Consider the following 230,686-nt stretch of genomic DNA (forward strand, 5'->3'; position numbering starts at 1 on the left):
GGATCGAGCGACAGCGCCACCAATGCGCGCTTGAACTCCAACGAGTGCTGCCGATAATGGCCGCGCGCATTCTTGGAAGTGATCGGTTGAAAATTTGTGTCCATAATCAGAATTTGTGGGCACAAATGCTGTGCCAAAATTCGATCATGAATGGTGGTGGTCAGGCAGTCCAGACGGCGCCGGGACGACGCTTACGACCTTGTCGTGCAAGCGCTGGAAATGGCCTTCGAGCAKCGCGGTCGCCCCCAAGGGCTGCTGTTTCATTCGGATCAGGGTAGTCAGTACGCCAGCCGAAAATTCCGTCAGCGATTATGGCGCTATCGGATACAACAANCGCGGTCGCCCCCAAGGGCTGCTGTTTCATTCGGATCAGGGTAGTCAGTACGCCAGCCGAAAATTCCGTCAGCGATTATGGCGCTATCGGATACAACAAAGTATGAGCCGTAGGGGAAATTGTTGGGACAATGCCCCGATGGAACGGCTGTTCCGCAGCTTCAAAACGGAGTGGCTGCCGTCAACTGGTTACATGACGGCACGAGAGGCACAACGGGACATCAGCTATTACCTGATGCACCGGTATAACTGGATACGACCGCATCAGTTCAACCAGGGACTGGCGCCGGCTGTCGCCGAAGAAAAACTTAACGTAGTGTCCGGGATGGGTTGACCACTACANGTATAACTGGATACGACCGCATCAGTTCAACCAGGGACTGGCGCCGGCTGTCGCCGAAGAAAAACTTAACGTAGTGTCCGGGATGGGTTGACCACTACAACCTGTCATCATCAAGATAGAGAGCCTTATCAATTCTTTGCCATACCGACACATCATCTTTTGCAACAAACATATCAGTTTCGAGCTCTGGCAAGCGTCGTATGACCGCTTCAAGGTGAGCGGCAGTTACGTTTAGCATGCAGGCAGGCTCGTCAAAGTCCCCTAGCACTTTTTCATTCGACCTAATGCACATTCGTCCATATACATGCCCCCGGTCATTCGGAATAGGTTCATGAATACATACAAAGGCAAAGATGGATGGATCGCCAAACTCCCTAGCTCCTACTAAATCCAACATATTTACCATATTCCATTTTTCAGTTTCGAGGTTGGTCTGCTCTTGGCCGTGTAGAGCCGTTCACTAAATTTCTGCGGACCGATGAACAGCCTTTTCGTACTGCAATAACGCGAATTTGAAGGGCCCTATTTCTTCAAATACACTAGGCTCGTCTTCGCCGTTTTCGTAGGCGAATTTTGACCAAATCACTTCATCAGCACGCAGCTCCACCATCACCGAAAATATTCCACATTCGATATCCCCGCACTCGGGACAGATATATATACCAACTCGACGTTGCCCCGAGCGCGCGTCAACTTCGAACAGGAGCTCATTCAAGGCTTGCGCATTGTCTTCAGAAAATCCGCGCACGAAGCACCCCATGAAGTCGCCATGTCCACCATGCATCTTGACAAGGCGCGCTAACAACGACTCACCGTCTACGAGGAAATCTGCGGAGTCGCGCTGTGTGGTCGTGGCCCCATTCACTATAGTTTCGGGGCGATGGAGGTTGACGTGGCTTAGCTTTGCAAAGGACATCAATAAATTTCGTTTCATCTTGGTTGGAAAGCCGCTTTCGACGGGCAGCTTATGGCCGATTGCTATCCAGCCAGAACGGCCCCCTAGCCTAAAACTGGTGGCCGCCTCTTAGTGCACGGTCCCGTAATTCGATCTTCCACTCATTGTTCAACTGCTCTAGGCAGTCCTTGAGCGGCCAACCAGGTGCCGTCTCGATCAGATGCATAAACGACCAAGTAAGTCCAAAGCAGAGATCAGGGCCGAGCAATTCGATCAATACGCGGGCCTCATTGTCCGTTATCGGCCTTACGATGGCTCGGTAAAGTTCTTCGATCCTTTTTAACTGAGCCACTTCGGCCTCGCTTTCCGACGGCAGCGAGCCCATTTTTTCAAGTTCATCAACTTCAGTTCGTATGCTAGATTTGGTCATCTGATCCGCAAGGCGGCCGGCCCCGCTTTGCTGGTAGCACCCGGCGCTTGACCCTGTTTTGTAAGGCCGCATGACCCAGCGCCTGTCGCGCTCGCTTTCAAGCTTGCAGGCGGNTTAACTGAGCCACTTCGGCCTCGCTTTCCGACGGCAGCGAGCCCATTTTTTCAAGTTCATCAACTTCAGTTCGTATGCTAGATTTGGTCATCTGATCCGCAGGGCAGTTAGGATTGATAGGTCAGTAGATGCGGTTCCGCACTGTCCGCTTTTGGCCGTAGGCGGTCTGATGAGGCTTTACTTGGTTCGTTCCTTAGCCCCAGTTAGAGCTTCTAGGAGTTGGCCTTCGAAGTATTCTGTGTCGTCTCGCTCTGTGCGCTTTAAGCGGGATTCAGCTTCCTCCAGCATTTCAACTACAGCTATCTGTTGATTCAAAAATGTCGCCACCATCAAATCAGACAGCTCACTTAGCGACATCTCCCAATTATCGCGGCAACGCTGCATAAGCCCGGTCGATTCGTTCCCTTGCCAAGGCCCAACTATGCTACTGACAGATTTAGATTTCATAATTGATCAACTTATCTCGAATGACCGCTCCTGGCCGCTTACAGCCTGCCGTGGGATAGCTCAATTTCACTTCGAACGTCATTGGGAACGTTGGTCCACGCCGTCCGGTTCCCAAGGTGCAATCGGACATTCATTTCTTCCTCCAACACTTTGCAGACGTGAGCAAACCAATGGGCAAAGCGTTTATCGTTTTTCGTATCCAGCTTGAAAGCTCTAACGTTATCGTCCCAATAAACTCCGGCCGCAGCACGATAAACATACTGGTAGGATTGGCTGACGCCGCTTTCCAGCCCAACAACCAGTAGCGAACCGTCCGCTGCAATTTCAATGTTAGAGACAGTTTCTAACTGCATTAAGGCATGGCTCCCCGAGTGTGTGTCCGCTATTGGCCGATTGCAGTCGGCGCCTCAGCAGTAATTAATACAACGTCCAACGTCTATCATCGGCCTGATACGGTCCACATGGTCACGATAGCATCTTGTCTGAGTGCAAAGCTCACAATTTGTCACGTCATGGCAGAAGTCTCCCGCTGTGGAGATTTTCTAACGGTAATTGACTACGGCTCCGGGGTATCGGTGGGTGTGTTTGCCTCGCGCAGGAGTCGGCTACGCCGCTTGACGGCTTCCGCGTTGTCTGGGGTACCCTCGCGATAGTCAGAGGTTGCCCTGACTAGAGTTGGCCACTCGCAACTGCACCCAGAACAACAGTCCAAGATTTTCAGTAAATCGTGGCACGACCAACTAGAACCTCCGAGTGGAGTATCGCAACCACCGGCATCGCAGCCACCGCAGTCGATATAGCCGGATTGCCGTCGCATCAGCAACGGCATCTGCCGGGCAACCTTCGCAATTCGACTCGCCGTCCCGCATCGCGCCAGCCTCCGGTTTAGAATGGAAAGTCCATCCAAAACCCCGTAGCGCCGGATTGCGCGATAGCCGAGCGTCGAACAACTAGCATCGCTCGTGTAAGCGGCGTAAGCACAGCAAAAGCCCTTGTATTGCGAAATGTACCGTTGGTAGAACTTAATTGCGGCAAGGGCCAGTGCTTTCATCTGTTGCTTAAATTGAAGAATGACAAAGTTTTTTAAGGAATGGTATGAACGGAATCGCAGCTTGTCGATGCCGAGTACACGTCTCTGGCATTAGTGACGAGAATCGCAGGCCTTCATCGCGTTAAAAGTTTTCCTCAAAAAAAGTTCTTTTTTTTACACGCGTCTGACCGGCGGGTCTTGGCCGTTATCGGCCGGTCGCGCTAGCATAGCATGTTGCCGTTGCGAAAACATCATGATCTGCCCCGACTCGTCGTTTTCGCCCCAACGCGGACCTTCAGACGTTGGACGATGGCGTCCGCAGGAGTGCTCGGTCAGACCGATTCGCGCGAATTGATGCGCGAGACTCCGCGATCGCGGACTAGGCAGATTGATCGGTTTCAAGCTCAGGAAATGCCCCAACCGCTGGGTTAATCAGGTTGACAATGATTCCCCCCATCGCTTCGCCAAAAGCATGCTTAATGATTTGTTGCTCCTGTGGCGAAAGACCCGCGATAGCATCGAAAATAACGGCGTCAAGAGCCGCCATCGCATCAATTCCACCATCGCGAATTAGTCGCGCGGAATCTACCGTAGGAAAAGTCATGCAGTCATTCTCCTCATCGTGACCGTATCTGTTTTGTTCATCAAACTCTTGCATAACACGTCCGGCCGAATGACCGCTCCTGGCCGCACGCGGCCGATGGAGCACAACGTAGGTTACGCAAATAGCGCCGAATACTCGGATGCTCGGTGTGCGTCAATTCCGCCCGCTTGTTCGATGTAAAGCTGGTGCGGGCTCACTTGAAGGAAAACGTCGGGACTAGTAGCTGGACCTGTCAAACGCAGTTCCGCATCTAAGCCGAACGAGCCATCGAGAATCGGTATTTTATTTGCAATTTTTGCTGCGAATGGAGGTTCATGGATTTGCGCGTCCGAGTCCCAAAGGTCGTAAATACGCGCAAAGGCAGCCTGAGATACTTCTACCCATAAGCCAATACAATATGGGTGGTCGCGTGACTTGACCGATATAGGCAGCAGTGCTCGGATGAAAAACCGCTTCCCGTCGATAACGCACAAATCGTTATTCTCTTTAACCAGGCGAGCCCGGTCTTCCACAGAGAGCTTTACAACGTCATCAGGTCGACGAAAAGTGAGCTCCATTTCGTCCAAAGAATGTTCTTCACCACATTTTGAACAAATCAAGGTAATTCCTCTCTACAAGTTAAGAACGTAGCCTAGCGCCATTTTCTACAGACGTGCGTGCTCAACGTCTGCTCATGGCGGAGCCTGTCATCGGCATCATGCGCTCGGGCGAACAACGAGAGCGCCAAATTTGACGTTATAGACAAGAAATTCACCATCAGGCGAAATCACTAACCCCGTAATATTTTCGCGTTGAAAACTATCCTGCTGAGATGCATCGTTAACGCCAAGAGATACGGTCAACGTGCCATCGATTTGACCGACATCCTTGTAGTCGTACTCGACGCTAGAACCAAAACAAGTAATCTCGCCATCTTTGATAACCAGTTCTGACATCCCCATCTTCCACCCAGCGTCCTTGCATTTCTGTTGTAAGGGGTACTTCGCGTTCAAATCGATTCATTTTTTATTCAATTCAATTGGAATGAACTACATTGTGGCTGTAGCTTTGAAGGTCCGCATCTGACCGTTATAGGACGGTGCCTGAATCCGCCAACACTGAAAATTTCCGCCATCCACCAGGAGGGTCCCACTCGCCCTCGCCGTCGAATTGTCTGGAGTTTGCGGCATGCAATAGCACTCCGTCAATGCCGAGATTTTTCCGCACCCAAAGCAATTCACCCGTCCTCGAGAACGCTAGCGCTTCTGAGGCGGATGTAACGAGTACAGAAAATTTTGTGGGTAGATTTTCAAAATCGCCACCATCGTACATATGGCCAAAATAGCCATCGAGTTGATGGCTAACTACCGCACCGGCCTTCAAGTCTAAAATAAATACATATTGACCAAAGCCGATAAATATGAGGTTGCCTACATATCGAACATCTTGGAAGCATGAGTCTCCGGCGCTGGATAGCACGTTCACTCGGGTTCGTAAACCGTCACTATCGAAAATGGCAACGCTTGCAGCAACGGCAGTATCAACCTTATCACCGCCAACAGCAATGACGCGGTCGCCGCAACGTGCACACCGGCGGCTACGCCTGGACGCTCNCTCCGGCGCTGGATAGCACGTTCACTCGGGTTCGTAAACCGTCACTATCGAAAATGGCAACGCTTGCAGCAACGGCAGTATCAACCTTATCACCGCCAACAGCAATGACGCGGTCGTATTGCCCTTCGTCGAATTTGTCTTTGAAATGAATTTCCATATTTTAATTTTATAGGTCACGGTCCGCTGATGGCCGTTTGGCGACCCAGCTTAACCGGTGAAAATTTGCTTCTCGAGCACAGTAAATGCAGTTGCTCCCTGGACCAGTTCTATACACCATGGCTTCTCTCACACGAACCAAGCATCGCCCCGACTCAACCACCTATTTGCCCTCAACGACGCAGCCGGTGTGGCTTTATCTATACTATCAAACTAGTCATTGCTGAGATCCGAGTCCTCCAAATCACCAGCTTGCAACCAAGCATAGCAAGCTTTCTAAGCGGAAATCTCGCCAATTGCCACTACCAACCCGATATCCGAGGATCTGCGGCTATGTCGAAAGCTTGCCATCTTGAAAAATCGACAGGATCGAGGGCACAATCTGCTCGAGTTGCTCGACCAGTTCCGCATCCATGTACTTGTACTCGTCCGGAATATCAAGCACATACACCGGCTTGAATTCAAGCAGCCGCGTAAATTCAGCCCTGAGCCGTGACTTGTGTTTTTCTTCCATGACCAGGATCACGTCGGCCCAGCGGATGTCGTCTTCGGAGACGTGGTGCCTGGCGTTGGGGCTGGTGCCGCCGGAGCGCACGTTCAAGGCTGGATGACGGCGCCACAGGGTTTCCGCTGTCGGGCTGCGCCACTGGTTTTTGCTGCAGACGAACAGGACGTTGGTTTTCTGGTCCTGCTGATGTTGAGGTTTCATACGGCTCCAAACGAACAAGGGCGGCCCCCGCGTGGAGGCCGCCCCTTGGCGGTCAAACAGCAACGCTGCGAATCAGCGTCAGCTCAGGTTTTCCAGGCGAATCTTGGTGACCGTGCCATGCACCGTGGTCAGCGCTTCCATCTTGGCAATTGCCGCCGTTACATTCTTTTCCTGGGTCTGGTGCGTGAGGAAAATGATGTCGGTGCGGGTTTCGCCTTCGGCCGGTTCCTTCTGCATCATGGCGTCGATCGAGATGGTGCCGTCGGCCAGGATGCGGGTCAGGTCGGCCAGCACGCCCGGCTGGTCTTCCACGTTCATGCGCAGGTAGTAGCTGGTGGTCACTTCCGACATCGGCAGGATTTCGATGTTGGTCATGGCGTTGGGCTGGAAGGCCAGGTGCGGTACGCGGTGTTCGGGATCGGCGGTGGCCAGGCGGGTGATATCGACCAGGTCGGCGATGACGGCCGAGGCGGTCGGCTCGGAGCCGGCGCCCTTGCCCGAGTACAGCGTGGCGCCGACGGCGTCGCCCTGCACCAGCACGGCGTTCATCGCGCCCTCCACGTTGGCGATCAGGCGCTTGTTCGGGATCAGGGTCGGGTGGACGCGCAGTTCCACGCCCTCTTTGCCATTGACGGTGGCGCGCTTGGCGATGCCCAGCAACTTGATGCGGTAGCCGAGTTGTTCTGCGTAACGGATATCGACGGCGTTCAGTTTCGAAATGCCTTCCACGTGGGCCTTGTCGAACTGCACCGGGATGCCGAACGCAATCGCCGACATGATCGTGGCTTTATGCGCTGCATCGACGCCTTCGATGTCGAAGGTCGGGTCGGCTTCGGCGTAGCCGAGTTCCTGCGCTTGCTTGAGCACGGTGGCGAAGTCGAGGCCCTTGTCGCGCATCTCGGACAGGATGAAATTGGTGGTGCCGTTGATGATGCCGGCCAGCCACTCGATGCGGTTGGCGGTGAGACCTTCGCGCAGCGCCTTGATGATCGGGATGCCGCCGGCCACGGCCGCCTCAAACGCGACCATCACGCCCTTGGCTTGCGCCGCAGCGAAAATTTCATTGCCATGCACTGCCAGCAGCGCCTTGTTGGCGGTGACCACGTGCTTGCCATTGGCGATCGCCTGCAGCACCAGGGCCTTGGCTTCGTCGTAACCGCCGATCAGCTCGACGACGATATCGATCTCGGGATCGTTGACGATATCGAACGGGTCGGCCACGACCTTGACTTTGCCGCCGGTGCGCTCCTTGGCGCGCTCGAGGTTGCGGGCCGAAACGGCCACCACTTCGATACCACGGCCGGCGCGGCGGCGGATTTCTTCCTGATTGCGTTCAAGCACATTGAACGTACCGGAGCCGACATTGCCGACGCCTAATAAGCCTACTTTGATCGGTTTCATATAATTCGTTTCTATCTAATTGGTGAAGATCGCCTCAAAATGTCCAGGGCAAGGAGCCGCAACGCCGCCCTGGGCTTTTTGAGGCGATCTTATACGGTGGCGCCGTGGCGTTTTCTGTAGCCTTCCATGAACTTGGCCATGCGGCCAAACGCTTCCGTCATATCGTCCGAGTTGGGCAGGAACACGACGCGGAAATGGTCCGGCGCGATCCAGTTGAAGCCCGAGCCCTGGACGATCAGCACTTTTGTTTCAGCCAGCAGCTCGTAAGCGAATTGCTGGTCGTCCGCAATCGGATAGATTTTCGGATCGAGTCGCGGGAACATGTACAGCGCGGCTTTCGGCTTGACACAAGTGACGCCCGGAATATCGGTCAGCAGCTTGTGGGCCAGGTCGCGTTGCTTCAACAGGCGCCCGCCCGGTCCTACCAGGTCCTGGATCGACTGGTAGCCGCCGAGCGCAGTCTGGATCGCAAACTGCCCCGGTGCGTTCGCGCACAAGCGCATCGAGGCCAGCATATTGAGGCCTTCGATGTAGTCCTTGGCATGGGATTTTTCGCCCGACACCACCATCCAGCCCGCGCGGTAGCCGCAAGCGCGGTAGTTCTTCGACAGGCCGTTGAAGGTGACGAACAGCACGTCGTCCGCCAGCGAGGCGATCGAGACGTGCTCGGCGCCGTCATATAACACCTTGTCGTAGATTTCGTCGGCGTAGATGATCAGCTGGTGCTGGCGCGCCAGCTCGATAATCTCCAGCAGCAGCGACACCGGGTACAGCGCGCCAGTGGGATTATTCGGGTTGATGACAACGATGGCGCGCGTGTTGGACGTGATCTTGCGGCGCATGTCTTCGATGTCCGGGTACCACTCCTGCTGCTCGTCGCACACGTAGTGCACCGGCTTGCCGCCGGACAGGCTGACGGCCGCCGTCCACAGCGGATAGTCGGGCGCCGGCACCAGCACCTCGTCGCCGTTGTTGAGCAGCGCGTTCATCGACATCACGATCAGCTCGGACGCGCCGTTGCCCAGATAGATGTCGTCAATGGTGACGCCGGCGATATTCTTGCCCTGAGTGTAGTGCATGATGGCCTTGCGCGGCGCAAACATGCCCTTGGAATCGGTATAGCCCGCCGCATTGGACAGGTTGATCTTCATGTCCTGCACGATTTCATCGGGCGGGTCGAAGCCGAACACGGCCAGGTTGCCGATGTTGAGTTTGACGATCTTGTGACCTTCCTCCTCCATCTGGCGCGCTTTTTCCGGCACCGGGCCGCGGATCTCGTAGCAGACTTCCGCCAGTTTGTTCGATTTTTGAATCGGTCGCAAAATAAAATCCTGTTCAGGTGAGGCAAAAACGCTGCGGCCTGCCAAATCGGCGCTACCGCCTTGCTGCAGTGCGAAAATAACGATTGTGCCGAAAGCATCCCATTTAATCAACCTTTGAGAGAAGGGGACCCGAAAAACCGTACCGAGCGGCCCGATATCGTCTCGAGTAGCGGAAGCGTACGAAGGTACGCTGAGCAACGGAGAGGCGATAGCGGGACGCGCAGTAGGTAATTTCGGCTCCCCGGGGTGTCAAGGGGCCGAAAAACGGTAGAATGGCAGTCTTCCGCAGCATTCTTGCAGACATCACCATGAAGCTTCATCAAAGCGATACCCAAAAGTACCAAACCGTCACCGGCTACGACCAGACCGGCGTGGAAATCAACGCCGAGCGTTATAACTACAGCCTGGTGGTGTTGCCCGAGATGGCGCCGCGCGCCTGGGATGCGCCCACTTTCGAATCTCTTACCGTAGAGCATTTCGATGTAATCGGCGCCGACGATCCCGACGTGGTCATTCTCGGCACCGGCGCGCGCCAGCGTTTCATCCACCCGCGCCTGACGGCCGCGCTCACCTTGCGCCGGATCGGCGTCGAGTGCATGGACAGCCAGGCCGCCTGCCGCACCTACAATATCCTGATGGGCGAAGGCCGCAAGGTGGCGCTGGCGCTGATCATCGATACCGCCGAGCAAGGCAACGGTTGATCTTGCCCTTGCAATTGCACCGCCCGGCCCCACATTACTGCAACATTCCAGCGCGCCGCCTTGGCGCCACGCTTACCCCAGGAGAACGTCTTTGGCTGATAGCCCATCCCCCGTGACCGATTTTTCCGCCGCCATGACGGGCGCGCAGACCTTCCAGCTGGCCGGCCGTCCGGCCCGCCACACGGTGTTGTTCTTCTATCCCAAGGACAACACGCCAGGCTGCACCACCGAGAACATCGCCTTCCGCGACCTGCACGAGCAATTCCAGGCGGCCGGCACCGAAATCTACGGCGTCAGCCGCGACTCGCTGCGCTCGCACGAAAACTTCAAAACCAAGCTGGGCCTGCCTTTCGAGCTGATCTCCGATCCCGAAGAAGCGCTGTGCGAACAGTTCGGTGTCATGAAGATGAAGCAAATGTATGGCAAGACCGTGCGCGGTATTGAGCGCAGTACGTTTGTGATTGACGCTAACGGCCAATTGGTGAAAGAATGGAGAGGCGTGAAGGTTGCAGGTCACGTTGATGAAGTGCTGGAATTCGTCGCGCGCCAGGCTTGATGCTGTAGTTGCCCAGGCCAGTGCGCAGCGGTCCGGAATTGCCTAACCGTTGCAGTACCATGCGTATTCACCAATCTTGAGTTCACACTGTCAATCAACCACCCCTCACTGGTGGCCAACCGGCCACCATGCAGTCCTACCACCGGGCGAGATGTATGCCCATCGGCAGTCTTGTTACCTGCTTTACCCAGCATCCACCCCATCCGGTCCCAACGCTTCCCGATTACGCACGGGCAAGCGCGCTGCGCCTATGGGCGGATTCCTCCAGATATTTTTCGATTGAGATCCTGATGCCACTGCCAAAATTACCTAGTAAGCCTGCGACTATACTGCCGGCAAAAGATTATCCCCAAGCCACTGCTCAGCGCCCTGTTTCCGCCATCGCGGCGGCAGCGGCTGCGGTCGTGGAAGATGTACCCGTAGCCGCTGCCGCGCGCGCGCCGAAGAAAGCGGCGCCTGTCGTCAAAGCTGTTCCAACACCAAAAGTCGCGCCGGTCGCGCCCGTTGCTGCACCGGTGGCCAAGGCCCCGGCCAAAACCACCAAGTCGAAGGCCGTTGCTGCCGTGCTGAAGGCGGCGCCGGCCGTGCTGAAAGCTGCCGCCGACGCAGTGCCCGCACCAGCTCCGGTCGCCAAACTGGCGCCGGTGCCAACGCCGGCAGCAGCACCAGCGGTGGCCAAGCCGGTTGCCAAGACCAAGGCTGCGCCATCGCGCTCCAAGGTCACGCCGATTACCGCCGAAGCGCCGCATCCAACCAAGCACAAGGCGAACGAGTCGGGCATCAAGTCGTCCACCAGCCGCAATGCGGACCAGGCCGGCACCACCAAGCTGTTCGTGCTCGACACCAACGTGCTGATGCACGATCCGTCGTCGCTGTTCCGCTTCGAGGAGCACGACGTCTACCTGCCGATGATGACGCTGGAAGAACTGGACAACCACAAGAAGGGCATGACCGAAGTGGCGCGCAATGCGCGCCAGGTCTCGCGCACGCTCGACGCGCTGGTCTCCAACACCGACGACGACGCCATCGAAAACGGCATCGAATTGTCCAAGCTGGGCAACAAGGACGCCAAGGGCCGCCTGTACTTCCAGACCCGCATGCAAACCGCCGACCTGCCGCTGGGTCTGCCGGTGGGCAAGGCCGACAACCAGATCCTGGCCGTGGTGCGCTCGCTCGAAGCCGATCAGCCGGGCCGCGCCATCGTGCTGGTGTCGAAAGACATCAACATGCGCATCAAGGCGCGTGCGCTGGGCTTGCCAGCCGAGGATTACTTCAACGACCACGTGATGGAAGATACCGACCTGCTGTACTCGGGCATCGTCCAGCTGCCGGACGATTTCTGGAACAAGCACGGCAAGGACCTCGAATCGTGGCAGGAGAACAAGAGCGGCCAGAGCGCCACGTTCTACCGCGTGACCGGTCCGTTCATCCCGTCGCTGCTGGTCAACCAGTTCGTGTTCCTCGAACCGAAAAACGGCGAAGCACCGTTCTACGGCCAGGTCAAGCAACTCAATGGCAAGACCGCCGTGCTGCAAACCTTGCGCGACTTCAGCCACAACAAGAACAATGTGTGGGGCGTGACCGCGCGTAACCGCGAGCAGAACTTCGCCTTGAACTTGCTGATGAACCCGGAGTGCGACTTCGTCACCCTGCTGGGCCAGGCCGGTACCGGCAAGACCCTGCTGGCCCTGGCCGCCGGCTTGGCGCAAGTGCTGGAAACCAAGCTCTACAACGAAATCATCGTCACCCGCGTGACGGTGCCGGTCGGTGAAGACATCGGTTTCCTGCCGGGTACCGAAGAAGAAAAAATGTCGCCATGGATGGGCGCTTTCGACGACAACCTCGAAGTGCTCAACAAGTCCGATTCGGATGGCGGCGAGTGGGGTCGTGCGGCAACGCAAGACCTGATCCGTTCGCGCATCAAGATCAAGTCGCTCAACTTCATGCGCGGCCGCACCTTCGTCAACAAGTTCCTCATCATCGACGAAGCGCAGAACTTGACGCCCAAGCAGATGAAAACCCTGGTCACGCGCGCCGGTCCCGGCACCAAGATCCTGTGCCTCGGCAACATCGCCCAGATCGACACGCCGTACCTGACCGAAGGCTCGAGCGGCCTGACCTACGTGGTCGACCGCTTCAAGGGCTGGACCCACAGCGGTCACGTCACCCTGGCGCGCGGCGAGCGCTCGCGTTTGGCCGATCACGCCAGCGAAGTGCTGTAAGTTTTAAAGTACTCAACAAAAAGCCCCGCCGGCAGCGATGCCGGCGGGGCTTTTTCATGCCTGCTGGTATTACCCGGCGATCAAGGCTGTCCCGCCGCTTTCGTGGTGGTGGCAGTGGCGCCGTCACCAATGTAGCGGTTGATGAAGCGGTACACGGTTTCGCCCCACTTGATGTTGTTGCTTTCCTTGGCCCAGCCGTGGCCCTCGCCCGTCATCACCATCCACTCCACGGTATTGCCCTGTTTGAGCAACACGTCGCGCATTTTTTCGCCGTGGATCAGCGGTACGCGGCGGTCTTCGCTGCCGTACGCCATCAGGACCGGGGCCTTGATTTTACTGGCGTTGCCGATAGCCGATACCTTGGTGAAGTAGGCCTCGTCGGTTTTCGGATCGCCGTGCATTTTCGCGCCGATGTTGTCCATCACCGGTCCCGACATGTCGGACCAGTTCACCGTGAACAGCATCTTGACGTCGGTAACGCCTACCCAGTTGATGCCGCACTTGTACAGGTCGGGGTTTTTCACCAGGCCGTACATGGTGGCATAGCCGCCGTAGCTGGCGCCGATGATGCACACGCGGTTGCGATCGACCACGCCCTGCTTGACCAGGGTCTCGATGCCGTCGGTGATATCGTCCTGCATGGTCAGGCCCCATTGCTTCCAGCCGGAGACGTGGTGTTTCCAGCCGAAGCCGGTGGACATGCGGAACTGCGGCTGCAGCACGGCAAAACCGCGAGAAGCCAGCATTTGCGTGATCGGATCATAGCCGAAACCGTCGCGCGCGTGCGGGCCGCCGTGGATGTACGCCACCAGCGGCAGCGCCTTGGCCGGACGGCCTTCGGGCAGGGTCAGGTAAGCAGGAATGGTCAGGCCGTCGCGGGCCTGGTAACGGATCACGGCCTGCTCCGACAGCTTCTTGCCGTCCAGCTCAGGCTTGACGCTGTAGAGCGGTTCGAGCGTTTTCTTGACGGTGTCGAAGTGGTACAGCTTGCCGACATTATTGGTGCTGGAGGTGGCCACTACCGCATGGTTGCCATTCCACTGGAACTGCACGCGTTCTCCCGGCAGGCTGGCGTCGAGCGTGGCCTGCAGGCGGGCGTAGTCCTCGTCGAAATAATACATTTCCGGCTTCATGCCATACACCGATACGCCCACCACTTTCTTGCGGATTTCGTCGAAGATCAGGCCATCCGGGATATCGGCCTCGGCGTGCTCGGCAATCAGTTCGCCGGCGGTATTGTTGGCCGAGTTCCAGATGTGCACGCCGGCCTTGTCGCGGCCATTGAAGCGCCCGGCCACGAACAAGGTCTTGTTGTCGAAGTCGAAGCCCAGCGGATTCATTTCCTTGCCTTCATCGAGGTAGGCCTTGTAGATGGCTTTCCACGGCGCTTTCTCGTCATCGCGCAGGTACACGGTCTGGATGATGCGCTTGCTGCTGTCTTCCACCGTCATCGACGATGCCACGCGGATCACCTTGTTATGGTCGAGCACCCAGCCGCTGACCGCGCCCGGATTGTTAAAGGTAAGCAGCGCCATGCGGCCGTTGGTGGTGTCCAGGCGGAACACGTCGCTGGCGCCCAGGTCGGCATCGCGGCCACGTTCGTTGTTCACCACGATCAGGTCGTTACTGTCGCCGCCCACGCGCGTCAGCACCGAGACCGGCTTGTACGGCAGGTTCGAGCTCATCGCCTCCTTGATGCTGATGACCAGCTTGCGAAAACCGCTGCCGTCGCTGTTGACGGCAAACAGGCCGCCACCGGTCTGCTTTTCCTGCACTTCGTCACCGCCCTTGTTGATGCTGAATACCAGCCGGCGATTGTTGACCCAGATCGGGTTGGCCACGTTCCATTCCGGATCGGAGGCCACCACGGTCGAGGCGCGCGTATCGAGATTGATTACCGCCAGCACGAAACGGCCGTTGCGCGGCGTGAGCACGGCCATGCTCAGGCCATCGGGCGACAGCACGGGGCGGCCGCTGAATTCGGCCTTTTTAAAGAAATCGGCGATGGGGATGGATGCGTCGGCCTGCGCCACGGGGCTGTAAGCGCCACCGCCGAGCAACAAGGCGCCCAGCACGACGGGAAGGATGCGTCGGTTCAAAACTGTCTCCTCGATTCGAGAACAAAAACACTCATAAGGTAAAAGGCGCCGTCACCTCGCGGTCACGGCGCCTTTGATCCTGCCGCGATTACTTGAAGCTGTAATCGGCGGTCAACTGGAAGTAACGTCCCATCGCGCTATGCAGCGGCGCGTAGTAGTTGGCGCCGTCGTTCGGGTGGAACGGCGGTTTGCGGTCGAAGGCATTCTGGATCGCAAAGCTCAGCTTGGTGTTCTTGAAGCCGCTGTAGCTGCCGCCCAGGTTGACCACGGTGAACGAAGGAATGCCCGTGCACAGTTGCGGATAACCTTCGGTCGCCATCACGCACTCGGTGGTACGGTCCGCCACCGAAGCCATCTTGCCGACGAATACGGTGTCGGCCGACAGCGCATACGCCGCCTTCTTCCACGCCAGGCCCAGGTTGGCCTGCACCGACGGCGTGCCACGGGTGCCGGCGTACTCGATCAGGTCCGACGTTGGCGACGGCGCGTTCTTGTACGACTGCGTGTAGCTCACGTTCAGCGTTGGCGTCAACACGCCGTACTCGCCCATGTTCAGGCGGCCCGTCAGTTTCAGGTCGGCGCCGCGGATCTTGGACACGGCCACGTTGGTCAGCAACATGCGGATGTTGGTGATCTCGCCGGCGGTGGCGCCGGCGGCACGGTCGGCGGCGGTCAGCGCCGCGCGGGTGATGACGGCAGCCGGATCGTTGGCGTAGCGGTCGGGATCGGCCAGCACCTTCGACAGTTCGTACGTGCCGATTTCATCGACGCGCTTGATCTGGAAGAAGTCCAGCGTTGCCATGAACGACGGGCTTGGTTCCCACGCCACGCCCAGCGTGTAGCTCTTTGCCGTTTCCGGCTGCAGCGCCGGGTTGGCGCCGCTCTGGTACGCGCTCGAGCCGCTGCAACCGAGGGTGAAGCTGGCGTTGCAGCGGGCCGGATCGCGGAACGTCAGGAACGCATTGCGCACATCGGTCGAGTTTTCCACCAGGGTCGGTGCACGGAAGCCTTCGGCATACGTGCCGCGCACCACGAACGACGACGTGGCATTCCACTTCACGCCCACTTTCGGCGTGGTCGAGTTGCCATAGTCCGAGTAATGGTCATAGCGCACCGCCAACTGTGCTTCAACCGACGGCAACACGGGAACGGTCGACTCGGCATAGACCGACGAAATACGGCGGCTGTTCGAGAAGCCGGGCGGCAACTGCGCCTGGTGATACAGCTCGCCTTCGACTGCCAGCGGATCGGGATTGGTGGACAGCGTTTCGCGACGGAACTCGGCGCCCACCGCCAGGCCGACTGCACCGGCCGGCAGGTTGAACAACTCGCCGGACAATTTGCCGTCGATCTGGGTCAGGCCGGACTTGAAGCCGTTCTTCGGGCTGGCCGTGATCGAGTTGTAGAGCGCCTGGTTGGCCGCGCCGCCACCGAAAATGAAGGTGCCGTTGGTGTACGCATCGATGAACGGGGTGGCCAAGATGGCGCTGGTGTTGCGCGACTTGACCTTGCTGTCGGTGCGCAGCAAGGCGGTTTCCCAGTCCCAGTTCTTGAAGTCGCCCTTGGCGCCCACCAGGTAGCGGCCAAAATCAGTCGTGTTGTTCTGGCCCTGGCCCGGGAAGTCGCGCAGCGAAGCGCGCACGCGCACGGTACCATTGCCGCCGGCCAGGGTTTTACCGTCCGGTCCGATCAGCTCTTGCGGATACTGCGGGTGGGTGATCGGCAGCGCCGGGACGATTTGGCCATTCTGGCCGGCCACCCAGTGCGGCAGGCCCGTCACCGTGGCCTTGTTGCGGTTGAACATCAGCTCGCTGAACAGGGTGGTGTTCGCGGTCGGCTGCCAGGTCAGGCGGCTGGTGATGCCGAAGCGGTCGGTCTTGCCGGCGGAGTTGATCGAGCTGTCCTTGTAATCATCGAACACGCAAGCCTGGCCCACCGACGTGGCGGCCAGTACGCTGGACGCCGGCACCAGGCGGTCGGCCGGGCAGTTCTTGTCGAGCGTGCGCGAGGTGAGCACATTGGTCGCCTTGTCGGTCCAGTAGATATTGCCCGGATACGTGTACAGCGAACGCTGGTCCTTGTAGCCGTAGGCGCGCAGGTCCTGGGTGCCCAGGTAGCCGTCGCGGTTGTACATATACATCGGGTCGCGCTGGCGTACGTCGAGGGTGACGTAGGCATTGAAGTGGTCTTCGACCAGGCTGCCCTTGCCGTAGCTGACGGTGGCGCGTTTTTGCTTGCCGTCGCTGCGGCTGGACTCGCCCAGCGAGCCGCCCAGTTCCAGGCCCTCGAAGCTGTCGCGCAGGATGATGTTGACCACGCCGGCCATCGCTTCCGAACCGTAAATGGCCGAGGCGCCATCCTTGAGGATTTCGACGCGTTCGACGGCGCCGACGGGAATCGAGTTAAGGTCGACAAAGGTGGTCTGGAATTCCGGCTGCGCATACGGCGCCAGGCGGCGGCCATTGATCAGCATCAGGGTGGCCTGGCTGCCGAAGCCGCGCAGGTTGAGGCCGGCTGCGCCGGCGCTGAAGCCGTTGGTGCGGTTTTCATCGATACCGCCGACGTTGGCGGAAATGGTACGCAGGACTTCGTTGAGCGACGTGGCGCCGCCACGGGTGAGTTCGTCGCGGGTGATGATTTGCACCGGCGACGCCGTTTCCACCGAAATGCGGCGCACGTTGGAGCCGGTCACATACACTTTTTGAACTGCAGGATTGCTGTCGTCGGCCGCCTTGGCTTCGGCCACCGGCTGGGCTGCCAGGTTGGCGTCCTGTGCATGGGCGAATTGTGCAAGCATCGCAGTACCGGCAAAAGTGCCGATCGCCAGCCGCACCAAGATGACACTGGTTTTCTCTTTCAATAACATGCTCTTCCCTTTTATGTGCTTTATGCAATCAATTTTTATAATGTGAACTCAACTCCAGCAATCACGACCATTACTGATAAAGTTTTACTTACCAATAATAATTCTGTAAAAGCAAGAATATTTATTATGCAGCTGAACCAGTTGCATTTAGTTACAAATATAATTTAATGTTGCTTTTCTGCGACTATCAAATATTTTTCATAACTTATATTATTTTTTTACGAATTTAATTTTTTTAAAATATAAATAATCGGAATTAAATTAAAAACGTGATTTGCACCATCATGAGACGAATTCACCAAAAGGGTGCACGAAGTGGTGCCTGCAGTAACTTTTGGGAGGGAGCGGAACAGCGGGAAGGGAAGGCGGAAGCAGGAGGATGTAACCGAGGGAAGCGCAATCACCGCCGGCGGTTGCGGCGGTGACGGGAAATGCAGTGTCAGGCTTGTTTCTGGCGACGGCGGCGTGCCACCGCGCCTACCAGGCCCAGGCCGCAGAGCATCATGGCATAGGTTTCCGGCTCCGGAACCGGCGCCAGGGTTTGCTTGGTAAAGCTCTGGAAGGCGGCGCCATTGGCCGAGAACTGCACTTGCTGGCCGCCGTCGCAGCAGTTTTCCAGACCGTACAGGGTCAGCGTATGGTTGCCAGCCAGCAGCGACAGATTGCTGACTTCGAAGATCGAGTTGGTGTTCACGTAGCTGTGGGCCCACCACATGTCGTTGCCGTTGAACGCCACTGCCTGGCCGTCGAGGAACAGCGCCCCGCCCTTGCCGAAATCGACGCCGGCGCGGAACGAATACGTGCCGTTTGCCGTCAGGCCGAACGTGATGTCCGACTTGTAGGCCAGGTTGCTGTTGCCGGTGCCGAACAGGCCCTGATTGGAGACGATGTCGTAACTGGTCAACACGGTCGAACTCAGTGGCGAACCGGCAACAGCGTCTTCCACGGCGTCGCGATAGCCTTCGGCGGTGGCTTGCGCGGCAGCGGTGGACTGGCCGGTCTGGAACGTGATGACGGCGGCGTTGGCGCTGCCAATGGCGGCAAATGCCAGAGCAAGTGCGGCGAGCTTGAAGTTTTTCATGATTTTCCCCGTAGATTGGATGGTGTGAGCGAATTGCCTGACCAGGTACGGGGATGCGGGACCTGGTGTTTAAACCGAAGAAACAGAATAGTACGAAGATTTATTCATGTCAACATTTGTTACCAATATGAAAAGTGGCGTCGTAAAACTGTCACGAAAGTGCTTGAAACGTGGCCGTGACTGTACGACACTGAGACCTCCAAGTCATTGATTCTCCTGATTTTTGGACCCGGCCGAGGTGACACGATGGATATTCCAATTCTGATCCAAAAGCATGGCGGCAGCAGGTACGGCGTGACGGTACCCGACATTCCCGGTTGCACCACCAGCGGCGAAACAGTGGACCGCGCCATGAGCAACGCCACCAAGGCCATCTATGGCCACGTGGGGCAACTGGTCGAACAGGGCAAGGCGTTCGAAATCAAGGCCTCGGAGGTGGAATACCTGTCGCGCGAGCCCAGCTACGCCGACGGCATCTGGGCCCTGGTCAGCCTCGACCTGGCACGGCTGGACGATCCGCCGCTGGGGTGAGGATTGAACAATCAGGCAAACCGGACGATCTTGGGGCGCTTGAGCCTGGCGGCCCGGTACAAGTCGTACTGCATCTGCATGCCCGCCCACAGTTCCGGACTGGTTCCGAAAGCAGCCCCCAGGCGGTAGGCCATATCCGGCGAAATACCGGCAACGCCATTGACGATGCGCTGCAACGTCACCCGCCCTACCCCGAGTTGCAACGCGGCCCGGGTGACTGTCATGTCACCTAAATACTCCCGCAACACCTGCCCTGGATGAGGCGGATTATGCATGCGTGCCATTGGCAGCCCCCCTAGTGATAGTCCAGATAATCGACAAGAATCGCATCGCTTCCTTCTGTATCCCGGCTTTGCTGCCGGTTTCAAAATAGCGCTGCAACCTTTGTGTCGGAAGCTCCTGATCATCAAGATACTGTATCGCTACAAGATACACAATCCTTGATCGCAATCAGTAGAGCGCGTGATCAACCTTTTGTATCACCACCATCCGCTTGACCTTACCACCGCTGGAAGCCTTACAGTATCATGCCCCCAACCTGTAAGGAGAAACACCATGTATCAGCTACAAGTGGAAGACATGACCTGCGGCCATTGCGTCAGCGCCGTCACGCGCGCGGTGCAGACGATCGATGCGGCGGCGAAGGTGGAAGTCGATCTGGCCAGCAAAACGGTGCGCATCGACAGCGCCACCGAGCTGGCGCCGCTCAAGGCGGCAATTGCCGATGCCGGGTTCCCCGTCGCGAGCGCCAACTGACCGTTACTTGTCGAGTTCAGGGTAGTGGCGGAAGATGCCATCTTCATTGAACGGTATCCGCCGCTTCGAGCGTAAATACGCGGCGATAGTGGGCCGCGCGGCCACCGCGTCGTGCAAGGCGACCAGCCGGGGCCACGCGTGCTCCTGGCGCGCCATCGCGTTGGGAAACGCATAGCGCAGGCCAGCCATCAGCTGGAACAGCGACAAGTCCACGTACGATAGCCGCGCCCCCACGGCAAACGCGCCGCGTCCCGGGTTGTTGGCCAGCACCTGCTCGAAGTAACCGAGAAATTTCGGGATGCGCTCGGCGATGAAGTCTTTGGATCGCACCTTGGCCGCCTTCTTCTGGTCTTCGTAGTATAGATTGGTCGAGAGCGGGTGATGGGTATCGTGCACCTCGTTGACGATGTCGGCGATGGTCAGTTGCAGCTGGTTGGCCCACAGCCGCCCTGCTTCCGCGCGCGGCGCCAGGCCGTGGCGGATGCCGAGAAACAGCAGGATGTTGGCAGTCTGCCCGATCAGCAGCTCGCCCGCGCGCAGCACCGGCGGCGCGAACGACGGATGCTCGCTGTGCGCAAAATCGAGGCTCGCTTGCAGCACCGGCATGCCCTTCTTCCGCCGCGCCACGTCCTCGTAGGGAACGCCCGCCTCTTCCAGAGCCAGCCGCACGAATTCGCCGCGCCCTTGCAGGCCGGGCCAGTAATAGAGTTGATAGGGTGTTGTCATGCCCCGATGCTAGCACCGCGCGCAAAACCGCCGCGCCAGCTTCACAGGCATCAGCCCGGATGCCCCAGGCTCTGCAGGATCGGACAATCGGGACGGTCGTTGCCCTGGCAGCAGCCGGCCAGCGTTTGCAGCGTATCGCGCATCTCGGTCAGCTCGGCGATGCGCTGGTTGAGTTCGGCCACGTGGCCCAGCGCGATGGCTTTGACGTCCGCGCTGGCGCGCGCCTTGTTCTGCCACAGCGACAGCAGTTCGCGGATCTGCTCCAGCGAAAAGCCGAGCGTCCTGGCGCGCTTGACGAAGCGTAGTACGTGCAAATCATCGTCGCTGTACACCCGGTAGCCGGCATCGGACCGCCGTCCTGGCGGCACCAGCGCGATGCTCTCGTAGTAGCGGATCATCTTGGCGGTGATGCCCGAGGCGGCAGCGGCTTGTCCGATATTCATGTGGCACTCCGGGGTGTGTTGGCGGGCTTCCAGCGGCGCAGCAGCAGCGCGTTGCTGATCACGCTGATGGAACTGAGTGCCATGGCAGCGCCGGCCACCACGGGATTGAGCAGCCCCAGCATCGCCAGCGGAATGCCCACAAGGTTGTAGATGAAGGCCCAGAACAGGTTCTGGCGGATCTTGCTGTAGCTACGGCGCGAAATATCGATGGCGTCCGCCACCAGCGCCGGGTCGCCGCGCATCAGGGTAATGCCGGCCGCCTGCATGGCAACGTCGGTACCGGTGGACATGGCAATGCCAACATCGGCCGCCGCCAGCGCCGGCGCGTCGTTGATGCCGTCGCCTACCATCGCTACCCTGGCGCCAGCCGCCTTCAGCTGCACGATTCTAGCCACTTTATCGGCCGGCAGCAAATTGGCCACCACCGTGTCGATGCCCAGCAGCTTGCCGACGGCATGCGCGCTGCCCTGGTTGTCGCCCGTCAGCATGACGGTGGCAATGCCCAGCGCTTGCAGCCGGACTATCGCCGTGCGGGCGCCAGGCTTGACCGGGTCGCTGAAGGCGAACAGGCCCAGCAACTGCGGTCCGCACGACAGCCAGGAGATGGTATTGCCGGCAGCTTCCAGCGCCTGCGCCTGTTCTTGCAGCGGCGCCAGGTCCACGCCCTCTTCCTGCATCAGGCGCGTGCTGCCCAGCTTCAAAGCCAGCCCATCGACCTGGGCCGCCAGCCCCCGGCCCGGCAACGCCGCTACGCCGCCGGCCGTCAGGGGCGCCAGCTGGCGCGCCGCAGCCGCTGCCAGCACGGCCCTGGCAAGACTATGTTCGCTGCCGGCCTGGATGGCAGCCGCCAGTTGCAGCAAGCGTTCTTCGGCGATGTCATGCGCGTGGAGCGCCGCCAGCACGGGCATGCCGACCGTCAAGGTGCCGGTTTTATCGAACACCACCGTGGTGACCGCGTGCGCCACCTCCAGCGCCTCGGCGTCCTTGATCAGGATGCCGTAGCGTGCCGCCACGCCGGTGCCGGCCATGATCGCCGCCGGCGTGGCCAGGCCCAGGGCGCACGGGCAGGCAATCACCAGTATGGCCACGGCGTTGATAATCGCCGTTTCCAGGTCGCCGCTGGCAATCCACCAGCCCAGCGGCGTCAACAGCGCCAGTCCCAGCACCACTGGCACGAAGATGGCGCTCACCTTGTCAACCAGGTGCTGGATCGGCGCCTTGGCCGCCTGCGCGTCTTCTACCAGCCTGATAATGCGCGCCAAGGTGGACTCCAGCCCCACGGCACTGGTGCGCACCAGCAGCACGCCGGCGCCATTCATGGCGCCGCCCGTCACCTGCTCGCCCGCGTGCTTGCTCACCGGCAGGCTCTCGCCGGTGATCAGCGATTCATCGACGTCGCTCGCGCCTTCGAGCACGACGCCGTCAACCGGGATGCGGGCGCCCGGACGCACCACGACCAGGTCGCCCAGCCGCACCTGGGCCACCGGAACATCGTGCTCCTGGCCGTCGCGGCGCACCCGGGCCGACTCGGGGCGCAGCACTTGCAGCGCCCGGATAGCCGCAGCGGTCTGGCGCTTGGCACGCGCTTCGAGCCACTTGCCCAGCAAGACCAGAGTGATGACGACGGCCGAGGCCTCGAAATACAGGTGCGCCATGCCGCCATGGCCGGCCAGCAGAAGGTACACGCTCAAGCCATAGGCTGCGCTGGTGCCGACGGCGACCAGCAAGTCCATATTGGCGGCGCCGGCCCGCACCGCTTTCCAGCCGGCGCGGTAAAAGCGCCAGCCGAGCAGGAATTGCACCGGCGTTGCCAGTGCCCATTGCAGCATGCCCGGCAGCGTCCAGTGCAAACCGGCCCACTCGAGCAGCATCGGCAGCATCAGGGGCAGCGACAAGGCGGCGGCCAGCACCACTTTCCAGCCATCGCGCGCAGGGGTTGCGGCTACGGCGGCCGTGGCAGTGCTGTCATGGCTGGCGACGCTGGCCGGATAGCCGGCCTTGTCGAGGACGGCGACCAGGGCGGCGGCTTCCACACCGCTGACCTTGATGCGCGCGCTTTCGGTGGCCAGGTTGACGCTGGCGGCATGCACGCCGGGCACCTTGAGCAGCGCCTTTTCCACGCGCCCCACGCACGAGGCGCAGGTCATGCCTTCAATGTTCAGGTCGATCTCGCTGGTGACCAGTGCATAGCCGGCCTGCTCCACCGCCGCCTGCAGCGACGCCAGCGCAATCGGCGTGCTGCTGGTGACGCGCGCCGTGTCGGTGGCCAGGTTGATGCTGGCGTCCACCACGCCGGGCACGCCGGCCAGCGCCTTCTCGACCCGGCCGGCACACGAAGCGCAACTCATACCGTCGATGCCGAACGACAAGGTGTGTTGAGCGGGGTTTTGCATGTTAAAAATCCTGTATGCATGGAGAATGCATACAGGATCAACTATCCAACGATGGGAAGGTCAAGCGAAATCTAGCGCACCTCGCAATCGACGCCGCCAGACTTGTCCGGCGTGGCGGACTGGCCGCTGGCAACGGGCCCTATCGTGGTGAAACTGGGCGGCGGCGTAAACTGCAAGCCCGGATTCTGCGGTATCAGGATCGGCGGCTGGCTGGCGCTTGGCGTATAGCCGAACTGGCCGGCGGCAAAATTAAGCGTGCCGCTCGGATTCCTCACCTGGATCTGTCCGTCGATCACGGACGTGTAGAGTCCTGGCGGAAGGCTAGGCACCGCCGTTTTGGGCAACGTCGGGGCCGACGGTATGGTGCCGCCGGCGCCGATATATTCGACAGTGAAATACGTGCCGCGTATGCCGATGGTGGCCACCGGTGTTTTCAGGCTGAACTTTTCCTTGTTGCGTTTGCCCAGCAAGCCCGACAGCGAGCGCAGGCCGCCCTTGACCAGGTTGAAACTGGCCCGGTCGCCGTCGGGCTGCTCGGACTGGTAGGCAAACTGCTCCACGACAAAGGTGGTGCCTGGCTTCAGGGTGATTTCGCTGTTGTCGATGAATTTCACCAGGGCATAGGTGTTCTTCTCGGTCGTTAACGTGTCGCCCGATTCCACGTCGGATTTCAGCGACAGTATCTTGACCTTGCCGTCGGCCTTTTTCGCCATCATCGGGCCGCTCAACTGCGTCACCGTGCCGGCCACCTGCGCCAGCGCGTGCAGGCTGATGCCCATCAGCACCAGCCACAGCATGGCGACTGCCAGGATCGACCTAGTTGCAGTAGGTCTTCTTGATACCGTTTTTGGATTCATTTGTAGCTTTCTTCGTCGAGTCTTCCAGGGCCAGGTTTGCCAGCAGCGGGCTGCTCACACTGTTGGGCGTACTGATCTGGTTGAGCGGGTTATACGTGTTGGTCAGTGAGGCCACGGCATTGCCAGGGATGGTGACCGTCGATGGCGGCACCACCGGCGTGGTCACCGGCAAGGCTACCATCACGGAAGCTGGCACGATCAACCTGCCATTTGGCGCCAGCAAGGTAACGGGCGCGCCGCGGCTGTTGATGCGCACGGTATCGGCAGCGGTCAGATCGCCGTTTCTGGCCAGGACATTGATGCCGCCCGTCGCCAGCACATCGAGGGTGGCCGCGCCGGCAAACGTGACGCCGGTACCGGCCGTGACCGCGACGGTGCGCGCCGCATTGACGCGCGCACCGTCGCCGAAGCTCACACCAGTGCTGGCATCGATGGTGACATCATTGGCGCTGATGGCGCCCTGCACGTTGACCGGGCTGTGTGCGATCAGGGTCACGTTGCCGCTGCCGCTGGCAATGGCATGGCTTTCGACCCCACCCGTGCTTTCGATACGCACATCGCCGGCGCCGGTAGCAAGGCTGCCCAGCACCAGCAGATCGGGCGCGCTGGTCGTGGTCAAGGCTATGCCGCCGGCGCCGCTATTGCTGGCGCTAAAGCTTTTAAGGCGATTGCCGGCGTCGTTCAGCACCGTACCGCTTTGCGATTGCGTTGCCAGGCTGTTGGCCACCACGGCGCCGCTCTGGCTGATGGCGCCCGTGCTGGCGGTCAAGCTGATCGCATTGGCCGCCAGCGCGGCAAACCGCAGGTCGCCGCTGGCCTGGCTGATGGCCAGGTTGCCGCCCACGTTGATGGCGCCGGCGCTCTGGCTGAAGCTGTTGCTGATCGTGACATTGCCCGAACCGCCGAGCAAACCACCGCTTTGCGCATAGTTGGCAGCGCTGAAGGCGCCATTGACCAGCAGGCTACCGCCGGTCAGGTTCAGGCCGCCGCGCGAGGTAAAACTGTTGAGTACGGTGTCGCCAGCGGCGGCCGTGTACACCACGGTGCCGGTGCTGGCCGCAAAATCAGCTGCCAGCACGTTGCTGCCGCTTGGCGCCACGCCACCTTCCCAGTTGGCGGCATCGCTCCACAAGCCGCCGCTCGCGCCGATCCAGGTTGACAAGGCGCGTTGCGCAATGCTGGCCTGCGCCACGCCGCTATTGGTCGTCAAGGTGTAATTGCCGGCATCGCTGCCGGCCAGCAGGAATCCGCTCACGGCCACGGCTTTGCCGGTACCGAAATTACGGTCGGCAAAGACGCCGCTACCGCCGGCCAGGCTGACCGCATCCTGGCCGATCACGCCGGCCACGGTGCCGCTGACACTGGCCGCCTGCGTGCCGTCATACACCTTGTCGCTGGCGCTGATGCTGCTCAGAGTCAGTGCCGCGCGGGCAATGCTGGCGGTGGTCGCGCCACCGGATACTGCCAGCGTGTAGTTACCGGCATCGGTGCCGGACAGGCTGGCATTGCTTACCGTAACCGTCTTGCCGCTGCCGGCATTCTTGCCGGCAAACGCGGCGCTGGCCGAGATATTGAGAACATCGCCCGCGAGTCGGTTATCGGCAATCGCGACCGTTGCCGCGCTACCGCCGTCATACACCTTGTCGTTACCGGTAAAGCCCAGGGTCAGGGCGCGTTGCGCGATGATGGCGCTGGTCGCGCCGGTGGTCGAGGTCAGCACGTAGTTGGCGGCATCGGTGCCGGACAGGCTGGCGTTCTGCACTGTCACCACTTTATTGGCACCGGCGTTCTTGTCCGCAAAGGCGCCGCTGGCCGTTGCCGTCAGTACGTCGCCAGCCACACGGTTGTCGGTCACTGGGACGGCGGCGGCGGTGTTGCCGTCGTAGGTCTTGCCCGCTGCCGTGAAGCCGAGCGACAGTGCACGCTGCGTGATGGTCGCGCTGGTCGCGCCGGTGGTCGAGGTCAGCACGTAGTTGGCGGCATCGGTGCCGGACAGGCTGGCGTTCTGCACTGTCACCACTTTGTTGGCACCGGCGTTCTTGTCGGCAAAGGCGCCAGTGGCCGTTGCCGTCAGTACGTCGCCAGCCACACGGTTGTCGGTCACTGCGACGGCGACGGCGATGTTGCCGTCGTAGGTCTTGCCCGCTGCCGTAAAGCCGAGCGCCAGCGCGCGCTGCGTGATGGTGGCGCTGGTCGCGCCGGTGGTCGAGTCCAGCACGTAGTTGGCGGCATCGGTGCCGGATAGGCTGGCGTTTTGCACTGCCACCACTTTATTTGCACCGGCGTTCTTGTCGGCGAAGGCGCCAGTGGCCGTTGCTGTCAGTACGTCGCCAGCCACACGGTTGTCGGTCACTGCGACGGCGGCGGCGGTGTTGCCGTCGTAGGTCTTGCCCGCTGCCGTGAAGCCGAGCGACAGTGCGCGCTGCGTGATGGTCGCGCTGGTCGCGCCGCTGGTTGAGTCCAGCACGTAGTTGGCGGCATCGGTACCGGACAGGCTGGCGTTCTGCACTGTCACAACTTTGTTGGTGCCTGCGTTTTTGTCAGCAAAGGCGCCAGTGGCCGTTGCCGTCAGTACGTCACCAGCGACACGATTATCGGATACAGCAACGGTGGCGGCGGTGTTGCCGTCATAGGTCTTGCCGGTTGCCGTGAAGCCGAGTGCCAGCGCGCGCTGCGTGATGGTGGCGCTGGTCGCGCCGGTGGTCGAGTCCAGCACGTAGTTGGCGGCATCGGTACCGGACAGGCTGGCGTTCTGCACCGTTACGACTTTGTTGGCACCGGCGTTCTTGTCGGCGAAGGCGCCAGTGGCCGTTGCTGTCAGTACGTCACCAGTCACGCGATTGTCGGTCACAGCAACCGTGGCAGCAGTGTTGCCGTCATAGGTTTTGCCGGCGGCCGTGAATCCAAGCGCCAGCGCGCGTTGCGCAATGGTGGCGCTGGTCGCGCCGGTGGTCGAGTCCAGCACGTAGTTGGCGGCATCGGTGCCGGACAGGCTGGCGTTCTGCACCGTCACAACTTTGTTGGAGCCTGCGTTTTTGTCAGCAAAGGCGCCAGTGGCCGTTGCCGTCAGAACGTCACCAGTCACGCGGTTGTCGATCACTGAGACTGTGGCGGCGGTGTTGCCGTCGTAGGTCTTGCCAGCAGCCGTAAAGCCCAGCGCCAAGGCGCGCTGCGTGATGGTCGCGCTGGTAGCGCCGGTGGTCGAGGTCAGCACATAGTTGGCGGCATCGGTGCCGGACAGGCTGGCGTTCTCCACCGTCACGACCTTGTTGATGCCTGCGTTTTTGTCGGCAAAGGAACCACTTGCCGTTGCCGTCAGTACGTCGCCAGTCACGCGGTTGTCGATCACTGAAACCGTGGCCACAGTGTTGCCATCGTAGGTCTTGCCGGCGGCCGTAAAGCCCAGCACCAGTGCGCGTTGCGCGATGGTGGCACTGGTCGCGCCGGTGGTTGAATCCAGCACATAGTTGGCCGCATCGGTACCGGACAGATTGGCGTTCTCCACCGTCACGACCTTGTTGATGCCTGCGTTTTTGTCGGCAAATGAACCAGTAGCCGTTGCCGTCAATACGTCACCAGTCACGCGGTTGTCGGTCACAGAGACCGTGGCGTCGGTTTTGCCGTCGTACGTTTTACCCGCTGCCGCAAATCCCAGCGTCAGCGCGCGCTGCGTGATGGTGGCGCTGGTCGCGCCGGTGGTCGAGGCCAGCACGTAGTTGCCAGCATCCGTGCCGGACAAGCTGGCATTCTCCACCGTGATCGCTTTGTTCGCAGCCGCATTCTTGTCGGCAAAGGCGCCGCTGGCCGTTGCTGTCAGCACGTCGTTCGCGACACGATCGTCAGTAATCGTCAAGGTCGCCGCCGCGTTGCCATCATAGGTTTTATTGACACCGGCGAAGCCGAGATTGAGCGTGCGCGCCGTGATGGTGGCACTGGTGCTGCCTCCGGTGGCCAATACATAGTTGCCGGCATCGTTGCCCCTGAGATTGCTCTCGGTCACGCTGTAACTGACCTCCTTGGCGGCGCCCACGTTCTTGTTGTTGAAACTGCCCAAGAGGCCCGTTAGCTGGACCTGGTCGCTGCCGATCACGCCAGTCAGGTTGCCGCTGATGCTGGCGGTGGTGTTGCCATCGTAGATTTTATTGGCCGCGCTGACATTGCCCAGGGCGAGAGTGGCGCGGGTGATATCGGCCGTGCCAGTGGCGGTATCTGCCAGGCTGTAATTGCCCAGTTCATTACCGGTCAAAATGGTCAGGCCGCTGACCGTGACCGGCTTGTTGGTGCCAGCGTTCTTGTCGAGAAATTGCGCAGCGGTGCCAGCCACGCTCACGGAGTCTCCGCTGACGACGTTGTCCAGGCTTAACGATACATTGGCAAAGCCGAGCTCACCGTCGTACACCTTGCTGCCGCTCAGGATGACGCTCAACGCACGCGGCGTGATGGACACGCTGGTGGCGCCGGCATAGCTGATGTCGTACTGGGTGGACCACAAGCCGCCCAGTGCATAGGTGCCGACATTGCGCGCGTAGCCATACGTGGCAGTGCCGCTGGCGCCCAGGTCGCCATTGAGCAGCCCGACATAGCTGAGCGGACCGACGCTGGCCACCTGGCCGTCGTAGACGCGGGTGGAGGCACCGCCAGCGGTCACCTGCAACGGCGTCAGGAACGCCTTCAACAGCGGCATGGTATGGCCCTCGTAGATGCGCCAGACGGCATTGTCGCCGAAATTGAAGCCGCCGAAACTGCTTTGCTTGCTCATGTCGGCCGTACTGCGCCCGGTAGAGCCGCCCTGGTCAAAATAAGTGCCGGCGGTTTCGTAGTTGAAGAGCGCCGGCCCCACGCGCGCGCCAGGATCGGCACGCCCGACCACCGCGCCCAAGGTACCGGGAGTGACGCCATTGCCCGAGACACGGCCAGAAAAATACAGGCGGCTGGCGCTGCTGCCCGGCACGCTCCAGCCGATGACGCCGCCAAGGTTGCTTGGGTAAATGTCATAGACCCTGACCAGGCCAATCGCGCCGGTCGCATAGGCGTCGCCGATGGTGCCGCCATTGCGTCCGACCAGGCCGCCGACATCGGCCCCGCCATCCACGCTGCCGGTGGCATACGCTTGCGAGATGGCGCCGTTGTTATTGCCGACCAGGCCGCCCACCTGTCCTCCGGGCGCATTGACCGCGCCCGTGGCGCGGGCCACTGTGATCGTGCCGCCGCTGTTATTGGCGCCGACCAGGCCGCCCACGGTAGAAACGCCCGCGTTAGTGCGAGAGTCGAGCCCCGTCACGCTGCCAGTGGCGGTGACATTGCTGATCGTGCCGGTATTGGCGCCCACCAGGCCGCCGACATTGGTGTTGCCGCTGATGGACATGCTGCTGGTCACGTTGCTGATCGTGCCGCCACCATTGTTGCCCGCCACCGCGCCCACATTGTTACCGCCGACAACGCTGCCGCCTACCATCGCCAGGTTGCGGATGGTGCCACCTTGCAGCCGTGCGAACAGGCCGCTGCCGAAATACGGTGGGTTGACGCCGCCGTTGATGGTCAAGCCGCTGATGCTGTGATTGCCGCCATCTAAGGTGCCGGCATAAGCCATATCGTCGCCAGTGAACATTGGCGCGAAACCGGTGCGCCCATCGCCCAGGTTCCAGTTGGCCGTGCCGCTGGCGTCGATGTTGGCTACCAGGCTGTAATGCTTGTCGTAGCTTTGCGTGCCGATCCCTTGCAGGCCGTACACATCGGCGACCTGGTACGGCGTTGCCACGTTGCCATTGCCGCCCCTGACGCGCAAGAAGCTGCCGTTGTTGATATTGAAGCTGTACGCGGAAAATGCGGGCAAACTGGCATTATTCTGCACCCAGTTACCGCCATCGAGTATGAAAGCGCCGCCGACGCTGACGATGCCATTGGCACTGATCACCCTGTCCGAGCCGAAGGAACCGGCCGCAACGGTCAGATCCTTCGCGACGGCCACGGCGCCGTTCAGGTTGATATTGCCACCGGTGCGCAATTGCAGCAGGTTGAGGTTATTCGAGTTGCTCAGGTCGAGCGCGCCCTGCAGATTCAGCGCGCCGGCGTAGTTGTCATTGCCGATCGCGATGGTCGATGCGGCGACGGATTTCAGCTCGCTTTCGGTCAGGCCCAGGCTGTCGACACTGTCCGCGCCGGCGCTGCCGATCTCGATGCTGCCGCTGTTGCTGCGACGATTCAGGCTGACGGTGCCGGTCCCGGTCCCGGTTCCGGCGCGGATCGATTGGGACGAGCCACCCAGGCTCATGTTATCAGCCGTCAGGCTGACGGTGGCGCCCGCCGACAGGCCACCGCCGTTACCGACCGTCAGGCTGGCGGCCGTCATGTTGAGTTCGCTGTCGGCCTGGTGCATGGCCAGCTTGTTCGTGGCGACCAGGGCGCCGCCGGTTTCCAGGTTCAGGTATTTGATGCCGTTTGTCGCTTGCTGGTCAACCAGGTTGACCGGGGCGCTGATGGCAATACCGCCAGAGCTGGCATCGCCGATATTGACGGTATTGACGGCAATGCGGTTCAGCTCGGCGCTTGTCAGGCCCAGTGCAGTCCCCGGATTGCTGCCCAGGTCGATCCGGCGGCCTTCGCTCAATTGCTTGATGGTCAGCGTGGCCAGGCCACCGGCGCCGCCGAAATTGAGGCCGCCGGTAAAGCTGATATTGTCGGCCTGCAAGCGCACGGTCTGCCCTTCCGCACCGCTACCCACCAATCGATCGCCGGTGCCGCTCAGCGCGATGCTGCCGCCCGCGAGATTGCTTTTCAAGCTCAGGTTGCCATTGCCGACGGTGACCGTGCCGGCCCCCAGGATGCTGGCGCCAGACAGCGTAACGTCGCCATAATCGGTGCTGATGGCCGCGTTCAGGTTGACGCTGCCGCTGGCGCCATAAGCCATGCCGCCGGCCGCATCGTTGGCCGACAGGTTGACCGCGCCGCCAATGGTGGTGATCGCTGCATTGACATTGATCGCCTCGCCTGCCTGGGCAGTGAGGCCCGCGCCGCTGTTGACCATGTTGATGGCGCTGTTGAAGGTGATGCGGTGCGTCGCCTGCAAGATGACGTTGCTGCCGGCATTCGAAATCGTGGCGGCGCCGATGGTGGCGTTGAGGAGCCCGTCGGCAAACTGGCCGACGCTCTGCAAGTCGCCGTTGTAGCCGGCCACGACTTCGATATCGTAGGGATCGAGCAGCCAGTTGCCGCGCTTGCCGCGTCGCGCGCTGGTATCGACGCGGATGCCATCGACCGCCAGGTAACGGCCCGACGTTTCCACCAGGCCGCCATTGCCCGACGCCGCGCCGCCGCGTGCCGAAACGCTGCCGAATACGCGCGCCGTCTGGTTGCCCCAGACGATGACCTTGCCGCCGTCGCCGTTCTCTAACGCGTCGGCGGTGATGCTGGCATCCTTGCCGACCGCCACCTGGCGCGCGTTGGCAATCGCCGCATTTTTACCCTGGTAGTCGCCACCCAGCAGCACCGTGCCACCGCCGGTGGCGCCGCTGGCGTCCACGCTGGCATTGCCCTGCATGCCGACCTGGTCGCCCAGCACGGTAATCTCGCCCCCCTTGCCCACCGCACTGGTGGCGCTGGTGACGCTGCCATTTTCCAGCAGCGTCTTGCCGCTGGCTTTCAACACGATCTTGCCGTTTTCTCCGACCACCGCGCTATTGGCGTTGAGTACGCCACGCTGGTTCAGCAGCGCGCCGGCCATGCCGATACGTCCGCCCTGCGCCACCACCTGGCCGATGTTGATGGCCTGGTCGGCCGGCGCCGACAGCACCACGCGCAAGTCCGGGTCGGCGGCGTCGGCCAGTTGCACGCTGTGGCCGGCGGCCAGCAGCACGTCGCCGTTCGGCGCAGTGATGATGCCGCTGTTTTCCACGTTTGGCGCGATCAGCAGGATTTGCCCGCCGCTGCCGGCGTTGATGGCGCCCTGGTTGATGACGGCGCCGGCCGTGTCGCCAGCCTTGAAGCTCATCTTGCCGGCCAGGAAATCCTGGTTCGACAGCGCCAGGCTCGAGGCCACCAGCCCCGCCACATCGACGCGGGCGTCGCGGCCGAACAGCACGCCGTTCGGATTGATCAGGAACACCTTGCCGTTCGACTGCAGGGAACCGAGGATCTTGCTGGGGTCTTGCCCGGTGATACGGTTCAATACGCTGCTGCCGGCATTTTGCTGGACAAAACGCGTGATCTCACCCGCATTCACGGAAAAGCTTTGCCAGTTGATGATGGTATTGGGCGTATTGGTGATGGTAAACAGGTTGCCCTGCTGGTTGAACGTGGCCTGGCCATGCACCACTTGCGGCGCGACCGGATTGGCATGGGCGGCATTGAAACAGGCGGCGATCAGCAGCGCCAGCGCGGTCCGGCGCAGCGGCGGCTCGAAGGGGTGGCTGGCGGGCACGGTGCGCAATGGTTTTGGTTTGGTCATGATGTTTTATCCTTGGTACCTCAGTACCTCGAGTACCTTAATACGAGAGCGCAACCCGGAAATGCAGGCGATTAGCGTCGCGGCGCCCGGTCAGGCCCGGGTTGACGACATGGGCATAATCGAACTGCGCATTGGCGTAGCGGCTGAGCAGCATGCGCAGGCCCAGGCCGGCCGAGCCGATCGCCATGCTGTCGATTTCGCCAGGCAGGACGTGATTGCGGCGCACCCAGCCGGTGTCGTAGAAGGCCAGCGCGCGGCACTGGTAGCCGCCATTGCCGCACCAGTTGGGCGTGTACAGTTCCAGGTTCAGGTTGGCGCCGCTGTCATTGGCCACTTCGCGTTCGAGAAAGCCGCGCACCGACGCGCCGCCGCCCACGCCGAACTGCTCGCCCGGCACCAGCGCATCGGGCGTGTACTGGCCGTTGAACAGCGCGCGCCATTGCCAGTCGTTGCCCAGCACCTGGCTGTAGCTGCCGCTCAGGCGCAAGGCGCTGTAGCCGGCCTTGGCGCCCACGCGCGCCAGGGTAAAGTCGCGCTGGCTGCCGTTCTTGCCGCCGGCAATATTGCGCGCCAGGGTCACGCCCACGCTGGCCTCGCCGTCCGGCAGGCGCCAGGCGCCAACGTAGGCGATGCTGACGGGACGTACCGTCACGTCCGTGCCCAGCTCGGTGCCGAAGAATTGCAGGCTGTTGCGGTAAGCCTTGAAGTCCAGCCCATAGACCAGCTTGGGTTCATAGTTGTCGCGCTTGCCGAAGTTCTGGTTGTAGCGTGCGCCGGCGGTGGTGCCGCGGCCACTGACGGCCAGATCGACGATGCCGGCCGACACCGTGCCCGAATCGACGTTCGAGTAACTGGCGAAAAAGTCCAGCGAGTCGCCCAGCGCGTACAACGGCACGTGGTAACCGACACCATAGACACCGATCTGGCTGCCATGTTCGAGCGAGGTGGTGTACTGCACGCTGGCCACGTGGTCGCGGCCCCACAGGTTGGCATGTTGCAGCACCACGCCGGCATGGGTCTTGCCGGAAGCGTCGCTGCCGGTATTGTCGAGGTTGAGCGTGGCTTTCCAGGGGCGTTCATCCACCACCGTGATACCGGCATCGACCTTGCCTTCGGCTTCGCCACCGGCCAGCCGCACTTCCAGCTTGCGGGCCGGGTTTTCATTGGCCAGCTTGAGGCTCAGGCCCAGCGCCGGCATGTTCGGCGTCTGCCCTTCGACCAGGGCTGGCAGTGCGCGCCGCACATTGGCGTCGTCCACGTACTGGTTGCCGGAAATGGTTACCTTGCCTACCTGCGTCTGCAGCACGTTCAGGCGCACGGCGCCGTGGGCGAGCTCCTGCTCCGGCAACATGACCAGCACCAGCGTGTAGCCGCGCGCGCGGTAGGCGTTTTCCAGCGCTTCGACCGCCCGCTGGATATCGCCAAAATCGCGCTGCTGGCCGGCAAACGGCGCCACCAGCGCTTGCACCAGTTGCTCACCGAGCAAGGTATCGCCGTTGACCTCGTAACGGGCGATATCGAAACGGGGCGTGTCGGTGGGGGTGTCGGCCTTGGAATATGAAGCGCACAGCAACAGCGCGGAACCTGCAAGCAGGCGCACCAGACGATCGTTCATGTGTGAGGGTTCTTGTGAGTGCATGGCCAGCCAGGCGCGGCTGGACATCAATTGAGTGAAAGCAAATTTTAGACGGAATATGGTTTCCAGTCAGCAACTTCCCTGCCGCCGGTGCTTATTTCGTCTCGAATGTGGTTACGCCGTCCCAATCCGCGCCGGGCGGCGTGGCGCGATACTGCTGCAGGCGTGCGCCGTACAGCCGGCGCAGCCCATCGTCCGGTAAAGCCAGCAGGATGGCCTCGGCGCCATCCCAGTCACGTGCACGTAACAGTTCCAGCACGCGCGACCAGCTGGCCAGCAGCGCCAGTTCGGCGCAATCGGCGTCGGCAAGCAGGCCGCGCGGCTCGAAAATGGCTACCGGTTCGGTCTTGCCCTTGACCCGGACGCGGTCCAGTTCCCGATACGCGAACTGCGGCGCCTGGGCCCGCGTAAATTCGCTCACGGCAATGCCCACCCCATATACCTTGGTGATGCCTTCCAGCCGCGCCCCCAGGTTGACGGCGTCGCCCATCACGGTATAGGCGCGGCGGATGCGCGAGCCCATGTCGCCCACGTGCATCAAGCCGCTATTGAGGCCGATGCCGATCTGCAGCGGCGGCCAGCCGCGCGCCTGGAACTGCTGGTTCAGGCGCGCCGCGCTTTGCTGCATCAGCAAGGCGCTGGACACGGCCCGGCCCGCGTGATCGGCAAACGCCACCGGTGCGCCCCAGAACGCCATCACGGCGTCGCCGATATATTTGTCCAGGGTGCCGCCATGGCTGTCGCGGATGTCTTCCGACATGGCGGTCAGGTACAGGTTGATGTATTCGCGCAGCTCCTGCGGTGTCATCTGCTCCGAAATGGCCGTGAAGCCGCGTACGTCGGCAAACAGCACCGTCAGTTCGCGGCTTTCGCCATCCATGCTGTAGCGGTCGGGATTGTCGGCCATCTGCGCCACCAGTTCCGGCGCCACGTACTGGCCAAAGCGCGACACCAGCGCCCGGCCCTGGCGCACCTCGAAGAAATAGCCCCAAGCCAGGTTGGCGACGAACAGCGCGGCGATCAGCAGCAGCAGCACGGCGCTGTCGAGGACGGCGTCGGCACTGTGATACAGCCACCAGTTGAAGCCCATTGCGCCGACGAGCGCCCCTACGGCCAGCAGCACCGCCATCGCCGGGGTGGCCAGCGCCAGCGCGCCGCCCAGCAGCAGGCCCACCAGCACCACCTGGCCAAATTCGATGGCCAGGGCGTAATCGGGACGCGACTTGAAATGGCCGTCGAGAATGGACTTGATGAGGTTGGCGTGCACTTCCACACCGGGAAACTCGGCATTGACGGGGGTGGCGCGGATATCGTTGAGGCCGGCGGCAGTGGTCCCCACCAGCACGATGGCGCCGCGCAGCACGTCCGCCGGCACTGCGCCCATCAGGACATCGGCGGCCGATACGTAACGGAAGGCGCCGCCGTCGGGGCCGCCCTTGCCGCGAAATTCGATGGTGGTGGTCAAGGCTTCGCCGACCGGTATCGCCAGTTGTCCGCGCGGCGTAAACATGGCGATGCGGTCGAGGCCACCATGCTCGCGCTCGGCCTCCGACATCTGGTCCAGGGTCTGGGTGAACACCGGCGCAATCGCGCGCGCCTTCAGGTACACGCTGGCGGTGGCCAGCGACAGCGACGGATAATAGCCGTCGCCGATGCGCTGCAGCAGGGTCGATGAGCGCAGCACGCCGTCGCTATCGGTCAGGGCTGTGAAAATGCCGGCGCCCTGCGCCGCCTGCTGCAACTGGGCCAGGTTGGCCTCGTAGCCGGGCGCGGCAAACGCGGTCACGGTGCGGCCGTTCAGGTCGGCCAGCGTGAAGGCCGGCTGGGGCAACACGCCCTTCTTTTGCCGGTCCGACACGCTGTAGCCGAGCACCACCGGCTGGCCGCGCATCGCCTCGGCAAACAGCGCGTCGTAGTCCATCTGCGGTTTTAAACGTTCGAGCTGGCTGCGCAGGCCCGGCACGCCGGCCAGTTCGCCCCGGGCCAGGCTGGCCAGCACGCCGTAGCCGGAACTGGTGTCGGCTTCGGGAAACGAGATATCGAAGCCCACGGCGGCCACGCCGTAATGGCCCGTCAGCTGGGTGACCAGGCGCGCCTGCACGTCGCGGCCCCAGGGGAAGCGGCCGATCTGGTTCAGGCTTTTTTCATCGATATCGACGATCACGATGCGCGGGTCGAGCTGCGGCGCTTCAACGCGCATGCGCATGTCACCCAGCATGGCGTCGAGCCGGCCAATGGTGTCGCTGCCGAAGATGCCGATGCTGGCGCACGCGGCCACCAGCGTCAACAACGCGCCCAACAACAGCCGCGCGCCATGCCGGGACCAGCCGGAACGCCAGCGCATCAGGGCACGTAGCCGGGAATGCGCGACTCGTCGATGACGTCGATCTGGCGCGGGTCCATGTGCTGCTGTGCGAACTCGCTGTACACCTTGCTGCGGATGAAGATGTCGAACAGTTGCGGATCGATATGGCCGTTGAGCGCGAACTTGCCGAGGATGTCGAGCGACTCCGACAGCATCTTGCCCTTCTTGTAGGGCCGGTCGCAGGCAGTCAATGCCTCGAAGATGTCGGCGATCGCCATCAGCCGTGCCTGCACCGACATCTGCTCGCCGCGCAAACCACGCGGGTAACCCTTGCCGTCCATCCGTTCGTGGTGGCCGCCCGCGTACTCAGGCACGTTGCGCAGGTGGCGCGGCCACGGCAGCGATTCGAGCATGCGCACCGTGACCGAGATGTGGTTGTTGATGATCTTGCGCTCGTCGGCGGTCAGCGTGCCGTACTGGATCGACAGGTTGAGCACCTCGTCGGCGTCGAGAAACTGGCGCGCCGCGCCGTCCATGTCGGTCCACACGCGCGCGCCGATGTCGCGCACGCGCTGCTGGTCGGCCGGGGCCATGCCCTCGCCACCCACGTTGGCTGTGCGCAGGAACGCGCGTTCAGCACGCAGCGCTTGCTGCTGCGCCGCCAGCGCCGCGTCGATGCCGGCCAGCGCCGCCGGGGTGGCGGCGCCATCGGTCGCCAGTGCCAGCTTCTGTTCCAGCGCGGCGATTTTGGCATCGCGCTCGAGCACCTCATAGCGCGTGTCGACCAGCGCGATGCGGTCGAAAATGGTTTCCAGCTTGGTGGCCTTGTCCACCACGTGGACCGGCGTGGTGATCTTGCCGCAGTCGTGCAGCAGGCCGGCCATCCACAGCTCCTTGCGGTCGGCGTCGGTCATGCGGAAGTCGGCCAGCGGCCCCGTCTCGGTGGCGTGCACCGCCTCGGCCAGGCGCATGGTCAGCTCGGGTACGAACTGGCAGTGGCGGCCCGTGTACGGCGATTTTTCATCGATGCCGATGTTGATCAGGTTGACCAGCGACTCGAGCAGTTCTTCGAGCTGGGCGATCAGGCGCTGGTGGGTCAGCGCCGCCGCCGCCTGGGCCGCCAGCGCCTCGATGAAGCGCTGGTCGGTCTGGTTGAAGGCGATGATGGTGGGGCCCGGATCCGCCTCGGATTGCGGCGCGCGCGCATTAACCAGTTGCAGCACGCCCGTCAGTTCACCCTCGTGATCGCGCATCGGCACCGTCAGGATCGACTTCGAATGGTACTGGCGTTGGCGGTCGAAATCGAGCATGCCCGAGAAATTGAAACCCTCGGCCTGCGGCTGGTACACATCGGCCACATTGACGGACTCGCCCGAGTGCGCCGCATACGCGGCCACGGCCGACAGGTTGGGCACGCCATTGGCGTCGAACAGCGGGATCGCCGGTGCGCGGATCGGTTCGCCGCCAGGGCCGCCCTGGTGGATGGCCAGGGTGTCATTGATCAGGATGTGAAAATCGAGCGCGCGGCGGTCGGCACTGGGACGATACAGGGTGCCCCCGTCGGCATTGGTCATGCGCTTGGCGACCAGCAGGATGTGCTCGAGCAGGATGTCGGTATCGTGCGACTTGCCGAGCGCAACGCTCAGTTCGGTCAACAGGTCGAGGCGCTGGGAGATTTGGGAGGGGGTTAACTCTTGCATGGCGAAAGTGTATCCTCAGTGCAAGTTTGTGTACATGACAGATTTCCCCCTTACATAATTTGAACACAGCTTGTTGTGTTTTTACCCTGCCTGGCGGAAATAAAGCTATCATCGCCCAGAAAAACGACTTTAAAAATGGCACAGCACCAGAGGTACGCATGAAATTCACATTCTGGGGAGTGCGTGGTTCGATTCCCTCACCCGGCCCGCGCACCATGCGCTATGGCGGCAACACCACCTGCATCGAAGTTCGCACCGACAACGACACCCTGCTGATCCTCGACGCCGGCACCGGCCTGTTCCCGCTGGCGCAATCGCTGCTGCAACACAAGACTGCCGACATTCACGCCAACATCTTCATCACCCACAGCCACTGGGACCACATCCACGGCCTGCCCTTTTTTACGCCGCTGTTCGTGCGCGGCAGCCGCGTGCGCCTGCACGGCGTGACCGATCCCGACACCGGCCACGGCATCGAGCACGTGATGAACGTGCAGCTGCAAAACAGCTATTTCCCGGTCAGCGAAACGCAAATGAGCGCCACCATCGAGTACCAGTCGCTGGTGGCGGGCGCGCCCATCACGGTGGGCGACGCCACCATCTCGAACGTGGTCATGAACCACCCGGTGATCAACCTCGGCTACCGTATCGACTGCCACGGCAAGTCGGTGTTCTTCACCGGCGACCACGAACCTTTTTACAACCCCCATCCCGCAGACCATCCCGAGCATGCGGCAGCCGAACAGCAAGTGCGCGCGCGCACCGCTGCCATCGACCGCCTGGTCGCTGGCGTTGATGCCTTGATCGTCGATTGTTCCTACACCAGGGACGAGTACCCGGCCAAGCAGGGCTGGGGCCACGGCACGTTCGATGAGGCGATTGAATTAGCGCTGCGCTGCGGCGCGAAGGCGCTGTACTGCACCCACCACGAGCCGACGCGCAGCGATGACGAACTGGAAGCGGTGTTTGCGGAAGTGATGGCGCGCCACGCGGGACGCCTGGGGGGATTGACGGTGAAGCTGGCTTACGAGGGAATGCAGGTGGTGCTGGACTGAGCCGGCACCGCTACTCAATACGACCTAAGTGCGACCGGACCAGTGCCGGGCCGCCCCGGCCCCGGGATGACGGGGACTACCCGGCGCCAGGATTGTGGGGGCGAAATCAGGCAGCAGCAGCGAGCGCCGCGCCACGCGGCAACGAGCGACGGTCGGCCAGCGCACGCAGGCGCGCCACGGCAGCCTGCAAGTTGAACGATTTACCTGCACGCAGGGCCGACACCATCTGGGTGGCGATGCGCAGCGCCGGCGCGGCGGCGTTCTTGGCGGTGGCGCCGTAAGGCAGCACCAGACGATAGCGGCCACGGGTGCGCGGCACCACGCCGACAAAACCGACCGACACTTCGTTGAGGGCCAAGCGGCGCAATTCCATTGCAACCTGCTGCACCACGCGCACGATTTGCGGCACGCCTTCGGCACGCAGGCCGACCATGGCGGCCTGGTTGCGCACGCCCGGCAGCAATGCCAGCAAACGCTGGTCGAGCGAAGCCATGGCGACCGGGTTGGCCGGTGCGTCGTCAACTTCGAGAATGCTGAGAAGGCATGGCTGGGTGGAGTAGCGATTGTCGCTGTCCATGTAACGCTGATCGATGATTTTCATGTTCTGCTTTGCTGTTTGAATCCAGCCCGTATTGTGCCCGCCGGGGGGCACTTCGGTAAGCAGCCAAAGGAGTATTCTTACGTAGGAGCTATCCCACATTTAAGCCTTGCGTAATGGTGCGGTGGTAACTCGGAATCGCTCGCTTCAGGTCATGGCGCGTTGCAGCATATTGTACCCGACCCGGGCGACAAGGCATGCACGCATTGGGGTATGCTGACAGCAAGCCCTGCCCACTTTTCCCCTTTACCGAGAGCCTTCGATGAATACCGAAACCTTTATCCCGGGTAAAGACCTTGCCCTCGAGACGACCATCGCCAACGTGCAGACCAGGCTGGCCGCGCGCGGCTTCCTGCTCGACGAACTGGCTGCGCATCAGTCCGTCAACGGCGTGTGGTCGCTGCGCCTGCAGGACCGCGACTGCCCGCTGCTGTACGCCAACGGCAAGGGCGCCACCGAACTGGCTGCACGCGCCAGCGCCTGGGGCGAATTCGCCGAGCGCCTGAGCACGCATTATTTCTGGACCCACTATCACCTGGGCACAACCCGCGCCAGTGCACCGGTGGTGCACCATCCGCGCGAAAAATGGTTCGCACCGGCCACCGATGGCAGCTGGCCGGCAGACGTGCTCAACCCGGAGCTGCATGCGCTCTACAACCCGCAAGGCGACATTCCCGCCAGCGCGCTCATCGACATCAATTCCGGCAACAGCGCGCGCGGCATCTGTGCCCTGCCCTACACGCGCCTGCGCGATGGCGCCACCACGTATATCCCGGTCAACATCATCGGCAACCTGTACGTGAGTAACGGCATGGCGTCCGGTAACACCCTCAACGAAGCGCGCGCCCAGGCCCTGGCCGAAATTTTCGAGCACGCCATCCAGTACCGCATCATCGCCGAAGGCCTGTGCCTGCCGGACGTGCCGGACGACGTGATCGCCCGCTTCCCGCGCCTGCGCGCCAGCATCGAAGCGCTGCGCGCGGCCGGCTTCGGCGTGCTGGTCAAGGATGCTTCGCTGGGCGGCAAATACCCGGTCATGAACGTCACCCTGGTCAATTCCGCTGACCAGGGCGTGCTGTCATCCTACGGCGCCCATCCGCGCCTGGAGATCGCCCTCGAACGCGCACTCACCGAACTGCTGCAAGGGCGCCCGCTCGAAGCGCTGGCCGGCTTGCCCGAACCGGGTTTCGACATGACCGAAATAAACGCGGTGACCAACCTCGAGATCCACTTCGTCGATTCGAGCGGCGTGATCAGCTGGGACTTCTTCAGCGATACCTCCGACTACCCCTTCGTCGACTGGAACTTCAGCACCACCACCGCCGGCGACTACCAGTGGCTGGTCGATGCCCTGCACGCCGAAGGCAAGGATATTTACGTGGCCGATTTCGACGAGCAAGGCATCTACAGCTGCCGCATCCTGGTGCCGGGATTTTCCGAAATCTATCCGCTCGACGACCTGGAATGGGAGAACAACAGCGCCGGCAACGCGCTGCGTCCGCTGCTGGCGCGGCTGCACGATCTCTCGGTGCAGGAATGCACGTCATTGCTGGCCGAGCTGCAAACATCGCACCTCAACGACGAGCGGCCGGTGTGGGAAATCCTGGGCCTGGCAGTGCCAGCCGGCACGCCCTGGAAGCAGCTGCGCCTCGGCGAACTGAAAACCCTGCTGGCGCTGGTGGTGGGCGACGAAGAAGCAGTGCTGGAAGGCTGCGACTGGATCCGCCACTACCACGACCTGCCCGCGCCGCGCCTGCTGGTCTACCGCTGCATCGAAACCATCCTCAAGCTCGACGAACCGGACAACTACCGCCAGGCACTCGAACTGCTGTACGGCACCGCCACGCTGGAACTGGCCGAAGCGCTGCTCGACGGCTCCGAACGCTTCTTCGGCCTCGACGCCCTGGGGCCCAACTTCGAAGGCAGCCCGCTGCACCAGAGCTTGCTGGCGGCGTATGACAAGCTTACAACGGGGCATCCACCAACAACTCCGGCTGTAACGCCCTGATCCGCAACTCCGTAAAATACCCGCCCGCCTCGTTGTAGCGCAGGTAGTGCCGACCGCAGTCGCGGCAGCGAGCTACCTGGCTGATATTGCAGGGATAGTAGCGCGGGGCGACCGGGGCGTCCGGGCTGTCGTAGCGGGTGCCGTGCGGGTGGTATTCGGCGAAGGTGGGCTCGTCGTACGGATCGTCCACCAGCGTGCCCACTTCGTCGAAGCGGTCCAGCTCGAGAGTCATCGGCAGCGCTTGCCAGGATACCAGCGGCACCTGGTTGCAGGTGCAGTTGCCGGTGACCGCTTCGGAGACCACCGCCAGGTCCAGCAACTGCTTGAATTCAATTTTTTGCATGGGATAAAAAAAAGGGAGCCGCAGCTCCCTTTGTAGTTTTACAGAATGTGGCGTCCAGCCCACCAGGCAATCGCTGCTACGAATGCCGACGCCGGAATGGTGAAGATCCAGGCCCAGACGATGTTACCGGCCACGCCCCAGCGCACGGCAGACATCTTCTGCGAAGCGCCCACGCCGACGATGGCGCCGGTGATGGTGTGGGTGGTGGAGACCGGCACGCCCAGTGCCGTGGCCACGAACAGCGTTACCGCGCCGCCGGTTTCGGCGCAGAAGCCGCCTACCGGTTTGAGCTTGGTGATCTTCTGGCCCATGGTCTTGACGATGCGCCAGCCGCCGAACAGCGTACCGAACGAGATCGCGGTGTAGCACGAGACGATCACCCACAGCGGCGGCTCGGCGTCGCCGACCTGCGAATAGCCCGCGGCGATCAGGAGCATCCAGATGATGCCGATGGTCTTCTGCGCGTCATTGCCGCCATGGCCCAGGCTGTACGACGCGGCCGATACCAGTTGCAGGCGGCGGAACCATTTATCGACGCGGCGCGGCGTGGACCGCACGAAAATCCACGACACGATCAGCATCATGATCGAACCGAAGATAAAGCCCATGAGGGGCGCCAGCACGATGAACACGACGATCTTGATCAGGCCGGCGGAAATCAGCGCACCAGTGCCGCTCTTGGCCACCGCTGCGCCCACCAGGCCGCCGATCAGCGCATGCGACGACGACGACGGAATGCCGTAGTACCAGGTGACGACGTTCCAGACAATGGCGCCAACCAGCGCTCCGAAGATCACGTACTGGTCGACCACCGAGGGATCGATGGTGCCCTTGCCCACCGTGGCCGCCACGGTCAGCTGGTGGAACACGAAGATGGCAATGAAGTTGAAGGCAGCGGCCATGGCGACGGCCGTTTGCGGTTTCAGCACGCCGGTGGAGACCACCGTGGCGATCGCATTGGCGGCGTCGTGGAAGCCGTTCATGAAGTCAAACACGAGGGCCAGGGCGATCAAAATGCCCAGCACCCAGATGCTGATTTGGATGGAATTCATCTGTTGTTCTTTTTCTGTTGAGCTTACGCGTTTTCGACGATGATGCCTTCGATGATGTTGGCCACATCTTCGCAACGGTCGGTCACCGTTTCCAGGATCTCGTAGATGGCTTTCATCTTGATCAGGTTGCGCACATCGGGTTCGTCGCGGAACAGCTTGGACATGGCAGCGCGCATCACGTGGTCGGCGTCCGATTCCAGGCGGTCGATTTCTTCGCAGATGGCGACGATCTCGCGCGAATTGTCCATATTATGCAGCAGGGCCACGGCGGCCTGGACTTTCTCGGTGCAGGCCAGGACCAGTTCGGCCAGGCGCTGGGCTTCCGGGGTGACCGAGTGCAGGTCGTACAGCGAGACGGTCTGGGCAGCATCTTCCAGCAGGTCGAGGATGTCGTCCTGGCGGGTGATCAGCTTGTGGATGTCGTCGCGGTCGATCGGGGTGATGAAGGTTTTGTGCAGCAGATCCACAGTCTGGTAAGTAATCTTGTCGGCCTGCTTTTCGATGCTTTCGATCGCGTGCACGCGATTTTCCAGGTCGTCGAAGTTGGACATCAGGCCCAGCATTTCTTTTGCACCCTTGACGCACAGGTCGGCGTGTTGGTTAAACAGGTCAAAAAATTTGCCCTCGGTGGGCATCAAGCGTCCAAACATGTCTTTCTCCGATCAATGATTCGTCATTACTACAGATTGCCGGCCCGGGGTACGGGTCGGCGTAAAGAAGCGTCGCTCTGGGTCTTCCCGGGCTTAATCGCCCTGGTAGAGCGCCAGGTTACCGACGTAATTGCCAAACTTGGTATATTGGCCGATCCAGGTAAGCCGTACCGAGCCGATCGGCCCGTTACGCTGCTTACCGATAATGATTTCGGCCGTTCCTTTATCCGGCGAGTCGGGGTTGTAGACCTCGTCGCGGTACAGGAAAATGATCACGTCCGCATCCTGCTCGATAGCGCCCGATTCGCGCAAGTCGGACATGATGGGGCGTTTGTTGGGGCGTTGTTCCAGCGAGCGGTTCAGCTGCGACAGCGCGATCACCGGGCAGCCGAGTTCCTTGGCCAGGCCCTTGAGCGAGCGCGAGATCTCGGAAATTTCAGCGGTACGGTTGTCGCCCTGCTTGGAACCCTGCATCAGTTGCAGGTAGTCGACGATGATCAGGCCGAGCTTGCCGCACTGGCGCGCCAGGCGGCGCGCGCGGGCGCGCATCTCGATCGGGTTCAGCGCCGGGGTTTCGTCGATGAACAACTGGGCGTCGTTCATCTTCTGGATCGCGTGCGTCAGGCGCGGCCAGTCTTCGTCGTTGAGGCGGCCGGTACGCAGGCGGTGCTGGTCGAGCTGGCCGACCGAACCGAGCATACGCATGGCCAGCTGGGCGCCGCCCATCTCCATCGAGAAGATTGCCACCGGCAAGCCGGCTTCAATCGCGACGTTCTCGCCGATGTTGACCGAGAACGCGGTTTTACCCATCGATGGACGGCCGGCCACGATCACCAGGTCGCCGCCCTGCAGGCCCGACGTCATACGGTCGAGGTCGATAAAGCCGGTGGGCACACCGGTAATCTCGGACTGGTTGTCGCGCGAATACAGCTCGTCGATGCGCTCGACCACTTGCGTGAGCAGCGGCTGCACCGCGAGCCAGCCGGCGGCGCCACGGGCACCCTGCTCGGCAATGGCGAAAATCTTCGATTCGGCCTCGTCGAGCATCTGCTTGACTTCCTTGCCTTGGGGGCTGAACGCCTGGCCCGAGATTTCGTCGGCCACGGTGATCAGCTGGCGCAGGATCGAGCGATCGCGCACGATCTCGGCATAGCGGCGGATGTTCGCTGCCGATGGCGTGTTTTGCGCCATGGCGTTCAGGTACATCAGGCCGCCGACGTCGTCGGCCTTGCCCAGTTGCGTCAGCGTTTCGAACACGGTGATCACGTCGGCCGGCTTGGACGCGTTGATCATCTTGACGATCTGTTCGAAGATGATGCGATGATCGTAACGGTAGAAATCGTCCGGGTTCATCATGTCGGCGATACGGTCGAACGCGGCGTTATCGCGCAGCAGGCCGCCAATGACGGACTGTTCTGCTTCGATGGAATGCGGCGGGACGCGGAGCGAATCGACTTGCGTATCGGAGGGGGCGTTCATGGCGCGAATTATACCTGCTTAGGCAGTGCAACAAAAAAAACGGGGCGAAAAAAAGCCGGGCGAGCCCGGCTTTTTTTCATGGTATTGCTTACTTGACAGGCCGAAACCCGATCAAGTCTTAGGCAGCTTCGCCCACAACAGCAACGGTCACTTCAGCGATCACGTCGGTGTGCAGAGCAACGCTCACTGGGAACTCGCCGGTGGTCTTCAGAGGACCGGTTGGCAGGCGCACAGCCGATTTCTCGACAGCGAAACCAACCTTGGTCAGCGCTTCAGCGATGTCGAAGTTGGTGACCGAGCCGAACAGACGGCCGTCAACACCAGCTTTTTGCGAAACGGTCACGGTCATGCCGTTCAGTTTCTCGCCTTGAGCTTCTGCAGCAGCCAGCTTGGCGGCAGCAGCTTTTTCCAGTTCAGCGCGTTTGACTTCGAATTCCGCAACGGCAGCAGCGGTAGCGCGGCGAGCCATCTTTTGCGGGATCAGGAAGTTACGTGCGTAACCGTCTTTGACTTTAACGACTTCACCCAGGTTGCCCAGGTTAACGACTTTTTCCAACAGAATGATTTGCATAGTTCTTCTCCAGATGCTTGTCTAAACTACGCAATTAAGCGTGGTGCAGATCGGTGTATGGCAGCAGGGCCAGATAACGGGCGCGCTTGATCGCGGTGTCCACTTGACGCTGGTAGTGCGCCTTGGTGCCGGTCAGACGTGCTGGCATGATCTTGCCATTTTCCTGGACGAAGTCTTTCAGGGTGTCTACGTCTTTGTAGTCCACTTGCTCAACGCCAGCGGCGGTGAAGCGGCAGAACTTCTTGCGCTTGAACAGTGGGTTTTGTTGCTTACGCTTTTCTTTAAGCTTGAGCTTGTTTTTGTCGAACTTTTTACCGAATGCCATGTGAGGCTCCTGTATTTAAATTGAGCTGTCCGTGACAGCACTAAAATCAATGATGTGAAACACCAGGCTTTTGCTATTGCGCGTCTTCTTGTTCAGGAAACCGGTGAACTGGTACACCCCGCCCAGCGGCGCCGCGTTGAACTTGCCTGAAATCTCGCCTGCGGCAACCGCAGAAATTTCAAACTCGCTCAACCGGGCGATTCCCGCCTCCATTTGCTGCGACCGATGCTGGAGTACAGCATTGATGATCGGCATGCCTGCCGGGGTGTAACGCAAGGCGTCACGCTCGGCAATGAGGGCAGTGAACTGGAGCTGGTTCAGCTCGGTTCCTTGAAACAATTAGGCTGCGGCAGGAGCTGGAGCAGCTGCTGGGGCTTCGGTGCGATGCGATTTGGCAGCATCTTCACGTTGTACCGACTTCATCATTGGCGAAGGAGCGGTTTCCGCTTTCTTCAGCTTGACGGTCAGGTGACGCAGCACGGCATCATTGAATTTGAATGCGGTTTCCAGCTCGACCAGGGTCTCGTTGTCGCATTCGATGTTCAGGCAGATGTAGTGTGCTTTGGCCAGTTTCTGGATCGAGTAAGCCATCTGACGACGGCCCCAATCTTCAACACGGTGCACGGAGCCACCGCGGGTCGTTACAGTGGTTTTGTAACGTTCGATCATCGCGGGCACTTGCTCGCTCTGGTCCGGGTGGACGATAAATACGATTTCGTAGTGACGCATGAAAACTCCCTTAAGGACTTGTGAATATAGCCCACCCTGGCGTCAAGACAGGTGTGGGAAGAGGTAAGCCCGCGACTATAGCAGCTTTTTCAGCGGAACGCCAGCCCGGTGTTGCCGGTGCTACAGTGCGATTTTCTTGTTCTGGAAACATGATCATGAAGTATCTGATTGCACTTGCGGCGCTGCCCGCCCTGCTGTTCTCTCCGCCCGGTCTGGCTGCCGCACCGCACGAAGAGGCGCCCATCAAGACCCGGGCCTACAGCACCCCTGCCCTGCTGTTCGCGCTGCGCACCGACACCCAGACCCTGGCGCGCCTCACGCCCGTGCTCGACCCCAGTTTCGATTTCGTGCCCGGCCCGCGCGAAGACGCGCGCCAGGGCAATGGCTACCGCCACCTGGGCGACCTGGCCCTGACCGTCCGCACCGGCAATGGCGCCGAGCGTACCTACACCTCGTTCGAGGCGCGCCGGCCGATCCACATACTGCCCGCAGGCCGGGCGCTGGCCGCTGCCGACATCAGCGCCAGCATGGGCGCCGAGATGGGCGCCAGCGTGCCGCTGGCAGTGGAACGACGCTGGCTTAACGAGCGCGGCACGCTGGTGCTGCGCTTTACCCTGATCAACCGGGATCGGCAACCGGTGCAGGTGGTGTCCGCCAGCATGCCGATGGTGTTCGAGCAACAAGGCTTCGGCGCCTCGGCCAAGGAACGGCAGGCCAGCAGCAGCACCGTCAAGCCGCGCCCGGGCGCGCCGGGCTCGGTGGAAGTGGCGCGCGCGAACGGCCAGCCGCCGGCGCTGCGGCTGCAACCGGACGGCCGCACCCCGCTTGACAGCTGGCAAGCCATGCCGGGCGGGCAACTGCAGGGCGAACAGTACGCCAGTTGGGTCACCAGCGGGTTTACCCTCAAACCGGGCGCCAAACGTGACATCGGCGTGCGATTCGTGATCCAGCCGCAAGGGGCAACGCGCTGATTTCTCATAGGGGAGCGTGGCACACTCCCCTGTGCAACAACTTTTTTCACATTATTTCGCTCAAAGCAAGAAATTCCCTTGCATTGGCGGTCATACTGTACAAAAATACAGACTGTCTATATACACAGCCCATTTTTTTACTGACCACGCCCATGATCAAGCTCACCGCACGCCAGGAACAAATTCTCAATCTGATCAAGGATGCCATCGAGAACACCGGCTTCCCGCCCACGCGCGCCGAGATTGCCAACGAACTGGGCTTCAAGTCGGCCAACGCCGCCGAGGAACATTTGCAGGCGCTGGCACGCAAGGGCGCGATCGAAATCGCCGCCGGCACCTCGCGCGGCATCCGCCTGCTCGGTGTCCATGCCGAACCTTCGACGTCCAAGATGCCTGCCGCGCTAATGATGTCGCTGCCACTGATCGGCCGCGTGGCTGCCGGTTCGCCGATTCTGGCGCAGGAAAACCTGGAAGCGAGCTACAACGTCGATCCGGCCATGTTTTCGGCCAAGCCCGACTACCTGCTCAAGGTGCGCGGCGAATCGATGCGCGACGCCGGCATCATGGATGGCGATTTGCTGGCCGTGAAAAAAATCGACAGCGCCAAGAATGGCCAGATCGTGGTGGCGCGCATCGGCAACGAAGTAACGGTCAAGCGCTATCGCAAGACGGGGTCGCTGGTGGAACTGCTGCCGGAAAACCCGGAGTTCAAGATCATCAAGGTCGATCCCGAGGCGGACGAGTTTGCGCTCGAAGGCCTGGCAGTAGGCCTGATGCGCACCTGGCACTAAAAAATATGGACCGCCGCGGCGGTCCATTGTTTTAACAACCTTTCAGCGCGCAGCTGAAGTCTTCCAGCAGGTCGTCCTCATCCTCGATGCCGACCGACACCCGTATCAGCGACTCCGCAATCCCCATCGATGCACGCCGTTCGGCGCCCATTTCAAAGAAGATCGTGTGCGCCACCGGGATGATCAGGGTGCGCGTGTCGCCAAGGTTCGACGCCGGGATTGCCAGCTTGAGGCGATTGAGGAAGTCAAAGCAATCGATGCCATCCTTCAGCTCAAAGCTCAGCAGCGAACCGTGCTTACGGAACAGCTCGGAGCTGATGCCATGCTGGGGATGCGATGCCAGGCCCGGGTAGTACACCGCCGCCACCCGCTCGTCCGATTCCAGCAATGTGGCCAGCGCCAGCGCGTTGCTGCTGGTGCGTTCCATGCGCAGCGCCAGGGTTTCGGCGCCGACGGCAATGTGGTGCGCCGCCTCGGGCGCCAGGGACGAGCCGAAGTCGCGCAGCGCCTTGGCGCGGATTTGCGCCAGGCCCCATTGCACCGGCTGCGCCTTTTTATAGTTCTCGTAGATGTTGGGGAACCGGGTCCAGTCGTACGCGCCGGTGTCGGTCAGGCTGCCGCCGAGCGCATTGCCGTGGCCGCCGATCGACTTGGTCAGCGCATTGACCACCAGGCCGGCACCGACCGATTTCGGTCGGAACAAATAAGGCGTGGTCATGGTGTTATCGACCACGTACAGGATGCCGCGTGCCTGGCACAGTTCGCCAATGCGCTTGAGGTCCGCTACTTGCGTGCGCGGGTTGGCGATGGTTTCGACAAATACCACGCGGGTGTTGTCGGTGATCGCCGCCTCGACATTGGCAACATCGGTGGCATCGACAAACGACACGCCCACGCCCTGCGCCATGGTGGTTTGCCACAGGCTGTTGGTGTTACCGAACAAGAACGACGACGACACCACGTGGTCGCCGGTGCGCAACAGCGCCTGGAACACGGCGCCGATCGCGCCCATGCCGGTAGCAAAGCAGATCGTGCCCACGCCCTGCTCCATCTTGTTCACCTTGTCTTCCAGCGCGGCGATGGTCGGGTTACCCTGGCGACCGTACCGGAAGCCCGGCTCCTTGCCCTGGAATACCGAGGCCAGCTGGCGCGCATCGGCATAGCCGAACGCGACCGACGTATGGATCGGCTTGTGCAGCGAACCGTGCTCGATGCCCTTCTGGCGGTCGTTGTGCAGGATGGTGGTGGTGAAACCGTAGTTTTTCTTGTCTGTCATGGACGATCAGCCCTCGGCGGCAGCCAGGTTCAGGTTCAGCTGCGAACGGCCCGCGTCTTCCGGCTTGGCGGCCTTGGTCGGGTTGTTGCGCTCGTTTTCGAGCTTGTCCAGGTACTCGCGGCTGACGTCGCCGGTGATGTACACGCCGTCGAAGCACGACGCTTCAAAGCTGGTCAGTGCCGGGTTGACGTCGGAAATGGCTTGCTTGAGCGCATCGATGTCCTGGTACACCAGGGCGTCGGCGGTGATCTCGCGACACACTTCTTCCACCGTGCGACCGTGGGCGATCAGCTCGTCGCGGGTAGGCATGTCGATGCCGTACACGTTCGGGTAGATCACCGGTGGCGCGGCCGACGCGAAGATCACTTTCTTGGCGCCGGAGTCGCGTGCCATCTGCACGATCTCGCGGCTGGTGGTGCCGCGCACGATGGAATCATCGACCAGCAGCACGACCTTGTCCTTGAACTCGTCAGGGATTGCATTGAGCTTCTGACGCACGGATTTCTTGCGTGCCGCCTGGCCCGGCATGATGAAGGTACGGCCGATGTAGCGGTTTTTAATGAAACCTTCGCGGTACTCCTTGCCCAGTGCCAGCGCCAGCTGGATTGCTGCCGGACGCGACGAATCGGGAATCGGCATGACGACGTCAATATCGTCGGCCAGGCCTTCGCGCACGATTTTCTTGGCCAGGTACTCGCCCATTTTCAGGCGGGTGTTGTACACCGAGGCGCCGTCGATGACGGAGTCAGGACGGGCCAGATACACGAATTCGAACACGCACGGATTGAGCGACGGATTGTCGGCGCACTGGCGCGTGTGCAGCTGCTTGTCGTTGTCGATGAAGACGGTTTCGCCGGGCGCGATGTCACGCACGAAGCGGAAGCCCATGCCTTCGAGCGCCACCGATTCGGAGGCGATCAGGTATTCGTTGCCCTGCTCGGTTTCATTGATGCCCAGGCACAGCGGACGGATGCCGTACGGATCGCGGAAGGCCAGCAAACCGACGCCAGCGATTTGCGCCACGGCAGCATAGCCGCCGCGCACGCGGCGCATCAGCACGGTAACCGCCTGGAAAATGGTTTCGGCATCGATCGAGATATCGACCGTGGCCTTCTGGATTTCGTGTGCCAGCACGTTGAGCAACACTTCCGAATCGGAATCGGTGTTGATGTGGCGGCGGTCGTTCTTGAACATCTCTTCCTTGAGCTGTTCCCAGTTGGTCAGGTTGCCGTTGTGGGCCAGGGTGATGCCGAACGGTGCGTTCACGTAGAACGGCTGCGCCTCTTCCTCGCTCGACGAACCGGCGGTCGGGTAACGGCAGTGGCCGATGCCCGAGTTGCCCTGCAGCGTACGCATATTACGGGTACGGAACACGTCGCGCACCAGGCCGTTGGCCTTGTGCATGGCGAACATGCTGCTATGATTGGTAGCGATACCTGCCGCGTCCTGGCCGCGATGCTGCAACAGCAGCAGTGCGTCATACAGCAGTTGGTTGACAGGTTGATGGGAGACGACGCCGACGATGCCACACATGTTGATGCTCCTGGACTGGACTTGCAGATTTAAAAACGTTGATTCAATTCACAAATTCAAACTTCAAAAATTCACATGCTGCGCCATTGCAGCGGGAAGGTAGTCCTTGACCACGCGCGCTCCCAGCTCACAGTACGGGCTGAGCAGCGCATTCTTCCAGAGTTCTTCTTGCGGCAATGCCGTCATCCCACCCAAGATGACGGCGGCCAGCACGATTACAAGGCCGCGGCCCAGGCCGAACACTGCGCCAAGCAGGCGGTCGAACAGGCTCAAGCCGCCGGCGTCAAGCAGGGCGCCCAGCACCATCGATAGCAAACCCATCAGGATCCGCGCGCCGATGAACAGGGCGATGAACGCCAGGATCAGCCGCAGTACTTCCCCGGGCACAACTTCGGGCAGCATGACCGCCAGTTGCGCCGCGTAGGCGTTGGCCACCACGAATGCCACAATCCAGCCCACCAGCGACAGCACTTCCTTGACCAGTCCGCGCACCATGCTGATCACGACCGATGCGGCCAGCACGAAGATCACCAGGTAGTCGAAGATGGTCACGACAAACGTCCCGGACGGTGCAGCCAGGTCAGACGGTTTCCAGGCGGCCAGCCAGGCCCATGCTTTGCAGCTTGGCGCGGACTTTTTCCGCCTCTTCCTTGCTGCCGAACGGCCCCACGCGCACGCGCGTGACCTCGCCCGACGGCGCTTTTTGCGTGTACGAATTGATGCCGGCCTGCTTGAGGCGCTCGCGCAGTTCGCTGACCTTGGCCTGGTCGCTCAGCGCGGCCACTTGCAGTACGAATTTCTGGCCGGATTCGGCTGCAACGTTGGACGCACCAGGGGGCTTGGCGGTTTTGCCTTCCAGGATGGCCAGGGCGCGCGCATCCTGCGCCTGTTTGCTCTCGGCAGCGGGCTTGGCGGCGGCTTTGGCTTCAGCGGCTTTGATGTCGGCAGCGCGCGACTCGGCCAGCTTGCGGTCGGCTTCGGCGCGGGCGTCCGCCTTGGCTTTGGCTTCCTCGCGGGCCTTGGTCCTGGCGTCGGCTTCGGCCTTGGCTCCCGCCTTGGCGTCGGCCAGCTTGCGCTCGGCTTCGCGCCTGCGTTCCTGCTCGGCGCGGCGGTCGGCTTCCTGCTTGTTGCGGGCGTCGGCCTCGGCCTTGGCGCGCGCTTCGCTGGCAGCCACCGAGCGGTCCAGTTCGTCGGAATGCGCCTGGGCTTGCGGCGACAGGCCGGTCTCGGGCTTGGCGGCCGGCTTGGCCGCTACCGCCGCAGCAGGCTTGGCGTCCTCGACAATTTCTTCGCTGTTGTCGAGCGTATCGCTGTCGGGAATGGTGGCGGCGCGACGCTCGCCGCCAACGGCCGGGGCGCCGGCCGAGCGTTCTTTCGAGGGAATTTTGATATCGATGTCGGACGCCAGCGGCTTGGGCTCGGAGTCGAGCAGCATCGGCAAACCGACCGCCACGGCCAGCGCCAGGGCGATGGCGCCGACCAGGCGGCGGCGCGCGCGTTTCTTTTCAGGCAAGACCGGATCGTCCGCTTCGCGGTCGCGCGAGCGGCGGCGCGGACCATCGGTGGACGAAGCGCGCTTGGAACGGGCACGCTCGAGCGCGGCCTGGTCATCGGCACTGGTGTAATAACCGCTGTCCTGGGCGGATTCTTGCTTGTTTTTGCCGAATTTCGAGAACAAGCCCATGCGTGATTTCAGTCCTGTGTGTTCAATGGAATGAGGATTTTCGCGCTGCCATGACGCCGGCAACGGTGAGGAAAGATCCAAAGACCACAATTCTATCATTCTCCCCGGCCCGGCTGACCGCATTTGCGTACGCTGCTGCCGGATCGTCGAAGATATTGATGGTCCGTTCGGCCTTGTCTTCCTGCACCAGCTGCACCTTGGCCGCCAGTTCCGACGCCGTGGCCGAGCGCGGCGATGGCAAGGTGGCCAGGCACCAGTGATCGACATGCTCGGACATGGCAGCGATCACGCCATCGATATCCTTGTCCTGCATGGAGCCGAATACGGCGAACGTGTACGGGTGAAAGCCCATGTTGCCGAGGTTCTGGTTCAGCGCCGAGGCCGCGTGCGGATTATGGGCGACGTCGAGGATCACGGTCGGACGGCCCGGCAGCACCTGGAAGCGGCCCGGCAGTTCCACCGTCACCAGGCCGGTGCGCACTTCCTGCGCGCCCACCGGCAATTCGATGCGCAGTGCCTCGAGCGCGGCCAGCGCGGCGCAGGCGTTGAGAATCTGGTTGGCGCCGCGCAGGCTCGGGTACGCCAGCGAATTGCGGCGCTGCGAGCGGCCGCCGTAGTTCCACTGCTGCTTGTCGCCCGAATAATTGAAGTCGCGGCCCATCAGCCACAGGTCGGCGCCGATTGCCTCGGCATGGTCGATCAGGGTTTGCGGCGGCACCGGATCGGAGCAGATCGCTACCTTGCCGGCGCGGAATATGCCGGCCTTTTCGAAGCCGATCGCCTCGCGCGTGTCGCCCAGGTAGTCGGTGTGGTCGATATCGACGCTGGTGACTATCGACACATCGGCATCGACGATGTTGACCGCATCGAGGCGGCCACCGAGGCCCACTTCCAGGATCACCACGTCCATGCCCGCGCCGGCCAGCAGACGCATGATGGCCAGGGTGGTGAATTCGAAGTACGTGAGCGTGGTGTCGCCGCGTGCAGCCTCGACCGCGTTGAACGCTTCGACCAGCGCCTCATCAGTGGCCAGTTCGCCATTGACGCGGGCGCGCTCATTGAAGTCGAGGAAATGCGGCTTGATGTACAGGCCCACCTTGTAGCCGGCGCGCAGCAAGACCGATTCGAGCATGGCGCAGGTGGAACCCTTGCCGTTGGTGCCGGCCACCATGATCACCGGGCAAGTAAAGGCCAGTTGCAGGCGCTGCTTGACCGCAAGCACGCGGTCGAGGCCCATGTTGATGACGGTTTCGGCATGGCGCGATTCGAGCAGCGCAAGCCAGGCAGGCAAGGTGGTGGGGAGATTGGACATGTGGGGCTCAGAAATAAGAAACGGCGCGCAGGATCATATCCGATTGCGCGCCGTAGCGTTGAAACCTGCTTGATTTGCGAGGCTGGTTCAAAACGTCCAGGGCTAGGCGCAGTGGCGAAGACAGTGCGTTAGCACGGCAAGGCGCTGCAACGACGCCATGGGCGTTTTTAACCAGCCTTAGGCTATTACTTCTGCTGGTTGGTTCTGCAGGAGAGCCAGCAAGCGGGCGATTTCTTCGCGCATCTTGCGGCGGTCGACGATCATGTCGATCGCACCCTTGGTGACCAGGAACTCGGAGCGCTGGAAGCCTTCCGGCAGTTTCTCGCGCACGGTGTTCTCGATCACGCGCGGACCGGCAAAGCCGATCAGCGCTTTCGGCTCGGCCATTACCACGTCACCCATGAAGGCGAACGAGGCGGACACGCCGCCCATGGTCGGGTCGGTCAGCACGCTGATGAACGGCAGTTTTTTCTCGGACAGCTTGGTCAGCATCGAGGTGGTCTTGGCCATTTGCATCAGCGACAGCAGGCCTTCCTGCATACGGGCGCCGCCAGTGGCGGTGATGCAGATGAACGGCACTTTCTGTTCCAGCGCCGCTTGCGCGCCGCGCACGAAGCGCTCGCCCACCACGGAACCCATGGAACCGCCCATGAAGTCGAACTCGAAGCACGCCACGACTACCGGCATGCTGAGGATGGCGCCGCCCATGACGATCATGGCGTCGGTTTCGCCGGTGGCTTCCATGGCCTGCTTGAGGCGGTCAGGATATTTTTTGCTGTCCTTGAACTTCAGGGTATCGACCGGCAGCGTGTCCATGCCGATTTCGTAACGGCCACCGGCGTCGAGCAGGCTGTCGAGCCGCTCGCGGGCGCGAATGCGCATGTGGTGGTCGCACTTGGGGCAAACGTGCAGGTTCGACTCCAGGTCGGTGCGGTATAAAACCGATTCGCACGACGGGCATTTGACCCACAGCCCTTCGGGCATGGTTTTGCGCGCGGCAACGTCGGTGCGCTGGATACGCGGGGGCAGCAGTTTCTCTAACCAACTCATAATTTCTCCTTGCAGCTTACTCGTGGCCGAAGTGTAGCCGTTTCTGGCGACCCTGTCGAACATTGCAATACATTAATTTTTACTTTGAGTCATTGCTTTAAAGCTGCTTTAGAGGAAAGCCACTATGCGTCAGCCCGCGTATTAGTATCCTCTGCCAACGATTCTTTAAGCCGCTTGCGTTCCTCCAGCGTGAGCAATCCCAAGTCGGCGCTGTAGCCCGATCCTGCCAGATGGCGAAGATACCGACACATCATTTCTTCGGCATCCAGACCGTAGGGTTCACCGAGCTTGCAGAAATACTCGATCGAACGAAAATCCAGCCGGAAGGTCACCTCTCTGCTGAGCTTTTCGAAGTGTGGATTGGGGATAGCATGGGAAAAATCTACCTGCTTGGTCATTTTTTCACCTGTCCAAGTAACGAATCTTCTCGCGCGACTGCGCCTTTCGAGCCGAAATGATGCGCACAACGGAGCTTTTTCGGTAGCAATAAGACACCACCAATAGCCGATCATGCTCACTGATGCCTAAAAGGTGGAATCGATCTTCATCATCGGAGTGCAGGTCATCAAATGCCTCCCTCGCACTCATATCGTTAAACACCGTGCTGGCTTCTTCGAAGCTTACACCGTGTTTGCGCAGGTTCGCCGTTGCTTTGATGGCATCCCACTCAAAACGCATGGCAGCACCCCGCCTATTAACATAGTCAGTGTTTGACTACTGTTCAAGGCTGGAGTTCCCGGCGAATCGAAAAGAATCAGGCGTCCAGCGCAGTCCTAATGCCAGCCACGAAGGTCTGCACCGCTGCCACGGCCCCCTCGGCGCCGTGCTGTTCGATTTCCTGGATGATGCGGCTGCCGATCACCACGGCGTCGGCCACTTCGGCCACGGCGCGGGCGGTGGCGCCGTCGCGGATGCCGAAGCCCACGCCAATCGGCAGCGAGACGTGTTCACGAATCGCGGCCAGGCGCTGTGCCACTTCCACGGTATCGATATTACCGGCGCCGGTCACGCCCTTGAGCGAGACGTAATAGCTGAAGCCGCCGCCAACACGCGCCACCTGCCGGATGCGTTCCTCGGTCGAGGTGGGCGCCAGCAGGAATATCAGGTCGAGTTCGGCGGCGCGCATGGCGGCGGCGAAGTCTTCGCACTCTTCCGGCGGATAATCGACCACGATGGCGCCGTCGGCGCCCACCGCTTGCGAACTGGCGATAAAGGCCTGCGGACCGATCCGTTCGATCGGATTGGCGTAGCCCATCAGCACCACCGGCGTGGCCTGGTTGGTCTTGCGGAACTCGGCCACGTAGTTAAAGACGTCGCGGATGCCGACGCCATGCGCCAGCGCGCGCTCGCAGGCGCGCTGGATCACCGGGCCTTCGGCCATCGGGTCGGAGAACGGTACGCCCAGTTCGATGATGTCGGCGCCGCCGGCCACCAGCGCGTGCATCAGCGGGACCGTGAGCGCGGGGCCGGGGTCGCCGGCGGTAATAAAGGTGACCAAGGCGGTCTTGTTTTGCGCTTTCAGCGCGGCAAAAGTAGTAGCGATGCGGGACATGAATTGTTCTTTCGACGATAACGGTAACGGGACGTTCTAACCCGCACGGCAAACTGGAGTCGGCCCCATGCGGGGTCAGCCCCCGCGCTTGCGGGTGCGGGGCGGATCAGCTGAAATTGAGCCCCATGCGTTCCGCCACCGTATGCATATCCTTGTCGCCCCGGCCCGACAGGTTGGCCAGGATGATCTTGTCCTTGGGCAGCGTGGCGGCCAGTTTCACCGCGTACGCCAGCGCATGCGACGATTCGAGTGCCGGAATGATGCCTTCGATATGGCAGCAATCGTGGAACGCCTGCAAGGCCTCGTCGTCCGTGATCGAGACATACTCGGCACGGCCGATATCTTTCAGGTAAGCATGCTCGGGCCCGACGCCAGGGTAGTCAAGGCCGGCAGAGACCGAGTGGGTCTCGATGATCTGGCCGTTCTCGTCCTGCAGCAGATAGGTGCGATTACCGTGCAGCACGCCCGGATAGCCCTTGGTCAGCGAGGCCGCGTGCTTGTTGCCGTCGAGGCCCTCGCCCGCCGCTTCCACGCCGATCAGGCGCACCTGTTTCTGGTCGATATACGGGTAGAAAATGCCCATGGCATTCGAACCGCCGCCGATGCAGGCGGTCACCACGTCCGGCTGGCGGCCCGTCATTTCCGGCATCTGCACCAGGCATTCCTCGCCGATCACCGACTGGAAGTCGCGCACCAGCATCGGGTACGGGTGCGGACCGGCCACGGTGCCGATGATGTAAAACGTGTTTTCAATGTTGGTGACCCAGTCGCGCATTGCTTCGTTGAGCGCGTCCTTGAGGGTTTTCGAACCGGACTCCACCGGCACCACGGTCGCACCGAGCAGCTTCATGCGATAAACGTTCTGCGCCTGGCGCTTGACGTCTTCGCTGCCCATGTACACCACGCATTCGAGGCCGAAACGGGCGCAAATGGTGGCCGTGGCCACGCCATGCTGGCCGGCGCCGGTCTCGGCAATGATGCGCTTTTTGCCCATGCGGCGCGCCAGCAGCGCCTGGCCAATCACGTTGTTGATCTTGTGGGCGCCGGTGTGGTTGAGGTCTTCGCGCTTGAAATAGATTTGCGCGCCGCCGGCGATCTCGGACCAGCGCTTGGCGTGGTAGATCGGCGAGGGACGGCCGACAAAATGCTTGAGCTCGTAACGGAATTCTTCGAGGAATTCCTGGTCTTGGCTGTAGCGCTCGTAGGCGGTGTTCAGTTCGGCCAGCGCATAGGTCAGGGTTTCGGCCACGAACGAACCGCCGTACGGGCCGAAGTGGCCGGTGGCGTTGGGGAAGTCGTAATCGGTGGCGTGGAACAGGGGCGCTGCTGCGCCAGTCTCAGGCAAGGCTTTCATGGGGGTGTTCTTTCAGGGTTGCTCTGTCGAGCTGGTCATCTCCGGCCCGCACCGCCGCAATAAAATCGGCAATCTTGCGGGCGTCCTTGATCCCCTTCGCTGCTTCGACACCGCTGCTGATATCGACCGCGTAGGGGCGTACGCTCACCACCGCATCAGTGGCGTTGTGTACGCTCAAGCCACCACTCAAAACGACCCGAGGCGCGAGCTCTTTTGGAACGAGAGACCAATCAAAACCCTTTCCTGCGCCACCATAAGCATCCACATATGTATCCAGCAACAGGCTGGTGAACAAGGGGCTGGCGGCACGGCATAACTGTTCGTATTCTAGCAAATCAGCGGGCGCGGTGTCAGGTTTCACCCGGAATACGCGCAGGAACTGTCGCCCGCAGGCTGCGGCAATGGCGGCCGACTGCGCTATTGTCTCGTCGCCATGCAGTTGCACCAGCGACACCGGCGCCACCTTGACCACGGCCGCGACCTGCTCCGGCGTGGCATTGACGAACAGGCCGGTGCAGGTGACAAACGGCGGCACGGCCGCGATCAGCGCGGCAGCCTGTTCGGGGGTGACGTAGCGCGGGCTGTTCGGATAGAACACGAAACCGATGGCGTCGGCGCCGGCCACTACTGCTGCCTGCACGTCTTCCACGCGGGTCAGCCCGCAAATTTTGATACGGGTACGGTGCATGGCGTTTCCTTTAGAACCAGGGCAGCGGCGAGGTGGTCTCGAGCGGCAGTTCCCACTTGGGGTCGTAATCGATTTTGGCCAGGTACAGGCCATCGGGCATGAAGGTGGGCGCGGCGGCATGGCGGTCTTTCGACTCCAGCAACTCGCCAAGCCACTCGGGCCGCTGGCGCTTGGAGCCGATGTATACGAGCGAACCGACGAGGTTGCGCACCATGTGGTGCAGGAAGGCGTTGGCGGTAATGGTAAACACCACCAGCTCACCGTGACGCTGGATGCGGATGTCGTGCATCAGCTTGACGGGCGACTTGGCCTGGCACTGGGCCGCGCGAAATGCCGTGAAGTCGTGCCAGCCCAGCAGCGGCGGCACGGCCTGCTGCATCAGTTCCACGTCGAGCGGACGGAAATAAAAGCCGGCGCGCCCTTCGAGCAGCGGCGAGCGGGTGGGATTGTTATACAGCACGTAATGATAAGTGCGGGCGCGCGCGCTGAAGCGGGCGTGGAAGAAATCGTTGACGCCCGGATCGCCCGGCAGTTCCTTGACCCAGCGCACCGCGATCGACGGCGGCAAAAACGCGTTAACGCCGCGCAGCCAGGCATTGGGGTCGCGCGACAGGTCGGTATCGAAATGCACCACCTGCTCGAGCGCATGGACGCCGGTATCGGTGCGGCCCGCGCAGGTGGTCGCCAGCGGCACCCTGGCGAATTTCTCCAGGGCCCGTTCGAGCTGGTCCTGCACCGTGTGGCCGCTTTCCTGTTTCTGGTAGCCGTGCCAGGCGGTGCCGTCATACTGCAGGCCGATTGCGATCCGTTTCAATTGCTGCCCAATCTGAATTTCCGAATCGGCCATTATATCGCTTGCACCGCCGCGCCTGGAGCGCCTGATAAAACCTCCAGCGCAAGGCGCAGCGACGAAGACAGTACGAACGTACGGCGAGGCGCTGCAACGCCGCCGGTGCTTAGCGCCTGGGAGCGCCTGATAAAACCTCCAGCGCAAGGCGCAGCGACGAAGACAGTACGAACGTACGGCGAGGCGCTGCAACGCCGCGCTGGAGGCTTTTATCAGGCGCGATTAGACTAACTGCTCCTTCATGGCAGTGGCTTTGGCCACCTGCTCATCGCTACCACCGCGCAGCACTTCGTCGAGCAGTTCGCGGGCGCCTTCCTTGTCGCCGATTTCCTGGTAGGCGACGGCGAGGTCGAGCTTGGTATCCATTTCCATGTGCAACGCCGACATTGGCTCGGCACGGCCAGTCTCGGCGCTGGCGGCCGGCTCCGTCGGTTCAGGCTGGCTGCTCAGGTCGAAATCGATGCCGGAGAGGTCGAACTCGGGCGCAGCATCCTTGTCAGCCACCGCTGGCGCCGGGGCCAAAGCCGGGGCCGGCTCTGCTGGCGGCACGGCCAGGGCCGGCACGTCGGGAATGGTGAAGTCGGCAGCGTCGAAGTCGAGCGGTACACGGGTGGCATCGGCGTCGGCTGCCGCAGGCGCCTGGTCCAACGCGGCCGGCTGGGCCGGTTCGGCTGGCAGGTCGAGGCTGAAGTCCATGCTCGGATCGTACGCTGGCTCCTCGGCCGGCGCCGGCGCAGGCTTGTCGAGCGACAGATTGAAATTGTCGTCCTGCAGGAACGGCGCGGCATCGGGCGGCACTTTGCCGAATGGATCCTGCGCATACGGGTCGGGCGCGGCAAAGTCGAGGTCGCCCAGGCCGAAATCGGCAGCATTCGCTTGTTCCGCCACCGAAGCCGGCGAGACGGGGCCATCCGCCGCCTGCGGCAAGGCGGTTTCCAGGTCGTCGTTGAGACCGGGGGCGTAGGCGGCCGGCGCAGTGTCGTAAGCATCAGCACCGCCTGCTGCGGCGCCAAATGCCGTCGCCTCGGCCGGTGCATCGCCATCGGTGTCTTCATGGTCGTAGGCGGCATAGGCCGCAGCGGCCGTGGCAGCCGCCACCACGCCGGCGGTGGCGGCCAGCGGCGCGGTGCCGAAGCCGTCGGCGCTGTCGGCATCCGCGCTGGCGAACAGTGGGTTGCCCGGTTCGAGTTCGCGGCCCATGCGCGCGGCTTGCGCCCATTCGTCGCCCTGCCCGCGCGTGAGCGAATACAGTTCCGAGGCCTGGCTCTCGAAGGTGCGCGCATCGTGGCGGTTGGCGTAGATCTCCAGCAGCTTCAGGCGCACGGCATGGCGCTCGGGATGGTTGCGCAGCGCTTCCTTGAGGATTTCCTCGGCTTGCGCATCGCGGCCATAGGCGATGTACACATCGGCTTCGGCCACCGGATCGACTTCATTGTTGTCGAGCTGGCTGGCCGACGGCGCGAAGTGGGTGTCGAAGGCGTTGCTGTCAGCATCGACCACCGGCGCCACCGCCGCCGCATCTGTCGCAACACCGGCTGCCACACCACCTGCAACAGCGGCGGCTGGCGCGGCCGGCGCCGGATCCCAGGCTGGCGCGGCATCAAGGCCATCGGGGCCGGATTCGTCGCGCGGCACCACGAACTTGCGGCGGCGACGCGCGGCAATGGCAGCCAGCGCCGCCACCACGGCCACCAGCAGACCGGCCACCAGCAGGCCCACCATTTGCGAATTGGCCACCAGCTTGTCGAACAGGCCCGGTTCTTCGAGCTTGCGCGGCGGGATCACCGGCGCCATCCGGGTTGGCGCCGGCGCCGGCGCGGACGCGGCCGGCTCAGCGGCGGCTGGCGCAGCCGGCGCCACCGGGGCAGTAGCGGCCGACTTGCTCTTGACCTCCATCAGCTTCTCGAGGTCGTTGACGTTCTTTTCCAGTTCCTGCACCCGCGACGAAGCGTCCTCGACCTGCTTCTGTTTGGCGATCTTGTCTTCGACGGCGGCGCCGGTCTTGCCTTCGCCCGGCTTGTCGGCCGTGGCCTTGGACAGGGTGAGCTTGTCGCGCGCGGCGTTGACGGCGTTCGGCTTTTCCTCGACCTTGGCGGTAATCTTGCCCGACGAGCTCTGGCCAGTGCCGGCATCCTTGGACGGCGTGCTGTTGGCGACCTGGCCAGCCAGGCGGGCGCGGTAGGCGTTGAAGTCGCGCGCATGCGCCACCACGACGCTGCGAGCGCTGGACGCGCCATCGCCGTCGGCGGCACGGATGGCGCCGGCATCGGGCACGGCCAGGATCTGGCCGGACTTCAGGCGGTTCATATTGTTGCCCATGAACGCTTCCGGGTTGGCGCGGTACAGCGCCACCAGCATCACGTCAAGCGAGACATCGACCGGTTTGACCTGGCTGGCGATGGCGCTCAAGGTGTCGCCGCGCTTGACGGTGATTTCGTCGACGGTGGCCTTGGCCGCCGGTCTGGCGGCTGGTTTGGCGTCAGCGGCGGCGGGCGCCCTGGCTGCGACCGGCGCGGTGGCCGGCGCCGTGGTGGTAGTGGGTGTGCGGGCCGGTCCCAGGTCCACCGGCGCGGCCACCTGCGGCGACTGCGCGCCGCGTATTTCGGGTGGATCGAGCAGGAAGGTATATTCGCGCACCATGCGCCCGCCATTCCAGTTCAGTTCCAGCAACAGGTCGACAAACGGTTCGTTGAGCGGCTGGCTGGACGACACGCGCACCACCTGGCGGCCGCTGCGCTGTTCGACCTCGAAGCGCAGCGCCGAGAGCGCCGGGTTGAAATCGATGTTAGCGGTGCGGAAGGCGTCGGCCGGCGCCAGCCGCACCGACAGGCCGCTGGCCTCTTCGGGGGTGACGGCGCTCAGTTCGATTTCGGCGCGCAGCGGCTGGCCCAGTGCGGACAATACAGTGAGTTTGCCGAGTCCAGCAGCGTTAGCCGATATCAACACTGCGCTGGCAACGGCGCCGACAAGGGTTTTCAACGCGAATGAGACGATGCTGGAGCGAGTGTTTACGGACATAGTGGCGGGCGGCAAATGGTTGTTAGAGGGAAAATGTTACTTTCCCAGATATATCAACATAACATCATGGTCTCACCGAGGCAAGCCTTGTACGTCCGCAGGCCACCCACCTGCATACTTTAAACGTCAAAAAGGGATTTTTCCTATAATAATAGACAGGAAAAACCCCTCGATCCGGTCAGCTGCGGACAGCGCCGCCGGCGTCATGAATCAGGCGTCAAGCACGATGCGCAGCATGCGGCGCAACGGTTCGGCCGCGCCCCACAGCAGCTGGTCGCCCACGGTGAACGCCGACAGGTAGTCCGGACCCATGCTCATCTTGCGCAGGCGGCCGACGGGAATCGTCAGGCTGCCGGTCACGGCGGCCGGCGACAGGTCCTTGACCGACGCTTCACGCGTGTTCGGCACGACCTTGGCCCACTGGTTGGCGGACGCGATGATGTCGGTGATTTCGTCGAGCGGCACATCCTTTTTCAGCTTGATGGTCAGCGCCTGCGAGTGGCAACGCATGGCGCCGATGCGCACGCACAGGCCATCGACCGGGATCGCAGCCGAGCCGAAGTCCGCGCCCAGGCCCAGGATCTTGTTGGTCTCGGCGCCGGCTTTCCACTCTTCTTTCGACTGGCCGTTGCCCAGGTCCTTGTCGATCCACGGGATCAGGTTGCCGGCCAGCGGCGCGCCGAACTGCTTGATCTCGTCAGCCGACAGGCCATGCTGGGTGGCCAGCACCTGGCGGTCGATTTCCAGGATGGCCGAGGCCGGGTCGTCGAGCAGCGGCTTGACCGCGCCGTTGATGGTGCCGAACTGGGTGAGCAGTTCGCGCATGTGCTGGGCGCCGCCGCCCGAGGCAGCCTGGTACGTCATCGACGTCATCCAGTCCACCAGGCCGTGCTGGAACAGGCCGCCCAGGCCGATCAGCATGCACGACACGGTGCAATTGCCGCCGATGTAGTTTTTCACGCCCTTGCCCAGCGCGTCCTTGATCACGTGCATATTGACGGGATCGAGCACGATGACCGCATCTTTTTCCATGCGCAGGGTCGATGCCGCATCGATCCAGTAGCCGTTCCAGCCGGCTGCGCGCAGTTTCGGGAACACGTCGCTGGTGTAGTCGCCGCCCTGGCACGAGATGATGATCTCGCACTTTTTCAGTTCGTCGATATCGGTGGCGCTTTTGAGCTTGGTTTCATTCTTTGCCATCGCCGGAGCGTTGCCGCCCGGGTTCGACGTCGTGAAAAATACCGGCTCGATATGGGCGAAATCGCCCTCTTCCTGCATGCGTTGCATCAGGACCGAACCCACCATACCGCGCCAACCTACGAGACCTACGAGTTTCATTTGCTCTTCCTTGTCTATTAATTTTTAAGCCAACGCTTTGACGACCGCGTTGCCCATCTCTTCCGTGCCCACTTTCGTGGTGCCCGGTTCGAAGATGTCGGCAGTGCGCAGACCCTGCGCCAGCACCGACTTGACGGCGGTCTCGATGCGGTCGGCCTGTTCGTTCTTGTTGAACGTGTAGCGCAACATCATCGCCGCCGACAGGATCGTCGCCAGCGGATTGGCGATGCCCTTGCCGGCGATGTCCGGCGCCGAGCCGTGCGACGGCTCGTACAGGCCCTTGTTGCTGGCGTCGAGCGAAGCCGATGGCAGCATGCCGATCGAACCGGTCAGCATCGCTGCGCAGTCGCTCAGGATGTCGCCGAACATGTTGCCGGTGACGATGACGTCGAATTTCTTCGGCGCGCGCACCAGCTGCATGGCGGCGTTATCGACGTACATGTGGTCGAGCGCGACGTCCGGGTATTCCTGGTGAACGTCGGTGACGATGTCTTTCCAGAACTGGAAAGTTTCCAGCACATTGGCCTTGTCCACGCTGGTTAAGCGCTTGTCGCGCTTTTGCGCGGCCTGGAACGCCACGTGGGCGATGCGGCGGATTTCGCCTTCGGCGTAGCGCATGGTATCGAAACCTTCGCGCTGGCCCTTGAACGGACCGTCCGGGCACTCGCGCACGCCGCGCGGCTGGCCGAAATAAATGTCACCGGTCAGTTCGCGCACGATCAGGATATCGAGGCCCGACACCACTTCAGGTTTCAGGGTGGAGGCGCCGGCCAGTTCCGGGTACAGGATGGCGGGACGCAGGTTGCCGAACAGGCCCAGCTGCTTGCGCAGGCCGAGAATGGCTTGCTCGGGGCGCAGTGCGCGCTCGAGCGTGTCGTACTGGTAGTCGCCAACCGCGCCGAACAGCACGGCGTCGGCCGCTTTGGCCAGCGCCAGCGTGCCATCGGGCAGCGGGTGGCCGTGGGCCGCGTAGCCGGCGCCGCCGACCGGGGCGGTTTCGAGCTCGAACGATTCGCCGAGCACGTTGAGGACTTTGACGGCCTGGGCGATGATTTCCGGGCCGATGCCGTCGCCCGGGAGGATTGCGATTTTCATGATCTGATCTTGATTAAATGACGTTGGCCAACCAGGGTTGGGTTGCCAGATGGCGCTCTTCGAAGCCGCGGATAACGTCGGCGTGACGCAGGGTCAGGCCGATATCGTCGAGCCCGTTCATCAGGCAATACTTGCGGAAGGCGTCGATCTCGAAGGGATAGGAGACGCTGCCGTTGCTGGTGGAAATGCGTTGCTGTTCAAGGTCCACCACCAGGCGGTAACCGGGGAAGGCCTTGACTTCATTGAACAGATGATCGATCTGCGCTTCGGGTAATACGATCGGCAGCAAGCCGCTCTTGTAGCAGTTGTTGAAGAAGATGTCGGCAAACGACGAGGCGATGATCGCGCGGAAGCCGTACTGGTCCAGCGCCCACGGCGCGTGCTCGCGCGACGAGCCGCAGCCGAAGTTTTTACGGGTCAGCAAAATCGACGCGCCCTGGTAACGCGCCTCGTTCAATACGAAGTCGGGGTTCAGCGGGCGGTTGCTGTTGTCCATGCCCGGCTCGCCGTGGTCGAGGTAACGCCATTCGTCGAACAGGTTGGGGCCGAAGCCGGTGCGGTGAATCGACTTCAAAAACTGCTTGGGAATGATGGCGTCGGTATCGACGTTGGCGCGGTCCAGCGGCGCGACCAGGCCCTCATAAATGGTAAATTTTTCCATGATCTCGTTCGGTAATATGCGGCTGATTGGCTTATTTTTTGGTCGAAGCGCCTTCGAGCGACTCGCCGACTTTTTTGACGTCCTTGCCGAAACCGTTGACGGTATTGCAGCCGGTGAGGACCAGGGCCATGGCAATGGCGGACAGCGCGAATAATTTTTTCATGTTGGGCTCCAGGCAGGTCAGCGCAGTGCGCGCACGTCAACGAAGTGGCCGGCAATACCGGCTGCGGCGGCCATCGCCGGCGACACCAGGTGGGTGCGGCCACCCTGGCCCTGGCGGCCTTCGAAGTTGCGGTTCGAGGTCGAGGCGCAGCGTTCGCCCGGTTCCAGGCGGTCGGCGTTCATCGCCAGGCACATCGAGCAGCCCGGTTCGCGCCACTCGAACCCGGCATCCTTGAAGATGCGGTCCAGTCCTTCGCGCTCGGCCTGTTCCTTGACCAGGCCGGAACCCGGCACGACCATCGCCAGCTTGACGTTGGACGCCCGCTGCTTGCCGCGCACCACGTGGGCGGCGGCGCGCAAGTCTTCGATGCGCGAGTTGGTGCACGAACCGATAAATACCTTGTCGATGCGGATGTCCTCGATGGCCGTGTTGGGCTTGAGGTTCATGTACACCAGCGCTTTTTCCATGGCGTCGCGCTTGACGCTGTCTTTTTCCTGGTCTGGATCGGGCACGCGGCCGTCGATTGCCACCACCATCTCGGGCGAGGTGCCCCAGGTGACCTGCGGCTTGATCTGGGCGGCGTCCAACGTGACCACCAGGTCGAATTTCGCGCCGGGGTCCGAGTGCAAGGTGCGCCAGTAGGCAACGGCCAGGTCCCAGTGCGGACCGGCCGGCGAGAACGGCCGGCCTTTGACGTAATCGATGGTGATGTCGTCCACGCCGATGATACCGGCGCGCGCGCCCGCTTCGATCGCCATGTTACAGACGGTCATGCGGCCTTCCATCGACAGCGCGCGGATGGTGGAGCCGCCGAACTCGATACAGTAGCCGGTGCCGCCAGCGGTGCCGATCTTGCCGATGATGGCCAGCACGATGTCCTTGGCGGTGACGCCGGCCGGCAGCACGCCGTCCACCTGCACCAGCATGGCTTTCGATTTCTTTTGCAGCAGGGTTTGCGTGGCCAGCACGTGCTCGACTTCGGACGTGCCGATGCCGTGCGCCAGCGCGCCGAACGCGCCGTGGGTGGACGTGTGCGAGTCGCCGCAGACCACGGTCATGCCCGGCAGGGTGGCCCCCTGCTCCGGTCCGATCACGTGGACGATGCCCTGGCGCTTGTCGTTCATGTTGAAGTACGTGAGGCCGTAGGCCTTGGCGTTCTTGTCCAGCGTTTCCACCTGCAGGCGCGAGACCGGATCGGCGATGCCGTCCACGCGCGCGGTGGTCGGCACGTTGTGGTCGGCCACGGCCAGGTTGGCCGAGACGCGCCACGGTGCGCGGCCGGCTTCGCGCAGGCCGTCGAAGGCTTGCGGGCTGGTCACTTCGTGCACGAGGTGGCGGTCGATGTAGAGGATCGTGGTGCCGTCTTCTTCGGCCTTGACCACGTGCGAGTCCCAGAGTTTGTCGTAAAGCGTCTTCATCATGATGTGTGCTGCTACAGCCTGTGTGAGTGATGCTGTTTGATTATGCCATAGTGTGCAAATGGAAAGCAGCCGCCGGAGGCTGGCCTCGTGAGCCCGCGCGGTTCCGCCTGTTCCTGCACTGCCTGTGACTCCTGAAAAAATTCTGTAAAAAAAAAAGCCTGCGTGGACGCAGGCTTTTGATGTTGCTGGCTTGGTCTACCGACTCAAGCCGCCATGCGTACACTACCTCGACAACCATCCATTAGGAACGATAGGCCTACCACCAGTACCAGTTCGCCTTCGGCCGAACGTGCGGTACCGGTAATGCCCTCGACGGTAATCGCGGTCATCGGTTTAATTACCAGGTCGGCAGTGCCATCGACCGCTTCCACGGCCAGGATGTATGGCTGTGGTGCAGCGACAACAATACCGACCTTCTCGCGGCAGCTCTCATACCCGAGCGAGTCGGCCAGCGAGCGCACCGGCAGTGGCCGGCCCTGGTCCTTGAGGACCGGGGCGCCGCCCACCTCCATGAACACTTCCGGCAATTCCACCACGCGTTGCACCACCGCCATCGGCAGCGCCAGCGCTGCACCGGAGGTGGATACCAGCATGGTCGGCACGATCGACAACTCGATCGGCAGGCGGATCGAGAACTTGGTGCCCTTGCCGAGGCCGGACTCGATGTTGATCGCGCCACGGTTTTTCTCGACAGCGGTTTTCACCACGTCCATGCCCACGCCACGGCCCGACACGCTCGACGCCACTTCCTTGGTCGAGAAGCCCGGCAGGAACACCAGCTGGTAGCACTCCTCGGTGGTCAGGTTGGCCGATTCGCTGATCAGCCCCTTTTGCTGCGCCTTGGCGCGCAGCATCACCGGGTCCATGCCCTTGCCGTCATCCTGCAGCACGATCATTACGCTGTTGGCTTCCTGCCACGCCTTGAGCGAAATATACGACTTGGCAGGCTTGCCGGCAGCTAAGCGATCGGCCGGCGACTCCACGCCGTGATCGAGCGAGTTGCGCAACATGTGCACCAGCGGATCATACAGGCTGTCCACGACCACGCGATCGACTTCGGTCTCCGCGCCTTCGATGGTCAGTTCCACTTCCTTGCCCAGATCCTTGGCCAGCTCGCGCACCAGGCGCGGGAACTTCTGGAACAAACGTCCCACCGGCTGCATGCGCGTGGCCAGCGTGGCGCGCTGCAATTCGGTCGAGTAGCGCGACGCCCGCTCCAGCGTTTCTGCCAGCGTGGCCATCAAAGTCTGTGCCTGGCCCTCGAATTTGAACTGCATCAGGCGCTCGAGCAGCACGGCTGCCTGGTTGGCAGCCTGCACCGATTCACCCGCCACTTCGAGCAAGGCATCCAGTTTAACAGCATCGATGCGAATCGACTCTTCTTTGGCGGGGGCGCTCTGCGGACGTTCGTCGCGTTTCTCTGGTGCTTCGCGGCGCGCGGCGGCGACCGGCACAACTTCCGCAGTGGCTGCGGCGGCAACCGGGGCGGCAACGGCAGCCACGGCAGGTGCCGGTGCGGCAGCCACAGCCGGGCCTGCAACAGCTGCTGCCGGACGGGTATAACTACCGGCCGGCATCACTGCTTCGTACATGGCTTCCCAGTCGAGGCCGTCCGGCGACGCGGTGGCCACAGGGGCCACGGCTGCCGGCGCAGCAGCGACCGGCGCGGCGACAGGCGCCGGTGCAGGTGCTGCGGCCGGGGCGGCAACAGGCGTGCTGTCAGCCTTGCCGGCGATGGCGTCGTTGAGCAAACTTTCCAGGTCTTGCGGCAGGGCCGGCAGGCTGCCCGGCTCGGCGCCGTTGTTCAGTTCGGCCAGCTGGTCGGCCACGAAACCGGACGCTTGCAGCGCCGCCTCGATCGCCAGCGGCGTGACGGGCGCGGCGCCGGTGCGCAGCGCGTCGAACAGGTTTTCGGTCAGGTGGCAAGCCGTCACCATCGCCGGCAGGCCCATGAAACCGGCGCCGCCTTTAATGGTGTGGAAGGAACGGAACACCGCGTTGAGGGTTTCCTTGTTGTCAGGATCGCGTTCGAGCGCCAGCAAGTGCTCTTCCACGTTGACCGCAAGATCCATCGCCTCGACGACGAAATCCTTGAGCATATCGTCCATTAGAACCCCAGATCGGCAAGCAGATCGTCCACGCTGTCCTGGCTCAGCGCCACGGTCGGCGTCGATGGACCAGTCATCAAGGTCACTTCCTTCTGGGCGATTTTCTCGCGCACGTCAGGTGGTGCGTTGTCGCGCAGCAGTTGCGCCAGTTCCGCCTCGACGGTCTTGGTGATGATCACCACTTTCTTGATCAGCTGGCCGGTGATGTCCTGGAAGTCCTGCGCCATCATGATTTCGAGCAGGCGGGCCTTCTCGGTTTCGGTGGCGGCCGAGACAGCAGCGGCGAATGCTTGCGAATCGCCGGCCAGTTGCTTGAACTGGTCCAGGCTCAGCTTGCCCGCGAACAGGTCTGCCCAGCGGTTTTCCATGTCTTTCGACTGCTTCGACAGCGTGTCCTGGTCGGGCATGGCTTCGTCGAGGGTGTTGAGCACCTTGTTGGCGGCCTGCTCGGTCAGCGTGGCGACGTATTCGAGGCGGTCCTGGGCGTCGTTGATCTGCGACGACGCTTCGGTCAGCGCCTTGTCGTAGCCCAGTTCGCGCAGCGAGTCGTGCAACAAGCGCACGATGCCGCCCAGGCGTTCGAACATCGGCTTGTCGGTTTCATCGCCCTCGCCGCCTTCGGCACTGGGTGCGGCTGAGACAGGTGCGGCGGTCACAGGGGCCGGCGCCGGCGCGCTCACGGCGACACCGGAAGACACCTGGTCGAACAGGCTTTCCAGGTCGTCTTCGGCTGCTGCGGGAGCCGGGGCTGGCGCTGGAGCAGGCGCGGCTTTCTTGCTTTGGGCGGACACTTCTTCAAATAAGGCGTCGAAATCGTCAGCGGCGTTGGTCATAATCCGTGCTTCTCCATAATTTGTAAAATTGCTGCCCCACGATGATGATGCACGGCAATAAAACACTATCGCGAGTGTAGCAGGGCCGCGCCGGATGTGCCAAACCCGCCACGGCGATTACCGGGACGGCGTCACATTCCGTTGTATTTGGAGATACTATCACCGGATGTCGGCCCAACGGGCAGCTTGTGACACAAAATTAATGCTTGAGTGCAAAAAAAGAAGCCTCAGCCAACACCTTTAAACATTCGGTACGCCAAGTAAAATCGTTATGTTTGAGAATCATCAACTCTTTCCATACTAGCAATAATGTAAATCACGTCTACAATGAAACGCGTGCCGTCTCTTTCCGGGAGCTTGCCATGTACCGAAAAATCCTGATCACCACCGACGGATCTTCCGTCTCCAGCAAGACCGCCTGCGCCGGCGTCACGTTTGCCGAGCAACTGGGCGCCGAAGTGCTGGTCCTGTTTGTCGCCCCCGCCTACCAGTATCCGATTTACGTGGAAATCATCCCTCCCAGCTATCCGAGCGAGGAAGAATACCGCGCCGCCCTGCTGCGCGCTGGCGAGGAACATGTGCGCGACGTGGTGCAAGCGTGTGCGCGACGCAACATTACATGTACCGCGCTGACCACATTTGCCGAAAGCGCCGCGACGGAAATCGTCGCCGCCGGCGTCAAGCATGGGTGCGACCTGATCTTCATCGGCTCGCACGGACGCAGCGGCTGGGGCCAGTTGCTGCTGGGCAGTGTAACCAACAAGGTGTTGTCACAATCACGCATTCCGGTACTGGTACACCGCCTGATCGCCGAGCCCGAGTACAAAAAATAGGCCGCCGTGTAATTTTTTGTAGTAGCATCACAAGATTACTTCAATCGCAATACTTTTTACTTTCCAACACTTCGCGCGTGAGCGGCCCACGATGATCCGAATAGTTATTGCCGACGACCACACGATCATGCGCGAAGGACTCAAGCGCATTCTCGATGGTGCTCCCGACATCGACATCGTCGGCGAAGCGATCGACGGCTTCGAGGTACTGAGCCACGTGCGCCAGGGCGGCTTCGACCTGCTCATGCTCGATTTGTCGATGCCAGGGCGCAGCGGGGTCGATCTGATCCGCCAGATCAAGGCCGAAGCGCCCAAGCTGGCCATCCTGATTCTCACCATGCACGAGGAAGAGCAATACGCGGTGCGGGCCATCCGCGCCGGCGCCCACGGCTATCTGACCAAGGAAAGCGCCGGCACCCAGCTGGTCGGCGCGATCCGCAAGGTCGCTTCCGGCCGGCCCTACATCAGCACCGAGGTGGCCGAGCAACTGGCGCTCAACATCATGATGCCCAATGAGAGCCTGTTGCATAAACAGCTGTCCGACCGCGAATTCGAGGTGTTTTCCTTGCTGGTGGCAGGCAAGTCGATCACCGAGATTGCCAACGGCTTGCACCTGAGCGTCAAAACCGTCAGCACCCATAAAACCCGCATCATGCAACAGATGGGGATGACATCGCTGTCCGAAATGGTTCAATATGCCGTTGCGCATCGCCTGCTGTCGCCGTTCAAAACCTGATCACTCCCCCTTCCGGTAGGATTTCTCCTACAAACCTGCGTACGCTCCTACGCTGATATTCAGCCATTGCTGATATCCAGCCCCGGCCCCTGTTGGCATACTGAAATCACTGTTTCATGCTGCACGGCTACAAGAGTGCCGTGCGAGCCGCTCACCGCTGCTTCAGCCACAACCGGGCGGCCTTCCATCCACTGTTTCGAATGTGCACACAGGAGCTCACCATGCTGTCAACGCAAGCGTCTGAAATTCGCCCGGTCACGACGACCCTGCAATCGTCGTCGATGGAAGCCGGCCGCCAGCGTCAGGGGCGCCTTTGGTCCAACCTCAAGGAAGTGTGCGATTTGCTGCACATTCCGTCGGCGGTGTCGGTCACGACCGAGGAATTGTTGTTCCAGCACGTGCAGTTCAAAACCGGCCAGCGCATCCACACCATCGGCCAGCCGTTCGACACCTTGTACATCGTCAACTCCGGCTTCCTGAAAACCGTGCTGATCGACGAGTTCGGCAACGAGCAGGTACTGAGCTTCCCGATGAAGGGCGACATGCTTGGCGTCGATGGCATCCACACCCGCCATTATTCGTCGGAAGCGGTGGCGCTGTCCGATTGCGACCTGATCCTGCTGCCATTCAAAAAGCTGACCGCGCTGGGCCGCGTGCACCTGGAACTGGAAAACATGATGTACGGCGTCATGAGCCGCGAGCTGGTGCGCGAACAGGCCATGATCGGCATGCTGGGCGCCCTGTCCGCCGAAGCGCGCGTGGCGCGCTTCCTGGTCACGCTGGCCGACCGCTTCGCCCATATGGGTTATTCGGCCAAGCTGTTCAACCTGCGCATGACGCGCCACGAGATCGGCAGCTACCTGGGACTCACGCTGGAAACCGTGAGCCGCACGCTGTCGGCCTTCAACGAAATCGGCCTGATCAGCGTGGACCAGCGCACCATCGGCATCAAGGATGCCGAAGCGCTGAAAACCCTGCGCCGCCTGCCCCCCTCGCGCACCCGCGCCAAGCAGCTGGCGGCGGCCAAGAGCAAAAACGAAGCAGCCACCCCGGCGCAATTGCTGGCCGCAATGTGAACATGTAGCACGTAGCACGCTCCAACCCAGCCTTGCGCCCGGCCTCCAAGCCGGGCTTTTTTATATTGTCTTGGTTTTTTATCATTTGGCCGAGTTTGCACAAAATAGCGCTTGCATTCCGTCCCGCCTTCTACAATAATGAATGCAAATACGAATCATTCTTATTTAAAGGAGAAATGACGATGCCTACCGCCCTGCCCATGACCCAACCCGTAATGAATGTCCGTCCTGCTCCCGCCGTCGTTTCGGTGGTCTCGGCCGTATCGCCAATCAAGCGTATCAGCAGCGCCGGCCTGATGGATGGTGGCCGCGAACTCGAAATCGAACATGCGGGGCGCGTGTACCGCCTGCGCGTCACCCAGCTCAACAAGCTGATCCTGACGGCATAAGATCACTGTGCGTGAAACCGGGCGCGCCACCGTGTGCGCCCACTCTCCCCTTCGAGTTTGCCAGCCAATGTGCATAGCCAGCTGAACTCTCTTTTTCCGACCCAGGAGCGTTTGATGGCCATAGACCTAGACCGTAGCAATCCGATTTTCCTCGCGCCGTCGCAGGGCGGCCATCATCCCGAGCTGATGCTCTCGGCGGTGCTGCACCTGATGTCGCACTACACGGCCGGCAACGACCACGGCGGCGGCTGCGTCAAGCTGGCCTCCGTGATCGAGCGCCACCTGAAAGCACTGGCCAGCCTGCCCGACCTGGCGCCGGTGCTGCGCGCCACCTGCCAGCAACTGCATGAGCAGTGGGCAACAGTCGTCGAACGCAACCTGCAGGAGCAGGACAAGACCAATTTCCTCAGCCGCATCATGGCACGTGCCCGCAGCACGCCTGCCACGGCCTGACGCGGAGCTCATCACCATGTGCGAGAAACACGATCCCCTGGCGGCGATTATTGCCGCCGCCATGCCGCAAATGGCCGGCCGTCCTGCGGCCGGCCCCGAGACCAGCGGGCCGGTGCAGCCGCCCCAGCAGGTGCTGCGTCCCGTCAAACCGGTGATCCACAACGTCGCCAGCGCCAACGCCGAGGCGCAAGCCTCCCGCCGCCGGCGCCTGTGGGAGCTGGGCCATGCCTGCCACTGCCCGCTGGTCGGGGTCGGTTTCCCGCTGGGCGTGCTGCGCAAGCTGGTGGACAAGGTCACCAACGGCAAGGTGCTGGCCGACGACTACGAAGTACACGTTGGTGCCGTCACCGAGTGCGCCACCCGCAACCGCCTGTCCGAAGCGCTGCAAAAGGAACTGGAACGCCGCTACGCCCCGGTGCTGCTGCGCTTCCGCGCCGCCAAGACCACCGAGCAGGTGGCCGACCTGTGGCGCGCTGCCGTCGCTGCTGGCGATGTGGCCGGCGCGTTCTGGGCCGGCCTCACCCACCCGCGTTGCAGCCCCGAGGTGGAAGAGCAGATGTGCCGCGACCTGCACATGGTGCAGCACCAGGCCGGCGCCTGCGTGCGCGCCGACATCACCAAGTTCAATGCCACCTTGCTGGAGAACACCCGCCTGGCGCAGGAACTGGCCAAGTCGCAACAGCGCGCCGCCGCCCTGCTGGCGGAAAAAAGTGCCGATGCCGAAAAACACGCGTCGCAACTGATGCAGCTGCGCGCCCAAGTGGTGGGCAAGGACAGCCTGGTCGATTCGCTGCGCACCGAGCTCGAGCAATTGCGCGAATCGATCCCGGGACTGGAAACCCGCGCCCGCCTGGCCGACCGCCTGCAGCAAATGGACGAGCGCGAGCGCATCATGCGCCAGCAAATCGCCGACCTGCGGCTGGAGCTGGCGCGCGCGGTGGAAGCGCCGGCGCCGATGCCGATCCAGGAAGAAACCCGGCAAGTGGTCGAGCACGTCATGAAAATGCCGCTGCGCCTGAGCGAGCGCGCCGTGCTGTGCGTGGGCGGACGCAGCGGCAATGTCGCCACCTACCGCGAGCTGATCGAGCGCGAGGGCGCGCAGTTCTCGCACCACGACGGCGGCCTGGAAGACAACGCCAACCGCCTCGACGCCAGCCTGGCCGCCGCCGACCTGGTAATCTGCCAGACCGGCTGCATCAGCCACAGCGCCTACTGGCGGGTCAAGGATTACTGCAAGCGCAACGGCAAGCGCTGCGTGTTCATCGACAACCCCAGCATCTCGAGCCTGGCGCGCGGGCTGGAGCAGGCCAGCGCGGACTGATCCTGGCGCACGAAAAAAAAAGCCACCGGCAATCACCGGTGGCTTTTTTTATTTTGCGCCAGCCCTGCAGCCAAGGCGCGCGAGCAGCGGCTCGGTATGCCGGGTCAGCTTCTTTATAACCTGTCTCCGAAGAACCAAGGCGCGCAAGCGATGCCGCATCCCGTTCCGGAACAGTTCCTAGTAAACGTCGCGCCGGTAGCGGCCCGTCGCTGCCAGCGCATCGAGCGCTTCCAGGCCCAACGCTTCGGCCAGTGCGGCATCGACGCCTGCAGCCATGCCGTCGAGGCTGCCGCACACATAGATCGCCGCACCTTCCGCCACCCATGCGCGCAACTTGTCGGCGCGGGCCGGCAGCAGGTCTTGCACGTAACGTTCGGCGCCGCCATCGCGCGACCAGGCCAGGTCGAGGTCGAGCAGCCCCCTCTGGCGCAGCGCCTCCAGTTCCTCGTGATAATGGAAGTCGTGGGCGCTGTTGCGCTCGCCGAACAGCAGCCAGTTGCCTCCCTGTCCGGCGTGGGCACGCGCACGCAGGTGGCCGCGCAAGCCGGCAATGCCGCTGCCGTTGCCGATCAGGATCAGGCGGCGGCTGGCGTTGCCCTCCAGGCGGAAGCGGCGGTGCGCGCGCAATCGCAGCGACACCGCCTCGCCAACCTGCGCCTGTTGCGTTAGCCAGCCCGACGCCACGCCATGGCTGCCGTCGGCATGGCTGTGCAGGCGCACCAGCAGGTGTGCGCGGCCGTCCGCCGGGATCGAGGCGATCGAGTATTCGCGCGGGCGGTCGGGCTCGGCCGGGGCCGAGACCTGCACCAGGTCGCCCGACTGCCAATCGGCCGCCTTCAACGCGCCCGGCTGGCTCAGTTCGAGGTGATAGACGGGGGCGCCGGCGCTGCCCGGATTGAGCAGCCGGCGTTCGGACAAGGTCCACGACTGGTACGACGGCGCGCTCCAGTCCGGTGCGTCGCTGGTACCGGCCAGGTGGCTCAATTGCTGGCGCCACAGGCCGATGGCGGCATCGGCGCTGCGATCGACCTCGATGCGCGGAAACAGGCTCTGCGCGCCCTGCGCTTGCAGCCAGCCGTCAAGCGCGCGGCCGAAGCCGCAAAACTGGTGGTAGGCGCGGTCGCCCAGCGCCAGCACCGCGTAATGCAGTTGCGGCAGCGGCAGCGGGGTCGTCATCAGGCGCCCGGCAAACGCGGCCCCGCCATCGGGGGCGTCGCCCTCGCCATAGGTGCTGACCAGGAACAGCACGCGCTCGGCGCGTTGCAGGTCCTCGGCTTGCAGGTCGGACAATTCGCTCAGTTGCGCCGGAATGCCGGCCAGGCGCAGCGTGGCCAGGGTCTGACCCGCCAGTGCTTCGGCGTTGCCGGTCTGGCTGGCGTAGGCAACGATCCAGCCCGGTGCGGCGGCCGCCTCGGCCTTGGCGCGGGCGGCGGCCAGGCGCCTGCCGCGCTCGCGCAAATACGGTATCAGGCATACCAGGCCATAAGCGGCGGCCGAGGCGGCCACCAGCATCAATCGGTTGGGGTCGTTGGTCCAGATCATTCGTCCAGCATGCTGCGTAAATGGGTACTCAGGTATTCGTGGTAGCTGACATGGCCGTGTTCGATGGTACGTTCGACGAACCGCGCTGCCAGCCCTTGCCGTTCCGCCAGCGCCAGGCCGTCCACGCGGCCCAGCACGGTCAAGGCGGTGGACCAGGCATCGGCCGCCATGCACTGCGCATGGACCACTGTCACCGAGGCCAGGCCGTTCGAGATCGGCAGACCGCTGCGCGGGTCAATGGTGTGGGCGTAGCGCACGCCGTCACGCTCGAAGTAGCGGCGATAGTCGCCCGAGGTGGCCACGGCCAGGCCGTGCAGCGCCAGCACCAGCTCGTCGTTGCTACCCTGCTGCCCCTGCTCCACTTGCTCCAGCGCCACCCACCATGGCTGGCCGTCCGGCTTGACACCAGCGCCGCGCAACTCGCCGCCCACTTCAACCACGAAGTGGGCAATGCCCTGGCTTCTCAGGTAATACGCCAGGCGATCGACGCCGTAGCCCTTGGCCACGGCCGACAGGTCGAGTTCGATGCCGCCGGGCTGGAAGGCGCGCCGCACCGGTGCCGGCGCCAACTGCATATCCTTGCGCGCGGCGGCCAGTTGGGCGCGCGCGGTGGCGATGGCGTCAAGCGTGGGGGCAATAAAATCGGGTTGGTCGAACCTGCCGTGCGGGCCGAAGCCCCACAGGTTGACCAGCGTGCCCGCGCACGGGTCGCAGGCGCCGCCACTGGCGCGCGCCACGTCCAGTGCGAACGACAGCACATCGAAAAAGGCGGGCGGCAAGTCGTGCCAGCTACCCGCCGGGGCGCGGTTGAAACGCCCGAGATTGGAATCGCTTTCCCAGTGGCTCATTTCAGCCACCACGGAATCGAGCTGCTGTTGCAGCCCCTTTTGCAGATGGGACACCGTGACAGTCGGCGCGGCCACCAGCCGCACCGACCAGCTGGTGCCCATGCTGCGCCCCGCGAAATCGCGGAGCACACCACCTGCGGGCGCCGGGTCGTCCGAAATATGATGAGGCAGAATAACCCGGCGCATCACCCTTATTCCGGCAGGATTTCGATGGTGGCGGCGTAGCTGGCGCGACGCGCAGGCATCTGCGGCGGCTGGCCCGGCTTGGACGGCGTGGCTGCCGGCCAGCTGCTGCTTACCATGTACATGCCGGCGGCCGGCAGTTCGAACGTCAGCTCGCCGTTGGCGTCGGTGTTCTTGCGGATTTCGCCCAGCGTGCCGCGATAACGCACGCCGCCCGGGATCAGGCTCACGCCCTGGTTGGCGGCCGGCTTGCCGTCCAGCAGGAAGCGCCAGGTGGCTTTTTCGCCCGCGCGCAGGTCGTTCGGGTGGGTGACCGGCACCAGCTCCAGGCCCACGCCGGTTGGTTTGAATACCGCCAGGTCGGGCTCGCCGGTGGTGACGAAAGTTTCCAGGCGGCTCTGGGTACGCGACACTTTCAGCTCGGCGGCATCGGCTGGCACGTCCTTGGCGAAGGTTTCTTCGGTGCCACGGAAGCGTTTCATTTCACCGGCCTTGTCCTTGTAGCTGGCAAACACGCTTTGCGAGACCAGGGCAACCTTGTAGGTGCCCGGTTTTGGCAGCTTGAGGTCGAAACTGTTGCGCAGCTTGCCGTTGGCGACGTTCTGCATTTCCACCTTGCCGCCGTCCGGGCCGGTGATGGTGATGCCGTCGAGCTTGAGCGGCACGTGATCGACATCGAACAGGCCTTCGGACACGGCGGCGTCGATGGTGACCCAGTTGTCGCGGCTCTCGACGATGGTGGACGTGGGCAGCAGCCACGGCTTGTGAGCGTGTGCGGTCATCGTTGCGCCAGCCAGGGCCAGCGCAATCAGGGTCTTGTTAAATTTGTTCATGGGGTTTTCCGCTTATGGTTTCAGTTGGACCACGACCGCGCCCAGTTCTTCCTTGCCCTGGCCGCTGGCCTTCTGCGCCGACTTCGGCGGCCATTGCAGCGGTACTTTGACCACTTCGCGGCCGCCCGCTTCGCGCGAGGCTTCCACGAACAAGGTGTACTGGCCGGCTGGCAGCTTGTCCAGGCCTGCCTTGGCGGCCGGGAAGGTCAGCGAAATTTCGCCCGGCGCCTTGGTCGCGCCGCTGACGCCGTCGAGCGGCATGGCCAGGTCGCGGCCGGTCTTGCGCCACCATTGGCGCATGTCCTTGAGCCACTTGGTGCCGGCGTTATCTTTCTTGCCCGTGTCGTACAAAACGGCCAGGTTGGTAACCACTTTCTGGTCGGCGTTTTCCAGCCAGGCGGCGATGTACGGGCGGTGGTATTCAGCGACGTTCAGTTGTGGCACATCGATTTTCAGGGCCAGTTCGGCGCCCATGGCCGAAGCACTGGCCAGTGGCAGACTCAGGGCGATGGAATAACGTAATTTCATGGAAGTCCTGGGGGGTTGTAGATACAGTTAGTGGATAAACAGCAAAGCAATGACAACAGGAATCAAAACACCGAGGCCCACCATTGGCCAGGTGAACGGCCGCTTGGCCGCGTGGAACTTCAAAATCAGCAAACCGGTAATGCAAAACACCAGGCACATGACGGCAAAGATGTCGATGAACCAGTTCCAGGCCGTGCCCGTATTGCGGCCCTTGTGGACATCGTTGAGCCAGGAAATCCAGCCACGGTCGGTCTTCTCGAACTCGGCGGCACCGCCTTCGAGCTCGATGCGCACCCAGGCGTCGCCGCCGGCACGCGGCATGGCCAGATAAATCTCGTCGGCCGACCATTCGGCCACGCGCCCGCCGGCCTGCACTTTCCAGGTGTCCTTCAGCCATTGTTCGGCGGCTTGCGGCAGCGGTTCCTTGGCGCCGTCGTGTTCCTCGGCATAGGTGCGCAATTGCGCTACCAGCGCGGCCGGCGCCGTGGCTTCGAGCCGGGTGATGGTGGGCTTGGCCTCGATTTGCGATGCGTGGTTGAGCGTGATGCCGGTGATGGAAAACAGGAACATGCCCAGCAGGCACAACGCCGAGCTGATCCAGTGCCACTGGTGCAGGTGCTTGAGCCATACCGCGCGACTGGCTTGGGCGGCACTGGTGGCACTGGTACCGCTGGTGGCAGGGCTGGCAGGTGGTGCGCTCAAGGGTAATCCTTCAGGAAATTTAACGTGCCAAGATACACACAAACAGAAATGATAATAATTATCATTTAGGATGTCAATCAACCCGATGTAACTGCTATGTAAAGTTAGGTGTGTACGCTAACGGACATGCCCGCCGATACGGCCTACGCTGAGGCATACACCCTATATTTTCCGTGGAGGCGCATCATGCCGCTGTACTCGCAAGACCAGATCCAGACCATCGCCGACAAGATCAAGGACGTGCGGTTTGGCATGTTTACCACTTGTGACGCCGACCAGATGCTCACCAGCCGGCCACTGACCACCCAGCAGATCGACAACGAAGGCAACCTCTGGTTCTTCACCAGCGACGAAGCCGCGTTCACGCTCGACTTGCCCACGCATCCCGACATCAATATCAGTTTTTCCGACCCCGAGCGCCAGCTCTACCTGTCGATCTCCGGACAGGCGTTCCTGGTCAAGGACCAGGCCAAGGCACGCGAACTGTGGACGCCGGCGGCGCGCAGCTGGTTCCCCAAGGGCGTGGAAGACCCGCACCTGACCCTGATCCGCGTGCGTATCCAGTCGGCCGAATACTGGGACGCGGGCTCAAGCAAAATGAAGCAACTGGTGCAACTGGCCAAGACCGCCCTCACCGGCCGCTCGGCGATCCACATGGGCCGCTCAACCACGATTTGCCTGTAACGATTTCCTTGCCTCACTAGCGGCCATCGCGGCGCGGCGAGGCTGGCACTTCCACCACGGCGTCGCCGCTGGTGACAAACAGCCGCTCTCCCGCTTCCGGCACCACCGCATGGCCGCCGGTAAACGCGCCAAAGGCCGGCAGCACGATGCGCTGGCCGTTGGCCATGAAGCATGGCAGCAGCACCGACTCCCAGCCTGACCGCAAGCGATAAACCGGATGCACGTGACCGGCCATCAGGTAGCCTGTGGCCAGCAAGTCCGGGTGGTGGCAGAAGGCAAACGGTCCCAGATGCATCGGCTCGTCCGCCATGGCAATCGACAACCACAGCGGCGGATCGCCCGCGTGCATATCGTGGTTGCCGCGCACCAGCGTGAGCGCCAGCGCGGGATTGAGGGCGCGCCAGCGCTGCATGGCCGCCATGGTCGACACCGCGTGCGCGGCCTTGGCATGCAGGAAGTCGCCGAGGAACAGCACCTGGCGCGCACCATGGCGCGCCACCAGGCGGTCGAGCGCGGCCAGGTTGGCGGACGTGGTACCGGCCGGCACCGGCACCCCCAGCGCGCGGAATGACGCCGCCTTGCCAAAGTGGATATCGGCAATTACCAGCATCCGCTCGCGCGGCCAGTACAAGGCCTTTTCGGGCAGCAGCCAGACCAGTTCGCCGGCCAGTTCGATTGCCAGTGCGCCGTGGTGATCGGGCAGCGCGCTCATGGTCCGGCCGCCTTTTCCAGTTCGCGCACCATGCGCGCCACCCGGTCCGACAATTTTTCGGTACTGAGTTTTTCGCGGAAGCGTTCGACCATCAGCGCAAAGCCGAACGGCGTGGCGCGCCTGGTCTGGTGAAAACTGATGTGGCGCGCCTGCAACTCTTCCAGCGTGGCGCGCAGGCGCGTGAGCTCCAGTTCCTGCTCCAGCACTTCGCGCTGGGCTTGCGTCAGCAACAGGTTGCCGGCATCGTGCTGGCGGAACACGGAAAAGAACAGCGCCGACGAGGCCTGCAACTGCCGCGCGCTCTTGGGCTGACCGGGAAAGCCCTGGAAGATCAGGCCGGCGATGCGGGCGATCTCGCGAAAGCGCCGCTGCGACAGCTCGGTCGCGTTCAGGCTGGCAAGCACGTCTTCCAGCAAATTATCGGTGCCGAACAGACCGGCTTTGGCGCCATGGCCCACGTCCAGCAGCGCCGTCCAATCGAGTTCCTGCGCGGCCAGCAGCTCGAAGCCATAATCGTTGACGGCAATCGAAAACGTCACCGGCGTTACCCGCGCCACGCGCCAGGCAATCAGCGACGCCAGGCCGACGTGGACCGAGCGGCCTGCAAACGGAAACATGAACAGGTGGCGTCCTTCACGGCTGTGCATGGTCTCGATCACGGTGGTGTCGGGCGTGGGGAGCGCCGACCATTTTTGCTGGGTGGCCAAGAGTGGCGCAATCGCCTGCATTTCCGGGCCCAGTGTTTCGGCGCCGTCAATTGTCGCCAGGCGCAGCTGCTCGAGCGCGGCGTGGGCCAGCTCGGACGACATCGGCATCCTGCCGCCCTGCCAGCGCGGTACGGCGCCACGGGTGCCGGTGGCGCGGCGCACGTAGGCCGTCATTTCGTGCAGGCGCACGAATTCCAGGATGCGGCCGGCAAACAGGAAATGGTCGCCCTGTTTCAGGCGCGAGATGAACGATTCCTCCACGCTGCCCAGCCGCCCGCCGCTCACGTATTTCACTTGCAGACTGGAATCGGAGACGATGGTGCCGATGCCCATCCGGTGACGGCGTCCGATGGCGGCGTCCGGCACGCGATAGACGCCCTCGTCGTCGGGCAGCACGCGCCGGTATTCGGGATACACGGCCAGGGTCTGGCCGCCACGGGCGATAAAATCGAGCGCCCACTGCCATTCTTCTTCGGTGAGATCACGGTACGACCACGCGGTGCGCACCTCGGCCAGCAATTCCGCCGAACGGAAGCCGCCGCCCAGCGCAATGGTCACCATGTGCTGCACCAGCACGTCGAGCGGTTTATACGGCACCGGCCGCGCCTCGATATCGCGCGCGGCCACCGCTTGCCGGGCGCCGGCCGCTTCCAGCAGTTCCATGCTCTGAGTGGGCACCAGCGTCAGGCGCGAAACGCGGCCTGGTGCGTGGCCGCTGCGCCCGGCCCGTTGCAGCAAGCGGGCGATACCCTTGGCGCTGCCGATTTGCAGCACCCGTTCCACCGGCAGAAAGTCCACGCCGAGGTCCAGGCTCGACGTGCAGATGACAGCTTTCAGTTGCCCGCTCTTGAGGCCCAGCTCCACCCAGTCGCGCACCTGCTTGTCGAGCGAGCCGTGGTGCAGCGCGATCACCCCGGCCCAGTCGGGACGGGCATCGAGCATGTTCTGGTACCACAGCTCGGCCTGCGAACGGGTATTGGTAAACACCAGCGTGGTGGCGTGGCATTCGATTTCGTCAATCACACGCGGCAGCATTTGCAGGCCCAAATGGCCGCCCCACGGAAAGCGCGACGGATGCTCGGGGATCAAGGTATCGACCACGATATCCTTGGCGACATGGCCCTCCACCGCCACGCCGTCGGGCATCAGGGCCTCGCGCGCTTGCGCCAGGTTGCCCAGCGTGGCCGACAGGCCCCACACCACCAGGCCCGGATTCCAGTGGCGCAGGCGCGCCAGCGCCAGCTGGGTCTGTACGCCGCGCTTGTTGCCCATCAGCTCATGCCATTCGTCGATGATCACCATGTCCAGCTGGGCGAACTGGACAAGCGCATCGGCCTTGCTCAGCATCAGGGTCAGGCTTTCGGGCGTGGTGACCAGGGTGTCGGGCAGGCGCTTGTTCTGGCGCGCGCGCTGGGCCGAGCCGGTGTCGCCGGTGCGTGCCTCGATCTGCCACGCCGGCAGCAGGTCGGTGGCCGATTCCTGCAAGGCGCGCAGGGTGTCGGCTGCTAGCGCCCGCATAGGCGTCAGCCACAGTACTTTCAGGCCCACGCGCGGACGCTTGTGCAGGGCGGCGCGCTGCAAGGCGGCAAACCAGACCGCGTAAGTTTTACCGGCACCGGTGCTCGCGTGCAGCAGACCCGACTGGCCGGCCATCGCGGCTTGCCAGACGTCGCGCTGGAATGGAAACACTTTCCAGCCGCGCGCGGCGAACCACGCTTTGGCCTGGGTGAGTGAGGGGCCGGTGGATTTGGCGACCGGGTTGGCGCCCCGCCTGGCAGGGACTTTGGCCGACAGGTTGGTAGCTGACCTGGCGGAAGACTTGACCGAGGAGTTGGCGACTGACCCGGCGGGAACCTTGGCTGACGAGCTGACATCGGTTTCGGCGGCCGGGTTGATTGGCGGGTTGGCTTCCGGTCCGGCTTGCGCTCTCGCGACCGGGCTGCCAGCCGGATCGATGGCTGGTGCGGAAGCGGAATCGGCCAGCGGCTCGGTCATTTCGCTGGCGGCGGTGACGACGGACTTGTGGGCAGGCATGGCGACAAGCGTATCGGCGCGGCTTTCGACCGTTGCACTGGCTGGCGCAGGACGCGGCCTGGCCAGTTGGGCGCGCAAGCTGGTGCGGGGACGCGCCGTCATGGAGCGACCAGCAGGCTTTTCAGGGCGTCGAGCGTATCGGCCTGGTCCACGGTCTTGTCCTGGCGCTGGCGCAGGATGCGCGGGAAGCGCACCGCGATGCCGGACTTGTGGCGCGGCGAGCTGGCGATGCCTTCGAAGCCGATTTCGAACACCATGCTCGGTGTCACGCTGCGCACCGGGCCGAATTTTTCGATCGTCGTGCGGCGGATCGCGTGGTCCACCTTGGCGATTTCGGCATCGGTCAGGCCCGAATAGGCCTTGGCGAACGGCACCAGCTTGCGGCCACCCTCGCCTTCGCCTGCTTCGTCCCAGACGGCGAAGGTGTAGTCGGTGTACAGCGAGGCGCGGCGGCCGTGGCCGGCCTGGGCGTAGATCAGCACGGCGTCGATGCTGTACGGGTCGATCTTCCACTTCCACCACGTGCCGACGTTCTTGGTGCGGCCCACGCCGTATTGCGCATCGGCAGCCTTGAGCATCATGCCTTCCACGCCGCGCTGGCGCGATTCAGCGCGGATCTCGGCAAGTTGCTCCCAGCTGTCGGCGCGGATCACGGGCGCCAGTCGCAGTTGCGGTGCGCCCTGCTGCACTTGCAGCGTGGCCACCAGCTGTTCAAGCATGGCGCGGCGCTGCGCTTGCGGCAAGGTGCGCAGGTCGCGGCCTTCGTATTCGAGCAGGTCGTATGCCACCATCACCGCCGGTAATTCGCCGAGCAGCCGCGCCGAAACCTGTTTGCGGCCCATGCGCTTTTGCAGGTCGGCAAACGGCGCCGGGGCGTCGCCGCCGTGCCAGACCAGGATTTCGCCGTCGATCACCACACCGTCGGGCAGGCGCAGCACGGCCAACTCCGGGAAGCGCTCGGTAATCAGGTCCTCGCCGCGCGACCACAGCCAGTTCTGGCCTTCGCGGCTGACCAGCTGGGCGCGCATGCCATCGTATTTCCATTCCACCTGCCACCGCGACAAATCTCCGAGCGCTTCCGGTTCGCGCTCGAGCTGATGGGCCAGGAAGAACGGATACGGCTGGCCGCCGCGCTGCGCGTGTTCCTCTTCGGTATGCTCGGCGATCAGTTGCTGGAAGCCGGCAGCCGTCGGCTTGACGCTGCCGTCGGTCCAGCCCATCAGGCGCTGGGCGATCAGTTTGCTGTCGAGACCGGCGATGGCGCTGAGCGCGCGCGTGACCAGCAGGCGCGACACACCGACCCGGAAGCCGCCGCCGATCAGCTTGGTCAACAGGAAGCGCTCGCGCGTATCGAGCTGGTCCCAGTACAGCAGCAGCGCGCTGCGCACGGTGCCGGGGTCGGCGCCGCGCAATGGCGCGATGCCGAGTTCGATCCAGTCGGCCAGGCCGATTTCGCTGGGCTGATTCGGAGGTGGCAGGATGTGGGCGATGGTTTCGGCCAGGTCGCCGACGGCGTGGTAGCACTCGTCGAACAGCCAGTCGTCCAGGCCCGAGTATTCGATGGCGAACTGGCGCAGCAGCTTGGTCGGTACAGCCTGGCGCGGCTTGCCGCCAGCCAGGAAATACACGGCCCAGGCCGCGTCGGCCGGTGCAGCAGTACGAAAATACTGTTGCAGCGCATTGAGCTTGCGCGTGGTGGACGTGGTTTCATCGAGCTCGGCGTACAGCAGGGCGAAGTCACGCATGGCGAGCTCCCACTGGTGGAGCGTCAGTGGACACGGCTTCGGCAGACGCTGCCTCGGTGGTTGTAGCATCGGTATCGGTTGCGGTATCGGTTGCAGCATCAGTGGCCGCACCGGCAGCAGCGTCGTCGGCCTCGTCATCGCCATATTCCGTATCAAAACCACTGGCCTGCAGGCCCTGCTGCTGCAACCAGCGCACCAGGACCGCGATCGAACCGTGAGTGACGATCACCCGTTCGGCGCCGGTGGCGGTAATTGCCTGCATCAAGCCGGGCCAGTCGGCGTGGTCGGACAGTACGAAGCCGCGATCGACGCCACGGCGGCGGCGTGCGCCGCGCAACTGCATCCAGCCGCTGGCAAACGCGTCGGAAAAATCGCCAAAGCGCTTGACCCACGGCGAACCGGCGGCCGACGGCGGCGCGATCACCAGAGATCGCTTGATGTCTTCCTTGTCGACGTCGCCCACCATCACCGTGGGGGGCAGCCACACGCCGCTGTCGCGGTAAACCGTATTAAGAGTTTGCACGGCGCCATGGCAGACGATGGGGCCGATGTCCGCTTCCAGGCCACTCAAAATGCGCTGCGCCTTGCCGAAGCTGTAGCACTGCATCACGCTGGCGCGTCCCTGCGCAGCGTTGGCGCGCCACCAGTCGTTGATGTCGTCGTACACGTCCTGCTGCGGCTGCCAGCGGTAGATCGGCAGCCCGAACGTCGATTCGGTGATGAAGGTATCGCAGCGCACCGGCTCGAACGGCGTGCACGTGCTATCGGCCTCGACCTTGTAGTCGCCGGAGGCCACCCACACTTCGCCCCGGTACGCCATGCGCACCTGCGCCGAACCGAGCACGTGGCCGGCCGGGTGCAGCGAGATGGTGACGCCGTTGTGCACCACGGTCTCGCCATAGGCCAGGCCGTCGATGTGGATATCGCCGAGCCGTGACTTGAGCACACCGACACCGGGCGTGGCTGCCAGGTAGTGGCGATGGCCGCCGCGCGCATGGTCGCCATGGGCGTGCGTGATGACGGCGCGCTCCACTGGCCGCCAGGGGTCGATATAGAACTGGCCCGGCACGCAATACAGTCCTTCCTTGCGCACCACCACCATGTCGGACGTCATTGCACACATACGCGGCTTTCAGAACAGGATAACGCCATTCTGTCGCCGCCCGCCGGCGCCGTCTGTCAGGCACCGCACCCAGCCCCGTGGCCGGGAACGCCTTCACCGCCTCAGGCAGGATCGATGTACTCGGCCATGAAGTGCAGGTCGTCGTCTTCCGCAGCGTCGATGATCACGCGGTCGGCGCCGACCATCAGCAACGTGGCAAGACAAATAGCGCCAGCCGGCACGGGTGGCGGTAACGCGGGATCGCCACCGTGGACGGTGGCGGTGAAGGTGGGCTTGCCCGTGCGGGACGGGCTGACGCTGCGTTTGCTGGTGGCCATGGGAGTTCCTCAAAAACGCCGGTGCGGCGTATGGAATCCAGAGTATCGCGCACGATTGCGGGGCGCCATCGGACACTGCCTAGTATGCTGTAGGAGGAACTGACGGCAAACGCTTGCTTGCGCTAACATATGCGTTTTCTCCAGTTTCCGAGCCGACCATTATGACTTTTACCCTCAACGACACCGCCTACGGCACCGACACGCCCGCGGCCAAGCACGCCATGTTCGACGACCTGCGTTCGCAACTGACCGGCCTGGTACACGGTGAGACCGACCTGATCGCCAACTCCGCAAACTTCAGCTCGCTGGTATTCAACGCCATGCCGGGCCTGAACTGGGCCGGCTTCTATTTCCTGCAGGGTGACGAGCTGGTACTGGGACCGTTCCAGGGCAAGCCGGCCTGTATCCGCATCAAGAAAGGCCGTGGCGTGTGCGGCACCACGGTGGTGGAGGGAAAATCGATTGTCGTGCCGGACGTGCACGCGTTCCCGGGCCATATCGCCTGCGACGTCAATTCGCGGTCGGAACTGGTGGTACCGGTACGCCGTCCCAACGGCGAAATCATGGGCGTGTTCGACCTCGACAGCCCGCTGCCCAACCGCTTCGACCAGGATGATGCCGACGGCATCGAAGCCCTGGTGGGTATCCTGGAAAAAACGCTGGCCTGAACTGGCGCAACGCAAGCAGGCTAATAGCCGCGCTTGCGCTGCTCCGAGGCCTCGCGCAGCATCCCTTCCAGCAATTCGGCGCGCATCCGTTCTTCGGCGGCGCGCATCTCCGGCGTGAATTCACGCTGCTCGCGGCGCTCGCACACCTCGCGGATTTCGACGGTGACGTCGCCCGCGTGCGGGTACGGGCAGCCGCCGGCCCAGGCAATCGCCAGGTCCAGGGTAGCGGCCTGGATGATCCAGTAGCCCGCCACCAGTTCCCGCGTATCGGCAAACGGTCCCGCCATCAGCGAGGTATTGGCGTTGGCAAAGTGCACCCGCGTGGCCGTGCGCGTGGCACTCAGGGCGCTGCCGGCCAGCAGCACGCCGGCGCGCGCACTGCGTTCTTCGTGGGCGCGCATGCGCGCCAGCGCTTGCGCCGGTGGGGCAATGCCGAACTCGGCCTCGAAGTCCGACCGCAGGAACACGACGTACCGGGTCCAGTCCGGATTGCGTTCCGGCACACTGCCGGGCGCGGGGCCGTGTGCCCTGCCGTCGGCGAAAGGCACCTGGTCGCGGATTTCATAAACCGCGCCGGCGTCGAACAACGGCCACCAGCGCACCTGCTCGATCACGTCGGCGCGCGACGGCGACTGCACCAGCGTAAAACCGGCCACGATCTCGCGCGGCGGGTAAGGCCCGGTATCACGGCTCCACACGCCATCGCGACGCACCAGGCGCAGCGCGCTGTCGCTGGGGCGCATGAAGACGCCCGGCTCCAGCGCCGGCGGCTGATCGCCGCGTTCGGTACTCTGGTTGGCGCGGCGCAGTACCACGAATTCCATGCATGACTCCTGGGTAATTTCTTAAAAGCATTATCCCAAGTGATAGCACGCCTCGGCAAGCTTTCGTGGGCCGACCAGGGCTATCGGCAGGTACGAGGCCGGTATACCGTTGTTGCGCCGGTACGAGCAAGGGCTCGCGGGCGTGCTTCAGCCGGATTCCTGCGCGATTCCAGCTGCATTGCGGCTCAACTCAGGCGGGATTCAGGCCGGTCAGCCGCAGCCACCGGGCCCCTGCTGCGCCATGGCGCGCATGATTTCCTCGGTGCTCAAATCGCGCTGGTGGGTAGCGATGGCCCAGTAGTGGCCGAACGGATCGACCAGCATGCCGTAGCGGTCGCCCCAGAACATGTCCTGCGGCGGCATTTTGGCCTCGCCGCCAGCTGCGATGGCCTGGGCATAAGCCGCATCGACATCGGCCACGTACAGATGCAGCGTAACCGGGCTGCCCTTGAGCGCCTTGGGGCCCATGCTGCCATGCTCGGGAAAATCGTCCACCAGCATGATGGTGGAGTCGCCGATGCGCATGCTGGCATGCATGATCTTGCCGTCGGGACCGGGCAGGCGCATGGTTTCCACGGCATTGAATGCTTGTTGGTAATAGGCCATCGCTGCTGCCGCGCCCTCGCAAACGAGGTGGGGAGTGATGGTATGCATGGCCGCAGGAACGGGCCGGGTCGCGTCAGGCTGGGCGGAAGTCGTCATGATGATCTCCTTTACGAGCCATCCACTTTACGCCCACCGCCTGCGGCACGACTGAAATCGACGCGTTTTTTGCGTTTTCGAGACAACGAGCCGGACCATCAACAGGACCGGCGCGCCATTCAAAAAATCAGAACGTATAGTTCACACGGGCGTACACAAAGCGTCCACCGCGGCCAAACGGCGCCCGGTTGGAGAACGGCGCCGCCGCGTTCGAGGTCAGCGACGACGGCAGCGAGTCCGGGTAGATATCGAACAGGTTGTCGGCGCCCAATGCCAGCTGGGTTTGCTTGGTGATGGCGTAGCGGCCCTCGGCGTTGACGATGGTCTTGGCAGAAACGGTCACGTCCGTCGCGGCGGTGGTACCGGCCGAAATGATTTCGCCGTAGCGGGTGGCGCTGGCGCTCACGCCCCATGCTGCCTGCTCCCAGTTGACCGATGCCGTGATCTTGTTTTTCGGCTGGCCTTTTTCCAGGCTGATCACGTTGGCGCGGCCGAACAGCACCGGCGCCGGGTTCAAGGCAGCGAGTTCGGCCGTTTGCGGCACGCGTTTGACTTCGGTCTTGTTGTAGTTACCGGCCAGGGTGAAGTCGAACTTGCCGTAAGCGGCCGAGCGCCATGGGTAGTTGGCCACGATGTCGATGCCGTCGGTGCGGGTATCGACGCCGTTGATGAAGAAGCGGGCGCCGCCGATGCCGGCATAACCACGCGACGCCAGGTAAGTACGCACATTGACCGCGTTCAGGTTTTCCGACAACACGATGCGGTTATCGATATTGATGCGGTAAGCGTCGGCCGTGATGCTCAGCGCGCCAACGCGGAACACCGCGCCTAGCGAGAAGTTGACCGATTTCTCGGCGTCGAGCGGCTTGGCGCCCAGGGCGACCGCAGCAGCGTCGGTCGGACGCAGGGTCACGATATCGAACGGCACGCCGTCAATAAAATTGGTGGATGTGGACGTGTAGAGCTGCTGCTGCGGCGACGGTGCACGGAAGCCGTTCTGGATCGAACCGCGCAGGGCGAATTCCGGCACGAGGTCGTAGCGGGCGGCCAGCTTGCCGGTGACGTTGCTACCGAAGTCCGAATAATGCTCGGCGCGCGCTGCCAGCGAGGTCAGCAATTTGTCGGTCAGGTTGGTTTCCAGGTCGATGAAGGCGCCAGTGGAATGGCGGCCCTTGTCCACTGCGTTTTCCGGACGGTAGCCCGGGAAGCCCTGGGCGCCTGCCGCCGATGGCGTGCCGTTGGCCAGCAACACGCCGCCATAGCGGTAGGAATCGGGCTCGCCGGCCCACAATTCATAATTTTCCCAGCGCGCCTCGGCGCCCACGGCCACGTTGAGCGGCTTGGACAGGAAGGCCACATCGACCGGACGCACGGCCGAGAAGTTGGCCGACAGTTGTTCGTAGGCGAAGCCGCCAGCGTCGAAGTCGGTCTTGCTGGCCGCGCCGATCGAGCGGTTGAGCGTGTTGGTGACGTCAAACGCCATCTTGTTCTTGCCGTAGGTCAGCGAAGTGTCGTAGTCCCAGCCCTGGCCGCTCCAGGTGGTGCCCAGCGCCGCGCTGAAGTCGGTCACGGTCGGTTCGATCACGGGCAGGAAGCCGTCCGGGTAGATCGCCGCCACGTTTTCGTCCTGCAAAGGACGGCGGAAGAACGCCGCCGATTCCGACTCGCGCCGCTGATAGCTGGCCCAGCCGTAGATTTTCTGGCCGCTGGCCAGGGTCTGGCCCGCATTGGCAAACAGGGTAGCCTGCTTGAGGTTGGGGTCGCCGGACCAGGTGTCGTAGCGGTTGGCGGTCAATTCACGCGGATCGAAGGCGCCGGTAGTGGCGTTGCCGACGCGCGGGTAGAACTGGCGCGTATCGTAGGCGCTGCGCTCGCTGTGTTGCTGCTGTTTCAGTTCGGCCGCGACGGTCAGGAAGCCGTTGTCGCCCAATTCAAAACCTTTCCAGCCACCGACGGTGTAGGTTTGGCCGTCGGTACGCTTGCGTTCGGTCGGTACCGACAGGCCCAGGCCGGTCGGCTGCGCCACCGGGTTGAAGCTGTATTCGGTCTTGCGCACGCCGCCGGTGGCGCTCAGGGCGCCGCCGCTGCGGTTTTCACGCAGGCGGAAGTTGATCACGCCGGCGATCGCATCGGAACCGTACTGGGCGGCAGCGCCGTCACGCAGCACTTCCACGGTATTGATAATGCCGGACGGCAGGGTATTGATGTCGGTCGAGGCCGAACCACGGCCGATGGTGCCATTCACATTGACCAGCGACGACGCATGGCGGCGCTTGGAGTTTACCAGCACCAGCACCTGGTCGGGCGCCAGGCCGCGCAGGGTGACCGGGCGCACGGTGTCGGTGCCATCGGTCAGGCCCGGGCGCGGGAAATTCAACGCTGGCAGCACTTTCGACAGCGACTCGCTCACTTCGGTCACGCCGTTGTTGCTCAGGGTTTTGGCGGAAATCACATCGACGGCCGAAGCGGTATCGAGCACGGAGCGGTTCGAGACGCGGGTGCCGGTGACCACGACCGTGGCTTCCGGGGCTACGGCGGGGGCATCGGCCGATTGCCCATGGGCGGTACCGGCGGTGGCAAACAGCGTGCCGATGGCAACACTGAGCAGGCGGCGTTGCAGCTGTGGCTTAACCGAAAATTTATTCATATATGACCAATCATCGTTGCGGGTTGTTTTTATGTGAAAACAATATAAGGCTTGTACTTGTATAAAGGAACGAACGATTAGGCATAAGCTTTTATAAAAAAAGTAGTTGCATGGAGGTGGGGGCAATCTTTCCTATCCAATCGGTAAGTATCGCAGTGCAGCATCCGCGCGTATCCTTACCCCTTTGGAAACTCATCATACATCGTACAACGATGTGTTACGCACCCATCATGTCCAAAGATAACGTCAATCTGTCACGCCGCACCATCCTGATGGCGACTGCGGCAGCGGTTCCCCTGGTGACCGCCCCGATCTATAAAGCAAAGGCCGACGGCCTGGAAGGCACCGACCTGCAACGCTACCAGCCGGTGTTTTTTACCGCGCCCGAGTGGCAATTCCTGCTGGCCGCCTGCGACCGTCTGATCCCGGCAGAAGGCCGTGGCCCCGGCGCGCTGGAAACCAATGTGCCCGTGTTTATCGACCAGCAACTGAAGAACGGCCTCGGCGACGATGTCTATATGCAGGGTCCGCACCAGGCCGATGCGCCGGCCACCATGGGGTTTCAGCAAACCCATAGTCCGCAGCAGATGTACCGGATCGGCATCAAGCTGGCGCAACAGGCCAGCGTGGCCGCGCACGGCAAGCAGTTCCAGCAACTGTCGGCCGCGGACAAGGATGCGCTGCTCACCAGGCTGCAAAAAAACGACATCGACTTCGCCGCCCTGGGCGACCCGTCATTGAAAGCTTCGCAGTTTTTCGGCCAGATGCTGGGCGACGCCAAAAACGGCTACCTGGCCGACCCCGCCTACGGCGGCAACAAGGACATGAAGGCCTGGGTAGCGATCGGCTTCCCCGGCGCCCGCGCCGCCTTCACCGAATGGGTCGATACCCATAACGTCAAATATCCACTGGGGCCAGTGAGCCTCTCTGGCAAGCGCGCTTGATGAGGCACTAAAACCTACTGCGCGATCGCCTATCGCCCTTGCGTTGCTCAGCGTACGTTCGTACGCCTGCGCTACTCAGGACGATAACCGACCGCTCGCTACGGTTTTAGAGGCCTCCTAAACAACAGGTACCTTATGCAAAAAATTACCAATGACGACGTCGATGTCGTCATCGTCGGACTCGGCTGGGCCGGCTCCATCATGGCCATCGAACTGGCGCAGGCTGGCCTCAAGGTACGCGCGCTCGAGCGCGGCCCGGACCGTCCACCGGAAGACTTCGCCTACCCGAAGCCGGCCGACCAGTACGCCTACGCGATCCGCAACAAGGTGTTTGCCACCCCGCGCGACGCTGCCCTGACCGTGCGCTACAACACCGGTGAGACCGCCCTGCCCACCCGCAAATGGGGCGCGTTTGCGCCCGGCACCGGCGTCGGCGGCTCCGGCCTGCACTGGACCGGCGTGCTGATCCGTCCTACGCCCACCGATATCAAGCTCAAGACCTATGCCGACCAGGCATACAAGCGCGGTGCGCTCGACCCCGACATGCGCGTCAAGGATTTCCCGTTTACCTGGGCAGAGATCGAACCGCACTACGACAAGTTCGACAAGATCTGCGGACTGTCCGGCAATACCGGCAACCTGAACGGCCAGATCCAGCCCGGCGGCGACCCGTTCGAAGGTCCCCGTTCCAGCCCCTACCCGCTGCCGGCGCTGCACGACACCTACAACAGCTCGCTGTTTGCGGCCACCGCGAAAAACATGGGCTACCACCCGTTTCCCAATCCATCGGCCAATGTCTCCTCCGCCTGGACCAACCCGTACGGCTCGCAACTGGCGCCGTGTAACTACTGCGGTTATTGCAGCAAGTATCCGTGCCTGAACTATTCGAAAGCCTCGCCGCAGACCACCATCCTCGACGTGGTCAAGCGCATGCCCAATTTCGACTACAAGGCCAACGCGATGGTGATCCGCGTCGATCTGCATGCCGATAAAAAGACCGCCCGGGGCGTGACCTATATCGACGAGCAGCAGCGCGAAGTGTTTCAACCGGCCAAAATCGTCGTCCTGTCGAGCTTCCAGTTCGCCAATGTGCGCCTGATGCTGTTGTCCGGCATCGGCAAGCCATACGATCCGATCACCGAGACCGGCACCATCGGCCGCAACTACGCCTTCCTGTCGAACGGCGCGGCGACCTTGTTCTTCAAGGACAAGCATTTCAATTCGTTCGCCACGGCCGGCGCCACCGGCGAAATGTTCAACGACATTTCGCCCGGTAACTTTGACGATGGCATCAGGCTCGGCTTTCTCGGTGGCGCCAAGATCCACAGCTCGCAATCGACGGGCGCGCCGATCGGCACCGCGCTGCCGTCAGGCACGCCCAGCTGGGGCCAGGGCTGGAAAGAAGGCATGGTGGACTGGTATGACCGTTCGATGAAGATCGGCATCACCACCACCTGCATGTCGTATCGCGGCCACTTCCTCGACCTCGACCCGACCTACAAGGATCCGTGGGGCCAGCCGCTGCTGCGCATGACATTCGACTGGCGCCAGAACGAACTGAAATTGCAACGCTACCTGCGCGAGATCGTCGGCAAGATCGCCAAGGAAATGAAGCCGGACTTCATGTCGGAGAGTTTCCTGGGTCTCGATTCGCACTGGGACATCACCAAGTACGTATCCACCCACAACGTGGGCGGCGCCATCATGGGCGATTCGCCGCGCGACTCGGCGCTCAACCGCTACCTGCAATCGTGGGATGTGCACAACGTATTTGTCCCGGGCGGCAATGCGTTCCCGCAGAACTTCCAGGCCAACCCGACTGCCACCATCGGCGCCATCACGCTGTTCGCGGCCGAGGCGATCAAGAACCACTACCTGAAAAACCCTGGCCCGCTGGTGCAAGTATGAACATGAAAAATACCGTGAAAAAATTCGCGCCATTCCTGACGTTTGCTGCGGGACTGATCGCTGGGGCCGCGCATGCCGCGCCCGCGGAAACGCTGGTCCAGCGCGGCGCCTACCTGGCCCGGGCCGGCGACTGCATCGCCTGCCACAGCGCGCCCGGCAAGCCGGCGTTTGCCGGCGGCCTGGCCATCGACAGCGGCCACGGCATCATCTACTCGACCAACATCACGCCCGACAAGCAGCACGGCATCGGCACCTACACCGAGCAGCAATTTGCCGACGCGGTGCGCAAGGGCGTGAAACCCGACGGCACCCACCTGTACCCGGCCATGCCGTACACCAGCTACGCCAAGGTCAACGATGCCGACATCAAGGCGCTGTACGCCTACTTCCAGGCGGGCGTCAAACCGTCGGCGTACGCGCCGCCGGCAACCAATATGGACTTCCCGTTCAACCTGCGCTGGGGCATGGGCGTGTGGAACTTCATGTTCGCCTCCGACCAGCCGTTCAAGGCACAGCCGGGCTGGAGCGCGCAGGTGCGCAACGGCGCCTACCTGGTGGAGGGACTGGGCCACTGCAGCAGCTGCCACACGCCGCGCGGCTTTGCCATGAACGAAAAGGCCAGCGACAGCTCGGAAGCGAAATTCCTCGCCGGCGGCGACTTGAATGGCTGGCCGGTACCCTCGCTGCGCGGCCTGCCGCGCTGGAACGAGGCGGCCATCGTCGATTACCTGCAAACGGGGCGTAACACCACGTCCGCCGCGGCCGGTGAAATGACGGCCGTGGTCGAGCACAGCACCGCGCACCTGAACGATACCGACCTGCACGCGATCGCCGCTTACCTGGAAACCCTGCCACCCGCCGCGCCGCGCACCGCCACCATCAAGGCCCAGGGCGTGGCAGCGACGGCAAAAAAACTGACGGTGGCCACCAACCTGACCCTGGGCGAGCGCCTGTACCTCGACAACTGCGCCGCCTGTCACTTCGTGACCGGCAAAGGCGCAGCCCGCGTGTTCCCGGTGCTCGACGGCGCCACCGTCGCCAACGCCGACAGCCCGGCCGCGCTGATCCACGTGATCATGCAAGGCGCGCGCACGCCATCGACCGACAAGGCGCCGTCGATCCTGGTGATGCCGGGCTTCGGCAAAAGGCTTGATGACAAGGAAGTGGCAGCACTGGCGTCGTTCGTGCGCCAGGGTTGGAGCAATACCGGCGCGCCGGTGACCGAGCGCGAGGTGGCGAAAGTGCGGGCGAAGGCCACGCAGGAGTAACCTCGCTGGTCCTGCTGCGTGCCAACGGCGCAGATCCGTCAGTTAGCAGAGACGCCGCGTGCACGCGTATTGCGTGAGCACCCTGCGTCCCTTCGCATGCAACGGGCGGCAGCCGCAATCGAACATGCGCCATTAACCGTGCAGCACCTGTACGTAATCGTCGAGCGCGGTGCGTACGGCGCCTGTGCAGCGGTCGACCTCAAGATCGTGTACCTTGCTGGCCAGGCGGTCGGTGGCAGCGATGATGATATTCGGTGACACCTTGCCGTCGCGTTCGAGCGCGGTGGCATATTCGCGGATATCGACCAGGAATTGCCTGATGGAGGGATGGGTGCGCTGATCCCAGGCGGCGGGCGTGGCGAGCCACGCCGCTACCGCGTGTTCGAGATCGGCAATCGCGCGAAACAGGTTTTCGCGCGCAGCCGTGGAGGCCTGCCGGCTGGACGGCGTGACGGTGGTTACGCGGGGTCCGGAGTAATTGTGCATGATCGATGGCGGCAAGGTACGGAGGATACGACATCCGGCAAACCGCCCGCAACGGGGCCAGGCCAGGGCCCGGACGCCGCTGCGGGCTTGCTGCTGGTGGTATGGCGGCAGCGCGCGTCAACGGTTCTTGTGACTTTGGCGGCCGGCTTCCGCATGTTGCTCCGGCGTGCCACCACGGGTGCCAGCGGAACTCGCGCTGGAACTGACACCAGAACTGCTGCGGCTGCCCGAACCTGCGCCGCTTTGCTGGTTGCCCGTGTTTTTATGGCTTTGGCGGCCAGCTTCGGCATGTTGTTCAGGCGTGCCGCCCCGGGTTCCGCCGGACGAGCTGCCGCCGGAGGAACTTTGCTGATTACTGGTGTTTTTGTGGCTTTGGCTGCCAGCCAGACGCGCTTCTTCGGAGTCGAACTCGTGGGCGTTGCCGGAGGCGTGCGCAGCACGGCCGCCTTCGGCAGCGATCTCGCGTTGACGTTCGGGATCCATCGAGGCGAAGCCCCGACCGCCGCCTTGACTACCACCTTGGGTGCCCGACTGCTGATTACCTTTGTTACCTTGGTTCGAATTTGCCATGACAAGTCTCCTGAAAATCCTCGCGTCCGCCTATCGGCCGCGACAGGGTCTCCATAATGCGCAGCCGTGAGTGGGGCGAACATCGGCTTGCGGCTTGGGATCAAGTAGGAACACTCCGACGACGCCGGCGATGTCGCTACGCTAAAAAAACATAGGTTGGCTTGGTGAATTTCGCAATTGCCTGCAAGGCAACATGCCAGCAAAATGCCAGGCTACCTTAAAAGCGCACACGTCCCATCCAATAGCGCCCCCCCCCCATCGGAGACACCATGCCAGCGCCTGTTCGCAACATCCGCAACACTCCCAAGATACGCACCGTCGGCTTCATCGTTGCCACCCTGTGGTGCGCCGCCGCCACGGCGCAAACCATTACCGTCACCTCGCCCGATGGCCGCAACGCCGTCACCATCGACAGCGCGCAGCTAACCTGGTCGCTCGCCCGCGACGGCAAGCGCATCATCGAGCCGTCACCGCTGGGCCTGAAACTCGATATCGGCGCCATCGGCCGCGGCGCGCGCCTGGTGGACCAGCAACAAACCACCGTCAACGACTCGTACCAGATCGTGCTGGGCAAGGCCAGCAGCGCGCCCGACCACTACCGGCAACTGGCCCTGACGTTTGACGCCAGCGCCGCGCTGAAGTTCCAGCTGCTGGTGCGCGCGTACGACAACGGCGTGGCGCTGCGCTACGTGGTGCCGGAACAGCCAGGTGTCAAAGCACTGAACGTCAAGGCGGAAGACACCCAGTTCAACTTCGCCAAGGACTATGACTGCTGGGGCGCCAACATGGGCCGCTTCGACACCAGCTTCGAAGCCGAGTACGACCAGATGAAGGCTTCGAAAATCCGCAATTTCCACAACGTCATCGCGCCGCTGGTGTGCAAGACCGGCGCTGGCAACACCACGTTTGCGATTGCCGAATCGGACGTCAAGGATTACCCGGGCTTCTTTCTGTCCGGCCGCGGCGACGCCGGCCTGGGCGTGGGCGTGACGCTGCCGCCGCGCTTCGACAACGACCGCGACTTCCGCTCGCGCAAGACGGTGTCGGCCAGCGTGCAGTTCAAGGGTGACGGCTTTAAAACGCCGTGGCGCGTGGTGATGCTGGGCGACGCGCCCGGCGACCTGACCGCTTCCGCGCTGATCCCCACGCTGGCGGCGCCATCGCGCATTGCCGACACCAGCTGGATCAAGCCGGGCAAGACCTCGTGGGACTGGTGGAACGACTGGGCCGTCAACATTCCCAATGCCGGCGTGAATACCGCCACCTACCGCGCCTTTGTCGATTTTTCGAAAGAGATGAAGCTCGACGATATCCTGATCGACGAAGGCTGGTCGGTGGGCAGCGACATCGAACCCAATCCGAAGGCCGACGTCACCCGCGCCAAGCCGGAAATGGACATGCCTGCGCTGATGCAATATGCGCGCGAGCGCAACGTGGGCGTGTGGCTGTGGGTGCAGTGGCACCAGCTCGACCGCCAGATGGACGCCGCCTTCAAACAGTACGCCGCCTGGGGCGTCAAGGGCGTCAAGGTGGACTTCATGAACCGCAACGACCAGGAGATGGTGGACTGGTACCACAAAGTGCTGGCCAAGGCCGCCGAGTACAAGCTGATGGTCAACCTGCACGGCGCCTACCCGCCCGATGGCCTCAACCGCACCTGGCCCAACTACATCACCCAGGAGGGCGTGCTGGGCGCGGAGAACAACAAGTGGAGCGCCCGCATCACCGCCACCCACAACGTCACATTGCCCTTTACGCGCATGATCCTGGGGCCGATGGACTACACGCCCGGGGGCTTCCGCAACGCCGCGCCGGCCAACTTTGTCGCCCGCAACCACGAGCCGATGGTGCTGACCACGCGCGGCCAGGCGGTGGCCATGTACGTGGTCTACGACAGCCCGCTGCAAATGGTGTCCGACGCCCCGGCTGCCTACAAGAACGCCGACGGCACCTGGGCCGATGGCGCGCAATTCATCCAGCAGGTACCGACGACCTGGGACGAAACCCGCATCCTGGCTGGCGACATCGGCCAGTACATCGTCTCGGCACGGCGCAAGGGCAACACCTGGTACCTGGGCGCGATGACCAACGAAGCCGCGCGCACGATCAAGGTGCCACTGGCATTCCTCGGCAAGGGAAGCTTCACCGCGCAGGTGCTGGAAGACGGCAAGGACGCCAGCCACCTGCGCGCCAGCACGCGCCAGGTGTCTGCGGGCCAGAGCCTGACCTTGAAATTGGCGCCCTCGGGCGGCGCGGTTGCCGTCATCACGCAGTGATGCGCCCAGACGACACGTTTTGCGCCGGGCGGCTACAATAGTCGTCACTAGTCTGCCAACCGATAAGGAGATTTACCCATGAGCGATAACACCGTCAAGATCGATATCGGCCTGTCCGAGAAAAGCCGTTCCGAGATCGCCGCTGGCCTGTCCGGCCTGCTGGCCGACAGCTACACCCTGTACCTGATGACCCATAACTTCCACTGGAATGTCAAGGGTCCCATGTTCAACTCGCTGCACCAGATGTTCATGACCCAGTACACCGAGCAGTGGGGCGCCCTCGACCTGATCGCCGAACGGATCCGCGCACTGGGCTACCCGGCGCCCGGTACCTACGCCCAGTTCGTGCAACTGGCCACCATCAAGGAAGTGGAAGGCGTGCCGAAAGCGATGGACATGGTGCGTCACCTGGTAAACGCCCAGGAAGCCACCGCCCGCACCGCGCGCAAGCTGCTGCCGCTGGTGGGCGAAGCCGACGACCAGCCGACCGCCGACCTGCTCACCCAGCGCCTCGACGTGCACGAAAAAACCGCGTGGATGCTGCGCAGCCTGCTGGAAGAATAAAAGTTACCTGAGAGTTACACGAGCCCGTCGCCCGGCGGGTTCGCTGCAACCAGCCCGTCCTGCGGCTGCAATTTTAAATTCTCCCACCTAACATTTTCTCTAACTTTTGCTGTACGATACCTGACTCATCCGTCAATTAAGGTCGGATGCATGGTTGTTTTCGCCATCCACGAGGTGCTGCGGAAATCGTATATTTAGGGCAAGAGGATCAAGGCGTCTGCTTCCTTCGTGTCCCGATCTCTTGGAGACGGAATGGGAGCTTTGCCCCTACCATTGAACAGTGCTGCGCAGCAGGAACTTCCGGTGCGCCAGCCGCGCCACACCCGCATGCTGGCATTGTTGTGCATCGCTGCCGCCCTGGTGGCCACGGGTGCTGAAACCTGGCGCTGGTCACGCAGCGCGCTGCACCGCGAACGTCCTACCTTGCCAGTCCACACCGGGGCGCCGATTACCGGCGTCACCGAGCTGTCGCACAGTATTCTTCCGATGCCCGCAGGCGTGCCGTCCGCGCACGCCAGTTCGCTCGCCACCCTGCCCGGTGGCGGCCTGGTCGCGTTCTGGTGGGCCGGCAGCCGCGAGAGCGGTCCCGACGTCAAGGTCTATGCCTCGCGCTGGGCCGAGGGCAAGTGGAGTCGCTACTGGGAAGTGGCCAGCCGCGACTCGCTGGGCCAGGCGCTCGGCTACGGCGTGCGCCGCATCGGCAACCCGGTGGCGTGGACCGCACTCGATGGTTCGCTGCACTTGTACGTGGTGGCCACGGGCCTGGGCGGCTGGGCAGCCGCACGCCTGGTGCAAATGCAGTCGCACGACCAGGGCGCCACGTTTACCGTCAAGCGCGTGCTGCCAATGTCGCCGCTGTTCAATACCAGCACGCTGGTGCGCTCGGCGCCGCTGGCACTGGCCGACGGCAGCTGGTGGCTGCCCGCGTATTTCGAGATCGGCTACAAGTATCCGATGCTGATCTCGTTCAACGCCCAGGGCGAACCGCAGCGGGTTACCCGCATCGGCACCCGCACCCAGTCGCTGCAACCGAGCTTGGTATCGATGTCGCCCACCGAGGTACGGGCCTGGATGCGCGACGACGGCAAATCGCGCCGCGTGCAGCAGGCCGTGAGCCGCGATGGCGGCCAGACCTGGAACGATGTCGAAGCGACCGCCCTGTTCAACGACAGCACGGCCCTGGCGGTGCTGCGCCTGTCCAATGGCAGCCTCCTGATGCTGCACAACCGCGAAGACATCGACGGCAGCGCCCGCAGCGCACTGACGCTGTCGCTGTCCACCGATGCGCGCACCTGGCGCCCGCTGCTCGACATCGTCGACGGCGGCGCCGGCGACGAATTCTCGTACCCCGCCATGAGCCAGGTCGGCGACGAACTGCACATCAGCTACACCTACCAGCGGCGCGCTATCGCCCACCATCAATTCAAAATCAACCTGCAGGGGGAGACCAAGTGAACCTGCCCGATCTCATGCTGCAGATTGTCTACGGCCGCCTGGCGTGGGCGCTCGTGGCATCAGCTTTACTGCTGGCGCTGCTGCCTGTCACCGCCCGCCGCACCAAGGTGCTGATCGTGGCCGCCACCGTGGCGCTGATGGCCCTGCCCGGCCCGGCCTCGCCAGCCTACTGGCTGACGCTGGCATTACAGTATCCGAGCGGCCTGCTGCTCGGCTTTGCCGTGATGGCGCTGCGCGCCCGCTGGCATGGCAGGCAGCCGCGTTTCGCCATGCGTCCCGGCCTGGCGCTGGGCCTGGCGGCAATCGGCCTGCTGTTGTATCTCGATACCTTCGGCGTCCTGGCGCTGGGACTGTACTATGGCGGCTTCAACCCGGTGGCGGCGCCGCTGCTGGCCTGCGCCGCCGCCGTCGGCTTCGCCGTCAATGCGTGGCGCGGCCACGCTGCCGCGCCGTCGGCCGCGATGCTGATGGCACTGCTGCTGTTCTCGGTGCTGCGTCTGCCGACCGGCAACCTGTGGGATGCGCTGCTCGATCCGCTGCTGTGGTCCTGGGCACTGGGCTCGACCATCGTGGCCGCCCGCCGCCGTCTGGCAGGGCGCCGCGCCTTGCACCGGCAACCGGCGCAGGCCGTCCCGGACCTGGTGGCAGCGCGGGCTGTCCGGGCGGAATGATGCGACACTTTAAGCAATACGATATAAACAATATAAATAACTGAATCAAGGAGTGGGTATGGCAAATAACAAATGGTACGGTCACCCGGTCATCGCGGTGGGCATCCTGATCAACGTGTTCGTGATGATCCTGGCGATCGTCTGGCGCAACGACCCGCCGGCGCTGTGGCGCCTGGTGGTGGAAGACGGCATCGTCGAGTGGATGCAGTTCCTGTGCTTCGCGCTGCTCTCCGGACTCTTGGGCTTCCTGGCGGTGGAACAATGGCAGCGCAACCCGAAAATCAACCTGCCACTGCTGGCATCCGTCTTCCTGTGCGCGCTGGTGGGACTGGCTGCGCTCGAGGAAATCAGCTGGTTCCAGCGCATCCTCAACATCGCCTCGCCCGAGTTCTTCCTGGAGAATAACAAGCAGGCCGAGACCAACATCCACAACCTGGCCATGGGCAGCGGCAGCCTGCACAAGGTACTGCTCCTGAAAATCATCGCCATCGTCGGCCTGACCCACAACATCATCCTGCCGATCGTGGCGCTCAAGCGTCCCGGCGTGCAGCGCTGGGTGGAGAGCCTGGGCCTGTACCTGCCGCCGCTGTTGCCATCGGTGATCTACATCGTGCTGGTGGCGATTTCGCACCTGGTGATCGACCATCCGCGCAAGGGTGAGCTGGGCGAGATGTTCGGCGCCGTGCACTACCTGGTGACGGTATTTGCCGCCTACTACCTGGGCGCCAACTACGGCCGGCCGGCGGTGTTCCAGGATGCGCCCGATGCACGCCGCGTCTCCACCCTGTTCTGCATGCTGCTGGTGTTCCTGCTGATGACCGGCTGGATGCTGTCGGCCGGCGCCGGCGCCGGCAGCTACATCGCCAGCCACCCAGGCTTCGGAGCCGAATGATGCCAAGGCGTGAAGACACTTTCCTGCAGCGCAGCGGCGCCCGGCTCGAACGCCTGACCCGCTGGGCCGGCCCCTACGCCGCACTGGTGCAGTTGCTGCTGCTCGGCGCCGCGCTGCTCACGCTCTCGCGCCTCGGCCTGATCGCCTGGCAGTGGGACCGCGTGGCGGCCACCGGCATCGTCGGCCGCATCCTGGTGCAAGGCGTGCGCGCCGACCTGATTTTGCTCGGCTATTTTCTGGCGCTGCCGCTGTTGCTGGCGCCGTTGCTGGCCTATCAAAAAACGCTGCGCATCTGGAAAGCGGTCTCGGTGACCTGGGTGACTTTCGCCCTGATCTTCATCGTCTTCATGGAAGTGTCCACGCCGCAGTTCATCATGCAGTTCGATGTACGCCCAAACCGGCTGTTCGTCGAATACCTGTCGTACCCGAGCGAAGTGATCGCCACGCTGTGGAACGGCTTCCGCATCGCGCTGGTGCTGGGCGTGCTGGCCACCATTGCCTTCACCATCGGCATCTACAAGCTGCTCCAGGCGGCATCGATCAACGTCACCACCTGGCGCGCCTGGAAGGTGCTGGCCGTGTGGCCGGTGCTGGTCGTGCTGGTGTTCGTGCAGATCCGCTCGACCACCGCCCACCGCCCCGCCAATCCGGCGCTGTTCGCGCTGACCGGCGACTCGATGGTCAATTCCATCATCATCAATTCGCCGTGGTCGGTGCTCGACGCCATCTACTCGATGAGCAAGGAAGCCAATTCGTCGGAGATCTACGGCGAGTATCCGCGTGAAAAAGTCTTCACCACCGTGAAAAGCGCGCCGTGGCTGCGCGACCTGCAGTTCACCAATCCCGAGCTGCCCACGCTGCACAAGCAGACCGCGTTTGTCCAGCGCGAGCGCCCGTTGAACCTGGTGATCGTGCTGGAGGAAAGCCTGGGTGCGACGTTCGTGCAATCGCTGGGCGGCCTGCCGGTGACCCCGGAGCTGGAAAAGCTCAAGACTGAGGGCTGGTGGTTCGAGCAGTTGTACGCCACCGGCACCCGCTCGGTGCGCGGCATCGAGGCCGTGGTGGCTGGTTATGCCCCAACGCCGGCGCGCAGCGTGGTCAAGCTGTCGCTGGCCCAGCAAAACTTCTACACCCTGGCATTAGGCCTGGGCCAGCAGGGCTACCACACCGAATTCGTGTACGGCGGCGAGGCGCACTTCGACAATATGCGCGGCTTCTTCACCGGTAACGGCTTCCAGAGCGTGGTCGATCGCAAGTCGATGAAGCCGGTGTTCGAAGGCAGCTGGGGCGCCTCCGACGAAGACCTGTTCGACAAGTCGCTCGAACGCCTGAAGACCCTGCACGCCGACGGCAAGCCGTTCTTCAGCCTGATTTTCACGTCGTCGAACCACGAGCCGTTCGAGTTCCCCGACGGCCGTATCAAGCTCCATGATCCGGAAAAGCAGACCGTCAACAATGCGGTGATGTACGCCGACTACGCGCTGGGCCGCTTCATCGCGCAAGCGAAAAAAGAGGCGTACTGGAAGGACACCGTGTTCCTGATCGTGGCCGACCACGACAACCGCGTGTACGGCGACAGCCTGGTGCCGATCAAGAAGTTCCACATCCCCGGCCTGATCCTCGGCGCCGATGTGCAACCGAAGCGCGTCAAGACCATCGCCAGCCAGGTGGACCTGGCGCCCACGCTGTTGTCGCTGATCGGCGTCTCGAGCGAACACCCGATGATCGGCCGCGACCTGGCCCGCGACAGCGACACCCCGGGCCGTGCCCTGATCCAGTTCGACAATTATTTTGCCTGGCTCGACGACACCTCCGCCACCATCCTGCGCCCGGGCCAGGAACCGTTGCTGGGCGCCTATGACTTCGGCACCGGCGTGATGACGCCGCAAGCCAAAGCGCCGGACCCGGCCAAGGTGGACCAGGCCATGTCGCACGTGATTTTGCCGTCGATTTTGTATCGGGAGCAAAGGTACAAGTTGGCGAAGTGATTCATTGTTGCTGAATCGATCGCTGTATCTGCCGCCCAGGTCGTTGACTGGGCGGCATTTTTTTGTCTTCCAGGCGTATCAGGATCGGATCTTGGTATGCTATCCGTGCAATCCGAGAAGGTCGGGGAGCGGGCAGTAAGGTGGGCCGCCTTAGAACGCGGTAAAATGCCAGGTCATACACGAGAGACGTTTCCCCCTCGCAAAACCAGCACATCCGTCCCACCGCACCACCGAAAACGAAACAATGACCACCGTCCCCACCGAAATCAACGCTGCTGCTGTCAAGAACGCTGTCACGAAGAATCCTGCCGAGAAAATCACGCCAATGATGGCCCAATACATGGGCATCAAGGAACAGCATCCCGACATGCTGGTGTTCTATCGCATGGGCGATTTCTACGAGCTGTTCCACGAGGATGCGGAAAAGGCGGCGCGCATTTTGGGCATTACGCTGACGGCGCGCGGGTCGTCGGGCGGGCAGCCGATCAAGATGTGCGGTGTGCCGTTCCATTCGCTCGAGGGCTACCTGGCCAAGCTGGTCAAGATAGGCGAATCGTGCGCGATCTGCGAACAGATCGGCGATCCGGCCACCAGCAAGGGACCGGTCGAGCGCAAGGTCATGCGCGTGGTTACGCCGGGCACCTTGACCGACGCCGACCTGCTGCCGGAAAAAGCCGAGCGGCCATTGTTGGCGATGTGCATCATCACCCAGCGCAAGGTCGCCACGGCCGGCCTGGCGTGGTTGTCGCTGGCCAGCGGCGCGCTGCGGCTGATGGAGTTCTCGGGCGATGTCGCTACCGTCAACACGCGCATGCTGCAAGAGCTCGAGCGCATCGCGCCGGCCGAGGTGCTGCGCGGCGATAACGCCGACCTGTTCGAGGAGGCGCTGACGTGTCACGTCAACCGCGTGCCGGACTGGCATTTCGACGTGGTGAGCGGCCACAAGTCGCTGCTCGACCAATTGTCGGTCGCCACCCTCACCGGCTTCGGCGCCGACAATCTTGGCGCGGCTTTCGGTGCGGCCGGCGCGCTGTTGCGCTACGCGCAATCGACGCAAGGCCGCGGCCTGCAGCACGTGCGCACGCTCACCACCGAAACCGAGAATGAATTCATCGGGTTGGACGCCGCCACGCGCCGCAACCTGGAGCTGACCGAGACCATCCGCGGCCAGGAATCCCCTACCCTGTTCTCGCTGCTCGATCACTGCCGCACGTCGATGGGTTCGCGCCTGCTGCGCCACTGGCTGCACCACGCGCGCCGCGACCAGGGCATCGCCCGCTCGCGCCACGCGGCCATCGCCGCGCTGGGCCAGTCCGATGTGACGGGCGCGCTGTCGCACACGCTGGCGCAGGTACCGGACATCGAACGCATCACCACGCGCATCGCGCTGCTGTCGGCGCGCCCGCGCGATCTGGCCAGCCTGCGCGACGGTCTCAAACAACTGCCGGCGCTGCGCCATGCGATGCAGCGCGCCTTGACCGAAGGCGGCCTGCTGGCCGCGATCCACCACGACACCGCCACGCCCGAAGCCTGCCTCGACCTGCTGCACCGCGCCGTGGCGCTGGAACCGGCGGCCATGGTGCGCGACGGCGGCGTATTCGCACGCGGCTTCGACGCCGAACTCGATGAATTGCGCGCGCTGTCGGAAAACGCCGGCCAGTTCCTGGTGGACCTGGAGACGCGCGAGCGCGCCCGCACCGGCATCGCCAACCTGCGCGTTGAATACAACAAGGTGCACGGCTTCTATATCGAAGTGACCAACGGCCAGGCCACCAAGGTGCCCGACGACTACCGCCGCCGCCAGACCCTGAAAAACTGCGAACGCTACATCACGCCGGAACTCAAGGCCTTCGAGGACAAGGCGCTGTCCGCGCAAGACCGTGCACTGGCGCGCGAAAAGATGCTGTACGACGTGCTGCTGGGCGACCTGGCGCCGTTCATCGGCGAGCTGCAAACCATCGCCAAGGCGCTGGCGCAGCTGGACGTACTGGTGTCGCTCACCGATCACGCCTTGCGCCATAACTGGTGCGCGCCGCAGCTGGTGGAAACGAGCTGTGTGAACATCGTCGAAGGCCGCCACCCGGTGGTGGAAGACCAGATCGAACGCTTCATCGCCAACGATTGCCGCTTCGTGGACGAGCGCCGCCTGCTGTTGATCACCGGCCCGAACATGGGCGGTAAATCGACCTTCATGCGCCAGGTGGCGCTGATCGTGCTGCTGGCCTACGTGGGCAGCTATGTGCCGGCAGCCAGCGCGGCGATCGGTCCGATCGACCGCATCTTCACCCGCATCGGCGCCACCGACGACCTGGCCGGCGGCCGGTCCACCTTCATGGTCGAGATGACCGAAGCGGCGGCGATTTTGAACGGCGCCACCGCCAATTCGCTGGTGCTGATGGATGAAATCGGCCGGGGCACGTCCACCTTCGACGGGCTGGCGCTGGCGTGGGCCATCGCCCGCCACCTGATCGACACCAGCCGCAGCTTCACGCTGTTCGCCACCCACTATTTCGAGCTGACGCAGCTGCCCGACAATCACCCTACCGCCGCCAATGTCCACCTGTCGGCCGTGGAGCACAAGGACAGCATCGTGTTCCTGCACGCGGTGCAGGACGGCCCGGCCTCGCAAAGCTACGGCTTGCAGGTGGCGCAGCTGGCCGGCGTGCCGCAGCCGGTGATCAAGGCCGCGCGCAAGCACCTGGCGCGCCTGGAAGCGCAGGCGCTCGACGCCACGCCGCAACTGGACCTGTTTGCCGCCCCCACCATCGACGCCAACGACGATGCGGTGGAGACGCCTGCCGCTGCTGCGGAATCGCCGGCGCTGCGCGAGCTGCTCGATGCACTCGACGATCTCGATCCCGATGCGCTGACCCCGCGCGAAGCGCTCGAACAGTTGTACCAGCTCAAGCGCCTGACGGAGACGGCGCAGGCATGATGCACGCCGCGCGCGCAGCGGTACGACTGGTGGCCCGGGTACGTCTCGCGCGCACCGGGCTGGCGCTGTCGTTCGCTGCCTGCGCCTTGTGGCTGGCGCCCGCGCATGCAGAAAGCAAGGCCGAATCCAGGGCAGGCGGCTTCCAGTTCGGCGTGATCGGCCACTCGTTCAAGACCGGCGCCGACGAAACGGTGCTCAAGCGGGCGATTGCCGGCGCCACCCAAGGCAATCCGGCGTTCGTGGTGGCCACCGGCGTCAAGGCCGTCAGCGAACCTTGCAGCGACAAGCTGTACACCGGCCGCCACGCCCTGCTCAATGCGTCGAGCGTGCCGATGGTGGTGTCGCTGGCCGGCAGCGACTGGAGCGCGTGTCTCAATTCCGCCGGCCGCTCGAACGCCATCGACCGCCTCAATCGCCTGCGCGAACTGTTCTACCGCGACAGCGAAACGCTGGGCGCCAAGCGGCTGCCGGTCACGCGGCTGTCGAGCAGCGCCAAGTTCCGCAGCTACGCGGAAAACGCCCACTGGCAGGTGGGCAAGGTGCTGTTCGCCACCATCAACCTGCCCGCCAATAACAACCACTACCGCGCCGAAGCGGGCCGCAACAGCGAATACGAAGACCGGCTGGTGGCCAACCGCGCCTGGCTGCACCGGCTGTTCAACCTGGCCGTGCGCCAGCAAATGGAAGGATTGGTGCTGTTTTCGGATGGCGACGTGGGACTGGAAGCGGAACCGGGCTTTTCGCTGCTGGCACGCTTCGAATCGAAACGCGACGGTTTTGCCGAACCGCGCAAGCAGATCAAGACGCTGGCCTCAAAATTCAAGGGGAAGGTGCTGCTGGTCGATACCCAAGTGGTGCAGGCGGCAGAGAAGGAGCCGTCGATCCACTGGCAGGACAACGTGGGACATCTGAACCTGGCCGCCGACTGGACCGAAGTACGCGTGGCGCCCGCAAGCGCCACGCTGTTTGCCATCAAGGGCCCTGCCGAAACAGCGCCCTGATCGCTATTTAGTGAATCGGGTGGATCGCAACGTGATCGCCTTCTTCGCCTTCATCATCGTCATGACCGTGGTGATGGCCATGGGCGCCGTGCACGTGGCCGTGGGCGATTTCTTCTTCGGTCGCTTCGCGCACTTCCGCCACTTCCAGCGAGAAGCGCAGGGCCATGCCGGCCAGCGGGTGGTTGCCGTCCAGGACGACCTTGTCGTCGGCGATGTCGGTCACGGTGAAGATCAGTGCTTCGTCGTCGCTGTCGCTATCGGGCGTGCCCTCGAATTGCATGCCGACTTCCAGTGGCTCCGGCAGGCGATTGCGTGGCTCGACCTTGACCAGGGCGGCGTCGTACTCGCCGAACGCGTCTTCCGGTTCGATCTGGATGATGGAGGAGTAGCCGACTTCCTTGCCGTCGAGTTCTTCTTCGATTTTAGGCAGGGTGTTCTCGTAACCGCCGTGCAGGTAAACCATCGGCTGGCGGCCGTCTTCGATCAGATTGTCCTGGGCATCGGACAGTTTGTAATTCACAGTCACGACCGTGTTCTTGGCAATCTTCATTTGGAATTCCTTTCAGTTATTAGCCCCCAAATTATACCCTGTCTCGCCAGCCGCCCGAGCTACGCCATCGGGAGGCGACAACGGGTGGACGTGGACAATGCGCGCGCCACATAACCATATAACGAATCATTCCAACCCCGGCGCGCCGTACGCCCTACAATGGCGGGCATGACCCTCGCCTCCTCCGTTGCCTTCTCCGATAAGCTGGCCCAGTGGCTGTTGAACAGCATCGAACTCGATGCCGCCGCCCTGCACGTGGGCCGGTATTGCGGTCCGTGGCGCGCGTCCACTGCCGGCCGTGCGCTGGCCAGCTTCCACCTGGTGCTGGCGGGCGACTGTTACCTGCATATTGCCGGCGAAGCGCCCATCCACCTGCGCGCGCGCGACGGCGTGTTCCTCACGCGCGATGTATCGCACTTCCTCAGCCCCTCGCCCGATCCTGCCGCACCGATCGCGCGCCAGCCGATGCAAACGCTGTCGGTGCCGGCCGCGCCGACAGACACCGCCAACGCCGGCCTGGCCTGCGGCTTTTTCAGCTTCAGTGGCGCGCTCGGGCCGCTGGTGATCGGTTCGTTCCCCGATGTCCTGGTGTGCCGCAGCGACGAGCCGTCGCTGGCCCACACGGCCTCGCTGTTCGACCTGATCCTGGCCGAAGCGGGCGATCCCGAACGCCCTTCCCCGCTGATCGCGCGCCTGGTGGAACTGCTGTTCTTCTACCTGATCCGCCATGCCGCACGCCAGGAAACGCTGGGGGCCGGCATCCTGGCCCTGGCCCAGCGCGGCGAATTCATGGACTTACTCGACCGCATGCTGGCCAGCCCCGGCGACGACTGGAGCATCGCGCGCATGGCGCAGGCAGCAAACATGTCGCGCGCGGCTTTTTGCAAGCACTTCACCGAGGCCGGCGGCATCCCGCCCGCGCAATTCCTGCTGCGCCTGCGCATGCGGCTGGCCAGCCAGCGCCTGGGCGCCGGCGACTCGGTCGAGCAGGCTGCCGGCCACGTGGGCTACCAGTCGTATGCGGCGTTCACGCGCGCCTTCAAGCGCGTGGTGGGCGAGCAGCCGGGCGCATACCGCCGGCATGGTCGAGACGTTCGAGCATAAAAACCAGCCGTTTGGATATGGTGCGCGCGTGCGTACCGGCTGATAATATGGCTTCATCCTCACGGAAAGGTCATCATGTCCCGTCTTACCCTGCACACCCTCGACAGCGCGCCGGCCGACAGCCGACCCTTCGTTGAAAAAGCCATCGCCAACAACGGCTACCTGCCCAACCTGATCGGCGTGCTGGCCAATGCGCCGCAGGCACTGGAAACCTACCTCACCGTATCAGGCATCAACGCCCGCACCAGCCTCACGCTCGACGAGCGCGAAGTTGTGCAACTGACGGCCGCCAACATCCACGGTTGCGACTTCTGCACCGCCGGCCACTCGGCCATCGCCCTCAAGAAGGCCAACCTGGCACCGGAAGTGGTGCGCGCCCTGCAAACCAACGCCCCCACCGGCGTGGCCAAACTCGACGCCGTGCAGCGCTTCGCCACCGCCGTCATCGCTCGCCGTGGCGCCGTGGACGACGCCGACCTGCAAGCCTTCATCGACGCCGGCTACAACCAGCAGCAGGCGCTGGAAGTGGTGCTCGGCATCAGCCTGGCCACGCTGTGCAACTTCGCCAACAGCCTGGCCGGCACGCCGGTCAATCCGCAGCTGCAACCCTACCTGCCCGGCGCGGTTTAAGCATGGCAGCGCTCCACGACTGGCTGGCGCGTTACGCGGACACGCTCGACCAATCCGAATCGCTGGCCGACGAAGTGATGCCGGCGCTGGCCGCGCATGGCTGCTTCAAGGCCGGCGTGCCGGTGGCAATGAACGGCGCCGGCGGCGATGTACGCGACGCCATCCTCGGCATCGCCGACATCGCCCGCCATTCGTTGACGGCGGCCTTTGTATATTGGGGCCAGCGCAGCTTTATCGAATACCTGCTTCAAAGCCCCAACGCGGCGCTGCGCGAGCGGCTGCTGCCCGACCTGCTCGATGGCACGCTGGCCGGCGCCACCGGCCTGTCGAACGCGATGAAATTCCTGTCCGGGATGGAGCCGCTGCAAATCAACGCTGTGCCCGACGGCGACGGCTGGAACCTCGACGGCAAGCTGGCCTGGATCACCAATCTGCGCCCGCAGCGCTTTGTCGCCGCTGCCGCCGTCGCACCGGTCAACGCTGCGCCGCCGGCGATCGTGATGTTCGAGAGCCATGCGACCGGCGTGCACCGCAGCGATAACCTGCAATTGATCGCCCTGCGCGGCAGCCACACCGCCGCCGTGCGCATCGAGCAGGTGGCCGTGCCGCCTGCGAACATCATCAGCGCCGACGCACCAGCGTGGCTGCCACGCGTGCGGCCTGCTTTTCTGGGCATGCAGTGCGGGATGTCGATCGGGCTGGCGCAGGCCAGCCTGGACGCAGCAGCCAAGGCCGCAGGCGCCGCCACCGGGCGCGGCCAGCTGGCCGACGACATTGGCGCCGCGCGCGAGGCGCTGGCGCAGCACACGGCGCAACTGCTTGACGGCGTGGTCAGCGGGCGTTTCGTGACCGAGGCGCCGGCCATGTTCAAGCTGCGCATCGGCCTGGCCGGCATCGTGCGCGACGCCGTCACGCTGGAGCTGCACGCCAAGGGCGGCCATGCCTATCTGGAAGCGCAGCAGGACGGCTTTGCGCGGCGCCTGCGCGAATCGGCCTTTATCCCCGTGATCACGCCGAGCATCACGCAGTTGCAGGCGGCGCTGGCCAAGCACGCGGGCAGCAGCCGATGAGCATCCTGCAAACCAGCGGCAGCATCGACGGCGGCTGGGCCTTGCAAGGGCAAGGCCTGGGCTTTGCCTATGCCGGCGCCGCGCCGACGTTCGAGCACATCGACATCGGCGTGCGCCCGCGCGAAATCGTCGCCCTGCTGGGCGGCAGCGGCTGCGGCAAATCGACGCTGCTGCGGGTGCTGGCCGGCTTGCAGGCGCCGTCCAGCGGCACCCTGACCTTCCTCGATGCGCCCTTGACCGCGCCGAGCCCGCGCAGCGCGCTGGTGTTCCAGCAAGCGAGCCTGCTGCCGTGGCTGAACGTCACCGCCAACGTGGGCTTCGGCCTCGATTTTTCGCGCCAGCCGAAGATCGCGCGCGCCGAACATGACCTGCGCGTGCAGGCCGCCATCGAAGCGGTGGGCCTGGCCGGCAGCGAGCGCCGGTATCCGGCCGCGCTGTCGGGCGGCATGGCGCAGCGCGTGGCGCTGGCCCGCGCACTGGCGCGCCAGCCGGCGCTGCTGTTCGCCGACGAACCGTTTTCCGCGCTCGACGCGATTACGCGCGCCGAGATGCAGACGCTGCTGGTCGACGTGGTGCACCGCTGGCACAGCGCCGTGCTGCTGGTCACGCACGATATCGACGAAGCGATCCTGGTAGCTGATCGCATCGTCCTGATGGGCGGCCAGCCGGGGCGCATCATGCACGAATGGCAGGTCGATCTGCCGCGTCCACGGCTGGCCGATGCGCAGGCAATCGGCGCGCTGCGGCTCGATATCCTGGCGGCGCTGCACGGCGTGCGCGCCGCCGCATAATATATTCAACCATTTTCGAAAGTCTTCCATGACCGATACCAGCAACCCGCTCCACCTGTGCGCTTCGTCCGATTGCGACTGCGGCATGACCCGCCGCGACTTCCTGCGCATGTCGGCGCTCAGCACCGCCGCCGGTGCCGCGCCGCTGCTGTTTGCTGGCGACGCCATGGCCCGCCAGGCGCCCAAGGCCGACGACCAGCCGGTCAAGATCGGCTACCTGCCGATTACCGACGCCACGCCGCTGCTGGTCGCCCACGGCCGCAAGCTGTTCGAGGCGGAAGGCTTGCAGGCCGAGGCGCCGCGCCTGTTCCGCAGCTGGGCGCAGATCGTCGAGGCGTTCGTGTCGGGCCAGGTCAACGTGATCCACCTGCTGTCGCCGGCCACCATGTCGGTACGCTACGGCGCCAAGTTCCCGGCCAAGGTGGTGGCGTGGAACCACGTGAACGGCTCCGCCCTCACGGTGGCCAAGGACATCAACCAGGTCACCGACCTCGGTGGCAAAACGGTGGCGATTCCGTTCTGGTACTCGATCCACAACATCCTGCTGCAGCAAATCCTCGCCAAGTCCGGGCTGTCGGTGGTGACCAAGGGCCGTGAAGGCACTATTGGCGCGCGCGAAGTTAATTTAGTCGTGTTGCCGCCGGCAGAGATGGTGTCCGCGCTGGCCAGCAAATCGATCGCCGGCTTCATCGTGGCCGAGCCGTTCAACGCGCTGGCCGAGACCAACGGCGTGGGCAAGATCCTGCGCTTCTCGGGCGACGTCTGGAAGAACCATGCGTGCTGCGTGACGTTCCTGTCCGAGCGCGACATCAATACCCGGCCGGAGTGGGCGCAGCGCGTGACCAATGCCATCGTCAAGGCCCAGCTGTGGACCCGCACCAACCAGCTCGATACCGCGCGCCTGCTGTCGAACACCGACTCGCACCGCTACACGCCGCACGCGCTGCAAGTGCTGTCCAAGGTGCTCACCGTGACCGATTACGCCGACTACGAAAAACGCGGCATCATCGTCCACAAGAACTGGAACCAGCGCCGCATCGACTTCCAGCCGTACCCGTTCGCGTCGTACACCGAGCAGATGGTGCGCGCCCTGAAAACCACGCGCCTCGAAGGCGACACCGGCTTCCTCGACAAGCTCGATCCGGCCTTTGTCGCGCGCGACCTGGTGGACGACCGCTTCGTGCGCAAGGCCATTACCGCCGTCGGCGGCCCGGGCGCGTTCGGCCTGCCGGCCAACCTGCTGCGTACCGAAACGCTGGCGGTCTGAGGATGGCAAAACCGTTGAACCGCCCCGCGCGCGCGGCCCTGGCGCTGGCCGGTTTCGGCGCGGCGCTGGCGCTGTGGCAGCTGGGCGTGACGTCGCTGGAAAAAGAGACGCCGATCGCGGCCTCGTTCGCGCCGCTCGAAGCGTTCCGCGCATTATTTCAGCTGCTGCAGGGCGACTACATCTGGCGCGACATCGGCCTCAGTTTGCGGCGCGTCGCCTACGGGCTGGCGGCAGCGGTGGCCATCGGCGTGCCGCTGGGGGTGCTGGTCGGCAGTTCGCGCCGGGTGGCGGCCGCGCTGATGCCGCTGTTCCAGCTGCTGCGCATGGTGTCGCCGCTGTCGTGGATGCCGCTGGCGGTGATGACGCTGGGCGTGGGCGACGCGCCCGTGTACTTCCTGCTGGCGTTTGCAGCCGTGTGGCCGATCCTGCTCAACACCGCCACCGGCGTGGCGCGGCTCGATCCCAACTGGCTGCTGCTGGCGCGCAGCCTGTCGGCCACACCGACGGAGACCGTGCTGCGCGTGGTCCTGCCCGGCATCACGGCCGACATCCTGACCGGCGTGCGGCTGGCAATCGGCATCATCTGGATCGTGCTGGTACCGGCTGAAATGCTGGGCGTGTCGGCGGGCCTCGGCTACTTCATCCTCGATGCGCGCGACCGGCTCGCGTACAACGAACTGATGGCGGCGATCGTGCTGATTGGTTTGCTGGGCTTTGCGCTGGACTGGCTGGCGCGGTGGGCGCACGCGCGCTGGCTGCATACGCGGTAAGCCATCGACCGGCCCGGGGTGAAGTTCAGGCCCCGGGCTGGTTATAATGGCGTATGCAAAAATTACCTCTCCTCGGCGATATCACGCCGGCGCAGTTCCTGCGCGACTACTGGCATAAGAAGCCCCTGCTGATCCGTAACGCCATCCCCGGCTTCAAGCCGCTGCTGACGCTGGACGCACTGGCCAAGCTTGCCTCCACCAACCATGCCGAATCGCGCCTGATCACGGCCGTCGACGGCCAGTGGGACATGCAGCACGGTCCCATCGAAACCCTGCCGGCGCGCACCGAGCGCGAATGGACCATGCTGGTCCAGGGCGTGAACCTGTTCGACGCCAAGGCCGACGCTTTGCTGCGCCAGTTCCGCTTCCTGCCCGACGCGCGCCTGGACGACCTGATGGTCAGCTTTGCCACCGATGGCGGCGGCGTCGGTCCCCACTTCGATTCGTACGACGTGTTCCTGCTGCAAGCCCAAGGCCAGCGCCGCTGGCGCATTGGCCCGCAAAAAGACCTGAGCCTGATCGAAGGCTTGCCCCTGAAGATACTGGCGAATTTCACGCCCGACGAAGAGTTCGTGCTCGAACCGGGCGACATGCTGTACCTGCCGCCCCACTACGCCCATGACGGCGTGGCCATCGGTGACTGCCAGACCTATTCGATCGGCTTCCGCTCGCCGTCGTACCAGGAGCTGGGCGAAGGCTTCCTGCAATTCATGGCCGACTCGATCGACCTGCCGGGCCGCTACGGCGATCCGGAACTGCAAGCGACCAACAAGCCGGCCGAAATTCCACGTGATATGCTGGACACCATCATCGAAGAGATGAACAAGGTGCGCTTCACCGAGGACGACATCACCATTTTCCTCGGCGAGTACATGTCCGAACCGAAGCACAACGTGTTCTTCACCGGGCCGGCGAAACCGCTCACGTTCGGCAAGTTCGGCGACGCGGTGGCGAAAAAAGGCCTGGTCCTGTCGCGCAAAACGCAGATGCTGTATCGCGGCAAAAACGTCTTCATCAACGGCGAATCGTTTGGCGTGGGCCGCGCCGACAAAGCCACCCTGGAGCTGCTGGCCAACCAGCGCGCCCTGACCGGGGAACAGTTTGCCGGCGCGTCCGACGACGTGCTCGAAGCGCTGTACACGTGGTACCAGGACGGCTGGGTGGAGCTCGGTTGATGTCGGCGCCGCCAACCTTCCCCGCCCAATGGCAACCGTTGGTGGACCAGGCCGCCAGCGCGCTGCGGGCACTGGCCCTCGATGAGCACGCCAAGGAAAAATTCTGCAACGACCCGCTGTTGCAGCCGCTGATGCACAAGGTGTCGCAGCGCTACGTGGCGGGCCAGACCGTGGCCCAGGCACTGGCGCGGGTCGAGACCATCATTGCCCGCGGCCATGCGGCCTCGGCCGAGTACATGGGCGAGAGCGTACGCGACGAGGCATTTGCCATGGCCGAGACCGAGGTCTTCATGGACCTGGTTGCCGGCATCGGCCAGCGCAACCTCAACTGCTCGATCTCGCTCGACCTCTCGCACGTGGGCTCGCTGGTGGACGTGGAACTTGGCTACCGTAACCTGCGCCGCATTGCGCTGGCCGCCGCCGAGATCAACCGCGAGGTGATGATCTCGATGGAAGGCGTGGACCGCGCCGACGACATCTATGCCGTGTACACGCGCCTGCACCAGCAGGACAGCTTGCACAACGTCGGCATCACGGTGCCGGCGCGGCGCCACCGCACGGCTGCCGACCTGCCGGCGATGATGAAGCTGCCGGGCCGCATCCGGCTGGTCAAGGGCGCCTACCTGGACCCCGACGAGCAGTCCTTGGCAGCGTAACAGCGCGGAGCTGGCAGCCGCGTACCGGGGCTTTGCGCGCGCGTTGCTGGCAAGCGGCCACAAGTGCTCTATCGCCACCCACGACCGCGCCATCCAGGAAGAACTGGTGGCGCTGATCCAGCAGGAACGCATCGATCCGCGCTGGTACGAATTCGAATCGCTGATCGGCCTCGGCACCGGGCAGATCGACGGCTTGAACGCACGCGGCTACCCCACCCGGGAATACGCGGTATTTGGCGCGGAGCACTTTTTATATGTACTCAATCGCATTGCCGAAGAGCCGATCCGGGTGTACCAGGCCGTCGTCGATGTGATGCAACCCGGTTAATAAGACGTGCCTATGTGTGTTGGCTACGAATTATTACAATTTGTCTTGGTTTAACGGCTAAATTGATCAGGAACCGGACCCGATTTTGGCCCGGTTCCGGGTAAAATGCGCATGTTCGAGCGAAAGCTGGTAACGTCACGATCCGGGCGTTTTGCGGATCGAAAACGTAATGTTGCGATATCGCAAAATAGTTCCCTGATAGGGATGTTGTCCTATTGCGACGCACTAAAAATCGCTATAATATTCGGTTAGGAAGTTTCCGTTGTCTGGCAGGCACCATTTCAGGTACGAAAAGCCTTCGAAGACGACCTAATGAGCGATAATTACCGGTAATTATTCATCGCAACACTGTGTTTAAATTTGAATTAACTAAGGAAAACAAATGAAAAAATCCCTGCTGATCGCTTCCCTGCTGGCCGTAGCTGCTCTGACCGCTTGCTCGAAAAAAGAAGAAGCTCCTGTTGCTCCAGCTCCAGTAGCTGCTCCAGAAGCCGCTCCAGTTGTGACCCCAGCTCCAGCTGACGCTGCTGCTCCAGCTGCTGCTGACGCTGCTGCTGCCGCTTCGCAAGCTGCTTCGGCCGCTGCTGACGCAGCTGCTGCTGCTTCGACCGCCGCTTCGGCTGCTGCTTCGAAGTAATTCGACAGCATTCTAAAAACCGGCCTTCGGGCCGGTTTTTTTTCGCCCGCGTTTTTATCGCGGCGCGATTATATAAGACGTAAAAAAACCGACGCCAGGCCGGTTTCTTTTTGCAGCGCAACATCGCGCTGCATGTTTGATGAACGATTATTTGAGCTGATCGTACAGCACGCCCATGATCTTGTCGCCGACCGGGGTCGCCACCGCCGCACCGGCATTGGTGAGCACGGTAACGGCGCTGGTATTGGCTTCGCCGGCCTTGACCTGGATGCGGTAGCGCTGGGCTTCCTTGTCCGCTTCCGACGACGAGCCCCAGCTGAACAGCTTGCTGAAGAAACCCTTGCTCTCGACCGTATCGTCGATGTAGCGCACGAAATAGGTGCCGGTGGTGCGGTCGCGGTCTTCCACGGTGAAGCCGGCGCGGTCCAGCGCCAGGCCCACGCGGCGCCAGGCGCGGTCGAAACCTTCATCGACCTGCACGTAGCGGTCGGCGCCGGTGCCGACCAGCGATGCGTGCTGAGGCTGTACCACGGCCGAATCGACGGCATTCTTGACGCTTGGCGCATCCTTCTTCTCGTCGGCATTGCCCAGGCGGGTCATCAGCTTGGCCAGGAATTCCGCTTCCAGTCCTGGATCGTTCGGACGCGAGGTCCAGATCGCGGTTTCCTTTTGCGCGCCTTGCAGCACTTCCTGCACGCCACGGTGGCTGATGTAGATTTCGCTGGCGCCGTCGGCGCGGCGTTCGATGCGGGTACGGAACTTGTCGCGCTCGCCGGTCGAATAGACCGAATCGAAGACCTTGCCAATGGTGTTACGAATAAAATCTTGCGGAATCTTGGCGCGGTTTTCGGTCCAGTCGGTTTCCATGATGCCGGCCGCCGGAACTTCCTGAGACAGCTTGAAGCCTGCATCTTCCCAGAACTGGGTCAGCTGCGGCCACAGTTGCTCGGGCGTCTGCTTGATCACCAGCCAGCGCTGATTACCATCGCGTTCGACCTTGATATCGTTGATCGAGGTAGGCACCACGGTGCCAACCGCCGGCTGACCAGGCACCACGGCAGTGCCATCGGCCACCGCAGCGGCCGAGCGCGCGGCGTTGTAGCCGGAAGCGGTGGCCACGCCGTTGGTGGAATCGGGCTGGGCGTAGCGACTGTCTTTTTGCAGTTGCGTCAGATCGGGCGGCACGTCGAGCGGAACGGCCTTCTTGGCACCCTTGTAATCGACCTTGTCGTTGCCGATGACCGAATTGATCATGCCGCAACCGGTGAGGCTGGCCATCAAGGCACCCGTCACCAGGGCGCGCTGCGAAGTAATAAAAGCTGTCTTGCGAATAGTCATGTATTTATATGCAGCAAAAGTTAATCCCAGCGATTCGGGACGGGATGCTTTTTTTGAACCAGGGTAATTACAGGACGCCGGCCTCAACCAGGGCCGCGCGGACAGCGGCGTGGCAATCGTCGGCCAGCGGCACCAGCGGCAGGCGGATACCGGCTGGCATCTTGCCCATCTCGGCCAGGGCCCACTTGACCGGCACCGGATTCGGTTCGATGAACAGCTTCTGGTGCAGCGGGAACATCAGGTTGTTCAGTGGCACGGCCTTGGCAACGTCGCCGGCAATGGCGGCCGCGCACATCTCGGCCATGGCTTTTGGCATGACGTTGGCGGTGACCGAGATATTACCGGCGCCGCCGGCAAGCATCAGCGCCATGGCGGTGGGGTCGTCGCCGGAATAGACCGCGAAGTCGCTTGGCGCCAGGCGCAGCAGGTCGAAACCGCGCGCGATATTGCCGGTGGCATCCTTGACGCCCACGATGTTGGGGATCTTGGCCAGGCGCAGGATGGTGTCGTTGCTCATATCGGCCACGGTACGGCCCGGCACGTTGTACAGGATCACCGGCAAGTCCACCGCCTCGGCAATCGCCTTGAAGTGCTGGTACATGCCCTCTTGCGTAGGACGGTTGTAGTAAGGGACCACTTGCAGGGTGGCGTCTGCGCCGGCTTCCTTGGCAAAGCGCGAGAGCTTGATCGCTTCGGCGGTGGAGTTGCCACCCGCGCCAGCGATGATCGGGATGCGGCCCTTGGCATGCGCAACCGTCGCCTTGATCAGCGCGCAGTGTTCTTCCACGCTGACGGTGGCCGATTCGCCGGTGGTGCCGGCGATGACGATGCTGTTCGTACCTTCGGCAATGTGCCAGTCGATCAGCTTGTTCAAACCCTCGAAGTCCAGACTACCGTCTGCGTGCATCGGGGTGACGATTGCTACTATGCTGCCCTTGATCATAGGAAATAACTGCATAAAGTATTAAAACAACGATTGTAGACGATGACTCGGAACTATGGTGCTTTTCACGGCGATTACAAACATAAATTCGAGTGAACGTTCAGGTCTCAGAATGGCGGTAACAGGGCTGCAGACCGCGGAAACTCGGGCTTGACGGCGCAGATGCGCTGCACCATGGCCTGCTTGGGCGTCTGCGTGACGCCATCCTCGAAAGCCACCACGCGCAGGCCGTGTTCGGCTGCCAGCGCCAGCAATTCGCCCGCTTGCAGCAGGAAATCGGGATTCGACGGCTTGCCGAACTGAGCATTGCCGTCGGCAAAGGTTTCGTAGATCAGCACGCCGTTCGGCGCCAGGCTGCCCAGCATGTCCGCCAGCAGCGGACGGTGCAGGTAGTTGGTGACCACGATGCCGGCAAAACGCTCCGGGCCGAAAGGCCAGACCGCGCCCGCCTCTTCCAGGTCGATCGGCGTGATGGTGATGCCGGGACCAGCGGCCTCGACCAGCACCTCGGGATTGCCGTCCAGCGCCAGCACGGCATGGCCCAGGGTAACCATGTGGCGCGAATGGCGGCCTTTGCCGCAAGCGAGGTCCAGCACTTCGCCGCCGGGGACCAGCGGTGCGTAGCGTTGTACCCAGGAAGAAATGTTATCGCTCATGATGTGTTTACAGGTTGGACTTCAGATCGGACTCAACGCAGGATGGCGACCAGGGGCGACACCATGACCTTGAACATTTGCTGCACAAAAAGGATGCCTTCCATCAGCGGACCGGTCAGCAGGCCGAACTGCAGCATCACGATCAGCGCGATAAACACGACCACACCATACCGCTCGATCTTGGCGTAGTGATACGCGTAAGGCATGGGCAGGATGCCAGTGACGATGCGACCACCGTCGAGGGGCGGCAAGGGAATCAGGTTGAACACGCACATGGCCGCATTGACCAGCACGCCGGCCTCGGCCATCTTAACAAAGAAATCGGCGCGGTCCTGGCCCAATCCGAGCATGAGCACCACCCACAGCACGGTCCAGCCAAAGCCCATGGCGAAGTTGGCCCCCGGACCGGCGGCGGCAACGAAGGCCATTTGTTTCTTGGGATTGCGCAGGCGTTCGTAATCGACCGGCACCGGTTTGGCATAACCGAGCGGTGGCAGCCCTATCACGGCAAGCAGCAGCGGCAGCAGGATGGTGCCGAACGGGTGGATGTGGCGCGCGGGATTCAAGCTCAGGCGCCCCAGGTCGGCTGCCGTGGAATCGCCGAAGTAACGCGCTACATAGCCATGCGCGGCTTCGTGGAGGGAGATCGCAAAAAGGACCGGGATGGCGTAGACCGTGGCGGTCTGGATGATACTGTCAATGTCCATGGGGCATGATTCTACCAGAGGCGGCATGAGGAATCGGTGCGCCGGCCGGGACCGGCGCGCGGTGAAGCTTACAGCCCAGGAAGGAAGCGATCAGATGCCGAACACGGAAGCATCGCCCCGGCCCTGGCGTACCAGCTCGGCTTCGGCGCCGGTCAGATCGATCACGGTGGTCGGCTCCATGCTGCAGGCGCCGCCGTCGATCACCAGTTCCAGTTGCTTGCCAAGGCGTTCGCAAATGGTGTCGGCATCGTTGAGCGCCTCGGTTTCGCCCGGCATGATCAGGGTGGTGCCAAGCAGAGGCTGGCCCAGCTCGGCCAGCAAGGCGTTGATGATGGCGTCTTCCGGCACGCGCAGGCCGATGGTCTTGCGCGACGGATGGCTCAAGCGGCGCGGCACCACTTTTGTCGCTTCAAGAATAAAAGTGAATGGCCCCGGCGTCGCTGCCTTGAGCAGGCGGAACTGGCGATTATCGACGCGGGCGTACACGCCCAGCTCGCTCAAATCGCGGCACAGCAGGGTCAGGTGGTGCTTCTCGTCGATGCCGCGCAGGCGGCGCAGCCGCTCCACGGCCCCCTTGTCGTCCAGGTGGCATACCAGCGCATAGCAGGAATCGGTCGGCACGGCGACAATGCCGCCGCCGTGGATGATTTGCGCGGCCTGCTTGATCAGGCGGATCTGCGGATTGTCGGGATGGATCTGGAAAAATTGGCTCATGACGTCGGCTTATTCCTTCTTGCTCACGCGCGCAGGTTTTGCAGCGCGGCAATGCGTTGTTCGAAGGGCGGGTGGGTGGAGAACAGCGCGCTCCAGCCACGGCCACTGGTAATACCGGCCGCTGCGATCGATTGCGGCAGCGCGCCGGGCGGCACGCCGTTCAGGCGCGCCAGTGCGTGCTGCATCGGCATGGTGCTGCCCAGCAGCTTGGCCGAGCCGGCGTCGGCGCGGAATTCGCGCTGGCGCGAGAACCACGCCACGATCAGCGAAGCGGCCAAACCAAAAATCAGTTCGCAGACGAACACGGTGGCCATGTAGCCGATGCCCACGCCCTGGCGGTCGGTGTTTTTCAGCAGCACCTTGTCGACAAAGAAGCCGACGATACGCGCCAGGAACACCACGAAGGTGTTGACCACGCCCTGGATCAGGGTCATGGTGACCATGTCACCGTTGGCGATGTGGGCCACCTCGTGACCGAGCACGGCTTCCACTTCCTGCTGGTTCATGCTCTCGAGCAGGCCGGTGGAGACGGCAACCAGCGCCGAATTTTTAAACGCGCCGGTGGCAAACGCGTTCGGTTCGCCCTGGTACACGGCCACTTCCGGCATGCCGATGCCGGCGCGCTCGGACAGCTGGCGCACGGTATTGACCAGCCACAGTTCGGTGGAGTTGGACGGATTGTCGATTACGCGCGCGCCGGTGGACCACTTGGCCATCGGCTTGCTGATCAGCAGCGAGAAGATCGCGCCAGTAAAGCCCACCACCAGCGAAAACGCCAGCAAGCTGCCCAGTTCCAGCGTGTTGCCGGCACCGGGACGGCCGATGCCCAGCAGCGACAGGACGATGGACAGCACCAGCATCACGGCGAGGTTGGTGGCGATAAAGAGGACGATGCGTTTCATAAGGTATTTCTCCGTGCGGACAAGATTGCCCAGATCATAAGGTATGACCGGGGTATCGCAAAATCAAGAGGCGAGCTGAATCGCGGTCGAAGCCGCCCGGTCAGAACCAGTCGTGCCAGACGGGGGTGACATTGCCCGGCAAAGGCGGCAGCGCGGCGAAATCGACGCGCGACTCGCCCGGCGCATGAAAATCCGACCCGCGCGAGGCCAGGAAGCCGTAATAATTGGCCAGTTGCGCATACTCGGGATACTGGTCCGGCGTATGGCTGCCCGTCACCACTTCGATGGCGGCGCCACCGAGCTGCTTGAACTCGTCGAACAGCTGGCCCTGGGCCAGCTGGCTGAAGCGGTAGCGGCCCGGGTGGGCGATCACCGCCACGCCACCGGCAGCGCGTATCCAGCCGACGGTGTCGGCCAGCGTGCCCCACGAATGCGGCACATAGCCGGGCCGGCCTTCCGACAGATACTTGCGGAATACTTCGGGAATGTTGGCGCAAGCACCAATCTCGACCAGATAGCGGGCGAAATGGGTGCGCGACATCAGATCCGGGTTGCCGACGAATTTTAAAGCGCCCTCGTAGGCGCCGTCGATGCCGGCCAGTTCAAGCTGGCGCGAGATTTCGCGGGCCCGGTGGTCGCGTCCGGCGCGCGTGCGCGCCAGGCCGGCGGTCAGCTCGGGATGGTGCTCGTCGATGTTCAGGCCGACGATGTGCACGGTTTCCCTGGCCCAGGTGATCGAGATTTCCACGCCGGTGATGAACCGCATGCCCTGCTCTTCTGCCGCCACGCGCGCGGCGGCAATACCGCCCACTTCGTCGTGATCGGTCAGCGCCCACACGTCCACGCCGGCCTGGCGCGCGTACGCAGCCACGGCCTGCGGCGTCATGACGCCGTCGGAAACGTTGGAGTGGCAGTGCAGATCGACTTTGAGCATGATTTTTTGGGCGACGTAGAAGCATTCATTGTACGCTGCCTGCGGCTTTTCCACGCAAGCTGGCGTGCTGATCAGTCCTTGAGAAAATCCTCGATCAGGCGCGCCAGCGCCACCGGCTGATCGTGGTGCAACATGTGGCCGGCGCCGACGATGGTTTCGCGGCGCAGCTTGCGCAAATGGCCCAGGCGACGGTCGAGCTCCACGCGTCCTTTCGGTTGCGATCCGAGCCAGTCCCACATATTGGTCTGGTCGGCCTCCACCCACAGCACCGGCGCGGTAATCGCGTCCCAGCACGCCAGGATGTCTTCCACGTGGTACGGCAAGGGACCGGCCTGCTTGTGGATGGGGTCGCCGAGGATTTCCCACTGGCCCACGTCGTTTTGCGCCGACCAGTGCTGCGCCAGGAAGGCGGCGCGTTCGTCCGACAGGCGCGGATTGGTCTTTTGCAGGCGTGCTGCCACGGCAGACTGGGTGGGATAGCTGCGCAGCGCCGATTTTTCCAGCAAACCGTCGAGCCACTGGGCATAGCGGCCCGGGGTTTGCTCCGGACGCGGCGCGCGCAAGCCCGCCCCTTCCAGGTTGATCAGCTTGCGGACGCGTTCGGGACGAGCGCCCGCATACAGGCCCACCACGTTGCCGCCCATGCTGTGACCGAGCAGGTTGACCGCCTGGCCCGGCGCATAATGGCGCAGGATGGCGTCGAGATCGGCCAGGTAGTCGGGGAACCAGTAGGTGTCGGCGCCGCTGCGCTCGGACAAACCAAAGCCGCGCCAGTCGGGCGCGATCACGTGCCAGTCGCCCTGCAAGGCATCGACCACGAACTGGAACGAGGCGCCCACGTCCATCCAGCCATGCATCATGAAGATTTTTGGCGCGCCCTCGTTGCCCCAGTGGCGCACGTGGCAGCGCAGGCCACGTATGGTCAGAAATTCGGAGCGCGATGGCGTGAGGGTCATGGTGTGTGCCTTGAAATTAGCGGCCCCGGCGCAATATCGGATGATTGCTGGCCGCAGACATTGTTGGAACCAAAATAATAGCACGACCGTTCGTTGCACGTGCTGGCCCCGTGCACGCGTAAAATAGCGGGTTATCGTGGCCACGCTTTCACGCCGCCAAAACAGATTGGATACTAATATGAGCATTACCCTGTCCCAGGACACCCTGCAGAAATTCATTTTCGACAACGCTGCCGTGCGCGGCCAGTTCATCGACATCTCGGCCACGTGGCGCGAGGTACTGGCGCGCCACGCCTACCCGACGCCGGTCAAAAAGCTGCTGGGCCAGATGGTGAGCGCGGCGGCGCTGCTGTCCGCCAACCTCAAGTTCAACGGTTCGATCATCATGCAAATCCATGGTGACGGTCCGGTGCGCCTGCTGGTGGTCGAGTGCGACTCCGACCTGCGCCTGCGCGCCACCGCCAAGCTGGCGCCCGACGCGGTGATCGCCGACGACGCCTCGCTGGCGTCGCTGCTCAACGCCACCGGCAACGGCCGCTTCATCATCACGCTCGACCCGGCCGACAAGGTGCCGGGCCAGCAGCCGTACCAGGGCATCGTACCGCTGGACGGCGAGGACGTGGCGACCATCATCGAAAACTACATGTTGCGCTCGGAACAGCTCGACACCAAGCTGTGGCTGGCCACCGACGACACCACCTCGCGCGGCCTGCTGCTGCAAAAATTGCCGGACCACGGTGGCAAGGCCGGTGTCGCGCCGCTGTCGGCCGACGAAGCGCTGGAAACCTGGAACCGCGCGGTCATGCTCGGCGGCACGCTGAAGGAACAGGAAATGCTGGAGACCACGGTGGACGTGCTGATGCAGCGCCTGTTCTGGGAAGAAACTATCCGCGTGTTCGACCCCCTCACGCCGTCATTCCACTGCAATTGCACCCGCGAAAAAGTGGGCAATATGCTCAAGATGCTGGGCCAGGAGGAAATCGACAGTGTCGTGGCCGAGCAAGGCCACGTGGGCGTCAACTGCGACTTCTGCGGCCAGCACTACGACTACGACAAGGTGGACGTGGCCCAGCTGTTTGCCACCGATGCGCCGGTGGAAGCGTTGCTGCCACCGGGCGAAGCCAAGCACTAAGCCGAAGAAGTCAGCATCAAGTCAGCTCGGCCTGCTTTTCTTGCTCGGCCGAGCTGGCGTAACGTTGCGCCAGCACCGCGCACACCATCAACTGCAACTGGTGGAACAGCATCAAGGGCAGCACCACCGCTCCCAGCGTGCCCCCGGCAAACAGCACCTTGGCCATCGGCACGCCGCTGGCCAAACTCTTCTTCGAACCACAGAACACGATTGCAATCTGGTCTTCGCGGCTGAAGCCCAGCTTGCGGCTCAACCTGGCAGCGGTGAACATCACCAGCGCCAGCAATATCACGTCGATCAGCAGCAGCCCGGCCAGCGAACGGCCCGACACCTGGTGCCACAAGCCCTGCCCCACCGCCTCGCTGAATGCCGTGTACACCACCAGCAGGATCGAACCCTGGTCCACCAGCCGGGTCATCGCCTTGTTGCGCTCGACCCAGGCGCCGATCCAGCGCCGCGCCACCTGGCCGGCAATGAACGGCAGCAGCAACTGGGTGGCGATCTGGCCGAACGATTCGAGCGACGAACCGCCCTGCATCTGCGCACTGGTCAACAGGCCAACCAGCAGCGGCGTAATGAAAATCCCCAACAGATTCGAGGCCGACGCGCTGCAAATGGCGGCCGGCACATTGCCGCGCGCGGCCGCCGTAAACGCGATCGACGACTGCACCGTCGATGGCAGCATGCACAGGAACAATATCCCCAGGTAGAGGTCGGGCGTAACCAGCGGCTCGAGCAGCGGGCGCAAACCAAGGCCCAGGAGCGGAAACAAGGCGAACGTAAACAGCAGCACCAGCAGGTGCAGGCGCCAGTGCGTGATGCCGGCAATCACCGCCTCGCGCGAGAGCTTGGCGCCGTGCAGGAAAAACAGCAGGCACACGGCGGCGTGGGTGACATTGTCAAAGACCACGGCGGCCTGGCCGGTACAGGGAAAGAGGCTGGCAGCGGCGACCGTGACGATCATGGCCAGCGTGAAGTTATCGGGGAGGTATTTCGGTCGAGCCATTGAGTGAACTATCTAGAACATTTGATTGCAAGGATGTCGATGCCGCCCAGCATGCGGACCGACGCGGCGCTGCGCACCAGGTCCACCCGCTCCTGGCACTCGCCGCGCACCAGGCTGTGCTGGGTGCGGGTGCACGCCGTCAGCGTGCCGGCGCTGCTGCTCTGGCAGTCGAACTGCTCGGCGCGCATGCGCACCAGCGCTTCGTCCAGGGTCATGCCCGGCTGGATCGTGGACGTGACGAAGTTACCGAGCTTGCCCTGGTTGACGGTGTAGCAGCCACCGAGGGACAAGGCCAGCGCCAGGGCAGCAAGGACGACAGGGATGCGCATGGTGTGATTCCTGGTTATTTCCATCGGGCACAGTGTACCAGCCCCGGGATTTTTGCGGTCATGCTGCCGTCACCGAGCAGTCACTGAGCAGTCACCGAGCGGTCATCACGCGGTCACATGCGAAACCTATCATGCGCCACGTTGCGATTCACTTAATCTGGCTACAAGGTAAACATGAACAAGAAATTATCCGTAATGCGCTCGGCATGCTTCATCGCTTTGAGTCTCCCGATGCTGGCCATGGCTGCCAATATTGCCGCCGCTGTTGCCGAGATGGCCGAGGCCCCTGCCGCAGCCGAGGCCGATGCTGCCACCGTGGGCGCCGCTGGCGCGCCAATCGCCACCGTGGAAATCTCGACCCGCAAGACGCGCTCCTCGGTGGAAATGAGCAAGAGCGACATGCAGAAAATCCTGCCAGGCATCAACCCGCTGAAAGCCCTGCAAACCCTGCCGGGCGTGAGCTTCCAGACCGCCGACCCGTGGGGCAACAACGAACAAAACCTGTCGCTGTTCATCCACGGCTTCTCCGGCCAGCAACTTGGCTACACCATGGACGGCGTGCCGCTTGGTGACCAGCAATACGGCAACTACAACGGCCTGTCGCCACAGCGCGCCGTGATCAGTGAAAACGTCGGCAGCGTGATCCTGTCGTCGGGCGCCGGCGACCTGGCCACCGCGTCCACCAGCAACCTCGGCGGCACCATCGAGACCTTCTCGAGCGATCCCACGCCAACCCGCAACCTGGCCGTGCAGCAAACCGTGGGCAGCCACACCACCTCGCGCACGTTTGTCCGTTACGATACCGGCGCGTTTGGCGACGGCAGCAGCGCCTACATCTCGGCCCTGCACCACGAACAAAAGGCGTGGGACTTCGATGCGCGCCAGGGCGGCGACCAGTTCAACGCCAAGTACGTGAACCAGGGCAGCCTGGGCAAGCTGACCCTGTTCCTCAACTACTCGGACAAGATCGAACCGAACGAAGACAGCACCGTGCGCTCGGCTAGCGAAAAGTACCAGCCGTACACGCGCCCGTTCATGTACCCGAATTTCCAGGAAGCGGTGAATTACCTGTCGCCCACCGGCGCCACGCCGACGGCCGAAGGCAATAACTACCGCAACTACTACAGCGATGCCCAGCGCACCGACTACCTGACCTACGCCAAGTTCGACATGAACGTCAGCGACAACACCACCTGGTCGAACCAGGTGTACTACCACAACGACGACGGCGTGGGCGTGGTAGCGGGTCCGATCGGCGTGGCCGGTTTGCCGGGCCTGTTCTCGGTGTATTTCCCGGGCCAGAATCTGAAGCAGGTGTTCGGCAACTCCGGTTACGCCACCCGCACCACCGAATACAAGATCAACCGCGCCGGCTGGCTGTCCACCGTGCGCAGCGAGATCGGCAACCACAAGCTGCAAGCGGGCATCTGGTTCGAGCGCAACCGTTCGGAAGCGTACCGTCGCTGGTATGCGCTCGACGTCAACAACCCGAGCTCGCCATACGACCGCCCGAGCAATCCGCTGATCACCCAGTACGGCAGCGAGATCGACAACAAGGTCGTGCAGTTGCACCTGCAGGACGAATGGCGCGTACGCGACGACATCGCGCTGCAGGCCGGCTTCAAATCGAGCCTGCAGTTTGCCGATGGCCAGTTCCCGGTGCAGCCCAAATTGGGCGCGATTGCCAACGGTTCCACGGCCCTGCCGGTCGGCAAGATCGAAACCAAGAAATGGTTCCTGCCGCAACTGGGCGCGCGCTGGGACATCACGCCGCACGACCAGGCGTTCTTCAATGTGCAGAAAAACATGCGCCAGTTCGTTACCTACGGCGGTGGCGGCGCGTCGCCGTGGAGCCTGGCCAGCCAGGCCGCGTTCGACCTGTTCCGCGACACGGCCAAGCCGGAAACTTCGGTCACGTATGAAGCGGGCCTGCGTACCAGCCGCCAGCTGAACTGGGGCTCGATCTCGGCCTTCGATGGCCAGGTCAATATCTACCACGTCAACTTCAAGGACCGCCTGCTGACCATCAGCCCGACGCCGGTGATCTCGTCCATCATCGGCGGCAACCCGGTGCTGGCCAACGTGGGCAGCGTCAAGACCGACGGCATCGACCTGTCGGGCACGCTGCACTTCGGCCGTGGCTTCTCGTTCTACAACGCGCTGTCGTACAACCGCGCCGAGTACCAGGACAACTACAGCAACGGCAGCGCCATCGTGCCGACCGCCGGCAAGACCATTCCCGGCAGCCCGGAGTGGATGAACAAGTTCGTTGCCACCGCCACCGTGGCCGACACCGAGCTCCAGCTGATCGGCGACTACGTGGGCAAGCGCTACGCCACCTACACCAACGACCTGGCGGTGAAGAGCTATTTCCTGATGAGCCTGGGCGTGTCGGGCAAGCTGCCCTTCCTGAACAGCAACTGGATCAAGAACGCGCGCTACCGTGTCAACATCAGCAACCTGGCCGACAAAAAGGGTGACCTCAACGTTGTAGTGGGTGCGGCCAGCGGCACGTACAATACGTTTCCGATCGCACCACGCCAGGGCTTCCTGACGTTGATGGCAGACTTCTGATTTTTTACCATGCCGCTGCCGGGAGGCTTGACCCGGCGCGGTTTATCGAGACAGACTCCGATGACCAAACCAATTTTTGCATCACCGCTGCCGGGCAGCTTGTCACGGCGCGGTTTTATTCAGACAGCCGCCGCAGTTGCCACGATCACCGGCGCGTCGCTGTTGCTGCCTGCTTCGGTGCTGGCGGCAACGCCGGCTGCTGGTGTTGACCAGTCCGGCATGCCGGGCATTGCGCCGCTGGGGGCTGGCGGCATCGCCGGTGGCAAACGTCCATTGGTATTCGGCCACCGCGGCGCCAGCGCGCTGCGTCCCGAACACACGCTGGCCGCGTACGCCAAGGCCATCGTCGATGGCGCCGATTACGTGGAACCGGACCTGTGCAGCACCAAGGATGGCGTGCTGGTCGCACGCCACGAAGCCTACCTGAGCGAGACCACCGACGTGGCCAGCCACAAGCAATTCGCCAGCCGCAAAACGCGCAAGACCATCGACGGCGAAGCGCACGACGGCTGGTTCGTTGACGACTTCACGCTGGCAGAACTCAAAACCCTGCGCGCCGTCGAGCGCATTCCGCAGTTCCGTCCCGGCAGCGCCGAGTACAACGGCATGTTCCAGGTGGTGACGTTCGAGGAAATCATCGACTTCGTCGCGGCCGAAGCGGCCGCGCACGGGCGCATCATCGGCATCGTGCCAGAACTCAAGCACTCGACCTATTTCGCCAGCGTCGGCTTGCCGCTGGAAGACCGCTTCCTGTCCATCATCGCCGCGCACGATTACACGCGCCGCAACCCGGTGCAAATCCAGTCGTTCGAAGTAGCCAACCTGAAATACCTGCGCAGCAAACTGGGCACCCGCGCCAACCTGCGCCTGATGCAACTGGTGGTCGGCGAAGACGTGCGGCCGATGGACGTGGCAGCAGCCGGCGGCAAGCTGACCTTCGCGCAGATGTGTACCCCGGCCGGCCTGCGCGACATCGCTCAGTATGCCGACGTGGTAGCGCCCCCGACCCGTTCGATCATCCCGCTGAAAAAAGACGGCAGCCTGGCAGCACCGTCGTCAATGGTTGAAGACGCCCACAAGGCCGGCCTGCGTATCGAACCGTGGACCTTCCGCCCGGAAAACCGCTTCCTGGCCGCCGACTTCCGCAACGGCGCCGACACCGCCCGCAACGAAGCCGGCTCGATCGCCGAAATGAAACGCTACATTGCCACCGGCATCGACGGCTTCTTCACCGACGACCCCGCCCTCGGCCGCGCTGCGCTCGCGGGCTGACCGTTGTTTCAGATGCCTGGTTTGCTGTGGCGACTGGTGTGCCACAGCGCCAGGATCTCGACGCGATTGCCGGCGATTCGGTAGTACAGATGGTGGTGGATTTTAGCGAGATGGACGCGCCGGACATTTGCCAGTCTGGCGTTTTTCGCGATAGCGCCAACCTTGGGCAACATGGACAAGAGTGTGAATGCGCGTTCGAGTTCGAGCTGAACGGCATCCGGTGCGGCAAGGCGGTGCTGCTGCCACCAGGAGGCTAACTGCCGTATCTCGGCAGCCGCACGATGGGTAACGCTGATGGAATATGGCGCATTCAAGGGCCACGCAAACTGGCAAGCAGTTCTGCGCCCGAAATCACTTTACCGCGCTCAGCTTCCTGGATCGAAAGCATCAAGGCAGCTTCTTCTTCGTCGCTCAGCTCGAACGGTTCATCGGCCTCATGCGCGAATACCGATACGACGGTCCCCTCATCGAACGGCGCACCGTCGACGACTACCTGGCCAGCCACGATTTTTCCGGTAATGAGCTTCATGTCAAAAATAATAGCACTGGTGGCGCGGATGTCAAAGTCTCACCCAATTCATCCGCGCCGTGCTGCTGGTGCTCTGTTGCCTGCGCTGAACTCTTAGCGGCTGGCCTGGCGCGCGGTGTCGGCGCGTGGCAGTGCTGCGGCCAAGTCGATCCATGGCTGCGGTGCTGGCTTGTTGCGCTCACGGACGGCAAAGAAGCTCACCACCTGGTCGCTGTTTTGATCGAAGAATTCCACCGACGTCACCCCTGCCCGCTTGACCACCCAACCGCTGGCAAACGCGCTGTCGCGCAGGTGCAGGTTGAATTCGGGATCGAGCACGTTGAAGTAACCGTCCGCTTCCGCCACCTTGTTCACGGTGCCGCTGTAGATCTGGATAGTGGCGCCGTTACCGAGGAAGGTCATGAACTTGATCTGGTTCCTGGCCGCGCCTTCGAGCAGCGTGCGCACTGCTTGCGGCGTGATGCGCTCGGCTGCGCCCGGTGGCGCCAGGCGCATCGCCTGTTCGCGCGAGACGCCAAACTCGGTCAGCAAACGGTTGAACTGGTGGACGTCGTTGATCTCGTTCCACGCCAGCTGGAATTCCTTGACGTCGATTTCGCTGTCCGGCTTCTCTCTGGCCTTGATTGGCGCGGCCGCTACGTTCAGATCCGGGCCCTGGTTGGCGTTGCGGAAGTCGGTCACCAGTTTATCGAACACCGGTGCGCCGGCGTCGCTGCGCACGTAGAGCTTGTGCACGGCGTTGCCGCTGGCGTCAAAAAATTGCAAGCTGCGCGCCACCACGCCATCCTTGCCCGGCTGGGCGACAGCAAACGCGTACTTCCATTTATCGAACCAGAAGCGCAGGTCGATCTCGCCGCCCAGGTAGCCGCCGGCGATGTTACGCATGCGAACTGCGCGCTCTTTTTCCTTGTCTTCGTCCAGGGTCTGCACGTCCTCATCCGGTTTCAGCCGGGTGGCAACGCCGGTGCGTTCGATCACGCCGTTTTCATTGCGCGTCAACGCCATGACCTTGCCCAGGTCGAGGGCGCGGCGCATGATCTCGCGCGGCGCGGTGCCGTCGTCCTGCAAGCGGGTGACGGTCTTGCCCAGTCCTGTTGCCAGCAAGTCCGCTTCGGAGACGCCAAGTTGCCTGGCGGCGTCGCGCGCAGGCAAGCGCGGCTGTTCGGCACGCAGCTTGTCCCACTGTTCGACGAGGTTGGCGGCGCTGCCGTTTACCGAAGTCAGCAGCAAGGCGCTGGCCAGCGCCAGTGCGTATCGATGATGGTGTTTCATGGGTGGCTCCGTTAAAAGATTAGTAAATGACCTTCAGGGTGAATGCGTAATTGCGGCCGGGACGCGCCATGCGTTCGATATCGTCGCGCGTGGCCACGGTCGTACCGCCCGGCAAGCCGCGCGCGGAGGCGAAGTCCCAGTACTTCTTGTCGCCGAGGTTGTAGGCGCCGGCGCTCAGTTCGACGTGCTTGCTGATGTTCCAGTAGGCGGTAAAGTCCATCACGCCGTAGCCGGGCGTGAGGAACCGTTCGGCGGTCACGCCACCGATGACGTCGTTGCCGGCGCGCTGGCTGCGCACGCCACTGACGATGAACGCCGCGCCGCCGCGCTTGGCCGGATCGTCCCAGGCGAAGGTCGCGTTGGCCTTGTACGGCTGCACCGAGACCAGAGCGCCCTTCTGCCCCGTCAACTGGTTCTCCGCATTGCCGCGCGACAGGCCGGCAGCCAGGTTGACGCTATAGCCCTTCATGCCTTGCAGCCATTGGCCCAAGTGGAAGTTGCTGGAGAATTCGCCGCCCCAGATGCGCGCCTTGCCGATGTTCTCGGGACGGAACAACCCGAAGGTGATGGTCGGGAAATTGACCGGATCGGCCGGCTGCGTGGCGTACTCGATGAAGTTGTTATAACGGGTATAAAACATCGACGCGCTGAACTCCACGCCCGGCGTGGCCGTGCCTTTCAGGCCCAGCTCGAAGGCGTTGCTGGTTTCCTTTTGCAGGTTGGCGTTGCCCAGCACCGCGTAACCGACGCCGGCGCCGGTGTAGCTGAACGAATCGTAAGTTCCGGTGCGCTCGGCCGAACTCGGCAAGCGGGTGCCGCGAGAATACTGGGCGTAGGTAGTCAACGTGGGCGTCAGTTCCACCGACAGGTTCAGGCTCGGCGTGAAGTACGAGTCGCTTTCCTCCTTGACTTCACTGGCGGCATTGGGAATGGCGATCGCGTAGTTCTGCAAATTCTTCGGCGTCAGCTTGCGATGTTCGGCGCGCAGGCCTGGCGTCAAGGTGGCCTGGTGGCCGGCCAGCGGGAAACCGAACTCGCCGCGCACATAAGCGGCGACCTTGTCGGTATCCATGTCGGCCATGCGATTCTTGCGGGTAATCTGGTGCGCACCGGTGCGCACCACGGTGCGGTCTTCATACCACGGGCGGCGCGACTCCTGGGTTTCATAGTTGGCACCGTAGAACAGCGACGATGCCGTGCCCAGTTTCTTGCTGGCCTCGATGACCAGTCCACGGCTGTCGTTGTAGTAGCCGGTCTCGATAAAGCGCAAGTAAGGCTGGCCGCCGCTCACGTAGGCGGCGTTGGTCTGATCCACCACCGACGCATCCTGCTTGTACACGTGGGTTTTCAGGCTGTCGAACAGAGCCAGACCGGCGTCGGTCCAGTTGTGCTCGATGCTGTAGCGGTTGCGCTTGGTGGTCGAATCCTGGATCGCGCCTTGCGGATACAGGGCGCCCGTCTTGTTGTTGTAGACGCGGTGATGGTCGGCCTTGTAGCTGTCGATGGTAAAGCCGAGCTTGTGGCCAGGCGCCACTTGCCAGTTCAGCTTGGCAAGGATGGCATTGCTTTCCCAGTCATCGGGATTGACCGGCACACTGCTCTTGCTATCGAGTTCATCGCCCTGGCGGTGCACGCCCACGACCAGCGCCTTGAGGCTGGGGCTGATCTCGGTGGCAGCCGTGAATGCATGCATGCGCGCGTTCTGCTCGCCCGAGTAGCCGAACTTGTATTCGCCGTACACCTTGCGCGTGCCATCAAGATACTGCTCCGGCGACTTGGTCACGAACGATACCGAGCCGCCCAGGCCCGGCGTGCCGCTGCCGGCCGGGCTGGCGCCCGATCCGATGCTCACGTAGTGGAACGTCTCGGGATCGAAATAATCACGGCCGATGCCGAAGGCATTCATGGTGTTGCCGTCCGGCTTGGGCGCAGCGTCAGGCAAGGAGATGCCGTCGAGCTCCATGCTCACGCGGTTGCCTTCCACGCCCCGGATATTGAAGCCTGTATTGCCGGCGCCGTCCCACACGTTACCGCTGCCGCTGGCCGCACCAGGCACGCTGATCAGCGGCGAGTAGCGGGCGATATTGGCCATGTCCACCGCGTTGTTGCGCTCGATCTGCTCGGCGCCGATCACGGTGGTGGTGCCCTTGCGGGTGGAGGCCGGATCGTCGCGCTTGGCCTGGACCACGATTTCGCCCAGCGCCGGTGCACCTGCCGCAGCGGCCACGGCAGCGACTTGCGCCTCCTGTGCACGCGCCGGCAGCAGCGCCACGCCAAGCAAGGTCAACAAAGCAGATTGCACAGCCACGCGCATCAGGCGCGGACGCGGGAATTGAACAGCAGCGGCGGATTGCCGGGCAGGAGTAGCAGCCATAAAGTATCCAGAGAGAGTATGTGAACGGCTGGCTCTCGGGGGGTTACGATTGCTGGCAAAGAATCATATTAACAATAATGATTCTCATTTACAAGCAATAGTTGGTGCTTGTTGGTCACTATTGTTTTTCTACAACTCTCCTGCGGCGTACTTTTGCGCGGTCCGCTACCCCGCCAGATAATTGTTCTTCACCCGCACATAATGCTCGGCCGAATACTTGAGGTAGGCGATCTCCTCCGCGCTCAGCGCCCGCGCCTTCACGGCCGGGCGGCCGATGTACAGGTGGCCGCTTTCCAGCACCTTGCCGGGCGAGACCAGGCTGCCGGCGCCGACCATTACCTGGTCTTGCACCACCACGTCGTCCATGATGATCGAGCCCATGCCGATCAGGCATTCGTTACCGATGGTGCAGCCGTGCAGGATTACCGAGTGGCCGATGGTGACGTAGTTGCCGATGGTCAGCGGCGAGCCGTCGGGTTTCGATGCGCTCTTGTGCGAGACATGGCCCATGGCAAAGTCTTGCACATTGCTGCACTCGCCGATGACGATACGGTTGACGTCGCCGCGCAGCACGGTGTTGCACCATACCGAGCTGTCGCGGCCGATCTGGACGTCGCCGATCACTTGCGCCGATTCGTGGACGTAGATGTCTTCACCGAGCACGGGGCTGGTACCGAGGTAGGATGTCAATGGCATAAGGGCTTTCAGTAAAGTTAAAGACGGCCGGGAACAAACGACAGGAACGCGAACTCGGCCTGGTAGCCGGCCGCCTTCGGACTGCACGCGTACAGGCCGCAGGCCACGCTGGCGGCAGCGCCGCGTTCGGCCAGGTGGGCGATGCGGATCTGGGTCCAGGTTTCGCCATCGAACGATGACTCGACGATGCAGTCCGCGGCCTCGGCGCGGATGCGGAACCACACGGTGTCGATGTGCTTGGGCAGCGGCTGGGTGGACCAGTCCGAGTAATGGCCGTTGGTGACCACGGCGCCCAGGCGGTTATCGCCGTCCGGCTCGAACTCCACCGACGTCTTGAGCCAGCAACCATCGGACAACCGTACCATCAGGCCGGCCTGGTCGTACTGATGCACTGGCTTCGACGTGACCCGGGTGGTGAGCACGAAGTCGCCGTACGCTGGCAGATGGAGGAAGTGGCCGTTATCCACCTGGAAACCATAGTGCGTGCGCTGCCAGAAGTCGGTATTGGCATCGGGGGCGATGCGCAGACAGCGGGCGGCGGCGTCAATGCGCCAGTTGGCCGGCTCGCAGTGCCATTGCAAGCGGCTGTCGAGCCCGGCGTTATCAAAAATCAGGTCCAGCGCGGTATCGGTCATGCAGCATCCTCGTCAGGGAAAACGCCAGTGTAACCCGGTCAAGCCTGTAACAACACCGTCGCGCCGCGCGCGATCGCTTTCACTACTTTCATCACGTCCCAGTTGGTCAGGCGGATGCAGCCGTGCGACTGGGTCTTGCCGATATTGGCCGGCTCGGGTGTGCCATGGATGCCGTAGTGATCCTTGCTCAGGTCGATCCAGGCCACGCCCACCGGGTTGTTGGGGCCGGGGGCGATGCGCGCCTTGACGTCGCCCGGCTTGGCGTCCCAGAACAGCTTGGGGTTGTAACGGTAGTCGGGATTGACGGCAATGCCCAGCACGGTCCAGCGCCCCTCCGGCAACGGGTCGTGCTTGCTGCCGGTACTGGCCGGGAACTGGGCGATCGGCATGCCGCCAGCGTCCAGCAAGGTCAAGGTGCCCTCGATGGCATCGACCAGGATGGTGGCGGCCTTGGGCAACGGCGGTGCGTTGACGACATTGGGCACCAGCAGTTGCTCGCCGGCGCGTTTGAACGTCTTGCCGGGATTGAGCTTGCGCAGGAGCGCCGGGCTGCTGTGGAATTTTTCACCGAGCGCTTCGAGCAGGTTCGCGTATCCGAGCCGGGCCAGCTTGGCCTTGTCGCCCATGGCGGCGGGCACTGGCGCATACGGTCCGGCGATGTCTTCGGCGGTGAGCGTGTAGACGTCGAGCGTGGGCGCCTGGTCGGCCTTGAGTGCGGCCCAGGTGGCGTCGTCGAGCTTGCCGGTTACGGGCAACTGGCGCAGCTTCTGGAAACCGGTGACAGCGCGGCGCAAGTTGCTGCCCACCGTGCCGTCGATTTCGCCGGACGAAAAATGGGCGCGGTCAAGCAGCACCTGGGCGCGCAAAATATTGTTGACGACAGGTGGCGCGATAGTGGGACTCGCAGCAGCGTTGGCAGAGACAGCGGTGGCAGCGCCGGCATGGAAGGCAACCGACAGGAGCAGTGCAGGAATCAGGAATTTCAAATCGAACTCGGTGCTTGAAGCGGACCCGTATTGTAGCCGCTGGTCGCTATGCGGGCAGGTCCGTTACACCAGTAGCGCGCCGAGACAGGCTCCAGAGCAAGGCGCAGCGACGAAGACAGTACGCCAGTACGGCGAGGAGCTGTAACGCCGTTATGGAGGCTGGTCAGGCGTTCTAATCCTGCTTGCGGTATTTTTCCAGGGTATAGCCGAGCCGGCTGCGATTGACGTCGAGCCAGGTCCACAGCGCTTCAACCTGCGGGCGGTGCGCGCGGTAGTAGGACTCGTTGAACGCCAGCCATACGCGCGTGCTGATCAGCGGCTGTGGCAGTTGCACGATGGCGCCCTTGTAGCGGTCCAGCATGAGCTTGAGGTGCTTGGGCACCACGGCTGCCGCCACCACGCCATCGACGCGGCCAAGCCGCAGTTTTTCGATATTGCGCTCGAGATCGCGGCCGCCGTCATCGATGTTCAGGCCGGCCTCGCGCAGACGCGCAGTATAGCTTTGCCCGAGCGCCACGCCCAGCACCTTGCCTTTGAAGTACTGCATCGGATCGGTGGCTGCGGGCAGCTTGTCCCTGGCGCGCACCAGCACCACCAGGGTGTTGTGCATGGCGCGGTCAAGGTCGATGTTGCCCTTATTGTCGCGCGGCAGCGCGATGCCGGCCGGATAAGCAGGCATTTCACCGAGCGGCGACATGTCGATGTCGCCATTGGCCAGCGCCACGCGCAGGCGCGCCGGCGGCAACCGTACCAGCGTGGGCGCACAGCCGAAGCCGGCGGCCTGGGCGGCGTCGCGCATCAGGTCCACGCCGGCGCCAGGCGGCTCAGGCACCTGCTCGCCCTCGCCCATCCAGTACGGCGGGCGGTGCTGGTCGATGTAGCCGATGCGCAGGGGAATGCAGGTGTCAACAGCGCTGGCGGGGGCAACGGCCGCAACAACAGCGGCAGCGGCAAACACCGGGCCGGACATCGCGCCCAGTGCGAGCATCGTCCACAGCATGATGGCGCGCCAGAGCATGGTCAATGGGCCGGCGCGGGACGGGCAGGAGCATCGGCCGACGGCGGCGCCGCCAGCGGCACGTTCGGCACGGAATGGCCCTTGCCGACGATTTGCACGAAAATCTCGTTTTCCTTGATCATGCTGAGCTCGTAACGGGCGCGTTCTTCGACGGCGCCGGTGCCGTCCTTGAGGTCGCGCACTTCGGAATCGAGCTTGGCATTGCGGGCCAGGAGCTCCGCATTTTTCTTGTGGGCCGCATCGACTTGCGCCTCGAAATCGGCCACGCGCAGCCAGCCGCCCTTGCCCAGCCAGAGCGGGTACTGTATCAACAGCAGCAGGACTGCCAGGCCTAGTGTAATCAGACGCATGGAATAGGGAGTATAAAAAAGCGGCCGGGAAGTTCCGGCCGCTCGGTACAGAATTACTTCAGGTTGTAGAAGGCGTCGCGGCCTGGGTAGGAAGCGATGTCGCCCAGATCTTCTTCAATGCGCAGCAGCTGGTTGTACTTGGCCATGCGGTCCGAGCGCGACATCGAGCCGGTCTTGATCTGCAGGGCGTTCAGGCCAACAGCGATATCGGCAATGGTCGAATCTTCGGTCTCGCCCGAACGGTGCGAGATCACGGCCGTGTAACCGGCGCGCTTGGCCATTTCGATGGCCGCAAAAGTTTCGGTCAGGGTGCCGATCTGGTTGATCTTGATCAGGATCGAGTTGGCGATGCCCTTCTGGATGCCTTCTTTCAGGATCTTGGTGTTGGTGACGTACAGGTCGTCGCCCACCAGTTGCACCTTCTGGCCCAGTTCCTTGGTCAGGATCGCCCAGCCGTCCCAGTCGCCTTCGTGCATCGCGTCTTCGATCGAGATGATCGGGTACTTGTCGCACCAGGTGGCCAGCAGGTTGGTGAACTCGGTGGCGGTGAGCGACAGGCCCTCGCCTTCCAGTTCGTACTTGCCGTTCTTGTAGAATTCCGACGCGGCGCAGTCCAGGCCCAGCGCGATCTGGGTGCCTGGCTCGTAGCCGGCTTCTTCGATAGCCTGGATGATCAGCTTGATGGCTTCCTCATGGTTGGCCAGCGATGGCGCGAAACCGCCTTCGTCGCCCACGGCGGTGCTCAGACCCTTCTTGTGCAGGATCTTTTTCAGGGTGTGGAACACTTCCGCACCATAACGCACGGCTTCCTTGAACGACGGTGCACCCACCGGAATGATCATGAATTCCTGGATGTCCAGGTTGTTGTCGGCGTGCGCGCCGCCGTTGATCACGTTCATCATCGGCACTGGCAGTTGCATCGCGCCCGAACCGCCGAAGTAGCGGTACAGTGGCAGGCCCGCTTCTTCGGCAGCAGCCTTGGCCACGGCCATCGACACGGCCAGCATGGCGTTGGCGCCCAGGCGGCTCTTGTTTTCGGTACCGTCCAGGTCAATCAGAGTGCGGTCCAGGAACGCTTGCTCATTGGCGTCGAGGCCCATGATCGCTTCCGAGATTTCGGTGTTGATGTTTTCGCAGGCTTGCAGCACGCCCTTGCCGAAGTAACGCTTCGGATCGCCGTCGCGCAGCTCGATCGCTTCGCGCGAACCGGTCGATGCGCCCGACGGCACAGCCGCACGGCCCATCACGCCCGATTCCAGCAGCACGTCGCATTCGACGGTTGGATTGCCGCGCGAGTCGATGATTTCACGGCCGATAATATCAACAATAGCACTCATTTAATTCTCCAAAGTTAGACGAAACAGAGTCCGCTCGATGCATCTTGCGCGCATGTGCGAGTGAAATAATAACGGGAATATAACCCAGTGCGGGCGCTTATGGCTACACGCGCGCACCGGGCAGACTGCTTTGGTGGAGGCTGCCAGCGCTTTTTACGCCGCCTCTCCTTGTGGTTGACCATCGGCAGGGCGATTGCCGCCAGCAGCCTTGTGAGCCAGTGCCGCCTTGATGTACGAGGTGAACAGCGGATGGCCGTCACGCGGGGTCGATTTGAATTCAGGGTGGTACTGCACGCCCATGTACCACGGGTGGGCGTTGTCGCCGGTGCGTGGCAGTTCCATGATTTCGCACAGGTCTTCGGTCGGCGTACGGGCCGCTACCACCAGTCCCGCAGCTTCCACGCGCGGCAGGTAATGGTTGTTGGCTTCGTAACGGTGACGGTGACGCTCGGTGACCACAGCGCCGTAGATCTCGGCGGCCAGCGTGCCCGGCTTGATCTCGCAGGTTTGCGCGCCCAGGCGCATGGTGCCGCCCAGGTCGGAATTCTCGTCGCGTTTTTCAACCTTGCCGTCCTGGCCTTGCCACTCGTCGATCAGGGCGACGACCGGTTGCGCGGTGTCGAGGTCGAACTCGGTGGAGTTGGCGGTGGTCAAGCCTGCTTTATGGCGCGCATATTCGATCAGCGCCACCTGCATGCCCAGGCAGATGCCCAGGTAAGGGATCTTGTTTTCACGGGCAAACTGCGCCGCCATGATCTTGCCTTCCACGCCGCGCTTGCCGAAGCCGCCCGGCACCAGGATGGCGTCGTACTTGGCCAGGTCGGCGCAACCGGTGGTTTCGATTTCTTCCGAATCGATGTACTCGATGTTGACTTTCGATTCGTTGTGGATGCCGGCGTGGCGCAGCGCTTCGGTCAGCGACTTGTACGACTCGGTCAGTTCCACGTATTTGCCAACCATGCCGATCGACACTTCCGACTTCGGATGCTCGAGCGTGTAGATCAGTTTGCTCCAGACCGACAGGTCGGCCGGCGCAGGGTTGATGTCCAGCGCTTCGCAGATGATCGCGTCGAGGCCCTGGTCGTGCAGCATTTGCGGCACTTTGTAGATGGTATCGACGTCCCACACGGAAATCACGGCCTGCTCTTCGATGTTGGAGAACAGCGAAATCTTGGCGCGCTCGTCGTCGGGAATCGGACGGTCGGCACGGCACAGCAGCGCGTTGGGCGAAATGCCGATCTCGCGCAGTTTTTGCACCGAGTGCTGGGTAGGCTTGGTTTTCAGTTCGCCAGCCGACGCGATGTACGGCACCAGGGTGAGGTGCACGAAGGCGGTGTTCTTGCGGCCGGCGCGCAGGCTCAGCTGACGGGCGGCTTCGAGGAACGGCAGCGATTCGATATCGCCCACGGTACCGCCGATTTCGCACAGGGCCACGTCGTAGCCTTCGGCGCCACGACGGATGTAGTCCTGGATTTCGTTGGTGATGTGCGGGATGACCTGCACGGTTTTACCGAGGTACTCGCCGCGGCGCTCCTTGCGGATCACGGATTCGTAGATCTGGCCGGTGGTGAAGTTGTTCACCTTGCGCATGCGGGTGGAAATGAAGCGTTCGTAGTGGCCGAGGTCGAGGTCGGTTTCAGCGCCGTCGTCGGTGACGAAGACTTCACCGTGTTGCATGGGGCTCATGGTGCCAGGATCGACATTGATGTACGGGTCGAGCTTGAGCATGGTGACTTTGAGGCCGCGCGATTCGAGGATCGCGGCGAGGGAGGCGGCGGCAATCCCTTTACCAAGGGAAGACACAACGCCACCGGTGACGAAGACAAATTTGGTCATTGCAGATGGTGCCGAACGGCACGTGCGGGAAATTGAAATTATATCCTAAAACCGCCAAATCAGCAGCATTGCCCCCTGAAAATTCGGCTTTGACCATGCTGCGCGACTGTGGCAAACCGTACAGACAGCTTGCATAAACAAGATCAGAATGACAACTCACAAATGCACAGGAGATAACCATGAGCTATACCGAACGCGATCCATACGGCATGTACGTGGACAACGGCCGCAAAGGCCCGGGTCCTGAATTGATGGGTGCCGACACCCTGATCGGCGACCACGTGCACAACCTGCAAAACGAACACCTGGGCGAGATCAAGGAAATCATGCTCGACATGCGCACCGGCAAAATCGCCTACGCGGTGATGGCCCACGGCGGCGTGCTGACCATCGGCGAAAAACTGTTTGCCGTGCCTTGGGAAGCATTGACGCTCGACACCGTCAACAAGCGCTTCACGCTCAACCTCGACAAGGAACGCATCGAAAACGCCCCCGGCTTCGACAAGGACAACTGGCCCAATATGGCCAACCAGACCTGGGCGTCGCAAATCGACAGCTACTACGGCACCACCCGCCGCAGCAGCCTGAATTCGCCGATCGACTGATCCCGATGCATCTTTAAACGCATTGGCAGCACCAGCGCGCCCGCCGTACGCGGCGCGCTGAAAACACTTTATTTTGGACTTCAAGCATGGCGATACGTATGACTACGTAGCGATGAAACCTTAAAACAACACTAATAATGTTTGGTCCGCCAAACCGTGAGAAATTCTCATGTTGTTATGAGTAATTTGACTAGAATCAAATTTTGCTCATCGGAGATGCCACGTGTTTGCAGTTACCCATTTGCGTCAAGCCGTCCTGCTCAGCCTGTACGGCGCCTCGACCATCACCGCCCTCGCCTTGGTCCCTGCAGTGCACGCCCAGACCCTCGCCACAGCCGAAGCCGACGTTGCTCCGGCGCCGCTGCAATCGGTGACCGTGGTCGGCTCGCGCCGCGCCACGTCGTCGTCCACCGACACCGTGGTACCGGTCGATCTGATCCCGATGAACAAGCTGGCAGAACAAGGCGGACAGTTCGACCTGGCCCAGACCCTGACCTACATCTCGCCATCGTTCAACTCCACGCGCCAGAGCGGCGCCGACGGCGCCGACCTGGTCGATTCCGCCGCCCTGCGCGGCCTCGGTTCGGACCAGACCCTGGTGCTGGTCAACGGCAAGCGCCGCCACACCACCGCGCTGGTCAACCTGTTCGGTGCGCGCAATCGCGGCAACACCGGCACCGACCTCAATGCGATTCCGATGCTGGCCATCAAGGACGTGCAAATCCTGCGCGACGGCGCCGCCGCCCAGTACGGCTCGGACGCGATTGCCGGTGTCATGGACATCAGCCTCAAGAAGAGCAAGGGCTGCGAAGCGATTGCCGGCTACAGCCAGTACTCGGCCGGCGACGGCGAAAACTGGATGGGCTCGGCCTACTGCGGTTTCGACCTCGGCAACGGCGGCGTGCTGGCCCTGACCGGCGAATACCTCGACCGTGGCCGCTCCAACCGTGCCGAGCCGGACAATCCGCGCATCATCGGCGACACCAAGACCGAGAGCCAGACCATCTACGCCAACGGCGAACTGCCTACTACCGGCAACGGCCGCCTGTACTTCACAGCCGGCGCACAAAAACGCGATGGCTCAAGCGCGGCATTCGCGCGCGGCGGCGTCGGCTCGGACGATATTCCAAGCCGCAACTCCGCTGCCATGTACCCGAACGGTTTCGTGCCGTTCATCAATGCCAGGATCGAGGACCGTACCGCCATCCTCGGCCACCGCATCCAGCTGGGCGAGTGGAACACCGACATCTCGCAGACGTACGGCTACAACAAGATGAAGTACGACATCAGCAACACCATCAATGCCTCGATCGCCAACCTCGACCTGCAGAACGGCGGCCGTGGCGTCAGCGCCAGCCAGTTCAACGCCGGCGGTTTCTCGTTCCAGCAACTGACCACCAACCTCGACCTGAGCCGCTACTACGACGGCATCATGGGCAAGGGCATGAACGTGGCGTTCGGCGCCGAATACCGCCGCGAGGAATTCAAGATCTTCGCCGGCGAAGCCGGTTCGTACATCGACGCCGACGGCGTGGGCAACGGCGGTAACGCCGGCAGCCAGGGCTTCCCCGGCTTCCAGCCCGGCGATATCACCAACGCCAAGCGCCACAGCAACGCCGCCTACCTGGATCTGGAAGCGGACTTCACCGACCGCGTCAAAGGTCAGGCCGCCGTGCGTTACGAGAAATTCAGCGACTTCGGCTCGACCGTAACCGGCAAGCTGGCTGGCAGCATCCGTGTTGCCGATAGCGTGCTGCTGCGCGGTTCCGCCAGCACCGGCTTCCGCGCACCGTCGCTGCAGCAAAGCCATTTGTCCACCACCTTCACCGACTTCATCGGCGGCGTGCCGAAGGAAGTGGTGCTGGCGCCCAATGGCGGCGTGGTGGCCAACGCGGCCGGCATTCCAAAATTGAAGGAAGAAAAATCGACCAGCTTCACGCTGGGCACCACCTGGACTCCTACCCAGGCGATCTCGCTCACGGCCGACCTGTACCACATCAAGATCAAGGACCGCATCGTGCTGTCGGGCCGCTTTACCGCCGACAACTACCCCGACCTGTCCGCGCGCCTGGCCGCGCTGGGCGTGGGCGAGGCGCAGTTCTTCGTCAACTCGGCCGACACCAAGACCCAGGGGATCGACCTGACCGCCTCGCACAAGGCGACCGTGCTGGGCGGCCGCCTGAACACCTTCCTGGCGATGAACGTCAGCAAGACCGAAGTGACCGACGTCCATGCCCCGGCTTCGCTGCGCGGCTTCGAAGACGTGCTGCTGTCGGAAAAGGAACGCCTGTATATCGAGCAAGGCGCGCCGCGCTCGAAATTCACGCTGGGCTTCAACTATGGCCTCGGCGCGTGGGACACCGACCTGAAAATCATCCACTTCGGCCCCCAAACCCTGGGCACCTTCAGCGGCACCGCCGAAGGCGTACCGAACCAGCGCTACAAGTCGAAAACTTCGGCCGACCTGGCGTTTACCTACAACATCAACAAGAACATGAAGCTGACGTTTGGCGGCAACAACCTGTTCGGCGCACGTCCTACCGCGCAGGACGCGGACCAGACCGACAATGGTTTCAAGTACGAGAGCGTGCAGTTCGGTTTGAACGGTACGTCGTACTTCAGCCGCCTGTGGGTCAAGTTCTAAGGGGTAAGTTCCAAACTCGTTGTAGTTTCACCATCATAAAGCCGCCGTCCCCGCCAAGGAATGGCGGCTTTTCAGTTTCATGGCCGAGGTAACGTTTGCTTACATGGCGTTAACGCCATCCAACTTCCTGCCGCAATACACTATACTCATATTTACTCCAAGCAACGGAACATCCCATGCGTCCCGCCATCGTCCTCATGTTTTTCGTCACCGTGCTGCAAGGCGCGCTCGCCTACGCAGCGCTCGGTAGTGCGCCGTCCGATTTCGGCGGCACGCCGGTACGCGCCGCGCGCAGCCTCGCAGCAGCCGGCAATAGCAATGCCAACGCGGTTTATACGGTCAGCCAGAGCACGCTCGACAGCGGCACCATCGTGCGCGAATACACGGACGCGGCCGGCAAGGTGTTTGCCGTCAGCTGGACCGGTCCCACCCTGCCCGACCTGCGTACCCTGCTGGGCAGCAAGTTCACCGCGCTGACCGACGCCACCGGCAGGCGCACCCAGGCCGGCCACTCGCAGCTGGCGCTCAACCAGTCCGACGTGGTGATCGTCTCGAACGGCCACATGCGCTCGTTTGCCGGACACGCCTTCATCCCGTCGGCAGTGCCGGCCGGCTTCGACACCACCACGATAGAGTAAGGAAGTTCCGCATGACCAGCCTGTTGCAACGCGCTCGCGCGGTATTGAACCCTGCCCGCCCGGCCCTGTTTGCTGCTGGCGCCTTGCTATGCGCCGCGCTGACCGCCTGCGGTGGCGGTGGTGGCGATAGCAGTGCCACTACCACTACACCGACCACAACCACGACCACGCCGACTGTCACGGCAGCTGCACCGGTGGTCAGCATCAGCGCCACACCTACCGCCACCACGGTAGGCCAGGTAGTCACCCTGACCTGGAGCGTGAGCAATGCCACCGCCGCCAATTGCACCGCGTCCGATGCATGGAGCGGCACCGTGGCCACCAGCGGTTCGCAAACCGTGACTGCCGGCGCGGCCGGCACCGCGCGCTATGCGCTCACGTGCAGCGGCGTGACCAACAGCACTTCCGTCACCATCAGCTCGCCGCCACCGGCGCCCACGGTCAGCCTGACATTGGCGCCGGCCGCCATCAACACCACCCAGACGTCGGTGCTGAGCTGGTCGTCGGCCAATGCCAGCAGTTGCACCGCCAGTGGCGCCTGGATCGGCAACCGCGCCACGTCCGGCTCGGTCACCGTATCGTCGGCAACTGCCGGCAACATCACCTACAGCCTCACCTGCACCGGCAGCGGCGGCGAGGCCAGTGCCAGCGCGCAGCTGGGCGTGACCGCCGTCCTCAGCAACAGCGTGCCGATCACGGTGGACAACGGTCCGGCCGGCGCCAGCGGCGTGATCAACGTGCCTTACGTGAACGTGACCATCTGCCGTCCCGGCACCACCACCTGCCAGACCATCGACCATGTGCTGCTCGATACCGGCTCCTATGGCCTGCGCGTGCTCGCTTCCGCGCTCGACAGCAGCCTTGCCCTGCCGTCGGTGCAGACCGCCAGCGGCGCCGATGCCGGCGAATGCGGCAAGTTCATCAGTGGCTACACCTGGGGTTCGGTGCGCCAGGCCGACGTCAAGATGGCCGACGAAACGGCGGCCGGCATCTCGGTACAGGTGATCGGCGATACCAATGCCAACTTCGCCGCCACGCCTTCCAGCTGCAGCAGCGCCGGCAACAACCTGGGCTCGATGAGCGCCATTGGCGCCAAGGGCATCCTTGGCGTGGGCCTGTTCAAGCACGATTGCGGCAATGCCTGCGCGCAGTCGGCGATCAGCGGCGTGTATTACGCCTGCACGGCCGGCACCTGCACGTCCAGCGCCATGCCGCTGGCGTCGCAGATCACCAACCCGGTGTCGTCGTTTGCCGTCAACAACAATGGCGTACTGGTGAGCTTGCCGGCGGTGGGCCCGAGCGGACTGACATCGGTCAGCGGCACGCTGGTGTTTGGCGTCAACACGCAAAGCAATAACACGATTGCCAGCGAGACGATTTACAAGGCCAACAGCAGCGGCAATTTCAGCACCACCTACAATGGCAAGACCTATAACGCCAGCTTCATCGACAGCGGCTCGAACGGCTATTTCTTCACCGATCCCGATATCCGCACCTGCTCGGGCGGCGACTTCTTCTGCCCTGCCGCCACGCTGGCGCTGTCGGCCACCAATACGGCGTCGGACGGCAGCGCCACCGGCGTGGTCAACTTCAACATCGTCAACCTGGTGCAACTATCCTCGAGCGTGCGCGCGGCGCAAGTGGGCGGCACGCTGAGCAGCTCGGCGTCGTCAAGCACGTATTTCGACTGGGGCTTGCCGTTCTTTTACGGACGGCGGGTGTTCGTCGTGATGGAGGGCGCGTCGGTGGGCGGTCGCGCCGGGCCGCTGTGGGCGTATTGATCAACTGTCACGGGGCCGTCATGTAATATGGTTAAACTCGCTACCTTGAAATTTAATTACTTCGAGGTATGCGATGAAAACGAATCTGGTGCTGCTGGCAGCAATGACGGCAGCCGGCCTGGCTGGTTGTGGCGGTGAAGCAAACCTGGTACCGCCCGTACAGGAAGGCACGACCGTTGCGCTGGCGTTGATGGAGACCACCGATCTCCACGCCAACGTGATGAGCTACAACTACTACTCGCTGTCCGAGGACACCAGCCTGGGCCTGGAGCGCACCGCCACCCTGGTGGCTGCCGCCCGCGCCGAGAACCCCAACAACATCCTGCTCGACAACGGTGACACCATCCAGGGCACCCTGCTGGGCGACCTGCAGGCAGTGACCAAGCCGGTCGCCTGCAGCGAGACCATGGCCATCCACAAGGCGATGAACGCCATGAAGTTCGACGGTGGCGGCTTCGGCAACCACGAGTTCAACTATGGTCTGCCGCTGCTGAGCCAGATCACCAATACCGACTTCGGCATTCCCGGCGTGAACAAGCCAGCCGGCAACTGCGGCGCGCCAACCTTCCCGCTGGCGCTGACCAATGTCACCGGCGTGGCCAGCGGCAAGCCGATCGTGCAACCGACCGCCCTGCTGCCGCGCACCTTCCGCGCCACGGCGCCCGATGGCAGCGCGCTCGACGTCAAGATCAATATCGGCATCATGAGTTTCGTGCCGCCGCAAATCCTCGAATGGGACCAGAAAAACCTGGCCGGCAAGGTAGCGGTCACCGGCGCCGTGGAAGCGGCCAAACAATACATTCCGGAACTGCGCAGCAAGGGCGCCGACCTGGTGGTGGCGCTGTCGCACGGCGGCCTCGACCCCAGCGCGTACAGCCCGAAGATGGAAAACCCCAGCTACCACCTGGCCGGCACCGGCATCGATGCCCTGCTGATCGGCCACTCGCACCTGATCTTCCCCAAGGGTAAAGAGACTGGCGCGGCCGCGCTGGACGCCTCGTTTGCCGCCTTCCCGGCCGGTGCCAAGATCGACGCTGTCAACGGTTTTGTCAATGGCGTGCCGACCGTGATGGCACAAAGCTGGGGCCGTCGCCTGGGCATCATCAAGCTGACCCTGGTGTACCAGGGTGGCAAGTGGGTGGTGCAACCCGCCAAAACCAGCGTGGAGTCGCGTGGTTTCAAGTACACCGACGGCAAGACCAACGTCGCTGCCGATCCGGCTATCGCACCGCTGGTGGCCACCGAGCACGCAGCCACCATCGCCTACGCCAGGCAGCCGCTGGGCGTGGCCACCGACTTCGAGATGTCGTCGTATTTCTCGCTGGCGGGCGACGTGACCGCGATCCAGCTCGTCAACCAGGCGCAACTGGACTACGTGAAAAATTTCATCGCGACCAGCACCGACGCGACGATTGCCAGCTACAAGAACATCCCGGTACTGTCGTGCAGCGCGCCGTTCAAGGCCGGCCGCAACGGGCCGTCGGACTTCACCGATGTGGCGCCAGGCGCCACGCCAGCCGCGCCGGTGGGCCTGCAAGTACGCAACCCGGGTGACCTCTATTTGTACAGCAATAACAACCTGCAGGCGGTCAAGATCAAGGGCGCGGACCTGAAGGCATGGCTGGAAACGTCGGCCAAGCAATTCGGCGCCATCAACCCTGCCCTCACCACCGAGCAGGACCTGGTGCCGAGCTACGCCACCATCTACAACTACGACGTGTTCTACGCCGAGAACAATGCGCTGACGTACCAGATCGACGTCACCAAGCCGGCGGGCAGCCGCATCGTCAACCTGGTGTACCTGGGCAAGCCGGTCGCCGACAGCGACGACTTCATCGTCGCCACCAACGACTACCGCGCCGGTGGCGGCGGCGCCGTGCCCGGCATCGACGGCAGCAAGACCATCATCAAGTCGCCGGACGCCAACCAGACCGTGGTCAGCAACTACCTGGCGGCGCGTGGCAAGGCTACCGGCAAGGTCAGCCTAGTCGATAACGGCAGCGCGCGCAGCTGGAGCTTCGTCAAGGTGGCCACCGCTGGCCCGGTCATCCTGCGCTCGGCGCCGGGTCACCTGGGCCTGGCGAAAAGCGCCGGCATCACGGCAGTCACGGCCGAGGGTGGCCTCGACGCCAGCGGCTTTGCCAAGTATGCGATCGATCTGAGCAAGTGATGTTGTCCCCGGGCCGGCCGGTGCCGGCCCGTTAACCGTGCTAACCATGCGAGGTGCAACGATGAAAACTTATCCGGGTGCGATGCTGCTGGCGATCGTGGGTTCGGTATGGCTGTCGGGCTGCCAGATGCAGCGCGAGAAGCCCACTGATGCCCAGATCGAGGTGGTGGGCATGAAGGCCATCCAGGAAGCGGACGCCAGCGCCGAGCGCAAGCTGATGTCGTGGTCGCAGCAAAACCTGCCAGTGGCGCAGCGCGAACTGGCGCTGGTGTACCAGCAGCGTCCGCAACAGCGCAAGGACGCGCTGCGCCTGTTCGAACAGGCCGCGCGCGGCGGCGACATCGAAGCCGCGTACGAGCTGGGCGAGATGCTGCGCACCGGCGTGGTCAACGTGCCGCCGCAACCGCTGGCCGCGTCAAGCTGGTACACGCAGGCCGCGCAACAGGGCCACGCGCGCGCCGCGCTGGCGCTGGCGCTGCTGTACAAGAACGGCACCGGCGTCGCCCGCAACGATTTGCAGGCGGCGCACTGGCTGCAAACGGCCAGCGATGGCGGCAATCCGCACGCGATGTTCCTGCTGTCGTACTTTTACCGCGACGGCCAGGGCGTGCCGCAAGATGCCGCCAAGGCACGCGCGCTGCTGGAAGAATCGGCCGAACACGAATATCCGCCCGCGATCCAGGAACTGGCGATGACGGTGGAACTGGGCGACGAACACAGTCCCAGGGACCTGCACCGCGCCAGCCACCTGCTCAAAGAAGCCACCGAGCACCGCCATAACAACTGGAACCGCTTCTAGTTCTTATTCGCCGGCCAGGCGCGCCATTTCGCGCTCCATGTTGTCGATGGCGCGGTCGTTGTACTGGTCGGCAAAATACGGGTCGCAGAACAGCTTGTTCGCTTCGGCCTTGCGGCACAGGTGCGCCAGCGCGCCGGCACGCTGGCGGCGGTATTCGTCGTCGGCCAGGTGCGCGTATTCCTGCCGGATGGCTTGTGCATAGTTCTGATAGACCTCGTCGTCCTGGCCCAGGATGGCCAGGTCCACGCTCAGCAGCACGGCCTTGAGCGGATGCTCGATCGACGCTTCCTGGAAGTGGTCGGTGGCGCGGATCAGCGCGGCGGCAGGGTCCATTTCCTGGCCCAGGTGGCTGCCCAACCAGAGCTGGGCGCTGGCTTCCTCGTTGCTGGGCGCGCCGGCCTCGCGGCCGTGTTCGTACTCAGCGTCGTGGAACCAGAACGCCTGCTTGACGATCTCGATATCGAGCGCGGACGGCTTGGTGTTGGCGGCCCAGGCGCGAATCTCCGACAGGCCGTGTACCAGGTGGTCGAGGTTGTGATAGTGGCGCGCCATGCCGCCATACGCGGTGGCGCCGGTCAGCCGCGCGAACCAGGCGTCGGCGTGGTTGATGGCCGACTCATCGGCCTGGGCGTAGTCCCACAGCAGTTCCCACTCGTTGCGCAGCCAGCCCAGCACCCAGGCGTGGTAGGCCGGACCCGGCACAAATGTCTTCATGATCCAGTTCCAGCCAATCGGACCTTCCAGCGCCTTCACAAAACTCGAGCTGACTGAACCCAGGTCGCGCGGAGGCATGACGAAAATCGTCTTGGCGCCTTGCAGCACATCGACATTGGTTTGCTGGATCAAGTTTTCGTAGTCGAAATCGGCGGTGGTGCGGATGCCGCGGATCAGGTATTCGGCGCCGTGCTTGCGGGCTGCGCGGGCCGTGTAGTCGCCGCGCACGATCACCACCTGCACATTGTTCCAGCCCTGCTCGGCGCAGCTGAGCGCGATGATGCTCTTGCGCTCCTCGGCCGTGAACTTGGGTTTCTTGGCGGTGTTCTCGGACAGGAACACCACCACCTCGTCCGCCATCGACCGGGCTTCGTTGATCACCCACATGTGGCCGTTGGTGATCGGGTCCAGGGTTCCCGAGAATCCGATTTTTTTCATGGTGCCGTCCGCATATCAAAACGGCATTTTAGACCGGCGTGGGCCTCGCCGTCTCGGGAAAATCGATTTTGATCTTGAGCCCGCCCAGCCGCTCGGAGCTGTCGAGCGTGAGCACGGCGCCATGGCGCTCGGCAATCGACTTGATGATCGCCAGTCCCAGGCCGCTACCGCCGGCCTGGCTGCCGGGCACGCGGTAGAAGCGGCTGAACACGCGCTCGCGCTCGTCCGGCGGAATGCCGGGCCCGGAATCCTCGACGCTGAGCAGCACCCGGCCCGGCCCGGCCACGCCCTTGACCTTGGCTTCGGCAGGAATGCGGCGCAGCTCGATATCGACGGTGCCGCCAGCCGGCGTGTACTTGATGGCGTTATCGACCAGGTTGCGCATCAGGATGATCAGCGCGTCGGGCTGGCCGTCAACGGCCACATCGTCGGCGTGCTCGAGCCCCAGATCGATCTGGCGCGCCTGCGCCAGGCCCGCCATGTCGCCCAGGGTGCGCTTGACCAGGTCGGACAGGTTGACGCGATCGAGCCGTACATCATCGACCGAGCCTTCCTGGCGCGCCAGCACCAGCAACTGTTCCACCAGCCGCGTGGCGCGTTCGATGCCGGCCGTGACGCGGCCAATGGCCACGCTGCGCGCCGCGTCATCCTGCGCCCGCTCCAGGCTCAGCACCTGTAATTTCAACGCGGCCAGCGGCGAGCGCAGCTCGTGCGCGGCGTCGGCCACAAAATGCTGCTGCGCCTCGAAAGCCGTGCGCACGCGCCCGAACAGTAAATTGAGCTCGTGCACCAGCGGCAGCACTTCGTCCGGCAAATCGTTTTCGGACACCGGCGACAAATCGTCGGCCTGGCGCGCCGCCACCTGACGTTTGACGCGCGACACCGGGGCGAGCGAGCCGCTGACCACCCACCAGACCACCAGCATCAGGATCGGCGCCATCACGGCAATCGGTCCCACCGTGCGCAGGGCCAGGGTACCGGCCATGCGCTGGCGCACCGCCATGTCCATGGCGACCTGCACGGTCTGGTTACTGGTTTGCACCGAGAAAATCCGGTACGTGGTGTTGTTGGCCTTGACGTTGGAAAAGCCGAGCACGGCGCGCTGCGGCAGCGCCGCCCGCGATAGCGAGCGGAACACTTGCGCGCCGTCCGGGGTCCACACCTGCACCACCAGGTCGTCATTGCCGGGATCGGGCGAGGCGTCGGCAGCCTTGTTGGTGAGCGTGGCGCTCGAGCGCAGCGACATCGCCATCTGCTGCATGTGGTAATCGAAAATCTGGTCGGCGTCGCTGAGCGCGCTGCGATAGGCGATGGCCGCCTGGGCAATCGCCGCCATGGTGATGGCTGCCAGCAGGAACCACAGCAGGCGTCCGCGCAGCGAGTGCGTGACCACCGGCACCCGTGGCATCGGCGGCAGCTTCACCTTCATTCTCATAGCTTGGGCACCATGTAGCCGAGGCCGCGCACGTTCTGGATCAGTTCGGCGCCAAGCTTCTTGCGCAGGCCGTGGATATACACTTCCACCGCGTTGCTGTTGACTTCATCCTTCCAGCTGTACAGCTTTTCTTCGAGCTGGTGGCGCGACAGCACGATGCCGGGCCGGGCAATCAAGGCCTCCAGCACGGCCCATTCGCGCGCCGACAGGCTTACCTGCTTGCCATCGGCCAGCACTTCGCGGGTTTGCGGATTGACGCTGACGCCGCCGTGCTCGAACACCGGCTCGGCGCGCCCGGCCGAGCGGCGCAGCAAGGCGCGGATGCGCGCCAGCAGCTCGTCGAGGTCGTACGGCTTGAGCACGTAGTCGTCGGCGCCGGCATCGAGGCCGGCAATCCGTTGTTCCTTGGCGTCGCGCGCGGTGGCCACCAGCACGGGCGTGAGTTCCTTGCGCGCGCGCATCGAACGCAGCACCTCGAGGCCATCCTTGCGCGGCAGGCCGAGGTCGAGCAACACCAGGTCGTAGGTTTGGGTTTGCAGCGCGGTGTCGGCCATGTCGCCGTCCTTGACCCAGTCCACAGCGTAGTGCTCGGCGCGCAAGAGGTCGAGCACTACTTCGCCGATCATGGTGTCGTCTTCTACCAGCAGAAGTCGCATGGTGTGTTCCTTTTCTTGTTGTTGGTGCGTTCTGCAGGCCGGGTTAACCCAGGCGTACGGGAATGAAGATTGTATCGCCGCCGCGCTGGATCAGCAACGCCACAGACTTGCCGGACTTGTCCACCACCTGGCGCACCTGGTCCACGTTGCTGACCGCATAGCCGTTGACCGACAGCAGCACGTCGCCCGGTTGCACGCCTGCGCTTTGCGCGGCGCCGCCGGCGTCTTCGATCAGGAGGCCGTTGGCGATGCCGCTGTCGCGGCGCTCGTTGGGGTCAAGTGCACGCAGCGACAGCCCCAGCTTGCTGCTGGCCTGCTCGGCACGGTCGCTGGTGGGCGCCACGGCAGCAACCTTGTCGCTCAGGTTGCCGAGCTTGGCGTCAAGCGCAATCAGCTTGCCCTGGCGCCACACTTCCAGCTTGACCGTGCTGCCCGGCTTGGTCAGGCCGACCATCGCCGGCAAGTCAATCGAGCTGACGACCTTTTTGCCATTCATGCTGCGCACCACGTCACCAGCTTTGAGGCCGGCCTTGTCGGCCGGGCCGCCGCGCTCGACATTGGCGATCAGCGCGCCTTCAGGCGTGGCCAGCTTGAACGAATCGGCGATATCCTGGCCCACTTCCTGCACCGTCACGCCAAGCTTGGCATGTTCGACCTTGCCGGTGGCGACGATCTGGTTGGCAATCGTGGTGGCCACGTCGATCGGGATCGCGAACGACAGGCCCTGGTAGCCGCCGGTCTGGCTATAGATCTGCGAATTGATGCCAACCACTTCGCCACGGGCATTGAACAGCGGACCGCCCGAGTTGCCGGGATTGACGGCCACGTCGGTCTGAATGAACGGCACGTACTGATCGTCGGGCAGCGAACGGCCCTTGGCGCTGACCACGCCGGCGGTGACCGTGTTATCGAGGCCGTAAGGGGAACCGATCGCCAGCACCCACTCGCCCACTTTGAGGTTGTCGGTCTTGGCCAGCGGCACCACGGGCAGGTTCTTGGCATCGATCTTCAGCACGGCGACGTCGGTTTTCGGGTCGGAGCCGAGCACCTTGGCGCGGAACTCGCGGCGGTCGGTCAGTTTGACTGTCACTTCGCGCGCATCGCGCACCACGTGGGCATTGGTCAGGATGATGCCGTCAGAGCTGATGATGAAACCGGAACCCATGCCGTGGGTAGGCACTTCGCGCTGGCCACCACGAGGACCCTGCCCCTGGAAGCGGCGGAAAAATTCCAGGAACGGGTCGTCGCCAAACGCTTCGGCACGGCCTTGCCCTTGTGCCTGGCCATCATATGACGCCTTGGTACTGCCGCGCACGTCGATATTGACCACCGCCGGACCGTTGTTGGCAGCAACCACCGAAAAATCAGGCAAGGAGATGGACGGCGCGGCCACTGCGGCCGGGGCGCCGGCATTGGCGGACGGCGGCGCCGTGACCGCCGCTACCGGCGTGCCGGCAGCAACTGCGTTGCTCTGCTTGACGGCAACTGCGCCACCGGCGCCGATGGCAGCCACGATGGCCAGCGCGGCAACGGTGCGTTTGAAGGTTTTCGATCCGGTTGGGGTAGTCTGGGACATGTTGCACTCCTGAATTGAACTAGGATTTTAGATGTATTCAATATGAGGCAAAAAACTTAGACCCTACTTAATCAAATTTCCACCGAAACATATGCTTACAACAGTGCTGACGGCGGACGCAGGTCAGGGAGGATCCGTAAACGTACCACTGGCCGGATCAACCGGCCAGTGGGGTCTTACCTCGAAATCAAGCGCTTACGCGGCCTGGCGTTGCTCCAGGGCGGTCACGTTTTCGCTGCCGCTTTGACCATCGATGACGATTTTACGTGGCTTGAGCGCTTCGGGCACCTCGCGCACCAGTTCGATGGTGAGCATGCCGTTGTCGAAGCTGGCGCCGGTCACCTTGACGTGGGTGGCCAATTGGAAACGCTGTTCGAAGTCACGCGCGGCGATGCCGCGGTGCAGGTAGGTGCGCTCGGTGGCGTCCTTCTGCTTGCGGCCAACGACGTGCAGCGAATCGCGCTCGAAGGTGATGTCGATCTCGTCGCGGCTGAAGCCGGCCAGCGCCATCACGATGCGGTACTGGTCATCGGACACGAGTTCGATGTTGTAAGGAGGATAGCTGGGCGACGAATCGGCGCGCTGGGCGTCGTTGAGCATTTGGGCCAGGCGGTCGAAGCCGATGGCGGAACGGTACAGCGGGGTCAGGTCGAAAGTACGCATGGTAAATATCCTTGTCAAATTAAGCGATAAATGAAGTCCCGTCGGAAGCGTTCCTCGGGGCCGGTGGTCCCCTGCTGGGCAACCACTGAGTACGATATAGGGTGGTGGTCGCTGGCTTTCAAGAGCTTTTTTTGCGATTTTTTTTGCGGTTTTTCCAACTGCCCCTGCGTGCTAAACTCTTTCTCTTGTTCAATCACGATCCGAGTCCTTCATGCCTTTCACCCGTGCCGTACTTGCCGTCCTGCTCGCTACTACCTTCAGCGCCCAGGCCGACACGATTTCCGAACAGCCTTACCCGGGCACCATCGTCCTCAAAGTGGACGCCTCCAATACGGCACAACAGATCTTCCGCGTCCGCCAGACTATTCCGGCCAAGCCCGGCAAGCTGACCTTGCTGTACCCGCAATGGGTGGTGGCCAATCACGGCCCCAGCGGCGCGCTGAACCAGTTTGCCGGTCTCAAAGCGAGCGCGAACGGCAAGCCGCTCGACTGGCGCCGCGACCCGCTCAACGTGTGGGCCTTCACGGTTGACGTGCCGGCCGACGCCAATGCGATCGACATCGAATTCCAGTACCTGTCGCCGGTGGAAGCGAGCCAGGGCCGCACCACGTTTACCAACGACATCCTCGGCGTGCAGTGGCAGTCGCTGGCGATTTACCCGGCCGGCTACCGCAGCCGCAACATCACGATCCAGCCCAACCTGACCGTGCCACCGGGCTGGCAGTTCGGCACCGCGCTGGAAACGGCCGCGCGCAACGGCGACGAGATCGCCTTCAAGCCGCTCGACTTCGAAACCTTCCTCGATTCGCCGCTGTTTGCAGGCCGCTATTTCCGCCGCATCGACCTCGATCCGGGCGCAAAAATCCCGGTCCACCTGAACGTGGTAGCCGACAGTCCGGAACAGCTCGAAGCGACGCCGGAACAGATCGCCCCGCACCGCGCGCTGATCCAGCAATCGTATAAACTGTTTAACTCGAAACACTATAAACACTACGATTTCCTGTTCGCCATCAGCGACGAATTCGGCGGCATCGGCCGCGAGCACCACCAGTCGAGCGAAAATGGCGTCAAGGCCGGCTACTTCACCGACTGGAACAAGTGGGAAGCGCGCCGTGAACTGCTGCCGCATGAATTTGCCCACTCGTGGAACGGCAAGTTCCGCCGTCCGGCCGGCCAGGACGTGCCCAACTTCAACACTCCGCTCGACAACTCGCTGCTGTGGGTGTACGAGGGTCAAACCCAGTACTGGGGCGCCGTCCTTGCGGCCCGCTCGGGCCTGATCAAGCCGGAAAACACGCGCGACCTGCTGGCCGCATCGGCCGCCCGCCTCGACAACGTGCGTGGCCGCACCTGGCGCGCGGTGCAGGACACCACGTACGATCCAATCATCAATGCCCGCCGTCCGCAAGTGTGGAACAACTGGCAGCGCGGCGAGGACTACTACCAGGAAGGCCAGCTGATCTGGTTAGATGCCGACACCCTGATCCGCGAACTGTCGGGCGGCAAGCGTTCGCTCAACGATTTCGCGCGCGGCTTCTTCGGCGTCGATGACGGCATCAATGTCGCCAAGCACTACACGTTCGACGACGTGGTGGCCGCCCTGAACGCCGTGCAGCCGCACGACTGGGCCACCTTCCTGCGCAGCCGCGTGGAAAGCCACGGTCCCGGCGCGCCGCTCGACGGTCTCACGCGCGCCGGCTGGAAACTGGTCTATACCGACAAGCAGACGCCATTCCTGAAAGCCCAGGAAGACCTGAGCAAGTCGGCCAACTTCCAGTACTCGCTCGGCTTCTCGGTGGGCGCCGAAGGCAAGCTCGAATCGTTCATCTGGGAAGGCATAGCCTTCAAGGCCGGCCTGTCGGGCAACTCGACATTGCTGGCAGTGAATGGCCGCGCCTACAAGCCCGAGGTGCTGCGCGCGGCGATCACGGCCGCCAAGGACAGCAAGGAGCCGATCCAGCTGCTGGTGAAAAAGGGCAACCTGTACACCACGTATGCGATCGACTACCACGACGGTTTGAAGTACCCGCGCCTGGAACGGATCAAGGGCACGCCTGACCGCCTGGAAGCAATTCTGCAGCCGTTGAAGTAAGATGGCTCAACGCCCAAACCTGAGGACACTATGAGCAATAACACTGATATCCAATTGAGCGGCCCTTTCAAGGCTACCGACGGCGCCGGCCGTGCCCACGACGCCAAGGCGATCCGTATCTTCGATGAAGGTTATGGCGCGATCGACGTGTACGTGGACTTTGCCGGTTCGGTCAGCGGCCTGCACAAGGACAAGTCCCTGATCGACGCCGTGGTGGCGCAACTGCGCACCGTCGGCTACAAGGGTCCGGCCCTCACCGCCGGCGACCCGGTGCTGCAGGAAGGCAAACTGCTGGTGCTGGAAGCCCCGGACGAGTTCAACACCTTTGCCGCTGGCAAGGGCTGGAAGGATTTGGCCGAGGAATTTGGCGACGAATAATTTTTCAATCTCAGGCTAAAAACCCGTCATTCCGGCGCAGGCCGGAATCCGGTTTTCAGCCTATGACAGATAGCGGCGGCTCCATGCCGCGATCAAGTCCGCCACATACACCGCATCCTCGCGCCGGGTCAGCAAATGGTCGGCGGTATCGAGCGACACGAAACTTTTCGGGTGCCTGGCGGCAGTCACAATTTCCATGGCATTGGCCACCGGCACGGTATCGTCGCCAGGTGCGTGCATCACCAGCAAACCGCGCTTCAAGCCCGCAATCTTCGGTTTCAATGCATACTCTTCGGCATCGTCGAAAAACTGGCGCTTGATGCGGAATGGCCGTCCGGCCAGCGGCACCATGGCCTCCCCTTCCTGCCTGATCAGTTCCAGGTACTTGCTGCCGAACAGGCTGGGCATATGGGTCGGATCGCTGGGCGAACCGATCGTCACCACTGCCGTGGCCTCCGCGATCTGCCCGGCCGCCGCCAGCATGGCCGTGCCGCCCAGGCTATGGCCGATCAACAACTGCGGCGCCGCATGGTGCGTGCGCAAAAAATCGGCAGCGGCCACCAGGTCGGCCACATTCGAAGAAAAATTGGTATCGGCAAAATCGCCCTCGCTGCCACCGAGGCCCGTAAAATCGAACCGCAGCACGGCGATGCCATGCGCCGCCAGCGACTGCGCCAATCGATGGGCGCCAATCGCATCCTTGCCGCAGGTGAAGCAATGGGCAAACAGCGCGTACGCGCGAATATCGCCATCGGGCGCGTCAAGCTTGGCGGCCAGCTTGAGGCCGTTGGAGATAAATTCCTGTCTTTGAGAACGCATGCAAACTCCTGCAACTTCGATGAAGGCGTACTCTGACGCATAAGTGGCGGCGGGACAAGTCCAGCGTTCACCATTACCAACCTTCGGGTATCTCGCAAACACCGCAAGTAAATCGACCTTGCACCTCAACGCTAACGCAGATTATACTGTACATGCATACAGTATCAATTTACCAACTCGTTTTGTGCGCCCATGTGCACAAGTTTATTTTTACCTTTTACGTTCGTTCTCGACCACCCGTGCAGCCATGCTTACGCCACCGCTCCCCATCACCACCGCAGCTGCGCAGGCTGGCCGCCTGGCCATGCGCGATGTGTGGCGTGCCAGCGAATTGGCCATTTCGCGCTCCACCACTTGCAGCACCGGGCACGACCGGCTCGATCGCGAACTGCCCAACCAGGGCTGGCCACGCTCGGCGCTGATCGAGCTGCTGGTGCAGCAACACGGCATCGGCGAAATGCAATTATTAAAGCCCGTGCTGGCCAGCCTGGCCGCGCGCCAGCGCGTGGCGCTGGTGCAGCCGCCTTATTTGCCGCACGCCATGGCGTGCCGGGCCTGGCAAGTCAACGACCGCAACCTGCTGTGGCTCAAGCCGGCCAGCAGTGCCGATGCGCTGTGGGCGGCCGAGCAAATCCTCAAGAACGGCTCGTGCGGCGCGGTGCTGCTGTGGCAGGCCAATGTACGGCCCGAAGCGCTGCGCCGGCTCAACCTGGCCGCGCAAAGCACCGATACCTGGCTGTGGCTGCTGCGACCCATCGCGGCGGCAGCCGACGCTTCGCCGTCGCCGCTGCGCATGACCTTGCGCCCGGCCGCGGGCGGTGTTTCGGTGGACATCATCAAGCGCAAGGGTCCCCATTGCGAGCAACCTTTTTTCATTCCCCTCGGTGATATGCCGGTACCGCTGCATATCCCCCTGCAACCTGCCTCCCACGATCATGAAACTGATGTTAAGCGTCCACCTGCCGTTGTTGCCGCTCGAAGCGCAACGACCGTGCTGGTCTGAGCCGGCGCCCATGGTCGTCGTCGAGCACGGCCTGGTGCTGGCCATGTCGCGCCAGGCTGCGCAGGCCGGCGTGCGCCTGGGAATGCGCGGCGGCGGCGTGGCGGCCATCGCGCCCCAGACCATCCTGCTCGACCGCGCGGCCGACAAGGAAGACCTGGCGCTGGAAGCGATTGCCACCGCGCTGATGCAATACACGCCCGACATCACGTACCAGCCCGACTGGTCGCTGCTGCTGGACGTGAGCGCCAGCCTCACGCTGTTCAAGGGTCCGCATGCGCTGTGTCTGCGCGTGCTGCGCAGCGTGGCAGCGCTCGGCTTCACCCTGCAACTGGGCACCGCCCCCACGGCAGAAGGCGCCTGGCTGCTGGCGCGCAACGAGCGGCGCAAGGACCAGCCCAAGGGCCGCCGGGTGGCGTCGATGGAACGCCTGCAACAGCGTCTCAACCAGCTGCCGTGCGAGCTGATCCCGGCCGCCGCACCGTTTCACGGCTGGCTCACCGACATCGGCGCGCGCGACCTGGGCGCCTTGCGCCGGTTGCCGCGCGCAGGGCTGCTGCGGCGCACCGACAAAGACCTGCTGGCCGCGCTCGACCGCGCCTATGGCGAGGCGCCGGAAATGTTCGAGTGGATCAAGCCACCGTTGCAATTTTGCGCGCGCATCGAAACCTTCGAACGCGTCGAGCATGCCGACGCCTTGCTGCACGGAGCGTCGAGCCTGATCCAGCAACTGGTGGGCTGGCTTACCGCCATGCAGCAAGCGGTGCGCGCGTTCACGCTGTACCTCGAACACGAGCGCGGCCGGGCAGCAGTAGCGCCCACGGCGCTCGAGATCATGCTGGCCGAACCGGCATGGCACGAGTCGCACCTGGTGCGTCTGCTCAAGGAGCGCCTCGGCAAGGTGGAACTGCATGCGCCGGTGATCGCGCTGCGGCTCGAAGCCGTCAAGATCGAAGCCATGCTGCCCCCCAATGCGTCGCTGTTTCCCGAGCCGGGCGGCACGCCGCAGGACTATCACCGGCTGCTCGAACTGCTCACCGCGCGCCTCGGCGCCGACAACGTGCTCACGCCCGCCACCGTGGACGACTACCGCCCCGAAATCTGCAACACCTGGCTGCCGGCCACGGCCAGGCGCCCCAAGCCGCAACTGGAGGAAGTATTCGACGGCCGGCCGTTCTGGTTGCTGCCGAAACCAATCGCGCTGCTGATGCGCGACAACCGGCCGTTTTACGGCAGCGCCCTCAAAATCCTCTCCGGCCCCGAGCGGCTGGAGGCTGGCTGGTGGAACGATCAAACCGCCGCGCGCGACTACTTCGTCGCCCAGGGCAGCGACGCCAGCTGCTACTGGATCTACCTCGAACGCACTACCGATGCGCGCTGGTTTTTGCATGGGCTGTATGCCTGACCATGGACAAGCCGCCTATTCCGCCTATTCCGCCAGTGCCGCCAGTGCCGCCGGCACCCGGCAATGGCCCGCCTGCCGGTAGTCTGCCCAGCGGACTACCGGGTAGTCTCCCCGGCGGTTTGCCCGCTGGTTTGCCTGGCAACTTGCCTGCCGGCGGTGTCCCCGCCAGCAGCTTGCCCAGTTATGCGGAACTGCAAGTGTTCAGCAATTTCAGCTTTCTGCGCGGCGCCTCGCCGCCCGAGCAGCTGGTGCAGCGCGCCCACCAGCTTGGCTACAGCGCGATTGCCATCACCGACGAATGCAGCCTGGCCGGCGTGGTGCGCGCCCACGTGGCGGCCAGGGAATGCGGCCTGCACCTGGTGATCGGAAGCCAGATGGCGATTACGCCCGAGGACGGCAGCCCGCCGTTCAACCTGATCATCATCGCCACCAACAAGAACGGCTACGGCAACTTGAGCGAACTGATCACCGTGGGCCGCATGCGCGCCGACAAGGGTACGTACCTGGTGCGTCCGCGCGACATCGCCCAGCCCGTTGGCGACCTCGTGCATTTGCGCGGCCTGCCCGACTGTCAGTTCATCCTGGCGCCGCGCTACTGCGCGCCATACGAGGAGGTGGAGCGGCACGCGCAATGGCTGCTGCACAACGCCCCGGGCCGGGTGCGCATTGCGCTCACGCTGCACCACCGCGCGCGCGACGCGCTGCACCGGCGCATGATCGAGGGCATTTCCGAAGAATTCGCCATCCCGGTAGTGGCCACCGGCGACGTCTGCATGCACCTGCGCTCGTACAAGCCCTTGCAGGACACCATGACGGCGATCCGCCACGGCATTCCGGTGGCGCAGTGCGGCTACAAGCTGGCGCCCAATGCCGAGCAACATTTGCGTTCACGCGTGCGCCTTGGCAACCTGTACCCGCGCGCGGCGCTGGACGAGACCGTGCGGCTGGCGCGCCAATGTACATTTTCGCTCGACGAGCTGCGCTACGAATACCCGCACGAGCTGGTGCCGGACGGCGAAACGCCCACCAGCTACCTGCGCAAGGAGACGTATATCGGCGCCCACTGGCGCTACCCGCACGGTATCCCTGACAATGTGCAGGCGTCGCTCGAACGCGAGCTCGACATCATCGCCGACCTGCAATACGAAGCCTATTTTTTGACCGTATACGACATCGTGCGCTTTGCCCGTGGGCAGCAGATCCTGTGCCAGGGACGCGGTTCGGCCGCCAACTCGGCCGTGTGTTATTGCCTCGGTGTGACCGAGGTCGATCCGTCGCGCGGCACCTTGCTGTTCGAACGGTTTTTATCGAAAGAGCGCAACGAGCCGCCCGACATCGACATCGACTTCGAACACCAGCGCCGCGAAGAAGTGCTGCAATACGTGTACAACAAGTACGGCCGCATGCGCGCGGCGCTGACCGCCGTGGTCATCTCGTACCGGCCCAGGAGCGTGCTGCGCGACGTGGGCAAGGCGCTGGGCGTCGATCTGACGGTGGTGGACAAGGTGGCCAAGGCCTCGCATAGCTGGGGCGGCCGTGCCGACCTCGAACAGCGCCTGCTCGACTGCGGCTTCGATACCAGCTCGCCGGTCGTGGAAAAATGGAACTACCTGGCCGACCTGTTGATGCACTTCCCGCGTCACCTGAGCCAGCACCCGGGGGGCTTCGTCATCTCGCACACCAAGCTGTGCCGCCTGGTGCCGATCGAGAACGCCGCGATGGCAGACCGCAGCATCGTGCAGTGGGACAAGGACGATCTTGATGCAGTGGGCCTGATGAAAGTGGACTTGCTGGCGCTGGGCATGCTCAGCTGCATCCGCCGCACGCTCGATCTCGTGTCCGAGCGGCGCGGCCAGCGTTTCGAAATGGGCGACATTCCGGCCGAAGACCCGGCCACCTACGAGATGATCTGCCAGGCCGATACCATCGGCGTATTCCAGATCGAATCGCGGGCGCAGATGTCGATGCTGCCGCGCCTGCGGCCGCAAACTTTTTATGACCTGGTGATCGAGGTGGCGATCGTGCGGCCTGGCCCGATCCAGGGCGACATGATCCACCCGTATTTGCGGCGGCGGCAAGGTATCGATCCGGTGTCGTACCACAGCGACGCAATCAAGGGCGTACTCGAGAGAACACTGGGCATTCCGATTTTCCAGGAGCAGGTGATGCAGATCGCCATCGTGGCCGGCGGCTTTACACCGGGCGAAGCCGATGAGCTGCGGCGCGCCATGGCAGCGTGGAAGCGCAAGGGTGGCTTGCAACCATTCAAGGACAAGCTCAAGGCTGGCATGGACGCGCGCGGCTATCCGCCCGAGTTTGCGGAAACCATCTTCAACCAGATCAAGGGCTTCGCCGAATACGGTTTCCCCGAATCGCATGCATCGTCCTTTGCGCTGCTAGCCTACGTCTCGAGCTGGCTCAAATGCCACGAACCGGCGGCCTTTCTGGCCGCCCTGCTCAACTCGCAGCCGATGGGCTTTTACTCGCGTTCGGCGCTGGTGCAGGATGCGCGCCGCCATGGCGTCGAAGTGTATGCAGTCGATGTGGCCGTGAGCACCTGGGAAGCAGCGCTTGAACCTGCAGCCAACGGCATGCCAGCCGTGCGCCTGGGTCTCAACAACGTCGACGGTATGGAGAAAGACGCCGCCTGGCGTATCGAAGAAGCGCGCGCGGTGGCGCCGTTTGCCGACACGTCCGACCTGGCCGCACGCGCCGGCCTCGATGCGCGCCAGATGACCCATTTGGCCAGCGCCAGCGCCCTCGCCTCGCTGGCCGGCCACCGCCGCCAGGCCATGTGGCAAGCCGCGTCCAGCGTGCCCGACAAGGGTCTGCTGCGCCCGGCCACCGTGGTGGAAGAAGCCATTGAACTCGAGGCGCCATCGGCTGCCGAAAGCGTGGTGGCCGACTATCGCCACCTGGGCCTCACGCTAGGCCGGCACCCGGTCTCGTTCCTGCGCGAGCGCCTGTACAAGATGCGCTTCACACCCTCGGATGTGCTGATGGGGTTTACCAACGGCCAACTGGCGCGCGGCTGCGGCATTGTCACCGTGCGCCAGCGGCCGGGCACGGCCAAGGGCGTGGTGTTCATCACACTGGAAGACGAGGCCGGCACGGTCAACGTGATCTGCTGGAAAAGCCTGGTGGAACAGCAACGCCGCGAAGTGATGGGCGCGCAACTGCTGGGCGTGTACGGCGTGTGGCAAACGGAAAACAATGTGCGCCACCTGGTCGCCAAGCGCCTGGTGGACCTGTCCCACCTGCTGGGCGCACTCGACACACGGTCGCGCGATTTTCATTGAGGGCGACACACCCGCAGCGCACCGAGTGCGGTACCATACCGGTTGGAAAATTTAACCAAATACCAACCACCGGACACGTCTTGAAGCACGCCCCCAAATTCCTGCTTTGCCTGCTCCTGGCTGCCACGACCGGCACCGTGTCGGCAGGACCGGCGCAGCAGCTGGCCGCCATTACCGCCAGCGGCGAACTGCGCGTGGGTACGCCTGCCGATTACAAGCCCTACACGTATCGACTGGGCCAGAGCAGCGCATACCTCGGGCTCGATATCGACCTGGCGGCCGGCCTGGCCAGGCGCCTCGGTGTCAAGCTCACCATCGTCCCTACCAGCTGGCCTGCTTTGCTGGCCGACTGGAATGCCGACAAGTTCGACATCGCCGTGGGCGGCATTTCCATCACGCCGGAGCGCCAGCAGCATGGCCTGTTTTCGATCTCGTACCAGCGCGACGGCAAGACCCCGATCACGCGCTGCGAAAATCAGCAACGCTTCCAGACACTGGCGCAGATCAACCAGCCGGACGTGCGCCTGATCGTCAACCCGGGCGGCACCAACGAACGCTTTGCCCGCAGCCACGCGCCGCGTGCACAACTGACGGTCTACCCGGACAATGTGACCATCTTCGGCCAGATCGTCGCCGGCAAGGCCGACCTGATGATGACCGACGCCATGGAAACCCGGCTGCAACAACGCCTGCATCCGGAACTGTGTGCAGTGCACCCGGAGGCGCCGTTCGACAGCGCCGACAAGGCCATGCTGCTGCCGCGCGACCCGGCTTTCAAAGCCGTGGTGGACCAGTGGTTGCAGGAACGTCTCGCCAGCGGCGCGCTGCAACAGGATGTCGAACACTGGCTGGCATTTCCGTGGACGCTGGAACCGTTGCGCCAGGCCATCGACCAGCGCCTGCTGCTGGCCGAACCGGTCGCGCGCGCCAAGTGGAACAAGCAGGCGCCGGTCGAAGACCTGCCGCGCGAGGCACTGGTGATTGCCGCCGCCGTCGAACAAGGCCGCGCGCTCGGTCTGCCGGCGGACCGGGTGGAAGCGGTATTCCGCGCCCAGATCGAAGCGTCGAAAACCGTGCAGCGCGAGCTGTATGCACGCTGGAGCGCCCAACACGCCGGCCGCTTCGCCGACGCCCCCGACCTGGCCGCCGAGATCCGTCCCAAACTCGACCTGATCACCACCCAACTGCTGGCGGCGCTGGCCGCCAACCAGGCCATTCTTGCAGACGCCACGCGCCGCAACGAGGTCGCGCAAGCGCTGCGCACGCTCGACGCCACCGCGCTGAGTCCCTCCGCCGCGCGGCAAGCGCTGGCGCCACTAATCACCAACAACTAAGGTTCTCTTTTGCAAAATATCGAACTCATCGGCGCAATCCTGTTCGCGCTGGCCCTGCTCCACACGTTTGCCGCGAAATCGTTCGAGGTGCTGGCGCACCGCCATCCGCGCCACGCCGGCCTGTTCCACCTGCTGGGCGAAGTGGAGGTGGTGTTCGGCTTCTGGGCGTTTGTCCTGATCGTGTTCATGGCGCTGACCAACGGCGGCCAGGCCGCCATCGCGTATGCCGAATCGCGCCACTACACCGAGCCGCTGTTCGTGTTCACGGTGATGGTGGTGGCGGCCTCGCGCCCGGTGCTCGAAGCCGTTCAGCAACTGCTGCTGGCGTTCTCGCACAAGCTGCCCGTGCGCACCGAACTGGCGCTGGCCTGGTTGGGCCTGGCGCTGGTGCCGCTGGCCGGGTCGCTGATCACGGAACCGGCTGCGATGACGCTGGCGGCGCTGATGCTCGCACCGCTGGTGTTCCGCCGCGGCATGCCCGAACCGCTCAAGTACGCCGCGCTGGGCGTGCTATTCGTCAACGTCTCCATCGGCGGCACCCTGACGTCGTACGCGGCGCCGCCGGTGCTGATGGTGGCCGCCACCTGGCAGTGGGACAGCGCCTTCATGGCCAGCACCTTCGGCTGGAAGGCGGTGATCGCGGTAGTGATCAACGCCACCGTGGTAAGCATGCTGCTGCGCCCGCACCTGCGCGGCAAGGCGGCCAATGACGACAGCATCACGGCCACCGCCACTATCGAAAAAGCGCCGCCGGTGCCGCTGGCGGTCACGCTGATCCACCTGGCTTTCCTGGCCGGCGTGGTCGTGTTCGGCCACCACCCGGTGCTGTTCCTGGGCCTGTTCATGCTGTTTCTCGGTTTTACGTCCGCGTACCAGCGCTACCAGTCGCCGCTGATCATCAAGGAGGCGCTGCTGGTCGGCTTCTTCCTGGCCGGGCTGGTGGTACTCGGCGGCATGCAGCAATGGTGGTTGCAACCGATCGTCGAGAGCTTGTCGCCGCTGGCCCTGTTCTTCGGCGCCACGGCCTTGACGGCAATTACCGACAACGCCGCCCTCACCTACCTCGGCTCGCTGATCGACGGCATCTCGCCGCAGGCGCAATACATGTTGATGGCCGGGGCGGTGACCGGCGGCGGCCTGACCGTGATCGCCAACGCGCCCAACCCGGCCGGCGTGGCGCTGCTGCGGCGCGGCTTCAACGACGAGTCGATCGGCATGGCGGGACTGCTGCTGGGCGCGCTGGCGCCAACCGCAGTAGCTGCTGCCGCCTTCCTGCTGCTCTAGGCAATGTCCAGACGGGCCTGGGGCGCCAGCGCCGATCACCAAAGGTCCGCATACAACGTGCTACCGGAGCCGCACCGCCGACTTCAACGCGGTATGCGGCACCAGCAAAACATGGACGCCGACCAAATGCCCGCCCGTCCACAGCGGCTGGGTGTGCTGCTTGCCGTGCTGCGCGACGAAGGCTGCCAGGTGCTCGACAAGGCCGACGACTCGGACTACGGAAAATTCGGCTGGGTGATCGACCCCGAGGGTAACAAGGTCGAACTGTGGCAGCCGCCGCACGGGCAATAGGCACCAGCCGCTCATGGGCTGCCGGGCAGGCTCCAGGCTTTAGCCGCGCCGGTGCCGTGCGAAAAACTCCAGCATCATGCGGGTGGCGTCCGGGCCGGCCTTGGCGTTGAATTTTAATGCCGGGTCGCCGCCGCTCCAGGCGTGGTCGAGGGCGTCGATGCGGGCCACGCGCAGCAGCAATTTGCGGCCGTCGTAAAAATCGTCGATGCGATGGGCGTTGTGCCGGGCGTTGCTGCCTTGCGCCTTGTGCGTAATTTTCGCCGGTGCGTCAGGCGCCAGTCCATTGAAGGCCAGCCCCTGGCGGGCCAGTTGAACCTGGTTGATCGGACGCACCACGCTGTCGCCCTCGCCCGCAATCAAGATCGTGGGCATGCCGGGAAAGCGCGCGTGACGGGCCAGCACTTCGCGCACGGCCAGGTCGGCGCGCAGGGCTGCGCCATGTTGCATCACGCCCAGAGCGCCCATCGTGCTGTGGCCGGCGCCGAACACGGGGCCGGAGTGCAGGCCCACGGCAGCAAACAGTTGCGGGTGGTTCAGTGCAAGGATATTGGCCATGCCGGCGCCAGCCGAAATCCCGGCGACATACACGCGCGAGCGGTCGATCGCATACGCGCCCGCCACCTTATCGATCATGGCGACGATGGTGGGAACGTCGCCGCCGCCCTCCTGCGTGGCGCGGTCGTACCATTTCCAGCAGCGCTGGGACTGGTTGCTGACCAGTTGTTGCGGGTACAGCACGGCGTACCCCTTGCGCTCGGCCCACTGGTTCATGCGCGTGCCCTGGGCGAACTGGGTGGCGGTCTGGTGGCAGCCATGCAGCATGACGATCAGCGGCAGGCCTTGGGCTATTGCTTCCTCGGGGACTTTCTGCGGAAGGTACAGCCAAAAGCTCATGCGGCGGGTGTTGGCGCTTTCGACGTGGGACGTGAGCCATTTGCCGGGCGCGATGTTGCTGCTGGCCGGTGGTGGCGTGACTCTGCCGGGCGAGGACCGGGAGGTCGATGCTGCTGGCTTTGAAGTCGATGCTGGCGGCTTTGCGGACGAAGGCGCCGGCCTGGGCGATGCAGTGGACGATGAAGCCGCCGGCTTGGCGCGGGCCTTGCGCCTGGGCGGCGCCGGCGTCAGCATCGCCGTCATCAGCTTGTTGACGGCAGCGCCCTGGCGCGCGGTCTTGATCGACGTGCGCATCAGGCTGCGGAATAAACCAGCGGCTTTCTTCATCGAACCTCCTGTAGTCTCCCAGTCTAAGCGGAAACCACCTGCGCACGATCATTACCGTTGCATCGATTCCCACACTTTTTGCAGCCGCTTCACCGACACCGGCATCGGCGTGCGCAGTTCCTGGGCAAAGAGCGATACCCGCAACTCTTCCAGCATCCAGCGGAACTCGACCAGTTTCGGGTCGGTATTCTTGCCGGCGCTCTTGTCGCGGTGCAGGCGCTGGTATGGCGTGGCGGCCAGTTGCCAGTCGGCCATGAGCTTGGCGTCGCGGGCGGGATCGGCGCGCAGCTTTTCGATGCGCACGTTCATCGCCTTCAGGTAGCGCGGAAAGTGTGACAGCTGGCTGTAGTCGTTGTCGGACAGGAAGCGCTTATGTACCAGGCCCTGCAACTGGCCCTGCATATCGGTTGCCGCTGCCTGCGGCAAGCCTTGCAGGCGCTTGGGCAGGCCGTGGAACTCGGTCAGCACTTGCGACAGCAGGCGCGCCACTTCGTTGACCAGCAGCACCAGGCGCGACTTGCCTTCGTCCTTGCGTTTGGTGAAACTGGCAGCATCGGTCGGCAACGGATCTTGCAGGCAGGCGATGTCGAGCGCCTTGTTGATGATCTCGTCGCGCAGTTCTTCCTGCGTGCCCATGGCCATGTATTGCATGCCCATTTGCTGCAGGTTCGGGATGCTTTTCTCGATGAACTTGATTTGATCCTTCATCTGCAGCGCGAACAGGCGGCGCAGGCCCTGGCGGTGGGTGCGCGCTGCCACGGTCGGGTCGTCGAAGACTTCGAGGTCGCAGTGGGTACGCTTGTCCACCAGCGCGGGGAAGCCGATCAGCGTCAGTTTGCCTTGCGGGATTTCGAGCAGTTCGGGCAGTTCGCCAAAGGTCCAGTTGCTGAGGTTGGTCAGGTTGGACGGTTCGGCAGCGTCCACGCCACCGTGTGGCGCCGCACCGGTGCCCCCCTTGCCGCCCGTCGCAGTGACAGGCGCCGCAGCACCTGCCTTGCCGCCGGCGGCTGGCCTGGCGCCGCTGGCCGGCTGGGCAGCCGACAGCGCGGCGGATGTTACCGTGGTGCCCGACGTCTCCGCCATCTTCTGGAAACTCTCGCGCGCCTGCATGCCGAACTCGGCTTGCAAGGTGGCCAGGTTGCGGCCCATGTCCAGTTGGCGGCCGTGCTCGTCGATCACCTTGAAATTCATGAAGTGGTGGGCGGGCAAGGTTTCCGGCTTGAAGTCGGTGGTCAGCACGGCAATCGTCAGTTGCTTGCGGATGTCGGCAATGATGGCGTCCACCAGGTCGCCACGGCCGAACACGCCCGCTTCGTGCACGCGCTCGCAGAATTTCGCCGCGTAGTCGGGCAGCGGCACGCAGTGGCGGCGCAGCTTTTGCGGCAGGGACTTGAGCAGCAGGTGCACTTTTTCCTTGAGCATGCCCGGCACCAGCCATTCGCAGCGCTCGCGCGGCAACTGGTTCAGTGCGTACAGCGGCACGGCCAGGGTCACGCCGTCACGCACGCTGCCCGGTTCGAAGTGGTATGTCAGGCCCAGCTCGAGGCCAGTGACCGACATGATCTTCGGGAACAGCTCGGTGGTAACGCCAGCCGCTTCGTGGCGCATCAGTTCGTCGCGGTTGAGGTACAGCAGCCGTGGCTCGGCGGCGGTGGCGTCCTTGTGCCATTTTTCGAAACCGGCGCCGTTGACCACGTCGGCCGGAATCAGCTTGTCGTAAAACGCTGCGATCAGTTCATCATCGACCAGCACGTCCAGGCGGCGCGACTTGTGTTCGAGGTTTTCGATGTCCTTGATCAGCTTGTGGTTGTGGGCGAAGAACGGCGCGCGCGTGTCGTAATCGCCACCGACCAGCGCATCGCGAATGAAGATTTCGCGGGCCTCGGTCGGGTTGAAAGCGCCGTAGTTGATGCGGCGCTGGCTGTACACGACCAGCCCGTACAGCGTGGCGCGTTCGGACGCCGTCACTTGTGCCAAGCGCTTTTCCCAGCGCGGCTCGCCCCACGATTTTTTCAAGAGGTGGCCGCCCACTTTTTCCAGCCATTCCGGCTCGATGCGGGCCACGCAGCGCGCGTACAGGCGCGTGGTATCGACCAGTTCGGCCGCCATGATCCACTTGCCCGGCTTTTTCAGCAGCGACGATCCCGGCCAGATATGGAACTTGATGCCGCGTGCGCCGAGATACCCGGCGCCCGGCTCGTCTTCGCTCTTGAAGCCGATATTGCCAAGCAAGCCGGTCAACAGGGCCAGGTGCAGGTTCTCGTACGTGGCCGGCAATTCGTTGACGCGCCAGCCCTGTTCCTTGACCAGCGTGACCAGCTGCGAATGGACGTCGCGCCACTCGCGCAGGCGCAACTGCGACAGGAAGTTGGTGCGGCAGTTGTCCATCAACTGGCGGTTGGTTTTCTTGTGCTCGATGGCGTTTTCGAACCAGCGCCAGATTTTCAGGTAGCTGAGGAATTCGGATTTTTCATCGGCGAATTTTTTATGGGCTTCGTCCGCCGCCTGCTGGTGTTCCATCGGGCGGTCGCGCGGGTCTTGCACCGACAGCGCGGACGCGATGATCAGCACTTCGCTCAGGCACACGTTGTCGAGCGCGGCGAGGATCATGCGGCCCACGCGCGGGTCGAGCGGCAGCTTGGCCAGCTTCTGGCCCAGTGGCGTCAACTGGTTGTATTCATCGACGGCACCGAGTTCCTGCAGCAGCTGGTAGCCATCGGCAATCGCGCGCGCCAGCGGCGGCTCGATGAACGGGAAACTTTCCACGTCGGTCAAATGCAGCGACTTCATGCGCAGGATGACGGACGCCAGCGACGAGCGCAGGATTTCCGGCTCGGTGAACTTGGGCCGCAACAGGAAGTCCTGCTCGTCGTACAGGCGGATACACACGCCATCGGCCACGCGGCCGCAACGGCCGGCGCGCTGGTTGGCGGCCGACTGCGCGATCGGCTCGATCTGCAGCTGCTCGACCTTGTTACGGTAGCTATAGCGTTTGACGCGGGCCAAACCGGCATCGACCACGTAGCGGATGCCGGGCACGGTCAGCGACGTCTCGGCCACGTTGGTGGCCAGCACGATGCGGCGCGCATTGCTCACCTTGAACACGCGCTCCTGCTCCTCGGCCGATAGGCGCGCGAACAGCGGCAGGATTTCCACGTGCGGCGGATGGTGCTTGCGCAGCGCTTCGGCGGTGTCGCGGATTTCGCGTTCGCCGGGCAAAAAGACCAGCACGTCGCCGGAACCGAGGCGCGCCAGTTCATCGACCGCATCGACCACCGCATCCATCAGGTCGCGCTTTTCGCGCGCGGCGGCCGTGCGCTGGCCTTTACCCTCGGCGTTGGCGATCGCTGCGGCATTGCCGCCCGGGTTGGCCTTGTTGGGCACATCGCTGTCGATCGGCCGGTAGCGCACTTCCACCGCGTACAGGCGGCCCGATACCTCGATCACCGGCGCCGGCTTCTCTGGCGTGCCGAAGTGGCGCGAGAAGCGGTCGGCGTCGATGGTGGCCGACGTGATGATGATCTTTAAATCGGGACGGCGCGGCAGCAACTGCTTGAGGTAACCGAGCAGGAAGTCGATGTTCAGGCTGCGTTCGTGCGCCTCGTCGATGATGATGGTGTCGTAGGCTTTTAATAACGGATCGGTCTGGGTTTCGGCCAGCAGGATACCGTCGGTCATCAGCTTGACCGACGCGCCCTTTTGCAGGGTATCGGCAAAACGCACCTTGAAACCCACGTGCTGGCCTAGCGGCGAATTGAGTTCGGCGGCAATCCGCTTGGCGGTGGACGACGCGGCGATCCGGCGCGGCTGGGTGTGGCCGATCAGCCCCTTTTGGCCACGGCCCAGTTCCAGGCAGATTTTCGGCAGCTGGGTGGTTTTACCGGACCCGGTCTCGCCGGAAACGATGATCACCTGGTTCGCCTGCAAGGCGGCGGCGATCTCGTGGCGGCGGCCCGAGACGGGCAAATCTTCGGGGAAGGTGATCGGCGGCAGCGGCGTACGGAAATTGCGCTCGGCCTCGCGCGCCTCGCGTGCGGCTTCGCGGGCGGCCTGCTCTTCCGGTGTCAGGCGCGCGCGCGACGCATTCTTGCCGTCCCCCTCGGCCCTGGCGGACGGACTACCGCCAGGCGCACCGCGGCCACGGCCGTCATTGCCAGCAGCGGGACGCCGTTGGGACGTGCGAGCCCCCGGATCTTCGATGCCAGCAGCCGGGCGCTGTTGCGGCGCGCCCTTGCCGCGCGGCGCCCCGCCCGGGTTCGGGACCTTTGCCGGCACCGGCTCCGTCCTGACAGCGACTACGCCTTTTAATGCCTCGGCAAACGGGCTGGCAGGGGCTTGCGGGCGGCGGTCTTGCGGGCCACGGAGTGTATTGGGGGGGCTTTTAGGCTTGTTGCTGGCTTCTGACATTGTTTTTTACAAGTATAGGGTGCGGAATTCGCGCACCGAATTATAATGCCGGTAATGGAAAACCCTACCCAATTCGTCCAATGGCTGCGTTCAGTCGCGCCCTACATCCACGCCTTCCGCGGCAAGACCTTCGTGGTGGCCTTTCCCGGTGAACTCGTTTCCGCCGGCGCCTTGCAGGTGCTGGCCCACGATCTGTCGCTGCTGCACGCGCTCGACATCAATGTGACCGTGGTCTATGGCTCGCGCCCGCAGGTGGCCGAGCAGTTAGCCCTGCGCAACGTCGAAGGGCGCTTCCACAACGGCGTGCGCATCACCGATACGGCCGCCATGGAGTGCGCCAAGGAAGCAGCCGGCGAGCTGCGCCTCGATATCGAGGCCGCATTCAGCCAGGGGTTACCCAATACGCCGATGTCGAATGCGGCCATCCGTATCATTTCCGGCAACTTCATCACGGCCCGTCCGCTGGGCGTGATTGACGGCGTGGACCTGGAACTGACGGGCGTCACACGCAAGGTCGATGCCGAAACCATCCATTCCATCCTCGGGTCCGACGGCCTGGTGCTGCTGTCGCCACTGGGCTTCTCGCCCACCGGCGAGGCATTCAACCTGACCATGGAAGACGTGGCGTGCAGCGCGGCAATTGCCCTGCATGCCGACAAGCTGGTGTTCATCACCGAAACGCCGATGATGACCGACGCCGGCGGCACCGAAATCCGCGAACTGTCGTCGCACATGGCCGAAGCCGTGCTCGACGCCGGCTTCCTCGACGACGCCACCGCGTTTTACCTGCGCCACTGCATCAAGGCGTGCGACAACGGCGTGGAACGCTCGCACATCGTGCCGTTCGCGATGGACGGCTCGGCCCTGCTCGAACTGTTCACCCACGATGGCGTGGGCACCATGATCTCGCACGAAAACCTCGAATCGCTGCGCAAGGCGACGATCGAGGACGTGGGCGGCATCATCAAGCTGATCGAACCGCTGGAAGCGGACGGCACCCTGGTCAAGCGCGGCCGCGAGCTGATCGAGCGCGAAATCGACTACTTCTCGGTTATCGAGCACGATGGCGTGATCTTCGGCTGTGCGGCACTGTACCCTTTCCCGGAGCACAAGATGGCCGAAATGGCATGTTTGACGGTGAACCCCGAAGTGCAGGCCCAGGGCGACGGCGAACGCATTTTGAAACACATGGAAAACCGCGCACGCGCGCTGGGCGTGACCAAGCTGTTCGTGCTCACCACGCGCACGTCGCACTGGTTCCAGAAGCGCGGCTTCGTGCCGGCCACGGTCGATGCGCTACCGAAGGATCGCCAGCACATGTATAACTGGCAGCGCAAATCCCAGGTCCTCATTAAATCTTTATAATGACGTCTTTACGTTACAGCTTTAGGAGCAAGACAGATGGCCCGCACCGTACATTGCATTAAACTCAACAAAGAAGCCGAGGGCATGGATTTCCCACCAGTTCCTGGCGAAATGGGCAAGAAGATCTACGAGTCGGTTTCGAAAGAAGCGTGGGCCGCGTGGATGAAGCACCAGACCATGCTGGTCAACGAAAACCGCCTGAACCTGGCCGACCTGCGCGCCCGTAAATACCTGGCGCAACAGATGGAAAAACACTTCTTCGGCGACGGCGCCGATGCGGCGATGGGCTACGTGCCACCGACCGAGTAAGTCCGGATGCTGGCCGCCGAGGCGGCCAGCAAATCCTTAGAACTTCAGGGTTTTCACGCCCTCGGCCATCCCCAGCAGGCACACATTGGCGCCGCGCGCGGCAAACAGCCCCACCGCGATCACGCCCACGATCTGGTTGATCTGCGCTTCCAGCGCCACCGGATCCGTAATCGACAATCCCGATACATCGAGCAACTGGCCGCCATTGTCGGTCACGAACGCCTCATCCGTGCCCGGTTTCAACCGCAGCTTCGGCACGCCGCCCAGCGCGCTCAAGGCGCGGGCCACGGCTTCGCGCGCCATCGGCACCACTTCCACCGGCAGCGGGAACTTGCCCATCACGTCCACCAGCTTGGAGCCGTCGGCGATGCAGACGAACTGCTTCGATACCGATGCGACAATCTTTTCACGCGTCAATGCCGCGCCGCCGCCCTTGATCATGGCGCCGGAAGCGTCGATCTCGTCGGCGCCGTCGATGTACACGGCAATCGCCGGCACGTCGTTGAGGTCATACACCGCGATGCCGTGGCCGCGCAGGCGGGCGGCGGTCGCTTCCGACGACGCCACGGTGCCCTTGATGCGGTCCTTGATCTTGGCCAGCTCATCAATGAAGAAATTGGCGGTGGAACCGGTGCCGACGCCGATGATTTCGTTGTCCACCACGTAGTCGATGGCGGCGCGCGCTACGGCTTGTTTCAGTTCGTCTTGGGTCATGATTTTTAACAATTAAAGGAAAGCGGGAGGAATCAGTGGCGCTATTTTAACGGATAGCTGCCAAGCAAAACCCTATTATGCGAGAATGCCCCATACATACAAGCCAGGAGGTGACATGACTGACGTTACACCCGAGCGAACAAAAACCGTGTTGATTGTCGATGACAGCCGCGTCTCACGGATGATGGCGCGCCAATATATTTTGCATCTGCAACCCGGCTGGAACGTGGTGGAAGCCGGCACTGGCGAAGAGTCGCTGGAGAAGGCACGCGCGGCCCTACCCGACCTGGTGCTGATGGATGTCAATATGCCCGGCATGGGCGGCATCGCCGCCGCCGAGCAATTGCGGCGGCTGGCGCCTGCCCTGCCAATCTCCCTGCTGACCGCCAACGTGCAGTCCGCCACGCGCGAGCGGGCCGAGGCGCTGGGGCTGGGTTTCATGGAAAAGCCGATCACCGAGGCGCGCATCGCCCAGTTGCTGGCGCTGGCGGGAGGCTGACATGGTGGAACTGTCCGAGCTGGAAAACGACGCCCTGATCGAGATTTTCAATATCGGCGTGGGCCAGGCTGCCGCGTCGATGAGCGCGCTGGTCAGCGAAGAAGTGCGCATGTCGGTACCGTCGATCAGCTTCATCAGCCGTGCCGACGCCGCGCGGCTGCTGGGCAGCCGGCTGGCGGCCGAGGCCGAAGCGCCGGACCGCATTTGCGGCGTCAGCCAGCACTACGAGGGCGCGTTCGATACCGACGCCATCCTCATGTTCCCCGAAGACAAAAGCCTGGAACTGGTGCGCCTGATGGTCGGCGAAACCGTGCCCCTGCAGGAGCTGACCGACATGGAGCAGGAAGCCATGTGCGAAATCGGCAACATCATCCTCAATGCCTGCATCGGCACCCTGGCCAATGTCTTCGAACAGGAACTGCGCGGATCGTTGCCTGAATACCACGTTGGCACCAGCGACGAGATCCTCGGCGTGTCCGGCAGCGAACCCGACAGCGTGGTGCTGATGCTGCACATCGACTTCGCGCTCGACAAGCACCAGATCCTCGGCTATGTCGCTTTCGTGCTCGACATCTCGGCGCTGCACGACCTCAAAGAACAAATCAACCGCTACATCGCCCGTGCGATGGGGCAAGCCTGAGGTGGCTGGCTTGACGATGGCACGTGAACCCTCGCTCGATTTGCTGCACAGCGTACTCAACGCGGTGACCCTGGGCGCGGTGGTGCTGGGCCCCGACCGCCGCGTAGTGCTGTGGAACGACTGGATGAGCGAGCACGCGCAGATTCCGCAGCAGCAGGCGCTGGGCGCCGACTTGCTGGCGCTGTTCCCGGCCCTGCGCGGCAGTCGGGTGGACGCCGCCATCGACCAGGCGCTGCACCACCATTTTCCGTCGCTGCTGTCGCAGTCGCTCAACAAGGCGCCATTCCCGTTGTACGCCAATGCCGCAGCGGCGCGCCTGGACGAACGCCTGCAACAGGCGGTGGCGGTGACGCCGGTCGATGTGGTCGACGGCGGGCGCCACTGCCTGATCCAGATCACCGATGTCAGCATCGCCGTGGGCCGCGAAAAGCTGCTGCGCGAACAAACCCTGGTGCTGCGCTCGCAAACCTTTGCCGACGGCCTGACCGGCATCGCCAACCGCCGCCACTTCGACGTGGCGATCGAACGCGAACACCGGCGCGCCCGCCGCCATGGCACGCCGCTGTCGCTCTTGATGATCGACATCGACCACTTCAAGGCCTATAACGACCACTATGGCCACCAGAAGGGCGACCAGTGCCTGATCCAGGTGGCGGCCGCGCTGTCCGGCATGCTCAAGCGCTCGGCCGACCTGATGGCGCGCTACGGCGGCGAGGAATTCGCCATGATCCTGCCCGACACCGATACCGCCCAGGCCACGCAGATGGCCGAAACGATCCGCGCCCGCGCCGAAGCGCTGGCGATTGCCCATGCGCACGGCGGCGCCAGCGGCGTGGTGACGGTCAGCATCGGCGTGGCCACCCGCAGCGTGGCATCGGCAGTCAACATCGACACGCTGATCGGCGCCGCCGACCGCGCGCTGTACCGCGCCAAGAAGAACGGCCGCAACCGGGTGGAAGCACAAACGCCCGGCTAGCCCCCACAACCAGGAGACATCACTTGCCCGATACCGCCACGCTCGCTACGCCCCTACGGCGCATTGCCGACCTGCCCGGTCCGCGTCCGTGGCCGCTGGTGGGCAACCTGCTGCAAATGCGGCCGCTGCGCTTCCACCAGGATGTCGAAGCCTGGTGCCGCGAATTCGGGCCACTGTTTCGCATGTCGCTCGGGCCCACCCAGGCGCTGGTGGTGTCCGATCATAAACTGGTGTCGGCCGCGCTGCGCGACCGCCCCGACGGCTACCGCCGCCCCGCCGTCACCGAGCACATCGCCAAGGAAATGAAGGGCCGCCCCGGCGTGTTCCTCGAAGAAGGCGCAGCGTGGCGCGAGCAGCGGCGCATGGTGATGGCGGCGCTGGCGCCGCACGCGGTCAAGGCCTATTTCCCGTCGCTGGTGGCCGTGGCGCTGCGCCTGCAACGGCGCTGGGCCAGCGCAGCCGACAGCGGCGCCACCATCGACCTGGCGGACGACCTCAAGCGCTACAGCGTCGATATCGTGGCCGGGCTGGCGTTCGGCACCGAGGTCAATACCATCGATGGCGGCGAGGATGTGTTACAGCGCCACATGGACCGCATCCTGCCGGCCGTGTCGAAACGGTCGCTGTCGCTGTTTCCCTACTGGCGCTACGTCAAGCTGGCGGCCGACCGCGAACTCGACCACAGCATCGCCGCCCTGAACACCGCCATCGACGCCCTGGTGGCCGAAGCCCGCGCCCGCCTGGCTGCCGATCCGGCGCGACGCGAACGCCCCGCCAACCTGCTCGAAGCAATGATCTGCGCGGCAGAAGACGATGGCACCGACCTGGCCGAAGACGCCGTGGCCGGCAACGTTACCACCATGCTGCTGGCCGGCGAAGACACCACCAGCCATACGCTGGCCTGGATGTTATACCTGCTGCAGCAAAATCCGGCAGCGCTGGAAGCCGCCCGCGCCGAAGTGCAACGCGTGGCGCCTGCTGCCGCAGCGTTCACCATCGAGCAGATGGACGCGCTCGACTACATCGACGCCTGCGCCCAGGAAGCCATGCGCCTCAAACCCGTGGCGCCGTACATTCCGCTCGAGGCGCTGCGCGACAGCGTGGTAGGCGATGTCGCGGTGCCGGCCGGCAGCCTGGTATGGCTGGTGATGCGCCACGACAGCATGAGCGACGACCACGTGGCGCGCGCCGCGCAGTTCGATCCTTCGCGCTGGCTCGACGGCGGCGTTATGAACAAGCAGGTGTCGATGCCGTTCGGCGCCGGCGTGCGCACCTGCCCCGGGCGCTACCTGGCGCTGCTGGAAATCAAGATCGCCACCGCCATGCTGCTGGGCAGTTTCGATATCGCGTCGGTGGCGACCGCCGACGGTGCCGAGCCGGAGGAGTTGTCAGGCTTTACCATGTCACCAGTCGGCTTGCGCATGCAGTTGCGCAAGCTCTCGCCACCATCCGGAAAGTAATCAATGCGCTTCAAGTTCGAAACCAGACGACACGGCCGCTGCCTGGCGGAAGCCGAACATCGTGGCGACCAGGTCGCCATCGATATCTGGTGGGACCAGAACACCGACCCCAAGCGCGTGGAATACCTGCTGCACATCAAGGACTTGCCGCTGCCCAAGCAGATTCCCGAAGGCGGCGCCTTGCAGGACGCGGTGCGCATCGCCGTCAACCATTTCGAAACTTTCAAGGTCAAGGACGGCGACGACTTCGAATTCCATTGCAGCCGCATTACCATGCGCTGGGACGGAAAACTGTACAACAAGATGGGCGGCTAGCGCCTTTGCAAGATGGGCGGCTGATCACGTGGCGCGGTGGGCCGCGAATCCCGTCACGCCCGGCGCCAGCTCGTCGCGCAAGGTCAGCGCCGGAATCGCGTAGTCGCCCGCGTTCTGCGCCCGGAACGCAATCGGCGCAGTGCTGGCCAGCGTGTCGAGGCGCTGTGCCAGTTGCGCGCACAGTTCCGCGAATTTGACCTCATCGACCTTGCCGGTGCGGTACACCACGAACGGCGGCAGCACATCGAACCCCGGATAGAACAGGATGCCGTGCTGGATCGGGAACAGCAGGTCGTCGATCGGGCCATTGATGCCGCGCGCGCTGTAGTGAGATTCCCAGCCGCCCGTGGTTACCATCAGCATGGCGCGCTTGCCGGCCAGGTTGCCCTCGCCGTAACGGTTGCCCCAGCGCTGGTCCGAGTGTTCGCCCACGCCATAGGCAAAGCCGTTGGCGTACACGCGGTCCACCCAGCCTTTCAAAATGGCCGGCATCGAAAACCACCACAGCGGAAATTGCAGGATCACGGTATCGGCCCAGCGCAGCTTTTGCTGCTCGAGCGCGATGTCCGCGCTCTGCCGACTGCTGTCGTAGGCCAGGCGCGAATCGGCAGACGCGTCGAAACGTTCGACCGCTGCGCCATCAAGACTGTCGTGCGCATCGAGCGACGGCTTCCACTGCATCGCGTACAGGTCGGACACCTGCACCGCGTGTCCGGCCGCCTCCAGGTGGCGCACGGCAAAATCCTTGAGCGCGCCATTGAGCGACTGCGGTTCGGGGTGGGCGTGGACGATCAGGATGTTCATGCTGGTACTCCTTTGAATAAGAAGCACACAGCGTAAAGTTTGCTCAGGTATATTGGAAATGAATTCCCAACATAGCAGGTATTAGAATGCTTAATCTTCGACGGCTGGACCTGAACCTGCTCGTTACGCTGGACGTGCTGCTGGCCGAGCACAACGTCACGCGCGCGGCGCAGCGGCTGAACCTGTCGCAGCCGTCGGTGAGCGTGCACCTGGCCAGGCTGCGCGACATCTTCGGCGACCCGCTGCTGCTGCCCGGACCGCGCGGCATGAAGCCCACCGCGCGCGGCGAGGAGCTGCGTGAGCCGCTGCGCCTGGCCCTCGAAGCGCTGGGACAGGCGGTGGCGCCGGCCAGCGCCTTCGATCCGGCCAGCGCCACCAATACCTGGCGCGTGGCCGCCACCGACTACGGCGAATCGACCATCGTGCTGCCCGCACTGTCCAGCCTGCGCCAGCAGGCACCCGGCACCCGGCTGGCGGTGCTGGAACTGGCGCCCGACCGCATCACCCGCCAGGCCGAACAGGGCGAGATCGACCTGGCCTTCCACACCAGCGCCGGCGCGCCGCCGGGCCTGCGCCGCCGCACGCTGTTTGCCGAGCGCTATGTATTGGCGGGCCGGGTGGACCACCCGCGCCTGCAGCGCAAACCCACGCTCAGGCAATTCTGCACGCTCGAACATGTGCTGGTCTCGAACAGCGGCGGCGGCTTTTACGGCGTCACCGACGAGGCGCTGGCGCAAGCGGGCCTGACGCGCCGGGTGGCGCTGTCGGTGCCGCACTTCCTGTTCATGATCGCGGCGCTGGCTGCCACCGACCTGGTAGCAATGGTGCCGGAGCGGCTGGTACGCGGCAACCGGTCCTTGAAAGCCGTCGCCCCGCCGATCGAGGTACCGGGCTACGAGATGGCGATGCTGTGGCACGAACGCGCGCACCGCGATCCGGCGCACCAGTGGCTGCGGGCGCATATCCAGAGCGCGGTAGCCTCGACCGGCTGAACGCGCAAAGACGCTCGATAGAGCACTGCTTGCGGCGCCTCAAAGCGCGAATCAGCGCCTGCAGTATATGCATAGGATATGCATAATCCTGAAACATACATCGAATTCGATCCATTCAAGGCCAAGCTCAACCGCGCCAAGCATGGCGTCAGTTTTGCCCAGGCGGAGGAAGCGTTGCATGACTTCATGGCGGTCACGATCGAGGATCCGACGCGTTTGGCGAGCAACGCTTCGTCACGCTGGGGGCCGATGGCAACGGACGATTATTGATCGTGGTACATCATGCGCGGCGAGCACATACGGCTGATCTCCGCGCGCAAGGCCAGCAAAGGCGAGACGAGGACATATCATGCGCAATGATTACGATTTTACGGAAGGAAAACGCAGTGCAGTGGTGCCAGCCACTGGCAAAAGCCGCATCACCATCATGCTTGACGACGACGTGCTGGCGTTTTTCCGCGAGCAGGCCGAGGCGCAGGGCATCGGCTACCAAACGCTGATCAACGCCGAGTTGCGCAAGGCGATGCAGCCGTCGAAAGGTGCGGCGCTGACCGTGGCCAGCTTGCGCAAGGTGCTCAAGGAAGAACTGGCGGCGCTCAGAACCATCACCGCCTGAAAATAAAAAAACGACGCCGCAGCGTCGTTTTCGTCAGCAAGTCGAACCAGCCTAGATGCGCAAGCCGCTGGCCGCCTTGGCCAGGTCGGTGATGCGTTCCCAGTCGCCGGCGGCAATCGCGTCTTTCGGCGTCAGCCACGAGCCGCCCACGCAGGCGACGTTCTTCAGCTTGAGGAACTGGCCGGCCGTCTCTTGCGAGATGCCGCCGGTCGGGCAGAACGTTACGTCCGACAGCGGGCCGTAAATGGCGTTCAGCATGCCCACGCCACCGGCCGGCACGGCCGGGAACAGTTTCAGTTGCCTGAAGCCGTGTTCGCGCGCAGCCATGACCTCGGACGGCGTCATCACGCCCGGCAGCAGTGGCAGGCCGCTGGATTTTGCAGCCTGGATCAGGGCGGCGGTCAGGCCCGGCGAGACACCAAAGACAGCGCCGGCATCGCGCGCAGCAGCGAATTCTTCCGGCGCAGTCAGGGTGCCCACGCCCACGATGGCGCCTTCCACCTCGGACATGGCACGGATGGCGCCCAGGCCATGTTTGGTACGCAGGGTCACTTCCAGCACCCGGATGCCACCGGCCACCAGCGCCTTGGCCAGCGGTACCGCGTGTTCGGGTTCGTCGATCGCGATCACGGGGATCACGGCGGAAGTACGCATAATGTCGAGCAGAGTCATGGTCATGATTTACGCTTCTTTCTTCATCGAGAAATCTTCATCGGAACCCGGCACGGTGTTACCGACCGGATCTTTGTCATGCAGGCCGACGACGGTGGGAATCGGCGACGGCAGCGGGAAGGTCGTGGCGCCCTGCTCCGCTTCACTGACGCTGTGGCGGAACATGGCAAACAGCTCGCGGCCCATGCCCACGCCGTTCGGGGTCAGGTCGGCCGTGGCTTGTTCCCGCGCATTCCAGACGCTCGCTTCCACTTTCGCTTCGAGCGTGCCGGTGCGGGCGCACACGCGGATGATGTCGCCATCGCGCACGCGGCCCAGCGGTCCGCCGGCCAGGATTTCCGGCGACACGTGGATTGCCGCCGGCACCTTGCCCGACGCGCCCGACATGCGGCCGTCGGTGACCAGCGCCACGTGGCGGCCGGCGTCCTGCAGGTTGGCCAGCGCCGGCGTCAAGGCGTGCAGTTCCGGCATGCCGTTGGCGCGCGGCCCCTGGAAACGGAGCACAGCAACAAAATCGCGGTCGAGCTGGCCGGCCTTGTAGGCGTCCATGAAATCTTCCTGCGAGTTGAATACCAGCGCCGGCGCTTCCACGGTCTGGTGCTCGGGCTTCACCGCCGATACTTTCATCACCGCGCGGCCCAGGTTGCCCTTGACCAGCACTGTGCCGCCGTCCGGCGAGAACGGCGCGGTGATCTTGCGCAGCACCGCTTCGTCGCCCGATTGTTCCGGCGCCGGTTTCCAGACCACGCCTTCGCGCCCAACCTCGCCTTCGCCCAGGAATGGTTCGGTGGTGTGGGCGCGCAGGCCCTTGCCCAAAATCGTGGTGACGTCGTCGTGCAGCAGGCCGCCGTCGAGCAGTTCGCGGATCACGAAACCGGTGCCGCCGGCGGCGTGGAAGTGATTGACGTCGGCATTGCCGTTCGGGTAAATGCGGGTGAGCAGCGGCACGACCTTCGACAGCTCGTCGAAGTCGTCCCAGTCGATCACGATGCCGGCTGCCTTGGCAATGGCCACCAGGTGCAGCGTGTGGTTGGTGGAACCACCGGTGGTGAGCAGCGCGACAATCGCGTTGACAATCGATTTTTCATCGACCACGTGGCCGACCGGCAGGTATTCGTCCGATTGCGCACTGATCACGGCGGCGCGGCGGGCAGCGGCCTTGGTCAGCTCGGCGCGCAGCGGCGTGTTCGGGGTGATGAAGGCAGCGCCCGGCAGGTGCAGGCCCATCACTTCCATCAGCATCTGGTTGCTGTTGGCAGTGCCGTAGAAGGTGCAGGTGCCGGCGCCGTGGTACGACTGCGACTCGCCTTCGAGCAGTTCGGCACGGCCGACCTTGCCCTGGGCATATAGCTGGCGGATCTTGGCTTTCTCGGAATTGGACAGGCCGGTGGTCATCGGGCCGGCCGGCACGAACACGGCAGGCAGGTGGCCGAAGTGCAGCGCGCCGATCAGCAGGCCCGGCACGATCTTGTCGCACACGCCCAGGTACACGGCCGCGTCGAACATATTGTGCGATAAGGCGATGGCGGTGGACATGGCGATCGCGTCACGCGAGAACAGCGACAATTCCATGCCGGGCTGTCCTTGCGTGACGCCATCACACATGGCGGGCGTACCGCCGGCAAATTGCGCCACGGCGCCCACTTCGCGCACGGCGTCCTTGATCAGCGCCGGGAAGCCTTCGAACGGCTGGTGCGCGGACAGCATGTCGTTGTAGGCGGAGACGATCGCCACCGACGGTTTTTTCAGTTCCTTGAGCGAGAGCTTGTCGTTGGCGGGAAACGCCGCAAAGCCGTGCGCCAGGTTGGTACATGCCAGGGTGCCGCGCTGCACGCCCTTCACGCGCGCTGCTTCGAGATGCTCAAGATAAGCGCCACGCGAAGGTTTGCTACGCGAAATGATGCGCGCGGTGACGGATTCCAGTACGGGATGCAAGGCCATGTTGATTCCTTATCGATTAACTTATGAAATTTTACTACAAAATGGCGCAGCCAGCGATTTTTCGTGAGGAATTCGTGATCCCGTCTAGCGTGGCGAGCTGTTTTTTCTTACTTGGCTAGCTGATTAGTGTGCAGAAAAACCGACCTTCCCACCCGATAAAATTCCATAATTTCAACAGAACCGTAGTGAATTTACCGCTTTTTCCTGTATTATTCAACCATCTTATTCTTACTTCCATTCGACGCCCAACACTATGCGCCAACCTGCCCTTACCTCGACCGCCAGCTACCAAGCCCTCGCAGCCCACGCCGTTGACGCCCGCCAGTGGCAGATGCGCCAACTGTTTGCCGACAATGACCAGCGCTTCCCGCAATTGACGGTCGACGCCGCCGGCCTGTTCCTCGACTACTCGAAGAACCGCCTGGACGCCGACACCATCGCCCTGCTGGTGGATCTGGCGCGTGAACGCGGCGTGGAGACGCAGCGCGATGCCATGCTGCGTGGTGACAAGATCAATCTTACCGAACATCGTGCCGTACTGCATACCGCCCTGCGTTTGCCGCGCGGCAAAAGCCTGGTGGTCGATGGCCGCGACGTGGTGCCCGATGTGCACGCCGTACTGGACCAGGTGCGCGACTTCACCGACAAGGTGCGCAGCGGCGCCTGGCTCGGCTACAGCGGCAAGCCGATCACCGACATCGTCAACATCGGCATCGGCGGCTCCGACCTGGGCCCGAAAATGGCGGTACTGGCGCTGCGCTCGTTCGCTCACCCACGTTTGAAGATGCATTTCGTCTCCAACGTCGATGGCCATGACATGGACGCCGCACTGGCCCTGGTCAACCCGGAAACCACGTTGTTCATCGTTGCCTCGAAAACCTTCACCACGGCTGAAACCATGCTCAACGCGAACACCGCGCGCACCTGGTTCCTGCAAAGCGCCACCGAGGCGGACCTGGCGCGCCACTTCGTGGCCGTCTCCACCAACCTCGAGTCGGTGCAGGCGTTCGGCATCGACCCGGCCAACATGTTCCCGTTCTGGGACTGGGTGGGCGGCCGTTACTCGGTGTGGTCGGCAATTGGCCTGTCGGTGGCGCTGGCAGTCGGCTTCGGCTACTTCAGCGACTTCCTCGCTGGCGCGCACGCCATCGACGAGCATTTCCGCGAGGCGCCGCTGGAACAGAATATGCCGGTACTGCTGGCCCTGGTCGGTTTCTGGAACCGCGAGTTCCTCGACGCCGGTTCGCTGTCGATCGCACCGTACCACCAGGACCTGAACCGCTTCCCCGCCTACCTGCAACAGCTGGACATGGAAAGCAACGGCAAGCGCGTCACCCGTGGCGGCGCGGCGGTCGATACCGCCACCTGCCCGGTCGTGTGGGGTGAATGCGGCACCAACGCCCAGCATGCGTACTTCCAATTGCTGCACCAGGGTACCGACATCACGCCGATCGACTTCATCGCCGCACTGCGCGCCACGCACGACCTGCCGGGCCACCACGACGCCCTGCTGGCCAACTGCTTTGCCCAGTCCGAAGCCTTCATGACCGGCAAGACCGGCGACGAAGTGCGCGCCGACCTGACCGCGCAAAAACTCTCCGCGACCGAAATCGACGAACTGGTGCCGCATAAAACCTTCCCCGGCAACCGGCCGTCGAACACCATCCTGATGGACCAGTTGACGCCGCTTACCCTGGGTGCGCTGATCGCGCTGTACGAGCACAAGACCTTCGTGCAGGGCGTGATCTGGGACGTGAACAGTTTCGACCAGTGGGGCGTAGAGCTGGGCAAGGTCCTGGCCAAGAATATCCAGGCCGAACTGCAAGGCGAGATCAAGCCGGAACGCCACGACAGCTCCACCAATGGCCTGATCATCATGGCCAAGGCGGCGCAGCACCTGTAACCAAGGATACGCACATGGACACCACCCCGATCATCCAGGTCGCCTGCGACGCCGTCATGCAAACAGGCGAATCGCCGCTGTGGCATGCCGACGAGCAGGTGCTGTACTGGGTCGATATCCCGGCCCGGACCGTGCACCGGCTCGATCCTGCCAGCGGCGCCCACCACGCATGGCTGCTCGAGAGCGAACCGGCCAGCCTGGCGATTGCCGACCAGGGCGGCCTGATCGTTGCCACCCGCAACGGCGTGCTGCACCTGGACACCGCCAGCGATGCCGTACGCACCACGCTGATTGCTCCTGCCCCCTACGACACGGCCATCACCCGCTTCAACGACGGCAAGGTCGATGGCGCTGGCCGCTACTGGATCGGCACCATTTACGAGCCGCGCGACAAGCCGGCTGCCGAGATGTACGTGCTGGAGCAAGGACAACTGCGCCGCGCGTGGGCCGGCGGCATGACCAACTCCAACGGCCTGGCCTTCAGCCCCGACCAGAAAACCATGTACCACGCCGACACCAGCGCCCACCTGCTGCGCCGTTTCCACTACGACGTGGCGACCGGCGCGGTCGGCAACGAGCAGGTATTCCGGCAATTTTCAGCCGACAAGACCAGCAATTACGGCGGCCGGCCGGACGGCGGCGCGGTCGATAGCGAAGGCAATTACTGGAGCGCGCTGTTCGAAGGTGCGCGCATCGTCAAACTCTCGCCCGGCGGCGAAGTACTGGCCGAAATCGCCTTGCCGGTACGCTGCCCCACCATGGTGGCGTTTGGCGGCCCGAATCTGCGCACCTTGTACATCACCAGCGCCGGCGCACGACCGGTCGAAGAACTGGCACAATACCCGTTCAGCGGCAAACTGCTGGCCGTGCAAGTGGACGTGGCCGGCCGGCCGGAACCGGCATACCGACAGTAATGTAGTAAAGTTTCTTGCTTTTCGAATTTCGGCGTAGTAAATTTACATATCCACCATCAAGCTCTTTTACCTCAGATCTCACTATGGCACTTACCGATTTTGACCTGGTTCTGTTCGGCGGCAGCGGCGACCTGTCGATGCGCAAATTGCTCCCCGCGATGTACGCGCGCGACGTGGCCAACGACCTGCCCCCTACCGCCCGCATCATTTGCGTGGGCCGCGCGGACGCCAGCCAGGAAGAGTTCCTGCACACGGTCGAGACCACGTCGAAGCCGCTGATCAAGTCGCCTGCCGTGGCGCCAGCCGCGTGGGCGCGCTTCACGGCCCGCATCGTGTACGTGTCGCTCAACGCCACCGACGCCGCCACCTATGCGCCGCTGGTCGACGCGCTGCGCCAGGATAGCGCGATTACCCGCGTGTACTACCTGGCCACGCCGCCGGCCATCTTCGCGCGCATTTGCGAGAGCCTCAAGGAAAACGGCCTGGTCACCGCCAACTCGCGCGTGGTGCTGGAAAAGCCGCTGGGCCGCGACCTGGCTTCGGCCAAGCAGATCAATGCCGAAGTAGGCAAGGTCTTCGAGGAATCGCAGATTTACCGGATCGACCACTACCTGGGCAAGGAGACCGTGCAGAATCTGCTGGCCCTGCGCTTCGGCAACATCCTGTTCGAACCGCTGTGGCGCCGCGAGTGGATTTCCGACGTACAAATTACCATCGCCGAGAAACTGGGCGTGGGCAACCGCATGGGTTACTACGACACGTCGGGCGCGCTGCGCGACATGCTGCAAAACCACTTGCTGCAACTGCTGTGCATTGTGGCCATGGAGCCGCCCACCTCGATCGCACCGGACGCCGTGCGCGACGCCAAGTTGCAAGTGCTGCGCTCGCTTAAAAAATTCACCCCGAGCACGCTGGCGCAAAACATCGTGCGCGGCCAGTACCGCGCCGGCCACGTCGATGGCAAGGCCGTGCCCAGCTATCGCGACGAACCGGATGCACCGGAACACTCGCGCACCGAAACCTTCGTGGCAATGAAGGCCGAGATCGACACCTGGCGCTGGGCCGGCGTGCCGTTCTACCTGCGTACCGGCAAGCGCATGGCCGACAGCCTGGCCGAGATCGTTGTGCGCTTCAAGCAGATTCCGCACTCGATCTTCGCCCAGCCCACCAACAGCTTCCAGCCCAATTCGCTGGTGATCCGCCTGCAGCCGGACGAAGGCCTGCGCATGAACCTGATGGCCAAGACCCCGGGCGACGGCATGCGCTTGAAGCAAGCCGAGCTGGAACTGGACTTCCGCGAACAGTTCAAGTCGCCGCGCATGGAAGCGTACGAGCGTCTGCTGCTCGACGTGCTGCGCGGCCAGCTGACCCTGTTCATGCGCGGCGACGAACTGGAAGCGGCGTGGGAATGGGTCGAGCCGATCCTCGACCACTGGGAATCGGACGACAGCTATCCGGTGCCGTACTCGGCCGGTACATGGGGCCCGGCCGCCTCGTCGGCCCTGATCAGCCGCGAAGGCTTGCAGTGGCGCGAAGAAGCGCTGCCGGAAGACTAGGACCCATAACGCCATGCTGCTCGACTCGATCCGCACCCAGCTCGACTCGCTCTCCAAGTCGGAGCGCAAAGTCGCGCTGGCCGTGCTCGACCATCCCGGCCAGACCGTCAGCCAGAACATCACGGCGCTGGCCAAGAGCGCGCAAGTGTCGGAACCCACCGTGGTGCGGTTTTGCCGCACGCTCGGTTACGACGGCTGGCACGAGTTCAAGCTGAAACTGGCGCAGGGCTTAGCGCTGGCCCTGCCTGGCCTGAACGAACAACCGACCCAGGACGACCTGGCGGCCGACCTGGTCAACAAGATTTGCAGTCGCTCGATCAACACCCTGCTCGACCTGCGCAACAATCTCGACCCCGACGCCATCCAGAAAGCGCTCGACATCCTGTCGAAAGCCAACAAGATCGAGTTCTACGGCCAGGGCACGTCCGGCATCGTCGCGGCCGACGCCCAGCACAAGTTTTTCCGCTCGGGCGTGCCCACGGTGGCGTACGCCGATCCGCACATCCACAGCATTGCCGCCGCCCTGCTGCGCACCGGCGATGCCGTGGTGGCCATTTCGCAGCGCGGCAACAGCCCGTCGCTGGTGCGCTCGGTCAAGCTGGCGCGCCGTGGCGGCGCCGACGTGATCGCCCTGGCGCCGTCGGGCACGCCGCTGGCCGACCTGGCCACGGTGCTGATTCCCATCGACCTGATCTTCAACATCGATCCCTATACACCCATCTCGGCACGCCTGGCCTACCTGGTGGTGATCGACGTGCTCGCTGTCGGACTGGCCCTGCAACGGGGTCCCGATTTCCGCAAAAAAATGCAGAACGCCCAGAAGGCCTTGCAAGAGTTCGACTTGCAATTCGACTCCTTCATCGGTTGATGTCATAATTTGACAAATCTGCACCGGTCCTGTGCGTCGGTGTGTTGTCGCACATGGCCATCGCCACCGTACCCCTATACTTCCCTTATGCTACAGTGTGAGTAATTCTCCAGGTGCAATATTGCATCTGGAGAATTTCATACGTGGCATGTAGTGCCCGTGAGAGTGGACATGACTACCTTTTCTGCCGCTAATTCTTCTTCCGATAACACCTTATCGGCCCGCATTCCGCTCTTGCAAACCGGCGTGCCGGGGCTCGACCAGATTTTAGGTGGCGGCTTCCCCTCGCACAGCCTGTACCTGCTCCAAGGCCTGGCCGGCAGCGGCAAGACCACGCTGGCGTGCCAGATCGGCTACCACCACGCGCACCAGGGCAAGAAAGTCCTGATCCTTACGCTGATTGCCGAAACCCACGGCAAGATGCTCAATCACCTGAGCAGCTTTTCGTTCTTCGACGAGCAACTGGTGGGCGACCGCATCGTCTTCATCGGCGCCTATCCCGACCTGCTCAAGGGCGGCTTGCGGCAATTGCTCAAATCGATCGCCACCACGCTGGCCGCGCAGCAGCCGGACATCATGATCATCGACGGTTTTCGCACCGTGCGCGACGCCAAGCCGTCCGACGTGGCACTGTCCGAATTCATGCTGTCGCTGAACTCGCTGGTGTCCACCATGCGCTGCACCACCTTTTTGCTCTCGCCTACCGAAGGCAATGTGGCCGACTCGGAAAACACCCTGGTCGATGGCTTGATCGAGCTGAGCCAGTTCGAACACGGCCTCAACCTGATCCGAGAAATCAAGGTTTTCAAGCTGCGCGGCAGCAAGCACCTGCTGGGGCGTCACGTGTTCGAGGTGGGCGCCGATGGCGTTGCCATCTACCCGCGCCTGGAGGCGGTAAGCACGGTGACCGGCGCCACCCCGGTCGTGTCGCGCCAGCGGCTCGGCTTTGGCATCGAAGGCTGGGACCGCCTTACGCATGGCGGCGTGGCCAAGGGTTCGACCACCGCGCTGCTGGGCAACCCGGGCGTGGGCAAGACCCTGATGGGCATGCATTTCATTTACGACGGACTCAAGCGCGGCGAGCCTTGCCTGATCGTCGGCTTTTACGAGTCGCCCGAGGCTTTGCTGGAAAAGGCACGCAATGTCGGACTCGACTTCCGCACCTACTACGACAGCGGCGCCCTGCAGGTGATCTGGAATCCGCCGCTGGAAATCCTGGTCGACAGCCTGGCCCACAGCGTGCTGCACAATATCGGAGCACGCCAGGTGTCGCGCCTGCTGGTCGATGGCATCGACGGCCTGCGCGAAATCGTCATGCACCCCGGGCGCTCGCGCTCGTTCCTGGCGGCGCTGGTCAACGAACTGCGCTGCCGCAACGTCACCACGTTCTTTACCCAGGAACTGGCGTACTTCGGCCAGGCCCCGGGCGATGGCGAAATTGCCGCGTCGATGCTGTTCGAGAACATTATCCTGATGCGCTATGTGGACGTAAACGGCATCAACCGGCGCCAGATCGGCGTGCTCAAGCTGCGCGAAAACGGTTACGACGCTGCCAACCACATCCTGCTCATTTCCGACCAGGGCATGAGCATCGAAGAAGCTGTCTCTGGCCCGGTCCACCTTACGCCGGCGCTATGAAGAGATGACATGAGCGACTTCCCCGCATATCCCGACGCACACCCGGATGGCAAGCTGATCCTGGTAGTGGACGACGAGTTCGACGTCCTGTCGGCCTATACCATGCTGTTCGAGTACCGCGGCTACCGCGTGCGCACGGCCGGCAATGGCGAGGAAGCGCTGGCGGTTGCCGCCAGCGAGCGGCCCGATATCGTGGTGTCCGACTACATGATGCCGGTGATGGACGGCGCCCAGCTGTGCCTGCTGTGGCGCAGCGATCCCGACCTGCGCCAGGTGCCATTCATCCTGTGCAGCGCCGGCCTGCTGCGTCGCGACGAAGTGCTGCCCTACGACACTTTCTTCCGCAAGCCGGTGCCATTCGAGGCGCTGGTGGCCGAGATCGTGCGCCTGATCGCCGCGCGCGAACAGGCCCAGCCCCGTGCATAAATAAGCAGTGTTGTACGGTGTTATCTTTCCGCTTTGTCCACGCTTGAGTACAATAAGGCAATCACTCACTCGGGCAGCGCCATGAACCAACTCGAACAACTCAAGCAATTCACCACCGTGGTCGCCGACACCGGTGATTTCCAGTCGATCCAGGCCTACACGCCGCGCGACGCCACCACCAATCCCTCGCTGATCCTGAAGGCCGTGCAAAAGGACGAGTACAAGCCGCTGCTGGAAAAAGCCGTGCGCGACAACCTCGACCGTTCGACCTCGGACACGATCGACCACCTGCTGGTTGCGTTCGGCAAGCAGATCCTGCGCGTGATCCCGGGCCGCGTCTCCACCGAGATCGACGCCGGCCTGTCGTTCGACACCGAAGGTTCGATTGCCAAGGGCCGCGAATTGATCAAGCTGTACGAAGCGGCCGGCATCGAGCGCGAACGCGTGCTGATCAAGATGGCCGCCACCTGGGAAGGCATCCGCGCCGCCCAGGTGCTGGAAAAAGAAGGCATCCACTGCAATATGACCTTGTTGTTCTCGCTGGGCCAGGCGATTGCCTGCGCCGAAGCGGGTGCGCAACTGATTTCGCCGTTCGTGGGCCGCATCTACGACTGGTACAAGAAATCGACGGGCATCGAGTACACCCCGTCGGAAGACCCGGGCGTGCAATCGGTCAAGCGCATCTACAACTATTATCGCAAGTTTGGCTACAGCACCGAAGTGATGGGCGCGAGCTTCCGCAATACCGGCCAGATCCTGGAACTGGCCGGCTGCGACCTGCTCACCATCAGCCCCGACCTGCTGCAAAAGCTGGCCGACACCGACGGCAAGATCGAGCGCAAGCTGAGCCCGGAAAACGCGCCATCGGCCGGCGCCGTCAAGATCAGCCTGGACGAAAAGAAATTCCGCTTCCAGCTCAACGAAGACCAGATGGCCACTGAAAAGCTGTCCGAAGGCATCCGCGCCTTCTGCGCCGACACCGGCAAGCTCAAGCAAATCATCTCCGGCATGCGCTAAAGCTTGGCAGCGCCGATCACCATTCGCCTGGGCCGGCGCGCCCGTGAGCGCATTGCCGCCGAGGGCCTGCGGGCCAGCGATGTGGCAATCGTGCCCGCTGCTGCCGGCGGCCCCAAGGGGCTGATCCTCAATGGCCTCGACCTGTGGCTGTTCGGCAGTTTTCTCAAGGAGGCGCCGCGGCCACGCACGCTGGTCGGGGCGTCGATCGGGGCCTGGCGCATGGCCGCTTCGGCGTTTGCCGATCCGGTGGCCGCGCACCGGCGCCTGGCGCACCTGTATGCGCACCAGCGCTATCCGGCCAAGGTGACGGCCGCGTATATCAGCGAGAACATTCGCAACCTGCTCGACGAACTGCTCGACGGGCGCGGCGCCGAAGTGATCGCTCACCCGCATCACCACGTCAACATCCTCACCGTGCGCGGCACCGGTGCGCTCGGGCGCAGCAATGGCGTGCGCTGGCGCGAGATGGCCGGCTTTCTGCTGGCTGCCGCCGGCAATGCGGTCGCCCGCCGCCGGCTGGCGACGTCGATGGAGCGCGTGGTGTTTCATCCCGCGCAAGACGATGCCCAATGGCTGCGCCAGCCGTTCGACGCGTTTGCCGCCCACTTCGTGGACCTGTCCACCGACAACCTGCGCGACGCCATGCAGGCGTCGGGCTCGATCCCGCTGGTGCTCCAAGCGGTGACCGACATCGCCGGTGCACCGCCCGGCCCGCACTGGGATGGCGGCCTGATCGACTACCACCTGCACCTGCCCTACCAGCGCGATCCCGACCTGGTGCTGTACCCGCATTTCAGCGACCACATCGTGCCCGGCTGGCTCGACAAGTCCATGCCGTGGCGGCGCGCCAACGACGCGGCCATGGACAATCTGATCCTGGTGTCGCCGTCGGCCGCATTCGTTGCCAGCCTGCCCAACGGCAAGCTGCCCGATCGCAAGGATTTCACCGCCTACGGCCAGCACCACGACACCCGCATCCGCCACTGGCTGCATGCCATTGGCGAGAGCGAACGGATGGCCGAGGCGTTCGCGCGCTGGTGCGAACAACCGAACCTGAAAGCAACATTGTCTTTTTAGGTACTTTACATTGCTGCCAAAAAGCAACAACTTCCACCGATGTTGATGACCTCCTCCGGCCCCGGGCGCATACTTGAAGCGTGCTAGCCGGCATCATAAAAATGGAGACCCCACCATGAATTTTCTTTCGCACACGCGCATCGGCACGCGCCTGGCCGCCGCCTTTGGCATCGTTTTATTGCTGGCCCTGGTCGCCACCACGGTGGGGCTGATGAACGCCCGCAGCCAGGCCATCGCCACCCGCGAGATGATGGAAAAACCGCTGGCCAAGGAACGCCTGGTGTCCGACTGGTATGTGCTGATGTACTCGGCCATCGCCCGCACCGAACTGATTGCGCGCAGCAAGGACGCCTCACTGCCTACGGTCTTTGCCGACGTGATTGCCGCCAGCAGCAAGCGCGGCGCCGAGTTGATGGGCAAGGTCAAGGAACTCGTCGCCAGCGACGAGGAACGCGTCATGTTCGACAAGATCGTGGTCCTGCGCACCAACTACCAGAACCTGAAAACCGCCGTGGGCAACGCCCGCAAGGCCGGTGACGACGCCGCCGCCGAAAAAATCTTCACCGGCGAATTCACGCCGGCGGCCAAGGCCTACTCGGTGGCGGTCGAGGGACTGCTGGCGCACCAGCGCAAGGCCATCGACGATACCGCCCACGCCATCGATGCCGCCAACGACCGCGCCAACCAGTTGCTGCTCGTGCTCACGGTGCTGATGGTGACCATCGGCTCGCTGGCGGCCTGGATCATTTCACGCTCGATCACGGTGCCCTTGAAGTCGGCCGTCGATATTGCCGCCAAGGTGGCCGACGGCGACCTCACCACCCGCTTCGACACCCAAGTCCAGCGCTCCGAAATCGGCGCACTGATGACGGCACTGAAGGGCATGAACGATTCGCTGGTCAACGTGGTCAGCCAGGTGCAGACCGGCACCCGGACGATCGCCAGCGCCTCGCATGAAATCGCCGCCGGCAATATGGACCTGTCGCAGCGCACCGAGGAGCAGGCCAGTTCGCTCGAAGAAACCGCGTCGTCGATGGAAGAACTGACCTCCACCGTGCGCCAGAATGCCGACAATGCGCGCCAGGCCAACCAATTGGCCAGGACCGCGTCGGAGGTGGCGGAAAAAGGCGGCGCCATCGTCGGCCAGGTGGTGAGCACCATGGGCACCATCAACGATTCGTCGCGCAAGATCTACGACATCATTTCCGTCATCGACGGCATCGCCTTCCAGACCAATATCCTGGCGCTCAATGCTGCCGTGGAAGCGGCGCGCGCCGGCGAACAGGGGCGTGGTTTTGCGGTCGTGGCATCCGAAGTGCGCAACCTGGCGCAGCGCTCGGCCGGTGCGGCCAAGGAGATCAAGGAGCTGATCGGCAATTCGGTGGACCAGGTCGATATCGGCTCGAAGCTGGTCAAAGAAGCCGGCGCCACCATGGACGACGTGGTGGCCAGCGTGCGCCGCGTGACCGATATCGTGGGCGAGATCACCTCGGCCACCAGCGAACAAAGCATCGGCATCGACCAGGTCAATACCGCGATCACGCAGATGGACCAGGTGACGCAGCAGAACGCGGCGCTGGTGGAAGAAGCGGCGGCAGCGGCGGCCAGCATGCAGGAACAGGCCGAGCGGCTGGCGGACGTGGCGTCGTCGTTCCGGCTGGAAGCGGGCGCGGTGTCTGTGCCGGTGGCGGCTACTGCTACTGCGCGCAAGCTGGCAGCAGTGAAACCGGTGGCAGCACGCCGTCCAGCGCCAGCATTGAAGCCGGCATCCAGGCCGGCAACCAAGCCGGCGCTGACATCGGTGCCACGCAAGCCGGCGACGGTCGGTGGCGACAAGGACTGGGAAGAATTCTAAAACGCTCCCGCGTGCTTACGTCCCCAAAAACATCTCCTGCAAATCATTGAGGAAGCGCTGCCCCAGCTCGGTCGGCCGGATCACCTTGTAGTCACGGTAGATCAGGCCCTTGGCTTCGGCTGCGTTGAGCGTCTTTTCAATCGCATTCATGCTCATGCCGGTGCGCTCGGCAAACAGGTTGGGGTCGAAGCCGCCGCGCAGGCGCAGCGTGTTGAGCATGAACTCGAAGCCCATGTCCTCGCGCGCAATCTCGTGCTCTTCCTGGACCGGCGCGCCCAGTCTGGCCTGGTCCATGTACGCGCGCGGCTGCTTGTACCTGGCCTGGCGCAGCACCCGGTGCGGGAACGACAGCTTGGAGTGGGCGCCGGCGCCGATGCCGAGGTAATCGCCGAATTCCCAGTAATTGAGATTGTGGCGCGCGCGCTTGCCCTCTTTCGCATACGCCGACACTTCGTAGTGCTGGTAGCCGTTGGCGGCCGTCAGTTCGGCGATCATGTCCTGCATGTCGGCGCTGGCGTCGTCGTCGGGCAGCGCCGGCGGGTACTTGGCGAACAGCGTGTTCGGTTCCATCGTCAAATGGTAGAGCGACAGGTGCGGCGGCTTGAACGCCAGCGCGGTCTCGATATCCTCGCGCGCCTCTGCCAACGTCTGCGACGGCAGCGCGTACATCAGGTCGAGGTTGAAGTTGTCGAAGTTGTCGAGCGCGATTTCCACCGCGCGCCTGGCTTCGCCGTCGTCGTGGATGCGGCCCAGCGCCTTCAGGTGGCGGTCATTGAAACTCTGGATGCCGATCGACAGCCGGTTGATGCCGCTGGCGCGGTACGAGCGGAATTTCTCCGCCTCGAACGTGCCCGGGTTGGCTTCCATGGTGATCTCGGTATCGGCATCGAGCGGCAGCAGCGTGCGCACGTCCGACAGCAGCCGGTCCAGGCCAGCGGCCGACATCAGGCTCGGCGTGCCGCCGCCAATAAAGATGGTGTAAATCTTCCTGCCCCAGATCAGCGGCAGCGCCATTTCCAGGTCGAGGCGCAGCGCGTCAAGGTATTCCTGCTCGGGGAAGGCGCCACCGTCCTTTGCCTCGTGCGAGTTGAAATCGCAATACGGGCACTTGCGCACGCACCACGGGAAGTGGATGTACAGCGACAGCGGCGGCAGCGCGGTCAGGTTGAGCGCGCCGCTTTTCAGGTACTTGAGGGCAACGCCGGCGGCGTCACCGAGGTCGGCGCCCCCGGCAACTGTACCGGCAGCGGTACTGGCTGTACCGGTAACCTTACTGGTAGCGCCGACGATCTTGATCGGTATCATTTCAGCTTCTCTACCAGCGCGCGCAGGGCCTGGCCGCGGTGCGACAGGGCGTTCTTTTCGTCGGACGTCAGCTCGGCGGCGCACTTGCCCAGTGCCGGGATGTAGAAATACGGGTCGTAGCCGAAGCCGCCGCTGCCGCGCGGGGCGTCGAGCATTTCACCATTCCAGCGGCCATCGGCAATGATCGGCTGCGGGTCGTCGGCATGGCGCACGAACACCAGCACGCAGTAGTAATACGCCGAGCGGTCGGTGTGCTGGGCCAGGTCGGCCACCATTTTTTCGTTGTTGCGGGCGTCGGACTTCGGTTCGCCGGCAAAGCGCGCCGAATACACGCCGGGGGCGCCGCCAAAGGCGTTGATGCATACGCCCGAGTCGTCGGCCAGCGCCGGCAGGCCCGTGATGCGGGCGGCGTGGCGGGCTTTTTGCAGGGCGTTTTCCACGAAGGTGTGGAATGGTTCGTCCGCTTCCGGCACGTCGTACTCGCCCTGGGCGTGGACCGAGTAGCCCACGGTGGCGAGTAACTGGTTGAATTCCTTGAGTTTGCCGGCGTTGTTGGAGGCGAGGATCAGGCGTTGGGTCATGGCGATGGCGGCTTCAAAATCTGGGAAGCCGCCATTGTAAACCGTTTGCCGGGTTGGAACCTCAGGCCAGGCCGAGCGCCTGCTTTTGCAGCACGATCAGGTCGGCGATGCCGCCCTGTGCCAGGTCCAGCAGGCGGTTCATGCCGTCGCGGTCGAACGCGGCGCCTTCGGCCGTGCCCTGCACTTCGATGAAATGGCCGGCGTCGTTCATGACCACGTTCATGTCGGTGTCGCAGTTGGAATCCTCGATGTAGTCGAGGTCCAGCACCGGCGTGCCCTGGTACACGCCCACCGAAATGGCGGCAACGAAGTTTTTCAGCGGGATGGCCGGTACCGCGCCGCGCGCGACCAGCTTGGAAAACGCGTCGTACGCCGCCACCATGGCGCCGGTGATCGACGCGGTACGGGTACCGCCGTCGGCCTGGATCACGTCGCAATCGAGGTGCAGCGTGCGTTCGCCGAAGGCGTTGAGGTCGAACGCGGCGCGCAGCGAACGGCCGATCAGGCGCTGGATTTCCTGGGTGCGGCCCGACTGCTTGCCGCGCGCCGCTTCGCGGTCCATGCGGGTGTGGGTGGAACGCGGCAGCATGCCGTATTCGGCCGTCATCCAGCCTTGCCCCTTTCCTTTCAGGAAGCCCGGCACCTTGTCTTCGATACTTGCGGTACAGATGACCTTGGTATCACCGCATTCGATCAGCACCGAACCTTCGGCGTGCTTGGTGTAATCGCGGGTCAGGCGCAGGGTGCGCAGCGCATCGACGGCGCGGCCGCTCGGGCGGAAGTCTGGAGTCATGGTGTAATTCCTGGCAGTTTGATGGTCCGGCAGCATAGACCACAAGCTGCACTTGCACAACCGCGCCAGGGCCTCGTACTCCAGGTAAACAATACTGAACCCACCAGCCGCAATTTTCTTTACAATGCAATATCCAGCAATTTCCAGACCATCCGGCAATGGCAGTGTGGAACGCACCCACCAGACTTATTACCTTGACAACCGGATGTGTGGATAAATCACTGTTTTGTAAAAGATTAATCGGGGATATCCATTGAGCATTTCCAGCATGACGGGCTACGCGGTCGCCACCAGTGAGAGTGCGGCAGGAACACTGACCATCGAGATCAAGAGTGTTAACTCCCGGTTTCTCGACCTTCAGTTTCGAATTAACGACGATTTACGCGCGCTTGAACCCGATCTGCGCTCGGCAATCATGGCTGCCATCACACGTGGCAAGGTGGAGCTGCGCCTGAGCTTTGGCCGCAAGGCAGCCACCACCGGCGCCCAGGCGCTGAACATGCCGCTGCTCACCGAGCTGCAACGCTTGCAGGCCGAAGTGGGCGCGCATTTCCCCGGCGCCCAGGCGATGTCGGTGGCCGAGCTGCTGCGCTGGCCCGGCGTGATCGAAGAAGCGCAGATTGGCCAGGAGTCGCTGCAGGCCGACGTTGCCGCGCTGACCGTGCGCACCGTGCAGGCGTTCGTGCTGAGCCGCCAGCGCGAAGGTGCGGCGCTCGAAGCGATGCTGATCTCGCGCATCGAGGCGATGGAAGCGATCGTCAAGCGCATCACCCCGTTGATTCCGCAAGTGGTGGCGGCGTTCCAGCAAAAGGCGGTCGAGCGCATGCAGGACGCGCTGGGCCTGGCCTGCCAGGGCTCGAATTCGTCGCTGTCGCGTCAGGATGCATTGGAACGCATCCGCCAGGAAGTGATCCTGTACGGCATCCGCATCGACGTCGCCGAAGAACTGGGCCGGTTGTCGGCGCACCTGGGCGAAACCCGCCACATCCTGAAAAAAGGCGGCCAGGTCGGCAAGCGCCTGGACTTCATGATGCAGGAGCTGAACCGCGAAGCCAACACCCTGGGCGCCAAGGCGTCGGTCAAGGAACTGGCCGATGCGTCGATGGAATTGAAGCTGCTGATCGAGCAGATGCGCGAGCAGGTGCAAAACCTCGAGTAAGACGCTTTACAGCAGCTTGTCCAGTTTTAATACCTGCACGTCCACCTTGCCGCCCACTTCCTGCAACAGCGCCTGGAAGTGCGGCGTCGCTTCATGCTCGGTCAGCGCCCGCTGATCGCGCCACGTCTCGATCATCACAAACCGTCCCGCGTGTTCGATATCTGCGTGCAGCTCGTAGCGCGAGCAGCCGGCTTCGGCGCGGCTGGGCGGGACGATTTTTTCCAGCGCGGCTTTGAGGGTGGCTTCGTGGCCCGGCTTGGCGGTCAGGGTGGCGACGACGATGAGGTCTTTCATAAATTTCCCGGTAAGTAAAACGTCCCGTTAGTATTGGGTTCGTTTGCCAAAGGAAAAGAGCCCGGCTTTAAAAATCCCGCTATCATTTGAACTCAACTACGGCAGCTCAAATCGGGAGCGGAGCATGGCGACGTCAATTCGGGTGGGCATCGGCGGATGGGATTACGCGCCCTGGCGCGAGACGTTTTATCCGCCGGACGTACCGCAAAAGAAGGCGCTCGCATATGCGAGCCGCCAGGTCACCACCATTGAAATCAACGGCACTTATTACCGCACCGCCAAGCCCGAACATTTTGCGTCGTGGCACGCGCAAACGCCGGACGACTTCGTCTTCTCCGTCAAGGCCAGCCGCTATGCCAGCAACCGCCGCGTGCTGGCCGAGGCCGGTGAATCGGTCGAGCGCTTCGTCCACAGCGGCCTGGCCGAACTGGGCGACAAGCTCGGCCCGCTGCTGTGGCAGCTCGCCCCTACCAAGCAGTTCGATCCTGACGACCTCGAAGCCTTTTTCAAATTGCTGCCGGCAAAACTGGGCACGCGCAAGCTGCGCCACGTACTCGACACGCGCCACGACAGTTTCATGTGCGACGACTACCTGAAGCTGGCGCGCAAGTACAAGGTCGCGACGGTGTTTGCCGATGCACCCGATTTTCCATCGTATGCCGACCTCACCGGCGACTTTGTGTATGCACGGCTGCTCAATGCCCAAAGCGAACGCATCACGGGTTACACCAAGCCGGCCCTGAAAAAATGGGCCGACGCGGCAAGCCAATGGCAGCAAGGCGCCGTTCCCGCTACGCTACCGCACGTGGGCGCGGCGAAAGAAAGCAAAAAGACGCGCGACGTGTTCATCTATTTCATCAACGGCGCCAAGGAACGGGCGCCGGCCGCGGCCCAACACTTGATCGGTCTTTTGTAAATTGGAGTGCACTCATGGCTCTTGGTAAAATACGTCTTTGGGCGTCCTCTTCGGCGCCTTTTACGTTTGAGAGATGATCATGAGTTTATCCCACGCTTTCGCCGGCAGTTTATTTGTGGTGGCCGCGCCGTCCGGCGCCGGCAAGTCCACGCTGGTCAATGCCCTGCTGGCACAGGAGCCGGCGATCAAGCTGTCGATTTCCACCACCACGCGCCAGCCGCGTCCCGGTGAAACCCACGGCGAGCAATACTGGTTCACCACCGCCGAAGATTTCGTCGCGCGCGCCGAGGCCGGCGAGTTCCTGGAATGGGCCGAAGTGCACGGCAATTACTACGGCACGTCGCGCATCATGGTCGAGCAGGAGATGAAAAAAGGCACCGATATTTTGCTGGAAATCGACTGGCAGGGTGCGCGCCAGGTGCGCAAGCAATTCCCGCAGGCGACCGGCATTTTCATCCTGCCGCCATCGATCGCCGCGCTCGAAGACAGACTGAAAAAACGCGCCACCGACGAGCCGCATGTGATCACCCGCCGGCTGCTTGCCGCAGGGGGTGAAATCGCCCACGCTCCCGAGTTCGAGTATGCTATCATCAACGAAGAATTCGCAATCGCGTTGTCCGAGCTTACCGCGATTGTCAGAGCGGCCCGTTGCCGGTTTGCGCAACAAGCGGCACGCAACGCCTCGCTATTTGCCCAATTGGGTATCCACGCTGAATAAAAGATTTTAGGAGCTATATCATGGCACGCATTACTATTGAAGATTGTCTCAAGAACATCCCTAACCGTTTCCAGCTGACCCTGGCCGCCACCTACCGCGCGCGCCAGCTGCTGCAAGGCCACACCCCGAAAGTGGAAGCCAAGGACAAGCCTACCGTTGTCGCCCTGCGTGAAATCGCCGCCGGCAAAGTCGGTATCGAAATGTTGAAAAAGGTCCCCATGTAAGGTGGACCCGCGTTCCCGAAGGTGGAGAATGCAACCTCAACACGACGGAACGCACACGTATGAATCTGATCCCTGCCGACCCGACACTGAACGCCACGCCCTCCCGGGCCAAACAGCCGGCTGCCATGCCGGCTGGTGCCACGTCGGGCACCCTTTCGGGTGCACATGCAGGGGATAGCACCGCCTCCACCATCGCAGCATCCTTGCCACCACCAGCTCCCCCCGTGATTTCCTCGTCGCCCCTGGCCACGCCTACCCTGACCGCCGGCGTTGCCTCGGTCACGCACCTGACCGAAAAACTGTCCGACTACATGACGGCCGCCGACCTGAAAAAGGTCAAGGAAGCCTATCGCTTCTCGGACGAAATGCACCTGGGCCAGGTCCGGAAATCGGGCGAACCGTACATCTCGCACCCGATCGCGGTGGCCGAGATTTGCGCCGACTGGAAGCTCGACGCGCAGGCGATCATGGCCGCGCTGCTGCACGATGTGATGGAAGACCAGGACGTCAAGAAGGACGAGCTGATCGAGCGCTTCGGCGCGCCGGTGGCCAACCTGGTCGATGGCTTGTCCAAGCTCGATAAAATCGAATTCCAGAGCCAGATCGAAGCGCAGGCGGAAAACTTCCGCAAGATGCTGCTGGCGATGGCGTCCGATGTGCGCGTCATCCTGATCAAGCTGGCCGACCGGCTGCACAATATGCGCACCATGGAAGTCATGGCGCCCAACAAGAAGGCCCGCATCTCGCGCGAAACGATGGAAGTGTACGTGCCCATCGCGCACCGCCTGGGCCTGAACAATATCTACCGCGAACTGCAGGACCTGTCGTTCTCGCACCTGTATCCGCTGCGCTATCGCACGCTGGCCAAGGCCGTCAAGGCGGCGCGCGGCAACCGCCGCGAAGTGGTCACCAAGATTCTCGAATCGGTGAAGAACACGCTGGGCATGGCCGGGATCGAAGCGGAAGTGTATGGCCGCGAAAAAACCCTGTTCGGCATCTACAAAAAAATGCGCAACAAGCACCTGTCGTTCTCGCAGGTGCTCGACGTGTATGGCTTCCGCGTGGTGGTCGATACCTTCCCCAACTGCTACGTGGCGCTGGGCACCCTGCACTCGCTGTACAAGCCGATGCCGGGCAAGTTCAAGGACTATATTGCGATCCGCAAGCTCAACGGCTACCAGTCGCTGCACACCACGCTGATCGGCCCGTACGGCACGCCGGTCGAGTTCCAGATCCGCACCCAGGAAATGCATCGCACCGCCGAGTCCGGCGTGGCCGCGCACTGGCTGTACAAGAATGCCGATTCCAACCTGTCCGACATGCAGCAGCGCACCCATGCGTGGCTACAGTCGCTGCTCGACATCCAGCAGCAGACCGGCGACTCGGCCGAGTTCCTCGAGCATGTCAAGGTCGATCTGTTCCCCGATTCGGTGTACGTGTTTACGCCCAAATCGAAGATCATCGCTTTGCCGCGCGGCGCCACGCCGATCGATTTTGCGTACTCGATCCACACCGGCATCGGCGACCACACGGTTTCGGCGATGATCAACCACGAACCGGTCTCGCTGCGCACCGAGCTGCGCAACGGCGACATCGTCGAGATCGTCACCGACGCGAATTCGCGGCCGAGCCCGAGCTGGCTGTCGTTCGTCCGTACCGGCAAGGCCCGTTCGGCGATCCGCCACCACCTGCGCACCATCAACCTGCCCGAATCGATCACGCTGGGCGAGCAGTTGCTGGCGCAGGCGCTCACGTCCCTGGGCATGTCGGCGCTGCTCGAAGAACACCTGACAGAGCGCCTGCTCAACGAATCGAGCGCCAAGTCGCTCGACGAGCTGTATGCCGACATTGGCATCGGCAAGCGCATGGCGGCGCTGGTGGCGCGCCATATCTTCGGCTTGCGCGGCGGCGAATCGGCCAGCGCGCCGATCGACCACAACAGTGCGACCGAGCTCGACCCGGTCACCATTTGCGGCAGCGAAGGCGTCTCGGTGCAACTGGCGCCGTGCTGCCTGCCAATCCCGGGCGACTCCATTATCGGCCAGCTGCGCCGCGACCAGGGCTTGCTGGTGCACACCACCGACTGCACGATCGCCAAGCGCCAGAAGGCCAAGGAGCCGGACCGCTGGATCGCGGTCAAGTGGGGCACCGAGATGAACCGCCGTTTCGACTGTCGCATCAAGCTGTTGATCAACAACGAAAAAGGCATCCTGGCGCGCGTGGCGGCCGAGATCGGCGAGTCCGACGCCAACATCACCTATGTCGGCATGGACGAGGACAAGGACAACGTGCTGCACCAGTTGCGCTTTACCATCCAGGTCAAGGACCGCGTGCACCTGGCCGGCCTGCTGCGCAATGTGCGTCGCGTGACCGGCGTCAACCGCATCCTGCGCGAGCGCAGCTGAACCGCCCCGGCGCCCTACTGCGGCGCCGGGTAACTGACTGCCAGAATTTCCAGCTCATCGACGCCGTGCGGCGCCTGGAAGGTGATCAGGTCGCCTTCGCGCGCCTTGGTCAATGCCCGCGCCACCGGCGCCACCCAGCTGATCTTGCCATTCAAAGGATCGAGCTCGTCGATGCCGACGATGGTGATGGTGCGCTCGGTGCCATGCTGGTCGCAATAGGTGACAGTGGCGCCAAAAAAGATCTGGTCGCTGCCGTGGTGCACGCTGGGATCGACTATTGCGGCCGAGTCCATGCGCTTGGTCAGGAAACGGATGCGGCGGTCGATTTCGCGCAGGCGTTTTTTCCCGTAGATGTAATCGCCGTTCTCGGAACGGTCGCCGTTGGACGCGGCCCAGTGGACGATACGCACCACTTCCGGCCGGTCAACGTCGATCAGCTGCAGCAATTCGTCCTTGATGCGCTGGTAGCCCTCGGGGCGGATGTAGTTCTTGGAGCCGGCCGGGATGGCCAGCGCCAGCGCGGCGGCTTCCTCGTCGTCGTCCCCGTCGGATTCTTTTACAAAGGCTTTGTTCATGACGCCTATTGTACAGCGCTGCTTTTCCGCAAACGTTTTGTTTCACGTATCATGCAGCCAGAAGAACCACACGAGGCCCGATGAAACATTTCCGACGCTTGCACCGCTGGCTGTTCGCGCCGCTGGTCTACCTGGCGGCGCTGTTGTTGCTGCTGGAAGACTGGCTGTGGGACCTGGGCGCGGCGCTGATGCGCCGCCTCACGGCCTGGCCGCCGCTGGCCCGCCTGGAACAGTGGATTTGCCAGCTGGGACCGTACGCGGCGCTGGTACTGATGGTGTTGCCGGCCGCGCTGCTGTTTCCGGTCAAGCTGCTGGCGCTGTGGGCGCTGGCCAACGGCCATGCGCTGCTGGGCCTGACCGTGATCGTGCTGGCCAAGGTGGTGGGGGCGGCGGCCGTGGCGCGGCTGTACCTGCTCACCCGGCCTGTATTGCTCACCATTGTCTGGTTTGCCCGCCTGCTGGGCTGGTTCCTGGCGCTCAAGGCGCGCTGGATCGCGCGCTTGCAAGCCACTGCGGCATGGCGTCAGGTGCAGGCGCTGGCCGGGCGCGTGCGACGCTGGCGCCAGCGCGCCAGCAGCGGCCCGCGCAGCTGGACCGGGCGCTTTCGCCGCCTGCTCAAGCGCTTTCGGGCCCGCTGGCGCACCTGACTGCGATGTCAACCACCATGCCAGATCAACGATATCACCGAGTCCACCGACCATTGCCATGAGTAGCCTCCCTGCCGCACCCGACCTTGCCACCGAACTGGCGCAGATGCGCGCGCGTTTTGACGCCATCGTTTCCAACACCCCTGGCCTGGTGTACCAGTTCGAGCGCCAGGCCGATGGCACCGTGTCGTTCCCGTATCTGAGCGACGGCTGCCAGGCGCTGCTGGGCCTCACGCCGGCCGCGCTGCACGCCGCGCCGGGCCGCTTCCTCGAACTGATCCTGCCCGAGGACCGCGACGCGTACCAGGACGCCATGCAGGCTTCGGCCAATGCGCTGTGGAGCTGGAACTGGGAAGGCCGGATCTGGGTCGATGCCTGGAAGGACGTCAAGTGGATCAACCTGCGCGCCACGCCGCACGCGCTGCCCGGCGGCGCCATGCGCTGGGACGGCATGATGACCAATATCACCGAAAGCAAGCAGGAGCAGCAGGAAGTGCGGCGGTCGCGCGCGCGGCTGGCCGAGCTGAGCGCCCACACCGACCGCGTCAAGGAACAGGAGCGCACCCGCATCGCCCGTGAAATCCACGACGAGCTGGGCGGCAACCTGACCGCCATCAAGATGGCGCTGGCCATGCTGGCAACGCGCCTGGACGGCATCGACCCGGCGCTGCGCGAGCGCACCGACTACCTCGATTCGCTGGTGGACCGCACCATCGACGCCGTGCACCGCATTTCACTCGACCTGCGCCCCGCCCTGCTCGACCTGGGCCTGGTGGCCGCGCTCGAGTGGCAGGTGCGCGAGTTCGACAAGCAGGCCGGCATCGACACCACGTTCAGCTACAACCAGCGCGACATGGGCCTCGACGAAGACCAGTCCACGGCGCTGTTCCGCATTGCCCAGGAAGCGCTGACCAATATCGCCAAACACGCCGAAGCGAGCCGGGTCAGCGTGAAGCTGGCGCGGCTGCGCCATTACGTCAGCCTGAAGATTACCGACGACGGCCGTGGCATCCGCCAGGCCGACCGCGCCAAGCCGGCGTCGTTCGGCCTGCGCGGCATGGTGGAACGCACCCGCGCACTGGGCGGCACCCTGACGCTGAGCCACGCGCCGGGGGGCGGCACGGTGGTGGCAATCAAGATTCGCCACGAAAGCACGGGACCGGAACCGGAACCGGGTCCGGGGGCTACAATAGGCGGATAGCCGGCTGGCTAAGCAACCGTGTCACATAATGCGCCACAGAGCGCTTGCAGAAAAAGTAGAGAAAACCACCATGAGCGAAAAAGCCATCATCAAGGTCTTCATTGCCGACGACCATGCCATCGTGCGCGAAGGCTTGAAACAAATCCTGGCCGAGACGCGCGACATCATCGTGGCCGGCGAGGCCGAGAACGGCCTGGAAGCCGTCAAGCTGTTCCGCAAGTCCGAATGCCAGGTCATGCTGCTCGACATTTCCATGCCCGACCGCAGCGGTATCGACGTGCTCAAGCAGATCAAGAAGGAAAAGCCGGACCTGGCCGTCCTGATGTTATCGATGCACCGCGAAGATCAATATGCGATCCGCTCGCTCAAGGCGGGCGCGTCCGGCTATCTCACCAAGCAGAGCGCGCCGCGCGAGCTGGTCAATGCCATCCGCCAGGTGGCTGGCGGCCAGAAATACATCAGCCCGGCGCTGGCACAGGAGCTGGCCAACCACGTGGGCGAAGACCACGAAGCGCCGCCGCACGATTCGCTGTCCGACCGCGAATACCAGACCCTGACCATGATTGCCTCCGGCAAGACGGTGGGCGTGATTGCCAAGGAATTGTCGTTGTCGGTCAAGACTGTCAGCGAATACCGCGCCCGCCTGCTGGTTAAAATGAAGCTCAAGAACAGCGCCGAATTGACACACTACGCGATCAAAAACCAGTTGATCGACTAAGGGAAGACGACGAACGGGCCCGACGGGGGTAAAATGACAACGATTAGTCCCATTATGGTTGTCGGATAGAACATTTTTGATGCAGAAATGAAAGACGTTTTTCCGCGCCTGCTCCGCGCAATGATGCATCCGGCATGGGCCTATCATGCTACAACCAAGTAAACCCATAGAGGTCGCTCGTTCATGTCCAGCAAACCCACCGTCCCCGAGCAGAATCCGGCCGAGATCGCACGCGAGGCGTTCAAACGCCTGGCGCTGCGCCGGATTTCTCCCACGCCCGAGGCCTATCGCGAGATTTACAACGAAATCGCCGGCATCAGCGAACCGGCAGTAGCCAGCGCGCCCGTTGTCAGCATCGACCCCGGCCCGGAATCGGTCCTGAACCAGTTTGCCACGCGCCTGGCCGACGGCACCGGCGACCTGGCCGATTTCGGCCGCCGCTTCAACCGCGCCGTCAAATCGCGCGACTGGGACGGCTATGCGCGCATGTTGTCGCAACTGGTGGAAAAACACTTTATCAGCAAGAAGCCCGGCATCGAAACGGCCGGCATGGCCGCCGCCACCGGCGCCGAGGACGAGCAAAGCCGCGCCCTGCGCGAACTGCTCAGCCGCACCCTCACTTTTGCGGTAGCGTCGCTGCTGGCCGATGCGCCGGCATTGGCAGCCGAGGCTGAATCATTGGGCACCGCCACCCGTGACGCCCACAGCGAGGAAGCGCTGACCGAGATCGGCCAGCGCCTCAAGCAACTGTGCTTCCAGATCGAAGTGCGCGGCGCCGACAGCGCCGAGCAGCAGGAGTTGCTGCTGCGCCTGTTCAAGCTACTGCTGGAAAACGTCAGCGAACTGCTCGAAGACGACAGCTGGCTGCAAGGCCAGATCGAAGCGGTGCAACACCTGATCTCGGGCCCGCTTGACGTCCGTGCGCTCGAGGACGCCACGCGCAGCCTGAAGGAAGTCATTTACAAGCAGGGCCAGCTCAAGCACAGCCTGTCGGACGTCAAGCTCACCGTCAAGAACATGATGATGACGTTTATCGACCGCCTGGGCGCGGTGGCCGCCTCCACCGGCGACTTCCACGAGAAGATCGGTGGCTATTCGGACAAGATCAGCAAGGCCGACAATATTTCCGAGCTCAACAGCATTCTAGACGAAGTGCTCAAGGAAACCCGGCTGGTGCAGGCCGAGGCGCTCAAGGCCCGCGACAAGATGGTGCTGGCGCGTCAGGAAGTGCAGGACGCGGAAAGCCGCATCCACGCGCTCGAAGCCAAGCTCCAGCACTTGAGCGAGCTGGTGCGCGAAGATCAACTGACCGGCTCGCTCAACCGGCGCGGCCTCGACGACGTGTTCGACCGCGAAACCGCGCGCTCCGACCGCCGTGGCACGCCGCTGTGCGTGTCCGTGCTCGACCTCGACGACTTCAAAAAGCTCAACGATACCTACGGCCACATCGCCGGCGACGCCGCGCTCAAGCATCTGGTGAAAATCGTCAAGGAAACCCTGCGCTCGATGGACGTGATCGCCCGCTTCGGCGGCGAGGAATTCCTGATCCTGATGCCCGAGACCACCATCGAGGCGGCAGCATCGACCATGACCCGCCTGCAACGCGAACTGACCAAGCACTTCTTCCTGCACGATAACGAAAAGGTGCTGATCACGTTCTCGGCTGGCGTGGCGCTGCGCCGCCCCAACGAAGAGCAGACCGACCTGGTCAAACGGGCCGACAAGGCCATGTATACCGCCAAGCAGACCGGCAAGAACCGGGTGGTGATGGCCGACTAGCAGGCAAGCTTGGCAGTCCTGCCACAGAAAACATCGAGCCCGGCGCCTGCCGGGCTTTTTTTTCATTAAATTACTGCGATAAATAAATTATTTTCAGCCCTAAAGATTGGCTTTTCACGGCCGATTAAGCGCAGCCGCAGGCTGAACTTTAGGGCCGAAATGAAATTTATAGTTCGTTTCCAGGCCTAAATTTTCCCGCTGAGCAACCGAAAATCATTACAACAGCGGTTTGATTGTCTCGGCAAGTAGAGACAGACCAAAGTTGACTGCGGCATCCAGCCCATACATCAGTAAGTATGGAGAATCATCATGGCACAAGTCATCAACAGCAACATCCAATCCCTCAATTCGCAACGTAACCTGAGCAGCTCGCAAGCTAATCTGTCCACTTCGTTGCAACGTCTTTCCTCCGGCCTGCGTATCAACAGCGCCAAGGACGATGCGGCCGGTCTGGCCATTTCCGAGCGCTTCACGTCGCAAATTCGTGGTAACCAGCAAGCAGCGCGTAACGCCAACGACGGCATTTCGCTGGCACAAACTGCTGAGGGTGGCTTGAGCACCGCTGGCGATCTGCTGCAACGTGTGCGTGAACTGGCAGTGCAGTCCGCCAACGGTAGTAACTCGGCATCGGATCGTGCGTCGATCCAGAACGAGGTGAGCGCCCTGAGCAAGGAACTCGACCGCGTTGCCACCAGCACCCAGTTCAACGGCCAGAATGTACTCGACGGCAGCCTGACGTCCACCCAGTTCCAGGTCGGCGCCAACTCGAACCAGACCATCGACATCGGTGTGCAGAGCGCCAAGGCCCGCGATATCGGTAACAACACCATCAAGCCTGCCGATACCGCTACTTCGCTGTCGCAAGCGAAGACCAATGCCGCAACCAACCTCGATGCCGACCTCGGCAGCAACATGGTGACCGAGAAGCTGACCATCAAGGCTGGCGCCGGTGCTTCGCAGGATATTTTCCTCAAAGCGCAAGACAACACTGCTGGCGCAGTGGTGGTGGGCGACACGGCAAAATCGGCCGCTGCCAAAATCAATTCCGCATCCGCCACCACCGGCGTGAACGCCGAAGCGAAAACTGAAGCGACGCTGTCGAAGATTTCTGACGGCGCAGTGAACTTCCAGCTGCGCGGCGCCAATTCGATCGCCAACGATCCGAACTCGAAGGCTGTCAACATCAGCGCCAAAGTGGTGGGCGNTGTTCGTACGCGCCACGTCGGCCGAACTGGAACGGGAGTTTTTGCGACGCTGTCGAAAATTTCTGACGGCGCAGTGAACTTCCAGCTGCGCGGCGCCAATTCGATCGCCAACGATCCGAACTCGAAGGCTGTCAACATCAGCGCCAAAGTGGTGGGCGGCGATCTGTCGGCCCTGGCCCAGGCGGTCAATGCCCAGACTGCAACTACCAACATCACCGCCAGCATCAAGGTCGATGCCAGCGGCGCCAAGGAACTGCAACTGAAGGACAACACCGGCAACGATATCCAGATCGCGACCCAGGCTGGCGACGTTGCCCTGCAAAACTCGGAAATTCGCGGCCACGATGTTGGTGGTGTAGCCGGTGCCGGTGCTGTGCTGACTGCCACGGCGTCTGCCTCGGTTGGCGGCCGCGTCGAGTTTTCGTCCGACTCGGGTTTCTCGATCACGACCGACCAGACATCGTCGGCGGTCGCAGGCGGCACCACTGCCACCATCGGCAGCGACCTGCAATCGGTGGACAAGATCGACGTCAGCACCATCGACGGCGCCAACGCTGCGTTGAAAACCATCGATTCGGCGCTGAACTCGATCAACAAGAACCGTGCCGACCTCGGTGCGATCCAGAACCGTTTTGCATCGACCATCGCCAACCTGAACACGACGACCGAGAACTTGTCTTCCTCGCGTAGCCGGATCCAGGATACCGACTTTGCGCAAGAAACGGCCAACCTGACGCGTGGCCAGATCCTGCAACAGGCCGGTACTGCCATGCTGGCCCAGGCCAACTCGCTGCCGAACGGCGTGCTGTCGCTGCTGCGTGGCTAATCTCTCCGGATGAATTAGCTCAGAAAAAACATGCGCTAATCCCGCTCCCCGGCTGATGTTTGTCAGTCCGGGGATTTTTCGTAAAGGACGCATCATGACTATCGACTCAATAGGCTCAATTTCCGTCGGTCGCCCGGCGGAACGCCAGTTGGCGGGCACCGACGCCGCCCAGGTACCGGGCGCCACCCGCGCGCCGGCCAGCGCCGTCGAGACCGCCAACGCGGTCAAAGGTCCGCCGTCACTCGACCAGGTCAACCGGGCAGTATCCGAGTTGAACCAGTCGCCGCAGGCCAAGTCGCAGGGACTCGAGTTTTCCATCGATACCGACAGCAAGCGCACCGTGGTCAAGGTCATCGACCAAAGTACCAAAGAGGTGTTGCGGCAGATTCCGACGCCCGAGGCGCTGGAAATTGCCAAGGCGATGGAAGCCAAATCCACCAAGGGTGTGCTGATCCAGCAAACCGCGTAGCGCCGCGACGTGCCTATCAACAACAAAAACCAGCTTTCGGGCTGGTTTTTTTTCGTCCAGACATGTTTAAAAAATATTTGTTTTTTTACACTAAAGATTTGCGGAGTATAGTCGTATGGTGGTCGCCGGTGCCAACGCCAGCTGGCCGCATGGAGTGGAGGGACCAACAGCGGTTTGAGCGCCCCGGGACAGCGGGGTGGACCAAAGTACACCGGGCACCTGGCCCAACCCGTTCTACCTGCGGAGAACGACCATGGCACAAATTATCAATAGCAATATCCAGTCGCTGAACTCGCAGCGCAACCTGAGTAGCTCGCAGACAAGCCTGTCCACATCCCTGCAACGCCTGTCGTCCGGCCTGCGCATCAACAGCGCCAAGGACGATGCGGCCGGTCTGGCCATTTCCGAGCGTTTCACAGCGCAAATCCGCGGCAACCAGCAGGCTGCCCGGAACGCCAACGATGGCATCTCGCTGGCGCAAACCGCTGAAGGCGGCTTGGGCACCGCCGGCGACCTGTTGCAGCGCGTGCGCGAACTGGCGGTGCAGTCGGCCAACGGCAGCAACTCTGCCTCCGACCGCGCTTCGATTCAGAACGAAGTGAGTGCGCTGACCAGGGAACTCGACCGCGTCGCCACGACCACCCAGTTCAACGGCCAGAATGTACTCGATGGCAGCCTCACTTCCACCCAGTTCCAGGTAGGCGCCAACTCCAACCAGACCATCGACGTAGGTGTGCAAAGCGCCAGGGCGCGCGATATCGGCAACAATACCATCAAGCCCGTCGATACTAATACCTCGCTGTCCCAAGCGAATGCGGCAACCGCCACCAACCTCAACGCCGATCTCAGCAACTTCCTGACTGCGGACGATACACTGACCATTACTGCCGGCGCCGGTACCAGCCAGGACGTGTTCCTGAACGCGCCGCAGGCAGGGCCTCCCGTCATTTCCGGCGACACCGCCAAGTCCGCAGCGGCCAAGATCAATGCGGCCAGCCTCGCGACCGGTGTCACTGCCGAGGCCAAGACAGTGGCTACCATTGGCGACATCAAGGACGGCGCCGTCAACTTCCAGCTACGCGGCGCCAATTCCATCGCCAACGATTCAAACTCGAAACCGGTGACCATCAGCGCCAGGGTTACGGGAGGCGACCTGTCGGCCCTGGCACAAGCAGTCAATGCCCAAAGCGCGACCACCAACGTCACTGCCACCATCAAGCTTGATGCGGCTGGCAACAAGGAATTGCAGTTGACGGACAACACCGGCAACGATATCCAGATCGCGGCCCAAGGGGGCGACCAGGCATTGCTTGGTGCCACCGTACGCGGACACGATGTCGGCGGCCAGCCGTCAACCGCCACTGTGCCGCTCGACGGCACAACCGGCGCGGCAGCGGTGGTCGGCGGCCGGATCGAGTTCTCGTCCGATGCCGGCTTTTCCATCAGCTCCAGCATCACCACCGGTTCGGCGGTGACCGGCGGCGTAACGATCGGCAGTGACCTGCAGTCGGTTGACCAGGTTGACGTCAGCACGGTCGAAGGCGCGAACAACGCCCTGAAAACCATCGACTCGGCGCTGAACCTGATCAACCGGAACCGCGCCGACCTCGGTGCGATCCAGAATCGTTTTGCCTCGACCATTGCCAACCTCAATACCACGACCGAGAACCTGTCAGCTTCGCGCAGCCGTATCCAGGATACTGACTTTGCCCAGGAAACGGCCACCCTCACGCGCGGCCAGATCCTGCAACAGGCCGGCACCGCGATGCTGGCCCAGGCCAACTCGTTACCTAACGGGGTGTTGTCGCTGCTGCGTGGCTGAATATTTTTAAAGACTTACACAAAAAGACCCCGGCTGGCATTGTCAGACCGGGGTTTTTTCATGACATTACGCTAACTAGAAATATTTATTTTTACTCTAAAGTTTTAGCGATGCCAGTCGCTTTAGCGGGTGCCTGAGAAAAACTTGAGGGATTGCGTGAAACTTATTCTATGTTTCCCACCCTAAACCTTTTCATAAAGCAACCGAAAACACTTACAACAGCGGTCTGATCGCCACGGAACAGCGTGGTGGACCAAAGTAAGTAAGGGCGCCCTGCCCAACCCGTAGTACATCTGGAGAACACCATGGCACAAGTTATTAACAGCAACATCCAGTCGCTGAACTCGCAACGCAATCTGAGCAGCTCGCAAGCCAACCTGTCCACATCCCTGCAACGCCTGTCCTCGGGCCTGCGTATCAACAGCGCCAAGGACGATGCGGCCGGTCTGGCCATTTCCGAGCGCTTCACGTCGCAAATTCGCGGTAACCAGCAAGCAGCGCGTAACGCCAACGACGGCATCTCGCTGGCACAAACTGCTGAGGGCGGCTTGAGCACCGCCGGCGACCTGCTGCAACGTGTGCGCGAACTGGCCGTACAATCGGCCAACGGCAGTAACTCGGCATCGGATCGTGCGTCGATCCAGAACGAGGTGAGTGCCCTGAGCAAGGAACTCGACCGTGTTGCCACCAGCACCCAGTTCAACGGCCAGAACGTCCTCGACGGCAGCTTGACATCCACCCAGTTCCAGGTCGGCGCCAACTCGAACCAGACCATCGACATCGGCGTGCAGAGCGCCAAGGCCCGCGATATCGGTAACAACACCATCAAGCCTGCCGATACTGCTACTTCGCTGTCACAAGCGAAGACCAATGCCGCAACCAACCTCGATGCCGACCTCGGCAGCAACATGGTGACCGAGAAGCTGACCATCAAGGCCGGCGCCGGTGCTACGCAGGATATTTTCCTCAAAGCGCAAGACAACACTGCTGGCGCAGTGGTGGTGGGTGACACGGCTAAATCGACCGCTGCCAAAATCAATGCCGCATCCGCCACTACCGGCGTGAACGCCGAGGCGAAAACCGAAGCGACGCTGTCGAAAATTTCTGACGGCGCAGTGAACTTCCAGCTGCGCGGCGCCAATTCGATCGCCAACGATCCGAACTCGAAGGCTGTCAACATCAGCGCCAAAGTGGTGGGNATTTCTGACGGCGCAGTGAACTTCCAGCTGCGCGGCGCCAATTCGATCGCCAACGATCCGAACTCGAAGGCTGTCAACATCAGCGCCAAAGTGGTGGGCGGCGATCTGTCGGCCCTGGCCCAGGCGGTCAATGCCCAGACTGCAACTACCAACATCACCGCCAGCATCAAGATCGATGCCAGCGGCGCCAAGGAACTGCAACTGAAGGACAATACCGGCAACGATATCCAGATCGCGACCCAGGCTGGCGACGTCGCCCTGCAAAACTCGGAAATTCGCGGCCACGATGTTGCCGGTGTAGCCGGTGCCGGTGCTGTGCTGACTGCCACGGCATCTGCCTCGGTTGGCGGCCGCGTCGAGTTTTCGTCCGATACCGGTTTCTCGATCACCACCGACCAGACATCGTCGGCGGTCGTCGGCGGTACTACCGCCACCATCGGCAGCGACCTGCAATCGGTGGACAAGATCGACGTCAGCACCGTCGATGGTGCCAACGCTGCGTTGAAAACCATCGATTCGGCGCTGAATTCGATCAACAAGAACCGTGCCGATCTCGGTGCGATCCAGAACCGTTTTGCATCGACCATCGCCAACCTGAACACGACGACCGAGAACCTGTCTTCCTCGCGTAGCCGGATCCAGGATACCGACTTTGCGCAAGAAACGGCCAACCTGACGCGCGGCCAGATCCTGCAACAGGCCGGTACTGCCATGCTGGCCCAGGCCAACTCGCTGCCGAACGGGGTGCTGTCGCTGCTGCGTGGCTAATCTTCCGCCGCGCTAACTACGCTCCCCGGCTGACTTTGTCTGTCCGGGGATTTTTCGTAAAGGACGCATCATGACTATCGACTCAATAAGCTCGATCGCTGCGGGCCGGCTGCCGGAACGCCAGGCCGCGGGTGCCGACGCGAGCGTGGCCGGGACTGCGGGCACCACCCGTGCGCCGGCGACCGCCACCGAGACCGCCAACGCGGTCAAGGGCGCGCCGTCGCTCGACCAGGTTAACCGAGCCGTTTCCGAGTTGAACAAATCGTCGCAGGCGGCATCGCAGGGACTCGAGTTTTCCATCGACACCGACAGCCAGCGCACCGTGGTCAAGGTCATCGACCAAAGCACCAAGGAGGTGCTGCGCCAGATACCTACGCCCGAAGCGCTCGATATCGCCAAGGCGTTGCAGGCCAATACCGCGACCAAGGGCATGCTGATCCAGCAAACTGCCTGACTTTGCAATATTGATTGCACTACCGCGGCGCGCCTGGTGCGCGCCATTTTTTCTCCTTTCATGGCAAGCTTGACAGGCCGCGCCACCTGCCGACGCCGCTCCGGTTCATCCGTTCCACCCGACTTTCCATCGCTAAGTCGGAACTGGCGGGTATTCTTCCCTCTCAAGTCCGGATTGATTCTGCCGTTATTGCCTTATATTATTGTTTTACACAGGAGCGCATCGTGGGCATAGCTACCACCAATATCGGATCCGGTCTGAACCTCGACGACATCATCAGCAAGCTGATGGTGGCAGAGTCCGCGCCACTCAAGCAGTTCGACAAAAAGTCAGCCAGCTACCTGGGCCAGGTGTCGGCGTACGGCAACCTGTCGAGCGCGCTCGGTTCGTTTCAGTCCTCGCTGTCGAGCCTGACGTCGATCAACAGCTTCCAGACCATGTCGGTATCACCCGGCGACTCCTCCATCTTCACCGCCACTGCCAACGGCACAGCCAAAGCTGGCTCCTATCGGGTCAACATCAGCCAGATCGCCCAGGCGCAAACGCTGGCGTCGGGCGGTTTCAAATCGACCACAGCGGCTATCGGCGTGGGCGCCAAGACCACCATCAACTTCTCGCTCGGCGCGGTTGCCGGCGGTACCTTCGGCATCACCGGCACGACGCTGGGCGCCAGTCTGCATACTGGCGGTCTCACACCGGGCGCGCTGTCGATCAACGGCACCGCCATCGCCACCGACGGCACCACCCGCAGCGCGCGCCTGCTGGCCGATGCCATCAATGCCAAGAGCACCACCACCGGCGTGTCGGCCAAGGCCGCCCCCACCGAAACTTCGGCCACCCTGTTCGGCAGCGGCGGCGCTTCCACGTTTGGCACGGTCGATACCAGCAGCGGCGGCACTTACTCGCTGACGGTAGGCGGAGTGGAAATTGCCGTTCAGGGCGAGAACGTGGCTGCCGACGCGCCCGAGGCCGTCAGCGCGGCCTCGATCGACGCTGCACTGACCGGCAACACGGCCGTGGCGCGTGCGCTGGCCGACGCCAACATCACTGTCTCCGGGACTGCCGCCGACGGCACGCTGCAATTTAAAAATGCCGACGGCAGCAATATCGGCATTTCCGAAGCGGTGTCGGGCAGCGTCACCGGCGGCATCGGCAACAGCGGTCAGGCCAACATCGGCTCCAACACTACGGCGGTATCGTCGATCTCGCTCATCTCCAACGATGGCAGCCCAATCAACGTGGGCGGCTCCAACCCGGCCGGTGCCGGCCTTACCGCTGGCATCGGCGGCGCCTACCTGGGCGCGACCTTCACGGCCGACGCCGAACGCACCAGCGGCAATATCGTCATCGACAGCACCAACAACTCGCTGTCGGGCATCATGGCTGCGATCAACAAGGGGAATTTCGGCGTCACCGCCAGCATCGTGTCCGATGGTTCCACCGGTACCAACGCCACGCCCAACCGCCTGATCCTCACTTCTACCAACACCGGCCAGAGTTCGAGCATGAAGATCACGCTGGCCGGTGCGGGCGGCGAACCGCCCGATCCGGCCCTGGTCAGCTTGCTGGGCTACGACCCGGGCGGCGTGCAAAGCCTGAACCAGAAGGCGGCCGCTTCCGACACCAAGGCCACTGTCAACGGTATCGACGTAACCAGCTCAAGCACCGGCATTAGCGGCGCCATCACCGGTGTTACCATCAGCGCAGTCAAAGTGGGAGCGTCCACCCTCACTGTGGCCAAGGATACCAGTTCGCTCACTACGTCGGTCAACGGCTTCGTCAAGGCATATAACGACCTCAACAGCCAGATCGCATCGCTCGGTGGCTACAATGCCGAAACCAAGGCCGGTGGTCCGCTGCTGGGCGACTCCACGCTGCGCAACCTGCAAGCAACGATCCGGCGCCAGATGACTTCGTCGATTACCGGGCTGCAAGGCAGCAACCTGACCAATCTGTCGCAGATCGGCGTGACGTTCCAGAAAGACGGTACGCTGTCGCTCGACAGCAGCAAGTTGAGCAAGGCGATCGACACCAATTACAACGACATCGCCGGCCTGTTCGCAGCGGTGGGACGCGGCACCGATCCCGATGTCAAGTTCACCAGTTCCACCAGCAAGACCGTGGCTGGCGATTATGCAATCAATGTCACCCAGTTGGCCACCAAGGCCGTGTTGAAAGGCAATACTGCCCTGGCGGCGGAAACCACGATTGCGCCGGACACCACCTGGACCATTACACTCAACGACACCACGCCGCCCAACCTCGACAACACGGTGGCAGTGAGTATTCCGGAAGGTACCTACAACCCGAGCCAGCTGGCTACCATGCTGCAATCGGCAATCAACGGCGTGAGCAAGTTTTCCTCGGCCGGCGCCACGGTGGCGGCTACCATCGGCGACGACGGCATGCTCAAGCTGGAATCGACGCGCTACGGCGCCAAGTCCAACATCAACATCGTCAGCACCGACGGTACCAGCATGGCCAGCGTGTTCGGCACCGCCACGCCGGTCAAGGGCCAGGACGTGGCAGGCACTATCGGCGGCTACTCGGCCACAGGCGATGGCCAGACGCTGACCGGCGCACCAGGTGCGCCGATCGAGGGTCTCAAGCTCACCGTCGAAGGCGACACCGTCGGCAACCGTGGCACCTTCGGCTTTTCTCAGGGTTACGCCTACCAGCTCAATTCGCTGGCAGCCAACTACCTGGGCGGCACCGGCGTCATCGCCAGCCGCACCAAGGGCCTCAACGACACGGTCAAGGACATCACCACCCAGCGTGATGCGTTCAGCGCCCGGTTGGTGGACGTGGAGGCACGTTATCGCAAGCAGTATTCGGCGCTCGATACCATGATCGCCGGCCTGAACAGTACCCAATCGTATCTGACGCAGCAGCTGGCAGCACTGTCAGCGAATCGTTAAGCATTATTTACAGGAGACAGAGTATGTTTGGATCTCGACAAACTGGTGTGCATGCCTATGCCAAGGTTGGCATGGAAACCGGCGTCGTCGCCGCCAGCCCCCACAAGCTGATCGTCATGCTGTTCGACGGCGCGCTGGTCGCGCTCAACAGCGCACTGGGCGCCATCCGCAGTGGCAATATTGCCGAGAAGGGCAAGTCGCTGTCCAAGGCCATCCTGATCATCGACAGCGGCCTGCGTTCCGCGCTCGATAAAAAGGCTGGCGGCGAGATCGCCGAGGGCCTCGATTCCCTGTACGAATACATGAGCGGGCGCCTGCTCACCGCCAACATCCAGAGCGATGCCGGCATCGTCGAGGAAGTCCAGCGCCTGCTGATCGAATTGCGCGACGCGTGGAACGCGATCGCCGACAATCCTGCCGTCACCGGCCGTCCCCAACCTGCCAACTTTGCGAGCGTTTGATCCATGATGACGAATCAAGAAGCTTTATCCGCCTACGCCGCCATGGCTGCCCTCACCGAACAAATGGTACAGGCCGCCAGCGCCAGCGATTGGGATACGCTGGTCGCGCTCGAACAGCGCGTGGCGGCGCACGTGCAGGCGCTGCGGGCCGAACCGAGCCAGCCGATGACGGGCGCCGACCGCGAACGCAAGATCGAGCTGATCCGCCAGATGCTCAATGCCGACCGCCAGATCCGCGACCTCACCATGCCGTGGATGGCGCAATTGTCCAAGCTGATCAGCTCTACCGGTACCGAACGGCGCGTGGTTAACGCCTACGGCAACGTCTAAAGCCGGGGCGCGCCATGTTGCCGCGCATTGACGCCAGCATCCGGCCGGTCGGGCCTTCCGACGGCGCCGGCACTGGCGCCGCCGTCGGCGACGCTCGCCAAGGCCAGGTAGCGCTGCAAAAAGCCCTGCAAGGCCTGGTCGGCCAGAACTTGCCGGCGGTCGTGCAATCGAAGTTCAGCGACGGCAGTGCGCTGGTCAAGGTTGCCGACCAGAACGTGCGCATGATGTTGCCGACCGACGTCAAGGTCGGCGCCGAAGTCTCGCTGACCGTGCTCAGCGCCTCTCCCCGCCCCACTTTCCAGTTCGGCACCGGCACTGCCGGCGCCACCGTGGTCTATCCCGACGGCGGCGACGCCCAGCCGGCCAACTTGCCCTCGCAGGCCGCCCCGCAGGCGGGTCTGGCGCGCGGCGCGGGTTTGTCGGCCGGCGTTGCCGGCAACGCCGCCGCAACCCTTGCTGCCAGCCTGCCCGCCGACACGGACGCCGGGACGGCTACCACCGCCGGCACTGCTGCTGCCCAGGGCGGCCGCAGTGCCGAAGCGGCGCGGCCGCAAAGCCTGGCGGCCGCCTTGCTGGGCAAGGCGCCGCTCACCGCCAGCGCCGACTTGCCGGGCCTCGACCACACCACGCCGCAATCGACCCTGAGCCCCACCGCGCGGGCGCTGGCGACGATCTTGCCGGCCGGCGGCCAGATGGCGCAACTGGCGCTGATCGGCAAGTCCGCGCTGTTCGGCAATGCCGCGCCCGACACCGACAAGCTGGCCCAAAAGCTCAACGACACCATCTCGAAGAGCGGCCTGTTTTACGAATCGCACGTGACCGAGTGGGTCAAAGGTGAACGGCCGCTGGCGGACCTGATGCGCGAACCGCAAATGCAGCACATGCAGCAGTTGCAACGCCTGGCGCAGCAATCGGGCGAATCGCTGGCGCGCCTGGGGCCGGGCGGCCCCGACCTGACCCCGGCGCAAATGGTCAACCAGCAGTTGCACACCCAGGAACAAGGCCGGGTGCAGTGGAACGGCGAAGCGTGGCCCGGCCAGCAGATGCAATGGGAGGTCAAGCGCGAGCAGCGCGACGGCAGCCGCCAGCAGCAGGCGGACGACGCCCAGGAACAGGTATGGCGCAGCGGCGTGCGCTTCCGGCTGCCGATGCTGGGCAAGGTGGCTGCCACCGTGACCATGGTCGGCGACCAGGTCCACGTGCAGCTGCAAACCGACACCGATGATGCGGCCGCCACCCTGCGCGCCTACGCCGGCCAGTTCGAAGCGGCGATGGCGGCGGCCGGAGGCCTGCTGTCGTCGCTGGCGATCACCCAGCAGGACACCCCGGGAGCCGCTGATGGCCACTGAGGTGCGCAAGCCGCTGCAACAGGCGGTGGCCCTGGCCTACCAGGACGGCACGCCCGCGCCCAAGGTGGTGGCCAAGGGCCGTGGCCTGGTGGCCGAGCAGATCATCGGCGTGGCGCTGGAGGCCGGCGTGCACATCCACGAGTCGAAGGAACTTGTTTCTTTGCTCATGGACGTGGATCTTGATCAACAAATTCCACCCATGCTCTACCGCACGATTGCGGAACTGTTGGCGTGGCTTTATTATATTGAATCTGCGCAAAAGTCCGGCCAGCCACTGCCGGCGGCCCCCGACACCAGCGCTCCCATCAGCGACACTTGACCCGACTGGCTTCGATGTACCCTCAATTTCAGGACGCGGCATTGGAAAACTGGCACGATTTCGAAATCGAATCGCGCAAGGAGATCGTGTCCCTGCTGCGCAACATCGGCCAGAAAAACCAGTTGATCCGCATGTTAATCCAGGGCGAGTCCGACGTGTGTGTGACCTCGATCCTGGCCGTGGACGACGTGCGCGATACCGTTGTGCTCGACACGTCGATCGACGCCGAACAAAACAAGCGCATCGCCAACGCCGAGCGGCTGTCGTTTGAAACCACGCTCGACAAGGTGCGCATCATGTTTGCCGCCGAGCGCATCGAAGCGATCACCCACGAAGGCGAACCGGCCTTCCGCATCAGCGTGCCGCCCACCCTGATCCGCCTGCAACGGCGCGAGTTTTATCGCATGAACACGCCCGTGACCAACCCGGTGCGGGTGGTGATTCCGTTGCCGGAAGAATTGGGCGGCAACACCAGCTTCCCGCTGGCCGACATCAGCTGCGGCGGCATCGCCATCCTCGACAACAAGATGTTGCTGGGCGACGCCATCGGCAAGGTCTTCCCCGGTTGCCGCATCGACCTGCCCGAGATCGGCGCGGTCACCACGTCGCTGCAAGTGCGCAACTCGCTGGACATGACCCTGCTCAACAACAAGACAAACCGCCGGCTGGGCTGCGAATTCACCGACATCCAGCGCAGCATGCTTGCTTACGTGCAGCGCTATATCACCAAGCTCGAACGCGAGCGCAATGCCCGTATTGCCGGCATGTCGTAACGCAAACGCCAGTTAAATTCTGTATCCCTTGCGGTAAGCGGACGGCGACAACTGCAACGCCGCCTTGAAATGCTGGCGCAGCGACAGCGCCGAGCCGAACCCTGACTGCTGCGCTACCACCTCGATGGCAGCGTCGCTGCCTTCCAGCAGGCGGCGCGCCTGTGCCAGCCGCTGCACCAGTAGCCACTGCTTGAAGGAACTGCCGGTCGCCTGGCGGAAGTGGCGCGTAAAGTGGCGCCGGCTCATGGCCGCGCGTGCGGCCAGCGCGTCGATGCTGTGGGCCTGTTCGAGCCGCTCCCCCACCCACGCCAGCACGTCGGCAAAGCGGCCGTCGCTGCGCGAGACCGGCAGCGGCCGCTCGATGAACTGCGCCTGGCCGCCCTGGCGGTGTGGTGCGACGACCAACTGGCGCGCCACCACGTTGGCCAGCTCGGCCCCGCACTGCTGGCGCAGCAGGTGCAGACAGCAATCGAGCCCGGCCGCCACGCCGGCCGACGTCAGCACCGTTCCCTGGTCCACGTACAAAACGTCACTGTCGACTGTTATCTCGGGAAACCGCAGCGCCAGCTGGTCGGCGTAGGCCCAATGGGTGGTGGCAGTTTTGCCGTTCAACAGACCCGCTTCGGCCAACGGATACGCACCCAAGCACAGCCCCACCACCCGGGCGCCACGGGCATGGGCGCCGCGCAGGGCATCAAGCAGCCGGGGCGGCGCCGGGCTGCAGTCGTCGTGCCACGAGGGCATGATCACCAGGTCGGCATCCGCCAGCGCTTCCAGACCGTGTGCGGTCGCAATTGCAAAACCGGCCGAGGTGGCCAGCGGCGTGCCGTCTGCCGCGCACACGCGCACGTCGAAGCGCCCGGCAGGCGCCGCGTCGAACACGAGGCATGGCACTGACAGGTGAAACGGGGTGATGCCATTGAAGGCAATCACGGCAACTTTTGTGGGTGCAGTTGTCATGGCCCGATTGTACCGCAGACATGCCTTCAGGCCACTGGCCCGCGTGGCGCGCCCGGCTGACAATGGCTCTCCCCCACTTTCAAGGAAATCGCCATGACTGCCACTCCCCGCCGCGCCCTGCTCGTCATTGACGCTCAGAACGAATACTTTACCGGCACGCTGCCGATCGAATACCCGCCGGTGACTGCTTCGCTGCCTAATATTATGCTGGCGATGGACACGGCCAGCGCCAACGGCGTGCCGGTGATCGTGGTGCAGCACGCCACCCCCGCCGGCGCGCCGGTATTTGCCACCGGTTCGCCGGGCTGGGAACTGCACCCGGATGTGGCCGCGCGCAAGGTGGATCACCACCTGCAAAAAGCCCAGGCCAGCGTATTTGCCGGCACCGACCTGGCGGAATGGCTGCGGGCGCACCAGATCGACACCTTGACCATCGCCGGCTACATGACCCACAACTGCAATGCAGCCACGATCTACCACGCGGCGCATGCCGGCTTGAAGGTAGAGTTTCTGGCGGATGCGAGCGGATCGCTGCCCTATGAGAACGCCGCCGGCAAGGCCAGCGCGGAAGAAATCCACCGCGTGTTCAGCGTGGTGTTCCATTCGAGCTTTGCGGCGGTGGCAACCACCGCTGCGTGGGTGGCTGCCGTCAACGATGGCGTGGCGCTGGAGATGGACAATATCGTCATGTCCAACCAGCGCACAAGGAAATAAATTTCGCTGCGCCTGGCCCCGTGCGGCTGCTTGAAAGCGCCCGGGGCCAGGCGCAGCGGCGCAGACAGTGCGTTGGCACGGCAAGCCGCTGCAACAACGCCCCGGGCGCTTTAAAGCAGCCGCTATACTTGCATGTTCATGATGTCGTGGTAGGCGGTAACGAGCTTATTGCGGACCTGGATCGCCGCCTGGAAGTTGATACTCGACTTCTGCATCGTGATCATCAAATCCGACAGGCTCACGCTGTCGTCGCCCATGGCGAAGCGCTTGCCCATCTCGCTCGACTTGACCTGGGCCGCGTTGACCGAGTCGAGCGCGGTTTTCAGCGCGTCCGAAAACTCGGCCTTCGGTGCGGCCACCGTTTCGGTCTGCACCACGGGCGGCGTCAGTTGCGGGCGCGTGGCGTGCGCCTTCAGCTGCGCGATCATCGACTGGATCTGGCTGCTATCGATTCCACCTGTTCTCATTTCCACTCCTGTTTATCTCGGTGTTGCTTTCACGAAACAAATTTCACGTTTTGTCCCGGTGCGGCGTTACAATAGGCATGCCGCTGTGGCAGAGGTTATTGCCTTTATTCAGAGCTGACAGATTACCAAGAGCCTGGCAAGCACTCTCGTCCGAGCAAGACCGGAAAGAGCGCTCTGTTCACGCGATTGAATTGCCAAGGGTCAAGCAATAATAGGCATCACTCCCACGTACCCGGAATTTAACGATCATGGCCGTAGCCGAACCACTCGACCCTACCAATGCGCCGCCTGCAGCCGACGACGGCGCCGAACGCCTGCCGTTCCTGCAAACGCCGATGGGCCGCAACGTGCTGCGCGGCGCAGCGGCGGCCGCGATCGTGGCGGTGCTGATCGGCCTGTACCTGTGGAACAAGGCTCCCGATTACGGCGTGCTGTTTTCCAACTACACCGACCGCGACGGCGGCGCCATCACGGCCGAGCTCGATAAACTGAACATCAAGCACAAGTTTTCCGAGAACGGCACGGCGATCCTGGTACCTACCGAACAAGTCCACGATGCGCGCCTGAAACTGGCGGCGCTTGGCTTGCCCAAGGGTGGGAACGTCGGTTTCGAGCTGATGGAAAACCAGAAACTGGGCGTATCGCAATTCCTCGAACAGGTGAACTACCAGCGCGCGCTCGAAGGCGAGCTGGCGCGCTCGATCCAGTCGCTGGCGGCCGTGGAAAACGCCCGCGTGCACCTGGCGCTGCCGAAACCGTCCGTGTTCGTGCGCGACCAGCAAAAGCCGACCGCGTCGGTGCTGCTGACCTTGCACCCGAACCGCATGCTCGACCCGCTGCAAACGGCCGCCATCGTCCACCTGGTGGCGTCGAGCGTGCCGGAACTGATGCCCGCCAACGTTACCGTGGTGGACCAGGCCGGCAACCTGATTTCGGACCAGAACAAGAAATCGGGCCTGAACGCCAAGAACATGGATGAAACGCAACTGAAGTATGTCAAGGACATGCAGACGCAGATCATCAAGCAGGTCGAATCGATCATCATCCCAATCGTGGGCGAAAACAATGTGCGCGCCGAAGCGACCGCCGACGTCGATTTCTCGCAGATCGAACAGGCCGCCGAAACCTACAAGCCGAACTCGCCGCCGGCCGCCTCGGCCATCCGCAGCCAGCAAAGCACGGAAACCAACGGCGGCGCCCCTGCCAATCCGGGCGGTATCCCGGGCGCGCTGTCGAACCAGCCGCCGGGCACCGCTACCGCGCCGCTCGACCAGATCGCCGGCGGCGCCGGCGCCGTGCCGCCCGCCCCCGGCACGCCGCCCGGCACCAATGCCAACCAGGCCGCCTCGCCTACTCACAAGGAATCGACCACCAATTACGAAGTGGACAAGACCGTGCGCTACGAGTCGCGCGGCATGGGCGGCCTGCGCCGCCTGACGGTGGCGGTGGCAGTGAACTACAAGCGCATGGTCGATAAGGACGGCAAAGTCACGATCAAGGCCTATACTCCTGAAGAGATGGCCAAGATCAATGACCTGGTGAAACAGGCGATGGGTTACAACCAGGAGCGCGGCGATGCCGTGAGCGTGGCCAACTCGCCGTTCGATGGTGTCGATCGCCCGTTCGAGGCGCCGCTCGACTGGTGGCGCGATCCGGCCAACTTACCGATGGCCAAGGACCTGGCCAAGTTCCTGATCACGGCCCTGATCCTGCTGTACATCGTGCTGCGCATCGTGCGGCCGATGATGCGGCCCGTGTTCAAGAAAATCGATGAGATCAATACGCCGGAGCCGGAGCCGGAAGTGCCGGAGGAAGTCATCGAGGAAGGGCCGGACGAGGCGCTCATTGCCGAAGAAGAATTGCGCAAGATGGAAGAAACCACCGTGCGCTCGTACCGCGAAAACCTCGCCATGGCGAAAAAACTGGCGGTCGAAGATCCCCGTATCGTTGCCAACATCATCAAGGAATGGATAGGCGCAAATGACTGAGAATACCGGACTGCAAAAAGCGGCCATCCTGATGCTGGCCATGGGCGAGAGCGAAGCGGCCGAAGTAATGAAATTCCTGGGGCCGCGCGAAGTGCTGAAACTCGGCGCCGCCATGGCCACCATGAAAAACGTGCCGCACGAAGAAGTGGTGGGCACGCTGGAAAACTTCCGCGACATGGTGGCGGCCGCGTCCACCGTGGGTCTCGATTCCGACGAGTACATCCGCCAGGTGCTGACCAAGGCGCTGGGCGACGACAAGGCATCGGTGCTGCTGTCGCGCATTTTGGGCGGCAAGGACGCGTCCGGTATCGAATCGCTGAAATGGATGGATTCGCAATCGGTAGCCGAGCTGATCCGCAACGAACACCCGCAGATCATCGCCACCATCCTGGTCCACCTCGAGCGCGACCAGGCCTGCGAAATCCTCAGCCACTTTACCGACCGCCTGCGCAACGACGCGGTGCTGCGCATCGCCACCCTGGACGGCGTGCAGCCGGCCGCGCTGCGCGAACTGAACGACGTGCTGACCAAGCTGCTGTCCGGTAACGAGAACATCAAGAAATCGTCGCTGGGCGGCGTGCGCACGGCGGCCGAGATTCTCAACTTCATGAGCGGCGAGCAGGAAAGTTCGGTGATGGACAACATCAAGAACTACGACAACGACATGGCGCAAAAGATCATGGACGAGATGTTCGTGTTCGACAACGTGATCGATATCGACGACCGCGGCATCCAGCTGCTGCTGCGCGAGGTGCAGTCGGAAATGCTGATCATCGCCCTGAAAGGCGCCTCGCAGGAATTGCGCGAGAAGATATTCAAGAACATGTCGGCGCGCGCCAGCGAAATGATGCGCGAAGACCTCGAATCGAAAGGCCCGGTCCGGCTGTCGGAAGTGGAAAGCCAGCAAAAGCAGATACTGCAGATCGTGCGCCGCCTGGCCGACGAGGGACAAATCGTCCTCGGCGGCAAGGGCGAAGATTCATTCGTATAATTAATTCATGTCCACCATACCAAGAGAAAAGCAGACTGCATTCCAGCGCTGGGAAATGACGTCGTTTGGCGATGAACGCCCGAGCGTGGTCGCCGAGCGCGAGGCCGAACAGCGTGCGCACGCCGCCGAGCAAGCCCGCCACGACGCCGAGCAGCGCGTGTACGAGCAAATCGAAGCGCAACAGGAACTGGCCGACATCGGCCCGCCGGTGCCGCCACCGATCGTCTATCCCACCGTCGAGGAACTCGAAGCGATCCGCGAGGAAGCGCGCACGTCCGGTTACGAGGAAGGCCACGAAGCCGGCCACGCCGACGGCCGCAAGGAAGCGCTGGAAGCGGGCAAAAAAGTCACCGACGAAGCGCTCGAACACGTGCGCGCGCTGGCCGACAGTTTTTCCACCGCGCTGCGCGAGGCCGACCAATTGATCGCCAACGACGTGCTGGAGCTGGCGCTGCAACTGGGCAAGGGCATGCTCAAAAGCGCCCTGCCTGCCAAGCCCGAACTGATCATTCCGATCGTGCGTGAAGCCATCGAATACCTGCCCGTGCTGCAACAGCCGGCACTGCTGGTGCTGCACCCGGACGATGCCGAGGTAGTCAAAGCCGGCATCGGCGAGGAGCTGACCAAGGGCGGCTGGCGCGTGGTGATCGACGCCAGCATCGGCCGTGGCGGCTGCAAGGTCGATACCGCCAGCAACCAGATCGACGCCACCGCCGCCGCCCGCTGGGAACGCCTGACCCACGCGCTGGGCAAGGACATCGGCTGGCTGGACTGACATGAGTGCTGACATTCCCACACCCGATACCACCGACGCTGCGCAACATCCGGCCGAAGGCCTGATACTGCCTCCCGACGAATTGCCCGCCGACTTGCAAACCCATTTGCAGCCGGGGCTCGAGCAATTGCTCGATGGCAACCAGGAAGATGACATTGCCCCGCCCGCTCCGCCGGCAGCGCAGCAGGCAAAAAATCCCCACGCCAGCCGCTGGCAAGCCTATCTCGGCGACTGCACCGCGCTGGTCGGTTTCGTGGAGCCGATGCAAGTATCGGGTCGCGTGACGCGCGTGGCCGGGCTGGTGATGGAAGCGGTGGGCCTGCGCCTGGCCGTGGGCGCGGCCTGCACCGTGCCGCTGCCATCGGGCGGCAAGATCGAGGCGGAAGTGGTCGGTTTCGAAGGCGACAAATTATTCCTGATGCCGCAAAGCGATGTCGAAGGCGTGGTGCCAGGCACCCGGGTGTTCCCGGTGGAGCCGGCGATTCCGCGTCCCGGCACCGTCAATCACCCGCGCCGCCGTCCCAGCGACCGCGCCCGCCACCTGCCGGTCGGTCCGGAATTGCTGGGCCGGGTGCTGGACGCGGCCGGCCGCCCGCTCGACGGCCTGGGTCCGCTCAACGCGTCCGACAGCGCGCCGATCAATACCCGCCCCGCCAACCCGCTGGGCCGCGCGCCGATTGTCGATACGCTCGACGTGGGCGTGCGCTCGATCAACGCCATGCTGACCGTGGGGCGTGGCCAGCGCATGGGCCTGTTTGCAGGTTCCGGCGTCGGCAAATCCGTGCTGCTGGGCATGATGGCGCGCTACACCGAGGCCGACATCATCGTCGTCGGGCTGATCGGCGAACGCGGTCGCGAAGTAAAAGAGTTCATCGAGCAGATCCTCGGCGCGGAAGGCCTGGCCCGTTCGGTCGTGGTGGCTGCCCCGGCCGACACGCCGCCGCTGATGCGCCTGCAAGGCGCGGCGTATTCCACCGCGATCGCCGAGCACTTCCGCGACAAGGGCATGAACGTGTTGTTGATCATGGATTCGCTGACCCGCTACGCCATGGCACAACGCGAAATCGCGCTGGCCATCGGCGAGCCGCCCGCCACCAAGGGCTATCCGCCGTCGGTGTTTGCCAAGCTGCCGGTGCTGGTG

At 63.1% G+C, this 230,686-nt stretch carries 204 protein-coding genes and 6 pseudogenes (1 of these 210 cut by a window edge); 102 read left to right on the forward strand and 108 right to left on the reverse strand.

Going from position 1 to position 230,686, the window contains the following annotated elements; all coding sequences use genetic code 11:
* Positions 1–150: 150 nt before the first annotated feature.
* Together ASF04_RS28685 and ASF04_RS09015 are read left to right on the forward strand one after the other, a co-directional pair.
* Positions 151–234, forward strand: a pseudogene (locus tag ASF04_RS28685) (hypothetical protein); the annotation flags it as partial.
* A 100-nt stretch (positions 235–334) separates the two neighbouring features.
* Positions 335–667: pseudogene (locus ASF04_RS09015) on the forward strand (integrase core domain-containing protein); the annotation flags it as partial.
* A gap of 103 nt (positions 668–770) precedes the next feature.
* Here the strand turns inward: ASF04_RS09015 and ASF04_RS27420 are convergent.
* The 10 genes from ASF04_RS27420 to ASF04_RS09060 form a co-directional block, all read right to left on the reverse strand.
* A complete protein-coding gene (locus ASF04_RS27420) occupies positions 771–1,082 on the reverse strand; it encodes a hypothetical protein (RefSeq protein ID WP_156368590.1) in 312 nt (103 codons plus the stop codon).
* A gap of 54 nt (positions 1,083–1,136) precedes the next feature.
* The gene (locus ASF04_RS09020) at positions 1,137–1,592 is read right to left on the reverse strand and encodes a hypothetical protein (protein WP_056140247.1); all 456 of its coding nucleotides are present in this window, start codon (positions 1,590–1,592) and stop codon (positions 1,137–1,139) included.
* A gap of 1,008 nt (positions 1,593–2,600) precedes the next feature.
* Positions 2,601–2,915 (reverse strand): hypothetical protein, encoded by a 315-nt coding sequence (locus ASF04_RS09035; RefSeq protein ID WP_056140259.1) that lies wholly within the window; start codon positions 2,913–2,915, stop codon positions 2,601–2,603.
* Positions 2,916–3,118: 203 nt separating this feature from the next.
* Positions 3,119–3,613 carry a membrane protein insertion efficiency factor YidD gene (gene yidD, locus ASF04_RS28690; protein ID WP_082488663.1) on the reverse strand — a complete coding sequence of 165 codons (495 nt, stop codon included), beginning with the start codon at positions 3,611–3,613 and terminating at the stop codon, positions 3,119–3,121.
* Between the two features lie 358 nt (positions 3,614–3,971).
* Positions 3,972–4,250, reverse strand: coding sequence for a hypothetical protein (locus tag ASF04_RS09040; protein ID WP_056140262.1), 279 nt, complete (start codon positions 4,248–4,250; stop codon positions 3,972–3,974).
* A gap of 59 nt (positions 4,251–4,309) precedes the next feature.
* Positions 4,310–4,795 carry a DUF2199 domain-containing protein gene (locus tag ASF04_RS26715; protein ID WP_082488664.1) on the reverse strand — a complete coding sequence of 162 codons (486 nt, stop codon included), beginning with the start codon at positions 4,793–4,795 and terminating at the stop codon, positions 4,310–4,312.
* A gap of 96 nt (positions 4,796–4,891) precedes the next feature.
* Complete coding sequence (locus tag ASF04_RS09045) at positions 4,892–5,131, reverse strand: hypothetical protein (RefSeq protein WP_156368592.1); 240 nt, start codon at positions 5,129–5,131, stop codon at positions 4,892–4,894.
* A gap of 1,145 nt (positions 5,132–6,276) precedes the next feature.
* Complete coding sequence (locus tag ASF04_RS09050) at positions 6,277–6,654, reverse strand: low molecular weight protein tyrosine phosphatase family protein (RefSeq protein ID WP_056140270.1); 378 nt, start codon at positions 6,652–6,654, stop codon at positions 6,277–6,279.
* Between the two features lie 78 nt (positions 6,655–6,732).
* Entirely contained in the window at positions 6,733–8,055 is a 1,323-nt protein-coding gene (locus ASF04_RS09055) for a homoserine dehydrogenase (RefSeq protein WP_019922610.1), read from the reverse strand.
* 89 nt (positions 8,056–8,144) lie between these two features.
* Positions 8,145–9,377 carry a pyridoxal phosphate-dependent aminotransferase gene (locus ASF04_RS09060; protein ID WP_026637420.1) on the reverse strand — a complete coding sequence of 411 codons (1,233 nt, stop codon included), beginning with the start codon at positions 9,375–9,377 and terminating at the stop codon, positions 8,145–8,147.
* Between the two features lie 308 nt (positions 9,378–9,685).
* Here ASF04_RS09060 and ASF04_RS09065 point away from each other — a divergent pair, with 308 nt between their 5' ends.
* The 3 genes from ASF04_RS09065 to ASF04_RS09075 all read left to right on the forward strand — a co-directional run bounded on the left by ASF04_RS09065 (position 9,686) and on the right by ASF04_RS09075 (position 12,856).
* Positions 9,686–10,078: an Mth938-like domain-containing protein gene (locus ASF04_RS09065; RefSeq protein WP_026637421.1), complete on the forward strand. Its 393-nt coding sequence runs from the start codon at positions 9,686–9,688 to the stop codon at positions 10,076–10,078.
* Positions 10,079–10,169: 91 nt separating this feature from the next.
* Positions 10,170–10,634, forward strand: coding sequence for a peroxiredoxin (locus tag ASF04_RS09070; protein ID WP_255360907.1), 465 nt, complete (start codon positions 10,170–10,172; stop codon positions 10,632–10,634).
* A 290-nt stretch (positions 10,635–10,924) separates the two neighbouring features.
* A complete protein-coding gene (locus ASF04_RS09075; protein WP_056140273.1) occupies positions 10,925–12,856 on the forward strand; it encodes a PhoH family protein in 1,932 nt (643 codons plus the stop codon).
* Between the two features lie 80 nt (positions 12,857–12,936).
* On the opposite strand, the gene ASF04_RS09080 is transcribed toward ASF04_RS09075, so the two are convergent.
* The 3 genes from ASF04_RS09080 to ASF04_RS09090 form a co-directional block, all read right to left on the reverse strand.
* Positions 12,937–14,955, reverse strand: a complete 2,019-nt coding sequence (locus ASF04_RS09080; protein WP_056140275.1) for a S9 family peptidase — start codon at positions 14,953–14,955, stop codon at positions 12,937–12,939.
* Between the two features lie 88 nt (positions 14,956–15,043).
* Positions 15,044–17,821, reverse strand: coding sequence for a TonB-dependent receptor (locus tag ASF04_RS09085; RefSeq protein WP_056140277.1), 2,778 nt, complete (start codon positions 17,819–17,821; stop codon positions 15,044–15,046).
* Between the two features lie 439 nt (positions 17,822–18,260).
* On the reverse strand, positions 18,261–18,902 hold the full coding sequence (locus ASF04_RS09090) for a CCXG family PEP-CTERM protein (protein WP_056140279.1): 642 nt from the start codon (positions 18,900–18,902) through the stop codon (positions 18,261–18,263).
* A 246-nt stretch (positions 18,903–19,148) separates the two neighbouring features.
* Between ASF04_RS09090 and ASF04_RS09095 the strand changes: the two genes are divergently transcribed.
* On the forward strand, positions 19,149–19,433 hold the full coding sequence (locus tag ASF04_RS09095) for a type II toxin-antitoxin system HicB family antitoxin (protein WP_056140282.1): 285 nt from the start codon (positions 19,149–19,151) through the stop codon (positions 19,431–19,433).
* A gap of 11 nt (positions 19,434–19,444) precedes the next feature.
* On the opposite strand, the gene ASF04_RS09100 is transcribed toward ASF04_RS09095, so the two are convergent.
* Positions 19,445–19,717, reverse strand: a complete 273-nt coding sequence (locus ASF04_RS09100; protein WP_056140285.1) for a HigA family addiction module antitoxin — start codon at positions 19,715–19,717, stop codon at positions 19,445–19,447.
* Positions 19,718–19,988: 271 nt separating this feature from the next.
* Between ASF04_RS09100 and ASF04_RS09105 the strand changes: the two genes are divergently transcribed.
* Entirely contained in the window at positions 19,989–20,189 is a 201-nt protein-coding gene (locus ASF04_RS09105) for a heavy-metal-associated domain-containing protein (protein WP_056140289.1), read from the forward strand.
* A 3-nt stretch (positions 20,190–20,192) separates the two neighbouring features.
* On the opposite strand, the gene ASF04_RS09110 is transcribed toward ASF04_RS09105, so the two are convergent.
* The 8 genes from ASF04_RS09110 to ASF04_RS09145 form a co-directional block, all read right to left on the reverse strand.
* A complete protein-coding gene (locus ASF04_RS09110) occupies positions 20,193–20,915 on the reverse strand; it encodes a glutathione S-transferase (protein ID WP_056140293.1) in 723 nt (240 codons plus the stop codon).
* A 50-nt stretch (positions 20,916–20,965) separates the two neighbouring features.
* A complete protein-coding gene (gene cueR, locus ASF04_RS09115) occupies positions 20,966–21,358 on the reverse strand; it encodes a Cu(I)-responsive transcriptional regulator (protein WP_056140297.1) in 393 nt (130 codons plus the stop codon).
* Positions 21,355–23,751, reverse strand: a complete 2,397-nt coding sequence (locus ASF04_RS09120) for a heavy metal translocating P-type ATPase (RefSeq protein WP_056140298.1) — start codon at positions 23,749–23,751, stop codon at positions 21,355–21,357. Before ASF04_RS09120 ends, cueR begins: the two co-directional genes overlap by 4 nt.
* A gap of 71 nt (positions 23,752–23,822) precedes the next feature.
* Positions 23,823–24,608 (reverse strand): FecR domain-containing protein, encoded by a 786-nt coding sequence (locus ASF04_RS09125; protein ID WP_229204983.1) that lies wholly within the window; start codon positions 24,606–24,608, stop codon positions 23,823–23,825.
* The gene (locus tag ASF04_RS09130) at positions 24,568–33,051 is read right to left on the reverse strand and encodes an S-layer family protein (protein WP_056140301.1); all 8,484 of its coding nucleotides are present in this window, start codon (positions 33,049–33,051) and stop codon (positions 24,568–24,570) included. Before ASF04_RS09130 ends, ASF04_RS09125 begins: the two co-directional genes overlap by 41 nt.
* 37 nt (positions 33,052–33,088) lie before the next feature.
* Positions 33,089–34,666: a ShlB/FhaC/HecB family hemolysin secretion/activation protein gene (locus ASF04_RS09135; protein ID WP_056140303.1), complete on the reverse strand. Its 1,578-nt coding sequence runs from the start codon at positions 34,664–34,666 to the stop codon at positions 33,089–33,091.
* 115 nt (positions 34,667–34,781) lie between these two features.
* Positions 34,782–37,031 carry a CHASE2 domain-containing protein gene (locus ASF04_RS09140; RefSeq protein ID WP_056140306.1) on the reverse strand — a complete coding sequence of 750 codons (2,250 nt, stop codon included), beginning with the start codon at positions 37,029–37,031 and terminating at the stop codon, positions 34,782–34,784.
* Positions 37,031–38,692, reverse strand: coding sequence for an HD domain-containing phosphohydrolase (locus ASF04_RS09145; protein ID WP_056140309.1), 1,662 nt, complete (start codon positions 38,690–38,692; stop codon positions 37,031–37,033). The genes ASF04_RS09140 and ASF04_RS09145 overlap by 1 nt, the downstream gene beginning before the upstream one ends.
* A 158-nt stretch (positions 38,693–38,850) precedes the next feature.
* Between ASF04_RS09145 and ASF04_RS09150 the strand changes: the two genes are divergently transcribed.
* Positions 38,851–39,747, forward strand: coding sequence for an MBL fold metallo-hydrolase (locus ASF04_RS09150; RefSeq protein ID WP_056140312.1), 897 nt, complete (start codon positions 38,851–38,853; stop codon positions 39,745–39,747).
* Between the two features lie 106 nt (positions 39,748–39,853).
* Here the strand turns inward: ASF04_RS09150 and ASF04_RS09155 are convergent, their stop codons facing one another.
* Entirely contained in the window at positions 39,854–40,348 is a 495-nt protein-coding gene (locus ASF04_RS09155; protein ID WP_019922630.1) for a hypothetical protein, read from the reverse strand.
* 259 nt (positions 40,349–40,607) lie between these two features.
* Here ASF04_RS09155 and ycaO point away from each other — a divergent pair, with 259 nt between their 5' ends.
* Entirely contained in the window at positions 40,608–42,353 is a 1,746-nt protein-coding gene (ycaO, locus tag ASF04_RS09160) for a 30S ribosomal protein S12 methylthiotransferase accessory factor YcaO (protein WP_056140314.1), read from the forward strand.
* On the opposite strand, the gene ASF04_RS09165 is transcribed toward ycaO, so the two are convergent.
* From ASF04_RS09165 to rpsF, 8 genes are all read right to left on the reverse strand, one after another.
* On the reverse strand, positions 42,310–42,696 hold the full coding sequence (locus tag ASF04_RS09165; protein WP_056140318.1) for a hypothetical protein: 387 nt from the start codon (positions 42,694–42,696) through the stop codon (positions 42,310–42,312). The two genes, ycaO and ASF04_RS09165, sit on opposite strands and share 44 nt — an antisense overlap.
* Before the next feature lie 38 nt (positions 42,697–42,734).
* Complete coding sequence (locus ASF04_RS09170) at positions 42,735–43,748, reverse strand: inorganic phosphate transporter (protein WP_056140320.1); 1,014 nt, start codon at positions 43,746–43,748, stop codon at positions 42,735–42,737.
* A gap of 23 nt (positions 43,749–43,771) precedes the next feature.
* Positions 43,772–44,398 (reverse strand): DUF47 domain-containing protein, encoded by a 627-nt coding sequence (locus ASF04_RS09175; RefSeq protein WP_019922636.1) that lies wholly within the window; start codon positions 44,396–44,398, stop codon positions 43,772–43,774.
* Positions 44,399–44,491: 93 nt separating this feature from the next.
* Positions 44,492–45,877 (reverse strand): replicative DNA helicase, encoded by a 1,386-nt coding sequence (locus ASF04_RS09180; protein ID WP_056140323.1) that lies wholly within the window; start codon positions 45,875–45,877, stop codon positions 44,492–44,494.
* A 118-nt stretch (positions 45,878–45,995) separates the two neighbouring features.
* Complete coding sequence (gene rplI / locus ASF04_RS09185) at positions 45,996–46,448, reverse strand: 50S ribosomal protein L9 (RefSeq protein ID WP_056140326.1); 453 nt, start codon at positions 46,446–46,448, stop codon at positions 45,996–45,998.
* A 34-nt stretch (positions 46,449–46,482) separates the two neighbouring features.
* On the reverse strand, positions 46,483–46,773 hold the full coding sequence (gene rpsR / locus ASF04_RS09190; RefSeq protein ID WP_019922639.1) for a 30S ribosomal protein S18: 291 nt from the start codon (positions 46,771–46,773) through the stop codon (positions 46,483–46,485).
* Positions 46,774–46,788: 15 nt separating this feature from the next.
* On the reverse strand, positions 46,789–47,094 hold the full coding sequence (priB, locus tag ASF04_RS09195; RefSeq protein ID WP_056141885.1) for a primosomal replication protein N: 306 nt from the start codon (positions 47,092–47,094) through the stop codon (positions 46,789–46,791).
* 18 nt (positions 47,095–47,112) lie between these two features.
* Positions 47,113–47,502, reverse strand: coding sequence for a 30S ribosomal protein S6 (rpsF, locus tag ASF04_RS09200; protein ID WP_019922641.1), 390 nt, complete (start codon positions 47,500–47,502; stop codon positions 47,113–47,115).
* Between the two features lie 155 nt (positions 47,503–47,657).
* On the opposite strand from rpsF, the gene ASF04_RS09205 reads away from it, so the two are divergent.
* Positions 47,658–48,473 carry a DUF5695 domain-containing protein gene (locus ASF04_RS09205; RefSeq protein ID WP_156368594.1) on the forward strand — a complete coding sequence of 272 codons (816 nt, stop codon included), beginning with the start codon at positions 47,658–47,660 and terminating at the stop codon, positions 48,471–48,473.
* A gap of 152 nt (positions 48,474–48,625) precedes the next feature.
* Positions 48,626–49,264, forward strand: coding sequence for a transcriptional repressor LexA (lexA, locus tag ASF04_RS09210; RefSeq protein ID WP_056140332.1), 639 nt, complete (start codon positions 48,626–48,628; stop codon positions 49,262–49,264).
* A 31-nt stretch (positions 49,265–49,295) separates the two neighbouring features.
* On the opposite strand, the gene ASF04_RS09215 is transcribed toward lexA, so the two are convergent.
* The 20 genes from ASF04_RS09215 to ASF04_RS09310 all read right to left on the reverse strand — a co-directional run bounded on the left by ASF04_RS09215 (position 49,296) and on the right by ASF04_RS09310 (position 71,197).
* Positions 49,296–50,540 carry a cystathionine gamma-synthase family protein gene (locus ASF04_RS09215; protein WP_056140335.1) on the reverse strand — a complete coding sequence of 415 codons (1,245 nt, stop codon included), beginning with the start codon at positions 50,538–50,540 and terminating at the stop codon, positions 49,296–49,298.
* A gap of 6 nt (positions 50,541–50,546) precedes the next feature.
* Positions 50,547–52,073, reverse strand: coding sequence for an amidophosphoribosyltransferase (gene purF / locus ASF04_RS09220; RefSeq protein WP_056140338.1), 1,527 nt, complete (start codon positions 52,071–52,073; stop codon positions 50,547–50,549).
* Between the two features lie 63 nt (positions 52,074–52,136).
* The gene (locus tag ASF04_RS09225) at positions 52,137–52,625 is read right to left on the reverse strand and encodes a CvpA family protein (protein ID WP_056140341.1); all 489 of its coding nucleotides are present in this window, start codon (positions 52,623–52,625) and stop codon (positions 52,137–52,139) included.
* Positions 52,626–52,653: 28 nt separating this feature from the next.
* Positions 52,654–53,757: an SPOR domain-containing protein gene (locus ASF04_RS09230; RefSeq protein WP_056140344.1), complete on the reverse strand. Its 1,104-nt coding sequence runs from the start codon at positions 53,755–53,757 to the stop codon at positions 52,654–52,656.
* 22 nt (positions 53,758–53,779) lie between these two features.
* The gene (gene folC, locus ASF04_RS09235; protein ID WP_056140347.1) at positions 53,780–55,069 is read right to left on the reverse strand and encodes a bifunctional tetrahydrofolate synthase/dihydrofolate synthase; all 1,290 of its coding nucleotides are present in this window, start codon (positions 55,067–55,069) and stop codon (positions 53,780–53,782) included.
* Positions 55,070–55,246: 177 nt separating this feature from the next.
* A complete protein-coding gene (gene accD / locus ASF04_RS09240) occupies positions 55,247–56,119 on the reverse strand; it encodes an acetyl-CoA carboxylase, carboxyltransferase subunit beta (RefSeq protein ID WP_056140349.1) in 873 nt (290 codons plus the stop codon).
* A 122-nt stretch (positions 56,120–56,241) separates the two neighbouring features.
* The gene (locus ASF04_RS09245; RefSeq protein WP_056140352.1) at positions 56,242–56,517 is read right to left on the reverse strand and encodes a hypothetical protein; all 276 of its coding nucleotides are present in this window, start codon (positions 56,515–56,517) and stop codon (positions 56,242–56,244) included.
* Between the two features lie 4 nt (positions 56,518–56,521).
* Positions 56,522–56,797, reverse strand: coding sequence for a BrnT family toxin (locus tag ASF04_RS09250; RefSeq protein WP_056140356.1), 276 nt, complete (start codon positions 56,795–56,797; stop codon positions 56,522–56,524).
* Between the two features lie 76 nt (positions 56,798–56,873).
* The gene (gene trpA / locus ASF04_RS09255) at positions 56,874–57,671 is read right to left on the reverse strand and encodes a tryptophan synthase subunit alpha (protein ID WP_056140359.1); all 798 of its coding nucleotides are present in this window, start codon (positions 57,669–57,671) and stop codon (positions 56,874–56,876) included.
* Positions 57,672–57,777: 106 nt separating this feature from the next.
* Positions 57,778–59,025 carry a tryptophan synthase subunit beta gene (trpB, locus tag ASF04_RS09260; RefSeq protein WP_056140361.1) on the reverse strand — a complete coding sequence of 416 codons (1,248 nt, stop codon included), beginning with the start codon at positions 59,023–59,025 and terminating at the stop codon, positions 57,778–57,780.
* Positions 59,009–59,713 carry a phosphoribosylanthranilate isomerase gene (locus ASF04_RS09265; RefSeq protein WP_056140364.1) on the reverse strand — a complete coding sequence of 235 codons (705 nt, stop codon included), beginning with the start codon at positions 59,711–59,713 and terminating at the stop codon, positions 59,009–59,011. Before ASF04_RS09265 ends, trpB begins: the two co-directional genes overlap by 17 nt.
* Positions 59,714–59,723: 10 nt before the next feature.
* Positions 59,724–60,527 carry a tRNA pseudouridine(38-40) synthase TruA gene (truA, locus tag ASF04_RS09270; RefSeq protein ID WP_056141887.1) on the reverse strand — a complete coding sequence of 268 codons (804 nt, stop codon included), beginning with the start codon at positions 60,525–60,527 and terminating at the stop codon, positions 59,724–59,726.
* 255 nt (positions 60,528–60,782) lie between these two features.
* Positions 60,783–63,578, reverse strand: coding sequence for a FimV/HubP family polar landmark protein (locus tag ASF04_RS09275; RefSeq protein WP_229204984.1), 2,796 nt, complete (start codon positions 63,576–63,578; stop codon positions 60,783–60,785).
* 210 nt (positions 63,579–63,788) lie between these two features.
* Positions 63,789–64,916, reverse strand: coding sequence for an aspartate-semialdehyde dehydrogenase (gene asd, locus ASF04_RS09280; RefSeq protein WP_056140369.1), 1,128 nt, complete (start codon positions 64,914–64,916; stop codon positions 63,789–63,791).
* 24 nt (positions 64,917–64,940) lie between these two features.
* Complete coding sequence (gene leuB / locus ASF04_RS09285) at positions 64,941–66,011, reverse strand: 3-isopropylmalate dehydrogenase (RefSeq protein ID WP_056140372.1); 1,071 nt, start codon at positions 66,009–66,011, stop codon at positions 64,941–64,943.
* Between the two features lie 13 nt (positions 66,012–66,024).
* Complete coding sequence (gene leuD / locus ASF04_RS09290; RefSeq protein ID WP_019922670.1) at positions 66,025–66,672, reverse strand: 3-isopropylmalate dehydratase small subunit; 648 nt, start codon at positions 66,670–66,672, stop codon at positions 66,025–66,027.
* A gap of 31 nt (positions 66,673–66,703) precedes the next feature.
* Positions 66,704–66,835 (reverse strand): entericidin A/B family lipoprotein, encoded by a 132-nt coding sequence (locus ASF04_RS09295; RefSeq protein WP_019922671.1) that lies wholly within the window; start codon positions 66,833–66,835, stop codon positions 66,704–66,706.
* Positions 66,836–66,852: 17 nt separating this feature from the next.
* On the reverse strand, positions 66,853–68,256 hold the full coding sequence (gene leuC, locus ASF04_RS09300) for a 3-isopropylmalate dehydratase large subunit (RefSeq protein WP_056140375.1): 1,404 nt from the start codon (positions 68,254–68,256) through the stop codon (positions 66,853–66,855).
* Positions 68,257–68,459: 203 nt separating this feature from the next.
* Positions 68,460–70,364, reverse strand: a complete 1,905-nt coding sequence (locus tag ASF04_RS09305) for a chemotaxis protein CheA (protein ID WP_056140377.1) — start codon at positions 70,362–70,364, stop codon at positions 68,460–68,462.
* Positions 70,364–71,197 carry a protein phosphatase CheZ gene (locus ASF04_RS09310; protein WP_056140380.1) on the reverse strand — a complete coding sequence of 278 codons (834 nt, stop codon included), beginning with the start codon at positions 71,195–71,197 and terminating at the stop codon, positions 70,364–70,366. Before ASF04_RS09310 ends, ASF04_RS09305 begins: the two co-directional genes overlap by 1 nt.
* Before the next feature lie 362 nt (positions 71,198–71,559).
* Between ASF04_RS09310 and ASF04_RS09315 the strand changes: the two genes are divergently transcribed.
* The 6 genes from ASF04_RS09315 to ASF04_RS09340 all read left to right on the forward strand — a co-directional run bounded on the left by ASF04_RS09315 (position 71,560) and on the right by ASF04_RS09340 (position 76,005).
* On the forward strand, positions 71,560–72,030 hold the full coding sequence (locus ASF04_RS09315) for a universal stress protein (protein WP_056140383.1): 471 nt from the start codon (positions 71,560–71,562) through the stop codon (positions 72,028–72,030).
* 91 nt (positions 72,031–72,121) lie between these two features.
* Entirely contained in the window at positions 72,122–72,766 is a 645-nt protein-coding gene (locus tag ASF04_RS09320; RefSeq protein ID WP_056140387.1) for a response regulator transcription factor, read from the forward strand.
* 281 nt (positions 72,767–73,047) lie between these two features.
* Positions 73,048–73,842 carry a Crp/Fnr family transcriptional regulator gene (locus ASF04_RS09325; protein ID WP_019922677.1) on the forward strand — a complete coding sequence of 265 codons (795 nt, stop codon included), beginning with the start codon at positions 73,048–73,050 and terminating at the stop codon, positions 73,840–73,842.
* 215 nt (positions 73,843–74,057) lie between these two features.
* Positions 74,058–74,231: a hemin uptake protein HemP gene (gene hemP / locus ASF04_RS09330; RefSeq protein WP_373922135.1), complete on the forward strand. Its 174-nt coding sequence runs from the start codon at positions 74,058–74,060 to the stop codon at positions 74,229–74,231.
* A 114-nt stretch (positions 74,232–74,345) separates the two neighbouring features.
* Positions 74,346–74,684, forward strand: a complete 339-nt coding sequence (locus ASF04_RS09335) for a hypothetical protein (RefSeq protein WP_056140390.1) — start codon at positions 74,346–74,348, stop codon at positions 74,682–74,684.
* Positions 74,685–74,700: 16 nt separating this feature from the next.
* Positions 74,701–76,005 carry a DUF2325 domain-containing protein gene (locus ASF04_RS09340; RefSeq protein ID WP_082488667.1) on the forward strand — a complete coding sequence of 435 codons (1,305 nt, stop codon included), beginning with the start codon at positions 74,701–74,703 and terminating at the stop codon, positions 76,003–76,005.
* A 177-nt stretch (positions 76,006–76,182) separates the two neighbouring features.
* On the opposite strand, the gene ASF04_RS09345 is transcribed toward ASF04_RS09340, so the two are convergent.
* The 5 genes from ASF04_RS09345 to ASF04_RS09365 are packed head-to-tail and all read right to left on the reverse strand — an operon-like array spanning position 76,183 to position 80,641.
* Positions 76,183–77,547, reverse strand: coding sequence for a sulfite reductase subunit alpha (locus tag ASF04_RS09345; protein ID WP_056140393.1), 1,365 nt, complete (start codon positions 77,545–77,547; stop codon positions 76,183–76,185).
* A complete protein-coding gene (locus ASF04_RS09350) occupies positions 77,544–78,581 on the reverse strand; it encodes an FAD:protein FMN transferase (protein WP_056140396.1) in 1,038 nt (345 codons plus the stop codon). The genes ASF04_RS09345 and ASF04_RS09350 overlap by 4 nt, the downstream gene beginning before the upstream one ends.
* Positions 78,582–78,586: 5 nt before the next feature.
* On the reverse strand, positions 78,587–79,411 hold the full coding sequence (locus ASF04_RS09355; RefSeq protein ID WP_056140398.1) for a DUF4198 domain-containing protein: 825 nt from the start codon (positions 79,409–79,411) through the stop codon (positions 78,587–78,589).
* A 12-nt stretch (positions 79,412–79,423) separates the two neighbouring features.
* On the reverse strand, positions 79,424–79,939 hold the full coding sequence (locus tag ASF04_RS09360; protein WP_056140401.1) for a DUF2271 domain-containing protein: 516 nt from the start codon (positions 79,937–79,939) through the stop codon (positions 79,424–79,426).
* Positions 79,940–79,966: 27 nt separating this feature from the next.
* Complete coding sequence (locus ASF04_RS09365) at positions 79,967–80,641, reverse strand: PepSY-associated TM helix domain-containing protein (protein WP_056140403.1); 675 nt, start codon at positions 80,639–80,641, stop codon at positions 79,967–79,969.
* 186 nt (positions 80,642–80,827) lie between these two features.
* On the opposite strand from ASF04_RS09365, the gene ASF04_RS09370 reads away from it, so the two are divergent.
* Positions 80,828–81,325 carry a pyridoxamine 5'-phosphate oxidase family protein gene (locus tag ASF04_RS09370; RefSeq protein WP_056140409.1) on the forward strand — a complete coding sequence of 166 codons (498 nt, stop codon included), beginning with the start codon at positions 80,828–80,830 and terminating at the stop codon, positions 81,323–81,325.
* A 16-nt stretch (positions 81,326–81,341) separates the two neighbouring features.
* On the opposite strand, the gene pdeM is transcribed toward ASF04_RS09370, so the two are convergent.
* The 5 genes from pdeM to ASF04_RS09395 all read right to left on the reverse strand — a co-directional run bounded on the left by pdeM (position 81,342) and on the right by ASF04_RS09395 (position 87,963).
* A complete protein-coding gene (gene pdeM / locus ASF04_RS09375; RefSeq protein WP_056140412.1) occupies positions 81,342–82,037 on the reverse strand; it encodes a ligase-associated DNA damage response endonuclease PdeM in 696 nt (231 codons plus the stop codon).
* Positions 82,034–84,880 (reverse strand): ligase-associated DNA damage response DEXH box helicase, encoded by a 2,847-nt coding sequence (locus tag ASF04_RS09380; protein ID WP_200931080.1) that lies wholly within the window; start codon positions 84,878–84,880, stop codon positions 82,034–82,036. Before ASF04_RS09380 ends, pdeM begins: the two co-directional genes overlap by 4 nt.
* Positions 84,877–86,523, reverse strand: a complete 1,647-nt coding sequence (locus ASF04_RS09385) for an ATP-dependent DNA ligase (protein ID WP_056140415.1) — start codon at positions 86,521–86,523, stop codon at positions 84,877–84,879. The genes ASF04_RS09380 and ASF04_RS09385 overlap by 4 nt, the downstream gene beginning before the upstream one ends.
* Complete coding sequence (locus ASF04_RS09390; RefSeq protein ID WP_056140418.1) at positions 86,516–87,637, reverse strand: ligase-associated DNA damage response exonuclease; 1,122 nt, start codon at positions 87,635–87,637, stop codon at positions 86,516–86,518. Before ASF04_RS09390 ends, ASF04_RS09385 begins: the two co-directional genes overlap by 8 nt.
* Before the next feature lie 110 nt (positions 87,638–87,747).
* A complete protein-coding gene (locus ASF04_RS09395) occupies positions 87,748–87,963 on the reverse strand; it encodes a hypothetical protein (RefSeq protein ID WP_056140420.1) in 216 nt (71 codons plus the stop codon).
* 161 nt (positions 87,964–88,124) lie between these two features.
* Here ASF04_RS09395 and ASF04_RS09400 point away from each other — a divergent pair, with 161 nt between their 5' ends.
* Positions 88,125–88,631: a GAF domain-containing protein gene (locus ASF04_RS09400; RefSeq protein WP_019922692.1), complete on the forward strand. Its 507-nt coding sequence runs from the start codon at positions 88,125–88,127 to the stop codon at positions 88,629–88,631.
* 20 nt (positions 88,632–88,651) lie between these two features.
* Here ASF04_RS09400 and ASF04_RS09405 read toward each other — a convergent pair whose 3' ends face one another.
* The 3 genes from ASF04_RS09405 to ASF04_RS09415 form a co-directional block, all read right to left on the reverse strand.
* The gene (locus ASF04_RS09405) at positions 88,652–89,455 is read right to left on the reverse strand and encodes a YciI family protein (protein ID WP_056140423.1); all 804 of its coding nucleotides are present in this window, start codon (positions 89,453–89,455) and stop codon (positions 88,652–88,654) included.
* A 210-nt stretch (positions 89,456–89,665) separates the two neighbouring features.
* Positions 89,666–90,157 carry a VOC family protein gene (locus ASF04_RS09410; protein ID WP_056140426.1) on the reverse strand — a complete coding sequence of 164 codons (492 nt, stop codon included), beginning with the start codon at positions 90,155–90,157 and terminating at the stop codon, positions 89,666–89,668.
* A gap of 127 nt (positions 90,158–90,284) precedes the next feature.
* The gene (locus ASF04_RS09415) at positions 90,285–92,804 is read right to left on the reverse strand and encodes a TonB-dependent siderophore receptor (RefSeq protein WP_056140430.1); all 2,520 of its coding nucleotides are present in this window, start codon (positions 92,802–92,804) and stop codon (positions 90,285–90,287) included.
* Between the two features lie 230 nt (positions 92,805–93,034).
* Here ASF04_RS09415 and ASF04_RS09420 point away from each other — a divergent pair, with 230 nt between their 5' ends.
* The 3 genes from ASF04_RS09420 (at position 93,035) to ASF04_RS09430 (ending at position 96,924) form a co-directional block, all read left to right on the forward strand.
* Positions 93,035–93,748, forward strand: a complete 714-nt coding sequence (locus ASF04_RS09420; protein WP_056141897.1) for a gluconate 2-dehydrogenase subunit 3 family protein — start codon at positions 93,035–93,037, stop codon at positions 93,746–93,748.
* A 135-nt stretch (positions 93,749–93,883) separates the two neighbouring features.
* Positions 93,884–95,656 carry a GMC family oxidoreductase gene (locus ASF04_RS09425; RefSeq protein ID WP_056140432.1) on the forward strand — a complete coding sequence of 591 codons (1,773 nt, stop codon included), beginning with the start codon at positions 93,884–93,886 and terminating at the stop codon, positions 95,654–95,656.
* Positions 95,653–96,924, forward strand: coding sequence for a cytochrome c (locus tag ASF04_RS09430; RefSeq protein WP_229204986.1), 1,272 nt, complete (start codon positions 95,653–95,655; stop codon positions 96,922–96,924). The genes ASF04_RS09425 and ASF04_RS09430 overlap by 4 nt, the downstream gene beginning before the upstream one ends.
* A 132-nt stretch (positions 96,925–97,056) precedes the next feature.
* Here ASF04_RS09430 and ASF04_RS09435 read toward each other — a convergent pair whose 3' ends face one another.
* A complete protein-coding gene (locus ASF04_RS09435; protein WP_056140438.1) occupies positions 97,057–97,410 on the reverse strand; it encodes a hypothetical protein in 354 nt (117 codons plus the stop codon).
* A 258-nt stretch (positions 97,411–97,668) separates the two neighbouring features.
* A pseudogene (locus ASF04_RS09440) lies at positions 97,669–97,980 on the reverse strand (KGG domain-containing protein); the annotation flags it as partial.
* Between the two features lie 269 nt (positions 97,981–98,249).
* Here ASF04_RS09440 and ASF04_RS09445 point away from each other — a divergent pair.
* The 8 genes from ASF04_RS09445 to ASF04_RS09480 all read left to right on the forward strand — a co-directional run bounded on the left by ASF04_RS09445 (position 98,250) and on the right by ASF04_RS09480 (position 109,762).
* Positions 98,250–100,256 carry a glycoside hydrolase family 97 protein gene (locus ASF04_RS09445; protein ID WP_229204987.1) on the forward strand — a complete coding sequence of 669 codons (2,007 nt, stop codon included), beginning with the start codon at positions 98,250–98,252 and terminating at the stop codon, positions 100,254–100,256.
* A gap of 78 nt (positions 100,257–100,334) precedes the next feature.
* Entirely contained in the window at positions 100,335–100,820 is a 486-nt protein-coding gene (locus ASF04_RS09450; RefSeq protein ID WP_019922705.1) for a Dps family protein, read from the forward strand.
* 252 nt (positions 100,821–101,072) lie between these two features.
* Positions 101,073–102,275, forward strand: coding sequence for an exo-alpha-sialidase (locus ASF04_RS09455; RefSeq protein ID WP_229204988.1), 1,203 nt, complete (start codon positions 101,073–101,075; stop codon positions 102,273–102,275).
* A complete protein-coding gene (locus ASF04_RS09460) occupies positions 102,272–102,946 on the forward strand; it encodes a hypothetical protein (protein WP_056140445.1) in 675 nt (224 codons plus the stop codon). Before ASF04_RS09455 ends, ASF04_RS09460 begins: the two co-directional genes overlap by 4 nt.
* Before the next feature lie 58 nt (positions 102,947–103,004).
* A complete protein-coding gene (locus ASF04_RS09465) occupies positions 103,005–103,838 on the forward strand; it encodes a hypothetical protein (protein WP_056140448.1) in 834 nt (277 codons plus the stop codon).
* Positions 103,835–105,826 (forward strand): LTA synthase family protein, encoded by a 1,992-nt coding sequence (locus ASF04_RS09470; RefSeq protein WP_229204989.1) that lies wholly within the window; start codon positions 103,835–103,837, stop codon positions 105,824–105,826. Before ASF04_RS09465 ends, ASF04_RS09470 begins: the two co-directional genes overlap by 4 nt.
* 244 nt (positions 105,827–106,070) lie before the next feature.
* Complete coding sequence (gene mutS / locus ASF04_RS09475; protein WP_056140450.1) at positions 106,071–108,761, forward strand: DNA mismatch repair protein MutS; 2,691 nt, start codon at positions 106,071–106,073, stop codon at positions 108,759–108,761.
* Positions 108,758–109,762 carry a hypothetical protein gene (locus tag ASF04_RS09480; RefSeq protein WP_056140453.1) on the forward strand — a complete coding sequence of 335 codons (1,005 nt, stop codon included), beginning with the start codon at positions 108,758–108,760 and terminating at the stop codon, positions 109,760–109,762. Before mutS ends, ASF04_RS09480 begins: the two co-directional genes overlap by 4 nt.
* A 7-nt stretch (positions 109,763–109,769) precedes the next feature.
* Here the strand turns inward: ASF04_RS09480 and ASF04_RS09485 are convergent, their stop codons facing one another.
* Positions 109,770–110,312: a peptidylprolyl isomerase gene (locus ASF04_RS09485; protein ID WP_019922712.1), complete on the reverse strand. Its 543-nt coding sequence runs from the start codon at positions 110,310–110,312 to the stop codon at positions 109,770–109,772.
* Positions 110,313–110,480: 168 nt separating this feature from the next.
* Between ASF04_RS09485 and ASF04_RS09490 the strand changes: the two genes are divergently transcribed.
* The 9 genes and pseudogenes from ASF04_RS09490 (at position 110,481) to ASF04_RS26720 (ending at position 118,740) form a co-directional block, all read left to right on the forward strand.
* A complete protein-coding gene (locus ASF04_RS09490) occupies positions 110,481–111,416 on the forward strand; it encodes an AraC family transcriptional regulator (RefSeq protein WP_227012169.1) in 936 nt (311 codons plus the stop codon).
* Positions 111,417–111,491: 75 nt separating this feature from the next.
* Positions 111,492–112,046, forward strand: a complete 555-nt coding sequence (locus ASF04_RS09495; RefSeq protein WP_056140459.1) for a carboxymuconolactone decarboxylase family protein — start codon at positions 111,492–111,494, stop codon at positions 112,044–112,046.
* A gap of 2 nt (positions 112,047–112,048) precedes the next feature.
* Positions 112,049–113,116, forward strand: coding sequence for an acyl-CoA dehydrogenase family protein (locus ASF04_RS09500; RefSeq protein WP_056140462.1), 1,068 nt, complete (start codon positions 112,049–112,051; stop codon positions 113,114–113,116).
* Complete coding sequence (locus ASF04_RS09505; protein ID WP_056140466.1) at positions 113,113–113,907, forward strand: ABC transporter ATP-binding protein; 795 nt, start codon at positions 113,113–113,115, stop codon at positions 113,905–113,907. The genes ASF04_RS09500 and ASF04_RS09505 overlap by 4 nt, the downstream gene beginning before the upstream one ends.
* Before the next feature lie 28 nt (positions 113,908–113,935).
* A complete protein-coding gene (locus ASF04_RS09510; protein ID WP_056140469.1) occupies positions 113,936–115,174 on the forward strand; it encodes an ABC transporter substrate-binding protein in 1,239 nt (412 codons plus the stop codon).
* A 2-nt stretch (positions 115,175–115,176) separates the two neighbouring features.
* Positions 115,177–115,944 (forward strand): ABC transporter permease, encoded by a 768-nt coding sequence (locus ASF04_RS09515; RefSeq protein ID WP_056140472.1) that lies wholly within the window; start codon positions 115,177–115,179, stop codon positions 115,942–115,944.
* Positions 115,945–115,997: 53 nt separating this feature from the next.
* Complete coding sequence (locus ASF04_RS09520; RefSeq protein WP_056140475.1) at positions 115,998–117,119, forward strand: cupin domain-containing protein; 1,122 nt, start codon at positions 115,998–116,000, stop codon at positions 117,117–117,119.
* Positions 117,120–117,355: 236 nt separating this feature from the next.
* A pseudogene (locus ASF04_RS28695) lies at positions 117,356–118,103 on the forward strand (proline dehydrogenase family protein).
* A gap of 382 nt (positions 118,104–118,485) precedes the next feature.
* Positions 118,486–118,740 (forward strand): hypothetical protein, encoded by a 255-nt coding sequence (locus ASF04_RS26720; RefSeq protein ID WP_071651632.1) that lies wholly within the window; start codon positions 118,486–118,488, stop codon positions 118,738–118,740.
* A 147-nt stretch (positions 118,741–118,887) separates the two neighbouring features.
* Here ASF04_RS26720 and bamC read toward each other — a convergent pair whose 3' ends face one another.
* The 8 genes from bamC to ASF04_RS09570 form a co-directional block, all read right to left on the reverse strand.
* On the reverse strand, positions 118,888–120,078 hold the full coding sequence (gene bamC, locus ASF04_RS09535) for an outer membrane protein assembly factor BamC (protein ID WP_056140481.1): 1,191 nt from the start codon (positions 120,076–120,078) through the stop codon (positions 118,888–118,890).
* A gap of 67 nt (positions 120,079–120,145) precedes the next feature.
* Positions 120,146–121,021 (reverse strand): 4-hydroxy-tetrahydrodipicolinate synthase, encoded by an 876-nt coding sequence (dapA, locus tag ASF04_RS09540; protein ID WP_056140483.1) that lies wholly within the window; start codon positions 121,019–121,021, stop codon positions 120,146–120,148.
* Between the two features lie 107 nt (positions 121,022–121,128).
* Complete coding sequence (locus ASF04_RS09545) at positions 121,129–121,677, reverse strand: bifunctional 2-polyprenyl-6-hydroxyphenol methylase/3-demethylubiquinol 3-O-methyltransferase UbiG (RefSeq protein ID WP_056140486.1); 549 nt, start codon at positions 121,675–121,677, stop codon at positions 121,129–121,131.
* Positions 121,678–121,709: 32 nt separating this feature from the next.
* Entirely contained in the window at positions 121,710–122,384 is a 675-nt protein-coding gene (locus ASF04_RS09550) for a site-2 protease family protein (RefSeq protein WP_056140489.1), read from the reverse strand.
* Positions 122,385–122,474: 90 nt separating this feature from the next.
* Positions 122,475–123,098 carry an L-threonylcarbamoyladenylate synthase gene (locus tag ASF04_RS09555; RefSeq protein WP_056140492.1) on the reverse strand — a complete coding sequence of 208 codons (624 nt, stop codon included), beginning with the start codon at positions 123,096–123,098 and terminating at the stop codon, positions 122,475–122,477.
* Between the two features lie 23 nt (positions 123,099–123,121).
* Complete coding sequence (gene htpX, locus ASF04_RS09560) at positions 123,122–124,000, reverse strand: protease HtpX (protein ID WP_019922727.1); 879 nt, start codon at positions 123,998–124,000, stop codon at positions 123,122–123,124.
* Between the two features lie 100 nt (positions 124,001–124,100).
* Positions 124,101–124,934, reverse strand: a complete 834-nt coding sequence (locus ASF04_RS09565) for a 3',5'-nucleoside bisphosphate phosphatase (RefSeq protein WP_056141904.1) — start codon at positions 124,932–124,934, stop codon at positions 124,101–124,103.
* A gap of 71 nt (positions 124,935–125,005) precedes the next feature.
* Entirely contained in the window at positions 125,006–125,890 is an 885-nt protein-coding gene (locus tag ASF04_RS09570; protein WP_056140495.1) for an alpha/beta fold hydrolase, read from the reverse strand.
* Positions 125,891–126,068: 178 nt separating this feature from the next.
* Here ASF04_RS09570 and hslO point away from each other — a divergent pair, with 178 nt between their 5' ends.
* Positions 126,069–127,022, forward strand: coding sequence for an Hsp33 family molecular chaperone HslO (gene hslO / locus ASF04_RS09575; RefSeq protein ID WP_056140496.1), 954 nt, complete (start codon positions 126,069–126,071; stop codon positions 127,020–127,022).
* A gap of 16 nt (positions 127,023–127,038) precedes the next feature.
* Here the strand turns inward: hslO and ASF04_RS09580 are convergent, their stop codons facing one another.
* Together ASF04_RS09580 and ASF04_RS09585 are read right to left on the reverse strand one after the other, a co-directional pair.
* Positions 127,039–128,028 (reverse strand): bile acid:sodium symporter family protein, encoded by a 990-nt coding sequence (locus ASF04_RS09580; RefSeq protein ID WP_056140499.1) that lies wholly within the window; start codon positions 128,026–128,028, stop codon positions 127,039–127,041.
* Between the two features lie 8 nt (positions 128,029–128,036).
* Entirely contained in the window at positions 128,037–128,357 is a 321-nt protein-coding gene (locus tag ASF04_RS09585) for a hypothetical protein (RefSeq protein WP_056140504.1), read from the reverse strand.
* 174 nt (positions 128,358–128,531) lie between these two features.
* Between ASF04_RS09585 and ASF04_RS09590 the strand changes: the two genes are divergently transcribed.
* Together ASF04_RS09590 and ASF04_RS09595 are read left to right on the forward strand one after the other, a co-directional pair.
* A complete protein-coding gene (locus ASF04_RS09590; RefSeq protein ID WP_056140507.1) occupies positions 128,532–130,931 on the forward strand; it encodes a TonB-dependent receptor in 2,400 nt (799 codons plus the stop codon).
* Between the two features lie 60 nt (positions 130,932–130,991).
* Positions 130,992–132,203, forward strand: a complete 1,212-nt coding sequence (locus tag ASF04_RS09595; RefSeq protein WP_229204990.1) for a glycerophosphodiester phosphodiesterase — start codon at positions 130,992–130,994, stop codon at positions 132,201–132,203.
* A gap of 8 nt (positions 132,204–132,211) precedes the next feature.
* Here the strand turns inward: ASF04_RS09595 and ASF04_RS28700 are convergent, their stop codons facing one another.
* The 11 genes from ASF04_RS28700 to ASF04_RS09650 all read right to left on the reverse strand — a co-directional run bounded on the left by ASF04_RS28700 (position 132,212) and on the right by ASF04_RS09650 (position 143,236).
* Complete coding sequence (locus tag ASF04_RS28700) at positions 132,212–132,517, reverse strand: type II toxin-antitoxin system RelE/ParE family toxin (RefSeq protein ID WP_082488670.1); 306 nt, start codon at positions 132,515–132,517, stop codon at positions 132,212–132,214.
* Entirely contained in the window at positions 132,514–132,732 is a 219-nt protein-coding gene (locus tag ASF04_RS09605; RefSeq protein WP_056140514.1) for a hypothetical protein, read from the reverse strand. Before ASF04_RS09605 ends, ASF04_RS28700 begins: the two co-directional genes overlap by 4 nt.
* A gap of 93 nt (positions 132,733–132,825) precedes the next feature.
* Positions 132,826–134,004, reverse strand: a complete 1,179-nt coding sequence (locus ASF04_RS09610) for a hemin-degrading factor (RefSeq protein ID WP_056140517.1) — start codon at positions 134,002–134,004, stop codon at positions 132,826–132,828.
* 19 nt (positions 134,005–134,023) lie between these two features.
* On the reverse strand, positions 134,024–136,378 hold the full coding sequence (locus ASF04_RS09615; protein ID WP_229204991.1) for a TonB-dependent receptor domain-containing protein: 2,355 nt from the start codon (positions 136,376–136,378) through the stop codon (positions 134,024–134,026).
* Between the two features lie 165 nt (positions 136,379–136,543).
* The gene (locus tag ASF04_RS09620; RefSeq protein WP_056140521.1) at positions 136,544–137,074 is read right to left on the reverse strand and encodes a gamma carbonic anhydrase family protein; all 531 of its coding nucleotides are present in this window, start codon (positions 137,072–137,074) and stop codon (positions 136,544–136,546) included.
* 17 nt (positions 137,075–137,091) lie between these two features.
* Positions 137,092–137,709: a DUF1349 domain-containing protein gene (locus ASF04_RS09625; protein ID WP_056140524.1), complete on the reverse strand. Its 618-nt coding sequence runs from the start codon at positions 137,707–137,709 to the stop codon at positions 137,092–137,094.
* Positions 137,710–137,747: 38 nt separating this feature from the next.
* Positions 137,748–138,695 carry a L,D-transpeptidase gene (locus ASF04_RS09630; protein WP_056140527.1) on the reverse strand — a complete coding sequence of 316 codons (948 nt, stop codon included), beginning with the start codon at positions 138,693–138,695 and terminating at the stop codon, positions 137,748–137,750.
* Between the two features lie 172 nt (positions 138,696–138,867).
* Positions 138,868–139,713 carry a transporter substrate-binding domain-containing protein gene (locus ASF04_RS09635; protein ID WP_056140529.1) on the reverse strand — a complete coding sequence of 282 codons (846 nt, stop codon included), beginning with the start codon at positions 139,711–139,713 and terminating at the stop codon, positions 138,868–138,870.
* A gap of 2 nt (positions 139,714–139,715) precedes the next feature.
* The gene (ftsB, locus tag ASF04_RS09640; protein WP_056140532.1) at positions 139,716–140,063 is read right to left on the reverse strand and encodes a cell division protein FtsB; all 348 of its coding nucleotides are present in this window, start codon (positions 140,061–140,063) and stop codon (positions 139,716–139,718) included.
* A 53-nt stretch (positions 140,064–140,116) separates the two neighbouring features.
* Positions 140,117–141,400, reverse strand: a complete 1,284-nt coding sequence (gene eno, locus ASF04_RS09645; protein ID WP_019922744.1) for a phosphopyruvate hydratase — start codon at positions 141,398–141,400, stop codon at positions 140,117–140,119.
* Between the two features lie 153 nt (positions 141,401–141,553).
* Positions 141,554–143,236, reverse strand: coding sequence for a CTP synthase (locus ASF04_RS09650; protein ID WP_056140535.1), 1,683 nt, complete (start codon positions 143,234–143,236; stop codon positions 141,554–141,556).
* A 179-nt stretch (positions 143,237–143,415) separates the two neighbouring features.
* Here ASF04_RS09650 and ASF04_RS09655 point away from each other — a divergent pair, with 179 nt between their 5' ends.
* The 6 genes from ASF04_RS09655 (at position 143,416) to ASF04_RS09680 (ending at position 151,873) form a co-directional block, all read left to right on the forward strand.
* A complete protein-coding gene (locus ASF04_RS09655) occupies positions 143,416–143,841 on the forward strand; it encodes a PRC-barrel domain-containing protein (protein ID WP_056140538.1) in 426 nt (141 codons plus the stop codon).
* A 223-nt stretch (positions 143,842–144,064) separates the two neighbouring features.
* The gene (locus ASF04_RS09660; protein ID WP_056140542.1) at positions 144,065–146,485 is read left to right on the forward strand and encodes a TonB-dependent siderophore receptor; all 2,421 of its coding nucleotides are present in this window, start codon (positions 144,065–144,067) and stop codon (positions 146,483–146,485) included.
* A gap of 176 nt (positions 146,486–146,661) precedes the next feature.
* Complete coding sequence (locus ASF04_RS09665) at positions 146,662–147,123, forward strand: DUF2844 domain-containing protein (RefSeq protein ID WP_056140543.1); 462 nt, start codon at positions 146,662–146,664, stop codon at positions 147,121–147,123.
* Between the two features lie 11 nt (positions 147,124–147,134).
* A complete protein-coding gene (locus tag ASF04_RS09670) occupies positions 147,135–148,904 on the forward strand; it encodes a DUF3443 domain-containing protein (protein WP_056140546.1) in 1,770 nt (589 codons plus the stop codon).
* 73 nt (positions 148,905–148,977) lie between these two features.
* Positions 148,978–151,074, forward strand: coding sequence for a bifunctional 2',3'-cyclic-nucleotide 2'-phosphodiesterase/3'-nucleotidase (locus ASF04_RS09675; protein ID WP_056140549.1), 2,097 nt, complete (start codon positions 148,978–148,980; stop codon positions 151,072–151,074).
* Positions 151,075–151,135: 61 nt separating this feature from the next.
* Positions 151,136–151,873: a tetratricopeptide repeat protein gene (locus ASF04_RS09680; protein ID WP_229204992.1), complete on the forward strand. Its 738-nt coding sequence runs from the start codon at positions 151,136–151,138 to the stop codon at positions 151,871–151,873.
* 3 nt (positions 151,874–151,876) lie between these two features.
* Here ASF04_RS09680 and coaD read toward each other — a convergent pair whose 3' ends face one another.
* The 6 genes from coaD to ASF04_RS27435 all read right to left on the reverse strand — a co-directional run bounded on the left by coaD (position 151,877) and on the right by ASF04_RS27435 (position 157,552).
* On the reverse strand, positions 151,877–153,025 hold the full coding sequence (gene coaD / locus ASF04_RS09685) for a pantetheine-phosphate adenylyltransferase (protein WP_056140554.1): 1,149 nt from the start codon (positions 153,023–153,025) through the stop codon (positions 151,877–151,879).
* A 28-nt stretch (positions 153,026–153,053) separates the two neighbouring features.
* Positions 153,054–154,454: an ATP-binding protein gene (locus ASF04_RS09690; RefSeq protein ID WP_056140557.1), complete on the reverse strand. Its 1,401-nt coding sequence runs from the start codon at positions 154,452–154,454 to the stop codon at positions 153,054–153,056.
* A gap of 2 nt (positions 154,455–154,456) precedes the next feature.
* The gene (locus ASF04_RS09695) at positions 154,457–155,116 is read right to left on the reverse strand and encodes a response regulator transcription factor (RefSeq protein WP_019922755.1); all 660 of its coding nucleotides are present in this window, start codon (positions 155,114–155,116) and stop codon (positions 154,457–154,459) included.
* Between the two features lie 43 nt (positions 155,117–155,159).
* Positions 155,160–156,692: a DegQ family serine endoprotease gene (locus tag ASF04_RS09700; RefSeq protein ID WP_056140560.1), complete on the reverse strand. Its 1,533-nt coding sequence runs from the start codon at positions 156,690–156,692 to the stop codon at positions 155,160–155,162.
* A gap of 195 nt (positions 156,693–156,887) precedes the next feature.
* A complete protein-coding gene (locus tag ASF04_RS09705) occupies positions 156,888–157,355 on the reverse strand; it encodes an Hsp20 family protein (protein WP_056140563.1) in 468 nt (155 codons plus the stop codon).
* 14 nt (positions 157,356–157,369) lie between these two features.
* Positions 157,370–157,552, reverse strand: a complete 183-nt coding sequence (locus ASF04_RS27435; protein WP_156368595.1) for a hypothetical protein — start codon at positions 157,550–157,552, stop codon at positions 157,370–157,372.
* 14 nt (positions 157,553–157,566) lie between these two features.
* Between ASF04_RS27435 and ASF04_RS09710 the strand changes: the two genes are divergently transcribed.
* Together ASF04_RS09710 and ASF04_RS09715 are read left to right on the forward strand one after the other, a co-directional pair.
* On the forward strand, positions 157,567–159,447 hold the full coding sequence (locus tag ASF04_RS09710) for a M61 family metallopeptidase (RefSeq protein WP_056140566.1): 1,881 nt from the start codon (positions 157,567–157,569) through the stop codon (positions 159,445–159,447).
* A 30-nt stretch (positions 159,448–159,477) separates the two neighbouring features.
* The gene (locus ASF04_RS09715) at positions 159,478–159,825 is read left to right on the forward strand and encodes a hypothetical protein (RefSeq protein WP_019922759.1); all 348 of its coding nucleotides are present in this window, start codon (positions 159,478–159,480) and stop codon (positions 159,823–159,825) included.
* Positions 159,826–159,885: 60 nt separating this feature from the next.
* On the opposite strand, the gene ASF04_RS09720 is transcribed toward ASF04_RS09715, so the two are convergent.
* Positions 159,886–160,644 (reverse strand): S9 family peptidase, encoded by a 759-nt coding sequence (locus tag ASF04_RS09720; protein ID WP_056140571.1) that lies wholly within the window; start codon positions 160,642–160,644, stop codon positions 159,886–159,888.
* 247 nt (positions 160,645–160,891) lie between these two features.
* Between ASF04_RS09720 and imuA the strand changes: the two genes are divergently transcribed.
* The 6 genes from imuA (at position 160,892) to ASF04_RS09750 (ending at position 169,257) form a co-directional block, all read left to right on the forward strand.
* Positions 160,892–161,647 carry a translesion DNA synthesis-associated protein ImuA gene (gene imuA, locus ASF04_RS09725; RefSeq protein WP_056140573.1) on the forward strand — a complete coding sequence of 252 codons (756 nt, stop codon included), beginning with the start codon at positions 160,892–160,894 and terminating at the stop codon, positions 161,645–161,647.
* Positions 161,580–163,049, forward strand: a complete 1,470-nt coding sequence (locus ASF04_RS09730; protein WP_164474766.1) for a DNA polymerase Y family protein — start codon at positions 161,580–161,582, stop codon at positions 163,047–163,049. Before imuA ends, ASF04_RS09730 begins: the two co-directional genes overlap by 68 nt.
* A 143-nt stretch (positions 163,050–163,192) precedes the next feature.
* A complete protein-coding gene (locus ASF04_RS09735) occupies positions 163,193–166,348 on the forward strand; it encodes an error-prone DNA polymerase (protein WP_056140578.1) in 3,156 nt (1,051 codons plus the stop codon).
* An 80-nt stretch (positions 166,349–166,428) separates the two neighbouring features.
* Complete coding sequence (gene aroQ / locus ASF04_RS28480) at positions 166,429–167,682, forward strand: gamma subclass chorismate mutase AroQ (RefSeq protein ID WP_056140581.1); 1,254 nt, start codon at positions 166,429–166,431, stop codon at positions 167,680–167,682.
* A gap of 9 nt (positions 167,683–167,691) precedes the next feature.
* Complete coding sequence (locus ASF04_RS09745) at positions 167,692–168,966, forward strand: putative Na+/H+ antiporter (RefSeq protein ID WP_056140585.1); 1,275 nt, start codon at positions 167,692–167,694, stop codon at positions 168,964–168,966.
* Positions 168,967–169,077: 111 nt separating this feature from the next.
* On the forward strand, positions 169,078–169,257 hold the full coding sequence (locus ASF04_RS09750; RefSeq protein ID WP_229204993.1) for a VOC family protein: 180 nt from the start codon (positions 169,078–169,080) through the stop codon (positions 169,255–169,257).
* 39 nt (positions 169,258–169,296) lie between these two features.
* Here the strand turns inward: ASF04_RS09750 and ASF04_RS09755 are convergent, their stop codons facing one another.
* Both ASF04_RS09755 and hrpA read right to left on the reverse strand, forming a co-directional pair.
* On the reverse strand, positions 169,297–170,478 hold the full coding sequence (locus ASF04_RS09755) for a PHB depolymerase family esterase (protein WP_229204994.1): 1,182 nt from the start codon (positions 170,476–170,478) through the stop codon (positions 169,297–169,299).
* A gap of 51 nt (positions 170,479–170,529) precedes the next feature.
* Positions 170,530–174,885, reverse strand: coding sequence for an ATP-dependent RNA helicase HrpA (gene hrpA / locus ASF04_RS09760; protein WP_229204995.1), 4,356 nt, complete (start codon positions 174,883–174,885; stop codon positions 170,530–170,532).
* Between the two features lie 54 nt (positions 174,886–174,939).
* Here hrpA and argA point away from each other — a divergent pair, with 54 nt between their 5' ends.
* Positions 174,940–176,250, forward strand: coding sequence for an amino-acid N-acetyltransferase (gene argA / locus ASF04_RS09765; RefSeq protein WP_082488672.1), 1,311 nt, complete (start codon positions 174,940–174,942; stop codon positions 176,248–176,250).
* A gap of 36 nt (positions 176,251–176,286) precedes the next feature.
* A complete protein-coding gene (locus tag ASF04_RS09770) occupies positions 176,287–176,559 on the forward strand; it encodes an oxidative damage protection protein (protein WP_019922774.1) in 273 nt (90 codons plus the stop codon).
* Positions 176,560–176,595: 36 nt separating this feature from the next.
* Here ASF04_RS09770 and rpiA read toward each other — a convergent pair whose 3' ends face one another.
* Positions 176,596–177,273, reverse strand: coding sequence for a ribose-5-phosphate isomerase RpiA (gene rpiA, locus ASF04_RS09775; RefSeq protein WP_056140594.1), 678 nt, complete (start codon positions 177,271–177,273; stop codon positions 176,596–176,598).
* 115 nt (positions 177,274–177,388) lie between these two features.
* Here rpiA and ASF04_RS09780 point away from each other — a divergent pair, with 115 nt between their 5' ends.
* The 5 genes from ASF04_RS09780 to ASF04_RS09800 are packed head-to-tail and all read left to right on the forward strand — an operon-like array spanning position 177,389 to position 181,163.
* The gene (locus ASF04_RS09780; RefSeq protein WP_056140596.1) at positions 177,389–177,772 is read left to right on the forward strand and encodes a response regulator; all 384 of its coding nucleotides are present in this window, start codon (positions 177,389–177,391) and stop codon (positions 177,770–177,772) included.
* Position 177,773: 1 nt separating this feature from the next.
* Entirely contained in the window at positions 177,774–178,412 is a 639-nt protein-coding gene (locus ASF04_RS09785) for a chemotaxis protein CheC (RefSeq protein WP_056140598.1), read from the forward strand.
* A 16-nt stretch (positions 178,413–178,428) separates the two neighbouring features.
* Complete coding sequence (locus ASF04_RS09790; RefSeq protein WP_056140599.1) at positions 178,429–179,388, forward strand: sensor domain-containing diguanylate cyclase; 960 nt, start codon at positions 178,429–178,431, stop codon at positions 179,386–179,388.
* Positions 179,389–179,411: 23 nt separating this feature from the next.
* Positions 179,412–180,848 (forward strand): cytochrome P450, encoded by a 1,437-nt coding sequence (locus tag ASF04_RS09795; protein WP_056140601.1) that lies wholly within the window; start codon positions 179,412–179,414, stop codon positions 180,846–180,848.
* A gap of 3 nt (positions 180,849–180,851) precedes the next feature.
* Positions 180,852–181,163 (forward strand): hypothetical protein, encoded by a 312-nt coding sequence (locus tag ASF04_RS09800; protein ID WP_019922780.1) that lies wholly within the window; start codon positions 180,852–180,854, stop codon positions 181,161–181,163.
* Between the two features lie 24 nt (positions 181,164–181,187).
* On the opposite strand, the gene ASF04_RS09805 is transcribed toward ASF04_RS09800, so the two are convergent.
* The gene (locus ASF04_RS09805) at positions 181,188–181,967 is read right to left on the reverse strand and encodes an NAD(P)H-dependent oxidoreductase (protein ID WP_056140603.1); all 780 of its coding nucleotides are present in this window, start codon (positions 181,965–181,967) and stop codon (positions 181,188–181,190) included.
* 86 nt (positions 181,968–182,053) lie between these two features.
* On the opposite strand from ASF04_RS09805, the gene ASF04_RS09810 reads away from it, so the two are divergent.
* The 3 genes from ASF04_RS09810 to ASF04_RS09820 all read left to right on the forward strand — a co-directional run bounded on the left by ASF04_RS09810 (position 182,054) and on the right by ASF04_RS09820 (position 183,575).
* A complete protein-coding gene (locus ASF04_RS09810; RefSeq protein WP_056140606.1) occupies positions 182,054–182,959 on the forward strand; it encodes a LysR family transcriptional regulator in 906 nt (301 codons plus the stop codon).
* Positions 182,960–183,037: 78 nt separating this feature from the next.
* Entirely contained in the window at positions 183,038–183,229 is a 192-nt protein-coding gene (locus ASF04_RS09815) for a BrnT family toxin (protein WP_229204996.1), read from the forward strand.
* Between the two features lie 79 nt (positions 183,230–183,308).
* Positions 183,309–183,575, forward strand: coding sequence for a BrnA antitoxin family protein (locus ASF04_RS09820; RefSeq protein WP_056140609.1), 267 nt, complete (start codon positions 183,309–183,311; stop codon positions 183,573–183,575).
* Positions 183,576–183,626: 51 nt separating this feature from the next.
* Here ASF04_RS09820 and eda read toward each other — a convergent pair whose 3' ends face one another.
* Both eda and edd read right to left on the reverse strand, forming a co-directional pair.
* A complete protein-coding gene (eda, locus tag ASF04_RS09825; RefSeq protein ID WP_056140612.1) occupies positions 183,627–184,253 on the reverse strand; it encodes a bifunctional 4-hydroxy-2-oxoglutarate aldolase/2-dehydro-3-deoxy-phosphogluconate aldolase in 627 nt (208 codons plus the stop codon).
* 3 nt (positions 184,254–184,256) lie between these two features.
* Positions 184,257–186,188, reverse strand: a complete 1,932-nt coding sequence (gene edd / locus ASF04_RS09830) for a phosphogluconate dehydratase (protein ID WP_056140615.1) — start codon at positions 186,186–186,188, stop codon at positions 184,257–184,259.
* A 253-nt stretch (positions 186,189–186,441) separates the two neighbouring features.
* Between edd and pgi the strand changes: the two genes are divergently transcribed.
* The 9 genes from pgi (at position 186,442) to ASF04_RS09875 (ending at position 197,442) form a co-directional block, all read left to right on the forward strand.
* Positions 186,442–188,091 carry a glucose-6-phosphate isomerase gene (pgi, locus tag ASF04_RS09835; protein ID WP_056140617.1) on the forward strand — a complete coding sequence of 550 codons (1,650 nt, stop codon included), beginning with the start codon at positions 186,442–186,444 and terminating at the stop codon, positions 188,089–188,091.
* A 14-nt stretch (positions 188,092–188,105) separates the two neighbouring features.
* Positions 188,106–189,005: an SMP-30/gluconolactonase/LRE family protein gene (locus ASF04_RS09840; RefSeq protein WP_056140620.1), complete on the forward strand. Its 900-nt coding sequence runs from the start codon at positions 188,106–188,108 to the stop codon at positions 189,003–189,005.
* An 83-nt stretch (positions 189,006–189,088) separates the two neighbouring features.
* Positions 189,089–190,561: a glucose-6-phosphate dehydrogenase gene (zwf, locus tag ASF04_RS09845; RefSeq protein ID WP_056140623.1), complete on the forward strand. Its 1,473-nt coding sequence runs from the start codon at positions 189,089–189,091 to the stop codon at positions 190,559–190,561.
* A 13-nt stretch (positions 190,562–190,574) separates the two neighbouring features.
* The gene (locus ASF04_RS09850; protein ID WP_019922793.1) at positions 190,575–191,429 is read left to right on the forward strand and encodes an SIS domain-containing protein; all 855 of its coding nucleotides are present in this window, start codon (positions 190,575–190,577) and stop codon (positions 191,427–191,429) included.
* 171 nt (positions 191,430–191,600) lie between these two features.
* Positions 191,601–193,067 (forward strand): ATPase domain-containing protein, encoded by a 1,467-nt coding sequence (locus ASF04_RS09855; protein WP_056140626.1) that lies wholly within the window; start codon positions 191,601–191,603, stop codon positions 193,065–193,067.
* Between the two features lie 9 nt (positions 193,068–193,076).
* Complete coding sequence (locus tag ASF04_RS09860) at positions 193,077–193,493, forward strand: response regulator (protein ID WP_056140627.1); 417 nt, start codon at positions 193,077–193,079, stop codon at positions 193,491–193,493.
* A gap of 81 nt (positions 193,494–193,574) precedes the next feature.
* Positions 193,575–194,510 (forward strand): transaldolase, encoded by a 936-nt coding sequence (tal, locus tag ASF04_RS09865; RefSeq protein WP_056140631.1) that lies wholly within the window; start codon positions 193,575–193,577, stop codon positions 194,508–194,510.
* 3 nt (positions 194,511–194,513) lie between these two features.
* Positions 194,514–195,587: a hypothetical protein gene (locus ASF04_RS09870; protein ID WP_056140632.1), complete on the forward strand. Its 1,074-nt coding sequence runs from the start codon at positions 194,514–194,516 to the stop codon at positions 195,585–195,587.
* Between the two features lie 115 nt (positions 195,588–195,702).
* Entirely contained in the window at positions 195,703–197,442 is a 1,740-nt protein-coding gene (locus ASF04_RS09875; protein WP_056140634.1) for a methyl-accepting chemotaxis protein, read from the forward strand.
* 15 nt (positions 197,443–197,457) lie between these two features.
* On the opposite strand, the gene hemW is transcribed toward ASF04_RS09875, so the two are convergent.
* From hemW to rph, 3 genes are all read right to left on the reverse strand, one after another.
* Positions 197,458–198,747 carry a radical SAM family heme chaperone HemW gene (gene hemW, locus ASF04_RS09880; protein WP_056140637.1) on the reverse strand — a complete coding sequence of 430 codons (1,290 nt, stop codon included), beginning with the start codon at positions 198,745–198,747 and terminating at the stop codon, positions 197,458–197,460.
* On the reverse strand, positions 198,744–199,328 hold the full coding sequence (gene rdgB / locus ASF04_RS09885) for an RdgB/HAM1 family non-canonical purine NTP pyrophosphatase (RefSeq protein WP_056140640.1): 585 nt from the start codon (positions 199,326–199,328) through the stop codon (positions 198,744–198,746). The genes hemW and rdgB overlap by 4 nt, the downstream gene beginning before the upstream one ends.
* A 61-nt stretch (positions 199,329–199,389) precedes the next feature.
* Entirely contained in the window at positions 199,390–200,121 is a 732-nt protein-coding gene (gene rph / locus ASF04_RS09890; protein WP_056140642.1) for a ribonuclease PH, read from the reverse strand.
* A gap of 268 nt (positions 200,122–200,389) precedes the next feature.
* On the opposite strand from rph, the gene ASF04_RS09895 reads away from it, so the two are divergent.
* Positions 200,390–201,280, forward strand: a complete 891-nt coding sequence (locus ASF04_RS09895; RefSeq protein WP_026637450.1) for a YicC/YloC family endoribonuclease — start codon at positions 200,390–200,392, stop codon at positions 201,278–201,280.
* A 6-nt stretch (positions 201,281–201,286) separates the two neighbouring features.
* Here ASF04_RS09895 and ASF04_RS09900 read toward each other — a convergent pair whose 3' ends face one another.
* Positions 201,287–201,574 carry a putative quinol monooxygenase gene (locus ASF04_RS09900; protein ID WP_056140645.1) on the reverse strand — a complete coding sequence of 96 codons (288 nt, stop codon included), beginning with the start codon at positions 201,572–201,574 and terminating at the stop codon, positions 201,287–201,289.
* Between the two features lie 124 nt (positions 201,575–201,698).
* Between ASF04_RS09900 and ASF04_RS09905 the strand changes: the two genes are divergently transcribed.
* The 4 genes from ASF04_RS09905 (at position 201,699) to ASF04_RS09920 (ending at position 205,837) form a co-directional block, all read left to right on the forward strand.
* Positions 201,699–202,490, forward strand: a complete 792-nt coding sequence (locus ASF04_RS09905; protein ID WP_229204997.1) for a DUF72 domain-containing protein — start codon at positions 201,699–201,701, stop codon at positions 202,488–202,490.
* Between the two features lie 79 nt (positions 202,491–202,569).
* Entirely contained in the window at positions 202,570–203,208 is a 639-nt protein-coding gene (gene gmk / locus ASF04_RS09910) for a guanylate kinase (RefSeq protein ID WP_056141914.1), read from the forward strand.
* Between the two features lie 20 nt (positions 203,209–203,228).
* The gene (gene rpoZ, locus ASF04_RS09915) at positions 203,229–203,432 is read left to right on the forward strand and encodes a DNA-directed RNA polymerase subunit omega (protein WP_019922806.1); all 204 of its coding nucleotides are present in this window, start codon (positions 203,229–203,231) and stop codon (positions 203,430–203,432) included.
* A 59-nt stretch (positions 203,433–203,491) separates the two neighbouring features.
* Positions 203,492–205,837 carry a bifunctional (p)ppGpp synthetase/guanosine-3',5'-bis(diphosphate) 3'-pyrophosphohydrolase gene (locus ASF04_RS09920; protein WP_056140651.1) on the forward strand — a complete coding sequence of 782 codons (2,346 nt, stop codon included), beginning with the start codon at positions 203,492–203,494 and terminating at the stop codon, positions 205,835–205,837.
* 14 nt (positions 205,838–205,851) lie between these two features.
* Here ASF04_RS09920 and greB read toward each other — a convergent pair whose 3' ends face one another.
* A complete protein-coding gene (gene greB, locus ASF04_RS09925; RefSeq protein ID WP_056140654.1) occupies positions 205,852–206,412 on the reverse strand; it encodes a transcription elongation factor GreB in 561 nt (186 codons plus the stop codon).
* An 80-nt stretch (positions 206,413–206,492) separates the two neighbouring features.
* Between greB and ASF04_RS09930 the strand changes: the two genes are divergently transcribed.
* The 17 genes and pseudogenes from ASF04_RS09930 (at position 206,493) to ASF04_RS10000 (ending at position 223,650) form a co-directional block, all read left to right on the forward strand.
* Entirely contained in the window at positions 206,493–207,059 is a 567-nt protein-coding gene (locus ASF04_RS09930) for a hypothetical protein (RefSeq protein ID WP_056140657.1), read from the forward strand.
* A 58-nt stretch (positions 207,060–207,117) separates the two neighbouring features.
* Entirely contained in the window at positions 207,118–208,260 is a 1,143-nt protein-coding gene (locus ASF04_RS09935) for a sensor histidine kinase (RefSeq protein ID WP_056140660.1), read from the forward strand.
* 70 nt (positions 208,261–208,330) lie between these two features.
* Positions 208,331–208,978, forward strand: a complete 648-nt coding sequence (locus ASF04_RS09940) for a response regulator transcription factor (RefSeq protein WP_056140665.1) — start codon at positions 208,331–208,333, stop codon at positions 208,976–208,978.
* Positions 208,979–209,161: 183 nt separating this feature from the next.
* Positions 209,162–210,757 carry a GGDEF domain-containing protein gene (locus tag ASF04_RS09945; RefSeq protein ID WP_056140668.1) on the forward strand — a complete coding sequence of 532 codons (1,596 nt, stop codon included), beginning with the start codon at positions 209,162–209,164 and terminating at the stop codon, positions 210,755–210,757.
* Between the two features lie 309 nt (positions 210,758–211,066).
* Positions 211,067–211,961, forward strand: a pseudogene (locus tag ASF04_RS28580) (flagellin); the annotation flags it as partial.
* Positions 211,962–212,476: 515 nt separating this feature from the next.
* Positions 212,477–212,788: a flagellin gene (locus ASF04_RS28705; RefSeq protein ID WP_373922136.1), complete on the forward strand. Its 312-nt coding sequence runs from the start codon at positions 212,477–212,479 to the stop codon at positions 212,786–212,788.
* 94 nt (positions 212,789–212,882) lie between these two features.
* Complete coding sequence (locus ASF04_RS09955) at positions 212,883–213,257, forward strand: flagellar protein FlaG (RefSeq protein WP_056141918.1); 375 nt, start codon at positions 212,883–212,885, stop codon at positions 213,255–213,257.
* Positions 213,258–213,510: 253 nt separating this feature from the next.
* On the forward strand, positions 213,511–215,079 hold the full coding sequence (locus tag ASF04_RS09960; protein ID WP_056140675.1) for a flagellin: 1,569 nt from the start codon (positions 213,511–213,513) through the stop codon (positions 215,077–215,079).
* A gap of 305 nt (positions 215,080–215,384) precedes the next feature.
* Positions 215,385–216,277: pseudogene (locus ASF04_RS28145) on the forward strand (flagellin); the annotation flags it as partial.
* Positions 216,278–216,734: 457 nt separating this feature from the next.
* Positions 216,735–217,046 (forward strand): flagellin, encoded by a 312-nt coding sequence (locus tag ASF04_RS28710; protein ID WP_373922137.1) that lies wholly within the window; start codon positions 216,735–216,737, stop codon positions 217,044–217,046.
* A gap of 70 nt (positions 217,047–217,116) precedes the next feature.
* Positions 217,117–217,500, forward strand: coding sequence for a flagellar protein FlaG (locus ASF04_RS09970; RefSeq protein ID WP_056140679.1), 384 nt, complete (start codon positions 217,117–217,119; stop codon positions 217,498–217,500).
* 224 nt (positions 217,501–217,724) lie between these two features.
* Complete coding sequence (gene fliD / locus ASF04_RS28585) at positions 217,725–220,418, forward strand: flagellar filament capping protein FliD (RefSeq protein ID WP_056140680.1); 2,694 nt, start codon at positions 217,725–217,727, stop codon at positions 220,416–220,418.
* Positions 220,419–220,441: 23 nt separating this feature from the next.
* Complete coding sequence (gene fliS / locus ASF04_RS09980) at positions 220,442–220,879, forward strand: flagellar export chaperone FliS (RefSeq protein WP_026637452.1); 438 nt, start codon at positions 220,442–220,444, stop codon at positions 220,877–220,879.
* A 3-nt stretch (positions 220,880–220,882) separates the two neighbouring features.
* Positions 220,883–221,209, forward strand: coding sequence for a flagellar protein FliT (locus tag ASF04_RS09985; RefSeq protein ID WP_056140682.1), 327 nt, complete (start codon positions 220,883–220,885; stop codon positions 221,207–221,209).
* 14 nt (positions 221,210–221,223) lie between these two features.
* Positions 221,224–222,558, forward strand: coding sequence for a flagellar hook-length control protein FliK (locus tag ASF04_RS09990; protein WP_056140687.1), 1,335 nt, complete (start codon positions 221,224–221,226; stop codon positions 222,556–222,558).
* On the forward strand, positions 222,548–222,877 hold the full coding sequence (locus tag ASF04_RS09995) for an EscU/YscU/HrcU family type III secretion system export apparatus switch protein (protein ID WP_056140689.1): 330 nt from the start codon (positions 222,548–222,550) through the stop codon (positions 222,875–222,877). Before ASF04_RS09990 ends, ASF04_RS09995 begins: the two co-directional genes overlap by 11 nt.
* Before the next feature lie 14 nt (positions 222,878–222,891).
* On the forward strand, positions 222,892–223,650 hold the full coding sequence (locus ASF04_RS10000) for a flagellar brake protein (RefSeq protein WP_056140693.1): 759 nt from the start codon (positions 222,892–222,894) through the stop codon (positions 223,648–223,650).
* A gap of 12 nt (positions 223,651–223,662) precedes the next feature.
* Here the strand turns inward: ASF04_RS10000 and ASF04_RS10005 are convergent, their stop codons facing one another.
* Positions 223,663–224,610 (reverse strand): GlxA family transcriptional regulator, encoded by a 948-nt coding sequence (locus ASF04_RS10005; protein WP_056140695.1) that lies wholly within the window; start codon positions 224,608–224,610, stop codon positions 223,663–223,665.
* 93 nt (positions 224,611–224,703) lie between these two features.
* On the opposite strand from ASF04_RS10005, the gene ASF04_RS10010 reads away from it, so the two are divergent.
* Complete coding sequence (locus ASF04_RS10010; protein WP_056140698.1) at positions 224,704–225,324, forward strand: cysteine hydrolase family protein; 621 nt, start codon at positions 224,704–224,706, stop codon at positions 225,322–225,324.
* Between the two features lie 122 nt (positions 225,325–225,446).
* On the opposite strand, the gene fliE is transcribed toward ASF04_RS10010, so the two are convergent.
* On the reverse strand, positions 225,447–225,791 hold the full coding sequence (fliE, locus tag ASF04_RS10015; protein WP_026637454.1) for a flagellar hook-basal body complex protein FliE: 345 nt from the start codon (positions 225,789–225,791) through the stop codon (positions 225,447–225,449).
* A 248-nt stretch (positions 225,792–226,039) separates the two neighbouring features.
* Here fliE and fliF point away from each other — a divergent pair, with 248 nt between their 5' ends.
* The 4 genes in view from fliF to fliI are tightly spaced (at most 7 nt apart) and all read left to right on the forward strand, a layout consistent with a single transcriptional unit that may run on beyond the window.
* Positions 226,040–227,779 carry a flagellar basal-body MS-ring/collar protein FliF gene (gene fliF / locus ASF04_RS10020; RefSeq protein ID WP_056140701.1) on the forward strand — a complete coding sequence of 580 codons (1,740 nt, stop codon included), beginning with the start codon at positions 226,040–226,042 and terminating at the stop codon, positions 227,777–227,779.
* Positions 227,772–228,770 (forward strand): flagellar motor switch protein FliG, encoded by a 999-nt coding sequence (gene fliG / locus ASF04_RS10025; RefSeq protein ID WP_019922825.1) that lies wholly within the window; start codon positions 227,772–227,774, stop codon positions 228,768–228,770. The genes fliF and fliG overlap by 8 nt, the downstream gene beginning before the upstream one ends.
* Positions 228,771–228,777: 7 nt before the next feature.
* A complete protein-coding gene (locus ASF04_RS10030; protein WP_056140704.1) occupies positions 228,778–229,545 on the forward strand; it encodes a flagellar assembly protein FliH in 768 nt (255 codons plus the stop codon).
* Between the two features lies 1 nt (position 229,546).
* Positions 229,547–230,686, forward strand: partial view of a flagellar protein export ATPase FliI gene (fliI, locus tag ASF04_RS10035; RefSeq protein ID WP_373922130.1) — the 5' portion only. 438 nt of this gene lie beyond the right edge of the window; the window shows 1,140 of its 1,578 coding nt (coding positions 1–1,140); it begins with the start codon at positions 229,547–229,549; its stop codon lies beyond the right edge, outside the window.

The sequence above is a fragment of the Duganella sp. Leaf61 genome, from assembly GCF_001421905.1.
Taxonomy (GTDB): Bacteria; Pseudomonadota; Gammaproteobacteria; order Burkholderiales; family Burkholderiaceae_D; genus Rugamonas; species Rugamonas zoogloeoides.

Bases quoted from the DNA above. Each gene is read 5' to 3' on its own strand.
- ASF04_RS27420 (WP_156368590.1), bottom strand. From the start codon at position 1,082: ATGGTAAATATGTTGGATTTAGTAGGAGCTAGGGAGTTTGGCGATCCA.
- ASF04_RS09020 (WP_056140247.1), bottom strand. From the start codon at position 1,592: ATGTCCTTTGCAAAGCTAAGCCACGTCAACCTCCATCGCCCCGAAACT.
- ASF04_RS09035 (WP_056140259.1), bottom strand. From the start codon at position 2,915: ATGCAGTTAGAAACTGTCTCTAACATTGAAATTGCAGCGGACGGTTCG.
- yidD (WP_082488663.1), bottom strand. From the start codon at position 3,613: ATGAAAGCACTGGCCCTTGCCGCAATTAAGTTCTACCAACGGTACATT.
- ASF04_RS09040 (WP_056140262.1), bottom strand. From the start codon at position 4,250: ATGCAAGAGTTTGATGAACAAAACAGATACGGTCACGATGAGGAGAAT.
- ASF04_RS09045 (WP_156368592.1), bottom strand. From the start codon at position 5,131: ATGTCAGAACTGGTTATCAAAGATGGCGAGATTACTTGTTTTGGTTCT.
- ASF04_RS09050 (WP_056140270.1), bottom strand. From the start codon at position 6,654: ATGAAACCTCAACATCAGCAGGACCAGAAAACCAACGTCCTGTTCGTC.
- ASF04_RS09055 (WP_019922610.1), bottom strand. From the start codon at position 8,055: ATGAAACCGATCAAAGTAGGCTTATTAGGCGTCGGCAATGTCGGCTCC.
- ASF04_RS09065 (WP_026637421.1), top strand. From the start codon at position 9,686: ATGAAGCTTCATCAAAGCGATACCCAAAAGTACCAAACCGTCACCGGC.
- ASF04_RS09075 (WP_056140273.1), top strand. From the start codon at position 10,925: ATGCCACTGCCAAAATTACCTAGTAAGCCTGCGACTATACTGCCGGCA.
- ASF04_RS09085 (WP_056140277.1), bottom strand. From the start codon at position 17,821: ATGTTATTGAAAGAGAAAACCAGTGTCATCTTGGTGCGGCTGGCGATC.
- ASF04_RS09090 (WP_056140279.1), bottom strand. From the start codon at position 18,902: ATGAAAAACTTCAAGCTCGCCGCACTTGCTCTGGCATTTGCCGCCATT.
- ASF04_RS09095 (WP_056140282.1), top strand. From the start codon at position 19,149: ATGGATATTCCAATTCTGATCCAAAAGCATGGCGGCAGCAGGTACGGC.
- ASF04_RS09100 (WP_056140285.1), bottom strand. From the start codon at position 19,717: ATGGCACGCATGCATAATCCGCCTCATCCAGGGCAGGTGTTGCGGGAG.
- ASF04_RS09105 (WP_056140289.1), top strand. From the start codon at position 19,989: ATGTATCAGCTACAAGTGGAAGACATGACCTGCGGCCATTGCGTCAGC.
- ASF04_RS09110 (WP_056140293.1), bottom strand. From the start codon at position 20,915: ATGACAACACCCTATCAACTCTATTACTGGCCCGGCCTGCAAGGGCGC.
- cueR (WP_056140297.1), bottom strand. From the start codon at position 21,358: ATGAATATCGGACAAGCCGCTGCCGCCTCGGGCATCACCGCCAAGATG.
- ASF04_RS09120 (WP_056140298.1), bottom strand. From the start codon at position 23,751: ATGCAAAACCCCGCTCAACACACCTTGTCGTTCGGCATCGACGGTATG.
- ASF04_RS09125 (WP_229204983.1), bottom strand. From the start codon at position 24,608: ATGAATCCAAAAACGGTATCAAGAAGACCTACTGCAACTAGGTCGATC.
- ASF04_RS09130 (WP_056140301.1), bottom strand. From the start codon at position 33,051: ATGACCAAACCAAAACCATTGCGCACCGTGCCCGCCAGCCACCCCTTC.
- ASF04_RS09135 (WP_056140303.1), bottom strand. From the start codon at position 34,666: ATGAACGATCGTCTGGTGCGCCTGCTTGCAGGTTCCGCGCTGTTGCTG.
- ASF04_RS09140 (WP_056140306.1), bottom strand. From the start codon at position 37,031: ATGCGCTGGCGTTCCGGCTGGTCCCGGCATGGCGCGCGGCTGTTGTTG.
- ASF04_RS09145 (WP_056140309.1), bottom strand. From the start codon at position 38,692: ATGCAAGAGTTAACCCCCTCCCAAATCTCCCAGCGCCTCGACCTGTTG.
- ASF04_RS09150 (WP_056140312.1), top strand. From the start codon at position 38,851: ATGAAATTCACATTCTGGGGAGTGCGTGGTTCGATTCCCTCACCCGGC.
- ASF04_RS09155 (WP_019922630.1), bottom strand. From the start codon at position 40,348: ATGAAAATCATCGATCAGCGTTACATGGACAGCGACAATCGCTACTCC.
- ycaO (WP_056140314.1), top strand. From the start codon at position 40,608: ATGAATACCGAAACCTTTATCCCGGGTAAAGACCTTGCCCTCGAGACG.
- ASF04_RS09165 (WP_056140318.1), bottom strand. From the start codon at position 42,696: ATGCAAAAAATTGAATTCAAGCAGTTGCTGGACCTGGCGGTGGTCTCC.
- ASF04_RS09170 (WP_056140320.1), bottom strand. From the start codon at position 43,748: ATGAATTCCATCCAAATCAGCATCTGGGTGCTGGGCATTTTGATCGCC.
- ASF04_RS09175 (WP_019922636.1), bottom strand. From the start codon at position 44,398: ATGTTTGGACGCTTGATGCCCACCGAGGGCAAATTTTTTGACCTGTTT.
- ASF04_RS09180 (WP_056140323.1), bottom strand. From the start codon at position 45,877: ATGAACGCCCCCTCCGATACGCAAGTCGATTCGCTCCGCGTCCCGCCG.
- rplI (WP_056140326.1), bottom strand. From the start codon at position 46,448: ATGCAAATCATTCTGTTGGAAAAAGTCGTTAACCTGGGCAACCTGGGT.
- rpsR (WP_019922639.1), bottom strand. From the start codon at position 46,773: ATGGCATTCGGTAAAAAGTTCGACAAAAACAAGCTCAAGCTTAAAGAA.
- rpsF (WP_019922641.1), bottom strand. From the start codon at position 47,502: ATGCGTCACTACGAAATCGTATTTATCGTCCACCCGGACCAGAGCGAG.
- ASF04_RS09205 (WP_156368594.1), top strand. From the start codon at position 47,658: ATGAAGTATCTGATTGCACTTGCGGCGCTGCCCGCCCTGCTGTTCTCT.
- lexA (WP_056140332.1), top strand. From the start codon at position 48,626: ATGATCAAGCTCACCGCACGCCAGGAACAAATTCTCAATCTGATCAAG.
- ASF04_RS09215 (WP_056140335.1), bottom strand. From the start codon at position 50,540: ATGACAGACAAGAAAAACTACGGTTTCACCACCACCATCCTGCACAAC.
- purF (WP_056140338.1), bottom strand. From the start codon at position 52,073: ATGTGTGGCATCGTCGGCGTCGTCTCCCATCAACCTGTCAACCAACTG.
- ASF04_RS09230 (WP_056140344.1), bottom strand. From the start codon at position 53,757: ATGGGCTTGTTCTCGAAATTCGGCAAAAACAAGCAAGAATCCGCCCAG.
- folC (WP_056140347.1), bottom strand. From the start codon at position 55,069: ATGTCCAATCTCCCCACCACCTTGCCTGCCTGGCTTGCGCTGCTCGAA.
- accD (WP_056140349.1), bottom strand. From the start codon at position 56,119: ATGAGTTGGTTAGAGAAACTGCTGCCCCCGCGTATCCAGCGCACCGAC.
- ASF04_RS09245 (WP_056140352.1), bottom strand. From the start codon at position 56,517: ATGACCAAGCAGGTAGATTTTTCCCATGCTATCCCCAATCCACACTTC.
- ASF04_RS09250 (WP_056140356.1), bottom strand. From the start codon at position 56,797: ATGCGTTTTGAGTGGGATGCCATCAAAGCAACGGCGAACCTGCGCAAA.
- trpA (WP_056140359.1), bottom strand. From the start codon at position 57,671: ATGTCCCGCATCGCTACTACTTTTGCCGCGCTGAAAGCGCAAAACAAG.
- trpB (WP_056140361.1), bottom strand. From the start codon at position 59,025: ATGAAAGCCTTGCCTGAGACTGGCGCAGCAGCGCCCCTGTTCCACGCC.
- ASF04_RS09265 (WP_056140364.1), bottom strand. From the start codon at position 59,713: ATGCACCGTACCCGTATCAAAATTTGCGGGCTGACCCGCGTGGAAGAC.
- ASF04_RS09275 (WP_229204984.1), bottom strand. From the start codon at position 63,578: ATGTCCGTAAACACTCGCTCCAGCATCGTCTCATTCGCGTTGAAAACC.
- asd (WP_056140369.1), bottom strand. From the start codon at position 64,916: ATGAAACTCGTAGGTCTCGTAGGTTGGCGCGGTATGGTGGGTTCGGTC.
- leuB (WP_056140372.1), bottom strand. From the start codon at position 66,011: ATGAAAATCGCAATCCTCCCGGGCGACGGCATCGGCCCGGAAATCATC.
- leuD (WP_019922670.1), bottom strand. From the start codon at position 66,672: ATGGAAAAATTTACCATTTATGAGGGCCTGGTCGCGCCGCTGGACCGC.
- ASF04_RS09295 (WP_019922671.1), bottom strand. From the start codon at position 66,835: ATGAAAAAATTATTCGCGCTGTCCGCCATTGCCATGGCCCTGGTCCTC.
- leuC (WP_056140375.1), bottom strand. From the start codon at position 68,256: ATGATGAAGACGCTTTACGACAAACTCTGGGACTCGCACGTGGTCAAG.
- ASF04_RS09305 (WP_056140377.1), bottom strand. From the start codon at position 70,364: ATGGACGATATGCTCAAGGATTTCGTCGTCGAGGCGATGGATCTTGCG.
- ASF04_RS09310 (WP_056140380.1), bottom strand. From the start codon at position 71,197: ATGACCAACGCCGCTGACGATTTCGACGCCTTATTTGAAGAAGTGTCC.
- ASF04_RS09315 (WP_056140383.1), top strand. From the start codon at position 71,560: ATGTACCGAAAAATCCTGATCACCACCGACGGATCTTCCGTCTCCAGC.
- ASF04_RS09320 (WP_056140387.1), top strand. From the start codon at position 72,122: ATGATCCGAATAGTTATTGCCGACGACCACACGATCATGCGCGAAGGA.
- ASF04_RS09325 (WP_019922677.1), top strand. From the start codon at position 73,048: ATGGAAGCCGGCCGCCAGCGTCAGGGGCGCCTTTGGTCCAACCTCAAG.
- hemP (WP_373922135.1), top strand. From the start codon at position 74,058: ATGAATGTCCGTCCTGCTCCCGCCGTCGTTTCGGTGGTCTCGGCCGTA.
- ASF04_RS09335 (WP_056140390.1), top strand. From the start codon at position 74,346: ATGGCCATAGACCTAGACCGTAGCAATCCGATTTTCCTCGCGCCGTCG.
- ASF04_RS09340 (WP_082488667.1), top strand. From the start codon at position 74,701: ATGTGCGAGAAACACGATCCCCTGGCGGCGATTATTGCCGCCGCCATG.
- ASF04_RS09345 (WP_056140393.1), bottom strand. From the start codon at position 77,547: ATGATCTGGACCAACGACCCCAACCGATTGATGCTGGTGGCCGCCTCG.
- ASF04_RS09350 (WP_056140396.1), bottom strand. From the start codon at position 78,581: ATGCGCCGGGTTATTCTGCCTCATCATATTTCGGACGACCCGGCGCCC.
- ASF04_RS09355 (WP_056140398.1), bottom strand. From the start codon at position 79,411: ATGAACAAATTTAACAAGACCCTGATTGCGCTGGCCCTGGCTGGCGCA.
- ASF04_RS09360 (WP_056140401.1), bottom strand. From the start codon at position 79,939: ATGAAATTACGTTATTCCATCGCCCTGAGTCTGCCACTGGCCAGTGCT.
- ASF04_RS09370 (WP_056140409.1), top strand. From the start codon at position 80,828: ATGCCGCTGTACTCGCAAGACCAGATCCAGACCATCGCCGACAAGATC.
- pdeM (WP_056140412.1), bottom strand. From the start codon at position 82,037: ATGAGCGCGCTGCCCGATCACCACGGCGCACTGGCAATCGAACTGGCC.
- ASF04_RS09380 (WP_200931080.1), bottom strand. From the start codon at position 84,880: ATGACGGCGCGTCCCCGCACCAGCTTGCGCGCCCAACTGGCCAGGCCG.
- ASF04_RS09385 (WP_056140415.1), bottom strand. From the start codon at position 86,523: ATGCGTGACTTCGCCCTGCTGTACGCCGAGCTCGATGAAACCACGTCC.
- ASF04_RS09390 (WP_056140418.1), bottom strand. From the start codon at position 87,637: ATGACGTCCGACATGGTGGTGGTGCGCAAGGAAGGACTGTATTGCGTG.
- ASF04_RS09395 (WP_056140420.1), bottom strand. From the start codon at position 87,963: ATGGCCACCAGCAAACGCAGCGTCAGCCCGTCCCGCACGGGCAAGCCC.
- ASF04_RS09400 (WP_019922692.1), top strand. From the start codon at position 88,125: ATGACTTTTACCCTCAACGACACCGCCTACGGCACCGACACGCCCGCG.
- ASF04_RS09405 (WP_056140423.1), bottom strand. From the start codon at position 89,455: ATGGAATTCGTGGTACTGCGCCGCGCCAACCAGAGTACCGAACGCGGC.
- ASF04_RS09410 (WP_056140426.1), bottom strand. From the start codon at position 90,157: ATGACGACTTCCGCCCAGCCTGACGCGACCCGGCCCGTTCCTGCGGCC.
- ASF04_RS09415 (WP_056140430.1), bottom strand. From the start codon at position 92,804: ATGAATAAATTTTCGGTTAAGCCACAGCTGCAACGCCGCCTGCTCAGT.
- ASF04_RS09420 (WP_056141897.1), top strand. From the start codon at position 93,035: ATGTCCAAAGATAACGTCAATCTGTCACGCCGCACCATCCTGATGGCG.
- ASF04_RS09425 (WP_056140432.1), top strand. From the start codon at position 93,884: ATGCAAAAAATTACCAATGACGACGTCGATGTCGTCATCGTCGGACTC.
- ASF04_RS09430 (WP_229204986.1), top strand. From the start codon at position 95,653: ATGAACATGAAAAATACCGTGAAAAAATTCGCGCCATTCCTGACGTTT.
- ASF04_RS09435 (WP_056140438.1), bottom strand. From the start codon at position 97,410: ATGCACAATTACTCCGGACCCCGCGTAACCACCGTCACGCCGTCCAGC.
- ASF04_RS09445 (WP_229204987.1), top strand. From the start codon at position 98,250: ATGCCAGCGCCTGTTCGCAACATCCGCAACACTCCCAAGATACGCACC.
- ASF04_RS09450 (WP_019922705.1), top strand. From the start codon at position 100,335: ATGAGCGATAACACCGTCAAGATCGATATCGGCCTGTCCGAGAAAAGC.
- ASF04_RS09455 (WP_229204988.1), top strand. From the start codon at position 101,073: ATGGGAGCTTTGCCCCTACCATTGAACAGTGCTGCGCAGCAGGAACTT.
- ASF04_RS09465 (WP_056140448.1), top strand. From the start codon at position 103,005: ATGGCAAATAACAAATGGTACGGTCACCCGGTCATCGCGGTGGGCATC.
- ASF04_RS09470 (WP_229204989.1), top strand. From the start codon at position 103,835: ATGATGCCAAGGCGTGAAGACACTTTCCTGCAGCGCAGCGGCGCCCGG.
- mutS (WP_056140450.1), top strand. From the start codon at position 106,071: ATGACCACCGTCCCCACCGAAATCAACGCTGCTGCTGTCAAGAACGCT.
- ASF04_RS09480 (WP_056140453.1), top strand. From the start codon at position 108,758: ATGATGCACGCCGCGCGCGCAGCGGTACGACTGGTGGCCCGGGTACGT.
- ASF04_RS09485 (WP_019922712.1), bottom strand. From the start codon at position 110,312: ATGAAGATTGCCAAGAACACGGTCGTGACTGTGAATTACAAACTGTCC.
- ASF04_RS09490 (WP_227012169.1), top strand. From the start codon at position 110,481: ATGACCCTCGCCTCCTCCGTTGCCTTCTCCGATAAGCTGGCCCAGTGG.
- ASF04_RS09495 (WP_056140459.1), top strand. From the start codon at position 111,492: ATGTCCCGTCTTACCCTGCACACCCTCGACAGCGCGCCGGCCGACAGC.
- ASF04_RS09500 (WP_056140462.1), top strand. From the start codon at position 112,049: ATGGCAGCGCTCCACGACTGGCTGGCGCGTTACGCGGACACGCTCGAC.
- ASF04_RS09505 (WP_056140466.1), top strand. From the start codon at position 113,113: ATGAGCATCCTGCAAACCAGCGGCAGCATCGACGGCGGCTGGGCCTTG.
- ASF04_RS09510 (WP_056140469.1), top strand. From the start codon at position 113,936: ATGACCGATACCAGCAACCCGCTCCACCTGTGCGCTTCGTCCGATTGC.
- ASF04_RS09515 (WP_056140472.1), top strand. From the start codon at position 115,177: ATGGCAAAACCGTTGAACCGCCCCGCGCGCGCGGCCCTGGCGCTGGCC.
- ASF04_RS09520 (WP_056140475.1), top strand. From the start codon at position 115,998: ATGCAAAAATTACCTCTCCTCGGCGATATCACGCCGGCGCAGTTCCTG.
- ASF04_RS26720 (WP_071651632.1), top strand. From the start codon at position 118,486: ATGAAAAAATCCCTGCTGATCGCTTCCCTGCTGGCCGTAGCTGCTCTG.
- bamC (WP_056140481.1), bottom strand. From the start codon at position 120,078: ATGACTATTCGCAAGACAGCTTTTATTACTTCGCAGCGCGCCCTGGTG.
- dapA (WP_056140483.1), bottom strand. From the start codon at position 121,021: ATGATCAAGGGCAGCATAGTAGCAATCGTCACCCCGATGCACGCAGAC.
- ASF04_RS09545 (WP_056140486.1), bottom strand. From the start codon at position 121,677: ATGAGCGATAACATTTCTTCCTGGGTACAACGCTACGCACCGCTGGTC.
- ASF04_RS09550 (WP_056140489.1), bottom strand. From the start codon at position 122,384: ATGGACATTGACAGTATCATCCAGACCGCCACGGTCTACGCCATCCCG.
- ASF04_RS09555 (WP_056140492.1), bottom strand. From the start codon at position 123,098: ATGAGCCAATTTTTCCAGATCCATCCCGACAATCCGCAGATCCGCCTG.
- htpX (WP_019922727.1), bottom strand. From the start codon at position 124,000: ATGAAACGCATCGTCCTCTTTATCGCCACCAACCTCGCCGTGATGCTG.
- ASF04_RS09565 (WP_056141904.1), bottom strand. From the start codon at position 124,934: ATGCTCAAAGTCGATCTGCACTGCCACTCCAACGTTTCCGACGGCGTC.
- ASF04_RS09570 (WP_056140495.1), bottom strand. From the start codon at position 125,890: ATGACCCTCACGCCATCGCGCTCCGAATTTCTGACCATACGTGGCCTG.
- hslO (WP_056140496.1), top strand. From the start codon at position 126,069: ATGAGCATTACCCTGTCCCAGGACACCCTGCAGAAATTCATTTTCGAC.
- ASF04_RS09580 (WP_056140499.1), bottom strand. From the start codon at position 128,028: ATGGCTCGACCGAAATACCTCCCCGATAACTTCACGCTGGCCATGATC.
- ASF04_RS09585 (WP_056140504.1), bottom strand. From the start codon at position 128,357: ATGCGCATCCCTGTCGTCCTTGCTGCCCTGGCGCTGGCCTTGTCCCTC.
- ASF04_RS09590 (WP_056140507.1), top strand. From the start codon at position 128,532: ATGAACAAGAAATTATCCGTAATGCGCTCGGCATGCTTCATCGCTTTG.
- ASF04_RS09595 (WP_229204990.1), top strand. From the start codon at position 130,992: ATGACCAAACCAATTTTTGCATCACCGCTGCCGGGCAGCTTGTCACGG.
- ASF04_RS09605 (WP_056140514.1), bottom strand. From the start codon at position 132,732: ATGAAGCTCATTACCGGAAAAATCGTGGCTGGCCAGGTAGTCGTCGAC.
- ASF04_RS09610 (WP_056140517.1), bottom strand. From the start codon at position 134,004: ATGAAACACCATCATCGATACGCACTGGCGCTGGCCAGCGCCTTGCTG.
- ASF04_RS09615 (WP_229204991.1), bottom strand. From the start codon at position 136,378: ATGGCTGCTACTCCTGCCCGGCAATCCGCCGCTGCTGTTCAATTCCCG.
- ASF04_RS09620 (WP_056140521.1), bottom strand. From the start codon at position 137,074: ATGCCATTGACATCCTACCTCGGTACCAGCCCCGTGCTCGGTGAAGAC.
- ASF04_RS09625 (WP_056140524.1), bottom strand. From the start codon at position 137,709: ATGACCGATACCGCGCTGGACCTGATTTTTGATAACGCCGGGCTCGAC.
- ASF04_RS09635 (WP_056140529.1), bottom strand. From the start codon at position 139,713: ATGCTCTGGCGCGCCATCATGCTGTGGACGATGCTCGCACTGGGCGCG.
- ftsB (WP_056140532.1), bottom strand. From the start codon at position 140,063: ATGCGTCTGATTACACTAGGCCTGGCAGTCCTGCTGCTGTTGATACAG.
- eno (WP_019922744.1), bottom strand. From the start codon at position 141,400: ATGAGTGCTATTGTTGATATTATCGGCCGTGAAATCATCGACTCGCGC.
- ASF04_RS09650 (WP_056140535.1), bottom strand. From the start codon at position 143,236: ATGACCAAATTTGTCTTCGTCACCGGTGGCGTTGTGTCTTCCCTTGGT.
- ASF04_RS09655 (WP_056140538.1), top strand. From the start codon at position 143,416: ATGAGCTATACCGAACGCGATCCATACGGCATGTACGTGGACAACGGC.
- ASF04_RS09665 (WP_056140543.1), top strand. From the start codon at position 146,662: ATGCGTCCCGCCATCGTCCTCATGTTTTTCGTCACCGTGCTGCAAGGC.
- ASF04_RS09670 (WP_056140546.1), top strand. From the start codon at position 147,135: ATGACCAGCCTGTTGCAACGCGCTCGCGCGGTATTGAACCCTGCCCGC.
- ASF04_RS09675 (WP_056140549.1), top strand. From the start codon at position 148,978: ATGAAAACGAATCTGGTGCTGCTGGCAGCAATGACGGCAGCCGGCCTG.
- ASF04_RS09680 (WP_229204992.1), top strand. From the start codon at position 151,136: ATGAAAACTTATCCGGGTGCGATGCTGCTGGCGATCGTGGGTTCGGTA.
- coaD (WP_056140554.1), bottom strand. From the start codon at position 153,025: ATGAAAAAAATCGGATTCTCGGGAACCCTGGACCCGATCACCAACGGC.
- ASF04_RS09690 (WP_056140557.1), bottom strand. From the start codon at position 154,454: ATGAAGGTGAAGCTGCCGCCGATGCCACGGGTGCCGGTGGTCACGCAC.
- ASF04_RS09695 (WP_019922755.1), bottom strand. From the start codon at position 155,116: ATGCGACTTCTGCTGGTAGAAGACGACACCATGATCGGCGAAGTAGTG.
- ASF04_RS09700 (WP_056140560.1), bottom strand. From the start codon at position 156,692: ATGTCCCAGACTACCCCAACCGGATCGAAAACCTTCAAACGCACCGTT.
- ASF04_RS09705 (WP_056140563.1), bottom strand. From the start codon at position 157,355: ATGCGTACTTTCGACCTGACCCCGCTGTACCGTTCCGCCATCGGCTTC.
- ASF04_RS09710 (WP_056140566.1), top strand. From the start codon at position 157,567: ATGCCTTTCACCCGTGCCGTACTTGCCGTCCTGCTCGCTACTACCTTC.
- ASF04_RS09715 (WP_019922759.1), top strand. From the start codon at position 159,478: ATGAGCAATAACACTGATATCCAATTGAGCGGCCCTTTCAAGGCTACC.
- ASF04_RS09720 (WP_056140571.1), bottom strand. From the start codon at position 160,644: ATGCGTTCTCAAAGACAGGAATTTATCTCCAACGGCCTCAAGCTGGCC.
- imuA (WP_056140573.1), top strand. From the start codon at position 160,892: ATGCTTACGCCACCGCTCCCCATCACCACCGCAGCTGCGCAGGCTGGC.
- ASF04_RS09730 (WP_164474766.1), top strand. From the start codon at position 161,580: ATGAAACTGATGTTAAGCGTCCACCTGCCGTTGTTGCCGCTCGAAGCG.
- ASF04_RS09750 (WP_229204993.1), top strand. From the start codon at position 169,078: ATGGACGCCGACCAAATGCCCGCCCGTCCACAGCGGCTGGGTGTGCTG.
- ASF04_RS09755 (WP_229204994.1), bottom strand. From the start codon at position 170,478: ATGAAGAAAGCCGCTGGTTTATTCCGCAGCCTGATGCGCACGTCGATC.
- hrpA (WP_229204995.1), bottom strand. From the start codon at position 174,885: ATGTCAGAAGCCAGCAACAAGCCTAAAAGCCCCCCCAATACACTCCGT.
- argA (WP_082488672.1), top strand. From the start codon at position 174,940: ATGGAAAACCCTACCCAATTCGTCCAATGGCTGCGTTCAGTCGCGCCC.
- ASF04_RS09770 (WP_019922774.1), top strand. From the start codon at position 176,287: ATGGCCCGCACCGTACATTGCATTAAACTCAACAAAGAAGCCGAGGGC.
- rpiA (WP_056140594.1), bottom strand. From the start codon at position 177,273: ATGACCCAAGACGAACTGAAACAAGCCGTAGCGCGCGCCGCCATCGAC.
- ASF04_RS09780 (WP_056140596.1), top strand. From the start codon at position 177,389: ATGACTGACGTTACACCCGAGCGAACAAAAACCGTGTTGATTGTCGAT.
- ASF04_RS09785 (WP_056140598.1), top strand. From the start codon at position 177,774: ATGGTGGAACTGTCCGAGCTGGAAAACGACGCCCTGATCGAGATTTTC.
- ASF04_RS09790 (WP_056140599.1), top strand. From the start codon at position 178,429: ATGGCACGTGAACCCTCGCTCGATTTGCTGCACAGCGTACTCAACGCG.
- ASF04_RS09800 (WP_019922780.1), top strand. From the start codon at position 180,852: ATGCGCTTCAAGTTCGAAACCAGACGACACGGCCGCTGCCTGGCGGAA.
- ASF04_RS09805 (WP_056140603.1), bottom strand. From the start codon at position 181,967: ATGAACATCCTGATCGTCCACGCCCACCCCGAACCGCAGTCGCTCAAT.
- ASF04_RS09810 (WP_056140606.1), top strand. From the start codon at position 182,054: ATGCTTAATCTTCGACGGCTGGACCTGAACCTGCTCGTTACGCTGGAC.
- ASF04_RS09815 (WP_229204996.1), top strand. From the start codon at position 183,038: ATGCATAATCCTGAAACATACATCGAATTCGATCCATTCAAGGCCAAG.
- ASF04_RS09820 (WP_056140609.1), top strand. From the start codon at position 183,309: ATGCGCAATGATTACGATTTTACGGAAGGAAAACGCAGTGCAGTGGTG.
- eda (WP_056140612.1), bottom strand. From the start codon at position 184,253: ATGACCATGACTCTGCTCGACATTATGCGTACTTCCGCCGTGATCCCC.
- edd (WP_056140615.1), bottom strand. From the start codon at position 186,188: ATGGCCTTGCATCCCGTACTGGAATCCGTCACCGCGCGCATCATTTCG.
- pgi (WP_056140617.1), top strand. From the start codon at position 186,442: ATGCGCCAACCTGCCCTTACCTCGACCGCCAGCTACCAAGCCCTCGCA.
- ASF04_RS09840 (WP_056140620.1), top strand. From the start codon at position 188,106: ATGGACACCACCCCGATCATCCAGGTCGCCTGCGACGCCGTCATGCAA.
- zwf (WP_056140623.1), top strand. From the start codon at position 189,089: ATGGCACTTACCGATTTTGACCTGGTTCTGTTCGGCGGCAGCGGCGAC.
- ASF04_RS09850 (WP_019922793.1), top strand. From the start codon at position 190,575: ATGCTGCTCGACTCGATCCGCACCCAGCTCGACTCGCTCTCCAAGTCG.
- ASF04_RS09855 (WP_056140626.1), top strand. From the start codon at position 191,601: ATGACTACCTTTTCTGCCGCTAATTCTTCTTCCGATAACACCTTATCG.
- ASF04_RS09860 (WP_056140627.1), top strand. From the start codon at position 193,077: ATGAGCGACTTCCCCGCATATCCCGACGCACACCCGGATGGCAAGCTG.
- tal (WP_056140631.1), top strand. From the start codon at position 193,575: ATGAACCAACTCGAACAACTCAAGCAATTCACCACCGTGGTCGCCGAC.
- ASF04_RS09875 (WP_056140634.1), top strand. From the start codon at position 195,703: ATGAATTTTCTTTCGCACACGCGCATCGGCACGCGCCTGGCCGCCGCC.
- hemW (WP_056140637.1), bottom strand. From the start codon at position 198,747: ATGATACCGATCAAGATCGTCGGCGCTACCAGTAAGGTTACCGGTACA.
- rdgB (WP_056140640.1), bottom strand. From the start codon at position 199,328: ATGACCCAACGCCTGATCCTCGCCTCCAACAACGCCGGCAAACTCAAG.
- rph (WP_056140642.1), bottom strand. From the start codon at position 200,121: ATGACTCCAGACTTCCGCCCGAGCGGCCGCGCCGTCGATGCGCTGCGC.
- ASF04_RS09895 (WP_026637450.1), top strand. From the start codon at position 200,390: ATGACGGGCTACGCGGTCGCCACCAGTGAGAGTGCGGCAGGAACACTG.
- ASF04_RS09900 (WP_056140645.1), bottom strand. From the start codon at position 201,574: ATGAAAGACCTCATCGTCGTCGCCACCCTGACCGCCAAGCCGGGCCAC.
- ASF04_RS09905 (WP_229204997.1), top strand. From the start codon at position 201,699: ATGGCGACGTCAATTCGGGTGGGCATCGGCGGATGGGATTACGCGCCC.
- gmk (WP_056141914.1), top strand. From the start codon at position 202,570: ATGAGTTTATCCCACGCTTTCGCCGGCAGTTTATTTGTGGTGGCCGCG.
- rpoZ (WP_019922806.1), top strand. From the start codon at position 203,229: ATGGCACGCATTACTATTGAAGATTGTCTCAAGAACATCCCTAACCGT.
- ASF04_RS09920 (WP_056140651.1), top strand. From the start codon at position 203,492: ATGAATCTGATCCCTGCCGACCCGACACTGAACGCCACGCCCTCCCGG.
- greB (WP_056140654.1), bottom strand. From the start codon at position 206,412: ATGAACAAAGCCTTTGTAAAAGAATCCGACGGGGACGACGACGAGGAA.
- ASF04_RS09930 (WP_056140657.1), top strand. From the start codon at position 206,493: ATGAAACATTTCCGACGCTTGCACCGCTGGCTGTTCGCGCCGCTGGTC.
- ASF04_RS09935 (WP_056140660.1), top strand. From the start codon at position 207,118: ATGAGTAGCCTCCCTGCCGCACCCGACCTTGCCACCGAACTGGCGCAG.
- ASF04_RS09940 (WP_056140665.1), top strand. From the start codon at position 208,331: ATGAGCGAAAAAGCCATCATCAAGGTCTTCATTGCCGACGACCATGCC.
- ASF04_RS09945 (WP_056140668.1), top strand. From the start codon at position 209,162: ATGTCCAGCAAACCCACCGTCCCCGAGCAGAATCCGGCCGAGATCGCA.
- ASF04_RS09955 (WP_056141918.1), top strand. From the start codon at position 212,883: ATGACTATCGACTCAATAGGCTCAATTTCCGTCGGTCGCCCGGCGGAA.
- ASF04_RS09960 (WP_056140675.1), top strand. From the start codon at position 213,511: ATGGCACAAATTATCAATAGCAATATCCAGTCGCTGAACTCGCAGCGC.
- ASF04_RS09970 (WP_056140679.1), top strand. From the start codon at position 217,117: ATGACTATCGACTCAATAAGCTCGATCGCTGCGGGCCGGCTGCCGGAA.
- fliS (WP_026637452.1), top strand. From the start codon at position 220,442: ATGTTTGGATCTCGACAAACTGGTGTGCATGCCTATGCCAAGGTTGGC.
- ASF04_RS09985 (WP_056140682.1), top strand. From the start codon at position 220,883: ATGATGACGAATCAAGAAGCTTTATCCGCCTACGCCGCCATGGCTGCC.
- ASF04_RS09990 (WP_056140687.1), top strand. From the start codon at position 221,224: ATGTTGCCGCGCATTGACGCCAGCATCCGGCCGGTCGGGCCTTCCGAC.
- ASF04_RS09995 (WP_056140689.1), top strand. From the start codon at position 222,548: ATGGCCACTGAGGTGCGCAAGCCGCTGCAACAGGCGGTGGCCCTGGCC.
- ASF04_RS10000 (WP_056140693.1), top strand. From the start codon at position 222,892: ATGTACCCTCAATTTCAGGACGCGGCATTGGAAAACTGGCACGATTTC.
- ASF04_RS10005 (WP_056140695.1), bottom strand. From the start codon at position 224,610: ATGACAACTGCACCCACAAAAGTTGCCGTGATTGCCTTCAATGGCATC.
- ASF04_RS10010 (WP_056140698.1), top strand. From the start codon at position 224,704: ATGACTGCCACTCCCCGCCGCGCCCTGCTCGTCATTGACGCTCAGAAC.
- fliE (WP_026637454.1), bottom strand. From the start codon at position 225,791: ATGAGAACAGGTGGAATCGATAGCAGCCAGATCCAGTCGATGATCGCG.
- fliF (WP_056140701.1), top strand. From the start codon at position 226,040: ATGGCCGTAGCCGAACCACTCGACCCTACCAATGCGCCGCCTGCAGCC.
- fliG (WP_019922825.1), top strand. From the start codon at position 227,772: ATGACTGAGAATACCGGACTGCAAAAAGCGGCCATCCTGATGCTGGCC.
- ASF04_RS10030 (WP_056140704.1), top strand. From the start codon at position 228,778: ATGTCCACCATACCAAGAGAAAAGCAGACTGCATTCCAGCGCTGGGAA.